Source organism: archaeon (assembly GCA_016432545.1).
In the GTDB taxonomy this organism is placed as follows: Archaea; Thermoproteota; Nitrososphaeria; order Nitrososphaerales; family Gagatemarchaeaceae; genus UBA183.
On the sequence record CP066694.1, the window covers coordinates 170012 to 397683 of the forward strand.

General features: G+C 61.1%; 244 protein-coding genes, 3 tRNA genes and 1 pseudogene (2 of these 248 running past the window's edge). 129 read left to right on the forward strand and 119 right to left on the reverse strand.

What is annotated here, in order from left to right; all coding sequences use genetic code 11:
• The 3 genes in view from HY247_00955 to HY247_00965 are tightly spaced (at most 5 nt apart) and all read right to left on the reverse strand, a layout consistent with a single transcriptional unit that may run on beyond the window.
• Nucleotides 1-803, reverse strand: partial view of an adenosine deaminase gene (locus tag HY247_00955; protein ID QQG48915.1) — the 5' portion only. It extends 190 nt beyond the left edge of the window; only the first 803 of its 993 coding nucleotides appear in the window; the start codon lies at nt 801-803; its stop codon lies off the left edge, out of view.
• Between the two features lie 5 nt (nt 804-808).
• Nucleotides 809-2353: a glutamine-hydrolyzing GMP synthase gene (gene guaA, locus HY247_00960; GenBank protein ID QQG48916.1), complete on the reverse strand. Its 1545-nt coding sequence runs from the start codon at nt 2351-2353 to the stop codon at nt 809-811.
• A gap of 4 nt (nt 2354-2357) precedes the next feature.
• Nucleotides 2358-3461 carry a guanosine monophosphate reductase gene (locus HY247_00965; GenBank protein QQG48917.1) on the reverse strand — a complete coding sequence of 368 codons (1104 nt, stop codon included), beginning with the start codon at nt 3459-3461 and terminating at the stop codon, nt 2358-2360.
• A gap of 146 nt (nt 3462-3607) precedes the next feature.
• Between HY247_00965 and HY247_00970 the strand changes: the two genes are divergently transcribed.
• Nucleotides 3608-3781 (forward strand): hypothetical protein, encoded by a 174-nt coding sequence (locus HY247_00970; protein QQG48918.1) that lies wholly within the window; start codon nt 3608-3610, stop codon nt 3779-3781.
• 77 nt (nt 3782-3858) lie between these two features.
• Nucleotides 3859-4065 carry a hypothetical protein gene (locus tag HY247_00975; protein QQG48919.1) on the forward strand — a complete coding sequence of 69 codons (207 nt, stop codon included), beginning with the start codon at nt 3859-3861 and terminating at the stop codon, nt 4063-4065.
• Between the two features lie 537 nt (nt 4066-4602).
• On the opposite strand, the gene HY247_00980 is transcribed toward HY247_00975, so the two are convergent.
• Together HY247_00980 and HY247_00985 are read right to left on the reverse strand one after the other, a co-directional pair.
• Nucleotides 4603-4944 (reverse strand): hypothetical protein, encoded by a 342-nt coding sequence (locus HY247_00980; protein QQG48920.1) that lies wholly within the window; start codon nt 4942-4944, stop codon nt 4603-4605.
• Between the two features lie 60 nt (nt 4945-5004).
• A complete protein-coding gene (locus HY247_00985) occupies nt 5005-5250 on the reverse strand; it encodes a hypothetical protein (GenBank protein QQG48921.1) in 246 nt (81 codons plus the stop codon).
• Nucleotides 5251-5421: 171 nt separating this feature from the next.
• Here HY247_00985 and tuf point away from each other — a divergent pair, with 171 nt between their 5' ends.
• On the forward strand, nt 5422-6747 hold the full coding sequence (gene tuf / locus HY247_00990) for a translation elongation factor EF-1 subunit alpha (protein ID QQG48922.1): 1326 nt from the start codon (nt 5422-5424) through the stop codon (nt 6745-6747).
• A gap of 5 nt (nt 6748-6752) precedes the next feature.
• Here the strand turns inward: tuf and HY247_00995 are convergent, their stop codons facing one another.
• Entirely contained in the window at nt 6753-8096 is a 1344-nt protein-coding gene (locus tag HY247_00995) for a hypothetical protein (protein QQG48923.1), read from the reverse strand.
• A gap of 146 nt (nt 8097-8242) precedes the next feature.
• Here HY247_00995 and HY247_01000 point away from each other — a divergent pair, with 146 nt between their 5' ends.
• From HY247_01000 to HY247_01030, 7 genes are all read left to right on the forward strand, one after another.
• Nucleotides 8243-9088, forward strand: a complete 846-nt coding sequence (locus tag HY247_01000; protein QQG48924.1) for a hypothetical protein — start codon at nt 8243-8245, stop codon at nt 9086-9088.
• Nucleotides 9089-9124: 36 nt separating this feature from the next.
• The gene (locus HY247_01005; GenBank protein ID QQG48925.1) at nt 9125-9361 is read left to right on the forward strand and encodes a transcriptional regulator; all 237 of its coding nucleotides are present in this window, start codon (nt 9125-9127) and stop codon (nt 9359-9361) included.
• Between the two features lie 61 nt (nt 9362-9422).
• Nucleotides 9423-10643, forward strand: coding sequence for a hypothetical protein (locus HY247_01010; GenBank protein QQG48926.1), 1221 nt, complete (start codon nt 9423-9425; stop codon nt 10641-10643).
• Nucleotide 10644: 1 nt separating this feature from the next.
• A complete protein-coding gene (locus HY247_01015; protein QQG48927.1) occupies nt 10645-11730 on the forward strand; it encodes a hypothetical protein in 1086 nt (361 codons plus the stop codon).
• Nucleotides 11731-11733: 3 nt separating this feature from the next.
• Nucleotides 11734-12336: an HAD family hydrolase gene (locus HY247_01020; GenBank protein QQG48928.1), complete on the forward strand. Its 603-nt coding sequence runs from the start codon at nt 11734-11736 to the stop codon at nt 12334-12336.
• Between the two features lie 15 nt (nt 12337-12351).
• Nucleotides 12352-13287 carry a hypothetical protein gene (locus HY247_01025; protein QQG48929.1) on the forward strand — a complete coding sequence of 312 codons (936 nt, stop codon included), beginning with the start codon at nt 12352-12354 and terminating at the stop codon, nt 13285-13287.
• 3 nt (nt 13288-13290) lie between these two features.
• Nucleotides 13291-14097 carry a glycosyltransferase family 2 protein gene (locus HY247_01030; GenBank protein QQG48930.1) on the forward strand — a complete coding sequence of 269 codons (807 nt, stop codon included), beginning with the start codon at nt 13291-13293 and terminating at the stop codon, nt 14095-14097.
• On the opposite strand, the gene HY247_01035 is transcribed toward HY247_01030, so the two are convergent.
• From HY247_01035 to HY247_01060, 6 genes are read right to left on the reverse strand one after another with little or no spacing between them, the layout of a single operon-like run.
• Nucleotides 14089-15648: a hypothetical protein gene (locus HY247_01035; protein ID QQG48931.1), complete on the reverse strand. Its 1560-nt coding sequence runs from the start codon at nt 15646-15648 to the stop codon at nt 14089-14091. The two genes, HY247_01030 and HY247_01035, sit on opposite strands and share 9 nt — an antisense overlap.
• A 60-nt stretch (nt 15649-15708) precedes the next feature.
• Entirely contained in the window at nt 15709-16524 is an 816-nt protein-coding gene (locus HY247_01040) for a D-fructose 1,6-bisphosphatase (protein QQG48932.1), read from the reverse strand.
• Nucleotides 16521-17111 carry a deoxynucleoside kinase gene (locus HY247_01045; GenBank protein QQG48933.1) on the reverse strand — a complete coding sequence of 197 codons (591 nt, stop codon included), beginning with the start codon at nt 17109-17111 and terminating at the stop codon, nt 16521-16523. Before HY247_01045 ends, HY247_01040 begins: the two co-directional genes overlap by 4 nt.
• A 51-nt stretch (nt 17112-17162) precedes the next feature.
• Nucleotides 17163-17783 carry a hypothetical protein gene (locus HY247_01050; protein ID QQG48934.1) on the reverse strand — a complete coding sequence of 207 codons (621 nt, stop codon included), beginning with the start codon at nt 17781-17783 and terminating at the stop codon, nt 17163-17165.
• A 49-nt stretch (nt 17784-17832) separates the two neighbouring features.
• On the reverse strand, nt 17833-19494 hold the full coding sequence (locus tag HY247_01055; protein ID QQG48935.1) for an ATP-dependent DNA ligase: 1662 nt from the start codon (nt 19492-19494) through the stop codon (nt 17833-17835).
• Complete coding sequence (locus HY247_01060) at nt 19491-19994, reverse strand: GNAT family N-acetyltransferase (GenBank protein QQG48936.1); 504 nt, start codon at nt 19992-19994, stop codon at nt 19491-19493. The genes HY247_01055 and HY247_01060 overlap by 4 nt, the downstream gene beginning before the upstream one ends.
• Nucleotides 19995-20078: 84 nt before the next feature.
• Here HY247_01060 and HY247_01065 point away from each other — a divergent pair, with 84 nt between their 5' ends.
• Entirely contained in the window at nt 20079-21185 is a 1107-nt protein-coding gene (locus HY247_01065; protein ID QQG48937.1) for a hypothetical protein, read from the forward strand.
• Here the strand turns inward: HY247_01065 and HY247_01070 are convergent.
• Complete coding sequence (locus HY247_01070) at nt 21177-22277, reverse strand: hypothetical protein (protein ID QQG48938.1); 1101 nt, start codon at nt 22275-22277, stop codon at nt 21177-21179. The genes HY247_01065 and HY247_01070 overlap by 9 nt on opposite strands.
• A gap of 54 nt (nt 22278-22331) precedes the next feature.
• Here HY247_01070 and HY247_01075 point away from each other — a divergent pair, with 54 nt between their 5' ends.
• Nucleotides 22332-22949: a hypothetical protein gene (locus HY247_01075; GenBank protein ID QQG48939.1), complete on the forward strand. Its 618-nt coding sequence runs from the start codon at nt 22332-22334 to the stop codon at nt 22947-22949.
• Here HY247_01075 and HY247_01080 read toward each other — a convergent pair.
• Together HY247_01080 and HY247_01085 are read right to left on the reverse strand one after the other, a co-directional pair.
• Entirely contained in the window at nt 22943-23500 is a 558-nt protein-coding gene (locus HY247_01080) for a TATA-box-binding protein (protein QQG48940.1), read from the reverse strand. The genes HY247_01075 and HY247_01080 overlap by 7 nt on opposite strands.
• A 407-nt stretch (nt 23501-23907) precedes the next feature.
• On the reverse strand, nt 23908-24456 hold the full coding sequence (locus tag HY247_01085; GenBank protein ID QQG48941.1) for a signal peptidase I: 549 nt from the start codon (nt 24454-24456) through the stop codon (nt 23908-23910).
• Between the two features lie 81 nt (nt 24457-24537).
• Here HY247_01085 and HY247_01090 point away from each other — a divergent pair, with 81 nt between their 5' ends.
• Nucleotides 24538-24831: a hypothetical protein gene (locus tag HY247_01090; protein ID QQG48942.1), complete on the forward strand. Its 294-nt coding sequence runs from the start codon at nt 24538-24540 to the stop codon at nt 24829-24831.
• 15 nt (nt 24832-24846) lie between these two features.
• Here HY247_01090 and HY247_01095 read toward each other — a convergent pair whose 3' ends face one another.
• Nucleotides 24847-25449 carry a hypothetical protein gene (locus HY247_01095; GenBank protein ID QQG48943.1) on the reverse strand — a complete coding sequence of 201 codons (603 nt, stop codon included), beginning with the start codon at nt 25447-25449 and terminating at the stop codon, nt 24847-24849.
• A 90-nt stretch (nt 25450-25539) separates the two neighbouring features.
• Between HY247_01095 and HY247_01100 the strand changes: the two genes are divergently transcribed.
• The 5 genes from HY247_01100 to HY247_01120 all read left to right on the forward strand — a co-directional run bounded on the left by HY247_01100 (nt 25540) and on the right by HY247_01120 (nt 32198).
• Nucleotides 25540-26511: an ABC transporter permease gene (locus HY247_01100; protein QQG48944.1), complete on the forward strand. Its 972-nt coding sequence runs from the start codon at nt 25540-25542 to the stop codon at nt 26509-26511.
• Between the two features lie 32 nt (nt 26512-26543).
• Complete coding sequence (locus HY247_01105; GenBank protein ID QQG48945.1) at nt 26544-27437, forward strand: ABC transporter permease; 894 nt, start codon at nt 26544-26546, stop codon at nt 27435-27437.
• A 3-nt stretch (nt 27438-27440) separates the two neighbouring features.
• Nucleotides 27441-28436: an ABC transporter ATP-binding protein gene (locus tag HY247_01110; GenBank protein ID QQG48946.1), complete on the forward strand. Its 996-nt coding sequence runs from the start codon at nt 27441-27443 to the stop codon at nt 28434-28436.
• Nucleotides 28436-29431 (forward strand): ATP-binding cassette domain-containing protein, encoded by a 996-nt coding sequence (locus HY247_01115; GenBank protein ID QQG48947.1) that lies wholly within the window; start codon nt 28436-28438, stop codon nt 29429-29431. Before HY247_01110 ends, HY247_01115 begins: the two co-directional genes overlap by 1 nt.
• 139 nt (nt 29432-29570) lie before the next feature.
• Nucleotides 29571-32198, forward strand: coding sequence for a hypothetical protein (locus HY247_01120; protein ID QQG48948.1), 2628 nt, complete (start codon nt 29571-29573; stop codon nt 32196-32198).
• A gap of 19 nt (nt 32199-32217) precedes the next feature.
• Here HY247_01120 and HY247_01125 read toward each other — a convergent pair whose 3' ends face one another.
• Entirely contained in the window at nt 32218-32583 is a 366-nt protein-coding gene (locus HY247_01125) for a hypothetical protein (GenBank protein QQG48949.1), read from the reverse strand.
• A gap of 53 nt (nt 32584-32636) precedes the next feature.
• Here HY247_01125 and HY247_01130 point away from each other — a divergent pair, with 53 nt between their 5' ends.
• The 4 genes from HY247_01130 to HY247_01145 all read left to right on the forward strand — a co-directional run bounded on the left by HY247_01130 (nt 32637) and on the right by HY247_01145 (nt 35557).
• Nucleotides 32637-33554 carry a hypothetical protein gene (locus HY247_01130; GenBank protein QQG48950.1) on the forward strand — a complete coding sequence of 306 codons (918 nt, stop codon included), beginning with the start codon at nt 32637-32639 and terminating at the stop codon, nt 33552-33554.
• Between the two features lie 92 nt (nt 33555-33646).
• Entirely contained in the window at nt 33647-33913 is a 267-nt protein-coding gene (locus HY247_01135) for a winged helix-turn-helix transcriptional regulator (protein ID QQG48951.1), read from the forward strand.
• A gap of 76 nt (nt 33914-33989) precedes the next feature.
• Nucleotides 33990-34574: a restriction endonuclease gene (locus tag HY247_01140; protein QQG48952.1), complete on the forward strand. Its 585-nt coding sequence runs from the start codon at nt 33990-33992 to the stop codon at nt 34572-34574.
• A 47-nt stretch (nt 34575-34621) separates the two neighbouring features.
• Entirely contained in the window at nt 34622-35557 is a 936-nt protein-coding gene (locus tag HY247_01145) for an NAD-binding protein (protein ID QQG48953.1), read from the forward strand.
• Between the two features lie 118 nt (nt 35558-35675).
• On the opposite strand, the gene HY247_01150 is transcribed toward HY247_01145, so the two are convergent.
• Nucleotides 35676-36080 (reverse strand): DNA-binding protein, encoded by a 405-nt coding sequence (locus HY247_01150; protein QQG48954.1) that lies wholly within the window; start codon nt 36078-36080, stop codon nt 35676-35678.
• Nucleotides 36081-36131: 51 nt separating this feature from the next.
• Here HY247_01150 and HY247_01155 point away from each other — a divergent pair, with 51 nt between their 5' ends.
• Complete coding sequence (locus HY247_01155; protein ID QQG48955.1) at nt 36132-36704, forward strand: DUF99 family protein; 573 nt, start codon at nt 36132-36134, stop codon at nt 36702-36704.
• Here HY247_01155 and HY247_01160 read toward each other — a convergent pair.
• Together HY247_01160 and HY247_01165 are read right to left on the reverse strand one after the other, a co-directional pair.
• The gene (locus tag HY247_01160) at nt 36691-38133 is read right to left on the reverse strand and encodes an FAD-binding oxidoreductase (protein QQG48956.1); all 1443 of its coding nucleotides are present in this window, start codon (nt 38131-38133) and stop codon (nt 36691-36693) included. The genes HY247_01155 and HY247_01160 overlap by 14 nt on opposite strands.
• A gap of 33 nt (nt 38134-38166) precedes the next feature.
• Nucleotides 38167-38616 (reverse strand): hypothetical protein, encoded by a 450-nt coding sequence (locus tag HY247_01165; protein ID QQG48957.1) that lies wholly within the window; start codon nt 38614-38616, stop codon nt 38167-38169.
• A 334-nt stretch (nt 38617-38950) separates the two neighbouring features.
• Here HY247_01165 and HY247_01170 point away from each other — a divergent pair, with 334 nt between their 5' ends.
• Together HY247_01170 and HY247_01175 are read left to right on the forward strand one after the other, a co-directional pair.
• Nucleotides 38951-39718 (forward strand): Rieske 2Fe-2S domain-containing protein, encoded by a 768-nt coding sequence (locus HY247_01170; protein ID QQG48958.1) that lies wholly within the window; start codon nt 38951-38953, stop codon nt 39716-39718.
• Nucleotides 39719-39720: 2 nt separating this feature from the next.
• Nucleotides 39721-41076: a cytochrome bc complex cytochrome b subunit gene (locus tag HY247_01175; GenBank protein QQG48959.1), complete on the forward strand. Its 1356-nt coding sequence runs from the start codon at nt 39721-39723 to the stop codon at nt 41074-41076.
• Here the strand turns inward: HY247_01175 and HY247_01180 are convergent.
• The 5 genes from HY247_01180 to HY247_01200 are packed head-to-tail and all read right to left on the reverse strand — an operon-like array spanning nt 41073 to nt 45671.
• Complete coding sequence (locus HY247_01180) at nt 41073-41897, reverse strand: class I SAM-dependent methyltransferase family protein (protein QQG48960.1); 825 nt, start codon at nt 41895-41897, stop codon at nt 41073-41075. The genes HY247_01175 and HY247_01180 overlap by 4 nt on opposite strands.
• The gene (locus tag HY247_01185; GenBank protein ID QQG48961.1) at nt 41881-43689 is read right to left on the reverse strand and encodes a ribosome biogenesis/translation initiation ATPase RLI; all 1809 of its coding nucleotides are present in this window, start codon (nt 43687-43689) and stop codon (nt 41881-41883) included. The genes HY247_01180 and HY247_01185 overlap by 17 nt, the downstream gene beginning before the upstream one ends.
• A gap of 9 nt (nt 43690-43698) precedes the next feature.
• On the reverse strand, nt 43699-44208 hold the full coding sequence (locus tag HY247_01190) for a hypothetical protein (GenBank protein QQG48962.1): 510 nt from the start codon (nt 44206-44208) through the stop codon (nt 43699-43701).
• Nucleotides 44209-44227: 19 nt separating this feature from the next.
• Nucleotides 44228-45073 carry a 5'/3'-nucleotidase SurE gene (gene surE / locus HY247_01195; GenBank protein ID QQG48963.1) on the reverse strand — a complete coding sequence of 282 codons (846 nt, stop codon included), beginning with the start codon at nt 45071-45073 and terminating at the stop codon, nt 44228-44230.
• On the reverse strand, nt 45033-45671 hold the full coding sequence (locus tag HY247_01200) for a winged helix-turn-helix transcriptional regulator (protein ID QQG48964.1): 639 nt from the start codon (nt 45669-45671) through the stop codon (nt 45033-45035). The genes surE and HY247_01200 overlap by 41 nt, the downstream gene beginning before the upstream one ends.
• A gap of 67 nt (nt 45672-45738) precedes the next feature.
• On the opposite strand from HY247_01200, the gene HY247_01205 reads away from it, so the two are divergent.
• The 5 genes from HY247_01205 (at nt 45739) to HY247_01225 (ending at nt 52183) form a co-directional block, all read left to right on the forward strand.
• Entirely contained in the window at nt 45739-46239 is a 501-nt protein-coding gene (locus HY247_01205) for an Hsp20/alpha crystallin family protein (protein QQG48965.1), read from the forward strand.
• A 13-nt stretch (nt 46240-46252) separates the two neighbouring features.
• Complete coding sequence (locus HY247_01210) at nt 46253-48646, forward strand: CDC48 family AAA ATPase (protein QQG48966.1); 2394 nt, start codon at nt 46253-46255, stop codon at nt 48644-48646.
• Between the two features lie 110 nt (nt 48647-48756).
• Nucleotides 48757-50334 carry a lysine--tRNA ligase gene (gene lysS, locus HY247_01215; GenBank protein ID QQG49513.1) on the forward strand — a complete coding sequence of 526 codons (1578 nt, stop codon included), beginning with the start codon at nt 48757-48759 and terminating at the stop codon, nt 50332-50334.
• A gap of 25 nt (nt 50335-50359) precedes the next feature.
• Nucleotides 50360-50435: transfer RNA gene (locus HY247_01220), tRNA-Arg, on the forward strand.
• 965 nt (nt 50436-51400) lie between these two features.
• Nucleotides 51401-52183 (forward strand): hypothetical protein, encoded by a 783-nt coding sequence (locus HY247_01225; protein ID QQG48967.1) that lies wholly within the window; start codon nt 51401-51403, stop codon nt 52181-52183.
• On the opposite strand, the gene HY247_01230 is transcribed toward HY247_01225, so the two are convergent.
• Nucleotides 52164-52778: a DNA ligase gene (locus tag HY247_01230; protein ID QQG48968.1), complete on the reverse strand. Its 615-nt coding sequence runs from the start codon at nt 52776-52778 to the stop codon at nt 52164-52166. The genes HY247_01225 and HY247_01230 overlap by 20 nt on opposite strands.
• 54 nt (nt 52779-52832) lie before the next feature.
• Between HY247_01230 and HY247_01235 the strand changes: the two genes are divergently transcribed.
• On the forward strand, nt 52833-53204 hold the full coding sequence (locus tag HY247_01235) for a cupin domain-containing protein (protein QQG48969.1): 372 nt from the start codon (nt 52833-52835) through the stop codon (nt 53202-53204).
• A gap of 10 nt (nt 53205-53214) precedes the next feature.
• On the opposite strand, the gene HY247_01240 is transcribed toward HY247_01235, so the two are convergent.
• Entirely contained in the window at nt 53215-54216 is a 1002-nt protein-coding gene (locus HY247_01240; protein ID QQG48970.1) for a DUF1404 family protein, read from the reverse strand.
• A gap of 147 nt (nt 54217-54363) precedes the next feature.
• On the opposite strand from HY247_01240, the gene HY247_01245 reads away from it, so the two are divergent.
• The gene (locus tag HY247_01245; protein ID QQG48971.1) at nt 54364-55158 is read left to right on the forward strand and encodes a hypothetical protein; all 795 of its coding nucleotides are present in this window, start codon (nt 54364-54366) and stop codon (nt 55156-55158) included.
• A gap of 178 nt (nt 55159-55336) precedes the next feature.
• On the forward strand, nt 55337-56077 hold the full coding sequence (locus HY247_01250; protein ID QQG48972.1) for a hypothetical protein: 741 nt from the start codon (nt 55337-55339) through the stop codon (nt 56075-56077).
• A 5-nt stretch (nt 56078-56082) separates the two neighbouring features.
• Here the strand turns inward: HY247_01250 and HY247_01255 are convergent, their stop codons facing one another.
• On the reverse strand, nt 56083-57129 hold the full coding sequence (locus HY247_01255; GenBank protein QQG48973.1) for a M24 family metallopeptidase: 1047 nt from the start codon (nt 57127-57129) through the stop codon (nt 56083-56085).
• A 93-nt stretch (nt 57130-57222) separates the two neighbouring features.
• Here HY247_01255 and HY247_01260 point away from each other — a divergent pair, with 93 nt between their 5' ends.
• The 9 genes from HY247_01260 (at nt 57223) to HY247_01300 (ending at nt 65144) form a co-directional block, all read left to right on the forward strand.
• Nucleotides 57223-60759: a chromosome segregation protein SMC gene (locus HY247_01260; protein ID QQG48974.1), complete on the forward strand. Its 3537-nt coding sequence runs from the start codon at nt 57223-57225 to the stop codon at nt 60757-60759.
• A complete protein-coding gene (locus HY247_01265; protein QQG48975.1) occupies nt 60752-61417 on the forward strand; it encodes a hypothetical protein in 666 nt (221 codons plus the stop codon). Before HY247_01260 ends, HY247_01265 begins: the two co-directional genes overlap by 8 nt.
• A complete protein-coding gene (locus HY247_01270) occupies nt 61410-61946 on the forward strand; it encodes an SMC-Scp complex subunit ScpB (protein ID QQG48976.1) in 537 nt (178 codons plus the stop codon). The genes HY247_01265 and HY247_01270 overlap by 8 nt, the downstream gene beginning before the upstream one ends.
• A gap of 55 nt (nt 61947-62001) precedes the next feature.
• Entirely contained in the window at nt 62002-62388 is a 387-nt protein-coding gene (locus tag HY247_01275; GenBank protein ID QQG48977.1) for a 30S ribosomal protein S8e, read from the forward strand.
• A complete protein-coding gene (locus tag HY247_01280; protein ID QQG48978.1) occupies nt 62385-62702 on the forward strand; it encodes a hypothetical protein in 318 nt (105 codons plus the stop codon). Before HY247_01275 ends, HY247_01280 begins: the two co-directional genes overlap by 4 nt.
• Nucleotides 62703-62751: 49 nt before the next feature.
• The gene (locus tag HY247_01285; protein ID QQG48979.1) at nt 62752-62973 is read left to right on the forward strand and encodes a hypothetical protein; all 222 of its coding nucleotides are present in this window, start codon (nt 62752-62754) and stop codon (nt 62971-62973) included.
• A gap of 7 nt (nt 62974-62980) precedes the next feature.
• On the forward strand, nt 62981-63928 hold the full coding sequence (locus tag HY247_01290) for a transcription factor IIB (protein QQG48980.1): 948 nt from the start codon (nt 62981-62983) through the stop codon (nt 63926-63928).
• Between the two features lie 110 nt (nt 63929-64038).
• Nucleotides 64039-64425: a winged helix-turn-helix transcriptional regulator gene (locus tag HY247_01295; GenBank protein ID QQG49514.1), complete on the forward strand. Its 387-nt coding sequence runs from the start codon at nt 64039-64041 to the stop codon at nt 64423-64425.
• An 80-nt stretch (nt 64426-64505) separates the two neighbouring features.
• Entirely contained in the window at nt 64506-65144 is a 639-nt protein-coding gene (locus tag HY247_01300) for an RlmE family RNA methyltransferase (protein ID QQG48981.1), read from the forward strand.
• On the opposite strand, the gene HY247_01305 is transcribed toward HY247_01300, so the two are convergent.
• Nucleotides 65133-66281, reverse strand: coding sequence for a hypothetical protein (locus HY247_01305; protein QQG48982.1), 1149 nt, complete (start codon nt 66279-66281; stop codon nt 65133-65135). The two genes, HY247_01300 and HY247_01305, sit on opposite strands and share 12 nt — an antisense overlap.
• Nucleotides 66282-66372: 91 nt before the next feature.
• On the opposite strand from HY247_01305, the gene HY247_01310 reads away from it, so the two are divergent.
• Both HY247_01310 and rnhB read left to right on the forward strand, forming a co-directional pair.
• Nucleotides 66373-66918 carry an NTPase gene (locus tag HY247_01310; protein QQG48983.1) on the forward strand — a complete coding sequence of 182 codons (546 nt, stop codon included), beginning with the start codon at nt 66373-66375 and terminating at the stop codon, nt 66916-66918.
• A 61-nt stretch (nt 66919-66979) separates the two neighbouring features.
• Nucleotides 66980-67591 (forward strand): ribonuclease HII, encoded by a 612-nt coding sequence (rnhB, locus tag HY247_01315; GenBank protein ID QQG49515.1) that lies wholly within the window; start codon nt 66980-66982, stop codon nt 67589-67591.
• On the opposite strand, the gene HY247_01320 is transcribed toward rnhB, so the two are convergent.
• From HY247_01320 to HY247_01335, 4 genes are all read right to left on the reverse strand, one after another.
• Complete coding sequence (locus HY247_01320; GenBank protein QQG48984.1) at nt 67588-68244, reverse strand: fibrillarin-like rRNA/tRNA 2'-O-methyltransferase; 657 nt, start codon at nt 68242-68244, stop codon at nt 67588-67590. The genes rnhB and HY247_01320 overlap by 4 nt on opposite strands.
• Complete coding sequence (locus HY247_01325; protein ID QQG48985.1) at nt 68241-69152, reverse strand: hypothetical protein; 912 nt, start codon at nt 69150-69152, stop codon at nt 68241-68243. Before HY247_01325 ends, HY247_01320 begins: the two co-directional genes overlap by 4 nt.
• An 84-nt stretch (nt 69153-69236) precedes the next feature.
• On the reverse strand, nt 69237-69836 hold the full coding sequence (locus HY247_01330; GenBank protein ID QQG48986.1) for a DUF1326 domain-containing protein: 600 nt from the start codon (nt 69834-69836) through the stop codon (nt 69237-69239).
• Between the two features lie 63 nt (nt 69837-69899).
• Nucleotides 69900-70634 (reverse strand): DUF2182 domain-containing protein, encoded by a 735-nt coding sequence (locus HY247_01335; protein QQG48987.1) that lies wholly within the window; start codon nt 70632-70634, stop codon nt 69900-69902.
• Nucleotides 70635-70743: 109 nt separating this feature from the next.
• On the opposite strand from HY247_01335, the pseudogene HY247_01340 reads away from it, so the two are divergent.
• Together HY247_01340 and HY247_01345 are read left to right on the forward strand one after the other, a co-directional pair.
• A pseudogene (locus HY247_01340) lies at nt 70744-70908 on the forward strand (30S ribosomal protein S30e).
• Nucleotides 70905-72494: a tRNA uridine(34) 5-carboxymethylaminomethyl modification radical SAM/GNAT enzyme Elp3 gene (locus tag HY247_01345; GenBank protein QQG48988.1), complete on the forward strand. Its 1590-nt coding sequence runs from the start codon at nt 70905-70907 to the stop codon at nt 72492-72494. Before HY247_01340 ends, HY247_01345 begins: the two are co-directional and overlap by 4 nt.
• On the opposite strand, the gene HY247_01350 is transcribed toward HY247_01345, so the two are convergent.
• Genes HY247_01350 through HY247_01360 form a run of 3 tightly spaced genes read right to left on the reverse strand, consistent with a single transcriptional unit; the run spans nt 72491 to nt 75121 of the window.
• Nucleotides 72491-73333: a hypothetical protein gene (locus tag HY247_01350; protein QQG48989.1), complete on the reverse strand. Its 843-nt coding sequence runs from the start codon at nt 73331-73333 to the stop codon at nt 72491-72493. The genes HY247_01345 and HY247_01350 overlap by 4 nt on opposite strands.
• Nucleotides 73330-74139 carry an ABC transporter permease gene (locus tag HY247_01355; GenBank protein QQG48990.1) on the reverse strand — a complete coding sequence of 270 codons (810 nt, stop codon included), beginning with the start codon at nt 74137-74139 and terminating at the stop codon, nt 73330-73332. Before HY247_01355 ends, HY247_01350 begins: the two co-directional genes overlap by 4 nt.
• Complete coding sequence (locus HY247_01360) at nt 74129-75121, reverse strand: ABC transporter ATP-binding protein (GenBank protein ID QQG48991.1); 993 nt, start codon at nt 75119-75121, stop codon at nt 74129-74131. Before HY247_01360 ends, HY247_01355 begins: the two co-directional genes overlap by 11 nt.
• Before the next feature lie 111 nt (nt 75122-75232).
• On the opposite strand from HY247_01360, the gene gatD reads away from it, so the two are divergent.
• Nucleotides 75233-76546, forward strand: a complete 1314-nt coding sequence (gene gatD, locus HY247_01365) for a Glu-tRNA(Gln) amidotransferase subunit GatD (protein QQG48992.1) — start codon at nt 75233-75235, stop codon at nt 76544-76546.
• 7 nt (nt 76547-76553) lie between these two features.
• Entirely contained in the window at nt 76554-78449 is a 1896-nt protein-coding gene (gene gatE / locus HY247_01370) for a Glu-tRNA(Gln) amidotransferase subunit GatE (GenBank protein ID QQG48993.1), read from the forward strand.
• A gap of 21 nt (nt 78450-78470) precedes the next feature.
• On the opposite strand, the gene HY247_01375 is transcribed toward gatE, so the two are convergent.
• Complete coding sequence (locus HY247_01375; GenBank protein QQG48994.1) at nt 78471-79634, reverse strand: hypothetical protein; 1164 nt, start codon at nt 79632-79634, stop codon at nt 78471-78473.
• 90 nt (nt 79635-79724) lie between these two features.
• Entirely contained in the window at nt 79725-80090 is a 366-nt protein-coding gene (locus HY247_01380) for a hypothetical protein (protein ID QQG48995.1), read from the reverse strand.
• A gap of 102 nt (nt 80091-80192) precedes the next feature.
• On the opposite strand from HY247_01380, the gene HY247_01385 reads away from it, so the two are divergent.
• Nucleotides 80193-80672: a hypothetical protein gene (locus tag HY247_01385; protein QQG48996.1), complete on the forward strand. Its 480-nt coding sequence runs from the start codon at nt 80193-80195 to the stop codon at nt 80670-80672.
• Nucleotides 80673-80913: 241 nt separating this feature from the next.
• On the opposite strand, the gene HY247_01390 is transcribed toward HY247_01385, so the two are convergent.
• Together HY247_01390 and glnA are read right to left on the reverse strand one after the other, a co-directional pair.
• On the reverse strand, nt 80914-82281 hold the full coding sequence (locus HY247_01390; protein QQG48997.1) for a right-handed parallel beta-helix repeat-containing protein: 1368 nt from the start codon (nt 82279-82281) through the stop codon (nt 80914-80916).
• Nucleotides 82282-82505: 224 nt separating this feature from the next.
• Nucleotides 82506-83969, reverse strand: coding sequence for a type I glutamate--ammonia ligase (gene glnA / locus HY247_01395; GenBank protein ID QQG48998.1), 1464 nt, complete (start codon nt 83967-83969; stop codon nt 82506-82508).
• 126 nt (nt 83970-84095) lie between these two features.
• Here glnA and HY247_01400 point away from each other — a divergent pair, with 126 nt between their 5' ends.
• The 4 genes from HY247_01400 to HY247_01415 are packed head-to-tail and all read left to right on the forward strand — an operon-like array spanning nt 84096 to nt 86054.
• Nucleotides 84096-84542, forward strand: a complete 447-nt coding sequence (locus HY247_01400) for an Lrp/AsnC family transcriptional regulator (GenBank protein ID QQG48999.1) — start codon at nt 84096-84098, stop codon at nt 84540-84542.
• A 38-nt stretch (nt 84543-84580) separates the two neighbouring features.
• Nucleotides 84581-85081 carry a hypothetical protein gene (locus HY247_01405; protein QQG49000.1) on the forward strand — a complete coding sequence of 167 codons (501 nt, stop codon included), beginning with the start codon at nt 84581-84583 and terminating at the stop codon, nt 85079-85081.
• A 42-nt stretch (nt 85082-85123) separates the two neighbouring features.
• Nucleotides 85124-85630 (forward strand): hypothetical protein, encoded by a 507-nt coding sequence (locus HY247_01410; GenBank protein ID QQG49001.1) that lies wholly within the window; start codon nt 85124-85126, stop codon nt 85628-85630.
• Between the two features lie 49 nt (nt 85631-85679).
• Nucleotides 85680-86054 (forward strand): hypothetical protein, encoded by a 375-nt coding sequence (locus HY247_01415; protein QQG49002.1) that lies wholly within the window; start codon nt 85680-85682, stop codon nt 86052-86054.
• A 38-nt stretch (nt 86055-86092) separates the two neighbouring features.
• Here HY247_01415 and HY247_01420 read toward each other — a convergent pair whose 3' ends face one another.
• The gene (locus tag HY247_01420) at nt 86093-86515 is read right to left on the reverse strand and encodes a hypothetical protein (protein ID QQG49003.1); all 423 of its coding nucleotides are present in this window, start codon (nt 86513-86515) and stop codon (nt 86093-86095) included.
• Between the two features lie 69 nt (nt 86516-86584).
• On the opposite strand from HY247_01420, the gene HY247_01425 reads away from it, so the two are divergent.
• Both HY247_01425 and HY247_01430 read left to right on the forward strand, forming a co-directional pair.
• Complete coding sequence (locus tag HY247_01425) at nt 86585-87589, forward strand: hypothetical protein (protein ID QQG49004.1); 1005 nt, start codon at nt 86585-86587, stop codon at nt 87587-87589.
• Between the two features lie 82 nt (nt 87590-87671).
• A complete protein-coding gene (locus tag HY247_01430) occupies nt 87672-89051 on the forward strand; it encodes an ATP-binding protein (protein ID QQG49005.1) in 1380 nt (459 codons plus the stop codon).
• A 12-nt stretch (nt 89052-89063) separates the two neighbouring features.
• On the opposite strand, the gene HY247_01435 is transcribed toward HY247_01430, so the two are convergent.
• The 6 genes from HY247_01435 to HY247_01460 are packed head-to-tail and all read right to left on the reverse strand — an operon-like array spanning nt 89064 to nt 95010.
• On the reverse strand, nt 89064-90050 hold the full coding sequence (locus HY247_01435; GenBank protein ID QQG49006.1) for a hypothetical protein: 987 nt from the start codon (nt 90048-90050) through the stop codon (nt 89064-89066).
• The gene (locus HY247_01440) at nt 90047-90547 is read right to left on the reverse strand and encodes a hypothetical protein (protein ID QQG49007.1); all 501 of its coding nucleotides are present in this window, start codon (nt 90545-90547) and stop codon (nt 90047-90049) included. The genes HY247_01435 and HY247_01440 overlap by 4 nt, the downstream gene beginning before the upstream one ends.
• Nucleotides 90537-90995: a hypothetical protein gene (locus HY247_01445; GenBank protein QQG49008.1), complete on the reverse strand. Its 459-nt coding sequence runs from the start codon at nt 90993-90995 to the stop codon at nt 90537-90539. The genes HY247_01440 and HY247_01445 overlap by 11 nt, the downstream gene beginning before the upstream one ends.
• A 58-nt stretch (nt 90996-91053) precedes the next feature.
• The gene (locus HY247_01450) at nt 91054-91638 is read right to left on the reverse strand and encodes a hypothetical protein (GenBank protein ID QQG49009.1); all 585 of its coding nucleotides are present in this window, start codon (nt 91636-91638) and stop codon (nt 91054-91056) included.
• Nucleotides 91639-91684: 46 nt separating this feature from the next.
• On the reverse strand, nt 91685-93307 hold the full coding sequence (locus tag HY247_01455) for a type II secretion system F family protein (protein ID QQG49010.1): 1623 nt from the start codon (nt 93305-93307) through the stop codon (nt 91685-91687).
• Between the two features lie 35 nt (nt 93308-93342).
• Complete coding sequence (locus HY247_01460) at nt 93343-95010, reverse strand: type II/IV secretion system ATPase subunit (GenBank protein QQG49011.1); 1668 nt, start codon at nt 95008-95010, stop codon at nt 93343-93345.
• 174 nt (nt 95011-95184) lie between these two features.
• Between HY247_01460 and HY247_01465 the strand changes: the two genes are divergently transcribed.
• Entirely contained in the window at nt 95185-95373 is a 189-nt protein-coding gene (locus HY247_01465) for a hypothetical protein (GenBank protein ID QQG49012.1), read from the forward strand.
• Between the two features lie 87 nt (nt 95374-95460).
• Nucleotides 95461-95832: a hypothetical protein gene (locus tag HY247_01470; protein ID QQG49013.1), complete on the forward strand. Its 372-nt coding sequence runs from the start codon at nt 95461-95463 to the stop codon at nt 95830-95832.
• A gap of 102 nt (nt 95833-95934) precedes the next feature.
• Here the strand turns inward: HY247_01470 and HY247_01475 are convergent, their stop codons facing one another.
• The gene (locus HY247_01475) at nt 95935-96990 is read right to left on the reverse strand and encodes an Mrp/NBP35 family ATP-binding protein (GenBank protein ID QQG49014.1); all 1056 of its coding nucleotides are present in this window, start codon (nt 96988-96990) and stop codon (nt 95935-95937) included.
• Nucleotides 96991-97085: 95 nt separating this feature from the next.
• Between HY247_01475 and cofE the strand changes: the two genes are divergently transcribed.
• Genes cofE through HY247_01495 form a run of 4 tightly spaced genes read left to right on the forward strand, consistent with a single transcriptional unit; the run spans nt 97086 to nt 100894 of the window.
• Nucleotides 97086-97835, forward strand: coding sequence for a coenzyme F420-0:L-glutamate ligase (gene cofE, locus HY247_01480; GenBank protein QQG49015.1), 750 nt, complete (start codon nt 97086-97088; stop codon nt 97833-97835).
• A gap of 13 nt (nt 97836-97848) precedes the next feature.
• Nucleotides 97849-98754, forward strand: a complete 906-nt coding sequence (locus HY247_01485) for a 2-phospho-L-lactate transferase (protein QQG49016.1) — start codon at nt 97849-97851, stop codon at nt 98752-98754.
• On the forward strand, nt 98751-99377 hold the full coding sequence (gene cofC / locus HY247_01490; protein ID QQG49017.1) for a 2-phospho-L-lactate guanylyltransferase: 627 nt from the start codon (nt 98751-98753) through the stop codon (nt 99375-99377). The genes HY247_01485 and cofC overlap by 4 nt, the downstream gene beginning before the upstream one ends.
• Nucleotides 99374-100894, forward strand: a complete 1521-nt coding sequence (locus tag HY247_01495) for an amidohydrolase (GenBank protein ID QQG49018.1) — start codon at nt 99374-99376, stop codon at nt 100892-100894. Before cofC ends, HY247_01495 begins: the two co-directional genes overlap by 4 nt.
• Here HY247_01495 and HY247_01500 read toward each other — a convergent pair.
• From HY247_01500 to HY247_01530, 7 genes are all read right to left on the reverse strand, one after another.
• Nucleotides 100891-101673, reverse strand: a complete 783-nt coding sequence (locus tag HY247_01500; GenBank protein ID QQG49019.1) for an ABC transporter ATP-binding protein — start codon at nt 101671-101673, stop codon at nt 100891-100893. The genes HY247_01495 and HY247_01500 overlap by 4 nt on opposite strands.
• A complete protein-coding gene (locus tag HY247_01505; protein ID QQG49020.1) occupies nt 101670-103298 on the reverse strand; it encodes an ABC transporter permease subunit in 1629 nt (542 codons plus the stop codon). Before HY247_01505 ends, HY247_01500 begins: the two co-directional genes overlap by 4 nt.
• 48 nt (nt 103299-103346) lie before the next feature.
• Entirely contained in the window at nt 103347-103841 is a 495-nt protein-coding gene (locus tag HY247_01510) for a hypothetical protein (protein ID QQG49021.1), read from the reverse strand.
• A gap of 39 nt (nt 103842-103880) precedes the next feature.
• Nucleotides 103881-104240, reverse strand: coding sequence for an Hsp20/alpha crystallin family protein (locus HY247_01515; GenBank protein ID QQG49022.1), 360 nt, complete (start codon nt 104238-104240; stop codon nt 103881-103883).
• A complete protein-coding gene (locus HY247_01520) occupies nt 104237-104632 on the reverse strand; it encodes a hypothetical protein (protein ID QQG49023.1) in 396 nt (131 codons plus the stop codon). Before HY247_01520 ends, HY247_01515 begins: the two co-directional genes overlap by 4 nt.
• A 69-nt stretch (nt 104633-104701) precedes the next feature.
• Nucleotides 104702-105565, reverse strand: a complete 864-nt coding sequence (locus HY247_01525) for a twin-arginine translocase subunit TatC (GenBank protein ID QQG49024.1) — start codon at nt 105563-105565, stop codon at nt 104702-104704.
• Nucleotides 105566-105678: 113 nt separating this feature from the next.
• A complete protein-coding gene (locus tag HY247_01530; protein QQG49516.1) occupies nt 105679-105912 on the reverse strand; it encodes a twin-arginine translocase TatA/TatE family subunit in 234 nt (77 codons plus the stop codon).
• A gap of 185 nt (nt 105913-106097) precedes the next feature.
• Here HY247_01530 and HY247_01535 point away from each other — a divergent pair, with 185 nt between their 5' ends.
• The 6 genes from HY247_01535 (at nt 106098) to HY247_01560 (ending at nt 111452) form a co-directional block, all read left to right on the forward strand.
• Nucleotides 106098-106970 (forward strand): protoheme IX farnesyltransferase, encoded by an 873-nt coding sequence (locus tag HY247_01535; protein ID QQG49025.1) that lies wholly within the window; start codon nt 106098-106100, stop codon nt 106968-106970.
• A 128-nt stretch (nt 106971-107098) separates the two neighbouring features.
• On the forward strand, nt 107099-107569 hold the full coding sequence (locus HY247_01540; protein QQG49026.1) for a hypothetical protein: 471 nt from the start codon (nt 107099-107101) through the stop codon (nt 107567-107569).
• Nucleotides 107570-107671: 102 nt separating this feature from the next.
• Nucleotides 107672-108397: a hypothetical protein gene (locus HY247_01545; GenBank protein QQG49027.1), complete on the forward strand. Its 726-nt coding sequence runs from the start codon at nt 107672-107674 to the stop codon at nt 108395-108397.
• Between the two features lie 4 nt (nt 108398-108401).
• Nucleotides 108402-109106, forward strand: a complete 705-nt coding sequence (locus HY247_01550; protein ID QQG49517.1) for a nucleotidyltransferase family protein — start codon at nt 108402-108404, stop codon at nt 109104-109106.
• A gap of 9 nt (nt 109107-109115) precedes the next feature.
• Nucleotides 109116-110354 carry a hypothetical protein gene (locus HY247_01555; GenBank protein ID QQG49518.1) on the forward strand — a complete coding sequence of 413 codons (1239 nt, stop codon included), beginning with the start codon at nt 109116-109118 and terminating at the stop codon, nt 110352-110354.
• Between the two features lie 63 nt (nt 110355-110417).
• Complete coding sequence (locus tag HY247_01560) at nt 110418-111452, forward strand: hypothetical protein (GenBank protein QQG49028.1); 1035 nt, start codon at nt 110418-110420, stop codon at nt 111450-111452.
• Here the strand turns inward: HY247_01560 and HY247_01565 are convergent, their stop codons facing one another.
• Nucleotides 111453-112487 (reverse strand): galactose-1-phosphate uridylyltransferase, encoded by a 1035-nt coding sequence (locus HY247_01565; protein QQG49029.1) that lies wholly within the window; start codon nt 112485-112487, stop codon nt 111453-111455.
• A 95-nt stretch (nt 112488-112582) separates the two neighbouring features.
• Here HY247_01565 and apgM point away from each other — a divergent pair, with 95 nt between their 5' ends.
• A complete protein-coding gene (apgM, locus tag HY247_01570) occupies nt 112583-113809 on the forward strand; it encodes a 2,3-bisphosphoglycerate-independent phosphoglycerate mutase (protein QQG49030.1) in 1227 nt (408 codons plus the stop codon).
• Nucleotides 113810-113834: 25 nt separating this feature from the next.
• Here apgM and HY247_01575 read toward each other — a convergent pair whose 3' ends face one another.
• Nucleotides 113835-114425, reverse strand: coding sequence for a GNAT family N-acetyltransferase (locus HY247_01575; protein QQG49031.1), 591 nt, complete (start codon nt 114423-114425; stop codon nt 113835-113837).
• Between the two features lie 33 nt (nt 114426-114458).
• The gene (locus HY247_01580) at nt 114459-115778 is read right to left on the reverse strand and encodes a hypothetical protein (protein QQG49032.1); all 1320 of its coding nucleotides are present in this window, start codon (nt 115776-115778) and stop codon (nt 114459-114461) included.
• Nucleotides 115779-115921: 143 nt separating this feature from the next.
• On the opposite strand from HY247_01580, the gene HY247_01585 reads away from it, so the two are divergent.
• Nucleotides 115922-116197, forward strand: coding sequence for a GIY-YIG nuclease family protein (locus HY247_01585; protein ID QQG49033.1), 276 nt, complete (start codon nt 115922-115924; stop codon nt 116195-116197).
• Between the two features lie 39 nt (nt 116198-116236).
• On the opposite strand, the gene HY247_01590 is transcribed toward HY247_01585, so the two are convergent.
• The 3 genes from HY247_01590 to HY247_01600 form a co-directional block, all read right to left on the reverse strand.
• The gene (locus HY247_01590) at nt 116237-116548 is read right to left on the reverse strand and encodes a DNA-binding protein (GenBank protein QQG49519.1); all 312 of its coding nucleotides are present in this window, start codon (nt 116546-116548) and stop codon (nt 116237-116239) included.
• Between the two features lie 113 nt (nt 116549-116661).
• Complete coding sequence (locus HY247_01595; protein QQG49034.1) at nt 116662-117411, reverse strand: 3-phosphoglycerate dehydrogenase; 750 nt, start codon at nt 117409-117411, stop codon at nt 116662-116664.
• Nucleotides 117412-117608: 197 nt separating this feature from the next.
• Complete coding sequence (locus tag HY247_01600) at nt 117609-117857, reverse strand: DNA-directed RNA polymerase subunit K (protein ID QQG49035.1); 249 nt, start codon at nt 117855-117857, stop codon at nt 117609-117611.
• A gap of 145 nt (nt 117858-118002) precedes the next feature.
• Here HY247_01600 and HY247_01605 point away from each other — a divergent pair, with 145 nt between their 5' ends.
• Entirely contained in the window at nt 118003-118410 is a 408-nt protein-coding gene (locus HY247_01605; protein ID QQG49036.1) for a hypothetical protein, read from the forward strand.
• Between the two features lie 24 nt (nt 118411-118434).
• Here the strand turns inward: HY247_01605 and HY247_01610 are convergent, their stop codons facing one another.
• Nucleotides 118435-118776, reverse strand: coding sequence for a hypothetical protein (locus HY247_01610; protein ID QQG49037.1), 342 nt, complete (start codon nt 118774-118776; stop codon nt 118435-118437).
• A gap of 91 nt (nt 118777-118867) precedes the next feature.
• Between HY247_01610 and HY247_01615 the strand changes: the two genes are divergently transcribed.
• The 9 genes from HY247_01615 to HY247_01655 all read left to right on the forward strand — a co-directional run bounded on the left by HY247_01615 (nt 118868) and on the right by HY247_01655 (nt 127868).
• Nucleotides 118868-120622, forward strand: a complete 1755-nt coding sequence (locus HY247_01615) for an ATP-dependent DNA ligase (GenBank protein QQG49520.1) — start codon at nt 118868-118870, stop codon at nt 120620-120622.
• Between the two features lie 54 nt (nt 120623-120676).
• The gene (locus HY247_01620; GenBank protein QQG49038.1) at nt 120677-122014 is read left to right on the forward strand and encodes a nodulation protein NfeD; all 1338 of its coding nucleotides are present in this window, start codon (nt 120677-120679) and stop codon (nt 122012-122014) included.
• Nucleotides 122015-122025: 11 nt separating this feature from the next.
• The gene (locus HY247_01625; GenBank protein ID QQG49521.1) at nt 122026-122910 is read left to right on the forward strand and encodes an SPFH domain-containing protein; all 885 of its coding nucleotides are present in this window, start codon (nt 122026-122028) and stop codon (nt 122908-122910) included.
• Between the two features lie 83 nt (nt 122911-122993).
• Complete coding sequence (locus tag HY247_01630) at nt 122994-123647, forward strand: DUF47 family protein (protein QQG49039.1); 654 nt, start codon at nt 122994-122996, stop codon at nt 123645-123647.
• Nucleotides 123648-123667: 20 nt separating this feature from the next.
• Nucleotides 123668-124207: a tRNA-intron lyase gene (endA, locus tag HY247_01635; protein QQG49522.1), complete on the forward strand. Its 540-nt coding sequence runs from the start codon at nt 123668-123670 to the stop codon at nt 124205-124207.
• A gap of 6 nt (nt 124208-124213) precedes the next feature.
• Nucleotides 124214-125029, forward strand: coding sequence for a tRNA (adenine-N1)-methyltransferase (locus HY247_01640; GenBank protein ID QQG49040.1), 816 nt, complete (start codon nt 124214-124216; stop codon nt 125027-125029).
• 24 nt (nt 125030-125053) lie between these two features.
• Nucleotides 125054-125683 carry a hypothetical protein gene (locus HY247_01645; protein ID QQG49041.1) on the forward strand — a complete coding sequence of 210 codons (630 nt, stop codon included), beginning with the start codon at nt 125054-125056 and terminating at the stop codon, nt 125681-125683.
• Between the two features lie 132 nt (nt 125684-125815).
• On the forward strand, nt 125816-126370 hold the full coding sequence (locus HY247_01650) for a TMEM165/GDT1 family protein (protein ID QQG49042.1): 555 nt from the start codon (nt 125816-125818) through the stop codon (nt 126368-126370).
• Between the two features lie 52 nt (nt 126371-126422).
• A complete protein-coding gene (locus tag HY247_01655) occupies nt 126423-127868 on the forward strand; it encodes a proline--tRNA ligase (GenBank protein ID QQG49043.1) in 1446 nt (481 codons plus the stop codon).
• Here HY247_01655 and HY247_01660 read toward each other — a convergent pair.
• Nucleotides 127865-128761: a hypothetical protein gene (locus tag HY247_01660; protein QQG49044.1), complete on the reverse strand. Its 897-nt coding sequence runs from the start codon at nt 128759-128761 to the stop codon at nt 127865-127867. The two genes, HY247_01655 and HY247_01660, sit on opposite strands and share 4 nt — an antisense overlap.
• A gap of 155 nt (nt 128762-128916) precedes the next feature.
• Between HY247_01660 and HY247_01665 the strand changes: the two genes are divergently transcribed.
• Both HY247_01665 and HY247_01670 read left to right on the forward strand, forming a co-directional pair.
• Nucleotides 128917-129192, forward strand: coding sequence for a 30S ribosomal protein S26e (locus HY247_01665; protein QQG49045.1), 276 nt, complete (start codon nt 128917-128919; stop codon nt 129190-129192).
• 51 nt (nt 129193-129243) lie between these two features.
• Nucleotides 129244-129549, forward strand: coding sequence for a PadR family transcriptional regulator (locus HY247_01670; protein QQG49046.1), 306 nt, complete (start codon nt 129244-129246; stop codon nt 129547-129549).
• On the opposite strand, the gene HY247_01675 is transcribed toward HY247_01670, so the two are convergent.
• On the reverse strand, nt 129546-130115 hold the full coding sequence (locus HY247_01675; protein QQG49047.1) for a CDP-alcohol phosphatidyltransferase family protein: 570 nt from the start codon (nt 130113-130115) through the stop codon (nt 129546-129548). The genes HY247_01670 and HY247_01675 overlap by 4 nt on opposite strands.
• A gap of 56 nt (nt 130116-130171) precedes the next feature.
• On the opposite strand from HY247_01675, the gene HY247_01680 reads away from it, so the two are divergent.
• Together HY247_01680 and thrS are read left to right on the forward strand one after the other, a co-directional pair.
• Complete coding sequence (locus tag HY247_01680) at nt 130172-130375, forward strand: hypothetical protein (GenBank protein QQG49048.1); 204 nt, start codon at nt 130172-130174, stop codon at nt 130373-130375.
• A gap of 10 nt (nt 130376-130385) precedes the next feature.
• Nucleotides 130386-132083 carry a threonine--tRNA ligase gene (gene thrS / locus HY247_01685; protein QQG49049.1) on the forward strand — a complete coding sequence of 566 codons (1698 nt, stop codon included), beginning with the start codon at nt 130386-130388 and terminating at the stop codon, nt 132081-132083.
• Here thrS and speB read toward each other — a convergent pair.
• Together speB and HY247_01695 are read right to left on the reverse strand one after the other, a co-directional pair.
• Nucleotides 132028-132954, reverse strand: coding sequence for an agmatinase (gene speB / locus HY247_01690; protein ID QQG49050.1), 927 nt, complete (start codon nt 132952-132954; stop codon nt 132028-132030). The genes thrS and speB overlap by 56 nt on opposite strands.
• Nucleotides 132955-132994: 40 nt before the next feature.
• Complete coding sequence (locus HY247_01695) at nt 132995-133459, reverse strand: GyrI-like domain-containing protein (GenBank protein QQG49051.1); 465 nt, start codon at nt 133457-133459, stop codon at nt 132995-132997.
• A 92-nt stretch (nt 133460-133551) separates the two neighbouring features.
• On the opposite strand from HY247_01695, the gene HY247_01700 reads away from it, so the two are divergent.
• Nucleotides 133552-134118, forward strand: coding sequence for a mechanosensitive ion channel (locus tag HY247_01700; GenBank protein QQG49052.1), 567 nt, complete (start codon nt 133552-133554; stop codon nt 134116-134118).
• Here the strand turns inward: HY247_01700 and HY247_01705 are convergent.
• A complete protein-coding gene (locus HY247_01705) occupies nt 134115-136580 on the reverse strand; it encodes a DNA-directed DNA polymerase I (GenBank protein QQG49523.1) in 2466 nt (821 codons plus the stop codon). The genes HY247_01700 and HY247_01705 overlap by 4 nt on opposite strands.
• Before the next feature lie 175 nt (nt 136581-136755).
• Between HY247_01705 and HY247_01710 the strand changes: the two genes are divergently transcribed.
• Complete coding sequence (locus HY247_01710) at nt 136756-137127, forward strand: hypothetical protein (GenBank protein ID QQG49053.1); 372 nt, start codon at nt 136756-136758, stop codon at nt 137125-137127.
• On the opposite strand, the gene HY247_01715 is transcribed toward HY247_01710, so the two are convergent.
• The gene (locus tag HY247_01715; GenBank protein QQG49054.1) at nt 137114-137638 is read right to left on the reverse strand and encodes a hypothetical protein; all 525 of its coding nucleotides are present in this window, start codon (nt 137636-137638) and stop codon (nt 137114-137116) included. The two genes, HY247_01710 and HY247_01715, sit on opposite strands and share 14 nt — an antisense overlap.
• 86 nt (nt 137639-137724) lie before the next feature.
• Here HY247_01715 and HY247_01720 point away from each other — a divergent pair, with 86 nt between their 5' ends.
• The 11 genes from HY247_01720 to HY247_01770 all read left to right on the forward strand — a co-directional run bounded on the left by HY247_01720 (nt 137725) and on the right by HY247_01770 (nt 149637).
• Nucleotides 137725-139152: a glycosyltransferase gene (locus tag HY247_01720; protein ID QQG49055.1), complete on the forward strand. Its 1428-nt coding sequence runs from the start codon at nt 137725-137727 to the stop codon at nt 139150-139152.
• Between the two features lie 2 nt (nt 139153-139154).
• On the forward strand, nt 139155-139592 hold the full coding sequence (locus HY247_01725; GenBank protein ID QQG49056.1) for a hypothetical protein: 438 nt from the start codon (nt 139155-139157) through the stop codon (nt 139590-139592).
• A gap of 66 nt (nt 139593-139658) precedes the next feature.
• Nucleotides 139659-140777, forward strand: a complete 1119-nt coding sequence (locus HY247_01730; GenBank protein QQG49057.1) for a DegT/DnrJ/EryC1/StrS family aminotransferase — start codon at nt 139659-139661, stop codon at nt 140775-140777.
• Nucleotides 140778-141503 (forward strand): polyprenol monophosphomannose synthase, encoded by a 726-nt coding sequence (locus tag HY247_01735; protein ID QQG49058.1) that lies wholly within the window; start codon nt 140778-140780, stop codon nt 141501-141503.
• Nucleotides 141504-141560: 57 nt separating this feature from the next.
• Nucleotides 141561-143561: an acetate--CoA ligase gene (gene acs / locus HY247_01740; protein QQG49059.1), complete on the forward strand. Its 2001-nt coding sequence runs from the start codon at nt 141561-141563 to the stop codon at nt 143559-143561.
• Between the two features lie 29 nt (nt 143562-143590).
• Nucleotides 143591-143779, forward strand: coding sequence for an RNA polymerase Rbp10 (locus tag HY247_01745; protein QQG49060.1), 189 nt, complete (start codon nt 143591-143593; stop codon nt 143777-143779).
• A 446-nt stretch (nt 143780-144225) separates the two neighbouring features.
• On the forward strand, nt 144226-145260 hold the full coding sequence (locus tag HY247_01750; GenBank protein QQG49524.1) for a hydroxymethylglutaryl-CoA synthase: 1035 nt from the start codon (nt 144226-144228) through the stop codon (nt 145258-145260).
• An 8-nt stretch (nt 145261-145268) separates the two neighbouring features.
• Nucleotides 145269-146429, forward strand: a complete 1161-nt coding sequence (locus tag HY247_01755) for a hypothetical protein (GenBank protein QQG49061.1) — start codon at nt 145269-145271, stop codon at nt 146427-146429.
• Nucleotides 146430-146816: a Zn-ribbon domain-containing OB-fold protein gene (locus HY247_01760; protein QQG49062.1), complete on the forward strand. Its 387-nt coding sequence runs from the start codon at nt 146430-146432 to the stop codon at nt 146814-146816.
• Between the two features lie 64 nt (nt 146817-146880).
• Nucleotides 146881-148143: a sodium:proton antiporter gene (locus HY247_01765; protein QQG49063.1), complete on the forward strand. Its 1263-nt coding sequence runs from the start codon at nt 146881-146883 to the stop codon at nt 148141-148143.
• A gap of 33 nt (nt 148144-148176) precedes the next feature.
• Nucleotides 148177-149637: a glycine--tRNA ligase gene (locus tag HY247_01770; GenBank protein QQG49064.1), complete on the forward strand. Its 1461-nt coding sequence runs from the start codon at nt 148177-148179 to the stop codon at nt 149635-149637.
• Here the strand turns inward: HY247_01770 and HY247_01775 are convergent.
• Complete coding sequence (locus tag HY247_01775; GenBank protein QQG49065.1) at nt 149624-150424, reverse strand: DUF92 domain-containing protein; 801 nt, start codon at nt 150422-150424, stop codon at nt 149624-149626. The genes HY247_01770 and HY247_01775 overlap by 14 nt on opposite strands.
• A 128-nt stretch (nt 150425-150552) precedes the next feature.
• On the opposite strand from HY247_01775, the gene HY247_01780 reads away from it, so the two are divergent.
• The gene (locus tag HY247_01780) at nt 150553-151581 is read left to right on the forward strand and encodes a hypothetical protein (protein QQG49066.1); all 1029 of its coding nucleotides are present in this window, start codon (nt 150553-150555) and stop codon (nt 151579-151581) included.
• Nucleotides 151582-151584: 3 nt separating this feature from the next.
• Here HY247_01780 and HY247_01785 read toward each other — a convergent pair whose 3' ends face one another.
• Both HY247_01785 and HY247_01790 read right to left on the reverse strand, forming a co-directional pair.
• On the reverse strand, nt 151585-151983 hold the full coding sequence (locus HY247_01785; GenBank protein QQG49067.1) for a hypothetical protein: 399 nt from the start codon (nt 151981-151983) through the stop codon (nt 151585-151587).
• 30 nt (nt 151984-152013) lie between these two features.
• Nucleotides 152014-152643: a helix-turn-helix domain-containing protein gene (locus tag HY247_01790; protein QQG49525.1), complete on the reverse strand. Its 630-nt coding sequence runs from the start codon at nt 152641-152643 to the stop codon at nt 152014-152016.
• A 183-nt stretch (nt 152644-152826) separates the two neighbouring features.
• Between HY247_01790 and HY247_01795 the strand changes: the two genes are divergently transcribed.
• A complete protein-coding gene (locus HY247_01795) occupies nt 152827-153693 on the forward strand; it encodes a hypothetical protein (protein QQG49068.1) in 867 nt (288 codons plus the stop codon).
• 15 nt (nt 153694-153708) lie between these two features.
• Here the strand turns inward: HY247_01795 and HY247_01800 are convergent, their stop codons facing one another.
• Complete coding sequence (locus tag HY247_01800) at nt 153709-154629, reverse strand: hypothetical protein (protein QQG49069.1); 921 nt, start codon at nt 154627-154629, stop codon at nt 153709-153711.
• Nucleotides 154630-154832: 203 nt separating this feature from the next.
• Between HY247_01800 and HY247_01805 the strand changes: the two genes are divergently transcribed.
• Complete coding sequence (locus HY247_01805) at nt 154833-155741, forward strand: transcription initiation factor IIB (GenBank protein QQG49070.1); 909 nt, start codon at nt 154833-154835, stop codon at nt 155739-155741.
• On the opposite strand, the gene HY247_01810 is transcribed toward HY247_01805, so the two are convergent.
• The 6 genes from HY247_01810 to HY247_01835 all read right to left on the reverse strand — a co-directional run bounded on the left by HY247_01810 (nt 155742) and on the right by HY247_01835 (nt 160694).
• Nucleotides 155742-156272: a hypothetical protein gene (locus tag HY247_01810; protein ID QQG49071.1), complete on the reverse strand. Its 531-nt coding sequence runs from the start codon at nt 156270-156272 to the stop codon at nt 155742-155744.
• A complete protein-coding gene (locus HY247_01815) occupies nt 156269-157351 on the reverse strand; it encodes a CPBP family intramembrane metalloprotease (GenBank protein QQG49072.1) in 1083 nt (360 codons plus the stop codon). Before HY247_01815 ends, HY247_01810 begins: the two co-directional genes overlap by 4 nt.
• Nucleotides 157344-157577, reverse strand: a complete 234-nt coding sequence (locus HY247_01820; protein QQG49073.1) for a hypothetical protein — start codon at nt 157575-157577, stop codon at nt 157344-157346. The genes HY247_01815 and HY247_01820 overlap by 8 nt, the downstream gene beginning before the upstream one ends.
• 228 nt (nt 157578-157805) lie before the next feature.
• Nucleotides 157806-158252: a hypothetical protein gene (locus tag HY247_01825; GenBank protein ID QQG49074.1), complete on the reverse strand. Its 447-nt coding sequence runs from the start codon at nt 158250-158252 to the stop codon at nt 157806-157808.
• Between the two features lie 569 nt (nt 158253-158821).
• Nucleotides 158822-159601 carry a 3-hydroxy-5-phosphonooxypentane-2,4-dione thiolase gene (gene lsrF, locus HY247_01830; GenBank protein ID QQG49075.1) on the reverse strand — a complete coding sequence of 260 codons (780 nt, stop codon included), beginning with the start codon at nt 159599-159601 and terminating at the stop codon, nt 158822-158824.
• A gap of 61 nt (nt 159602-159662) precedes the next feature.
• Complete coding sequence (locus tag HY247_01835) at nt 159663-160694, reverse strand: alcohol dehydrogenase catalytic domain-containing protein (GenBank protein QQG49076.1); 1032 nt, start codon at nt 160692-160694, stop codon at nt 159663-159665.
• 107 nt (nt 160695-160801) lie between these two features.
• Between HY247_01835 and HY247_01840 the strand changes: the two genes are divergently transcribed.
• The 13 genes from HY247_01840 (at nt 160802) to HY247_01900 (ending at nt 173209) form a co-directional block, all read left to right on the forward strand.
• Nucleotides 160802-161527 carry a C2H2-type zinc finger protein gene (locus HY247_01840; protein ID QQG49077.1) on the forward strand — a complete coding sequence of 242 codons (726 nt, stop codon included), beginning with the start codon at nt 160802-160804 and terminating at the stop codon, nt 161525-161527.
• 52 nt (nt 161528-161579) lie between these two features.
• A complete protein-coding gene (locus HY247_01845) occupies nt 161580-162677 on the forward strand; it encodes a GTP-binding protein (protein ID QQG49078.1) in 1098 nt (365 codons plus the stop codon).
• 63 nt (nt 162678-162740) lie between these two features.
• Nucleotides 162741-163391 carry a hypothetical protein gene (locus HY247_01850; GenBank protein QQG49079.1) on the forward strand — a complete coding sequence of 217 codons (651 nt, stop codon included), beginning with the start codon at nt 162741-162743 and terminating at the stop codon, nt 163389-163391.
• Nucleotides 163378-163665 (forward strand): transcriptional regulator, encoded by a 288-nt coding sequence (locus HY247_01855; protein QQG49080.1) that lies wholly within the window; start codon nt 163378-163380, stop codon nt 163663-163665. The genes HY247_01850 and HY247_01855 overlap by 14 nt, the downstream gene beginning before the upstream one ends.
• A gap of 115 nt (nt 163666-163780) precedes the next feature.
• The gene (locus HY247_01860) at nt 163781-164326 is read left to right on the forward strand and encodes a hypothetical protein (protein QQG49081.1); all 546 of its coding nucleotides are present in this window, start codon (nt 163781-163783) and stop codon (nt 164324-164326) included.
• A gap of 130 nt (nt 164327-164456) precedes the next feature.
• On the forward strand, nt 164457-165368 hold the full coding sequence (locus HY247_01865) for a malate dehydrogenase (GenBank protein QQG49082.1): 912 nt from the start codon (nt 164457-164459) through the stop codon (nt 165366-165368).
• Between the two features lie 43 nt (nt 165369-165411).
• Complete coding sequence (locus HY247_01870) at nt 165412-166590, forward strand: hypothetical protein (GenBank protein ID QQG49083.1); 1179 nt, start codon at nt 165412-165414, stop codon at nt 166588-166590.
• Nucleotides 166587-167672, forward strand: coding sequence for an electron transfer flavoprotein subunit alpha/FixB family protein (locus HY247_01875; protein ID QQG49084.1), 1086 nt, complete (start codon nt 166587-166589; stop codon nt 167670-167672). The genes HY247_01870 and HY247_01875 overlap by 4 nt, the downstream gene beginning before the upstream one ends.
• Nucleotides 167662-169356 carry an FAD-dependent oxidoreductase gene (locus tag HY247_01880; GenBank protein ID QQG49085.1) on the forward strand — a complete coding sequence of 565 codons (1695 nt, stop codon included), beginning with the start codon at nt 167662-167664 and terminating at the stop codon, nt 169354-169356. Before HY247_01875 ends, HY247_01880 begins: the two co-directional genes overlap by 11 nt.
• Before the next feature lie 54 nt (nt 169357-169410).
• On the forward strand, nt 169411-169932 hold the full coding sequence (locus tag HY247_01885) for a hypothetical protein (protein ID QQG49086.1): 522 nt from the start codon (nt 169411-169413) through the stop codon (nt 169930-169932).
• 33 nt (nt 169933-169965) lie between these two features.
• Nucleotides 169966-170946 (forward strand): pyridoxal-phosphate dependent enzyme, encoded by a 981-nt coding sequence (locus HY247_01890; protein ID QQG49087.1) that lies wholly within the window; start codon nt 169966-169968, stop codon nt 170944-170946.
• Entirely contained in the window at nt 170943-171971 is a 1029-nt protein-coding gene (locus tag HY247_01895; protein ID QQG49088.1) for an ornithine cyclodeaminase family protein, read from the forward strand. The genes HY247_01890 and HY247_01895 overlap by 4 nt, the downstream gene beginning before the upstream one ends.
• Entirely contained in the window at nt 171968-173209 is a 1242-nt protein-coding gene (locus HY247_01900) for a hypothetical protein (GenBank protein ID QQG49089.1), read from the forward strand. The genes HY247_01895 and HY247_01900 overlap by 4 nt, the downstream gene beginning before the upstream one ends.
• Here HY247_01900 and HY247_01905 read toward each other — a convergent pair.
• Together HY247_01905 and pgk are read right to left on the reverse strand one after the other, a co-directional pair.
• A complete protein-coding gene (locus tag HY247_01905) occupies nt 173206-174225 on the reverse strand; it encodes a type II glyceraldehyde-3-phosphate dehydrogenase (GenBank protein ID QQG49090.1) in 1020 nt (339 codons plus the stop codon). The genes HY247_01900 and HY247_01905 overlap by 4 nt on opposite strands.
• A 27-nt stretch (nt 174226-174252) precedes the next feature.
• Nucleotides 174253-175473, reverse strand: a complete 1221-nt coding sequence (pgk, locus tag HY247_01910) for a phosphoglycerate kinase (protein QQG49091.1) — start codon at nt 175471-175473, stop codon at nt 174253-174255.
• A 207-nt stretch (nt 175474-175680) separates the two neighbouring features.
• On the opposite strand from pgk, the gene HY247_01915 reads away from it, so the two are divergent.
• A complete protein-coding gene (locus HY247_01915) occupies nt 175681-176019 on the forward strand; it encodes a hypothetical protein (GenBank protein QQG49092.1) in 339 nt (112 codons plus the stop codon).
• On the opposite strand, the gene HY247_01920 is transcribed toward HY247_01915, so the two are convergent.
• The 3 genes from HY247_01920 to HY247_01930 are packed head-to-tail and all read right to left on the reverse strand — an operon-like array spanning nt 176016 to nt 177784.
• Nucleotides 176016-176855, reverse strand: a complete 840-nt coding sequence (locus tag HY247_01920; protein QQG49093.1) for an undecaprenyl-diphosphatase — start codon at nt 176853-176855, stop codon at nt 176016-176018. The two genes, HY247_01915 and HY247_01920, sit on opposite strands and share 4 nt — an antisense overlap.
• Nucleotides 176856-176908: 53 nt before the next feature.
• On the reverse strand, nt 176909-177331 hold the full coding sequence (locus HY247_01925) for a hypothetical protein (protein ID QQG49094.1): 423 nt from the start codon (nt 177329-177331) through the stop codon (nt 176909-176911).
• 48 nt (nt 177332-177379) lie between these two features.
• Nucleotides 177380-177784: a hypothetical protein gene (locus HY247_01930; protein QQG49095.1), complete on the reverse strand. Its 405-nt coding sequence runs from the start codon at nt 177782-177784 to the stop codon at nt 177380-177382.
• A gap of 110 nt (nt 177785-177894) precedes the next feature.
• Here HY247_01930 and HY247_01935 point away from each other — a divergent pair, with 110 nt between their 5' ends.
• Nucleotides 177895-179145: a hypothetical protein gene (locus HY247_01935; protein QQG49096.1), complete on the forward strand. Its 1251-nt coding sequence runs from the start codon at nt 177895-177897 to the stop codon at nt 179143-179145.
• A 391-nt stretch (nt 179146-179536) separates the two neighbouring features.
• Here the strand turns inward: HY247_01935 and HY247_01940 are convergent, their stop codons facing one another.
• Both HY247_01940 and HY247_01945 read right to left on the reverse strand, forming a co-directional pair.
• Nucleotides 179537-179740, reverse strand: a complete 204-nt coding sequence (locus tag HY247_01940; protein QQG49097.1) for a type II toxin-antitoxin system CcdA family antitoxin — start codon at nt 179738-179740, stop codon at nt 179537-179539.
• A gap of 249 nt (nt 179741-179989) precedes the next feature.
• On the reverse strand, nt 179990-180817 hold the full coding sequence (locus HY247_01945; GenBank protein ID QQG49098.1) for an ACT domain-containing protein: 828 nt from the start codon (nt 180815-180817) through the stop codon (nt 179990-179992).
• A 260-nt stretch (nt 180818-181077) separates the two neighbouring features.
• Between HY247_01945 and ftsZ the strand changes: the two genes are divergently transcribed.
• Nucleotides 181078-182118 (forward strand): cell division protein FtsZ, encoded by a 1041-nt coding sequence (gene ftsZ, locus HY247_01950; GenBank protein QQG49099.1) that lies wholly within the window; start codon nt 181078-181080, stop codon nt 182116-182118.
• A gap of 48 nt (nt 182119-182166) precedes the next feature.
• Here ftsZ and HY247_01955 read toward each other — a convergent pair whose 3' ends face one another.
• The 5 genes from HY247_01955 to HY247_01975 all read right to left on the reverse strand — a co-directional run bounded on the left by HY247_01955 (nt 182167) and on the right by HY247_01975 (nt 184807).
• Nucleotides 182167-182406, reverse strand: coding sequence for an AbrB/MazE/SpoVT family DNA-binding domain-containing protein (locus HY247_01955; GenBank protein ID QQG49100.1), 240 nt, complete (start codon nt 182404-182406; stop codon nt 182167-182169).
• Between the two features lie 87 nt (nt 182407-182493).
• Nucleotides 182494-182850, reverse strand: coding sequence for a hypothetical protein (locus tag HY247_01960; GenBank protein QQG49101.1), 357 nt, complete (start codon nt 182848-182850; stop codon nt 182494-182496).
• Nucleotides 182851-182921: 71 nt separating this feature from the next.
• Nucleotides 182922-183296 (reverse strand): DUF393 domain-containing protein, encoded by a 375-nt coding sequence (locus HY247_01965; protein ID QQG49102.1) that lies wholly within the window; start codon nt 183294-183296, stop codon nt 182922-182924.
• Between the two features lie 25 nt (nt 183297-183321).
• Nucleotides 183322-183876 carry a hypothetical protein gene (locus HY247_01970; protein QQG49103.1) on the reverse strand — a complete coding sequence of 185 codons (555 nt, stop codon included), beginning with the start codon at nt 183874-183876 and terminating at the stop codon, nt 183322-183324.
• 103 nt (nt 183877-183979) lie between these two features.
• Complete coding sequence (locus HY247_01975) at nt 183980-184807, reverse strand: hypothetical protein (GenBank protein ID QQG49104.1); 828 nt, start codon at nt 184805-184807, stop codon at nt 183980-183982.
• Nucleotides 184808-184950: 143 nt separating this feature from the next.
• Here HY247_01975 and HY247_01980 point away from each other — a divergent pair, with 143 nt between their 5' ends.
• On the forward strand, nt 184951-185259 hold the full coding sequence (locus HY247_01980; GenBank protein QQG49105.1) for a hypothetical protein: 309 nt from the start codon (nt 184951-184953) through the stop codon (nt 185257-185259).
• Here HY247_01980 and HY247_01985 read toward each other — a convergent pair.
• The 3 genes from HY247_01985 to HY247_01995 form a co-directional block, all read right to left on the reverse strand.
• On the reverse strand, nt 185256-185522 hold the full coding sequence (locus HY247_01985; protein ID QQG49106.1) for a hypothetical protein: 267 nt from the start codon (nt 185520-185522) through the stop codon (nt 185256-185258). The two genes, HY247_01980 and HY247_01985, sit on opposite strands and share 4 nt — an antisense overlap.
• A gap of 71 nt (nt 185523-185593) precedes the next feature.
• The gene (locus tag HY247_01990; protein QQG49107.1) at nt 185594-186928 is read right to left on the reverse strand and encodes a cytosine permease; all 1335 of its coding nucleotides are present in this window, start codon (nt 186926-186928) and stop codon (nt 185594-185596) included.
• 30 nt (nt 186929-186958) lie between these two features.
• Complete coding sequence (locus HY247_01995) at nt 186959-187357, reverse strand: PadR family transcriptional regulator (protein ID QQG49108.1); 399 nt, start codon at nt 187355-187357, stop codon at nt 186959-186961.
• A 64-nt stretch (nt 187358-187421) separates the two neighbouring features.
• Here HY247_01995 and HY247_02000 point away from each other — a divergent pair, with 64 nt between their 5' ends.
• Together HY247_02000 and HY247_02005 are read left to right on the forward strand one after the other, a co-directional pair.
• On the forward strand, nt 187422-188303 hold the full coding sequence (locus HY247_02000) for an isoaspartyl peptidase/L-asparaginase (protein QQG49109.1): 882 nt from the start codon (nt 187422-187424) through the stop codon (nt 188301-188303).
• Between the two features lie 47 nt (nt 188304-188350).
• On the forward strand, nt 188351-189307 hold the full coding sequence (locus tag HY247_02005) for a hypothetical protein (protein ID QQG49110.1): 957 nt from the start codon (nt 188351-188353) through the stop codon (nt 189305-189307).
• Here HY247_02005 and HY247_02010 read toward each other — a convergent pair.
• The 4 genes from HY247_02010 to HY247_02025 form a co-directional block, all read right to left on the reverse strand.
• Nucleotides 189304-189990: a methyltransferase domain-containing protein gene (locus HY247_02010; protein QQG49111.1), complete on the reverse strand. Its 687-nt coding sequence runs from the start codon at nt 189988-189990 to the stop codon at nt 189304-189306. The genes HY247_02005 and HY247_02010 overlap by 4 nt on opposite strands.
• Nucleotides 189987-190844, reverse strand: a complete 858-nt coding sequence (locus HY247_02015; protein QQG49112.1) for an NAD(P)H-hydrate dehydratase — start codon at nt 190842-190844, stop codon at nt 189987-189989. Before HY247_02015 ends, HY247_02010 begins: the two co-directional genes overlap by 4 nt.
• A 10-nt stretch (nt 190845-190854) precedes the next feature.
• Nucleotides 190855-191595, reverse strand: coding sequence for a helix-turn-helix domain-containing protein (locus HY247_02020; GenBank protein QQG49113.1), 741 nt, complete (start codon nt 191593-191595; stop codon nt 190855-190857).
• A gap of 68 nt (nt 191596-191663) precedes the next feature.
• A complete protein-coding gene (locus tag HY247_02025) occupies nt 191664-193541 on the reverse strand; it encodes a glycosyltransferase family 39 protein (protein QQG49114.1) in 1878 nt (625 codons plus the stop codon).
• Between the two features lie 55 nt (nt 193542-193596).
• On the opposite strand from HY247_02025, the gene tgtA reads away from it, so the two are divergent.
• A complete protein-coding gene (tgtA, locus tag HY247_02030) occupies nt 193597-195066 on the forward strand; it encodes a tRNA guanosine(15) transglycosylase TgtA (protein QQG49115.1) in 1470 nt (489 codons plus the stop codon).
• Here tgtA and HY247_02035 read toward each other — a convergent pair.
• Nucleotides 195020-195715 (reverse strand): proteasome assembly chaperone family protein, encoded by a 696-nt coding sequence (locus tag HY247_02035; GenBank protein ID QQG49116.1) that lies wholly within the window; start codon nt 195713-195715, stop codon nt 195020-195022. The genes tgtA and HY247_02035 overlap by 47 nt on opposite strands.
• Before the next feature lie 33 nt (nt 195716-195748).
• Nucleotides 195749-198175, reverse strand: coding sequence for a hypothetical protein (locus tag HY247_02040; protein QQG49117.1), 2427 nt, complete (start codon nt 198173-198175; stop codon nt 195749-195751).
• Nucleotides 198176-198317: 142 nt separating this feature from the next.
• Here HY247_02040 and HY247_02045 point away from each other — a divergent pair, with 142 nt between their 5' ends.
• Nucleotides 198318-199574 carry an MBL fold metallo-hydrolase gene (locus HY247_02045; GenBank protein ID QQG49118.1) on the forward strand — a complete coding sequence of 419 codons (1257 nt, stop codon included), beginning with the start codon at nt 198318-198320 and terminating at the stop codon, nt 199572-199574.
• The gene (locus tag HY247_02050) at nt 199571-200431 is read left to right on the forward strand and encodes a hypothetical protein (GenBank protein QQG49119.1); all 861 of its coding nucleotides are present in this window, start codon (nt 199571-199573) and stop codon (nt 200429-200431) included. Before HY247_02045 ends, HY247_02050 begins: the two co-directional genes overlap by 4 nt.
• Here HY247_02050 and HY247_02055 read toward each other — a convergent pair whose 3' ends face one another.
• Nucleotides 200432-200626 carry a hypothetical protein gene (locus tag HY247_02055; GenBank protein QQG49120.1) on the reverse strand — a complete coding sequence of 65 codons (195 nt, stop codon included), beginning with the start codon at nt 200624-200626 and terminating at the stop codon, nt 200432-200434. It abuts the gene before it with no gap.
• Nucleotides 200627-200900: 274 nt separating this feature from the next.
• On the opposite strand from HY247_02055, the gene HY247_02060 reads away from it, so the two are divergent.
• The 3 genes from HY247_02060 (at nt 200901) to HY247_02070 (ending at nt 202101) form a co-directional block, all read left to right on the forward strand.
• On the forward strand, nt 200901-201116 hold the full coding sequence (locus tag HY247_02060) for a TRAM domain-containing protein (GenBank protein ID QQG49526.1): 216 nt from the start codon (nt 200901-200903) through the stop codon (nt 201114-201116).
• Nucleotides 201117-201245: 129 nt separating this feature from the next.
• Nucleotides 201246-201674, forward strand: a complete 429-nt coding sequence (locus HY247_02065) for a CBS domain-containing protein (GenBank protein QQG49121.1) — start codon at nt 201246-201248, stop codon at nt 201672-201674.
• Nucleotides 201675-201681: 7 nt separating this feature from the next.
• Nucleotides 201682-202101 carry a ribonuclease HI family protein gene (locus HY247_02070; GenBank protein QQG49122.1) on the forward strand — a complete coding sequence of 140 codons (420 nt, stop codon included), beginning with the start codon at nt 201682-201684 and terminating at the stop codon, nt 202099-202101.
• An 18-nt stretch (nt 202102-202119) separates the two neighbouring features.
• On the opposite strand, the gene HY247_02075 is transcribed toward HY247_02070, so the two are convergent.
• From HY247_02075 to HY247_02090, 4 genes are all read right to left on the reverse strand, one after another.
• Nucleotides 202120-202212, reverse strand: a tRNA-Val gene (locus tag HY247_02075).
• A 32-nt stretch (nt 202213-202244) separates the two neighbouring features.
• The gene (locus HY247_02080; protein ID QQG49123.1) at nt 202245-202412 is read right to left on the reverse strand and encodes a 50S ribosomal protein L40e; all 168 of its coding nucleotides are present in this window, start codon (nt 202410-202412) and stop codon (nt 202245-202247) included.
• Between the two features lie 62 nt (nt 202413-202474).
• Complete coding sequence (sucD, locus tag HY247_02085) at nt 202475-203350, reverse strand: succinate--CoA ligase subunit alpha (GenBank protein QQG49124.1); 876 nt, start codon at nt 203348-203350, stop codon at nt 202475-202477.
• On the reverse strand, nt 203347-204441 hold the full coding sequence (locus HY247_02090) for an acetate--CoA ligase family protein (GenBank protein ID QQG49125.1): 1095 nt from the start codon (nt 204439-204441) through the stop codon (nt 203347-203349). Before HY247_02090 ends, sucD begins: the two co-directional genes overlap by 4 nt.
• A 118-nt stretch (nt 204442-204559) precedes the next feature.
• Between HY247_02090 and albA the strand changes: the two genes are divergently transcribed.
• On the forward strand, nt 204560-204862 hold the full coding sequence (gene albA / locus HY247_02095) for a DNA-binding protein Alba (protein QQG49126.1): 303 nt from the start codon (nt 204560-204562) through the stop codon (nt 204860-204862).
• 141 nt (nt 204863-205003) lie between these two features.
• Here the strand turns inward: albA and aspS are convergent, their stop codons facing one another.
• From aspS to HY247_02115, 4 genes are all read right to left on the reverse strand, one after another.
• A complete protein-coding gene (gene aspS / locus HY247_02100) occupies nt 205004-206317 on the reverse strand; it encodes an aspartate--tRNA(Asn) ligase (protein ID QQG49127.1) in 1314 nt (437 codons plus the stop codon).
• A gap of 32 nt (nt 206318-206349) precedes the next feature.
• Nucleotides 206350-207555 (reverse strand): AAA family ATPase, encoded by a 1206-nt coding sequence (locus HY247_02105; protein ID QQG49128.1) that lies wholly within the window; start codon nt 207553-207555, stop codon nt 206350-206352.
• Nucleotides 207552-208412, reverse strand: coding sequence for a hypothetical protein (locus HY247_02110; protein ID QQG49129.1), 861 nt, complete (start codon nt 208410-208412; stop codon nt 207552-207554). The genes HY247_02105 and HY247_02110 overlap by 4 nt, the downstream gene beginning before the upstream one ends.
• Nucleotides 208413-208597: 185 nt before the next feature.
• On the reverse strand, nt 208598-209248 hold the full coding sequence (locus tag HY247_02115) for a hypothetical protein (protein ID QQG49130.1): 651 nt from the start codon (nt 209246-209248) through the stop codon (nt 208598-208600).
• A gap of 153 nt (nt 209249-209401) precedes the next feature.
• On the opposite strand from HY247_02115, the gene HY247_02120 reads away from it, so the two are divergent.
• Together HY247_02120 and HY247_02125 are read left to right on the forward strand one after the other, a co-directional pair.
• Nucleotides 209402-210091: a metallophosphoesterase family protein gene (locus HY247_02120; protein ID QQG49131.1), complete on the forward strand. Its 690-nt coding sequence runs from the start codon at nt 209402-209404 to the stop codon at nt 210089-210091.
• A gap of 42 nt (nt 210092-210133) precedes the next feature.
• Entirely contained in the window at nt 210134-213343 is a 3210-nt protein-coding gene (locus tag HY247_02125; protein QQG49132.1) for a class I tRNA ligase family protein, read from the forward strand.
• Here HY247_02125 and HY247_02130 read toward each other — a convergent pair.
• From HY247_02130 to HY247_02150, 5 genes are all read right to left on the reverse strand, one after another.
• Nucleotides 213340-214878 (reverse strand): polysaccharide biosynthesis C-terminal domain-containing protein, encoded by a 1539-nt coding sequence (locus HY247_02130; protein QQG49133.1) that lies wholly within the window; start codon nt 214876-214878, stop codon nt 213340-213342. The two genes, HY247_02125 and HY247_02130, sit on opposite strands and share 4 nt — an antisense overlap.
• A gap of 39 nt (nt 214879-214917) precedes the next feature.
• Nucleotides 214918-215919: an exonuclease gene (locus tag HY247_02135; GenBank protein ID QQG49134.1), complete on the reverse strand. Its 1002-nt coding sequence runs from the start codon at nt 215917-215919 to the stop codon at nt 214918-214920.
• Between the two features lie 28 nt (nt 215920-215947).
• The gene (locus HY247_02140) at nt 215948-218254 is read right to left on the reverse strand and encodes a hypothetical protein (protein QQG49135.1); all 2307 of its coding nucleotides are present in this window, start codon (nt 218252-218254) and stop codon (nt 215948-215950) included.
• 69 nt (nt 218255-218323) lie between these two features.
• The gene (locus HY247_02145; protein ID QQG49136.1) at nt 218324-219727 is read right to left on the reverse strand and encodes a cysteine--tRNA ligase; all 1404 of its coding nucleotides are present in this window, start codon (nt 219725-219727) and stop codon (nt 218324-218326) included.
• Nucleotides 219728-219784: 57 nt separating this feature from the next.
• Nucleotides 219785-219934 (reverse strand): hypothetical protein, encoded by a 150-nt coding sequence (locus HY247_02150; protein ID QQG49137.1) that lies wholly within the window; start codon nt 219932-219934, stop codon nt 219785-219787.
• 383 nt (nt 219935-220317) lie between these two features.
• On the opposite strand from HY247_02150, the gene HY247_02155 reads away from it, so the two are divergent.
• Nucleotides 220318-221478 (forward strand): MFS transporter, encoded by a 1161-nt coding sequence (locus tag HY247_02155; GenBank protein QQG49138.1) that lies wholly within the window; start codon nt 220318-220320, stop codon nt 221476-221478.
• Here the strand turns inward: HY247_02155 and HY247_02160 are convergent, their stop codons facing one another.
• Genes HY247_02160 through coxB form a run of 5 tightly spaced genes read right to left on the reverse strand, consistent with a single transcriptional unit; the run spans nt 221479 to nt 226515 of the window.
• Nucleotides 221479-222465: a hypothetical protein gene (locus HY247_02160; protein QQG49139.1), complete on the reverse strand. Its 987-nt coding sequence runs from the start codon at nt 222463-222465 to the stop codon at nt 221479-221481.
• A gap of 44 nt (nt 222466-222509) precedes the next feature.
• Nucleotides 222510-223220 (reverse strand): cupredoxin domain-containing protein, encoded by a 711-nt coding sequence (locus HY247_02165; GenBank protein ID QQG49140.1) that lies wholly within the window; start codon nt 223218-223220, stop codon nt 222510-222512.
• A 5-nt stretch (nt 223221-223225) separates the two neighbouring features.
• Nucleotides 223226-223486 (reverse strand): cytochrome C oxidase subunit IV family protein, encoded by a 261-nt coding sequence (locus HY247_02170; GenBank protein ID QQG49141.1) that lies wholly within the window; start codon nt 223484-223486, stop codon nt 223226-223228.
• Between the two features lie 6 nt (nt 223487-223492).
• Entirely contained in the window at nt 223493-225868 is a 2376-nt protein-coding gene (locus HY247_02175; GenBank protein ID QQG49142.1) for a cbb3-type cytochrome c oxidase subunit I, read from the reverse strand.
• Between the two features lie 2 nt (nt 225869-225870).
• Complete coding sequence (gene coxB / locus HY247_02180; GenBank protein QQG49143.1) at nt 225871-226515, reverse strand: cytochrome c oxidase subunit II; 645 nt, start codon at nt 226513-226515, stop codon at nt 225871-225873.
• Between the two features lie 133 nt (nt 226516-226648).
• Between coxB and HY247_02185 the strand changes: the two genes are divergently transcribed.
• Nucleotides 226649-226767: transfer RNA gene (locus tag HY247_02185), tRNA-Cys, on the forward strand.
• Nucleotides 226768-226781: 14 nt separating this feature from the next.
• Here HY247_02185 and HY247_02190 read toward each other — a convergent pair.
• Nucleotides 226782-227672 carry the end of a sodium-translocating pyrophosphatase gene (locus tag HY247_02190; GenBank protein ID QQG49144.1) on the reverse strand. It continues 1239 nt past the right edge of the window, so 891 of the gene's 2130 nt are visible here — the last part of the coding sequence; its start codon lies off the right edge, out of view — the gene reads right to left on this strand; it ends in the stop codon at nt 226782-226784.

The following is a 227672-nucleotide window of genomic DNA, read 5'->3' on the forward strand; positions in this document are numbered from 1 at the left end:
CTCATCTCCGCGGGTCCTTTCACTATTCCTGTGTTCAGGTTGGACGTCGGGCAGACCTCCAGGACCAGGTCCCTCTCAGCCAGAGCGTCGAGCGTCCTCCCGTCCTCCGTCGCCCTCACGCCGTGCCCGATCCTGTCCGGCTCGAGGTGCTCCATTACGTCCCTGACGGACCTCCACCCTTCGTCCTCCCCCGCGTGGACAGTGAGGCCCAACCCCGCCTTCCGCGCCCTCTTGAACAGCGGCGCATACTCCGCGTACCTGAACCCCTCCTTCGCAGGCCCGGCCATGTCCACCCCGACCACCCCTCGCCCCGAGAAGAGGATTGCCTTCTCCACGAGGATCTCGTTGAGCCTCTGCCCGAAGCTCCTGTCCAGGCAAACAATGATCCCGGTCCTGACCGGATACTCAAGCGACGCCCTGTCGAGGCCCCTGACCGCTGCCATCATGATGTGGTCCAGGTCCTGCTCCCCGCCCCTGTTGCGCTTCATCGGGTTGAACCTGAGCTCGAGGAGGGTGATGTTGTTCTTCCTGTACGCCCCGGCGATCGTCTGGTAGACCGACCTCTCAATCGCGGTCGGGCTGGACTGGATCAGCTCCGTCCACTTGAAGAGCGACAAGTACTCTGCGAAGGTCTTCCTCTTCATCTTCGAGACTGTGACCAGGTCGACGAACTTCCAGTAGTCCTTGGTCGGGAGCCTGATCCCCTGCGCATGGGAGATCTCCCACATCACCGACGGGTCCACCGAGCCCCCAAGGTGCACGTGGAGCTCAGCAAGCTTCGTGCCGGGGCCCAGCCTTGCCATCCGACTCACTGCGGCTCGATTGTCGCGGGAGGCTTGGACGAAATGGAATACCCGACCGAAACGACGCCCTCCACCTCGTTGGTGATCCTGTCGGAGATCCTGCCGAGGACCTCATGGGGGAGCTTCGCCCAGTCCGCGGTCATCGCGTCGACAGACTCCACAACCTTGACTGTCACCAAGAACCCGAGCCTCCTCTCGTCCCCCAAGACCCCCGTCACCCTGTCGTCGCCGACGAAGGCGAACGCCTGCCAAACCTTGTCGTAGAGCCCTTCCTCCTCCAGGACCTCCTCGACGATCTTACCTGCCCCCCTTACCACACTCAGTTTCTCCTCTGTCACCTCTCCCACGACCCTCACCGCGAGCCCAGGCCCTGGGAACGGATGCCTCATCAGGACCTTCCTGGGGATCCCGAGGATCGCCCCCAGCTCCCTCACTTCGTCTTTGTACAGCTCGCGCAGCGGCTCCACGACTTTCATCGACAGGTCCTTCGGGAGCCCCCCCACGTTGTGGTGGGTCTTGATGACCGCGGCCGGTCCGGTCGACCGCCCGCTCTCTATCACGTCAGGATACAGCGTCCCCTGCGCCAGATGCGCGAAGGGCCCGTGCCTCCTCGCATACTCCTCGAAGGCGTCAGCGAACGCCTTCCCCACGATCTTCCTCTTCTCCTCCGGGTCGGAGACTCCCTTGAGCCTCCGCAGGAACTCCCCCGCCGCATCCACGACCTCCAGCGTGACCCCGATGTCCTTCCCCAGGAACTCCCTGACGTACTCCGCCTCCCCTGCCCTCAGCAGGCCAGTCTCGATGAATACGCACCTCAGCCTCTCACCCAGGGCCTTGTTCAGCAGCACCGCCGTCACCGACGAGTCGACGCCACCCGACACGGCGCAGAGGACTCCTCCCTCCAGCTTCGAGAGGCTCTCGACCGACCTCTGCATGAACCCCTCCATGCTCCAAGCCTTCCTGGCCCCGCAGACCCCCAGCGCGAAGTTCGAGAGCAGCGTCTGTCCCTGCTCCGTGTGCGTCACCTCCGGATGGAACTGGACCCCGAACTGTTTCCCCCCCGCGACCTCCACCGCCGCGTAGGGCGACCCCTCAGTCGCAGCCAGGACCTTGAGCGAGCCGGGTATCTTGGTCGCCGAGTCAGTATGGCTCATCCAGCACACGAGCCTCTCCCCCTTGACCCCCTCGAAGATCCCCTCCCTCTGGACTATCCTGACGCTCGAGCGCCCGTACTCCCTCCTGTCAGCCCTCCTCACCTCCCCCCCATGGGCCCTCACCAGGAGCTGGTACCCGTAGCAGATCCCGAGGACCGGCATCTCGCCTTCGAAGAGCCTCTCGTCAGCAAGGGGCGCCCCATCCGCATACACGCTCGCCGGGCCCCCTGAGAGTATGACCCCGGCGACCCCCAGCCTCTTCAATTCCTCGGTCTTTGTATCATGGGGCAGCAGCGCCGCGTAGACTCCCAGCGCCCTCACCCTCCTGCAGATCAAGTGCGCGTACTGGCCGCCAAAGTCGAGGACCGCGATCCCCCCGGCCAGGTCCGGTTCCAAGCCTCTACCTCTTGAGCTCCAGCGAATGGGCGCCGAGCTCGCCGGCCCCTATGGGACTCATCAGCCCGAAGTTCGCGACCTTCCACATCCCTTCCACGCTGGTCGCCCCTGCGTAACCGAAGGCCGCCCTGACCCCGTTGTCCATCCTCGCGACCACGTCCGAGGTCTTGCCCACGTATGGAACGTACGCCTCGACCCCCTCGTCCAAGCCCTTTGCCGGGACTGAGTACCTGTCCAGTGCGAACCTGACCTTCCTCGCGGCCGCGCTCGCCATCCCTCTGTGGATCTTGAACTTCTTCCCGTCCCTCACAAGCACTTTCCCCGGGGACTCGTCAGTCCCGGCTATCATCGAGCCCAGCATAGCCGTGGAGGCCCCCGCTCCGAACGCCAGCGCCGCGTCCCCTGGCCCCCTTATCCCCCCGTCCGCTATCACCGGGATCTTCAGGCCCCTCTCCGCGACCCCGCTCGCGACCTCCGCCACAGCGAAGAGAGTCGGCGCCCCAACCCTGGTCACCTCTGAAGTGATGCAGATCGAGCCCGACCCTATCCCGGCCCTGAACCCGTCGACCCTCGGGAGCTCGTCGATGATGTCGAAGACCGCCTTCCTGGTCCCCACGCTCCCTGCGATGAAGTCCGCGGTCAGGTCCGGGAGGATCCTCCTCGCCGCCGCTATGATCTTGGAGTTGTGGAAGTGCGCGACGTCAGCGACCAAAAAGTCCGCGACCCTGTCCAGGGCCCTGCACCTCTCCGGGTCGAGGGGCGAAATCGACGCTCCCACCATCGGCCTCCCCTTCCCGTCCTTCGTGACGACTGTCACCCTCGAGGCTTTGACCTTCCTGACCTGCTCTACCTGGGCCTCGGTCGACATGTTCCTGTGGATCGCCCCCACTCCGCCCAGCCTCGCCATCTCGAGCGCCATCGTGGACTCGGTGACTGTGTCCATCGGTGACGATATCAGAGGGACCTTGAGCCTGATCTTCTTGGTCAGCCTGGAGGCGAGCTCGATCTCCTTCGGCTCCGCCTCGCTTCGCCCCGGAAGGAGGATGAAGTCGCGGAAGGTGTACACGCTGGACGCTGTCTTCAGCTTGGAGAGAAAACTTTGTGGCAAAGGTGACGCCTTTGCCGAACTAGTGACCCCAACTCGGTATATCAATCCTCTCCCGGGTCGCCAATTGTTGACCCCCTGCGGCCCACCGTGGGACGGCAACTCCACAAGCGTTAACTAGCCCGAAGCCTTCTTTTTGGCCATCTGAGTTGCCTCCAGACCCGGGTTCAATCTTCGGGAGCCTCTTGCGCGGGTGCATCAGGGACGATTATGTCAGTGAGGGAAAGAAGGAGATGGCGGAAAGCATCCTCTTCCTAGGGTTGGGCGTCTTCAGCAGCGTCGCGACCACCTACGCCCTGTCCCTGGCCGGATTCTTCGTGTAAACAATTCCACTACTGCGTAAAGTAATCCTATCTTCCCCGCATTTACCGATTTTTGCCTCCTCGTATCATGACAACGCATGGGAAGAAGGACTGTCCTAGTCGGATTCTGGCTCCTAGGCTACGCCCTAGGCTTCTTCGCTTGGCTCGTACGCAACCCCGTGATCAACTTCATCACGAGCTTCGGGCTCAGCGCAGATGCGGCAGGAGCACTGATCACAGGCTTCGCAGGCTCTGTGGTGATGCTCGTGGGCGTCATCCTCTGGAGCTACATGTCATCGAGCTAACCGCAAAGCCGCAAGCAAGAGTAGGCAACGGAGAGCTCGATGCCTCCTCTTTTGCCCTGAAGTGCGAACCGTTGGGGTTCTGAATCTTCATCAACCCGCAGCGACCCGGCGTCACTTCGTAGACGGCTTGGGCAATTGGACTCTCCTCCTGGGAATCTACCTTGCAGGGTCTTCCCTTGGAGGTCTGGTAGTCGTCTCGGTTCTCCCTTCGAACTCCCTTGGCGGATCACTCTTTGGAGACCCCCTGTCAATCTTGTTGGCTCCCTACGCAACAGTCGAGGAGAGTGTGAGGCAAACTGTCTTCCCGTACTTCTGGACGAGCACATCCTGCAGTCCCAACCCTCCGCCCCTGAGCGGGCAGTACTGCTACGGTGACTTTCACCTTGTTTATGGGATGAGCATCTTGCTTGCTAGTGCCCTCATCACCTCGGTCGCATTCGCGTCAGCCTCGACGATTGTATTTGTCAGGGAGGTCCGCCGAAGGCGAGCCAACGATCGCGCAAGGGCCGTTATCAGCAAAACTCCTACGAAATTCGACTAGTCCCCGGTGTACCCTGCAGCCTCGCCGCCCATGACCTCCCCGACCTCTGACTTGAACTCCTTCCATTCGTGCCCGCAGCTCTCGCACTTGTACGTGTACTGATACTGGACCGTCGCCACGACCGAAGGAGTCTGCAGGCCCTCTCCCTGTGGCAACTCCATCATCCTCGACCTCCCCACCACCAGCCATCTGGGCGCCAACCCGAACCTCCTTGTCTGCACCTTGACCTCCTCCCCTTTCCCGACTTCCTCACCCAGTAGCTTTTCGTCAACGACCTTGATGTGGAACCTCCTCCCGCACTGCGGACAATGCCTGAAGAAGTCCTGGACCGAATCCACATCGCAAACATGGCTCTGGGCTATTTGACCGTTGGCCGGGCCCGTCGAACTTGGGCCTCGTCATTCCAGGAACGGAGACGGAGGGCCATTGCAGCCAAACCGCAGGTCCCAGATCCCAGGCGAGTACGTGTCCCCATACCCCAAGAACATGCATCCCAAAGACCTGTACACCGGGTGCGCCGCACACCCTCCGTACGCCACTAGCCCCCCGCAGGCCCAATCGTACCAATAGCTGACCGGCGCGAGGAAGAACACTCCGACGGCCGCGACAGCCACCAGCGAAGCCGCCAGCCAACGCCTCTCCATCGCAAACCAGTGGTGGATCTTCGGATATGGTTCTAGTCCCGAGAACACACTCTAAGGTCTGACAAGGTCCAACCCCGGACAAACGGACGACGGGCCCACCAAAATTCGCTACATCGACATTAGGCTTAAATACAGTCGGCCAAGGTCTTTTTCCGTAAGTGAAAGCGTAGCATGGCCAATAAGCCTCACCTGAACCTCATCGTCTGCGGCCACGTGGACCACGGCAAGTCCACCTCCATGGGCCACTTCCTCTATGACATGGGAGTAGTCGACAACAGGATGATCGAGGAGTTCGCGAAGGAGTCCGAGAAGACGGGTTCGGGCGACTCTTTCAAGTACGCATGGGTCCTCGACAAGCTCAAGGACGAAAGGGAGCGCGGCGTCACCATCGACCTCGCCTTCGAGAGGTTCGAGACTCCGAAGTACTTCTACACTCTTATCGACGCCCCCGGGCACCGCGACTTCATCAAGAACATGATCACCGGCGCCTCCGAGGCGGACGCAGCCGTACTGGTCGTCTCAGCCAAGAAGGGCGAAGCCGACGTCGCACTGGGCCCAGGCGGGCAGGCAAGGGAGCACGCCTTCCTCCTCCGCACCCTCGGCGTCACCCAGATGGTGGTGTGCATCAACAAGATGGACGACCAGACCGTGAAGTACTCCGAGGAGAGGTTTAACGAGGCGAAGCAGGACGTGGAGAACCTCCTGAAGACAGTCGGCTACGACATCAAGAAGATCAACGTGATCCCGATCTCCGGCTGGACGGGCGAGAACGAGGTCAAGAAGTCCACAAACATGCCCTGGTACAAGGGGATGACGCTCCTCGAGGCTCTCGACACCTTCACAGAGCCCCCGAAGCCCATCGAAAAGCCGCTGCGGCTCCCTGTCCAGGACGTCTACACGATCACCGGCGTCGGCACGGTCCCGGTCGGAAGGATCGAGACGGGCAAGATCAAGGTGGGCGAGAGCGTTTCAATCATGCCGGAGGGCCTGACGGCCGAGGTAAAGTCCATCGAGACCCACCACACGCAGATGACCGAGGCGATGGCCGGCGACAACATCGGCTTCAACCTGAGAGGCGTGTCCAAGACCGACTTCCGCAGGGGGAGCGTCCTCGGCCCGTCCTCGAACCCGGCTACCATCGCGAAGGAGTTCCAGGCGCAGATCATTGTAGTCTTCCACCCGACGGCCATAGCTCCGGGCTACACCCCGGTCCTGCACGCTCACACCGCCCAGGTCGCAGCCACCATCACCGAGATCGTGGCCAAGATCGACCCCAGGACTGGCCAGCCCACGGAGGAGAAGCCAAAGACGATCAAGACCGGAGACTCTGCGATCGTGAGGATACAGCCCCTCAGGCCCATCGTCCTTGAGACGTTCAAGGAGTACCCTGAGCTCGGGCGTTTTGCCCTCCGAGATATGGGGGCCACCGTCGCTGCGGGAATTGTCCGCGAGATAACTCAGAAGGGCCAAGTCGAGAAAGCCGTAGCGAAGGCTTAGACTGCTTAGATTCCGTACTTAGACGGTCGAATTCCCTCCTTAACTAAAGCGTCGTACCTGTAGCCCTTCACGTGCTCGTTGAAGATAGGAAGGTGCGAAGCCTCTCTTCTATTCACCATAGTTCTAAGCGGGACACCTCCCTCGATGATGGTGTGTGCGCTCGTCATTCCAAGGCTCAACAACAGTTTGGTTACGAACTCCGCATTCGGCACACTGGTAACGACCACTTCGGAAGGCTTTACCCCAGCATCCGAATCCGCAAGGCCTTGGACAAATCGTAGCCTGAAACTGAAAGGGGCTGAGAAAATCCAGTCCATTTTCAGTGGATCGTAGCTGGTTCTCTCTTCCCAGCCTAGACCCATGCAAACCGAGAACATCCACGCGAGCAGTGGTGATCGTTCCGAAACCCACCGATATGCACCAGTTGGTGTCTGAGAGTATTTGGAATCGCCAGTTGGTTGCTTGTCGGAGATGCGCTTCATCTTGATGCCAATAGTGTTTGCACACATGCAAACATACTTCCCCAGCCGCTCATTGCTATTGCGTTTGAGGGAAAGCTGAAGGTCGAGACCCATGGACGCGAACCTCTCTTGAATACCACCGGACTTGCTGGAGTCTCCAGACATCATCGCAAGAAGATATCCAACGAGGTCTAACCGTATCTCATCTAGTGTTTTGATTCCGAAACCATCTGCCAGTTCCTTAGCCTCTTGGAGGAATGGCAGTTGCGCCACGACCCTGGCCAGATCGTCGAACACCCTGATAGACTCCGGGACTTCTACCCAGTCGGACTGAGTGTTCCCTCCTGAACCAAGGTGAATGGGGAGAATTTTCCAGCCTGGCTCTAGATGCTTCGACTTGGCCACGACGGCGACCTTCATAAGGTAAGGCAGGTCCTCTCCACTCCTCCATCCGAGAATCGTCGAACGATGCACGCCCAGCACCCCGGCGGTTTCCTCGACTCCCTTGCCCTCAGAGTGCATGACAACAAACTTGCAGAACTTGTCAAGCTGGCTCAGACCTATCCCTGACGCTGAGACTCCCCACACTCTCTCCCTGATCAGTGCCTCCACTTTTGCCGTGCCCATCATTGCGAGTTCCACCACTTCGGCCCCTAGAGATAGAGTGGGCTGGCTAACCCTGTGACTGCCTTGCTTTGTCGTGATGCCTAGCCTCCTGAGCCAATCGCTGACGAGCTTTGGGTCAGTGCCATCCTCCTGCGCTATTCGCAGCATTGACTTCCCTTCCCGAAACTTATCCGCCCATCGCCTCGCGTCGGCTTCAGTCCTCCTGATGTGCTGTCGTTTTGCGCGTGGAGTCTCCTTCTCCTGGTCTTCAGGGAGCGGCACGGGTAGACAGACCTTCAGGGTGCTTATGAAGCGAAATCCACATGTGACACGTTTGGTCGGGACTTCGCCGAAAGTGATCCGATGGCGGGGCCCGGATGCGAAAGACGGCGAACCGTTTAGTAATCATCCAACGACATCGGCCTACCTTGTCCTTCCTCAGGGTCGTCGAAGTCTTTCCTCCACTCTTTCCAAAGGCAGCCACCGACGGGCCTCCCAAGGACTCTGAGATAGACAGGTTCGTCGACAGCATTCGTTCGATAAGGGTGCACGCAGACATCGTCCTGGTGAGCAGTTTGAAGCGGGCGGACGTAGTCATGCTTCCCCCGGTCCACTCGGCTGCGATCCTCGAAGAGAGGGCCGGGGTCAAGGCAGCGCCGGTCATCGTCGTCCGCAGGATGACGCGCGACGAGTTCGATTCCACAGTCCTCGAGTCGCTCGCCCTGGGCCTAGACGCCGTGATGCTGGCGTGGGGCGACCCAGACCCTCTCCTGCCAAGGGTTCGTTCCCCGGAGGGCCATGCGACGCTCTCGGAGGCCATAGCCCGGGCGAAACTCCTTGCGAAGCGGGCTGGGCGCGACCTGAGGGTCCTCTCTCCAGTGGACCTGCGGACCCTGTCGACCCGCCCAGGCGGCACTATTGTCTCCTCCCGCCTGGCCGCAGGTGCCGACACTCTCCTTGCCCAGCCGCCTACTACCGACGCAGGCGTGACTTTCGAGGAGCACGCGGCCGCTGTTGGTATGGCCAGACTCAAGGAGAAGGTCATGCTGAGCGTCTTCCCGTTCTTCAGCGCGGAGGACGTAACCAAGAGGGAGGCGGCGTTCGGGTGGAGGCTCTCAGAAGAAGTCCACAGGGCTGCGGAACAGGGCGCGGATGCCCTCGTGGGCGAGTCGAGGAGGATAGTCGGGAGGCTTAGAACAGATGGATTCCCGGGCGTCTATCTCTCCACAAGAGGAGACCCTTCAATCGCTGAGAGGATTCTCTCTCAGGCATAATCGTTATATCGAGTCCTCCTTTCGGAGGTGCGTTTCATGGCCAACGACCGAGCCATCGGAGGGGCGATCTTCGGAGGCAGCATCCTCGGGATCATCGTCTACGCCCTTCTTCTCTGGTTCGCGTGGGAGGAGACCCTCAAGGTGACAGCCTTCGTGGGCGTCGCCCTGCTCCTCGGGATTCTCGCGTGGATTGGGTACACCATGGCCACCACCCCGCCTCCGGAGCCGATAACCGACATCCCAGACGTCCCTGAGTCGAAGCCGAAGGCGTAGTCTTCTCAACGATTAAAGGCGGACACATTCACGATATCGCGCATGCCTCGGTGGAACCACAATGGGTGACGCGAGGACCTACGCCGCAGCCCTGATTTCAGACAACCTCGGACTCGCGGAGGGGGCGCTCAAACCCGTGGACGTCCCGAACGAGATGGTCCACCTCGTAGGCTCCACGCTCAGAGGCGAGGTCCCGGGCACGCCGGAGCCGGTCATCGAGGAGGCGATTCTGAGGTTCTCTTCCCGCCTGAGGGATGAAGCTCTCGAGAGGGACGGGCACATCGTGAGGAAGGCAAGGTGGCCCGGTGCGGCTCCCTTCGCACTCTGCGTGACCCACGACGTGGACAACGTCGCCAGGCCCCGGAGCCACATCCTCGCGCGCCGGGAGAGGTTCTCAGGTTCGGGCCTGGCTCTCGCGCTGCTCGGCCTCCGTTCGCTCTACGACAACCTCTCCTACGTCTCGGACCTGGAGAGGAAGAGGGGCCTAAGGTCTTCGTTCTACCTGCTAAGCTCGGAGTACGACCTGTCGAAGCTCAGGTCCAGGGCCGAGAAGCTGCTGAAAGAAGGATGGGAGGTGGGCCTCCACGGAGACTTTGAGACGCACGACTCGAAGGAGAAGATGGACGAGGCTGCGTCCAGGTTTTCTGGTTCGTTGGGGTTCAAGCCCGAGGGCCTGAGGGAGCACTATCTGCAGTTCGACTACTCGAAGACCTGGGGCATCGCGCAGGAGGCCGGTTTCCTCTACGACTCCTCGGTGGGGAACCGGGACAAGCTCGGGTTCAGGGTCGGCCTCTGCACCCCCTTCAGGCCTCCGGGTCCGGACTGGGAGCCGATGAAGTTGGTAGAGCTGCCCCTAGTTTTGATGGACACGACTCTGTGGGGATACCTGAAGCTCGGAGAAGAGGAAGGCGTCAAGGAGGCGGCGCGCCTTGCAGAGAGGGTCCTCGGGCTGGGGGGCCTCTTCACCCTCCTCTGGCACCAGGAGTCAGTCAGGATGCGCGGAGGGAGGGTCTTTCCGAAGGTCCTAGACTTGCTGCTCAAACGCGGGCCTTACTCGGCGACCGGCGTCGAGGTCGCCAGGTGGTGGGGCTCGAGGAGCGTCCCTCTGTTCAGGGAGGGCGGGGAGTACAGGCTCGGCGGTCCCGCCCCGAAGGGCCTCTGTCTGGAGTTCGAGGGGAAAGAAGGACTATTACCGCAGGTCGTCGGGGGAACGGTCGAAGAGAGGAGAGACAGGGTCCTGGTCAAGGTCGAGTCCGACGGCTTCAGGATGAAGGTGGGCTAGAGTGGCGAAGGAGAGGATCCTGGTGACCGGGGCGGGCGGGATTGCCGGGGTCAACTTCGTCCGGGCGCTGAGGGCGTCGGCTCAGGGGTACTACATCGCCGGCGCGGAATACAACAAGTACTACATCGAGCTCCCCGACCTGGACTCGAGGCACAGGTCGCCGAGGCACGACAGCAAGGAGTTCGTCGAGACGATCTCAGGGATAGCGAAGAAAGAGAGGGTGGACTTCATCCACCCCCAGCCCTCGAGCGAGGCGCTCGTGCTGACCGCGGCCAAGAAGGAGCTCCCGGCCCCGGTCTTCCTCCCAGGCGCGGATGTCATGGAGCTGGGACAGGACAAGCTCCTGACTCAGGAGAGGCTGACCAAGGCCTCGGTGCCGGTGGCCGAGACCCGGACCGTGACGACGATGGACGGAGTGGAGACCTCCTTCAAGGAGCTGGGGAGGCCGGTCTGGGTCAGGGCGAGGCATGGGGCGGGAGGGAGGTTCAGCCTTCTCTGCCAGAAGCCTTCAGAGGCGAGGGAGTGGATCTCGCTCTGGGTCGACAGGGGGACCCCCCTGGACGAGTTCATCCTGCAGGCCTACCTCCCGGGCAGGAACATCGCGTGGGACAGCATCTGGAAGGACGGGAAGCTGGTCACCTCGTATTGCAGGGAGAGGATCGAGTACCCATTCAAGCACATCTCTCCTTCGGGGATCACGGGGACCCCTTCGGTCGCGAGGACGGTCCACGACGCGAAAGTCAACAAGGCGTCCGAGGAAGCGGTGCTCGCAGTCTCTCAGAGGCCCCACGGCGCGTTCTCAGTCGACGTGAAGGAAGACGCGGAGGGAAGGCCCTGCGTCACCGAGGTGGACTCGGGCAAGTTCCACACCACGATGCCCCTGTGGGGCTACGTGGGCGTCAAGCACCTCCGCCTGCCGTGGTGGTCCAACCTTGCCGACCTCTACGTCAGGCTCGGGCTGGGCGAAGCTCCCCCTAAGGACGTGGTCAGGAGCGACCTCTTCCCCGCCGGATACTACATGATCAGGAACATGGACTCGGGTGTGATACTTTGGAGAGAGGACGGCTGGAAGGAGAGGGTCCTGTAGACCATGATGGTCGCGGCGCGCTTCGGCGCCTTCGTCTTCGACCTGGACGGGACTCTCGTGCGGCTCCCGGTCGACTGGGACGCGGTCAGGGCGAGGCTCAAGGCGCTCTTCGAGACCGACTCTGCGTTCGTCCCGCTCTTCGAGAGCCTCAAGGAGCACCTCGCGCTCGAGCCCGGAAAGAGGACCCTCGCCTTCGGAGTCGTCGACGAGGCTGAAGCAAAGGCTGCCGCGGCTTGCGAGCCGGTGGGAGGAGCGTTGGAGTTGGTGAAGAAGCTGGGGGCGAAGAGCAGCGTAGGCCTGGTCACGATGCAGGGACGGAGGGCGGTGGACAGGATCGCGGAAGACCACGGGCTGGTCCATGCCTTCGCGGCCAGGGCGACGAGGGAGGACTCGCTCGACAGGGCCGAGCAGCTCGGGCTAGTCCTTCAGAAGATGTCGGCCACCGCCGCGGGGACCCTCTTCGTGGGAGACAGGGCGAACGACGCGGTCGCGGGGCGGAAGGCTGGGGTCAGGGTCGCGATCATCGGGAAAAAGGTGACCGGGGAGGCAGCCCCCGACTACGCCTTCGGGACGATCTTAGAGCTGGCGCAGTTCCTCGGGGCCTAGTGCGGGGTCTTCGGCTTGATAATGAAGCCCACCGCCCTCGTAGCGGCTGGGGTCTCGGCAATGATGTCCCTGCGGAGTCCGGTCCTCGGGGGTCTCTTCGTGGTCTTCTTCGTCCTCTTCTTCGGTGTCCTCGGGATTGCGAAGTCCAGGGCCGCCCACGTGCGGGTCCTCAACGACGCTCCCAACGCCTTCCGCGCCCTCCTCGCGGCATCAGGGGGGCTCCTCCTGACCTTCGGGGGTCAGTTCCTGCTGCAGTCCGCGGGCCTTTTTCTCATAGGAGGCTCCCTTCTATTGAACGACGAGTACCAAAGGAGAGCCTTCAGGGCAGCAAGGCAGGGAAGAAGAGGGGGGACGGTCGCTCTCCTCGGGATCGACGGGAGCGGCAAGTCGACCCATGCGAAGGCGCTGGCGCGGTGGCTGGAGGCTCGGGGATACGCGTCCGAGGTCGTGCCCTTCCACAAGTACCTGTTCGTGGGTGCGCTCGCCGGGCGCGGGAAGGGGGACCTCGAGGCCAGGGGAAGGAGGCGCAGAGGCAATCCACTTCGTCCCGCTCTCTCGCTCGCTGACAACCTGATGCTCCATGTCGCGCGGGCCCTGGGCGTCGGACTGGAGGGAAAGGTCGCGGTCTTCGACAGGTACGTCTGGAGCACCTTTGTCAAGTATCAGGCGCTCGGCTACCCGGTCAGGCCGCTCAGGGGGCTCTACCTCTTCCCGAGGCCTACGAGGGCACTGGTCCTCGACGTCCCGGTGGGCAAGTCGCTCGGGGTGATAGGAGACAGAGAGGCGCACATCAGGTACCGGCCAGAAGTCCTCGAGGAAGAGAGGGCCGAGTACCTCCGCATAGCAAGGACGAGGGGCTACCCCGTGATCGATGCAACGCGCGCGTTCGATGTCGTCCAGAGGGACCTGGAAGCAGCTCTCGCCGATGCGTTCTCGCAGGGGAAGGCCTAGGCCTTGCCAAGATACGAGACGGTGACGATAGCCCGGGACGAAGAGGCCAACCTCGGGGCCACGCTCGAGGCTCTCGCACGTCAGTCGCTGCCGCCGGGACAGAGGGTGGTGGTGGACGACGGCTCAAAGGACGGAACCGGGGCAATCGCCGAGAAGGCAGGATGCACGGTAGTGCGGCTCCCTTCCCATGAGGCGAGCTATCTCGGGCGGCCCGAGCTGGCGTCTGTGATCAACGCCGGGCTTGAGAAGGTGTCCCCCGCGGCCGACTATGTGCTCATCGTGGATGCGGACAACCAGCTTGACGAGGACTATGCAGGCGACCTGATCGCAGAGATGGAACTTGACCCGAAGGTCGCAGCCGCGAGCGGGGAGATCCAGGGCGAAAGGGGAGACCTGGAGACCCCGAGGAATTCGGGGTTCACAGTCAGAACAAGTGCCTGGCGGGGACTCAACGGAATGAGGTACCCTGTGATGTACGGGTACGAAGGCTGGCTGAGGTTCAAGTTCGCGCAGTCGGGGCTCTCCACCAAGGTCTACCCGGGGATCAGGTCTGTGGTGAGAAGGAAGACTCGACTGAAGGGCGTCTACGACGGCCGGGCGATGTTCGTTCTAGGCTACAGCCCCCTCTACGCCCTCGGAAGGGTCGCAGTGAACTTTCCCAGCCAGCCCTCAGAGTCTCTCAGAGTACTGGCAGGGTACCTCGCGCGCGGGGGTCTCGAAAGGTCCGATGTCGCCGACTGGGTCGGGAAGCGCCAGAAGAGCCTCTTGTTGGAGAAGGCGAGGCAGAGCTTTGCGCGAGGCCTACGCTGAGGCTTCGGGGGCTCTGGGGCCGGACACTACCTCGGGCGCAGGTCCGGGAGATGGAGCTTCTGCGTCGGGCCCTCCTCTGAGCGACGTGAGTATGCTCCGCACCATCTTCCTGAAGTTGACGTCTGCTGCGTAGACGACTCCGAAGTAGACCGCAGCGGAAACGAACACTATGAGGATCAGCCTAGCCCCGAAGGCCGCAGGGTCTGGCCCGTAGTCCAGGACGACCAGGCCTAGGCCGTAGGCGACCGCCCCCATGGCTACCGAGGCGGCCAGGTACCTTGGAAGCGAGCGAGGGAAGGCGACGACTCCTCCTCTGCCGGCCCTCCTTGCCTTGATTGCGACCATGACTATGGTCGCGACGAGCTGCACCAGTGCCCAGGCCTCTACTATCTCTCCGACAGGGAGAGAAGCGGTGAGCAAGAGGACGACGTAGGTCGATGCGATGTAGACTGCAGCGTAAGCAAGGTTGACAGTGGGGACGAACGCGAGGGCCGTCCCCCTCAGCTTCGGCGCCGCGCCCTCAGTTGCGTCGGCTGACTCGAGGCCCAGCAGGGTCGAGTCGAAGACGAAGGAAAGGGAGAGGAAGAGCGCTGAGAGGCTGAGAATCGAGAGCCCCGCCTCTGCTGCGATGTATGCCGGCTTCAGGAGGAACAGGAGGGGCCTGGAGAGGACGAAGGCCCCGGCGACCATCGGGAGGCCGAAGAGGAGGGTGAAGTCGAGGGCCAGCCCGGTCACGTTGCCCTTCTTTCCGCTGAGGAGGAGGGGATAGAGGGCGATCGACAAGTAACTCGAGTAGCTCACGATTATCGCGACGGAGTAGGCGGCCTGGTAGTAGCCGACGACGGTAGTGCTCGCGAAGACGAGCGGCGCGACGAACGTGTCGGAGATGAGGAGGAGGGACGCGAAGCTGTTGACGAGGGGGACCCAGGAGCCGACGAACCAGCGCCTGGTCTCGGCGAGGTCGACTCCGCCCCTGATTATCGAGCGGCACATGTACGTGGCCACGGCCGACTGCGCGAGGTAGGCGACCTCGACCGCTATTATCACCCCGTCCGTCCCGAACGAGTACACGACGAGGAGGAAGTAGGCCGCAAGAACCTTCGCGACCTCTGAGATGATCAGCGAGTACCCTGTGATGGTGGGGCGGTGCCCGTAGGCCACCGAGATCGACGCCGCGTTCCAGTAGGACAGCGGCACCATTATCGCCGCTATCAAGAAGTGCGAAAGGTCGGAGCCCACGCTCCCGTGAAGGACCAAAGAGGCAGCCAGGAAGAGGGCCGCCCCGCCTGCGCTGAGGCCCGCGCTGACCACGATTGCGGTCTTTGCGACCAGGGCCCCTCTGGCGACCTTCCGGAGGGCCCAGAACCCGATGACGGAGGCAGGATAGGAGGAGAACGCGACCAGGTCGTAGATGAACTCCCAGAGGCCGAAGGACTGAGGGGTCAGCGACCTCGTCACCATGATGAGGAACAGGAGCCCGGTGAAGATGCTGGCCAGCCTGCTCCCGAAGACGATGAAGCCAGTCCTCCTGAGCGAGACTCGAGAGACCAAGGAGACCCTCCTGCTCTTCGCGCCTCAATGGCGGATTATAACAATGTGAGCGGTTCGGCGTCAGGCGGAGGTCCGGTTGACCAGAGCGAGGAGTTCGGAGTGGAGTGTCCCGTTGCCCGATGCGACCAACCCGAACCTGGCCTTCAGGTCGAGCGGCGGGTCTAGCTCGGCTCCGTCTTCATCGGTCACCCTGCCACCGGCCTCTCTCACGATCAGGTACGCGGCGGCGACGTCTGTGACCCGCATCGTCCTCCTAAGGTCGACGAAAGCGTCCAGGGTCCCGTCTGCCACCATCGAGGCCTCCAGGGCGTTCGCGCCGAAGTGCACCTGCCTCCTGACATGCGGGATCAGCGCGGTTGACCTCGAGAGGAGTGCGCCTTTCGACCTGGAGAGGTCTAAGCCCACTATCGCGTCTTCTAGTTTCTCCTCTTTGGATGGCCGGACCCGCCTTCCGTCTCTCATCGCCCCTCCGCCCCGTTTCGCGTAGTACGTCCGGCCGCTCTGAAGGTCGGTGACGATTCCGAACTCGACGTCGGAGAGTCTTGGGCCTCTCGCTACGGCGATCGAAGCACAGTAGAAAGGGATCCCCTGCGAGTAGTTGCTTGAGCCGTCGAGCGGGTCTACGACCGCGACCCAAGTGGACTCCCGAGGCCCGACCTCCCCTGCCTCCTCGCTCAGCACTCTGACGCCCGGGAGCCTGAGGGTCTTGATGATGGCGTCCTCCGCGGCCCGGTCCGCGACGAGGGTCGTGTCGCCGGAGGCCCCTTTTCCGAGTCGCCTTGACCTCTGCGACTGGTGTATCTTAGAGACAGCGGCCCTGGCCCGCCCGACGGCGAGCGAGAGCGTCGTGTCCCAGTCGACCCGGTCTGACTTCAACTCAGGCCCAGTCCCTTTCTCTTCAGCAGGCTCACAAGGGCAGTCAGGGTGATCGGGTGGTCCCTGTCCGTCAGGAGGCGCTCGACGTTCGTCTGGGCCAGGTCTTCGTGGAGCCCGGTGAGCACATCATAGTAGCTTCTGCGGAAGTAGCTGTTCTGGTTGCGCTCGCGGGCGTCCTTCTCTGCCTGCCTTCGGCCGATCGTCTCCGGACGGGCCTCGAGGAGGACGTAGAGGTCTGGGACCATCGCCGGCTCGGAGAGAACGCTCTTGCACATCGCAAGCATTCCCGGGTAGGCCCTGCTCTTGCCAAGGTCGTAGCGGATGCGGGCGTAGGCCAGGTCGGAGAGGAGGTAGCCCTCTGAGACGATCATCGACCCCGTCCTCAGGCGAGAGATCGCCGAGCAGTAGGACATCGTCGAACCGAATAGCGTCAGGTCGGAGTACGTGTCGGCCCCTTCGCCGACTGGGACGCTCGCGGGGACCGCGTGCGCAGACTCCGGGAGCCTTACCCAGCCCTTGGTCTCCAGGCCCCTCGCCAGGGTAGTCTTGCCGCTCCCCGAGAATCCCTCCAGGACTACGAAAGTCATCTTGTGGCGGCGCTGCCAGCACTCCGGATTTAACCTAACCCGGTGGCAGACCTAGGGGAGGCCGAAGAAGACGTCCGGCGCGAACACGAGCAGATAGACCAGGAACGCGGCGTATCCGACCCCCAAGTACGCCACTGTCGGCACCCCATAGCTCACTTCGACGCTCGCGCCTGGGTCCTTTGCTGCTTCCACCTCGTCCCTCGCCACGTTGACGTCGCCGCTGACCTCCTTCCTGATTCCGCCGGACAGTATCGCCTTTGGAATCCACTTTTGTTCCCGGAGGAACCTGTCCATCGGGACGGTGAGCCCCTTCTTCGTGTCCCCGGTCGCGAACACGTACCCGATGTGCCCCAACGCGACCACGGCCGCGGCGAGGACCGCGGGTATCGGCGAGAGGGGGTAGGGGTCGGCGGCGATGATGGCCATCGCTATGGCGTCTGCCTGGCCTATGAACCCGAAGAGGGCGAAGGCGAGCGCAATCCCGCCGAGCAGTCCGACCTTCAGGAGCTCGAGCTCGAGGCCAGGAAGGAACCTCTGAGTCACGAAGGCGTAGAAGACGAGCGCGATGCCCGCGACCGAAGGAAGCCACACCAGGTCGTTGACCGACCTCTGCCTCACGTCCTGGACGGCCGCTGTCGCGAACGAGACGAGGATGAGGGCCTGGGAGTACAACGGCCCGACGGCTGGGGAGGGCGATTTAAGGAGCGCAGGAGACGTCCGTTCAGGGCTCGACCTTGAGCTTCTGGGAGGAGAAGATCTCAGCGACCCTCTCGAGCGTGTCGACCTGGTCCGGGGCCTTGTCAGTCCGGATCCTCTTGATCCTGGGGAACCTGAGAGCGTACCCGCTGTCGTGCCTGCTGCTCTTCTGGACGCTGTCGAAGGCGACCTCCAAGACCACCTCAGGCTTCACCGTCCTCCTGTAGCCGAAGTCCTTGGTGGTGATCGACTTTAGCTTCGCGGTCATCTGGTCGATCTCTTCGTCAGAGAGCCCGCTGTAGGCCTTGCCGACTGTCTTGAGGCCTCCTTCGCTGCGGACGGCGAATGTGTAGTCAGAGATGACCCCGACCCTCTTGCCGTGCCCGTATTCCGCCGCCACGACTACGACATCAAGGGTGTCGAGCTCCTCCTTGAGCTTGACCCAGCCTGAGCCTCTCTTCCCCATGGTGTACACGCTCTCGGGGTCCTTGACCACGAGCCCCTCGTATCCTAGGTCGCGGCTCTCGCGGAACGCGCTCTGTATCTCTTGTCCGGTCTTGACCAGCCTCGACTCGGCCAGCTTCACCCGAGTCCCGGCCACGACTTGCGCCAGTTCCTTCTTCCTCTTCGCGAGCGGGAGGGCGGTCAGTTCCTTCCTTTTCCGATAGAGGATGTCGAAGGCGAACAGCACGACAGGCGCGTTCTGTGCCGCCTCTTCGAAGCCCTCCATCCTGCGCAGCCTCCTCTGGAGGAGCTGGAAGGGCAGGGGCTTCCCGTCGGAGAAGGGGACGAGCTCGCCGTCAAGGATGAACGTCTCGTCCACTCCTTCGAGCGCCTTCACGACTTCTGGGAAGCTCGAAGTAATGTCTTCGAGGCGGCGGGAGTAGAGGCGCGTCTCCGTTCCTCTCTTGTGGACTTGGGCTCTCACCCCGTCGTACTTGTATTCGGCGACCACCTCCTTCCCGAAGTGCTGGGCGACCTCGTCTGCCGAGGGCACCGGCTCCGCCAGCATGAAATTGACCGGCCGGAAGGGCTCCATCTCCACGGCGTCAGCCGTCCCCTGGGCCCCTGCCTTGGCCAAGAGGCCCACGTCCCCCAGCAGCATGTGCGCCCTGGCAATCGTCTCTTTGGGAATCGAGTAGGCGACGGAGACCGCCTCCTCCAAGAGGCCCGAGACCATCCCGGTCCGCATCTCGGCCGTGAGCGCCTTCACAAGATACTTCGCTTCGAGGGGGCTCGCCCTGAGCAGGAGAGACTTCACGACCCCCTTCCTTCTAGCAGTGGCCCCGTGCCCCTTGGAGGACCTGAGGTCTTTCGACGCCTGGTCTATATCAGAGAGCCGCAAGGGCTCAGAGAACAGGGTCTGCTCTTTTTTCTTCGAAAGTAGCTTCTCGGCGACCTCCCCAAGGTCACCGTGCTCAAGGTAGACGTCAGACACATCGATTGAGGAGGCGCCCGTGACGTCCTTCAGGACGTCGAGCAGCGTAGAGTATCCGACCTGGGCTTCGTCCTTCCCGCCGCGCTCACCCGTCCTCCCGACAGCGAGCCTGGCTGCGACCTGCGCGTCCTCCGGGGACAGGTCCTTGAGGTAGTCTGACAGGAACGCGACCTTCTGCTTCTTGCTTGAGGTTGACCGCACCCTGTCAAGGGCCTCGGCGAGAGCTAGGAAGGAGCCGCTCTCTTTCATTGCCCGACCTGCGCGGCCATTACGAGGGCTGCCTCCCCGTCCCTGTAATAGGCCTCGAGGCGCCCCGTCGTCTTGTACCCGAGCTTCTCATAGAGCGATATGGCCTGCGTGTTGGAGACGCGGACTTCGAGGTAGCTCTCGGTCACCGCCTTCTTTCCCATCTCGCCCTCTGACGAGATGACAAGGTTGCCCCCAATCCCCTTGCCTCGGTGCTCTTCGCGGACAGCCACGGAGACGATGTGCCCTTTCCTTGCGAGGCCTAGCCTCCTGACGTGAGAGAAGCCGTACTCGATTCTGCACATGATGTACCCGACAACCTCCCCAGAGAGTTCTGCGACCAGGAAGGTCTCGGGGAACTCAGCGAGGATCTCGAAGTAGAAGTGGTCCGAGTAGTGTTCGGGCAGGGTCTTGGAGTTGATGTCTATCACTTGCTCGATGTCGTCGCTCGTGCACTGCCTGATCTGGTAGTCTCCGACCCTGGCCACGACCTCCTTCTGCAAGGTGCCCGCTTCCCGCTCTGCGGTCGGTTAAGTTTTGCTGGCGCGCGGCAGACCTTATTATCGAGGCGCCCGGCGGCGGGCGAGTTGCCTGAAGCTGCGACCGACGTAGACCGGCTGGTCGCCTCCAGCTTCAAGGTCCTTGATTCGTATCAGCTCGAGGGAGGGGAGTCCGAGTACAGGGTCGAGTACGAGGCACGGACCAAGCAGAGCTTCGCCTCACTGCGGCGGACCCTGGCCGGGAAAGGGCTGACGCCCTGGCTGACCGGTTCTGAGTCGGAGTGCGTCTTGCAGTTGAAGAAGTCGCAGGCAGTCGAGCAGAAGGGCTCGAGGCTCCCTGTCATCCTTGCCCTTCTAACATTGAGTTCGGTCATAGTCTTCTCCCTCCTCGAGAGAATCGTCTACGACCAGTTCGTGCCCGGTGCGCCGGGCTACTTCGTGGTGCTCTCCTACGGAGGGACAGTGGTTGCTCTGCTGGCGGCTCGCGAGGTTGGTCACAGGTACTCGTCCAGTCGCTCAGGGGATGCGCCCAGCACCTCGCTCTTCATACCTGGGATTCCGTACCTCACTTCCTTCCTGCCCACCCTAGGGGCCACTTCTCTCGCGAAGAAACCATCACTCAACCGCGACTCGCTCTTCGTAAGTAGGATCTCTGGACCCCTCAGTTGCATCGCCCTTGCAGTCGTCCTCTACCTGATTGGAGACCTGACGGCCTACGGGTCCTCTACCGTGGTACAACAGAGCCAGTTCCTCTTTTTCAATCCCAGTGGCATAGAGTGGGGTATCGACTCACTACTTGGGCCCCTGGCGGGGGGTGCGGCATCAGCAGTGCGCCTCTCGCCCATCGCTGACGGGGCGACCGTGGGGCTCGCGGTAGGTGCGATAGGCCTGATGCCGCTCGCGTACTTCGACGGAGGGTACCTCTCGAGTTTGGCCTGGGGCCAGAGGGCCTCGAGGGTCGCGGGATACCTGACGATCTTTCTCCTGTTCGTAGTTGACATAGGGCACACGCAGTCCTACTGGGCGCTCTCGGTCTTCGCCTTACTCCTCGTCGGGAGGCCTCCGCAGGTTCTGCTCCTAGACGAAGTCTCGAAGCTCTCTAACTCGAGGAAGTGGGCCTACCTCGCGGCGATACTCCTACTCATCCTGTGCCTGCCCGTGCCTCAAGACATCGCAGGGTTCCCGCTAGGCTGAGGGCCTGCACTCGGACGCCCTGGTGACGACGTTGACCTTGCCGCTGCGCCCGACCTTGTTGAGGAGCCGACCAACCGCCTCCCCTGACCCTTTGGCGGTCGTCAGGCCGAGCTTCTGGCTCGCGTAGACTTCAGGGAGTCCCGATAGCAGGAGAACGTCGTATTCGTCCTTGAGCTTGTTCAAGTAGAAGACCTCCTCCATCCCCACTGCCGCGCGGTCCTGCTTTCGAGCAGCCTCCATCGGGAGCCTCCCCGTGGCCAGCATCTCCAGCGTGGTGGACCCTAGGCCCTCTGAGCACTCCGCGATCAGGAGCAGGGTTCCCGCCTTCCTGAGGCCTGCAGTTGCGCCCCACACTGAACGCAGCGAGGAAGAGAGGGAATCGTCGTAGCCGCGCCCCCCGGCGCCTATCACTAGCGCCTTCGCGGGCGACATCTCGACCTTGGGGAAGCCGTTCCTCACGGCGTCGAACGGCGCGTCCTCCATCACAGTCCTCAATTTGCCGCCCCGGGGGACTACGGTCAGGAAGGTCGAGTGGGTGAACCTCTGAGTGAGGTCCTCAAGCCTGTCGTAGTGAAGGGTCTTGCGGAACGGGGTCGGCTCGAGGCTCTTGGTCCCTTTCGCCGCCTCTCTCGAAGAGTTTGCCACCCAGTTGAGGCACGCTTCAACCCGGGGGTCCGAGATTCCGAAGTAGGGGTCCGGGCTCGCAGTCCCCGCGAAGACCTTCTTCCCCGGAGCAGTGAGCTCCGCGGAGAGTACAGGCTTTTCGTCGCCCCCAAGCTTGACGGGAGGAGGCAGGGTGTAGACTCTCCCCCTCAGCTCGGGGACGGCCGACTCGACCCTTCGAGGGGCTGCGGAGAATACCTTGGTCCCGTCGGAGGATGAGATTGCAGGCGACAGGTCTTTGATCAGTTCGAGGGTCGAAGGCCTTACGTCGCAGACGAAGAATGCGGCTGCGGCCTTCGCGGTCTCGAGGAGGCGCTCCGAGTCGACTGTCCCTTTCTCCGCTCTTTCGTCCACAACTGTTCCCAAGTTTTCTGCTTGGATGGTGACGAGCGTCTCGACCGGCCCGAACGGAATCCAGATTTCTGGCAATCATCAAATCTGCGGCCGGGTTGGTTTAAAAGCTCGAATCGCGGCCCGGCTTTCATGACCTGGAAGAACAGGCGCGCTCTACTCAGGTCGCTTGCGGAGGGCTTGGTGAAGGCGGGGGCCCTGCAGTTCGAGCCTACTACGATGCCGGACGGAAAGGAGAGTTCGTACTACGTCAACCTAAAGGGAATATCCAGCTATCCTGGCCTGTACAGACTGGTCGCGGAGGCGATCGGGGACCTGGTCACCAAGAAGGCCGGGCGCGTGGACGCTCTGTGCGGGACACCGATGACCGGGCTTGTGATCGCTTCACCCGTTGCGGTCTCTCTAAAACTTCCACTCATCTATGTCAGGACCTCCAAACAAGCTGGGGAGAAGGAGGTCGAGGGAGAGATAAGGCCGGACTGGACCGTCGTGCTTGTCGACAGCCTCTCCAGGTCAGGAAAGTCAATCCTCTCCTCGGCGAAGGCAATCGAGGACGAGGGCGGAGAGGTGAAGGACGCGGTCGTGCTGATTGACAGGATGGAAGGGGCAAGGGAACGGCTAAGCAAGGCAGGCATCGCCCTGCACGCGGTCACCGACGTGATGGAGCTGGCTGACACCCTGGCTTCGATGGAGCTGATATCTCAGGACGACATGAAGGCGATCGTCCGGTCGGTCGGACGCCGTCAGTAGACCATCAGGTTCTTTTCTTCTAGGGTGACGTGGAGGTTGTTGACCGCTCTGTAGACTTCGCTCTCTTTCTTCGCGCCTGTGCAGACGAGCTTGCCCGACGCGAAAAGGAGTATGACCGTTTTGGGGTCGGCCATCCTGTGGATGAGCCCTGGAAACTGCTCGGGCTCGTACATCGACTTTGGCAGGGTCCTCGCGGCCTCTTCGAGGTGGACCTTCCCCCCGAGGCTTGCAGAGGCGACGATGTTCTGGATCTCCACTACGGCTTCGTTCTTGATCGGGATCTTTCCCTTCCTGAGTTGGCGAACGACCTCCTGAACCGCCTTCCTCGCCTGCTCCTCAGACTTTGCGCCCGTGCAGACCATCTTCCCAGAGCTGAAAATCAGGGTCGCTGTCTTGGGGTTCCTCAGCCTGAAGACGAGCCCCGGGAACTGGTCCGGGTGGTACTCGACCGTGACGAAGTTCTTGGTGATCAGGTTGAGGTCGACGGTTTGGTTGACTGACGCCGACGCGACCACATTTTCGATGCTTACGATGGCCTTGGTCTGAGGCATCTAGAAATTGCTCGTCAGCCGAGGCTATTTAAAGGGTATATAAGCAAACGGCCGGTTCTGGTAACTTGGCTGGGGATTACGCACTTCCAGACTACTCCGAGTTCTCGGCGTCAACTGTCTGGGGATTATGGGTTGGGCCGAAGAAGGAGTAGACGACCAATGCCAGTCCGACTATCGCTGACGGAACGGCAGACACCATTAGGTCAGAAATCGGGTTGCGGCAGAGTATGAGGCCATGCGCAGACGCGCACACCAATTGATTGTTGTAAACGAAAGCCAGCCAAAAAAGGCTGATTCCGAGGAATACTAAACCACCTGCGAAGGCGAGCCTTCTCACTCTTCCGCTTCTTCCCTTGGAGGAAGTTCGTTCTGGATCATCGTCATCCACTTGTCCCAGCTATGCGGGGTCAAGATGCCGTGGTCGAGTCCTTCGGGGGCGGCTCGGGACGTTCTTCAGGCTGCTCGCTGTCGGCTTCAGCCTTGCCCCTTCCTCCCAGCTCAGAGTAGAGCACCGCGATGAAGATCAGAGCCGCAAGGATGTAGTTGGCTCCGTACGGCAACGAAGCGAGCCGCTCAACGTAGGGGACAACGAAGACGACCTTTCCGACAATGCAGTCTTGGGTGATCGGTCCTGTGGCGATCCTCGCGCTTGGGTCCTGGTCGGGCAACGGATTGTTGTCGCCCCTTGTAGTGAACCCATCAGGGCTGGACGCGACGACCCTATGAATCACGGATGAGCCGGTCGCCGAGCAAGGTGGGTCGTAGACGATTATGTCTCCCACATGGACATCAGAGAAGGAGGCGTGCTCAAGCACGACCAGGTCGCCCTCCTCCAAGGTCGGAAGCATGCTCGTCCCGTCCACCCTCCTAGTGTAGGAGAGCAGCAGGAATGAAAAGACAAGCAAGAAGACGACGAATCCCACGACGTAGACTGCGGTTCCTGCCTGGAACTTCAACGTCGGGACGCCGGCCAGACCAGCGGTTAAACCCTTTTCGCGCGATGAGGGTTTTTATTGGCCGACCGGGGGTCGAGTACATTGGCCAAGGCTGGGCTCAAGTTGCTCATCGGGGACGTCCTGATTCTTGTCGCGGGGTACCTGGTGACCAAGGACCTTCAGGCCCGCGTCGCATACGCGGCCGCGGAGAGATACTCGCCTTCGTTCTCGTACTCGATCCTCACAAAGTACTTTGACATGATCAGGAACTCGGTGACGCTCCAGAGTCCTCTGACCCTTGACTGGATTCAGGTCCTGGCGTTCGCTTTCATCATCGTGAACGGATGGTACGCATACGGTTTCCTACGGGGTCGTTCTGTTCCAATGACAAAATAGGGTCAGCCTGCCAGGCTAGGCCAAGCTCAGAGTCAACGCGCTCAACGGCTTCGCCCCTCCGGAGCTTGCTTCCTTCCTGGCGACCTCCTCCAGGGCGGCCCTCTTCTCCCAAGTCCGGAAGTACGAATATCCCAGCAGCCCGACCAACGCCACGAATAGCCCTTCTGACGTGTAGCCCCTTAGGAAGTAGTACCCTGACCAGTTCCCGTCCACGGCGATCACGAAGTGTGTCCTGTTCCCCGAGAAGACGTAGATTCCATACGGCTGTGTAGACGGAGACACGAACGAGACCCTGACCAGGGGGCTGGAGAAGTTGTGTATGATCAAGATCGGTGTTCCTATGGTCGCGAGCCCGCCCTCGGCGGTTGAGAAGACCGACAGATAGAGGCTAGAAGGCGAGTACCCGGTTATCACTATCGTGACTCGAGTGCCTTGGTCGACCGGCGGGATGTAGTATCCGCTCAGAGTGGTGGACGAAGCTCCATACGGGGCGGTAGGCCCCTCGAGGGCCACGGTCTGCGGGGTCCTGACTACAGGCAGGATAAGCGTCGCCAGCGTGATCACAATCCCGGCAATGGCAACGACCTTTGAGCCCTGGGTCCGGAGTCGAGCGACCAACGGCAGGACGAACAGACTCCGTCCTTAAAGGATAAACCCCGTCTCATTGGTAACAACCTATATTAGCACCGAACGGCAATAATTTCACCCGTGGCGAGTCTTCTCACCTACTTGATACGCCGGGTCCTGTTCATGATTCCAGTCTTCCTCTCCGTCTCTATCATCACTTTCATCATAACCAACGCAGCCGGAGACCCGATCAAGCTGATCAGGCTCTCCTTCAAGACCCTGACCCCGGCCCAGCTTCAGCAGCTGATAGCATTCTATCACTTGAACGAGCCACTCTACGCGAGGTACTTCCAGTGGCTGGGCGAGTTCCTGACGGGCAACCTGGGGATTTCCCTCCAAGGAGGAACGGTGGCTGACAAGATCGTCCCCTGGATCGGGACGACGCTCGAGCTCCAGCTCCTCGCGCTCTTCCTCAGCCTTGGAATCGGAGTCCCGATCGGGATCTACTCCGCGAAGCACCAGTACTCAAAGTCAGACATAGCGGTCACCTCGACAGCGATCTTCGGCGTGTCTATGCCGACCTTCTGGGTCGGGATCATGCTGATCCTCATCTTCTCGGTGTACTTTCCGTGGCTCCCCGCCTTCGGTGCCGTCTCCCCCTACCCGCCCTACTGGTGGGGCAACTACCAGCTGGACGTCCTGGCCCACCTCATCCTTCCCGTACTCGTGCTCACCTTCGTCTCTGTCGCGACCATCGTCCGGCTCATCAGGGCCAACATGCTTGAAGTCCTGAGGCAGGACTATGTGCTCGCAGCCAGGGCGAGCGGGATCAAGGAGTCGACCATAATCTACAGGTACGCGCTGAAGAACGCCGTCACCCCGGTGATCACGATCGTGGGCCTCTCCTTCGGGTTCCTCCTCGCTGGGGCTCCCGGGCTCGAGACGACCTTCACCTGGCCCGGCCTGGGCTACGCCTTCGTCCTCGCCGCCACCGTCCTCGACCTCCCTGTCGTGCAGGGGATCACGATGATAATCACGCTGATAGTCCTCATCGCTAACCTGGGCACGGACCTCGCATACGCCTGGCTCGACCCGAGAGTGAGACTCTCCTGAGCGGGGAGTCCAAGAACCCCCCAGCGCCTCCGGTGAAAGCCCACAAGCGAAGGGCCGCGGGCCAGTGGGCGGTCGCTTTCAGGAGGTTCAGGAAGAACAAGGCTGGCCTCGCCGGGTTAGCCATCGTCGGTTTCTTCGTCTTCCTGATGGTCTTCGGTTTCTTCCTCGCTCCTTACCCCGTGAGGGACTTCGGGTGCCTCTACCAGGGGTGCACGAACCTCCCCCCCTTCACGAACTGGGCCCACCCCCTCGGGACTGAGAACTCCGGGATCGACGTTTACAGCGAGATCCTCCACGGGACGCCGAACGACCTCTTCGTCGGCATAGGGGCCACAGTCATTTCGGTGGCCATAGGAGTCCTGGTCGGAAGCCTTGCCGGCTACCGGAGGGGCTTCTCCAGCGCCTTCCTCCTGGGGTTCACCCAGGTCTTCCTCACGCTGCCAGTCCTCGTGATCATCCTCCTCTTCGCGAGGGTCTTCGTGCTCCTGGTCGCGGGGGGCTTCGGGCTCCCGCTCATCACGCTCATCCTGGGAGTCTTCGGCTGGCCCACCATAGCCCTGGTCGCGAGGGGAGAGATTCTGAGGATTCGGGAGCTAGAGTTCGTGCAGGCCGCGCGTGCTCTCGGCGCGAGCAACACGAGGATCCTCTTCAGGCACGTCGTCCCGAACATGCTCTCGCCGATCATAGTCATCTCGTCACTCCTCATCGCCGGCAACATCCTGACGGAAGTCGTCATCAGCTTCCTCGGCTTCGGGGACCCGAACACCTCCACTTGGGGACTCCTCCTTCAGGAAGGTTTCGCCTACATCAGGACCGAGTGGTGGGTCTCTCTTTTCCCGGGCTTGGCAGTGGTCTTCTGCGTCCTCGGCTTCAACCTGATGGGGGACGGCCTCTCCGACGCGCTGAATCCTAGGTTGAGGGAATAGAGCTTGGCAGGCCAGGAGATCCTACGCGTAGACGACCTGCACACGTACTTCTTCACCGAAGCAGGGGTCGTAAAAGCCGTGGACGGCGTCTCCTTCACCCTCAACGAGGACGAGCCACTCGGCCTCGTCGGAGAGTCCGGCTCCGGCAAGTCTGTCACCGCCCAGTCGATCCTTGGGATAGTCCCTCGCCCCGGCAAGGTCCTCTCGGGGCAGGTCATGCTCAGGGGCGAGGACCTCCTCCGCAAGAAGGACAAAGAGATGCGCAAGGTGAGGGGTAAGAAGATCGGTGTCGTCTTCCAAGACCCCAACTCATCGCTCAACCCTCTCTTCACTGTAGGCAGGCAGCTCACGGACGTCGTCAAGACACACTACGACATCTCCAACTCGCAGGCCTTCGAGAAGGGCGTGGGCCTGCTAAAGCTGGTCAGGATCCCCGAGCCCGAGACGAGGATGACCCAGTATCCTCACGAGCTGAGCGGGGGGATGCGCCAGAGGGTCGCGATAGCAAGGGCGCTCGCCGGGGAGCCGGAGATACTCATAGCCGACGAGCCGACCACCAACCTCGACGTCACCATCCAGGCCCAGGTCCTGGAGCTCCTGAAGTCGATACAGCGCGAGCTGAACATGGCACTGATAATGATAACCCACGACATGGGAATCGTCGCGGAGATGACCGAGAAGGTCGTGGTCCTCTATGCCGGCAGGGTCGCGGAGGTCTCGCGCACCCGAGAGATCTTCTCGACGCCCAAGCACCCGTACACTTCCGCGCTCCTGAGGGCAGTCCCGAGAGTCGACAGGACAGCGGCCCTCATGTCGATCCCTGGCAACATACCGAACCTGATCGAGCCGCCCACCGGCTGCAGGTTCCACCCCAGGTGCAGGTACATGACCCAGCTCTGCGTGGACAAGGTCCCTCCTCTCGAGGACATCCTCGAGCACAGGAAGGTTTCCTGCCACCACTGGAAGGACCTTGCCCTCGAAAAGGAGGCGGCCGTCTGATGGCCGACCCGCTGATCAGAGTAGAGAACCTCGTAAAGTACTTCCCAGTCTACGAGAGGGGCATCCTGCTCAGGAGGAAGGTCGGGGACGTCCACGCGGTCGACGGCATAGACCTGACCATAGGCAAGGGGGAGACCCTGGGACTGGTCGGCGAAAGCGGGTGCGGAAAGACCACAGCGGGCAAGGTCATCCTCTCGCTCGAGGAGCCCGACTCGGGCAAGGTCTACTTCGAGGGCAAGGACGTCTACGAAACCTTCGCGAAGGGGACCACCGAGGACAGGAAGTACATCAGACGCAACATGCAGATGGTCTTCCAGAACCCATACGGGTCGCTCGACCCGAGGATGACAGTCTTCGACATCGTCTCAGAGCCCTTCGCGATCCACAAGAACATCCCCCAGGGGCAGTGGGAGGACAACGTCTACCGCCTCCTGAAGATGGTCGGGCTGGAGGAGTACCACGCCGAGAGGTACCCGCACGAGTTCTCTGGGGGGCAAAGGCAGCGCATCTCGATAGCGAGGGCCCTGGCCACAGACCCCAAGTTCGTGATCGCGGACGAGCCAGTCTCCTCCCTCGACGTCTCGGTCAGGGCACAGGTCCTCAACCTCCTCGAGGAGCTCCAAGCCAGAGCCGGCATTTCGTTCCTCTACATCTCCCACGACCTCAGCTCGGTGAGGCAGATCTCCCAGCACGTGGCGGTGATGTACCTCGGGGAGGTCTTCGAGTACGCCCCCACGGACAGGGTCTTCACAAAGCCCCTCAACCCCTACACAATCGCCCTCCTCTCGGCCGTGCCCGTGCCCGACCCTGAGAAGAAGGTCAAGAGGATCATCCTTCCGGGCGACGTGCCCAGCCCGGTCAACCCGCCGGGGGGTTGCAGGTTCCACCCGAGATGCCCATACGCGACCGACATCTGCAGTACTTCGAAGCCGGCCCTGAGGGAGCTCGAACCGGGCCACCTCGTCGCCTGCCACCACGCTGAGAAGTTCCTGTAATTTCGGACAGAACAATCGTTTATAAAGCGAGGAACGCTACATGAAACGAAAATAATTGCACTCTTCTTTGATTGAAGAGACAGCTACAGGTGCAGCTTTAGCATCAATAGGATTTCTGCTCATCTTCTCTGCGCTGCCATTGAGCGTCAGCGCGGCGACGACTTCGGGGACCTTCTTCACCGTGACGGTGATAGCCCCGACCTCGAACCCGCTTAGGCGCCAGTGGGCAGCAATCATCACCAACAACCTCAAGCAAATCAACATCGACGCACGTCTGATCTACGTGAGCTTCGGAGTAATGTCCGGGCTTACGTTTGGCTGCTCTGCCGACAATTGCGGCAAGACTTACGATCAAGGCGGGTTCGACGTCCACTTCGTCGGGTACGGAGGCGGAACTCCGCTCCCAGACTTTGGGACTCAGAACCAAGTCACTTACAGGAGCCTGACTGCCGCAGACTACGCGCCGACAGGGGCCAACTACTACTTCTACCACAACGACACCTACAATCAGCTCTCAGTCCAGTACAACACCGAGTTCAACGCGACGGCAAGGATCTCAATCGCCCAACAGATGGTTAGGATCGTTTCGCAGGACAAGCCGGACATGCCCATCTTCTACGGGGTGGACGTCTACGGCATCAAGAACTACCTCAGCCCATGGGGTACTAACCAGGCTGAGGGAGCGACTACTGCGAACCGGGACTTCCAGCACTGGGGCGTAAGCACGGGCACTGAGATCAACATCGCCGAGACGGGCGACATCAACTCGGTCAACCAGTGGGTCAACGGGCCTGCCAACACCTACTACGACGCATACCTGTACAACCCGACCGCCGCCTCCCTCGAGGAGGTAGACGCAAGGACGCTCGGGTACTTCAACGCGCTCGCCACGTCGATCAAGTCCTCCTCGGACCACCTGACGTGGGACGTCTCCTTCAGAGCTCACAGCTTCCAGGACGGAGTCCCGGTAACGTCCGATGACTACCTGTTCTCCATCATGGGAAGCATCGACACCGACGTGGGCTATGTCGGCGGCGGCACGCTCCAGAGCCTCCTCGGAGACTATGGACACGGCGGCGCGTGCAACTGCAGCCAGGTACAGTTCACCTATCTCAACGGCACTTCAGACTACGTGGTCGGCGGGACCTACTCGCACGGAACAGCTCCGGGCGGGTTCACCGCTACTTCCGTCTGGACGGCCGTCAACGCCACATCGTTCAGGTTCACCCTGACTGACCCATACCTCTTCGCTGACCCGATCCTCACTGGGATTGCCGCGGCCCCGATGCACGTCTTCGAGGAGCTGCCGTTCGCCACTTGGTCGAACAGCTGCTACGCGACACTCCACACCACTCCATGCCCATACGTCTACAACCTTCCAGGCCAGGCTAACCACGGGGGTAACGGCTCCGCGGTCGCATATGGGCCGGTCGGTGACGGGCCGTACTTCTATCACGGCTACGACACCGTGACTGGAACGGGCACGCTGGTGAAGTGGGGAGGCTATTGGAACGCGTCAGGACTACAGGGTCTCGGGCTCTTCGGCGCCCAGACGATCCACGTGGTCCACATCCTGAACAAGGACAACGCGCTCGCAGCCTTTGCCAACGGTCAGGTCAACTTCCTCGACGCCAACTACCAGCTCAACCCAACAGACTTCCCGGTACTGACCTCTAACGGTGGCACCGGCACTCAGAGGGCCAGCCCAGGCGCGGGCTTCCAGATGATGGCCGTCCAGAACACCCACCCAATCTTGGGCACGGGAACTGCGACGCCTCTCGGAATCTCCGACCCGAGCAGGGCCGCGGAAGCGGCAAGGGACGTCAGGGCCGCTCTGAGCCACGCCATCCCCAGGCAGTACATCATCGACAACCTCAACCAGGGAATCGGGACGATAGGAATCACCGAGTTCTGCTCGTGCTTCGGGTTCGCATACCCGTCGGACGTCCAGCCGGACTCCTTCGACCTCACCCTCTCTGCGCAGCTCCTTGCCAAGGCAGGGTACACTACGCAGAGCGGAGGAGTTACCCCGATCCAACCACCGACAATCTCGTGCCAAGCTCCGGCCGGTTCTCCCGGCGGGGCGGTCTCAATCCCATCATTCCTCTCTGGCAACACCCTAGCCCTGTCGGGGACCTTCGCGGTCGTCCCGGCCAAGGGAGCGGGCACTGGCGGGTTCTACGCGACCCTTCAGCAGAGCACGGACAGTGGGACTACCTGGACACCGGTCGCCATGACCCTGACGTCGACTGGAGGATACTACTCCTTCAGCTACACGCCCACGGTCAGCGGCGCTGTCTGGTACAGGGTCTTCTTCACGGGCGTGAGCTACAACGCCTTGCAGGCGTTCGCTCCGTCCTCGCCATCCTTCCCTGAGGGCTACACGTGGCCCCAGTCCAACAGCACATCCGCCGGCACATCACAGAACGGGCTTCCGCAGCTCAACAGCACCGACGTGCAGTACAGCGCGGTCACTACGCTGACCGTCGGCTCTCTTGCACAGGTGGTTCAGGATGCGCTATCGAGCCTCGCAGCGTCGGACACTGTCGCCATTCACGACGCAGTGTGCGGCCTCGCAGACTCGACCAACTCGGCAATCTCGGACTTGACAACCTCGGTCAACACAAGGCTAGACGCGCTCGCGGCGAAGTCTGACAGCCTCAACAACAACCTCACCAACCTTTCGTACATAGCATACGCTGCACTTGCAGTAGCAATAATTTTGGGCCTCGTAGCCATAGCGCTTTCCAGGCGGAAAGCGAGCTAGGGGCCCTCCCCAGTTTTCTTCAGTACAGGACTACGCTTAGGATACCCGCTTCCGCGAAGAGCAGCACCCCTGTGAGTGCGTACGTCCCTGCCATCCCCACCACCTTCTTCGGGTCAGGTGCTCCTGGCGTCGAAGTAGAGACCTTCAGTCCAAACAGGACCCGCAGCTGCTTCCCAAAGACTTTGGCCGACCCCGTCGTGCTCATCTCTAGCGCCGCCCCGGTGAGCATCAAGATGACTGACTCCAACAGGAGGACCAGGCCGTAGGCCGGGACGAGCTCCCCGGCGAAGAGCAACGAGATCCCGACAGCTACCCCCGCCGCCAGGGCACTGAAGACTGCCACCTCGAGGATGGACGTGTAGAGCAACCTGACGATCCAGTGCACGAGACACAATCTCCCTCCAAGGCTTAAAACGTTGAAAGTCTGCTCGGCCATTCTTGCTGAGGCGACGGAGGAAGAGAAAGAACGTCAGGATGCTCTCCTTCATCGGCACCTTCGTCGTGCTCGTCTCCATCTTTGGGGCCACCTTCGTCTATTCGTACTTCAATTCGGTCCCGGTCAGGCACCTGCCCCAGGACCTCCCCTCCTACGACGCCCTGTGGGGCAAGTATGCCCCGAGGTCTGCGATACAGGTCGGGTTCCTGAACTACACCGCGCTTCGGCATGCGAATTCCTCCCTCCCATTCCACGCTACGATACTCCACCTCTCCAACCCTGCCTTGGTGATCAATTCTTCTGACGCCGTCTACTTCGAGACGATGGTCTTCGAGACTCCGAACTCCACGCTGGACTTCGCCTTCCTGAACGCCCAGAAGTTCTCCGACGTCGTCGACCTGTTCGCGCCCCTGGGCGCGTTCGAGGTCAAGTTCGGGAACGACAGCCTATACGCGGTCCAGGACGTGGCGACCGGAAAGTCCGTCTTGGGGTGGCTGGGTATCGTTCCAGGAGAGAGGGCCGTCGCCTTCGTCGCTGGCCAGAACGAAGCTAAGCAGCTCCTCTTGTCGGTGCTCGACGTCCCGAACCACGCGTCCTCTTCGATGATCGATGTCCTGGCAATAAGACAGATGCTCTGGACCGTCGGAGGGGCCCAGCACCTCAGCCTAGGCATCCAAAACTTCACGGGGGAGATCAAGGGTGCTCAGAGAGTCCTGACGACGGTCGACGCGTCCAGAGGGAGGGTCAACCTTACGCGGGTGGTGCAATTCGAGAACTTCACGACCGCTCGGGACCAGTACTCCGAGGTCAGGCTGGGCTTCAAGTCCGCGACCAACTTCGTCGTCTACGACGCCCTAGTGAGGGTCTCGCAGCTCGACCGCTTTGCCGACCTGGGCGGAGACTACCGGCTCGTCCTCTAGGCAACGAAGAATCCACGGTCGAATGAGAGGGGACCGCCTTTGGTAACAATCTTAATATACGCAAAAGCCCCATTTTCGCCGTCAGAATGTCGGTGAGTAGCTTCAGCGGGCTGCCGAAATTCGTGACGAGCAGCGAAGTTAGAAGGAAACTCCTAGGGCACCTCGCAAAGGAAGCGATGACGCCTACGGAGCTCGCCTCCATCGAGAAGAAGCACATCAGCCACGTCAGCCGAGCCCTAGCAGAGCTGAAGGCCCAGGGCTTGGTGGAGCCCGTCTTCGCCCAGTCCAGGGAGAAGTACTATCGCGCGACGCACCACGGGCTCAGCCTGTACCAGAGCGTCCTGAACTCACCGAAGTAACTTTCACTGTAGCCTCCCGAAAACCGCTGCTTTCCTCTGCTTCCTTTTTTACTTCCTTCCTTGACTTCTCCACGTCGTGTTCTCAGGCCCGAGGGTTCCCAGCGAAAGGGCTCGGGGGTACATCGAGGGCACGTTCTCAATCCCTCCGATGCTCCAGGTCGAAGCGGAGATAGCCTCAACTTTGGGCCGTACCGAATCAGTCTTCGACTCCAGGGTCGTGCGGGCGATCGCTGCCTGCAGGACCGGGACTCCTCCTGAGCTCGTCGCGAGGCACCTGCACTGGTCAGAGTTCGAGTCGTTCGGGGCGGACCTGTTGAAAGCCAGCGGGTATGGGGTGGAACAGGACGTGGTCCTGAAAAACCCGAGGGCCCAGATAGACATCCTCGGTCGTTCGGGCAGGATCGCGGTGGCGGTGGACTGCAAGCGATGGTCGAAGAGCGCAGCCCCGGGAGTGGCGATGAAGGTGGCAAGGGCCCAGGGCGAGAGGGCGGTGCTTCTGAGGAGTGCGAGGCCCTACTTGGAGCCCATAGTGGCTGTAATTCTAATGATTTCGCTGGAGGCGCCTTTGTTGATGGAGGGCGCCGCGGTGGTTCCGATCCACGCATTCCGCGACTTCCTCGAGAGCCTCGACTCGCTGGTCCCCGAGCTCACCGCATACTGAGTCGTCATAGCATCGATTATTAGACGCCACGGAATCAGAAACGCCCGTTGGCGAGGGTCGTCCTCTGCGGGATGGGCGCCATCGGGACGGAGGTTCTGAGGTATCTCGTCGAGAGGGGCCACACCTTAGTCGGCGTGGTGGACACAGACCCAGAGAAGGTCGGGAGGACGGTCGCCGAGATAACGGGCCTTCCGGTCGGGACGAGGGTCTCGCACTCCGTGGAAGAGCTGGCAGAGGGGACGGCAGACGTCGCGGTCTTCGCGACTACCTCCAGGCTAACGGGGATTGCGAGCGACGTGATGCGCGCTGCGAGCCTGGGGATGGACGTCGTGGCCACTGCGGAGGAGATGGCCTTTCCCGAGTCCTCTGACCGAGAGGCGGCCGGGAGGATTGACGCCCTGGCCAAGGAGAAGGACGTTACTGTGGTCGGGGTCGGGGTCAATCCGGGCTTCGTAATGGACTGGGTCCCTGCGCTCGTCCTCTCAGCCTCCAAGAACCCGACCAAAGTCCACGTGGTCCGATCGGTGGACGTAAGCAGGCGCCGGAGGCAGCTCCAAGCCAAGGCAGGGGTCGGGCTTACCAGGGCGAAGTTCGAAAAGGGGGTCGAAGAGGGGTCTCTGGGGCACGTGGGTCTCGTCGAGTCTGCGAGCCTGATCGCAAGGTCCCTTGGGACGACGCTCGAGGATACGAAGCAGGGGGTCTTCCCAGTCCTGGGGTCTGATGAATACGTTCTGGGCGTAAGGCAGTTCGCGGAGGGGACCGCCGGGCGCTGCCTGATCAGGCTTGACCTCGAGATGTCGGTCACTTCGGCGGACTTTGACGTGGTGGAGGTAAAGGGAGATCCGGACATCAAGCTGAGGTTCGAGAAGGGCGTCTTCGGAGACTCGGCCACTGTCGCCCTGGTCGTGCACGCAGTCGAGAGGGTCGCCGCGGCGCGACCTGGCGTCGTCACCGTCCTCGACCTCCCCCTCGCGCGGCCGTAGGTCCTCGAAATTCCTTATATCGACTCGGGCCCCTCAAAGAGTCGAGGCTGTGATGTTACAGAGTTACGGTTAGGTCAATATGACCGGAAGGCATTAGACTGAGCCTCATCTGTTACCGCTAACTGGTCTTGTAGATCAGGTTTAGGCCCAACTCTTCATCGAACCTTCGGACCGCGTCGTTGGTCGTTTTGGTAATGACAACTTCGAGGAGCGGATGGACCTCCGCTGAGAGGAGATGCCCTCCGATGACCGACATGTCCCGCCTGCCCAACGTCGCGTGGGCATGAAGAAAGGGCGCCCCGTCCTTTGTCGTGATGTTTCCGAGCAGGCTCGTGACTTCAAGGTTCTCCGCGTACCGGTGCTCCTCGTACTTCTTCGTGGCAGGGTTGTAGTATGCAAGCTTGAGCCGCCTCACGGCCCCTATCCCTTCCACGCTTGCTGTGCGTACCCCTTCCTTTGCAGCTAGTCTCAGGATTTCGCCCGGAATCTTCGACCCCTCCTTGAGGGAGTAGATCTTGGCCACGCCTCGGCAGAGCTTCCAGAGGTTAAAAGTCTGGATGCGGTCGAACCCCCGGTGCGCCCCAGCCTCTCCAAGCCCGGCCTCAGAGTGCTCGGAGTCGCAGAGAGCTTCAGGAAGGAGCTGCCGAGGTCCGTCCTCGCGGGCGTGGTAATGAGGGGCGACCTTGTGATTGACGGACTTGCCCTTGGAAGGACCTCCGTCGGCGGAGACGACGCGACCGCATCGATATCCTCCCTGTTCAGGAGGCTGAAGAGGAACGACGTCAACCTCATCATGGTCTCAGGAGCGATCCTTAGCCTCTACAACATCATCGACGTTGACCAACTATCGGCGAAGACCCGCCGCCCGGTCATCTGCCTCACCTTCAAGGAGACCAAAGGGATCGAGGACTCCATTAGGAGGCACTTCCCCGACAGCGCCGAGGGCAAGCTCCTGGCATACCGGGCCCTGGGGGAGAGGAGAAGGTTTCGGCTTTCGACGGGCAAGGCTGTCTACGGCCGTCTTTCCGGTCTCTCGTTCTCGGAGGCCATGCGCGTCCTCGAGCTCTTCACGCGGCAGGGCTCGGTCCCCGAGCCGATCAAAGTTGCAAGGCTGCTCGCGCGGGCAGCCTCGATCAGACAAGCTTGACGCCGGGGTTCAGGACTCCCTTCGGGTCGAACAGCGATTTGATTTCCTTCATTATCCAGTACGTCTTGGGATACTGGCGCCCTACATAGGGAGCCCTCAGCATCCCGTCCCCATGCTCACCCGTCATCGAGCCACCCATCCTCCAGACAGCCTCGAAGCACTCGTCCATCAGGTTGTCCAGGGTCCTGCGTCCCGAGGAGTCGGTGGGGTCGAGGAGAGGGCGGGCATGGAGGTTAGCATCTCCTGCGTGGCCGTAGGAGATGTACTCGAGGCCCCTCCTATCAAACTCGGTCTGCAGGAGCCTGACCAGGTCCGGGAGCCTCTCGCCCGGGACTACGAGGTCCTCCACGCCCGGGACCAATACCTTGCCGCCGCTCCTTACCTGGAGGCCGAGCTTGAGGGTCTCGTTCCTCACCTCCCAGGCCTCGGAGATGGCCGCAGGGTCCGTGATGACGAGGGGCTCGTATCCCGACACCTTCGAGCCGGCGACCTCCTCAATCTTCGCGTCAGGGGAGCCTTCCCCGTCGTACTCGGTGAAAAGGAGGTAGTTGGAGTCGGACTTTGCATACTTCGAGAGCATCTCCTCCTTGCCCATCCTCCTGAAGACCGACCTGTCGAGCAACTCGATCGCGGTCGGAGAGGTGCTCCTGAAGGCCGAGACTGCGTCCCCGAGCCCTTCCAAGGTCGTCTCGACGACGAACAGGACCCTCCAGCCAGGCTTCCTCCTCGTCGCGAACCCCACTTCTGTGAAGACCCCCAGCGTGCCTTCAGAGCCGACGAAGAGTTTCTCCAGATGGAGCCTGTCGCCCTCGATCGCGCGCTCCAGCCTGAACCCCGAGGAGTTCTTGCTGACTCGGGGCCGCTCCGCCAGAATCTCCTTGTGGTTTTGGAGGATCAGCTCGCAGACCTTCCTGACCCTCGGGTCACTGCCGTTGGCTGCCTCCTCGAGCGAGCCAGGCTCTAGCCGCATCGCGTCTCCGCCTGGGAGGATGACCCTGAGCCACTCGACGTGGTCTATGGTGGTGCCGTACTTGGGCGTCCGAATGCCCGCGGAGTTGTTGGCGGCCATCCCTCCCACGGTGCAACTCGAGTAGCTGGACGGGTCGACGGGCATCCAAAGGCCCAGGTCTCCGAGGGCTTCGTTGAGCTTCCCCTTGACGAGGGCGGGCCCGCAGCTTGCGACCCCCTCGACCAGAGCAAAGCCCTGCATCTTCTGAACGAGGACGATCCCCCGCCCCACCGACTGGCTGGGTATCGAGGTGCCGCCGCCTCTTGGCGTGAGGGAGAGACCAGAATCGTCGGCGAGCTTGAGGGACGAGATCACGTCCACCTCTGTCTCCGCCTCGAAGGCCCGCTGTGGGTGGAATGTGATGATCCCTGCGTCTCTAGAGAGCGCTTCCAGGTCCTCTTTGGAAGTCAGTTCCTTCAAACTGCGCTCGGCGCCATACACGGCGCAGTCCGACTAGGGCGACTTTACTGTAACGGTGCCCCGCATCCACGCGTGATAGATGCACTTGTAGTCGAAGGTCCCCGCGGTCGCGTAGGTGTACTGGTATGCCCCGTTCTCGTGCATGTCGCCCGAGCTAGGCCCCACGCCAGTCGTCTCGGTCACGGTGTGGATGCTCCCCGGGTCGAGGTTCTTCCACACCGCCGTGTTGTTGACCCCGATCACCAGAGTGACGCTCAACGGCGCGTACCCGCAAGGGCCCACTGGGCCGCAGGTGCCTGCGCCGTTGGTGATGTTGACGTAGGCGCATGTGCTCGGAGTGCAGGTCACTGCGGATGTAGTCGAGGTCGTGGTGGTGGAGTTCTGGCCCGGCGCTATTGCGAATTGGTAGTAACCGATGGACGCGATCGCACCTATTATCAGAATCGCGACGACCGCCCCTACGACCGTCGAGCTCTTGGCCAACTGGAGATTCTTTCGCCACCTCGTGTCAGATTGGCTTTAAGCGTTTTCGCGCTCTGGCGATTTTCCAATCACTCATACGAAGGTTAAAAACGCCATGCGTGAGCCAGTCGCCGGAGAATAAATGGTGGACGAGACTAAGGAAGGCCCACCCTCCCAGACTCAAGCTGAACAGGAGAAGAAGCCTGCACCACAGACGACGCCGCCTCCCCGCCCTGCCCCTGTTATTGCGCAACCTCCTCAAGTGCGGCCTGCGCCTACACCTCCGCGCCCTGCTGCCCCGACGCCCGCTCCCCCGAAGCCTGCCACGCCGCCCGATTCGAGCCGGCGGAACTTCGTGAAGGCAATCTTCGCCCTTAGCGCCGTCCTCTCAGTTGTCCCCTTCGTCCCTTGGGGAAGCTTCCTCTCGTCAAAAATCACCATAGGCACGGCCACCCAGAAGGTCCTCCAGAAGGCTGTGGTAGACGACGACTCGAAGTACGGAGCGGCCGCGGGGCAGCAGGTCAAGGTCAGCGACCTGGCCACCTTCCCGCCCAACGGACACTGGGTCATCACCTACCCGAGCTCTGGAGATCCCACCCTCGATGCTCAGAACCCCGACACCTTCCTGAAGTACGAGCTCATCCGACTCCCTGAAGAACTGGGCGGCTCGAGCATGAAGGCGACGGACTTTGTGGCGTTCAGCAAAGTCTGCGTCCACCTCTGGTGCAGCCCGAATTATAATCCGACTCAGACCAACAATCCCAGCGAATTCGGATACCAGGCTCCCAGCCCTACTGTGACTACGCACCAGCGGTACGAGTGCCCCTGCCACGGAAGCATTTACGAGCTCCCGGACGGAAAGGCCATCCTGGGACCCGCCGCTCTCCAGGCCCCTCCCACCAACGCGATCCCGATGCTCACTCTTCAGGCCGACTCCGACGGATACCTGTACGTGTACCTGCCGAACCACGACCCCACCAAGGCCTACCCGGACAACGGAGTAGGGTCCATCGGCGCGAACGGCGACCTGGGCTTCGGGCGCGACTCCGGGAGCTACCAGTCTTTCATCAAGCCGATGGGCGAAGTCCCCGCCGACACGAGCCTCCTGGAGGAGAACGCCTGACCATGGCAAAGGCTCCCCAGAAGCGGAATCTGGTCTCCAAGCTCTACTACTGGCTCGTGGACGGCCTCGAAAGGACGGTCTATTGCGGCGTCCAGTACACTTTCCCCAAGAGGTTCGTAAATCCCCTCGCCTACCTGGGCGTCCTCACTGGGATCGTATTCCTCGTACTGGGAGTGACCGGGGGGCTGCTGATGATCTACTATCAGCCAACCCTCGCGGGGTGCGGGAGCATAACGTGCGCATTCTCGAGCATCCAAAGAATCAACGACTCGGTCCCGTTCGGCTGGCTCATGAGGAACATACACTACACGGCCTCCAACGCGATGGTGCTACTCGCGGTCCTGCACATGTACTATCAGTACTTCAGCGGGAGGTTCAAGATCAAGAACGAGGTCCTCTGGGTGACCGGGATAATCTTGGGAATCATCACGGGCGTAGAGGCCTTTACGGGGTACGACCTCCTGTTCAACCAGAGGGCCGGGCTTGCGATAGAGATCGGCTCCTCCCTCGCTAACGCATCACCTGTGATCGGCGGGGCCCTCAGGCTCGCGACCTTCGGGTACGGATTCACCGACTTCGTCCTCAGGCTCTATTCGGCCCACGTGTTCATCCTACCGATGTTCATGCTCATCCTTGTCTTCATCCACTTCCCCAGGTACATGGTCTTCGACCTGCCGGTGATCTCGACCGTGGTGGGGGGCCTCTTCGCGATCGCTGCCATCTTCCCTGTGGCGGTCGGCATCCCATACAGCCCCAGCAACCCCCAGCTGACCATTCCGGAGTGGTACCTAACCGGAATCTACGCCCTCCTCAGGACCGAGTTTGACAAGTTCGTCATGGGGGGTCTCATGCCTGCCTTGCTCTTCCTGATGGCGCTCGTAGTCCCATTCGTGGACACCTCCAAGAAGCTCAGCTGGAAGGAGCGGCCCTTCTTCACTGCGCTCGGCATCACCAGCATTGCCCAGATCTTGATCACGACTGCCTGGGGCTTCTACATCAACCCCGACACCGGCCTCCCGACCCTCGAGAGGCTCTTCGTGGACCCGGTGCTCTACTTCAGCTCGATGCTCGGAGTCACCATACTGTCCTTCGTCCTGACCTACGCCTACCTCAGGTACCTGAAGTCTAAGGAGCGGGTCAGGAAGGCGATCGCGCCGCAGGGGACACTCCTCACGCGGAGGTGGGTCTTCATCATCTTCGTGCTCCTAATCCTTGCCCAGGTCATGGTCAACGGCCTCGCCGCTCAGGCTGTCGCGACCGGCCTGAGGAACATGGCCCTCTTCGACGTGGGGGCGATACTGATCACCTTCGGGGTCCTGGCGCACCTGTACAGGTACAGCCAGACGCTGCCCTTCTAGTTCCGCAGGCGTATCTCTGCGGCCATCTCGACCCATCTGGGGCCGACGTCTCTTACCCTCCTGACTGTGAACCTGGTCTTCGGAGGCAGGAGGCCAGAGAGCTCGCCCTTGAGGGCGCGCCCCGCATCCCTCTCGTCCTTTCCGAGGACGTGCCTGTAGTAGTGGACGAGGCCATCCCTCTTACACATCGAGAGTGCGACCTCGAGGAAGCGGTCAGCTTCGGAGGGATGTGGCATCAAGACCCGGTCGAACTTCCCAGTCACTACCTCTGGAAGGTCCGCGGCGTCGCCCCGTATGAGCGTGACCAGGTCCTGGACCTTGTTGAGCCGGTTGTTCTCCTCGTGGTACCTGCACGCCGACGGGTTGACCTCGCAACTCACGACCCTGGCGCCCGCGACCTTCGCGATCGGGATCGAGAACGGCCCGACCCCTGCGAACATGTTCAGGACTCTCTCCTTCTTCCGAACCTCACTTGCTATCCTCTCGCGCTCCGTGGAGAGCCTCGGAGAGAAGTAGCACTTCGCCACGTCCAGTCTGTAGGAGCAGCCGTTCTCCTTGTGCACCGTCGTTGACCTCTTCTCCCCCGTCAGATGCCTTAGCCTCCTGAGGCGGTGCTTCCCCTCGATCCCTCCCTCCTGCTCGAAGACCACCTTGATGCTCCCCGACTCCTCGCAGAGGGCCTCCGCGAAGGACCGTTTCTCCTTCGCCCTGAGTCCAGGCAGTCTCAGTATCGCGATGTCTCCGATGACATCGACCCCGGTCGAGGGAAGGTCGGCCTTTATCCCTGACCTCGCCAGCGCTGCCCTAATCAGCCTCGGCAACTTCTTCCTTCTGGGAGACGTAGTAGTAGGTCCCCTTCTCCTTCTGGTCCCTGTCCAACTTGCTCCCGGGCTTGTTGACCCTGGGCCGGCCCGTGTTGACGTCGCGCCGGTACGTCAGCCCCACCTGCTTGAGGAACGCATTCATCCCGTCCTCCTTGGGAAGCGGCGCCGTCGCCTCCCCCGAGACGCCGGGCTCGCCTGTGAAGACCATCAGCCGGTCAGAGACGATGTCGATGACCTGGAGGTCGTGGTCTATGATGATGGCAGCCTTCCCCCTTGCCTTCACCAGGCGGTTGATCGCCCGCGCTACTACAAACCTGTCCTCCACATCGAGGAAAGCCGAAGGCTCGTCGAGCGCGTAGACCTCAGCCTCCTGGGCCATGGTCGCCAGGATGGCGACCTTCTGGAGCTCGCCTCCGCTCAGCTCCTTGACCCTCCTGGCTAGGAGCTTCTCCATCCTCAGCGGGTTGGCCAGGGCCTCCTGGAGGGCCGCGTCCCCGTACTTGGCCCCCAAGGTAGAGAGGTAGAACTCGTCCACCGTACCTTCGAACTCCGACGAGAGGTACTGCGGCTTGTAGGCCACCCGCGCGTCGAGGCCGACGCTCCCCTTTGTCGGCTTCTCCTGGCCGGCGACCATCTTCAGGAACGTCGTCTTGCCAAGCGCGTTGGCGCCCACGACCCCCAGGATAGTCCCCTGGTTGATCATCCCCCCTTCTACTTTGAGCTTGAACGATTCGTAGGACTTCCGCAGCGTCGTGTACTTTGCCACCGCCTCCTCGCTCTCCACGGTTTCGCCCGCCGCCCTGAGCCCGAAGGAGACCGCGTGGTCCCTGAACCTGACGTTCTCTTGTGGGAGGTACCCGTCGAGGAGCGAGTTGATCCCAGTCCTAGAGGCGTAGAGGCCCGAGACTATCCCGTACGCCCCCGGCTCCCCATAGATCACTTGGACGTAGTTGGCGACGTAGTCGAGGAACGCGATGTCGTGCTCCACGACGAGGACGGCCTTTCCGGCCTCGGCCAGGCCGGCTATCAACCGAGTCACCGCGAGGCGCTGGTACACGTCGTTGTAGGACGACGGTTCGTCGAACAGGTAAAGGTCAGCATCCTTGAGCGTTGCGGCGGCAACCGCGACCCTCTGCAGCTCCCCTCCGCTCAGCTCGGTCAGCTTCTTGTGCATGGTCTCCTTGAGGCTCAGGGTCTCGACGACCTCGTCCAGCTTCCCCCTCTCGTCCATCTGTTCCAGCAGGGGACGGGTCTCTCTCTTCCATGCCTCGGGGAGCTTGTAGACCGCCTGGGGCTTCAGGGAGACCTTGAGCTCCCCGTCCGCGACCCGCTCGAAGTGCTCCTTCATCTCCCGCCCGCTCAGGTACTTCAGGAACGGATCCCACGAAGGCTCGCGGTCGTAGTCGCCCAGGTTGGGTATCGTCTGGCCGGCCAGGACCTTCAAAGCAGTCGACTTCCCTATCCCGTTCCGTCCCACTAGCCCCACCACCGAGCCCCTCCGGACTGTCGGTATCCTGAAGAGCCTGAACGAGTTGACTCCGTACTGGTGGATCTTGTCCGTCTTCAGCTCCTCGCTGAGGTTCAGGATGTCGATGGCGTCGAACGGGCAGACCTTGATGCAGATCCCGCAGCCGATGCAGAGCTCTTCGGAGATCAGCGCCAGCTTGTCCTCTCCGAGTACTATGCACTCTTCTCCGTTGATGTTGACCGGGCACTCCTTGATGCACTCGAGCCCGCACTTCTTGGACTGGCAAAGGTCCGAATCGACGACAGCGACTCTCTGTACCAAGCCGATCGCCTAGTGCTGGGCCAGTCTCTTCGGGATCGGGCAGAACGAGCAGATCGCAGCGTCTCCCTCGAGCGCCAGCGACTGGGCGCTGTGCCTCTGCCTCATCGAGGCCCAGACCTCCTTCTCGCTCGAGACTCCCGCAATGTGGATCGACTCGTGCTCCTTGATTACCGGAAGAAGCCTGCAGCGAACGCAGATCGGCTTCACGAATGCGATGGGGGTGATGCTTCCCGCAACCATGACTACCCCCGTGCTTCCGAGGAGCCAGAGTCCCAACAGGGCCCCCGCGAGACCCATCCCGCCACCAACAAGAGAACCGATCACGGCGCTCCCGACCACCAGCGCTCCGCCGACGATCGCGCCAGAAGCGCCCGAGTGGAAAGAAAGCCCCCTGGTGCTCTTGGGCGCCGAAGAGATCAGCAAAGAGGGTACCAAGAGCCTGACCGGCCCAGAGAGATTCACTACCCTGAGCCTCCTCTCGACTCCTTCCCATCCCTCCCCGATTCGATGCATCTCCAATTGTGAACAGCTCTCGTTTCTATTTATCCCTGAGGCGACGCTTCTGCCCTTTGACCGAGAGCCTCTTCTCGACCCTCCGCTTGAGGGACACGAGCGGCTCCGTGACTGGCCCTGACATGCTAAGCACCATCGGGGAGATCGAGATCTTTCCTTCTTTGAGTACGGCCTCCGCGTCGCTGCTGGCTGGGAACTCCGAGAGCTTCTCCCCGAAGAGCCAGTAGTACGGCCTCCCTCTGGGGTCCTTTCTGACGATCACCGTGTCGGTGTACTTCCTCCTCCCGACTTCTGTGAGCTTGATCTCCGTCCTCTTCGTCGCTCCCTGTGGAAAGTTGACGTTGAGCATCTCCGCGCCGCCAGGCATCCCGTTCTCCAGAACATCCCTGACTATCTCCCCGGCCACCTCGGAGGCCTCGTCGAAGTTCGGAGGGTTGTACTCCAGTGCGAACAAGGACTCGTCCCTGACCTCCATGGAGAACGCCACCGCTGGTATCCCGGTCAGCGCAGACTCGAGGGCAGCTGCCACAGTCCCGGAGGCGAGGATGTCCTGGAAGGTGCTGTTCCCTCCGTTATTTATCCCTGAGACGACGAGGTCGGGCTTTCTGGGCAGTATCTTGTTCACCCCGATCATGACGCAGTCCCCCGGAGTTCCGGAGACGGCATAGCACTTGAAGGCGCCTAGCCTGACCTTTGCAACTCTCAGCGGCTTGTGGAAGGTCAGACTCAGGGCCGTCGCACTCTGAGGTTGTTCGGGAGCCACGACTATCACCTCGGCGTACTTCGAGACGGCGCGCGCGAGGCCCTTCAGCCCCTCGCTCTGCACGCTGTCATCGTTTGTGACCATTACGAGCTTTCTGTTTCTTGGCACTGCTTCTGGCTGCCGCGATTGCTTTCTCTATAGACCTTCTCCCGCTCTTTGCCCCGAAGCTCTTTCGGAGGACCTCGCCTGCCTCCTCTAGGGAGCCCTCGGTGAGCAGGGTCTTGATCATCAGCTCGCTCGCGCCGTCAAGGTCCAGTCCCTCGACGATCCCTTCGATCCGGGCGTCGACGGACACCGCCTCGTCAATCATCCTGCCCAGCCTACGGGCCTGCTCCCTTATCCTCCGCCTCTGGATCAGATCCTGCTCGGCCAGCGCTTCCAGCTCCGGTAGCGGGTCTTCCGGCAGCAGCCCTAGGGGGCGGGAGCGAACGAGCTTCACGGCGAAGAGGTCCCCTGCCGAGTGGTCGACGACCTTCATCTCCGTGGAAGTGTAGACCTTGTGGACTGAGACTCCAACGCCGTCAATTTTGCGCTCCGCCACCAGTCCCAATGCCTTCAGCTTCGCGATGTGTTTGAGCACTCCCTGGACGGAGACTCCGGTAAGGTCGGAGAGCTCCTTGAGAGTTCTAGGCCTCCTGGCGACTAGGCCGGCTATCTTCAGCCTCGTCTGAGACGACAGGACTTCGTGGATCTGGTCCGGGCGCATAGGCCTCTCGAAGGAAAGGATTTATAAAAGGGTTTAACCGACGGTTAATTAACAAGTGGTTAACTTGATGGGCGAAGATCGAAGGCGAAACCTCAGAGATGTCCTTGACGAGCTGGACAAATACTTCGAGGACTTCGAGAAGGAGATGGAGGAAGTCGTGCGAAACAGCGTCGGGATTGCGAAGGGACACACTGGTCCTTTCGTGGCAGGCTTCTCCTTCAAACTCGGGCCAGAGGGGAGGCCGTCCGTCCAGTTCTTCGGCGACACCAAGAGCGACGGCTACAGGTCACCTTTGGCAGAGCAGATCCTGGACCAAGAGAAGGGCCTCCTTCGTCTTGTCCTTGACATGCCGGGGGTAGAGAAGGAAGACATCAGCCTAGACGCGACGGAGGAAAAGGCGATGGTCACGGCCGAGCGGGAGGGAAGGAAGTACAAGGCCGAAATCACACTCAAAGCGAGGGTCATGGCGGAATCAGGAAAGGCGGAATACAAGAACGGCGTCCTGGAAATTTTGTTCTCATTGAAAGACAAAGATAATAAGGGCTACAAGAGGCTTGACATTGTCTGAGAGTGGTTCGGGCGTGAGCCAACAGCAAGTCCAACTGAAGGTCCTCGAAGCCTATACCCGCGATGTTGGTAGAGGAGTAGCGCGTATCGACTACGATGCGATGGACGCGCTCGACGCTTCGACCGGGGATGTCATAGAGATCAAAGGAAAGAGAAGGACTGTCGCGAAGTGCCTGCCTCTATACCCATCGGACGAGGGAAGAGGCATCGTAAGGATTGACGGCCTGATCAGGAACAACGCGGGCGTCGCGATCGGCGACGTGGTCGTGGTCAAGAAGGTGAAGGCGCCGCCGGCCGAGAAGGTCGTGGTCGCGCCGCTGGAGGCGGTCCCGCCGATCGACGAGAGGTACCTGGCCGACGCCCTCGAGAGCGTCCCCGTCACGAAGGGCGACAACATCATGATTCCATACTTCGGAGGGAGGTTGACCTTCCAGGTCGTGGGGGTCAGCCCTGTCGCTGATGCGGCTTTGATCACCCAGAGGACGGTCTTCGTGATCTCTGAGAAGGGGGAAGCCTTGAGGGGCGTGCCCCAGGTCACCTACGAGGACATCGGCGGGCTCAAGGACGAGATACAGAAGGTAAGGGAAATGATCGAGCTTCCTCTTCGGCACCCTGAAATCTTCGAGAAGCTCGGAGTCGAGGCTCCAAAGGGCATCCTGCTGTACGGCCCACCGGGCACAGGAAAGACTCTGCTGGCGAAGGCTGTGGCGACTGAGAGCAACGCCCACTTCATCCCGATAAGCGGTCCCGAGATCATGAGCAAGTTCTACGGTGAATCCGAGGCCAGGCTCAGGGAGATCTTCAAGGAAGCCAAGGAGAAGGCCCCGACGATCATCTTCATCGACGAAATCGATTCGATTGCCCCGAAGAGGGAGGAAGTGACGGGCGAAGTAGAGAGGAGGGTCGTCAGCCAGCTTCTCTCTCTGATGGACGGGCTCGAGGCGAGGGGGAAGGTCATCGTGATAGCTGCGACCAACAGGCCCAACGCCATCGACCCCGCTCTGAGGAGGCCCGGTAGGTTCGACAGGGAGATTGAGATCAAGGTGCCCGATAAGAAGGGAAGGCTCGAGATCCTGCTGATTCACACGAGGCACATGCCCCTCGTCCAGAACAAAGACACGGACAGGCCGGGGAACCTGGCCGACGTGGTGGACATCGAAAAACTGGCAGCCCGCAGCCACGGCTTCGTCGGCGCCGACCTCGAGTACCTTTGCAAGGAGGCTGCGATGAAGACACTGCGTCGGAACCTTCCCGATATCAGCCTCAAGGAGGAGAGGCTCTCGCCGGAGACGCTCGACCTGCTGACGGTGACCATGGGCGACTTTGACGGGGCTATGAGGGACGTCATGCCTTCGGCGATGAGAGAAGTCTACCTGGAGACGCCGGACATCAAGTGGGATCAGATAGGCGGTCTGGAGGGAATCAAGAAAGAGCTGCAGGAGGCGGTCGAGTGGCCGTTGAAGTATCCCGACCTCTACGAGAGGACTGGCTACAACATGCCAAAGGGGATCCTCCTTCACGGCCCGTCCGGGACCGGCAAGACGATGCTCGCAAAGGCCGTCGCGACAGAGAGCGAGGCGAACTTCATCAGCGTAAGGGGGCCCGAGCTACTGAGCAAGTGGGTCGGAGAGTCTGAGAGAGGGGTCCGAGAAGTCTTCCGAAGGGCCAGGCAGGCCTCCCCATGTGTCATCTTCTTCGACGAGCTTGACGCGCTCGCACCAGTCAGGGGCATGGGAGGGGACAGCATGGTCACGGAGAGGGTCGTAAGTCAGCTTTTGACCGAGCTGGACGGGGTTCAGGGACTGCACGGGGTCGTCGTGCTTGCAGCTACGAACAGAATCGAGCTGATCGACCCGGCTCTCCTTCGCGCCGGAAGGTTCGACAAGCTTGTGGAAGTTCCCCTGCCTGATGAAGAAGCGAGGAAGTCAGTCCTGAGGATAGAACTGATCGAGGGGCGCGAACAGAGACTCGCACAGCTCAAGGCGGAGATCGAGTCTCTTCAGAAAGACGTCCTGGCCCAGAACGAGAAGCTCCCCAGGACGAAAGACTCGGACGAGGCCAAGAAGATGCATGAGAGTGTCGCGAAGGAGGAGGCCCAGATAGAAGATCTCAAGAAGAGAAGGGAGAAGAAGACAGAGGAGCTCAGGGTCATCCAGTCCTGCATCGACGACGTCGCAGAGAAGACGGACGGGCTGAGCGGCGCCGACATGTCTGCGATCGCCAATACCGCGGTCTCCATAGTTCTGCAGGCGTTCATATCCAAGTATCCCGACCCCGAGAGGGGCAAGAAGTTCATCGACGACGCCGTCGTGAGCGCCCAGGACGTCATGGACGCGGTGCAGAAAGTAAGGACCTCCAGGGAAGGCAGGCCCAAGGAGCGCGTCTCTCCGGTCCCCTACTACCGCTGAGCCACCGCGCACGGACAGCGACATACTAATTACCTCTAACTGCGCCGCGAGATATCGGATTGGAGACAGCCAAGGTGATAGGCCGAGGCACGTGGCTCGACAAGGTCGCCATGGACACGATCGACAGGGAGGAGAGACTCGGGCGAAGCACGTCCAGGCTCAGGGTCGAGAGCGGCCTCGGGGCCTCGGGGCTCCCCCACATCGGGAGCGTTGGGGACGCGATACGAAGCTACGGGGTCAAGATGGCCCTGGAGACTGCCGGCTACAAGTCTGAACTCATCGCATACTCCGACGATTTTGACGGCCTACGGAAGGTGCCCGCAGGCTTCCCTGCGTGGCTCAAGGACTACATCGCCCACCCGGTCTCGCGGATACCGGACCCGTTCGAGTGCCACAAGTCCTACGCTGACCACGTCGGGTTCCTCCTAAGGGAGTCCCTGGAGAAGCTGGGCCTCCAGTTCACGTTCCAGAGCGGCGCGGACGCTTACAAGTCCGGGCTCCTCAACGACCAGATAAGGAAGATACTGCTCAATTCCAAGGAGATAGGGAAGAAGATCAACGAGCTGGTCGGCCAGGAGAAGTACGAGGGGACCCTCCCCTACACTCCGGTCTGCGCCGAGTGCCACCGGATCTACACGACTCGAGCGACCTCCTACGACAAGGACTCCGACACCGTCCACTACGTGTGTTCGGGGACCGACCTAGGGGACAAGTTCGTCGCCGGCTGCGGGCACGAAGGCGATGCGCGGATTACTGACGGGGACGGCAAACTCATGTGGAAGGTGGAGTTCGCCGCGCGCTGGGCCGCCTTCGACATCAGGTTCGAGGCCTACGGAAAGGAGCTGACGGACTCTGTAAAGATCAACGACTGGGTCTCCGAGCACGTCCTGGGGTATCCTCCTCCCCACCACGTGCGGTACGAGCTCTTCCAGGACAAGGGAGGGAAGAAGCTCTCAAAGTCTGCGGGCAACCTCGTCACCCCCCAGCAGTGGCTGGACTTTGCCTCACCGGCGAGCCTCAGGCACCTGATGTTCAAGAGAATAGTCGGCGCCCGCAGTGTCTCAATCGACGACGTCCCGTTCTACATGGACGAGGTCGACGACCTTGAAGCGTACTACTTCTCCAAGAAGAAAGACGCGAACCCGATGAAGGACGCCCGGATGAAGGGGCTCTACGAGTACAGCTTGCTCCTCGAAGTTCCAAAGTCTCCGGGACCCCACGTCCCCTACAGGCTGATCGCGGACCTCGCCAGGGTCGCGCCAGAAGGCTCTGTGGGTGAGTTTGTAGTCAAGCGTCTTGTCTCGTACGGCATGGCAAAGGAGGCGAACGAGCCTCTTCTTCAGAGGGTCGGCTGGGCTGCGAAGTGGGCGGCCCGCACAGGCGAGGAGGCCCCCAGAGAGGTCGAGGTCTCGGCGCCAGCGGCCAAGGCTCTTGAGGAGTTCGCTCGGGCTCTACCAGGCGCTAAGGACGGAGACCAAATTCAGGAGGCCGCCTTCCAGGCGCTGAGGAAGTCGGGCCTCAAGCCAGGCGACTTCTTCACTGCCGTGTATTCTATCCTCCTAGGGTCGGACAGGGGGCCGCGCCTGGGGCCGTACATCCTCGATGCGAACCCGCAGAAGGTCAGCGAAAAGATCCTGAACGCCTTGAGGAAACAAGACCGTGGGTCACAGACTCGGCCCAAAGCATAACTACGATTCAGAATTAGCCATCCTCGGGCCCGTAGCCTAGCATGGATCAGGGCACCAGCCTGCGGAGCTGGGGGTCGAGGGTCCGAATCCCTCCGGGCCCGCTTTGTTTCCTGCTTGAGGCAACCAGAGGAGTCCAATCGCCGCTCCATGCCAATTACTAAATATTGGAGACTAGACGCTCGATGGGCATTCGTGAAACTGAACTATATTCTCTACTATATCTTTTTGGCAGTGGTAGCTGGCTTCTTCTTTGGATTCATTGGCGCCCTCGTAGTATTGATTGCTACTGCTGCAATAGTGGCCTACCTAAGGCGTGGTCGCTCTTCGGTTTCGCCCGCGTCCGTCACTCCCGCACCAAGCGTGCAGAGTCGAGATCCCGCTCTCGAAGACTATCTATCTGGTGTAAGTTCTAGACTCTCGCGAATCGGCTTCGAGATTCGACGCAATGTTGTGGTAGGCGGGCAGGGCTTAGCCCTTTATGCCGCCCGAAACCGATTCGAACTAAGTAAATTAGGAACAGCAAGGCGTGTCATAGCAGTGTTCGAAATGGACAATATGACCCCGCAAAGTATCGAAGGAATTGCAAGTTCACTGATGGAACACGAAAGAGATGGCTCTCTCGGAAGTTCACTAGCCAACCAGTCCACCTTCTGCTTTACAGTCGCTGTCGCGAAGAGTGTAAGCGATCAAGTGATAGGTTGGACAGAGAATACAGCGGGTAAGCGAGCTTGGAAAGGAGTAAGCTTTCCCGTCGCAGTGTCTCTTACCGAGCGTCGCATATATCGACCCGCCAAGACGCCTATCTTCGGAGCGGCGTACTATAGGGGTTTAAGAAAATTCGCTGATCAAAACTTGGGATTCTGGCAACTACCGACGAGCCAAAGTCAACAAAGTCAATAGAGTTCGCCTGTCTGTTTCTTGGGTTTCGGACACCTCATGAAAAGACACTTCGAAGCCCGTCAGAAGAGAGTCTCCTCCACATGCCTAAACTCGTGGTATTCCTGTCCAGGACGACTCAAGAGCATTTATCTATACAAAACGAGCCGCCTCGCCGTTTTCCCCACCAATGAAACGCGTCAAGGAACGGATCTTCCCCTACCACTTCGCTCCTGACGAAAAGCTCTTCCACATCGTCGTCCAGATCAAGGACCTCCCAGGCGCGCTCGGCTCAGTCCTATCCCTCCTGAGCGACAGGCTCGACCTCGTGGGCATCACCAGCTACGGCCTGGACGACAGCACCGCGATCTGCAGTGCGTTCGCGAGGGCCATGTCCCGGGCGACGACGGCAGACCACATACACAAGTCGCTAAAGTCGTCTCCGATGGTGGTAGAGTCGTTCGTCGAAGAGGGGCGCGATGGGCTCCTCGTGGACGGCTTCCACACTGGGATGGAGACCAAGCCGGGTCAGGAGTTCATGCTGATGCCGAGGAGGACGCAATCAGCAATGATGCGGCGCATCGTGAAGGAGTTCGGGAGCGGCGGGAAGGCGATACTCTACGAGGAGGGGGTGGCGGCAGGAGAAGCCAACGCGGAATTCCTTGTTGAGCTCCTTGGAGAGGAGGGCGTCTCTCGTACGGGCCCCGCACTGCTCCGAAGACGGGCTGTCTACGGTTGGGGTGAGATGGAGCCCGTCAGCATGGTCATCGGGGAGTCGGCCACGCTGAGGGTAATCGATTGCTTCGAGTGTTCAGAGTGGCACCGCGAGCTGGACGGCTGCCACTTCTGGAGAGGGTTCATTGTGGGCCGGTTCTCCTCGCTCTGGGGCACCAAGGTGACTGCGGAAGAAGTGAAGTGCGTCGGGCGCGGAGACGACTTCTGCGACTTCAGCCTCAAGAAAGTACAGGGCTAGGCCCCGCATCGTTCCCGGCCTTCGAAGCGATCTGGTCGATGCTGTGCCCGCTGACCGCAGAAAAGTCGAACTTGTTCGCGTCATAGCCAGGAACGGTGTATGCGTCCCGGTGCTTCACCATGAGCCAGCTGTCCTTACCTCCGAGCCCTTTGGTCCTGAATATGGCGAAGGACCCCTTGAGCTTCGTCCCATAGAGCCGGAACTTCATCATCCCCGCCGCCAAGCCTTCCTGTGCCGCCTTCTTTGCCTCCTCCAGTGAGTTCGCTTCTACTCTAGCGCCCTTCTCGACTTCCCTCTCGGGTGTATACTTCCCCTCGTCCCAGATCATCACCGCTCCGGCACCATACTCTCCCGCCTGGATCGAACCCTCGAAGTGCCGATACTCCAGGGAGTGGTCTCCGGTTGGCATGGCCAGGCGGCGGACCGAGCTGTCAAGGGTCGGCCCCTTGGGAATCGCCCACGAGGGCATGACCCCGCCAACCTCCAGGCGGAAGTCATAGTGCAGTCTCGTCGCCCGATGCTTGTGCACTACGAAGGCCAGGTATCCTTCCACGTCCAATGAGACTACGGCCCCCGAGTTAAAGGCGGAGGGCACGGTCGCATGCGAATCGAAGAAAACGATTTCATATCTCTCGCACGAGGGTGAAGCATGGAGAGGATTGAGGTTGCAAAGAAGGGGACACTGGCCAGGGGGAGCACGACCCCTGGGGTGGTCCGGGAGAAGGCGTTCGAGGTTGGCGGGGCAGTCTTCAACAGGTCGACCATCGCCGCCGGGGTCGTGTCGGGGTGGCACCACCACGGAACCAGGGACCTGCTCGGGTATGTCATCTCGGGGAGCCTGAGGCTCGAGTTCGGGAAGGGTGGGACGGACTCGGTGGTAGTCTCTGAAGGGGACTTCTTCCACATCCCGGTCGGGCTCGTCCATCGGGATGTCAATCCCGAAGGCTCAGAATCGGTCGTCATCGCGAACCTATTGCTGGGAAGCGGCGAGTCGCTGGTCAACGTCCAAGGGCCCGGGTAGCGGGTCCGCATCAGCCAGCAAGTACTGTGACGGTGCCCGCCATCCAGGGATGGTAGGCGCAGTGGTATTCGTAGACTCCCGGGCTCGCAAACGCGAAAGTGAAAGTCCCTCCTGGAGGGACGGGACCTGAGTCAAAAGTCCCGCTCCCCGACGTTACGGTGTCGTAGGAGATGGACTGGCTCTTCCAAGTGACCGTCGCGTTTACCCCTAGTACCACGACTATATCCCGGGGCGAGTACTGCCACGAAACGGGTGTCTCAATGATGGTCACAGCTGCTCGGCCCGTGCTGGCTCCCTGAGCTGCGAGGACGTAGCCGGTGAACGCAAAGTATCCTACGAGCGCCGCGACGAGAACTATCCCGATCGCAGGCATCACGAATCCCGGGACCTTCACCCGAAACAGAGTCGAGTCCCTGCGAGCTTGGGGAGTAGCTCCTGATGCCCCGCCTAGCCAGTCGGGATTCCGCGAAATGACATGTGCCACTCCGACCAAGACCGTGGGACCTGTAAGAAGAAGCGCCCAGCCGAGGGTCGTCTGGTCAGGAATTGGGTACAAGGAGTACACCTGTATCCTGAGCGGGAGGACCAAGGCCAGGGCGTACCCCATGTGGCCGAAGAAGGCCGACATTAGGGCTCCTATCTTCGCCGAGTCGGAGAGCCTGAGCATCCAGGACCCAGCCATAAAGCCCACGCCGAGGAAGGAGGCGTGCTCCACCACGTGGATCCAGGGGTCGAGGACGGCCGTGTCCCAGAGTAACGGGAGGTGCCACAGTATGAGGAGCCCGCTTCCCCCTGCGAGCGCAACACGCGGGGCCCAAGTGCGTCCCCGCTCAGCGAGCCGCCTGGACCAGACCCATCTTGCAATAGATACTCCCGCGAGTATGACCAGTATGTGTTGAGCCATGTGGACGGTCAAGTTGACCTCGGAGAGGTCGTCAAGCGGCGGCAGCAGTGTTGCGAAGGCAAGCAATGCGATCCCAAATCCGAGCGTCGCCCTCCATTGTCGGCTCAAGTGTCGAACTGGCGCAAGCGACCCGGTTGATTACTTAAGCGAGCAAGAAGCAATCACGGCGCGACCAAAGCATACTACTCTGTAGAGCTATAGAGATTCGAGAGCCCATATTGATATACTGAGTTCGCCACCGGTGGTAAGTCAGACTTGCAGAACCTGAGCTCTTCCTCAAGCGTATCGATCAAGGTCGCAATAATAGCCGTGACGGCTGTGCTGTATGCGCTCGGGAAGGGAATCACAGCTTACATCCCAACTCCGTTCAGCGTGGGCCAATTGCTCGTGGGAGTCTTTCTCCCAGCCTTCCTCGCCGTCGTTTCTGAGACGGTCCCGGTCGCTGTCGGGGCAGGCCTCGGCACCTTCGTCGGCGACGTAGTCTTCCTTGTCCCGTTGGGCGGGACGACTCCCATCCTGAGCCTCGAGGCGGGCGTTCCTGCCAACTTCATCGCATTCCTCTTCTTCGGATGGTTCGTCAAGAAGTATCGCTCCTGGGGCGCCTTCGTGGCCGGGACCGTCTCCTTCGTCACTCTGGGCAACCTGATCGCGGCCACTCTCGTCGCGATCTTTCTGCCGCTCCCAGTCTCGTGGATCCTCGGGCTGACGATATTCTGGAACATGACATCGATTCCGGCGATAATAGTGGCTGTCCCGGTGCTGGTGAGGGCGGTCAGACCGGTCTTCGGGAGGTCAAGGATCCTCTCTGCCGAGCCAGACTGGGCTGGGGCGGTGACCCGGAATCAGACGATTCTCGCGACGGCCTTCGCGGTCTTTTTCTTGGCCCTGGGCGTGGTCTTCTTCGTCCTGCTTCCCAACGCAGTCGTCGCCTCCGCGCTCAAGTTTGATCCTCTGTACTACGAGATATCCGCCCTGATAGTCATCGTGTTCGCTCCACTCGCAGGCGTGATAGCTGGGTCGAAGCTTCAGGCGAACAAAGCTGCAGGCTAGGGCCGCGGTCGCCTTCGCGCCTGGCGCGATCACCAACTTCTTCAGCATCCACTCGGAGCGGAGCAGTTCCGGGGACTACTCGCTCCTAGGAGCAACTGGAGGAGGGTACATCCTCCCTAGGGGCGTCGTTTCACGGGCGACTTTCCGCCAAGGCTCGAAGAAAGGCATCTCCATCGTCGTGGACGGGGACCGCGCGTACAAGGCCAGGACAACTCTGAGAGCAGTGAGGCTCCTCCTCAAAGCAAACAACGCCCCTGAAGGACAAATTTCGATTGATCAGACGATGCAGGTTCCAGTGGGCTCCGGTTTCGGGGCCAGCGCGGCAGCGGCGATCTCGGCAGTGTACGCGGTCGCGTCCGCAACAGGAATCAAAGGGACGAAGGACGAGATAGCGTATCATGCTCACGTCGCAGAGATCCAGGAACAGACCGGGCTCGGCACCGTGTCCGTCTCGTACAACTTTGCCGGCGCGGGCGCCATCGTGAAGCCAGGGGCTCCGGGCGTCTCGGAGTTCGTGAGGGCGAAGGTGCCGAGGGGTACGAAGATCGTCACCGCCTCCATCGGGCCGTACCGAAAGTCCGACGCCCTCTCCAACCGGGCGACCTCCTCTGCGATCAACCTGCTGGGCGACGCCGCGCTGAAGGAGTTCCTGGCTCTTCCGACTCTAGACAGACTCGCCGAGGAAGGGGAGAGGTTCTCGGTGGCCCTCGGGCTTATGACACCCGAGGTCGTTGAGCTCGCGGAACTGGGCAAGGACTCCGGCGCGTCGTACGCGAGTCAGAACATGATAGGGCTAGCGGTGCACTGCCTCTGCCCGAGTGGGAAAGAGCGCGCAGTTGCCAGAGCCCTAAGAGGGTCCCGGCTCCGACCCAGGGTTGACACCTTCGGCATCGGCGGGAAGAAGGCGGGCGTCCAGTAGAGTCCCTATCCGGCAGTGACCAGTTCCTTCGTAAACCTCGTGAGAGGGACCGGTTTTCGCCCTATTTTCAGCGTGTCTTCAATGCGGATCCCGTACTTGCCCAAGAAGTAGACCCCCGGCTCGTCGGTGATCACATCGCCTTCCAAGAGCTTCGACTTGCTACCCTTCGAAATTTTGGGCAACTCGTGGATGTCTATCCCCACCCCGTGCCCTACGCTGTGGTTTAGCCGCTTGGCAAGACCGTGCTTCCTGAGGACCCTGACCGCTTCTAGATGTACGTCCTCGCAAATGGTACCGACGCGGGCGATCTGCATCGAACTCTCCTGCGCCTCCAGGACTGCGGAGTAGCTCTTCTTCATCTCCGAAGAGATCGTGCCGACCGCGAAGGTCCTGGTCTCGTCCGAGTTGTATCCCTCGAACCGGAAGAAGATGTCGGCGACCACGAGGTCTCCTCGTTTGATCTTGCGGCTCGTCAGCTCCGAGTGAGGAAGCGCGCCGTTCTCGCCCGCAGCGACTATCGTGGGGCTCAGAGCCGAGTCAGAACCAGACGGAGTCAGGCCCTGTTCGGTGGCCATCTTCATGACCTCGGCTGCGACCTGCCACTCTGTCCTCCCCGGGCGCAGTTCGCCTGGGAGCGCTTCGAAGATCTTGTCGAGGCGTCGGGAAGCCTGACCGATCCTCGCAATCTCCGGGGCGTCCTTGACTCTCCTTGCTTGCAGGAAGAGGTTCATGTCCATCGAAAACCTCCCCGTCGCTCTGAGCTCAGAATCGTCGTCCACGACCCCCTTGCCCTTCTTCATACGTCTCGTCAGAGCGGCCGGAACCTCCTTCCACCTCTTGGCGACCACCAACTCGACTTCCTTGCCCAGTTCCTCTGCCCTGTCTGCCTCCAAAGGGCTCGTTACGACCACCGTTTTGTCAGGGAGCACGATAGCCGCCCCTCCTCCCCAGAAATCAGTCAGGTAGAACATGTTAGCGGCCGTCATGGCGACGACCTGCTTCCCGCGGGCCAAGGAGAGCAGTCTCCTGCGCCTTTCCGCGTAAACGGTCAACTTCTTGCCTTCTCAAACCAAGCGCTTATATTGGTTCGCTGCAGTGTTCGAGTTGGGGCAGTCCTCAGAGTGACGCATATCCGCCGGCTCGAGATGCGAGGTTTCAAGTCGTCCGGGCCCCGCCCCACGGGGATTAATTTCGAAAGAGGATTCACAGTAATCACGGGACCCAACGGGAGCGGAAAGTCCAACATCGCGGACGCGATAACTTTTGCCATCGGAGAGAATTCTCCGAAGGCTTTGCGAGCCGCGAACGGCAGGCTCACTGGCCTGATCTTCGACCCCAAGAGCGACACCACTCCGTCGACCGGGAAGCTCGGGGGCTGCAGAGTGACCCTTCAATTCGACAACGCCGACAGGTCGATACCAGTCGACTCCGACCTCGTGACCGTCACCCGGGAGCTCAGGGACGACGGAGAAAACCTGTACTACGTCAACGGCCGCAAGAGCACGAGGTCTGCGCTCACCGAGGTCCTCGACCTGGCCGGGCTCTCTCCGGGCGGCTTCAACATCGTTGCTCAGGGAGCAGCTACAAGGATCGCCGACCTCACTCCCGAGGAGAAGCGCAGGCTGATCGAAAGCGTCGTCGGAATATCAAAGTTCGACGAGCGGAAGTCCGAGGCGCAGCGCCAGCTGAGTCAGGCCGACCAGAGGCTCGAGGTTGCGATGGCAAGGATCGGCGAGATGCGGAACACCCTGGAGTCCCTTGACTCGCAGAGGAACGACCTGGTCCGATTCAACCTCCTCGAGGGCCAGATCAACTGGCTGACCGCTGTCGGGACCTCGCGCAGGATAAGCGAATTGAGGGGGCGCCTCTCCTCGCTCAGGACTCAGGAGCTTGAGGTGGGCGGACGGCTCTCCGAGCTCAACGCCCGCATGGTCGAGTTTGAGAACAGGATAGCCCAGGTCGAAGCGGAGAAGACCCGCTTCATAGTGGAGGTCATACAGGGAGGCGGAGCAAGCCACGTCGAGCTCCAGTTCCAGCTTGCTGAGCTGAGGAACGAGCTTGAGTCGCTCGAGGCTCAGCTGAAGTCGGCGGAGGCCAACGTCGCCGAGCTCGAAGGGGACACGGTCCCTCAGCTCAAGCAGGTCGTCTCGGCCAAGCAGAAGGAGTTCAACGCCGCTTCTTCCAACGTCAGGCAGCTGACAGCAGACATCGGAAAGCTTGACGCGAAGCACGCGGAGATGGCTTCGAGGCTCAAGGAGCTCTTCAAAGCAGGAGAGGAGCTCAGAGCGACGATCGACAAGAAGGGGAAGCAGAACGCAAGGGTCCAGCTCAAACTCGTCGACCTGGCCCAGAAGCTCGGCCAGATAGAGCTCGGGATAAACGCGGCGAATGCGGGCCTCAGCGCCGAGGGCAAGCGCCTCGACGAGCTCAAGCTGAGGGTGGACGGATATTCAGAGGTCCTTGGAAAACTGGAGGCCAACACGACCAAGCTCTTCGAGCTCTACGACGGCTCTACCAAGGAGCTAGGCCAGCTGGACGAGGACCTTTCAGGCGTCGAGAAGACGCGAGAGAAGCTCGTCTCGTCGATCGAGGGGGCATCGAAGATCCTCGAGAGGGCGGCGGCCGAGGTCTCGAAGGAGGAGGCCTTCAGGCACATGTCGGAGAGCCTCGCTGGCGAGCGGGCTGGCCAACTGAAGCTCCAGGAGTACTGCGACAACGGCGGCGTCCCGGGATACGTGGGCCGGCTGGGGCAGCTCGTCAAGTTCCCCCAGTCGTACTCCAAGGCTGTCAACGCTGTGATGGGCAGGTGGATGGGCGCATTCGTAGTGCAGGACCTCAGGTCGATGACGCAGCTCATCAAAGCGGCGAAGTCGCTGAAGGCGAAGGCCTTCTCGGTCATCCCGCTCAGCGAGGTCGACACCAGTCAGGCCGTCGACGTCTCAAGGTCGGCTGGGATCATGGGCCCGCTCTCCGCCGTGATCCGGTGCGAACAGGAGTTCCAGGGGCTCGTGAACTTCCTCGCGGGCGACTCTGTACTCGTCGACACCGAGGCTTTGGGGTACATCATGGCCTCGGAGGGCGTGAGGGCGGTCACGGTGAACGGAGAGATCTTCGAGCCCGGCGGCCGGGCGTTCACCTACGGATACCAGGAGATCCTGATGAACCTGATGGAGGGCCTGGAGAACCTCGAAGGGATGAGCGAGGTCGAGGACGCTGTCGGGGCGCTGAAAGGGGCCATCGACAGGAGGAAGTCAGAGCTCGGTTCCATCGAGTCTCAGAGCAGGTCCCTGATGAAAGAGAGGGTGAAGACCATAGTCACTGCCACGAGCTTCAAGGCTGAGGCTACGACGATCACAAAGATGTCCAACAGGTACAAGAGCATCTTCAGGAACATGAGCGCGGAATACCAAAGACAATTGGGGGTCGTCTCGAGGCTCGAGGCGAAGCTCAAGCTGGGGTCAGACAGGAAGGAGTCGATCTCGAGGGGAATCGCGTCGCTTCAGCAGGTTCTTTCAGAGTCCCAGGAGCTCGGGCTCGAGTCCCACCTCGCCGAGCTTGATGCCTCCAAGCAGTCGGCTTCTTCGGAGATCGATTCGATCAGGAACAGGATCCAGGACCTCAACCTGCTGATGAACAGGGAGCGCGCCAACCTTGAGAACGTCCTGCAGAGGGCCCTCGAGGAGAACCAGCTCGACCTGGAAAGCGCGGTCGAGAACCTCCAGTCGGACAAGCAGTTCGTCAGGGAGACCCCCCGGAGGATACGCGGGCTCTCGGAGCAGAGGTCGGCGATGGAGCAGAAGATCCAGAAGCTGATGGACTCATCCAAGCAGAGCCAGCCTGTCTTGGACGAATTCGACACGAAGGCGCGCAGGCTCAAGGAGGAGAGGGACGCCATCTCCCGCTCCGCAACGTCCACCCAGAAGGAGCTCTTCTCCGTGAGCGGCCAGGCTGAGGCGACCCAAGACAAGGTGGAGGAGGCCCTGGGGAGCCTGAGGATGCTCGGGTTCGCACAGGAGCTCGAGTTCTTCGAGACGAGCGATTCACTGCTCTCCGAGCTTCAGTCTGAGTACCAGGGTGTGGTCGGCTCGGTCAACCGAGGCGCGGACCGCCAGTACACCGACATGTACCTGAACTACAAGAGCCTCTCGGAGAGGCACAACGACCTGGAGAGGGAGCGCAACTCGATCATCGGCTTCATAGAGAGCGTCGAGTCCGAGAAGAAGAAGGTCTTCATGGCCGCCTTCGACAAAGTGGGCAAGGAGTTTGAGGACATCTTCGAGCGCCTGACGGGCGGCCGGGCACTTCTGGAGCTCGAGGACCCCGAGGAGCTCTTCTCGGGCGGAATCCTCCTACGCGCTGACTTTGGCAACGGGCTCCGCGAGTCGTCCCAGCACAGCGGAGGGCAGAGGGCCGTCACCGGGGTCTCGATGATCCTCGCGATGCAGGCAGTCCAGTCGCACCCCTTCTACCTCTTCGACGAGATCGACGCCGCCTTGGACGCAGTCAACTCGAACAGCCTTGCCCGCTTCCTGAAGGAGAGGTCTTCTGAGGCCCAGATCATAGCGATCACGCTTCGCGACGTCTTCGTCTCGGAGAGCAAGATCACTTACGGTGTCTACTCGGCCGGCGGGGTCTCCAGGGTCGTCCACTACAAGCCGGCAGAGGTCGCCCAGCGTGGCTGACTCTTCCCTGCTGTCAAGGCCTCCTCTGAACGTCCTCGTAGACCCGTCCCTGGCCAAGAGGAAGAGCCCCTGGGAGATCAACCTGTCGGAGCTGCTCGACATGTTTCTGAAGGCGATATCGGGCCCGGACCTGATCGACATGCGAGCCGCGGGCACGGCAGCCCTCTCTTCAGCTACGATCTACAGGCTCAAGGTCGAGACCCTCTTCCTCTTCGAGAGGCTCAGGGCCAAGGGCAGGCTCATCGACGCCTCTGAGCCGCCGCAGATCATAGTCATGCCCTTCAGGTACGAAGTGTACTCGACGAACATTGAGGAGCTCTTCGACGAGCTGGGCCGCATCCTCCAGGGCATCGTCACGTCGGAAGAGGAAGGTCCAGAGCAGGGCCTCCTGGGCGTCGCGGAACTCGCCCCTCCCAACCTCGACGACTACGTGATCTCGCTCCAGGCGCTCCTGTCCGAGTTCAGAAAGATCCTCGTGGAGAGGCTGCGGGCGACCGGGAAGTCGTTACTCTCCGAGCTGATCCGAGGCCTCGAACCTGTCGACGCGGCCCGAGTCTTCATCCTCCTCCTCTTCGCAGCAAGCAACGGAGAGGTCGTCATAAACCAGGAGGAGGAAGACGTGGACGCGCTCGTGGTCTCGGTGGGCCAGCTTGACTGAGGTCCAGCCTCAGGTCCCCAAGGAAGTCCTTGCAAGGGTCGAGGCGGCCCTTTACGCTGCAGGACGGCCGCTGGACTCGGCAGAGGTTGCCAAGGTCGCTGGCACCGCCTCTGAAAGGAGGGCCGTGGCGGTCGCAAGGGAGGTCGCGAGGCAGGTCAACTCGGCCCTGAATGCCTTGGAGGTCGTGGAATACCCGGGGCCCAGGTTCGCGATGCAGCTAAAGGCCCAGTACACCCAGGTCGCGAGGAAGTACGCCACGAAGCCCCTCCTCTCGAAGGCAGCCATGAGGACCCTTTCGTTCATCGCCTTCTTCCAGCCCATACCCGCGAGCGAGCTCGTCCTCCGGCGCAGCTCCGCGGTATACCAGCACCTCCGGGAGCTGGAGGAGGTCGGGTTCATCGCGAGCGAGAAGCAGGGGAGGGGAAAGGCCTACAAGACGACAGGCCGCTTCTCCGAATACTTCGGCCTGAGCACAGACGTCGGGTCCCTCAAGAAGCAGCTCGAGTCTCGGACCCTGTCTCTGCGTTAACAAAACGCTTAACATCAGGCCAAGAGCGGCGGGCCCAAGAAGGCAAGACGGTACTTTGACAAGGCCCATCGAAAACCTCACGAAGCGCAAGCCGACCGGTGGAAGGTCTCGCCCATCGAGGGGGAGGCTCGCCTCTGAGCGGGATGGGTATCCCATCGAACCCACCGTGGGTCCGAGTTCCTTCAGGTCCTCCCGCCTCCGCGGAGGCAAGAACTCGACTGGGATGGTCAGGTCTGAATTCGCCAATGTCTCCGACGCTTCGGGCAAGACGACCAAGTCGAAGATCCTCCGCGTCAAGCGCAGCCCGGCGAACAGGGACTACGAACGCAGGGGCGTGATCACAAGGGGCGCTGTGATAGAGACCGAGGCAGGGGAAGCGGTCGTCTCTTCAAGGCCCACGGACGACGGAGCTGTGAACGCCGTCCTCACCACGAAGAAATGAAAGAATACGAAAGATTCGTCCTCTGGCTAGACTACTTCAACTCGGAGCTGAAGCGCTCCGACGGGCGAAGGGTGCCACTGAGTCTTGCCACTCGAACGCCGACGCTTCTGGAACTGGACGAGGCCTGCAGGAGGCTCAACCTGAAGCCCCTTCCCCAGGCAGGGCGATTCCCTTCGGGGCCCTCCAGAGACTCCGGCTACGTCTCCGTCGCCAAGGCCCCTCCAAAGGCGGCCCTGGTCCTCAGGGTCGCCAAGGAACTTTCTGCGGTCAGGGGACTGGCCCAGAGGAAGCAGGCCCAAGTTCGGAAAAAATGAGGCCAATCCTGCGAAGGTTTAAAGGAGAGGATGGGCTCGCGAGAGTTTCTTGTTACAAGTCGGCTCTTTGCTTCACCGCGCTAGGAGCGGCCGGCTTCTGATTCGCTTATCCAGGGAAGTCCGCCCGGGGTCGTATGTCCTCGACGAAAAAGGGAGGCGCCTCGGAAGGGTGGTGGAGATAATCGGCGGTGTAAGGGCCCCCTACGCTTCGCTCGCACCGTCGAGCAGCAGGGACCCCAAACCAGGCGAGCCTGCGTTCGCCGAGGGCTGAGAAAGACATGAGCCTTTGGAACGCCAGGCGAGATGACGCGTTCAGGACTTCGTGCCCAGTGTGCGGTAACAAGCTCATCGGGGACCTAGAGAAGGGAGAACAGGTCTGCCCCACCTGCGGCTACGTTACATACGCTCCGGCCGACCAGGGACCCGAATGGAAGGCGATGGACCTGGAGGAGAAGAACAAGAGGGTGAGGGTGGGCTCGCCCACGACCCTCGCTCTCCACGACCTGGGCCTCACGACTGAGATCAGCCGCTCTATGCGCGACTCCCACGGGAGGTACCTCGACCCGGCCATGAGGGCGACCGTCGAGAAGATGCGCAAGTGGCAGAGCAGGACCCGGACGATCAACAGCGAGGAGAGGGGGCTCTCCAACGTTCTCTCCAAGATTGGCGAGCTGTGCCAGTCGCTGAACCTCCCGGACAATGTCGCGGAGACCGCGGCACTGATCTATCGCAACTCTGCCCGCATGAAGGTCGCGAAGAGCAAGTCCATCCTCGGCATGACAGCCGCGACCGTCTACCTCGCGTGCAGGAAGTGCGGGGTCTCGAGGACGCTCAAGGAAGTCGCCAGGGCTGCAGGCATGGAGAAGGGGACAGTCGCCAGGTACTTCCGCCTGGTGCTTAAAGAGGTCGAGAAGGAGTACGTCCCTCCCCCGTCGGTCGAGAAGTACATTTCGAAGCTGGTGAACACGGCAAAGATCGACCCCAGGGTCGAGCACCTGGCCCTCACTCTCTCCAGCAAGACCAGCGAGTCGAAGATCTCGAGCGGGAAGGCCCCGGCCGGCCTCGCCGCCGCCTACGTCTACCTGTCGTCGGTCATGATCGGGGCGCGCCTTCCCCAGCGGGAGGTCGCCGAGTTCGCTGAGGTGACCGAGGTCACGGTCAGGAACCGCTGCAGGGAGATCCTCGACAACTTCGTGATCAGGATGGAGTTCGGTCCGGCGAAATGAAGGCCAAGCCTGCAAAGAAGCCGGCGCGCAAGCCCGCGGCGCAGAAGAAGGCCCGCGTCGCGAGGAAAGCAGCCGGGCCTTCGCTGCCAGTCGAACGGACCGAGGAGGAGCTGGTCGACCTCACATCAAGGGTCTACAAGCTCGTCGTAGAGAGAGGGAGGGACGGAGTCCTGCAGAGCGAGATTTGGAAGGAGCTGGGTCTCACGAGCAGGGATGGCTCAAGGCTGGCGATCAGGCTCGAACGGAGGGGGCTCATCGGACGCGTCAAGGTCCTCGAAGAAGGGAGGTGGACCTACAAGCTGACGCCGCTGAGGTTCCCGACCGACATGACCTCCATCGAGAAGGCCCCTTGCATCGTCTGCCAGTACGAGCCGAAGTGCTCCATCGACGGCGAGATTAGCCCGTACGTCTGTCCGTGGATCGGGCCCTGGGTGATCGAAGAAGCTAGGATTGCGCAAGGGCGGATTGCAGAGCCGAGCGCCGTCCCCGCAAGATAGGCCAACCGAATGACGACGGAGGCGAGGCCTCACGGAGCCAAGTCGCTCACGAGCCCCCCGGAAGCTGACAGGGCCTCGGGATGAGGCTCCACGAAGCCAGGCGGGACCTGTACCGCCGGCTCGCGAAGGAACAGGGATACAAGAGCAGGGCCGCCTTCAAGCTCATCGAAGCCGACGAGAAGTACCAGATCATCAGGGAAGGGGACAGGGTCGTCGACTTCGGGTCAGCGCCCGGCGGCTGGCTGCAGGTCGCGTCGCGCCTCGTTGGGCCGAAGGGGAAGGTCGTCGGGGTGGACTTGAACGACGTGCGCCTGAGGGAGGAGAGGAACGTCCAGAGCCTTGTCATTGACATAAAGGACCCTGCCGTCCTTCAACGGGTGAGGGCCCTTCTTGGGGGCCCGGCGGACGTGGTCCTCTCCGACCTGTCACCCGAGGTCTCGGGGGTGTGGGAACTGGACCAGACCAAGCAGACTGACCTGACCTTGAGGTCCATCGAGCTCTCCAGAGACCTCCTCCCCCCCGACGGCCGCGCCTTCTTCAAGCTCTTCGAGGGCGAGCGCTCCGGCGAAGTGAGGGTCTCGCTCCGGGCGACCTTCAAGAGCGTGCGGGTCCTGAAGCCCGCAGCAAGCAGGAACGCAAGTTCTGAGCTCTATTACTACTGCGAGGGCCTGAAGCCCGGCGCCCAGGAGGCGAGCGATGCCTCCCCGTCATCGGCCTAAGCGCACGGTCGACTCCTTGACAGCACTGTAGAATTCGTCATAGGACGCGTTGGTCTTGACCCCCGTCTTTTCGAAAGGCTGCTCCCCCCAGGTGTGGCCGGCCTCGGCCAAGTGGCGCAGCACGCTCCCGCGGGGAACGGTCGCGACGCCTAGCGAAGAACATGCCTCCTCTATGCTAAAGCTCCAGGGTGGAAAGTCGTCCGCCGCTTCGAGCCGTCCGAGGAGGCTCTCGGCGTCCAGTAGACCTCTCGTCTTCGCGGCTTCCTCGGCGCTCCGGGTCAGCGCCCCGTCCGCGAGCCCTCCCTTCCAGAGAGGTCCGGCTGAACGAGCCTTGCCACCGCAGGTCGCGCATGCTTCAGAGCGCTTGTCTGAGACTTGCATGTGCCTGCAGCCCATCCCCGATACCAGGTACCCGAGGTGCGCGATGGCCGCATCGGCCTTCGAGGCTCCGGGCTCGACCCTGACGTAGGCCCTGATGTAGTGCCTAGAGCTGTGCACAGCCACGGGGGCGACGCCTATCTCGAGCGAGGCAGCAAGGCTCGCTACCCCTCCCAGCAGGATCCTGATCCCCGTCTCGTGGTGGAAGGAGTTGTTGAGAGGCTCCGCCCCGTATCTCCGCCTGCACGCAGAGGGGTAGACGCCGCAGAGCGCCGCAGTGTCGGTCGCCGTAAAAGAGGCGATCCCTCCCTTTGCGGTCGCGCTCACCGCGGCCTGGACGTGGCCGATGGGACTCCCGAAGGGGTCGACGTCCACAGAGTCGAACTTCTGGAGCCTCCCAAACCGCCCGAAGAGGAAGGAGTTGGACTCCCCGTGGACCACCTGGCACACCCCTGCGACCCTGTTGAGCCTCGCCCCCTCGCGCGCCAGCTTCAGGGCCTCCTTGTTGAAGTCCACGAGCGCGACTGACTCGGCCTTCCCCGACTCGACCGCTACCCTCAGGCCCCGGGATCCCACGCCCGCGAGCGAGTCGCAAAACGTTCTCGAACGCGCGGCTGCCGCGATGGAGACCGACACGTCGCGGTTGAGCTTGGCCGCCGGGTTGAAGAAGACGGGACTCTGCGAGGGGGGCGCGCCTTCGAGGCTCCTAGCAGGGACGACCAGCCGAGTCTTACCTTCTACGACCCTCACCTTCATCATCTGAGGAGCGGGGCCCAGCAGATGGGAAAAGGCTTGAGTTTGCGGGGGTTCCCGCAGGTTATTCTACCCGCCCTGCGAGGTGACGGGCAAGATGATCTGGGCTATCACCGGCCCTCCCGGAGTGGGCAAGTCTACCGTCCTTTCGAAGGTGGTCTTGAGGCTCAAGAGCGCCGGGCTGATAGTCGGCGGATGCTCCACAGCGGAGGTGAGGCGGAGGGGCTCAAGAATTGGATTCGAGATACTGGACCTGACGGACGGAAGAAGGGGCGAGCTCGCGTCCCTCAAGCTGCGGCTGGGCCCGAAAGTCGGGAGATACAGGGTCAACCTCGGAGACCTGGCCTCGATCGGGGCCGAAGCCCTTGAAAGGGCGGCGGTCAGGTCTGAGGTCATAGTGGTGGACGAGGTCGGGCCCCTCGAACTCGTGAGCCCAGAGTTCAGGCGCGCGGTGAAGACCTGCATGGGCTCTGGAAAGCCGATGCTGGTGGTGATTCATGAGAGGCTGGACGATGACCTTCTCAACGAGATAAAGGGAGTCGCGGCAGAAACGGTCACGGTAACTTCAGACAACAGAGAAGAGGTCCCTGCCGCCCTGGGGGACTCGGTCATGGACTCGATTGGTGGGCCGAGGTCGAGATGAGCGCGTGACAACAGAGTCCGCGGAAGTCTTCGGGGGCGTGGACGAGGCAGGGAGAGGGTGTATGGTCGGGCCTCTCGTGGTGGCCGGGGTCAGTGTGAGCAGGCGCGGCGAGGAGCTGCTGAAAGAGATCGGAGTCCGTGACTCAAAGTCCCTTTCCCCCCGCAGGAGGGAGCACCTCTACGGCGAGATCTTGAAGGTGAGCGAACGAGTCCACTGGGAAGAGATCCCGCCCGGCGAAATCGACCGGGTCGTCAGGACCGGCCGGAAGTATCGGAAGCTCAACTACCTGGAGGCCCAATACTTCGCCCGAGTCATCGACGAGCTCGGGGCTCCTCGGGTCACCGTCGACGCGGCCGACGCCGTTCCGGAGAGGTTCGGAAATGTGATCTCGGACCACCTAAGAAAACCGTGCGCCGTGCTCTCTTTGCACCGGGCCGACAGGAACTTCGCCGAGGTCTCGGCCGCTTCGATAGTAGCAAAGGTCCTTAGAGACCGAAGCATCGAGCGGCTCAAGGACGGGCTCGGAGACTTCGGCTCAGGGTACCCCTCCGACCCTGCGACCAGGGTCTTCTTCTCAGAGCGCATGAGACGGGGCGCCCCACTCCCCGACTTCGCCCGGGGTAGCTGGAAGACCTGGGCGCGCCTCCAAGAGACGCTGGATTCTGCGTTCTAGGGGCGCTCAGCGACGATGAGGGCGTGGTCCTTCTCAAAGGGCGAGAGCTCAACAACCGCGCGGACCCTGTACCCATCCGCCTCTATCTTGGACCGCTCCTCTTCGTACACCCTTGAAGGCTCCTTGAGGACGTCGATGCTCCGCGCCTTGACGACCAGGAAGAGGGTCCCGCCCTTCTTGAGTAGCCTGCGGCAGTTGGCGAGGGCAATCTGCGTCTGGTCGGGCTGCGCGATATCGCAGTAGACCGCATCGACCTGGGAGATCGCATACTTCTCGGGGTCTCTTGCGTCCGCCACGTAGGGTATCACGTTCCTCCTCTGGCGGGCGACCTTCTCGACGAACTCCCTTGCCACCCGGGGGGCGAATTCCACTCCTATGACCAAGCCCTTCTCCCCTACTATGTCCGAAACATGGGAGGAAGTGGTCCCGGTGGAGGTCCCGAGGTAAAGCACCCTGCTTCCCTCCCTTATCGAGTCCACGGGCAGGCCTTTGAGCATGGCTGCCGCGAGCTTGCTCCTGAAGGGGTCCCACGTCCTGTACTCGACGCCACCCCTGAACACGAGGTCTTCGTTGTAGACCCTGATGCCCGGCGCTAGGTTACGGGTAAGGAGAAAGTCCCGTCCGTTCTTGCGCTCTCTGAGGATTGAGCTCATCGTCGCCTTTGTTTTCTATACCTCGGATTGCCCCGGTCTTGTCCAGGCCGCTCCCACCTGTCGTCCCTCCTGGGGGGCGGATCCTTGTACCTCTCCTTGATGCTCTCGATGCGCTTCTGGAGGCCGGCCTTGATCGTAGACTCTTCCGTCCCCCTGTAGTAGTCCACTCGGGCGGCGATCGCGATCTTGTTCGCCAGGGTCCTTGCTATCTTTCCCCGCTGCCACTTGGGGGCAGTGTGCACCTCGTTGTGCTGGAACAGGATGCCGTGCTTCGGGGGTCGCGCCCCGGTCCTCAGCGACCGGAAGAGGGCCTTCTCCGCTCCAAGAATCTGGATTGTGCTCGCCGGCATGACCGCGAGTCTGTCCAGCCCGCCCGCCTTGGCCATCAGGCGAGCACCGATTGTGGCGCCCGCGACCTCCGTTACGTTGGGGGCGACCTTCTTCATCTGCGACTCCACGTACCCGTTCAGGCTCTCACGCTGAGAGGAAAGCTCCAGGGCAAGGCTGGCAAGGGCCCTCACCCTCTTCAGGTCTCCTTCTGAAATCTCTCCTCCCTTGGATCGGTCCCTCGCGACCGTCATCGCCTCTATCTTCTTCTCGGTCAGCCCGCGGCCTTTCAGCGCTTCCGCGGTGAACCCTGAGCGCCCGCCCAGCTCGGCGATTAATTTGCAGAGCCCGATGGTGTCTTGCATCATCTGCGCCACTTCGGGGAAGTGCAGGCCGTACCACTCCGAGGCCCTCGTCGAAGTCACGTTCAGATACTTGTCAGTGTCGTCGAGGGCCTGGATCGCCTGGACGAGGTGCAGGTCTGGCCGGGAGGAGGCCTCCCTGATGGCCTGCTCTGCGGCCTGGATGCTCTTCGTCCTGATCGCTTGAAGGTCTTCAGTCGTACCAGGTTCCGCTGACATTGTCTAGGTCTGGCCCGCTCCAGTCTCAGCAGTTTAAAGCGTTTAGCGGGACCTTTTCACAAAAAAGGAGCGCCCTAGCGCTTGCTAGGGGCCCGAGAATTGGAAGCCCGAGTAGTTGCCGTCCTTCCCCGTGTTGTCCCATTCAAGGCCATAGTCCTTGAAGTGGCTCATCACCCCCATCCCCATGTTCATGGCGTTGACGGCTGGCGAGAGCGGGTGGTTGGCGACTTGAATCGGTTTCTTCTTGTCTCCGCCTTCTGTTGGTTTGAGCTGGTACTCCAGCACTCCTGGCACCTTGACCCACATCTTCTTGGCGTCGAACTCGATCGCTGCCCACTTCAGCCCCTTCAGGTCAGAGATGAGGCCCGCGAGCAACGACGGGGCTCCTCCAGCCTTCCCGCCGAAGATGGTTTCCAGTGCTGCCTGCTGCTCCTTGTTGGCCCTGCTGTCAAGGTAGAGCGCCGCGGTCCAGTTCCCCTTCCAGAAGTTGCCTGGTGAGTGGGAAGCCATGACCGCGTTGAGCCCGTCGAGCTTGACGTTTCCGTACTTGCCCTTGTTGATGTGGAAGCCGTCCAAGGCGTCGCAGTGGCCCTTGGTCGGGTCCGAGTAGAATAGGCATGGGCACCCGGAGTCGCAGTTGCAGGAGTTGATCCAGTCTCCTTCTATTTTCCATTTTTCTGCCAATGAGACCGACAGAGGTACTCGCCTTGCGGGGTTATTTATCCATGTAAGGCGCCGCTTTGTAGGTTAGGTCAGAATGAGGACAGATCCCGCCGCCAAGAACCCGAGGCCGAAGAGCCTCGGCACCCACTTGTTCAGGGGGAGGGTCCGCTCCGCGAAGATCACGGCCGCGAATCCTGCCATCCAGACGAGACCCATAGAAGCTGAGACGAGGAGGAAGACCATCATGACCCAACAGCACCCTACGCAATACTTGGCGTACTCATAGCCCATCCTGACCGAGCCCTTGATCCCGCCTCTGTAGTACTTGAAGAGAAACGAAGTGGGGTGGCACCTGAAAAGGCACTCCCCTTTGACCGGCGAGAGCTGGTAGGCCGCGACAACCAGCAGCGCCAAGCCTATCCCGACGGGGGTCGCGATGAAGACTGTCGCGGAGAGCGGGAGGAGCCCGAAGAGGATGGCCGCCCCCACGAAGAACCCAGCGCCGGTCGCGACCCAGATTCCTAGGTATGTGCCCACGAAGGTGACCGCGCTTGCAGCATTGGGTCCGCCTCCGGCCTTCACATCCGGCTTCGAAGTGCGTCCTACGTGCAGGAGCATCATCAGCATCGGCATTGCGGTGGGGAACATCATCGCGACCATCCCAACGGTCCAGGCGGAGACGAATATCAGTAGGGTCGCGATGTCGATTGGCAGGGAGGGCGTGCCCATCATCAGTCCGATGTTCAGAACGGTCAGGACCCATGCGGTCAGGGCAAACGCTCCGATTAAGGTGCCAACTCCGAGCCTCGCGGAGACCAATGGGCCGCGCACTGAGGGTTGGTTATTGAGCTTTGAAGAACGTCCAGTCACCTCAAAACCTTAATTTACCGTGCCCCGCCGGACAAAGTGGGAGGTTTGAGGAGAAACGCCGACGCACGGTAGTCTAACAAAGGCGGGTAAGGTCCGGAGCCAGACCCCTAAGCTTGAAGGTAAGCCGAAGAGGGCTGCCATCCCGAAGGTAAGGAACAAGCGGACCTTCGAAAAGAGATTCACGCTGAAGCGCAAGCCGGGCCAGAACTGGCTGCGCAGGTGACGCTGCAAGAAGGGCCGAGAGACTCTGATGCCCTCGCTTTCATAGCGCAGTCTCTTGAGCGCGGTCAGCTCACCCACGAGGAAGTCGAGCGCCTCAAGAAGACCGCAGCGAGGCTCTTCGGCCTAGGCAGATTTCCGTCCAACTCGGAGATACTCTCCGCCGTCTCCTCGAGCATGAGGGGCCAGGTCGAGGAGGTCCTCAAGGTGCATCCCCGAAGGAGCGCCTCCGGCATAGTCGTCGTCACTGCGTTCTCGGCGCCCTACAGCTGCCCTCACGGAACCTGCGTCTTCTGCCCTGGAGGGCCGCGGTTCGGGACGCCCCAGAGCTACCTTCCCGAAAGCCCGGGAATGGCGGCAGCCTTGGAGCTGAACTTCAGCCCCTCGGCCCAGGTGGAGCGGTCGCTGGCAAAGTACAGGGCCAACGGGCATCCTACGGACAAAGTGGAGACGATCATAGAAGGGGGCACCTTCCTGGCCGTGCCCGCAGAGTATCAGGTCTCGTTCGTGAAAGGAGTCTTCGAAGGGCTCAACGGACATCCTTCGAGCAGCCTCGCCTCGGCCCAGTCCTCGAACGAGGAGGCACGCAGCAGGTGCGTCGGGCTCACCCTGGAGACGAAGCCCGACTGGTGCGGGCCTCAGGACGCAGACCTCATGCTCGAGTACGGCGTCACCAGGGTCGAGCTCGGCGTGCAGACCCTTAGGGACGAGACCCTTTCGAAGGCCAACAGGGGACACACAGTCGCCGACGCGGTCGAGGCCATGCGGGTGGCCAGAGACGCGGGTCTGAAGGTCGCAGTCCACATGATGCCCGGACTACCGGGCGCCTACCCCGACGAAGACCTGAAGGATCTGAGACGCCTCTTCGAAGACCCAGACTATCGGCCGGACATGATGAAGGTATATCCCACGCTGGTGGTCCCCGGAACAGCGCTCGCAAGGCAGTTCGAGGCCGGCCTCTTTGTTCCCTACGGGCTCGAGACCGTCGTGGAACTGCTCAGCGAGATGAAGAGGGCCATCCCGTCCTGGCACAGGATCATGAGGATCCAGAGGGAGATACCCGAGCGGGAGATCTCCGGAGGAGTCAACAAGGGCAACCTCAGGCAGCTCGTCCTCCAGAGGGCGACCCGGAAGGGCATCTCCTGCCGCTGCATCCGATGTCGAGAGGTAGCCCTCGACGAGCCCGAGGCCCTGGAAGAGGACGACTCGCTGAGATACTCAGAGCAGAGGTACGAGGCGTCGGGTGGGACCGAGGTCTTCGGCTCCTACGAGTTCAAGAGGTCGGGGAGGATCGCCGGATTCGTGCGCGCCCGAATTCCATCCCCACGCGCCCACAGAGCCGAAGCATCGGGAAGTCTGATAGTCAGAGAGCTGAGGGTCTATGGAAGGGCCCTTGAGATAGGGGGTAGGGACAGCCGGGCATGGCAGCACTCGGGGCTCGGGTCCTCGCTCATGGGCATAGCGGAGGCTCTGGCGCGGGAGCAGGGAGCGAGAAGGGTCCTTGTGACGAGTGCGGTGGGGACGAGAAACTACTACAGGAAGCTAGGGTACGAGCGCCTCGGTCCCTACATGGCAAAGTCAGTTGTCTAGGCGAGCCTTCTGTCGATGACGCCGTCTTTCCGCGCCTTCCTTTCTGCCGCGAGGTAGACCCAGAGGCTTGCTCCGAGGAGGAGCAGGCCCCCGGCCACGCAGATTGAGAGCGAGTAGAAGTAGTCTCCCACCTGGTTGTAGATGAGCGCGTCCCGGGTTGCGGCGATGAACTGGGTGAAGGGGAGGTAGGTCGCCCCGGCGGAGACCGGGTAGGGGAGGATCGTCGGAGGGAACAGGGCCCCGGAGAAGACCATCAGCAGTCCTGCGACGTAGCCCGGGAGCGACCACTCGAACTTGCTTGCGTAGAGGGAGTATGCGCCCAGGAAGTACCCTAGGCCGAGCGCGGCAGGTATGTTGGCCACGAGGGCCACGCCGAGCAGGAGGACCGAGGTCGGGGTTATGATCAGAGGCACAGAGGTGGCCAGAAAGCCAGCCAGCGTGAAGGTCGCCACTGCGAGGGCGGCCAAGGAAGTAGTTGTTGAGATCGCGAATGCGGACAGAGTCCTACCTGCCACATAGAGCGCCGTCGATCGGGCGGTCAGGTAGATGTGTGGGAAGACCGAGAGGTTCTTTCCTTCAGCTATGGCGATCGTGGGGACCCACGCGTAGGACGCCACGTGGGCATAAAGGGTAGAACCAACCAGCACGTAGGCCAGCTTCGCAGGGCTGAATACGACACCACTGTTCGTCGTCCCGAACCAGTAGATTATCGACACGGTCATGGCCGAAGCGAAGGGCGCTACCGCCCGGAGCGCCAAGGAGAGCGGTGGCGTCGTCCACGCCAGGTCGTGCTGGATGCCCATCCATGCCGAGGCGAAGACGGACCGGGTGCTCTTCATCTGATCCTCACCGTTATTGTCCCCTCCCTCCTCCCCCTGGTCTCCAGCGCCTTGAGGGAGAACTTCGAGATGGCGAGAAAGACGACTGCCATTACCGCGAGCGCTGCGAGGCTGGGCCAGACCGCGTCCCAGGGCGCCGCGTAGAACAAGGTCAGCCTCAGAGCGTACATTCCGATCGTCAGGGGAATCAGGGACGCCACCGCCTGGACTGCGAAGGGGAACCTCGAAGCCTGCCCAATCGAGGGGAAGTAGATTCCTGAGAGCATCGAGACCGGCTCCTGCAGGACTTCGTTCATGGACTCCGCTTCCCTTCCGTACGTAAGGTAGAGCGAAGACAGGGTCATGCCGAGGGCGTACAGAGACGCGAGGGTGAGGCCGAAGCTGAGCCCCACCAGGCCCCAGCTCGCGTTCACGACGGGGTGAAAGAGGAGCCAGCCGATCGCGGTGACTATGATGGCTGAGGGGACCGTCCCGATTATTCCGCCTACGGACATCCCGATCAGGATCGCTGTAATCGACGCGGGCGATGTGAGGTAGATCTCGAAGAGCCCCTCCTGCTTATCCCAGTTGAACTGGCTCGCCATCGACCAGAGCACGTTCCCCCAGAACGCTACCATCACGCCTCCAAGCACCGCAAATCCCACGTAGTTTGCGGCGCCTATGCTATAGTAAAGCAGCGAGAGCGCGAGCGATGAGAGGACGGGGAACCCCATGCTCACCACTATCCAGAGTGGCTCGCCGAAGATGCTCCAGAGCCTCACCAGCGCCCGGGCGCGCATCGTCCTGATCCAGGGGCTAACGGCCATCTTGCTCCTCCCTCTCTTTGAAGCCTCTGCCTACGAGCGCGACGAAGACCTCCTCCAGGGTGGCCTGCTTCCGCCACGAGGCCACGACCTTGTGGCCGTCCGACTGGATCGCCTCCTCGGCCTTGCGGGCTGCAGCGTCGTCTTCGACTACCACCTGGACGGTGGAGAGTCCCCTCTCTTCGTCGGTCGAGGAGGTGAATCCCTTCACCCCCGGGACCTGCGTTAGCATGTCCATGTTGCCTATGGCAGGGGCGACCTCCATGACGAGGGCCGGGACCCCAAGGGACTTCTTGAGGTCCGAGGGCGTGCCGTCAGCGATCATCTTACCCTTGTCCACGATCGCGACCCTGTCGCAGATCGCCTCCACCTCGGCCATGTTGTGAGTAGCGAGCATGATGGTCCTTCCTTTGTCTCTTGCCTCGCGGTCGAGGAACTCCCTGATGCTTCTGGCCGTCATCACGTCCAAGCCTATCGTCGGCTCGTCCAGGAAGACGACCTTCGGGTCGTTGATGAATGCCCTCGCTATGGTGGCCCTCTGCCTGTACCCAGTGGACAGCGCGTAAAACTTCCTGTCCAGGTACTTCGTGAGGCCCAGCATCTCGGAGAGGTCGTTGATCCTCTTCTCCGCGACCTCGCTCGGGATCCCGTAGAGCTGCGAGAAGAACCAGAGGTTGCGCTTTGCGCTGATGAAGTCGTACCCCGCCTTTTCGGCCCCGCTGGCCATGTTGATCACGTGCCTCACCTTCTCTGGCTCGTGCTCTACGTCGAAGCCCATCACCCTGGCCGAGCCCGAGGTCGGAAGGAGGAGGGTCGAGAGGATCCTGATCATCGTTGTCTTCCCTGCTCCATTCGGCCCCAGGACCCCGACGATCTCTCCCTGCCCCACGTTCAGGCTGATGCCGTCTACTGCCACCACTGGCCCTGACTTGCTCTTGAACTCCCTGCGGAGGTCTGTCACTTCAACTGAGTACGAGTCTGTCAAACATGGCACCTACTGGGTTGGTCGCGACCTCTGCCGGCCATATCATCAATAACCTTTCGGTCGAGAAATTCAAGGAATCCTTTAAGACCGCTTTGCCTCTCCTCGGACTGCATGGACGAACTGCCCGGGTACTCGGGCGTGGCCCTCAGACTCCTCAAGGGGGCGAAGGCTCGAGTGGGCGACGTCCTCTCTGCCGACACCGACTGGGGGAAGGTCACAGGTACGCTGGTCCCGAGATACGCCGGCTCGGCCTCGGACGCAGTCGTGATCAAGCTCCCGTCGGGATACAACATCGGGCTTTCTCCAAGGTCCCTCCGTTCAGTCAGGGTCGTCGCAAAGGGTGAGAAGCCGTCATTCTCTGCCCCCGAGCCACCCAAGGCGGACACGTCCCTTCCCAAGGTGCTCGTTCTGGGAACGGGCGGCACCATCGCCAGCCGCGTAGACTACAGGACCGGGGCGGTCCACCCTGCGGTGACCTCAAGCGAGCTTCACTCTTTGGTTCCTGAACTCTCCAAGTTCGCGAGGCTACAGACAGAGATACTCTTCAACGTCTTCAGCGAGAACATCGGGCCCTCGCACTGGACGAAGATCGCCCGGAGGGTCGTTGCGGCTGTCGCCTCGCGCGTCGACGGCGTAGTGGTGACCCACGGGACGGACACTATGGGATATTCAGCCGCTGCGCTCAGCTTCGCCTTGTCCGGGGTCCCTATCCCGGTGGTCCTGGTGGGAGCACAGAGGTCTTCCGACCGGCCATCCTCGGACGGTCCCCTGAACCTCGTAGCGGGCGTCTCGGCGGCTGCCACTGCCCCCTTCTCGGGCGTCTATGTCGCCATGCATCTCGACGAGAGCGATGACACCGTTGCCCTCCACAGGGGCACCAGGGTCAGGAAGGACCACACGAGCAGCCGCGACGCGTTCGAGTCCATAGGGGTCCCTCCTGCGTCATTTTGGCGAGGAGGCAGGCTCGAAGGCACGGACGCCGCCCTCCCTCCGCGCGGCGACATCAAGGCGTTCCATCCGAGGCCGGGCTTCGACTCTCGCGTTTCGCTGATCAAGTCGCATCCCTCAATGCAGCCTTCGATCTTCTCATGGGCAGGGAAGGAGGGCCTCAAGGGCCTCGTCCTCGAAGGGACGGGGCTCGGCCATGTGGGCTCGAACGCCCTGGCGGGCATCCGAAGGCTTGTGAAGGGCGGCGTGATGGTTTGCATGACTTCCCAGTGCCTAAACGGGAGGGTGAACATGAATGTCTACGACACGGGGAGGGACCTGCTGGAAGCTGGGGTCGTCCCCCTCGAGGACATGCTCCCCGAGACCGCCCTCGTAAAGGCGATGTGGGCGCTCCGAAATTCGAAGAGCTCCAAAGGGGCCGCGGAGTTGATGAGGAGGAACCTGCAGGGCGAGACGACTTCAAGGACTCTGTCCTAGTGGGAAATTGCCCCAAGAGCGACCCTCTACGGGAATGAAGGTGGGCCTTGAGATCCACCAGCAGCTGGCATCGGGGCACAAGCTCTTCTGCTCCTGCCCGGCGGTCAAGTCCGAAGACCTGCCGCTCTCCTTCGAGAGGACACTCAGGCCTGCCCAGAGCGAGACGGGGAAGACAGACCCCGCAGCCGTCTTCGAATTCTCGAGGCACAGGGTCAACCAGTACCACTGGAGCCCTGAGTCCGCGTGCCTCGTGGAAGCGGACGAGGAGCCCCCGCACCCGATCAACGAGGGAGCGCTTGAGACCGCCGTCATTGCCTCACAGATCTTGGGCTCCAAGGTGATCGACGAGGTCCATGTCATGCGGAAGATCGTGATCGACGGTTCCAACACCACCGGGTTCCAGAGGACCGCCTCGGTGGGCCTGGGGGGGTCGATCGAAGTCGATGGTGTCAGGGTGGGGGTCCAGTCGGTAACCCTGGAAGAGGACGCGGCGAGGATCCTGGGAGAAGACTCGAAGAAGAGGAGGTTCGCCCTCGACAGGCTTGGGGTCCCCCTCGTTGAAGTGGCCCTAGACCCCGTCGAAGGGAGCCCCGAGTTCGTGGGGCGCGTCGCACTCCAGCTCGGGAGGATCCTCCGCTCGACGAAGCGCGTAGCCAGGGGACTGGGCACCATCAGGCAGGACCTCAACATCTCCGTGGCGGGCGGCAGGGTCGTGGAGGTCAAGGGGGTCCAGAGGCTGCAGTTGATCCCGAAGGTCGTCGAGTACGAGCTGAGGAGACAGGTCGGACTCCAGGAAGCCGCGGTCGAGCTGAAGAAACGCGGAGCGGCTACGAGTGGGTTTGCGACAAAGGAAGTGACGAGGCTATTTTCGAGCACAAGGTCCTCGGTGCTCAGCAAGGAATTGGCTAGGAACTCGGCCGTGCTGTGCGTGGCGGCTCCGGGGTTCCAGGGGATGTTCGGATGGGAGCCGAGTCCCGGGGTCAGGCTCGGCAAGGAGATCGCCGACGTCGCTCGCGCGAGCGGCCTCGGAGGGGTGATTCACTCCGACGAGTTCGAGAAGCAGGGAGTCTCAAGCGCCGAGGCTGCAAGCCTGCACGCAGAGTTCGGCGGACACAAGGGGAGTGGCTTCGTCCTCGTGGCCGGACCGCGAGGCGTGGCCGAGGCTGTCTGTGCAGGAATCGTCTTGAGGCTGCAGGCGGCAACCGCTGGGGTGCCTGCAGAGACGAGGGCGGCGACAGACTCCGGCGAGACAAGGTATCTTCGACCAAGGCCCGGGGCCCAGAGGATGTACCCGGAGACAGATGTCCCAATGATCGTCATGGACCCTGAGAGGCTCGAGCTCTCAAGGCGCTCGCTCCCCAAGGGTTGGGACTCAGAGGTGGTCAGGCTCGAACGCGAGTACACCCTGAGCAGGGACATGGCCCTCAAGGTCTACGACTCTGACTTGGAGGAGGACTTCGAGAGGATCACGAAGGAGACCGGGGTCCAGCCGTCGGTCGCTGCGTCCATCCTCGCCGAAGCGCCCACGAGGCTGGCGAGAGAAGGGCTCGCGCTTGAGCCGCTGGGCTTGGAGGTCCTCGAGGAGGTAATCTCGCTGATAGGAAGCGGACGGCTTGCAAAGGAAGCTGCCATCGACGTGATGCGGGCGATTGCGAAGGGCTCCTCCGCGGACGTGGAGTCAGCTGTCGTCGCCCTGGGTCTGGGCGCCGTCGGGGAGGAAGAGGTCCTGGTTGCGATTGAGAGGGTAATCGCCAGAGATAGGGGACTAATTCTGGAGAGAGGTGAGCGTTCATTCTCGCCGTTGATGGGTGAGCTGATGCGCGAACTTAGGGGGAAGGCTGACGGCGCACTCGTGAGCCGCCTTCTGAAGAAGAAGATGGACGAGGTTAGAGGCTCTGGATAGGAAAGTGGGGAGCCCCCCGGGCTAGCTGCCCAGGGGAGACTTCTTGTTCCTTCTCGAAGCCAGGCCTGCGACCACCAAAGACGCGAAGATTACCCCGCTCGCGAGGATCGAGGCGGGCGTCATCCCCAACCCGCCCTGCGCTCCGCTCTGAGACGTGGGCCCTTGGCTGCCGTCAAGGGAGGGTATGCTCTTCGGAAGATAGTACTGGTTGCCTCCGCTCTGGGATCCCTGGTTCACGAGGGTCGGAATCCCTGTGGGCTGCCGGGCCACTGTCCCAACTGTGCCGCCACTGGTGAAAGTGCCGGACGATGCGCCCATCGGCATTGCCCAGTAGCTCGGTTGCTGATAGTGGAGCACGAGGTCGAGGCTGTTCGAGGGTGGAAGGACCAGTGCAGACGCTGAGAGTCCCACGTAGCTTGGCTGCCAGTAGACAGTCACGTTGATGTCCTCGCCGCCGATGTTCTTCACCACGGTCGAATGGCTGCTGTCCAGCGTGACTGGGAGCCAGCCCCAGGCGGTCACAACAGCGGGCGCGCGTGGGATCACAAGCGATGCGACCCCGTCGGATCCCGTCTGCGCGTACATCGTTGTCTTCGAGTCCGAACCCCACCAGTAGTACCACTGCCCGACTACCGAGGCGGAGACCGAGACTCCTGCTGCCGCGGTGCCGTTCACGAATGTGGTCTTGACAGTGACTGGGACCGTGGAGAGGGCAGAGGTGTTCTGTGTGGTGATAGTGTAAGTGCCCGAGGCGCTGACGTTCTGGACGAGGTATCCATACTCGGACTGTGGTTGGTACGGCTTCACGAAGGCCTCGGTGGATCCGTTCGAGTAAACGGTCGTTGTCGAAGCCCCGGCGGGCGACACGCAGTAGCATGAGCCCCATTGCTGGTAGACCGCGCTCACCGTGAAGAGGTACTCCCCTGAGGGAAGCTCGAAGGCTGCCGCGGGGAATTGGCTCTGGTAGCTGGCCACCTGGGTGCCTGTCAGGTTGTACGCCGTGACAGAGTAGGTGTAGGCGAGCGACTGCGACGTGGAAATCATGATCTGCACGTTGTTGAATCCTGAGGCGGCTAGCGCGCCGGGGATGGCGCCGGTGCCTGCTAGCATCAGGGCGAAGCACGCGAGTGCCAGGACCTTCCCATTCTTGGCTTGGCTTTCGTTTGTTCCGTTTGACGTTTTCATCGTTTGCAAGCCCACGTATAGAGGGCAGGATGGTTAATCCCATCCCTCAGAACGGGCGTTCTCAGGGATAGAACGGGTGCGAAGTGCGCCTCAGGCTGCAGGTTTCTTGGCTCTGGACCTCTCCTCAAGCGACCTCACCCTCGAGTCGACGTAGTCCGACTGTCCTGAGAGGAACTTCCTGTATGCTCTCAAGAGCCCAAGTTGTTCTCTCTCGGTCGTTGTGTCGATGGTCTTCATGGCGGAGCTGAAGCCCTTGGCTGCCGAGTCCAGCGAGGAGTCCATGGACTTCTGCAGTGATGGTGCGGCTCTGTCTACCTCTTTCCTGACTGTCTCTTGGGCATTCTCCACCGCCTCCTTCAGGACCTTGAGCGTCTCCTTGGCCTTCCTTGAGACCTTGTCTACGCTCACTTCCCTGACCGCCTCGAGTTTGCGCTGTCCATACCCCAGGAGTCTCACTCTCCGCACTTGAACCTACGGATTGAAACGGGCGTCACGGCGGTTCTCCAAGGTCTTGTAAGTCGTTTAAGAGAGGTCTTCAGACCTGTCCTTTACCAAGACATGCCAAACCGACCAGTAAAGAAGCTGGGTCAAGCCTTGACCCTCTCTGCCGCCCTGATTCTGCCTACAGCAGTTGCATTCAACGCGCTCTCGGCCGGGGCCGCGACGACGAGCCCATGCAGGAGCAACCCGCCAAAGTTTATCACCGTGACGACCACTGCTACGGCCTACCTGAACACGAGCATCAGCATTGTTTCGACCGTCTTCCTGACCAACTTCGTTTCAACGACCGAGACCACGACCCAGCCGCCGGTCACAGAGACGGTCCTCCTCACGACTGCGACTACTGAGACTCAGCCGGCGGTCACGACCACGGTCACTGGCTCGCTCGTGTATTCCAATTTATCCTCACTCAACGGAGGCTGTTCCCACTTGAAGGGAGACGTTGTTGTTGTCGCCTTTTTTCCCGGTCGCAGGCGAGGTAACCCCCAAAGTCTGTCCTTCAACACATTAGGCAAACCTAGACCGGTTCACTTGTAGGGCCCCTAACGTCTACGGAAGCTACAGTTGAAGTGGAGACAGGACTCGTAGGTAAGGGATTGGCGGGAACGCTCCCTTAGGCACAAGTCCCACGTTCGAGATGGCCACGTCAGGAACATCCAAAGAGACGCAGTCGGCCGCATTCCGAGAACCTATGTTTACGACTTTGACGGTGGGATTGAGCTAACCGTGGAAAACAAAGGAGACTCCAGCGCACCCCGTCCAAAGAGGGAATCACTCGCTATGGTTGGGGAGTACACGCCCCTGTTGGTGAGGATCCTGCCACTAGGTTCCCATGACACTCGTCAATCGAGTAGAAGTTGGCTGTGCCCAAGGAGCCCGCCCCAGAGGTGGTGTCTAAGTAGCCATAGGTTGAGTCCCCGTCCGCCGAATTCGCACTGAATGTGTTTCCAATCGATAACCCCTCGACCCAGAATCCATTGTCGAGGTTGCTCTTTGCTGTATTTCCGAAAACCTGACTCTGAGACGAAAAGTGGAAAAAGAAACCCTGCCTAACATTCTTCATGGCCGAATTACCACCCAGCGATGACGCATTGGAGAACCACATGTTGAAGCCGTCAATGCCATTGGCTTTCGCCACGTTTGTTAATGCTATGTTTGAGGCCGAGTACAGGAAATAGAAACCATGGTTTGAATTACCCAGCGCTGAGTTCTTGACGAGCGTATTGTTCGTGGACGAGTAAGCGAGCGTGATCCCTGATCTGAGGTTCTTGCTGGCAGTATTTCCCTTTAGATAGTTCGAATGCGAAGTATAGAGAGTTATACCTGAAAAGACATTCTTGGTGGCGCTGTTCCCCACTATGGCGTTGGACGACGAATTCAAGACTGCAATCCCGTTTACGCCGTTTGACTTTGCTGTATTCTTAGTTAGAAAGTTTCCCATTGAGTTAGTTAGGTTTAGACCCGAATGGCCATTCGAAGTTGCTGAGTTCTTGATTAGGCTGTTATCGTCGGCGTTTGCCAAGAGAAAGCCGTTTCCAGCGTTGTTGCTCGCAAGGTTATTCTTCAAGGAGTTCGTCGAGGCATGCCAGAGTTCGTAACCATTGAGCACATTCAGTCTGGCAAGATTGCCATTGAATGTGTTGTGTGATCCTATAATGAAGAAGCCCTCCTCACCCCCATTCGAAGCCGTGTTCCTTGTGACAGTAAAGTAGTCGCCAGCCAAAAAGAACCCGATGCCATTGGAATCGGCAGTGTTTTTGCTTAGGACAAAGCCATTTCCATTGAGGAATTCGAACCCGGCCCCGAGGGCAAAGGTCGCTTTGTTGGACGTGAAGTAGTTTCCCGAAAGTGATGAGCTCGAAGCTGATCCGTTGGAGAAGTAACGTTGTCCAGAAAAGTATCCAAAGAAGTTGTTGGTCGCCGTGTTCCCAATCAAGGAGTTGTATGATGAGTCGAGATAGACCCCGAACCAAAATGAGTAAATCTTACAGTTCCTAAGTGTAGTTCCATCATACCTGGAAAGGTTTACTCCGCTTGACAAGTACCCTTGGGTTCCCGTAATTGAGTGACCCTTACAGTCAACATTGGTGCTATCTTCCCCGATCTTGAGCCCGTCACCTGAACATGGCCCGATGTCGTCCGACAACACTATTGATCCTGAGACTGTCATTCCGCAAGTCAGGGCCGTTGCAACAACAGGAATTGTGCCACCTGCGACAGTTCCTGAGAGAAGCAGTATTGCCAGCGGAATCCTATAAGATAAGTTCGTAATTAGCCCAAAGAGCGTCGGCTCACATACCTAATAACTGTTCAACTCGTCGAAATCACCGAGAGTTGCTGGTACCCCTTTGACTCTCGACAATAATGAACCTATATGTCGAAGTAGAGATAGAACTCGTATGGGTGCGGCCTGGCTGAGACGGCCCTGTACGCCTCCATCTCCAGCTCCATCATGACCTCCACCAGGTCCTTGGGGAAGATCCCCTCGAGGAACCCAGAGTCGCTCTTGAGGCTCTCGACCGCCTCCTTGAGGCTCCCAGGGAGTTCGCCGACTTTCATCTCCCTCCTCTTTTCCGCCGTCAGCTTGTAGATGTCCTCGTCGACAGGGTCGCCGGGGTCGGTCTTCTTGCGCATCCCGTCCAGACCCGCCGCAGTTATTGCCGCGAAGGCCAGGTACGGGTTGCAAGACGGGTCCGGGGTCCTGAATTCGACCCTCTTCGCGCCCTCGGAACCCTTCTCGTAGGCCGGGATCCTGACGTTGGCAGACCTGTTCATCTTGCTCCAGGCGATGTAGACCGGGGCCTCGTACCCTGGCACGAGCCTGTGGTAGGAGTTAGTGGTCGGGTCCACGATCGCGCACAGAGCCCTGCTGTGCTCCATGATTCCTCCGATGTAGTATCTTGCCTGTTGGCTGATCTCCGCGTAGGCGTCGCCCGGGTCGAAGAAGGCGTTCCTTCCTCCCTTCCAGAGGCTCGAGTGTATGTGCATCCCGACCGCGTTGTCTCCGAAGATCGGCTTTGGCATCGTCGACGCGATGAGGCCCATCTTCGAGGCCACGTTCTTCGTTACGAACTTGTACGTCACGGCGCTGTCGGCCATGGTGACCAGCTCATCCCGGTACATGTCGATCTCGCACTGCCCAGCGGTCGCGACCTCGTGATGGTGAGCATTGCAGAGAACCCCGAAGCCCTCCCTCAGATAGTTGACGCAGACGCCCCGGAAGTCGCTCAGGGTGTCAATCGGCTGCGCAGGATAGTAACCGTCCTTGAATCGGATAGGGAAGTTGGTGCCCCTGGCTTCGTTGGCTGACTCCCTCGAGCTGATCTTGAACCCGGAGCTGAAGGGGTCGTTGGCCTCCCACGTCGCGCTGTCGAAGACGAAGAACTCTACCTCGGGGCCCCACAAGGAGTCGCTGAAGCCTGCCTCTCTGATCTTCGCTTCGGCTGTCTGTGCCACGTGCCTCGGGTCCCTGCTGAACCTTCCGGCCCCGTACCCCGAGCGCACATCACAGATGAGACGTGCGGTGCGCACGCTTTCGTCAATCCAAGGAACCATGCCGTAAGTCGAAGCGTCCGGGACGAGCAGCATGTCGGACTCGTGGATGTCGACGAATCCCCTTACGGAAGAGCCGTCCAGCTTGGCGACGCCTTCAGAGAAGATCTTCTCGTGGATCATCTCTGAGGGGATGCTCACGTGCCGGAGCCTCCCCGGGACGTCTGTGAACTGCAAATCGACGAACTTCACATCCTGCTTGTTCACCATCTCAAGGACGTCGGAGGGCGTGAAGGACCTCTTGACGAACTTCCCATCCTCTGTGATCTTGTATGTCAACATCCGACTTCTGTTTTCAAACAGATATAAGCCTCCCCCGTAGAAAGATGGACGTTGTCTCACCGCTTCGCTCATTCGCTGGACAAAGGTGCAGTTGCTTCCCGGGCCGCCGTGGGCAAATCTGGACGATTGAGCACCGACGAGCTCGACCTCAAGATAGTTAGGGCCCTGATGGCCAACGCGAGGCTGTCATACAGAGAGCTCGCGCACGAACTGAGTGTGTCGCCCACGACGGTCATCTCTCGCGTGGAGAAATTGCAGAACTTGGGGGTCATCAGGGGGTACTCGGCAAACATCGACTTTGAGAAGCTGGGGTACGAGCTCACTGCAGTCACAGAGATCCTTGTTTCGAAGGGGAAGCTGCTTGAAATGGAGAGAGAAATTGCAAAGCTTCCTGGAGTCTGTGCGGTCTATGACGTGACCGGGGAGATCGACGGCATCGTGGTCGTGAAGTTCAAGGAGAGGGAGGAGTTGAGCGTGTTCACAAAGGGCCTCCTGACGATGCCCTTCGTCGAGAGGGCGAACACCCACCTCGTGTTGACCACTGTTAGGGAAGACTTCCGCGTCAAGGTCTAGGCTTAAATGTGCGGCTCGCCCGAAACGGCTCTCCTGAGATGGCACGCATCAAGGTGAGGCTCGGCAGTTCAGAGGCTGAGGTCGAGGCCGACCCCGAGCAGCTCAAGGACGTCATCGACCTGATCCCCGTCATGATTTCCAAGCTCCCGACAGAGGCCCAGCCTCCTCTGGGTGGGCCGCAGCGGAAGCAGGCAGACCTCGCGCCGATGACTGATGCGGCATCTCAAGAGGACATGCCTTCGGTCGCGCTCGACAAGAGTGACTCTCTCTCGGACGTGATCGAGAAGTTCTTCTCAGACCCATGGGGTCGCGAGAAGAGGAAGCTCTCGGACGTTAGGGAGGTCCTTCAATCCTACGGTCTGAACTATCCAAAACAGTCCGTAGCGGTCGCTCTCCTGCGCCTCGCCAAAGCCACGAAGATAAGGCGGTTCAAGGCGGCAGACGGTGAGTTCGTCTACACCTCGTCCGGAGTCTCCCGCCTCTCGACCCCAGGAATCATCGCGGGTCCCGGCGAAATAGTAGTGCCTCGCACAAACTAATTTAACCCCACCCGGCTCGGCGCATCGAGGTCCTAGCTCACTATGTCCACCGAGAGAGAGCTCTCCGTAGTCGTCGTTTACGGCGACTCCAGGCTCGAGTTCAAGGGCTCTCCCGAGGTCGTCATGAGGTCGCTTCACGAGTTCGTCTCAAAGGAGATACCCAACATGGACCTCGCAGGGGCGATCACCGTCAACCACTCGCTTAACGACCTGGTGCTGATGTTCAAGGACTTCGTGAGGGTCACTCCCGAGGGGCCGCGAGTCTGGTCCCAGGACAGGAAGCTGAGCGACAGGGACACGATCCTTCTCCAGCTCGTGGCCTCTAGGATCGCGAGCCTCAGCGGCAAGGTGAGCTCAGACGCGATGAGCGTAGGCGAGATAGAGGCTGCGACCGGACTCTATGCGAAGACCATAAGCTCAAGGCTCAGCGAGCTCACGAAGACCGCCTTGGTTGAGAGAATCAGCTCAGACTCGGGAGGGAAGTACAGGATTGCAACCCTCGGCACCTATAGGCTCGCCGAACAGCTCTCCAAGAAGTTTAAGCAATAGGTGCGTCCGCCACCCCAAGTGCCTGTTCAGCTGTTTTGAACGTCGGGCTGTGTTTCCGTTAAAATGCCTTTCATTATCTCTCCTCGAGTACAACCCGCCTCCGAGGCTGAAACGAACGAAGTATCGGAGCAGGTCTGACATAATCGCGGCGCTGTTGAGGGCCGCTTCGGGTCCCGGGGCGCGGAAGTCAAGGCTTGTCTTTTCGGCCTACTTGTCGGGCGCGCAGGTAAGGGAGTACATCCCTTTCCTCGAAGGACGCCAATTCCTGAGGAGAGATCCAAGCACCAACCTCTTTCGGCTGACGGACAAGGGCAAGCAAGCGCTTGACCTCTATGAGAAAATGGCAGAGGTGTTCCGGGACAATGCAGGAATCGGGTTCACCTCGGGGGTCGAGGGAATCGGAACGTCGCGAAGGACGGACTAGAGCCTGGCTCAACAGGGAACTTACACATTCCGCCACTCTCAGCCGGTGCCCGTTGGGAGCGTCCTCAACGGTTGTTTCTGGACGTACCTATAGTTCCTCATGCTCCCGTCTCTGAAGAGGGTGCCCTCCCTCACGAGGTCCACCAGGGTGTGCGCCACGGCCGTCCTGTCGTAGTGATACCCTCTCCTGCTCATCTCCTCGTGGACCTCGGACAGCGACCTGGGGGCCGCGAACCATCCCTCGCTCCAAATTGTGTTCAGTAGCCCTCTGCACGTCTCGAACCTCCTCTGGTCCGCCTTTGCGGGCTCCGGCTCGATCAGAGAAGGGCCCTTCGAGGACATTCCGGCAAGCACGCTCTCCACCGCCTGCTGAATCTTGCCCTCCGGGGAGGTGATCTCTACCTCCCAGGCTCCCCTCTTGAGCCTCACGGTCACGCTGGAAGGCTTCTGTTCGTCGCTCACTACGACTTCCCTGCTATTGCTATTGGCCAACATGCGCAATTCTTATTAATCTCTCGAGCCAACCTATTGGTGGCCAACATGACCAACAGTATTTTAAGCCTTCCCGACAGCGACCAGCCGGACCTCCTTACCTCCCTAGCGCAGGAGTTCAAGGAGGCCTTTGAGGAACTCTCGGGGCACGCCCAGAGCGAGCTCTCCGGCAAGCACTTCGTCTTCAGCCGATACGGGAAGGAACTGTATCCGTACTTCGAGTCGACGGACTCAGACCTTGCCCCTGGGTGCATAGTTCCCCTCAAAGAAGGGCGGCCGGTCGCGTCCGTCGACTCGACGTGCGTCCTCGTCGGTGAGACCCCGAAAGGCGCCCTCTATGCCGCGAGGACCGCGGTTGGTCTGTCCTTCGACGGCAAGCTCCGGAGGTTCTTCAGGCTGGGCCCGCTGCTGGTCTACGCTTCTCCCGACGGCTTGGAGGGGATACCAAGCGGGTCCTCATCGCCAGAGATGCAACTCCTCTTGTCCGACCACACGGTGGCAGAACGCGTGATCAGGAACCTGGTCGAGGAACGCGTGATCCGCGCAATAATGGAGGAGGGCGAAGAGGTGACCGTCCTCTCCGACGGTTCGCTGAAGCATCCCATGGGCGCGATCCATGCTTCTTCGGCCAGGAACTGGAGAGCAGGGAATACGCTTGTGGGCTTCTCAAAGTCAAGCGGCCTGATCTTCTCGGAACGCCTGGTCGGGGCCTTGTCAAAGTGCGAGACCCCATCTTACTATCTAGTCGACGGGGGTCCAATCGACAGCGTCCTGGCGAAGTTTTCCCCCCAGGGCCTGGTCTTCAGGCTGGACGTCCCGCGAAGAGGCGTAGCCCTCGAGAGGGTCCTTGGGAGCCTATTGTGGAACGACGCCTTCTCTTCGGGCTACCCGGAGTCGCTCAAGGTGGCCCATCACCTCTCCATCTTCTCGAAGGCGGACGACCAGGCCCTGAAGGCCTTCGTCATGCGGCGCTTCGGCCTCCGACAGGTTCCAGCGTTCCCGGTGAGGAGGATCGCGCTGGGAGGTTTCAGGGGAGGGGCCTAGCTCGAGGATACTCAAGAAAGAAGGAGGGGACATCCTGGTCGTCGCCTCGGCGAGAGAACAGGCGCGGGTCGGTGACTACCTGGTGGCTGCGGAAGCTCAGAGGAGCCTCGTCCTCCAGGTGTACGACGAGAGATATCTCGACGTGGAGGGGGTCGAGGAGGAGATTGCCCGAGAGGAGATCCTATCCGCGTCAGCCCCGGGCGTCACATCGGACCCGGCAGACCTGGCGACCATCTCGACCCTGATCAGGGACATGAGAATACTTCTTTGCAAGGCCCGCGGCACGATATCGAGAGGAAGGCTGACGCCAAGGGTCGACTGGATGCCGTCGAGGACGACGACGAGCGTCACAAGGCTCCTTGTGGAGGAGTTGACCTCCGCGCTCCCTCCGCTGGGGAGCAGGGAGATCAAGCTGGGAACGGTCGACGCGGAGTCCAGGTTCGCCATCTCGGCCGAAGCCCTTGACGGGAGGATAACCGTGATCACCGGGAGGAAGGAGTCTGGCAAGTCTCACCTGGCCAAGATGCTCCTGAGGGGGCTCCTCTCCCACGGAGCCTACTCGATAGTCTTCGACCTCAACGACGAATACGGCGCGATAGGACAGAGGCGCGACGGCTCGAGGACCTCGGAGAGCGGAAAGGTGAAAGTCGTCCGCCCTGGCCGCGAGCTCAGGTTCTCCCTCTCTACAGTGGGCCTCAGGTCCATCACCAACCTGCTTTCGCACTCCCTGGACATGCCAGGGACGTCACTCAGAGAGTTCGTGAAGATCTGGGAACAGCTGGACTCGCGGGACGAGCTCTCGCTTGTTACCCTCGAGGCCGCCATCCACCAGTGGAGGTGCAACGAGTTCGTGAGGGACGCTCTCTTCGCTAGGTTCCATACGCTCGCCTCCTGCGGGCTCTTCACCGACTCGGAATCGGCGAAGTTCGACCTCCAGGACTTCTTCAGCCTCAATCCCGAGGGAGGGTCCCTTGTCATCTCGCTGAGCGGTATCTCGCCGATGAACAGGAGGATGGTCGTGGAACTGATGCTCTCCAAGGTCGTCGAGCTGCTCGAGCACAGGAAGGTGCCCCCTGTCTTTCTCTTCGCCGAGGAGGCCCACCTCTACCTCAGGGAGACCTACTGGGAGGACCTCATAACGAGGATGCGCCACTTCGGGGTCTTCACCGTCTTCGTTACCAACCAACCAGACGCCATCGACCAGAAGATCTACAGGCAGGTGGACAACATCTTCCTGTACAGCTTCAGCAACGACGCCGACCTGGCGCTCGTCTCTCAGGCTTCGATGGCCGACGCGGACACTGTCAAGGCAATCGTCCGGACGCTCCCGCCCAGGATGTGCCTCCTGCTCGGCCATGCCGTCAGGCACCTTCCGGTAGTCGTGACCGTCGACCCGTTCGACTCCCCGGAGAGCGGGACGACCCGGAGGTTCTTCAAGGAACAGGTCGAGCTCCGTGCGTAGCCCCGGAGGGGCCTAAGCAGCTGCGTTCACGATGAGGGTCGAGTCAGCCATCACGGTCGCAGTGTCCCCTGGGGTCGTCTCGAATTGGACCTGGAACTGGCCTGCCGTGGCTCCGAACGCGACCATCGCTGTTCCGGCAAACTGACAGGCGCCCACCGACGCAATGCAGGTGGTCTGGGTGTTCGTGGTGGGCCCGAGCGAAGTGCTGGGGCCGCCCGTGCACTCCTCGCCTGCATGTCCCCCCGTCGAGAAGGACGGGTCGGAGTAGAACATGCCTCCACAGAAGAGGAACGTAGTACCCGAGGGGACGCCTATGGAAAAGAAGACTCCCTGACTCGCGCCGACGGACTGGTAGTAGCCGAGGTAGAGCTCAACCTCGTAGAAGGTGTTTGCCGACCCCGTGAAGGAAAGGCCCGCTATCGCAGTCCAGGTGGTGGCACTCGTCGACTGAGGCGTCCCAATGTGAAAGAACTGGCCACTTCCCTGACCCAGGCTGCCCCCGCTCGGCTGGTACCAGAAGACATTCCCCAGCGACGTGACCAGCCCGAGTTCCCTTCCCGGGACGGCTCCTCCCGAAACGATGGAGTTGAACTTCGAGAGGCAGGTGGCAGTCCCGGGCGTGCAGGTACCAGACGGCACCAGGGGCTGAAGGAGGACCCTCCCCCCGGCGGTCAGCGAGACTGGTGAGAAGACAGGGGTGGAGCCTTGGTTCAGGTTGTAGATCGTGCCGTTCTCGAACTTCATTATCATTGCGACTTCTGTCTCCGTGGCGGCTCCCGTATTGGTCGCAGAAAGGCTGGAGGGGCCGCCTCCGAAGTCTATCCCCTCTCGGGCGCGCTGCGAGTCCCTTTGCGCCGCCTGTCCCTGCGCCCGTGAAGACTGAGCCTGCAGGCCGGACAGGTAGGTCTGGGTTCCTATAGCCACGAGGAAGACCAGGGCCAGGAACAAGACTCCGAGGACGCTCGAGACTCCTCGCCTGCGTAAGACGAGAACCCTCATCCCGCCAACGCCGTTATTCTGAGGAAGGTCTGAGAAGCAGGTGTGCCTCCGACGATGACCGTGTAGGTCTTTCCTGCGGCAAACGCGCTCCCACTGAAGAGGGTCAGCTCGATGACCGCCGAGCCTCCGCTCCCGATCCCGAACGGGAGCTGCACGAGGCTTGGGTTGGACCCTCCAGCGGGGCAGTTGGTTGCGATGCTCGCTTGGGTCGCGGGGTTCCAGGCATAGTAACAGAACCCCAGGGCCGGCGAGGCGCCGGGGTTCAGGACATAGACCGATGTCAAGGGACCGGGTCCTGTGTTAGATACTGTGACCCGCTCGATGGCCACACCCGCGCCTTGCTCTATCTCCGCGTTTGAGATGGAGAGGCTGGGCCCCGAGATCACCGTCGGATAGTACGCCACCGCCCTGAATGCCGCAAAGGAGCCGCCGAGGGCAACCGACAGCAGGATGAAGGTCTGGAGGTAGGTCGAGACCCCTCTGTTGTTAGGTCGCAAACTGGACCTCGTCTCCGTTCGTGTCGACCAAGAGAACTGTCTGTCCTGAAGGATGGGCGCAGCTCCCCGAAGGCGTGAGCGTCAGGCTCAGAGTGCTCATTGCCCCTGGCAGGGACGCGGGGAACGAGCCGAAGTAGAGGGTCGAGTTCACCACCAGTTGCGTCGGCGTAAACTTCGCTGACCCGTAGTCGAAAATGGTGAGGCTGAGCACAGTGCCCTCGGGCGCGCCGCCGTAGAGCGGACAGCCCGCTTGAGAGGAGACCGTGTCAAAGAGATATGCGATCTGCGTCCCCGACGACTGCTGGTCGATCGAGGCGCCCACGGACCCGGAATTGGAGACGGCCCCGAACTGCCCCAAGGCCAGCCCGGTCAGGGTGGTGCCAAAGGTCAGAGTAAGCGACATCATCAGCAGCGCGGAATACAACTCGCTGACGCCCGGCCGTGTCACTTTGCGCGGGCTCGAGCACGAAAAAAGGGGGCAGAGAAGGGGCAGACTCCGGCCCCTCCTACTGCGAAATTATGGTCTGGATGATGGACTGCCCGTTGCTCAGGACTGTCAGCTGGTATGGCGAGCCTGTTGTCGCGGGGTTGGCAGCTCCTGCCCCCGAGGTGCTCGGGGAGACGGCGAAGGTGAGCTGTTGTCCCGGAGCGAGCGAGACTGCGGTCGAAGGCCCAGTCCACTTGAACGAGGTGACGGTCCCCGCGACGTTGCACGCATTCGGGGAGGAGGCGAAGGTCCAAGCCACGGCGGTCGATCCTGCGTAGCTGGTTGGGCTTGTCCCGGAGCAGCTCGTGCTGACTGTGGTGGTGATGGTGTTGGTTCCGATGGCGATCGTGAACCCGGTTCCCACCGACACGGTCGATGCGCCCGCATTCTTCAAGGTCAGGCTGAGGGTTGAGGTTCCGCCGGTCCCTGCCACGGTCCCGACGAGGGAGAAGGAAGTGAGCTGGAGCGACGGTGTGGAGGTCGCCGAGCCGATCAAGCCTGTCGCGGCCGAGGCTACTATCCCGCCGACCGCGAGGACCACGCCAACTATGATGAAGAGGTCCAAGGACTGGGAGATTCCTGAGCGTCTGTTGGTGATTTTCATCGGCCCTTGAGTTCTATGACCGATTTAACTCCCAAGGAGATGTAGGTCAGAGTCCGCCATGTAACAGCGCGGTCAAATTGATCGATGGCGCCAGCGCCGCGGCGGAAGCTGCTAAGATCACGTTTACCATTGCCCTGTTCGTGTTCTTCACAGTCAGGTCAGCAATCTTCGCGCCAACAATACCCAGAGCAGCCGCCGAGGTGACAATGAGGCCGTCGGCGATCTCCACTAGGCCGCCCAATCCGGCTGACGATTGCCCGGTATGCCCTGGCAGCCCCAGGAGGGGCGACTGAAACGACGAGAGGATCCCCCCCACGAAGGTCACCCCGAAGACAAGAAGCAGGGGTGTGAGGTATGAGAGCAGCAGGTACGGCTTCATCTCCGCTTCTGCGCTCCTCTTCATCTCGGTTACCTTGGTCGCATATTGCGTCAACTGGAAGAGAGTGTCGACCGTGCCTCCTCCTGAGTATCCCATCTTCGCAAGCACTGAGAAGACGACCCTGGACAGCCTGGTCCCTGGGTCGACGACCGCTTCGCTGAGAGGCACTCCTGCACGAAGTTGGGCCGCCACCGACCTGACGACGGAATCGAGGGCGCGGCCGTAGGATCCCTCGGAAGAGATGACTGCCAGCGACCTCCCTAGGTCGTATTCCTGACGCTTGTAGTCCATCAGGTCCTTCAAGAGCATGGGAAGCGAGCTGTCGACCTGCTTCATCCTTGCCAGTTGCTTCCTGACCGAGAGGCCGTAGAAGCCGAAGGAGACTGAAAGAGCGACCGCCAGGGCGAGCCAGCCAAGATGCAGGTACCACCCTCCTGCGGCCGCCGAGAAGAACAAGACCGTAGCCTCCATGGGCCTGCCTTCCAGAGGCACATCCCCCACTGGCTGCATCCTGCCGGTCATGAAGACCAGGGCTGTCGCCAGGAACGGCACCCCCACGAAAGCGAAGACGGTGAGGACTGAGATCGATGAAGCAGGCGAGAAGAACCCTACCACGAGAAGCATGAGGGGGATGACCCCGAAGATGGTGACCATGAGGCTCCCGACAACCCCGACCCGTGCAGAGTAGCGGACCCACCTCTCCTCCAGCTCTCTCAGCAAAGACCCGCTCTCCCCGGAGAGGTATGCTGGGGCGTCGCCGCCGCTCCGCACCTTGCTCGAGTATCCGAGCAAGTAATATCCGAACTTCCTTGAGGGATGGTAAGCAGCGACGACTTCGAATGCAAATGTGGGATTGTTCCCAAAGACTTCCACCTCTCTTCTGATGACGAGCGCCTCCTTGCGCATGGCTTCGAAGATGTCGCTCTTGGCCAGGGTCTCGAAGACGGAGTAGAGCGGCACGCCCGCAGTCCCCAGGACGTTTGCCAGTATCGAAAAGAACGGGAGCTCCGCCTCGACCCTCTCCCTCCTTTGGGCGGCAGCATCCCTGAGCAGCGCCTCGGGGACGAAGAAGATGACGATGGGAGCCAGGCAGCAGAGGGCAATGGGAACCCAGATCAACAGCGAACCAGCTATCCCTGCGGGTACGACAACGAGGGCGCTCAGGGCTGACCTGCTCACGGCACGAGCAGCCATCGAAGCCGGGTAGCCCTCCCTGCCGGCTTTCACGAGAAGCTTCTCGTAGACGGGTCGCCTCCAGTCTGCAACTCTCTTCATCACGCCCGGTCGCATCAGGAGGGCGCCGAGCCTCCTGGCCGAGGGAGGACTCAGCTTTGCGCCTCTCCGGTCAGCTCTCCCTCAGAGAATTCCCTCACCATCTTGGAGAGTGACTCTGGTGAGAAGTCCCGCGAGTCGACCCTCTCAGACATGAAGGCGGCTCTCGTTGTGAGGCTGCTCTGCACCCGCGCCGGGCTCCAGCCGAAGGCACTGGCTATCTCGTTGAGCCTGAAGCTCCTGTCCAGGACCTCACCTGGGGTAGTAGGGCTGAAGGAGTCGGTAGGGTAGTCGTACCTGAATACATTTTGGACTGCGAACCCATCTCCATCCAGAGGACGGATCTCGTCGACGCTGACGACTCTCCTGACTATCCTCCCGTCGGGAAGCGCCGTCTTCTTCATGGTGGCGATCGATGTGAGGTCGCGCACGTGCCCGGCTTCGAACCTCATCGGTGGCGTCGTCAGCCGCTGGACGCACCTCTCGGCACTCTCCGCGTGAATGGTGGTCATCGTAGAGACCCCGAGAGTGATCGCTGCCGCCAGGGTCTCCGACTCTTCGCCGCGCATTTCGCCCAGGCTCAGGATCGTCGGAGAGAACCTCAGAGAGAGCTTGAGAAGGTCGGCGAGGGAGTACTCGTACCTACCGGAGGCTGGCGAAATCCCCGCCCTGTGCGAACGGGTCTTGAGCCTCTGCCAGTGGAGATGGTCGGGCAGATTGATCTCGAGCACGTCCTCTGCCGTCACCACCTTGGACCTTGGGTTGGCGAGCGCGAGAATGGCGTTCATCAGGGTCGTCTTGCCCGAATTCGTCTCCCCTGCGATGAGGACGTTCGTGGTCCTCTCTAGCAGGAGCCAGAAGTATGCAGCCATCAAGACCGTCAGGGTCTTGTGCGAATGTTCCTCTTCGTAGGCGCGAACGGATGTCTGTCGTCCCAGGTGGTGGCGGGCGCGATGCCCCGCTCTCTCCTCAGACGCCAACTGCATGAGCGTGATGGGTCGCTCCTTCTGCTTTCTGATGGCAAGGGTCGAGCCAGGCCTCGAGATCTCGTCACCGAGGGTGGCGGTGACCCGCCTGTCTGATAGACCGTGTATGGTGACCTCAAGGGAAGGTTGTGCGAGCGAGACCGACGTACCTCCCAGCTGGGCAAGCCTTCTGATGAAGGCCTGGAGCCTGGCCTCGTCCTGGTAGACTATGTTCGTCTTCATGAAGACCTGGTCGCTGAAGTCCCTGTGGAGGACCCTCACCGGTTTGTCGTAACGCGTGACCGAAATCTCCTCGATTCTGTCGTCGTTGACCACGGGGTCCAGCTCCCAGAAGCCGGCGTAGTCCCTCATCATGTAGTAGAGCAGCTTGGGCTTGGCCGCGTCTACGTGCTCGCGTATCGAGAGCTCGGAGGCCGCTCTCAATAGATACTCGGCCAGAATCTCCTCTATTGGCCCCGTCGCTTCCGAAGGAATCGACGTCCGCAGGTTTGTCTTCAGCAGCTCAAGTGCCGCTCTTTCCGCCTCGCTAAGCTCGGGCGGCCTCACGTGGTAATGGCACGCATCCTCGAATTCGACTATCGAGATCAGGGACGAGGACTCGGGACCCACGTCTCGCGGGACCCGGTAGGACTCGAGGACGATGCCCCTTCGTTCGGCGTGACCTCCTGACTCCTGCGAACCAGGCAAGGATGAGATTTCGGCGTCATCATATGCGACCCAGGCTGGCGTCTCCATTCACCTTGGGACCTTGCGCATCGATTTAACCCGCCCCCAGACTCCCTCCCGAATCTTTCACTTTGCATACGGTGAGAAGTGAAGAACACTTTCGAGATACTCCCACCTTGTTCTATGAAATTGTTGCGTAATCGCTTAAATGAAACTGGGGCGAATAATACCGTAGGAACAAGCATGTACATCAGCCAGGCTCAGAAGCCGGTGCCCACTTGCGGACTCTGCGGAAGGTCTCTCGGGATTGGCTTCTACTACAACTGCCATGTGTGTGGCGCCACCTACTGCTACGCCCACAGCCCTCAGAAGTGCGACCACAGGAAGGTCAGGTCTCCACCGATGAGGATACCCCTTCCCGACCGCACCTGACCCCCATACGTTCCTATCGCCCCCCAGACCGTGTAGTATCAACTGCCTCCAGAGTGGGTATATACGGTGGATTGAGTGGGCCTGCTGTTGAAGTCTGAAGTCAAATCTGATTCGGCGCCTCAACCAGCCGGCCCGTATTCGCAGGCTGTGGACGCCGGTGCCGTCTATTGCGCAGGGCAGCTCGGCATAGACCGGGCATCGGGAAGACTGGAAGAAGGGATTGCCGCACAGACTTCGCGCGCCTTGACCAACCTAGAGTCGGTGCTCAGCGCCGCCGGCCTTGGACTGCGCAACGTCGTGAAGACGACAGTGTTCCTTGCGGACCTCGCTGAGTACTCCGCCATGAATGAGGAATACGCCCGTCACTTTGAGCAGCCTTATCCGGCGAGGACGACCGTTGGGGCCGCAGCCCTGCCTAGGGGAGCCAGGGTCGAAATCGACGCAGTCGCGGTCCGATAGCGGCGATCTCCTCCTACGCCCGCGCCTTCCTGTAGGGTCCTCTGCTCCTCTTCCGTGCCTTTTTCTTGCGTGCCGCCTTCACTAGGAGCCTCTCTTCACTGCTCATGCCTTCATCCTTGAGTAGGCCACGATGCTGACCAGGCCGGCTACCCTAAACGCCAGGTCCTTGAAGGCAAGCGCTCCCACCGACTCAGGGGAAGAGGAGACTATGGGCGTGCCTGCGTCCGAGCTCTCTCGGATTTCGATGCCCAGGGGGACCTCCCCCAGAAAGTCGACCTTCTGCGAGTCCGCCATCCTCCTGCCACCGCCTTCCGAGAAGATCGGGGTCCTCTCCCCGCAGTGGGGGCAGAGGAAGTAGCTCATGTTCTCAACTACCCCCAGGATGGGAACGTCCAGACGCCTGAACATCGAGAGGGCCTTTGCCGCTATGCTGAGGGCCGCGTCTTGGGGGGTGGTGACTATGACCACTCCACCTAGAGGGACAGTCTGTGCAAGGGTGAGAGAAGCATCGCCCGTGCCAGGGGGAAGGTCGCAGACCAGGTAGTCAAGCTCTCCCCAGTCTACCTGGGCGAGCAGCTGCCTCACCGCGCCCGCGACCAATGGCCCTCGCCAAATGACCGCTGACTGTTCCTTGTAGAAGAAGCCGAGCGAGGCGACCTTGACTCCGTGGGCCACGGGTGGCACGATCCGATCGCTCCTGACTTCAGCCGGGGAGTCGACTCCCATCATGTGGGGTATGTTGGGCCCATAGACGTCCGCATCGACGAGGCCTACCTTGGCGCCGGACGCAGCGAGCGCGACTGCGAGGTTGACAGCTACCGTGGACTTTCCCACTCCGCCCTTCCCGCTGGCAACCGCGATCACGTTCTTCACCCCTCTCAGAGTCTCGCTCTGTGCGTAGTCTCTCGTGGCGAAGACCTTCGAGCTTGTCTTCATGACCACCTCGCTGACGCCGGGGACCCCCCGTACCGCATCCTTCGCAGACTCCTCGATGCGGGTCCGCAATGGGCAGGCGGGGGTCGTGAGATTGAGGGTGAACTTCACCGAGCCCCCTTCGATTTCGACCCCCTCAACCATGTGCAGGGAAACTAGGTCTCGACCGAGCTCGGGGTCCTTGACCTGTGCCAGGGCTTCGAGCACCTCTTCTTTTGATGGCAACGGCGCGACGGGCCACCTCCCGTATAAAATTCTAGCTCAGGTCCGCTTTCAGCTTTCAGGATATGCTTTTCCGAGCCCCCGTGAGGCGTCCTCACATGAGGGAGGTCGTCATACGCCCGCTTCCCGGGCTCCCAGAGGTCGGGGAAGGCGCCGACATCGCAGAGATGATCGTGGAAGCCGCAAGACGCTCCAAATTCCGGCTGGAGAACGGGGACGTAGTGGTGGTCAAGCAGAAGATCGTATCGAAGTCCGAGGGGAGACTGGTGAGGATCTCCGGAGTTGTACCCGGTAAGCGAGCCAAGGCCCTGGCCGCCGAACAGGGCAAGGACCCCAGGCTCGTGGAACTGATTCTGAAGGAGTCTAGGCGGGTGGTAAGAGCAGGGCACGGAGTCATCATCACCGAGACACGCCAGGGTCTCGTGTGCGCGAACGCCGGGATCGACCAGTCCAACGTGGGCGAGGGCCTTGTCGCCCTCCTCCCAATGGACGCAGACGCGAGCGCGAGGAGAATCCGCCGGAGGCTCAAGGAGTTGACCGACAGGAAGCTCGCGGTCGTGGTGACTGACACCTTCGGGAGGCCTTGGCGGAAGGGCCAGACTGACGTCGCGATAGGCTGCTCTGGAATCGAGCCTCTTCTCTCCTATGCGGGAAGGAAGGACTCGTTCGGCTACGAGCTCAGAGTCACAGAACCAGCAGTCGTGGACGAGATAGCCGGCGCCGTGGAACTTGCGATCGGGAAACTCGGGAGGATGCCAGTCGCCGTCGTCCGCGGGATTGAGTACCGCGAGGGGGATGCAGGCGTGGGCTCGATGCTGATGGAGAAGACGCGGGACCTGTTCAGGTGAGAGGATGAAGATTGTGGCGCTCGCGGGTGGGACCGGTTCTGCCAAGATCCTCAGGGGCCTCGAGAGGCTGGGGCAAGAGATGACTGTCATCTCCAACGTGGGTGACAACGTCTGGATGCACGGGCTCTACGTCTGCCCGGACATCGACATCGCGATGTACTCCTTGGCCGGGGTTGCAGACATCAAAAAGGGGTGGGGCGTCGCCGATGACACCTTCAATGTTCAAGAGGCGCTGGGGCGCCTGGGGGAGCCGACCTGGTTCAACTTGGGCGACAAGGACCTGGGGGTCCACATACTCAGGACCCGCCTCCTGCGCGGGGGGAAGGGACTGACAGCAGTCACCGACCGACTGAGGCGGGGCTTCGGTGTCAGGGCCCGAGTGCTGCCCGCGACAGACGACGAGGTCGAGACGCACATCTCGACTTCCGTGGGGACTGTCCATCTCCAAGACTACTGGGTTCGGCTGAAAGCGAGGCCGAAGGTCAAGCGCGTCGTCTATCGAGGCGCATCCCGAGCGAAGGCCTCGCCCCAAGCGCTCAAGTCGATAGCCCAGGCTGACAGGGTCATAGTCTGTCCCGCCAACCCTGTGACGAGCATCGGCCCCATCATTGCCATCCCGGGAATTCAGAGGGCGCTAACCAGCACTCGTTCAAGGGTCGTTGCCCTCTCGCCGATGATCGGGTCGCGCCCCTTCAGCGGTCCTGCGGCGAAGCTGATGAAGGCGCAGGGCCTCAGCCCCTCTTCGGTGGGGATAGCAGAAGCCTACTCGGAATTCCTCGACTGCCTCCTCGTAGACCGGAGCGACGAGACACTGGCAGAACGGATAAGGCGCAAGGGCCCGTCATGCGTCCTGACCGATGCGTCAATCCGGGGCCCCGAGGACGAAGTCAGGCTCGCCAGGGAGCTGGTGGCCGCTTGAGGATAGCAGTTCTCGTTCCGTTCAAGTCTTCCAACCAAAAGTCGAGGCTGGCCGGGTATCTCGGCGCGAGCGACAGAGAGGCGTTCGCACTAGCTCTGCTGGAGGACCTCCTTGATGTTGTCTCCGCGTCTCCCCACCTTGATTGTTGGGTAGTGACCTCCGACGACGAGGCAGCCAAGGCCGCCGCCAGGGTCGGGGCCGGTAGCGTGCGCGAAGACTCAGACGACGGAGTCAACGAAGCCGTGCTCTCGGGGGTCCGGTCGATCAAGGGATGCGACGACTTCCTCGTCCTCCCATCCGACCTGGCGACACTCTCACCTTCGGAACTAGACGGGGCTATCCGTCTAAAGTCGCAAGGTATGGGGATTGTGATCTCGCCGTCCAGGACATTCAACGGAACCAATCTCCTACTGTTCTCCCGTGACAGGATGATTCCCCTCAGGTATGACAACGACAGCTTCCGAGGGCACCTCAGAGGCGCGGGCAGGGAGGGATTCAAGACCGCGGTCTACTGCCCTCCGGGCGTCATGTTCGACGTCGACACCAGGTTGGACCTTCGTGAACTCTCGCACTCCCGAATAAGTACGCGGGCCTCCTCGATGGCGAGAAGGCTTCTGGCTTGACCCTGGTCATCGAGGACTGCAAGCTCTGGGGCCGCAAGGGGGGCTCCTTGGTCGTCGAGGAGGGCAGGATCGCAGCTTTCGTTGAAGGCGGGACGCCGAAGGTCCGGAGCGACGCAACTCGCATTTCTGGAAACGGGGGCACTGTCTTCATGGGCTTCATCGACACTCACTGTCACCCCTTCGAGTACGGCTGGCTTCGAAGGAACCTCGACCTGAAGGGGACCTCGAACCTGACGGGGATACGGCTCAGGCTCTCGGCCAGGGCTAGGTCTACTCTCCCTGGGGCTTGGATAGCAGGGATGGGGTGGGACCAGGAGCGCCTGTCAGAGGCGCGCATGCCGACGAGATCCGACATAGACGATGTCACGCCCAACAACCCGGTCGTCCTCACGCGCGTCTGCGGTCACATCGGACTCCTCAACTCCAGGGCGCTGCAGGAGATGGCCAACGCAGCGGTCGGATTGGAGGGATACGACCTTGACTCTAGAGGGACTCCCACCGGCATCGTTCGCGAGTCTGCCCTCCCCCCTGTTCTGGCCGTCCTCCCCAAGAGCGAGGCCGCCATGACGTCTGACCTCCTCACCGCGGAGGTGGAGGCTTCCAAGTCGGGGCTCACCACTCTCCATTGTATCATCTCAGAGGCGGCCTATCAGGAGGAGCTCTCCGCTCTGGTGGGGCTTCACAGCTCGGGGTCGCTATCTCTGAAGTACAAGGTCTACATCCCGGCTGCAGCGATCGGGTACGTCGAGGACCGGAGGATCAGAGACAGGCTCAACGACGACAAGGTCAGGCTTTCTGGGGTGAAGATCTACGCGGACGGGTCGCTTGGCGCCCGCACGGCCGCCCTCAGGGAGCCGTACGCCGATGACCCCGGCAACTCGGGGCTGCTCAGATACTCCCAAGATGCACTGAACCAGGCGGTTGAGGCGGCCCATGACGCCGGATTCCAGGCGGTCGTCCACGCGATTGGCGACCGAGCGGTCGAGCAGGCCTTGGAGGCGATTTCACGCGTCTCGGGGCCGGGGAACGAGAGAAGGCACAGGATTGAACATGCGAGCTTGCTCCCGCCCGACCTCCTCAGCCGGATGAGGAAGCATGCTGTAAGAGCGACCGTCCAGCCGTTGTTCATCACTTCAGACACGTGGGCGTCGGAACGATTGGGGCCCGAAAGAGCCAGACACCTCTATCCCCTGAGGTCCATGCTCAAGGCAGGCATCATAGCCTCGGGCAGCTCTGACTCGCCGATAGAGTCGATGAGCCCGATCCTCGGCATGTGGGCCTCGATGGTGAGGTCTGGGGTCGCCCCAGAGGAAGCGCTCTCGATGTCGGAGGCGGTCGCCCTCTACACCTCGAATGCACGATCCAACGGCGGGGACCCAGAGGAGGAGGGTCTCGGCGCCCGAGCTGATTTGTGTCTGCTCGATTCGGACGTCGAGGGGATGCATCCTGCTTTGCTCAGGAAGGTGAGAGTCTCTGCCACCGTGGTCGGTGGGGAACCCGTCTATTCAGCATCCTAGCGGCGCGACTGGGTCCCTGGACTCGTCGAAAGCATCTCAAGGAGTCCGTCGACCGCGTCGAAGAAGCTCTTGTCTCTGAGGTGCTCGAACCTCGGCCTGGGAACGTCCACCTTCAGTTCCCCGATCACTGTCCCGGGCCTGGGCGAGAGTACGACGATCCTGTCGGCCATCATCACCGCCTCCTCCACGTTGTGGGTGATCATGACGAAGTCGTTTGTAGGCAGGCTGGGGTCTCCCAGGATTTTCAGGAGCTGCACCCTCAGGTCCTTGGCCGTAAGCTCATCGAGAGAGGAGAAGGGCTCGTCGAGGAGCATCACTTCAGGATTGAGGGCCAGCGCCCTGGCGATTCCGACCCTTTGCTTCATCCCGCCTGAGAGGTCGTGGGGATACGCGTCCTCGAAGCCGCTGAGGTGGACCATGGCCATGTACCTTATCGCCCGCTCTCGCGCTTCAGACCTGTCCACGCCGCTCACCTCGAGCGGGAGCTGGATGTTCTGAAGGGCCGTCTTCCAGGGGAAGAGGGCGAAGGACTGGAAGACCATGGTGACCTTGGGCGAAGGCCCTGTAACAGGCTGCCCACTGAACAGTACTTCGCCGGTGTCCGCTCTGTCCAGGCCCGCGACTATCCTCAGCAGCGTCGACTTCCCGCACCCAGACGGGCCTATGACGCACACGAACTCGTCCTTTCTCACCTCGAGGGTGACGTCCTTGAGCGCTTGGACCACGGAGCCGTTCCGGTAGGCCTTGGAGACTCCCCTTACCTCGATGACCCCGGTCATGAAAGGTCCAGGCCTCTCTTCTCGACGCGGCTCAGGAGCCGCCGCCACACGAGCCTCCCAAGAAGGATCACGATGCCCGACATCACGAAGAGGTAGACGCCCACCAGAACAGGGTTCCCGGCGGCTGCCGCCTCGTCAAGGAGCGAGCCTAGCCCGAGGATGGAGTATGCGGTTCCCCCGTACCGGGCGTACTCCGAATAGATGACCACGTTCCATCCCCCGCCCCACGCGAGAATGCTTCCTGTTATTATCGCAGGGAGGAGGGCAGGGACGATCACGCTCCTCGCAAGTTTCGAGCCCTTGAACCCGAAGAGGGCCGAGACCTCCTTCAGCTCGGTGGGCAAGAAAGAGGCCGCCGACACCACGTTGAAGATGACGTACCAGATCATGCCCATAAAGAGAATGAGATACGACGAGACCTCAAGTCCGAGGGCGCCCGGCAGGACTTGCACCAGCGTGGCGAACATCGGAGGGAACAGGGCGAGGTACGGGACGGCCCTTCCGATGTCGTAGGCGACGTAGAACTTGGAGGCCGAGAGCCTTCCCTGCGCGACCAGCAGCGCGACGCCCACAGAGATCAAGAGGCAGGCCAGGTAAACCGCAGTCATCCTCAGCAGGGTCGAGGCCGTCCCGAGCAGTAGGGTGGCGAGGCTCTGCCCGGAGAGGGCGGCGCCGATGAACGGCAGGTCCGGAATGAGGTCAGACAGGACCAAAGCGAGCCCCACCACTAGCAGGCCGCCGCCGAAGACTTCTGCGATCCGCTTCGTGCTGAACCCATACTTTGCCCTGGCCCTGTGAAGGAGCTCTACCCTGTATCTGAGTCCCATCATCCTCCTGCTCTGTCCTCCGACTGAACGCAGGGGGTGGACGACCCGTTCCGGGACATGGAACCCGAGGTGGGCTCTATGCTTCGCGGCCTGGTCAGCGAGCCTGTGCCACACGAGCTGGTTCGTGATGACAACGAGCTCTCCCATGACGAGGAGCCCGAGCCAAGACACGCCGAGCGTGGCAGGCGTCTGGCTTGCCTTCTCTATGAAAGACCCGAGGCCTGGAACCGTATAGAGCCTGTTTCCATAGTTCACGAACTCTGAGACCGCGTCGAAGGTCCAACCATCACTCCAAGCCAAGGTCGAAGCGGACAGGAGGGCAGGGAGGATCGCGGGGAGGACGACGTTTCTGAAGTAATGGTATCCGTTGAGCCCGAAGCCACTCGCAGCCTCCTCCACGGTCTGAGGGATTGCCTTGACCGCCCCGACGACTCCGAAGAAGATGCTCCACTCCATCGCCGTGAAGAGCAGGATGGCGACGCCAAGCTCCTCGCCGACGACTCCGGGAACGGCGAGGATGACCCCCACCAGAAGGACTGGGAAGTACCCCAGCACCGGGACGCTCTGAAGCACGTCGAAGATGGGTATCATCACCCTGCCTGCGCTGCGGCTGGTCGCCGCGAGTATGCCCAAGCCCACCCCTACCGCCAGCGACAGGACGAAGACGGCGGAGATCCTCACGAGGCTCAGGCCGGCGTAAAGAGGGAGCAGGCGGGCGTCTGGGTAGCCTGAGAGGTAGGCAAAGAGGAAAGTGAGGAACAGCACGGCAACGCCGCCCGCTGCGAAGTAGCGTCCCACGGGGGGTCTCCCCGCGCCGAAGTCGTTCTTGATTTAAGGCTGGCGGGGCTACGCTATGTAGGAAGTGCTCGAAGAGTCAAAGCGCCTGACGGTCTCGTATTCACCCTTGTCCCTGAACGACGAGAACTTCACCAGGTCAGGGAAGAACCTGTCAAGCGGCATCACGGCCATCTCCCCGGCGACGTGACTCTCGCCCAAGAACTCCCCGCTAATCCTCCTGCTCAGATCCCTGACCTCCCTGTCGCTGGTGTACCCCAGGCTGTGGAGATACTCGTGAAGGAGGATCATGAAGACGTAAGAGTTCTTCTCGGACCTTGACTTCGAGAGCCTCTCGACGATTCGCAGGATGTTCCTGTTCATGACTATCGCGTTCGAGCCCATCTGGTGGTATGCCCCAACTTCGTTTGGGATGTCCCCAAGGACCAGAGTGAGACCAGCTCTGTGCATGCCCAGGCTCGCCTCAGTCGCCCTCTTGACCATCTCAAAGATCTCGTCGAAGGTCTCCGCGGAGGTCAGAAGCCCCGAGTTCGAGTCAACATTCATCAAGGTATCATGCTCCAGCGCTTCTAGTTAAATCCAGTCCTAGAGTCGTCCCGGTCCAACCGGTTCGAGCTTTCTTAGGACTACCGAAAAGATCCCGTTTCGGACTGAAACGGCCGCGCTAGAGGGCTCAATCTCGCATGGCAGCGGAACCGAGAGCGCAAGATTGCGCCCTATCAGCTCGACCTTTTTGCCCGAGACGAAAGCGCTCAGGTCCTCGGCTCCCATCAGGGGCACCTCGACCAACAGGTTGACAGTCTCAGGCGACTCGATGACTTCGAAGTCCCGCCCGTGCTCCTCCATTCCGTATCCAGACGTCTCCGGCCCATCGAGCATCTTCTCCGCGTCCCTGACTATCTCCTCCAGCTTCTGCTCGAGCCCCTCAGCTCCGTCGGAACTCACGGTCCCGCTCCTCTTGGAAGGTCCAGGACCTTGCGCAGGCCGAGGGTTAGGGTGACTATGACCGCCGCACCCTTGGAGGAGGGCCTGTAGATGCCGCCCTTCCTATGTTCGACCAGCCCGGCGCTCTCGAGGGGCACAAGGCAGTCCCTGACGAGCTTGGGGTTTATCCCCACGCCCAGAAGGTCGGTGAACCTGGTCTCTGGGCGCTTCATGAGTTCTATCATTATGCGCAGCCTCCTTTCGTTGCCGGCGAGCGAGAGAAGGTCGACAAGCTCCTTGACTTCCTGGCCCCCGAACTCAAGCTCCCCCCCTCCTGCTCCTTCTCCAGGGACGTCCACGTGGACCCGGAAGAAGACGCGTCTCCCGCCCGACAGAGTGAATTCGAAGCGCAAGTCCCAAGCCACTTACCTCTGGGTAATTACCTATATTAGTATGTTAGTCCGAAAAGGAGGTCGAGGGCCTCAAAGGGAAGACTTTCCGCACGAAGGGCAGAACGGCGATAGTGAACCCAGCTTTGAGCCGCAGAATGAACACCGCCGCTCCGGGCCTCCAGTCCCGTCTGTTGAATTCTCAGCATATCTCTTCCTCTCCACCCTCTTTGCGAAAATCACTGCTATTTCGAGGAGAATCACCAATGGGAGGAATATCCCGAGATGCCCCACAATGGGCTCCGGGGTGACCGCTACAATCACCACGTAGAGGCCCAAATAGACGAGCAGCCTGTTTTTGGTGAACATGCCAGTCGATAGAATCCCGAACCTCACCAGCAAAACGAAGACGGAAGGGGCGGCAAACGCCAATCCAGTGGCGCCAGTGGTAATGAATACGAACCCGTAGTAGTCACTCGCCGTTACGATGGACTGAATTCCAAAGATATTCGCAAAGTACACCATGAATCGAATTACAGCCGGCGTAAGTACGAAGTACCCTATCGCCGCACCTCCCACCATCAGGCCCACGAATGCGATGACGAATTTTCCAAGGAGACTTCTTTCCTCAGGCTTCAATGCGGGCTCGACGAATCTGAAGACTTCGTAGCCGATGACAGGGCTGGAAGTGATCAAGGCCATGACCGCGCTCGCCAAGAAGTAGATCTCCAGAGGCGCGGTCAGGGACCCGGAAATGATGCTGACTTTGCCTCCGGCGAGGGCGGCAGCGTCATCAAGAACAACCGAGATCATCGGCTTGTAGAGGCCACTGAAGAAGGAACCGGGATCAAGGGCCTGGGCCGGGAAAAACAGCCAGAAGGCGATGCTGACGAAGTAGGCGACCGCCACCGCCTTCAGCCTCCTTCTGAGCTCCTCCAGGTGCGATAGAATGCTCAAACTCTCAGGAAGGGCCTAAGAACTGGGAGGAAAAACATTTGGCTTTAATTGGGCAAGTGCCCGCTCAGTGTCGCCGAAACTTGTGCCGTGGGAATCAGAAGTTGCGGCCCGTATCACTTTCTCGACTTGGCAACGATTTCTTGAGAAATCTGTTCCCTGGTCTTCCCTGCAGTCGAGATTCCTAGGCTCTCCGCCGTGTCCACAAGGAGCTCGTCCCCCGTCTTGGGTCTGGCAGAATCACTCGCTGACGCGACCGTCGCAGAAATCTCCTTCGAGGCGCTGTCGAACTCCTTCTTCGCCCTTCCCAGGGCCCTTGCAAGTTCAGGAATCTTCTGCGGACCCCACATAAAGAGAACGACCGCTATCACCCCGATTATGATCAGGTCTGGACCTGTGAAAGCCAATCGACTCGGGACTCGATATCCAGACACTTTATTTAAGGATTAGAAGTCCAATTGAAGTCCACTCCACAAGAACGAGGGCCACGCCGGGTGGAACAAGGTTTTATCCAGACAGGAGGCGGGTGGAATTGTTGAAGCCCTGGCAGAACATACGGAACTATTGGAGGCTGACAAAACCGAGGATTTGGGGGCTCCTGGTCTTCACGGGGATGATCGCGATGCTCGTCGGCTACAGGGAGACCGGTGTGCCGTTCAACACTCAGGCCTTCGTCATAGTGGCTGTGTCTCTGGTGCTGGGGAGCGCCTCGGCCGATGTCCTCACGAACTACCACGACAGAGACATCGACGGGATCATGCGCAGAACACAGAAGCGGCCGATCCCCTCTGGCGATGTCAGCCCCAAATCAGCCCTCACCTTCGGTCTCTCCATGGCGGTCCTGTCCGTCCTCGTACCTTTGCTTCTGATCAACGCACTCTCTGCCGGGTTCATGCTTCTGGGACTACTCGACAACGTCGTGGTCTATTCGCTAATCCTCAAGAGACGCAGCTGGCTCAACATAATCCTCGGAGGGATCTCGGGTGGGATGCCCGTCCTCGTCGGATACTCCGCTGTCGCAGCGACCGTCTCCCCGGTCGCGATCTACATGTCGGCCCTAGTCATAGTCTGGATCCCCACCCATATCTGGAGCCTTGCCATCTTCAGCAAGGCGGACTACGAGGCAGCCAAGGTGCCGATGCTCCCGGTTGTCTTCGGGGAGGACGTTGCCTCCGTCTGCGTCGCCCTTACGAGCGCCCTCCTGGCAGTCTTTTCTGTCGCGCTGATATTCCTCAGGCCCAACATCTACTACGCGGTGTCCGCCACCTTGCTCGGAGCCGTCGTTCTGGCCTACAGCGCCAAGCTGGCCGTCGACAAGAAGCGCGAAACCGCCTGGACACTGTTCAAGATAACGAGCCCCTATCTGACGGCCATCTTCCTGGTCCTCGGGGCCACGCTCTGGTACTGATGTCAGCCTCTGGACCCGAGTCCGTGATACCGGGCCGTGACGCGAGGGCGTGTGAACCAGTCTTTTGGGGTTGATGTCGTTCCGGCCGTGGTCAATCGTTAAATAATCAGACCTGGCCAAATCTCATTGTGGCGGGAAGGAACAGTGCCTCCGCCGGCATTGGGGCCTCCATTTACATAGCATGTGGTCTCATTGCCATGGCTTCAAGCCAGCTACTCGGTAGCGCTCTAAGCCTCTCCACCGATGTGTTCCTTCAGCTTGGGGGGGAGACGTTCCTGATTCTGATTCTTGGATTCTTCCTACTGGTAGCCGGGCTGCTGCTTGACTCCAAATATGACCTAAGGCACGACGTAGCCATGGCCTTGGGAGCACTCAGTGCTCTCATAGGAGCAATTGACTCCCTGTTACTTCTGAATCTGACAGGGGTCCTGAATGCTAGGCTTGTCTACGGCTACTCCCAGATTCCGGAGGTGGGATTCTTCTACAACTTCCTAACGGTGGCCGTGTTCGTCGTCGTGCTAGCCGCCTTCCCTCTAGGTATGGTGGGTTCCCTGGGAATGTTCCACGACGAGTCTCGAAGTCACGACAGTCAGAACTAATCGGGCCCAAACAAGGCAGTCTCTTTGCTTGTTAAATCAAGCATACCAACCCCTCATGCACATTTGAGCAGTCTTCTTCTAAGCTAGGAGGCGCTCTATCAGGTGGGTACGATGGAGTCTGCTTCACAGGTCCGCAGGCCTCTCGCGCTGGTATCCGGCCAAAAAGAATACTCGGTGATCGCGAGCCTCCCAAAGAACAGCACGTCCCTGGCTGCCCAGGCGGAGGACGCCGGCGCAGACGCGATAATGCTCAACATAGACGGCGATGAGGGCTCCTCTCCGAGTCACTTTGGCAGCTACGACCTGCACGACGCCTACATCAACGACGTAATCTCGAGCGTTTCCCTCCCATGCGGAATCTTCATCGGGGGAGCAAGGTCCCTCACCCCCGAGTACTGGGAGCGGATAATGTCCAGCTCCTTCAGCTTCGTCGAGATGTACGCTCATCAGATGCCGACCTTCGTACTCTCAGACTCACGCGTGAAGAAGATCAGCGCCATCGCGACCGGCTACATCCTCGAGCAGGTCAGGCAGCTCTCCCTCATGGACAGCCTGGAGGCGATAGACGTCGCCACCGTGCCCGCCCAGGCGAAAGGGACGCCCTTCAGCGTCCTGGACCAGGCCACCCTCGGGGTGATCATAGGAATCTCCACCAAACCCGTGCTTCTCAAGACCCAGAAGAGGCTCTCACGTGACGACATCGAGCGGGCAACCTCGATGGGGGTCAGCGGCCTGATCGTCGACCCTTGCATTCTCTCAGGAACCGACGAAGCGTATAAGGAAGAGCTGGCGGGCCTGCTCCCCAGGCGAAGCCAATCTGAAGCATAGCGGAATCCAAGGGGTCGTCCTAGCAGGCGGCCTCGGGACGAGGCTCAGGCCGTACACACTCCTCACCCCCAAGCCGATGCTCTCCGTGGGGACCAAGCCGATTCTCGAGCACATTCTCGTTTGGCTCAAGAGCCAAGGGGTCGAGGACGTGGTCGTTTCCACCGGGTACCTCGGCAAGTTGATTCAGGAGTACTTCGGCGACGGCTCTGAGTGGGAGGTCGAGGTCTCCTACGCAGCCTCACCGAACCCCCTCGGGACTGCCGGCCAGCTTAAGGCCGCCGAGCCTAAGATCAAGGGCACCTTCGTGTGCGTCTATGGAGACGCCATCCTTGACTTTGACCTGAGGAAGGTGATCGAGTTCCACAGGAGGAACCGGGCCGACGCGACCATGGTCCTGATGCAATACAGCGCTGAAATGAAGTACGGCTTCATCGAGACAGACGCCAAGGGTCGGCTCACTGAGTGGAAGGAGAAGCCAAAGATTTCGGGCCTCATCAACGTGGGGTGCTACGTCATGGAGAGGAGCTTCCTGAAACACATCCCTGGTGGGAGGATGTTCGGCATGCGCGAGACGTTCGACAGGGCGATGTCGGCCGGCGCCCGGGTCTATGCGATGAAGGCGAAAGGAGAGTTCCTCGACATCGGCGACAAACGCTCCTACCGGGAAGCCAACCAGCGGTTCATGAAGAAGATCGGCAAGGTGCTGTAGACGACGCAGCTGGTCGTCTTCGAGGATGAAGGATTCGACCACCTCCGCCCGCTGACCCTGACGAAGCACGTCAGCCTGCTCTCTTGGGGGACAAAGCGGTTGCTGGAGGTCGTGCGACAGAGCTCCGGCCTGCCCGAAGAGCCCACCTTGTGGGGAAGGAAAGAACTGGAAGGGGTGACCGAGGAGGCCACAGGCCTGGACTACAACGAACACTTGGAAGGGTCCTTACTCATGGTAAACGCGGGAGCTAGGCCCTCCAAGCTCATAGGGGAACTCTGCTCTCGGAAGGGCCCCTTCGTGGCTCTTGCGGGCGGCCGACTCCTGGCCGCGAGGGTAGGCCGAGGCGCAGCCGACCCGGGGGTGCTGGGCAGGAAGCAGGTTAAGGCGCTCGCAAGGGGATCCGAGAGGCTCGAAGCGCCCGCTGACAGTTTCTTCCGCGGATACTGGGACCTCGTCGAGAGCAACGGCGTGGCTATCGCGGCCCAGGCAGGACACTTCGAAGACCCCCTACAGCCCCCGAGTTCCGTCGAGGTGCGAGGCCCAGCCGGCAGTCTCCGGATCGATGGCGGCGCAGAGGTGGAGAAGTTCGTCACATTTGACACCAGGCGGGGCCCGATCGTGGTGTCCAAGGGCGCTCTAATCGAAAGCTTCTCTCGGGTGATGGGACCATGCTACATCGGCCCAAAGGTCAAGGTCCTTTCAGCCCTCATCGGCGGAGGCACGTCGATCTTCGAAGGATGCAAGGTGGGAGGACAGATCGAAAACTCCGTCGTCCAGGCCCACACCAACAAGGCTCACCACGGCTACGTAGGGGACTCCTACGTCGGGGAGTGGGTGAACCTCGGAGCGGGGAGCACGTTCAGTAACCTGAAGAACACCTACGGCAATGTCAGGGTCCAAGGCCAAGGCTCACGGACCGATTCCGGGATGCTTAAGCTGGGCCCGGCGGTCGGGGACATGTGCAAGGTCTCGATCGGGGCCCTCGTCCATGCGGGCAGGACAATCGGGGCGGGGAGCCAGGTCTCGGGGCTTGCGCGCGCGAGCATCCCACCATTCATCTTCTACGACGGCGAGACGGGACGCTCCGTGGAGCTCCTGCTCGAGTCGGTCGTAGAGACGCAGAGGAGGATGATGGAGCGAAGGGACATCACCCTCACGAGGGCAGCGGAGGGGCTCATCAGGCTCGCTTTCAAGGCGACATCTGCCGAGAGGAGGAAGTTCGGGGCACGGAAGGGGGCCCTGTCATGAGGTCCCACATGCCTGGCGAGCTTAAAGACCGACCCCCGTGCCCGCTGAACATCCAAAGTTAGCGTGAAGTTTTTGGCCGACCCTTATTCCGAAGAAGTCTCAGAGCAAGTCGACAGGCACGGCGTCCTGAAGACATACGAGCGCTGGCCATCCCTTGCACAGCAAGGATTCGAACTCAAGCCCGGCGTCTCGAAGGCCGGGTTCACCAGGGGCTGCGTGATGGGGATGGGGGGCTCGGCGGCAGGAGGGGACATCATATCGAGCTGGCTCGCGGCGAAGGGCGGTCCTGAGGTGAGCGTCTTCAAGGGGACCGTGCCCGTCGAGGACATGACAGGGATCCTCGGCGTCGCCTGCAGCGCTTCCGGCCAGACCGAAGAGACGATCGCGATGATGAAGACCGCCCTAAAGCGTGGCGCGACGGTCGTGTCTCTGTCCGCAGGAGGGAGGCTCATGCGGGTCTCGGAGGAGATGGGCATCCCCCACATGATGATGCCGGAGGTCGTCGCTCCAAGGTACATGCTACCATTCATCGTCTTCGCCTCCATGGCTGTCTTCGACGCCGGGATGGGCCTTGGCTGCGTAGCAGAGGCAAAGGATGCCATTTCTGAGCTGGAGTCCGAGTGGAAGGCTGTCTCCCCATCAGTCCCCCTTCGCGACAATGCGGCCAAGAAGCTCGCAGAACTCGCCCGCGAGAGGACTCCGGTCATCTACGGGTCCAGGGTCACGAGGGGCGCAGGCATACGTTTCAAGAACGTGCTCAACGAGAACTCCAAGAGGCACGCTCACTTCGACGGCCTCCCAGACGCCTTCCACAACGAGATAGAGGCGTGGGAGGACCCTGCCACCGGTTACATGCCCATCTTCCTCCGACACAGGAGCGAAGCTCAGTGGGACCGAACGAGGTCTGACTCGATGGTGAGGATCCTGCAAGAGCTCGGGAGAAAGCCCGTGGAAGTGAGGGGTCGAGGGGAGACGGACTTGGCGGAACTGGCGACCATGGTCTACAGGCTGGACATGGCCTCTTACTACCTCTCGGTCGCTCTCCGCAGGGACCCTTTCCCGACCGCCCTGATTGACAGGCTGAAGCGGGAGTCCTGACTATCTGATTCCGACCAGCTGAGCGAGTTCCTTCCTGGCACTGGCCCCGAGAACCTGCGCCGCCCCCTCGGGAGAGACCTCGCTCGCGAAGATCCCGCCCCCGAGCTCGAGGCCTCCCCAGGGAGCCTTCCTCGGATAGACTTCGATGTGCCAATGAATCTGTTTCGTGGTCTTCTTCTCCGAAGAGCTGTGGAAGACCATCGTGAAGGTCTGGGACTCCAACGCCTTCGACATCCCGCCTAGCGTCGACCTTAGCATCAGGGCGAGGTCCATCATCTCCTTCTGCGAGAGCTTCAGGATGCTGGTCATGTGCCGCTTCGGATAGATCCAGAACTCGTAGGGATGGGTAGAGACCCAAGGGGCGAAGGCGATGAAAAAGTCGGTCGCGAGTATCTGCCTCGGCCCTCCGGTCTCCGTCCCCACTACCTGGCACATGGGACAGATTCCCAGGTCGTTCAACGAAGTCTGTACGGTGTCCGCCTCCTGCTCCACCGCCGGGGGCACCCTGGGCGTAGTAACTATCTGGACGCTCGGGTGGACCGCTGTGGGCGTCCCTTCCTTCTCGCTGTTTACGTACACGAGGACATAGCTCACTCCTTTCTGGGAGTAGAGCCATCTGACCTTGTCCTGGAGCGAGGCGAGAACGTTGGTCCACTGTTCGATGTCGATCTTGGGAAAGGCCTGGTCGTGCTTGGGGGTCGCCACCAGGACGTAGTGGTATCCCACCGCCGGCTCGCTGTAGTGCGGTGGCTCCCCGTACGAAGGCGGCGCGCCAGGGGTCACTAGAGGGTTCTTCGCAGGAAAGATCCTGACCGACCAGTTCTTCACGACGTCTCCCTCCGAGTCGGTCTGCTTGAGGAGAGTGTCCCCCCGCTTCACCAGGACGAGGTCGGCCGGCGGAGTGAGGTCCTCGTTGCCCGCGCAGTAGTTGCACTTCTCTGCCTTTCCTTGTATGACTTGGCCTGGTTTGAGCCCCCTGTCGGGGAGGATGAACGAAAGCCTGTCAGTAAAGTAATCCTTCCTGATTTCAACCAACGGCGCGTGGCCCTTCGCTCCGGATATTAGCCTTTGGAGTGCGGCCCTACGCGAAACGGAGATAATCACTCGGTGCGAGTCCCACGCGGTAGCAGATGAAGGCAGGGTATGTGCTTCTCGACGGATGTGCGGACAGGCCGGACGCGCGCCTGAACTACACGACCCCCCTGGACGCAGCGTACACCCCCAACCTGGACAGGATCTCGGCCCGAGCGTCCCTGGGCCGGGTGATCACGGTCAGGAGGGGCATAGCGCCGGAGTCGGACATCGCGGTCTTCAACATGCTCGGCTACTCGTTCCCTGAAGGCTATCCGGGAAGGGGTGTGATAGAAGCGATCGGCTCAGGACTGGACATCGGGAAGGGGGACCTGGCCCTTCGCGCCAACCTCGCCTCCGCGAGCGGAAGGCGCATCCTGGACAGGAGGGCTGGAAGGAACCTGACGCAGGCGGAGGCCGAGGCCCTGCAAGACGAGATCAACTCGATCAAGCTTCCTGGCGCTCAGCTTGAATTCCGCGCCACGGTCTCATACCGGGGGGTCCTTGTGATCAAAGACCGGGGTCCGCTCTCCGCTTCGATCTCCAACACCGACCCGGCCTACTCGAAGGTCGGAGGCTTCGGAGCCGCGAAAAAGGTCTCCCCGGGGGAGTCCATCGCAAGATGCATCCCCGAGAACTCTTCCCGACAGGCTGCTCGGGCTGCGGAGCTGATCAACGAGTTTACCCGGAGGGCACTCGAAGTACTCGGAGCGAGCCAAGTCAACAAGGGGCGAGTGTCAGAGGGCAAGCTTCCGGTCAACTGCGTGCTCCTGAGAGACGCCGGAGACCACCCGCCGAAGGTCCCCTCCTTCCAGGAGAAGTACGGGATACGCGGGACTGCCCTAGTGGAGATGCCAGCAGAGGTGGGGATCGCCAAGGTCCTTGGGATGAAGACTGTGGCCATCAAGGACAGGAAGGACATGAAGGAGAAGGCCACACTCTTCTCGAAGGAGATGAAGGAAGACACTCTGGTCTACGTCCACATAAAAGGCCCGGACGAATTCGGGCACGACGGCGACGCAGTGGGCAAGAAGAAGAACATCGAGCTGATCGATGCGGACTTCTTGTCTAAGGTCTCCCGTTCTCCTCTGGATGCCAAATTAGGAGTCTCGTGCGACCACGCTACCCCCTGTTCGATCATGATGCACTCGAGCGACCCGGTTCCCGTGCTGATGACACGGGCAGGGAAGGGAGATTCTATGAGATTCACTGAGAGAAACGCGATGAAAGGGTCCCTGGGACTCTTGGCGGGGAGGGACGTCCTGGGCCGGCTTCTCGGGCGCTGAGCCGAGAACTCTGTCGAGCGCCCTATCAGTGGGCAGAATCCTTCGTGGGTCGGGTAAGGTCGATGTACATCAGGACCTCGTCGATAGATCGCGTGCTCCGCCTAATCTTCCCCGGGACCGTCCCAACCACCTTGAACCCGGCTTTCTGATACAGGCGCTTGGCGAAGGCGTTGTTGTCCAAAACCTGCAGCTCGACTAGCGTGATCCCTGCGCGGGCAGACCCCGCGAGGGCGCGGGCGACCATGGCCTCCCCGAGCCCGACTCCTCTGAACTCCTCGAGAATCGCTATCCCGAGAACTCCGCAGTGGGCCATGTCCAGTTGCCTCCTCCTTGTCACTTCGCAGTTGCCTACGAGCCTCGGCCCGTCGAAGGCCGCTACGCTGACGGCGTCGTCCTTTCTGAGGTCAGAGGTCACCCTCTCGAGGAATCTCCTCTCGGCCGCCCGCGTCACCCGCCTGTCGAGCGACACTATCCCGAGGTCCGGGTTCCTTCCCCTCTCGTGATACAGCTCGTTCGCGAAGTCGAAGGTCGCCTCGAGGTCTCCTCTGCGAAGCGGCCGGAGGACCGCCTCCCTCCCGTCTCTCATCTGAATCGGGTGCGCAGAGGGTCGAGCCAAGTGTGGTGTCTCTCCATCCGGGAGCTGCAGGCCCTAGTTAGAGAGAGAGTCTCCGCCTTCGTCCATGAAGAGGCGGTCGACGCTCTGGCCCTTCCTGGCTACCGAGAACCCGTTCTGGGCGGACCTGAACAGCACGTAGGGCCTCGGCTGGCTGTGGAATGGCATGTTCATCACTATGGAGTAGGCACCAACGTCCCTGAAGAGGACCAGCTTGCCCACTTCCGCGCCTCCGAGCTTCGACCTGCTCGAGGTCGGAAAGACGTCCAGCGGGTCGCAGAGCCTCCCGACAAGGACAACCTTCTGCGGGGCCTGCCTCCCGCCGGGCACGACCTCCACGGGGTACTCGTGCCTCAAGAGCGCTGCATCGAGGAGCATGTGGTACCCCGCGTCCACGTAGACGTACTTTCCTTCGCCGAATCCCTTCACGTTGACGATCCTTGTCACCATGACCATGGCCTCTGCTGTCAGGAACCTGCCGCTCTCGGCGACGAGGGTGAACCTGTCCCCGAGGCTTTCTACCAAGCTGTTGAGCTGTCCCACGAGCCTGGCTCCAAGGTCCTTCGGGGTCGGGACCTTCCTGCCGTAAGCAGCGGGCAGGCCGCCTCCGATGTCTATGGTGCGGACCGGGAAGGGACCCAGCTGCCTCCGCGCGTCCAGGATGAACGCCTCCAACTTCTCAATTGCCTCCGCATAGCAGGACGGGTCTTCGATCTGGCTCCCCAGGTGGAAGTGGAACCCTTCGAACTTGAGCCCGGGCGTGGCCAGGAGCCTCTTGAGCACAAAGAAGGCGCTGTCGTGGCTCCCTCCGTTGAACTGGAGCCCGAACTTCCCGTGGCCCATCGAGCCCCTGAGCTCCGCGTGTACGTGCACCTCTGGGTTGACCCTGATCATTACCTTGACCTCGACGTTCGCTCTCGCCGCCGCTTCGGCAAGGTTGACGAAACCGTTGTGGCTTGCCACCACGATCTTCCTCACCCCTCTCCTCAGAATCTGCTCGTATTCTGCCAGCGTTTCGGTGATGCTCGTGTACATCACGCTCTCCGCGGACCCGCCCGCACGGGTGACGAACTCCAGTTCGCTCGGGGCCGTCAGGTCGAACATGATCCCTTCGCTCGCGAAGGTCCTGATCACCGTAGGGTTGAAGTTGGCCTTGACTGAGTATGCGACCCTGAACGCTCCTCGGAACTCAGCGAACGCCTGCTCGATCTCGCTGACCTTCTTGCGAAGAGTGGCTTCGTCGATAAGGTAGTACGGAGTGCCATACTGTTCCGCTAGCCTGTACAGTTCCTTGTCGGAAAACTTCGGCGCAGCAACCCCCGTTCGTGAGACGGGCTGCGCACGTGGGTCCGCCAACTTTTTGTTAGTTGTTGCCCGCGAAATTTCTCTTAAAAACATTATCCCTCGACGGCAAAAATTGTCCGGAAAAGTTGGAAGACGGGCCCGAGGCTCAGACCAGAGTGGGTGAAGTTTTCTCCCCCTCCGTGCGACCGCCTGGCGTGCGGAAGCACTATCTGTACATCCTGACGTGCTCGGACGGCTCCCTGTACACTGGCTATACGACCGACCCTCGGAGGCGCCTCAGCGAGCACAGGCGAGGAGTAGGCTCAAAGTACACGAGGGGCCGACTCCCGGTCGAGCTCAGCTATCTGGAGCGTGCGGGTTCGAGATCCGCGGCGCTCAAGAGAGAGTTCGCACTGAAGCGCCTGAGCAGGCGTGAAAAGCTCGCTCTCGTGAAGTCCTTTGCGAAGCAAAAGGGGGATAGCCCACGCTAGGTTCGAGAGTCCAGTGGGGATTCTACTGGTCTTTGTGGTTTACTTGCCGACTACGATCTCGATTGAGGAGATGTTCCGAGTCTCCGGCCCTTCGCCGACGACTTCGGTGCTGATGCCGATGTTCTTCACCCTGAACTGGCCCCCGCCGAGCCTCTTCGTGACGATTTCCGCCACGTCGACGGCCCTGCTGATTGCCATTCCTCTCGCCTTCACGACCACTTCTCCCGCCTGGGTGAGCTGGATGAGCGCGCTCATGGCGTAGCTCATCACCGGCTTCTTCCCGACGAAGAGGTGGTTTGATGGCGCGGACCTTGGTGTTGGTGCGCTTGGCTGTTGGACGGGTGCCGCCATCTGGGTCTCAGATGGTCGCTCCTCAGATTCGCCTTCTTCGGATTTCTTTCTTGGCATGTGACTGACCTTGTTCGGGACGCCCGCCTCACCAGATATTTAATGGTATAGGGCTCTCACTCACTTTTTGGGGTGAAATACTCGGAACGGTCGACGAGGTGGTCAGCACTTCCTGTCTCCAAGTACCTGCGGACGTTCTGCGCCGCAGCGACCATCGGGACCTCCAGCGTCTCGCCCAAGGGCACCCCTGAAACGTGCCTCGTCCCCGAGAAATTCGGAAGCGCCCATGCTCCCGTCTCGAACGACTCTCTCCCTCCGCGCTTCCAGAACACGTCGGTCGCGTAGCGGCTCTCCGGGCGCTCCGAAAGCCATCTGACCAGCCCCGGCTCGGAGACGACCTCGCCCCTCCCGACGTTCACCACAACGACAGAGTCCTTTGTCGTCTTGAGCAGCTCGTATGTGATCAGGCCTCTTGTCGTGGCCGTGAGTGGCAGCGTGATTACCACTCCGTCCGCTATTTGCAAGGCCTCCTTCAAGGACGAGAGCTGCAGCCTCTTGGCAAAGAGTTCCGGGCGAGCGAAGGACCTGGAAATTCCCGTGACCTCCATGTCGAGGGAACGGGACAGGCTGGCTACCTCCGAGCCTATCGCTCCGCAGCCAAGTACGAGGAGCGTCCCGCCTCGGAGCCTGCGCGGCACGACCTTCGCGTTCCTGACGTGCAGGCCCTTTGCCGCCCCGAGGACCAGCCCCCATGCGTGTTCGGCGACCGGCCCCGCAAAGGAGCCGGCGTTCGAGTGGATCCTGACCCCAGGCGGGATGGGCGCGAAGTCGATTCCGTCGACTCCTGCAGACATCGCCTGAATCATCCTGAGACCCTTTCATCCTCGGAATCAGGTTCTCTCCCATCCTGTTTGGCCAGGCCATCAAGACTTCACACTTCTCCAAGACCCCGTCGTCTGCATGCCCCTCGAAGACCTCGTAGGGACTAAGGACTTCCTTGGCTCGGGCAGCTAGGTGTCCAGTGACGAAGATTCCAACCCCGCCCATCCCAGAGCGTTCGCGCTTACTTCGAGAGGGCCTTTATGGGTATGTCTTGGATGATCCCGTTGGGAAGCGACCTTCTGATGGAGACCGGGAGCGCGTCCTCCTCCAGCTCCATGGTCGCTATCTGAATTGGCCCACCGTACTTGCCTTCTACTGTGACGAAGGGCGGCGCGCCCATGGCGATCTGAAGCGACCTTGCTCCCACGATCCTCGCCTTCTCGAACCTCGTGAGCTTTGGAGGTCCGATCTTTACCTCGAACCCTGCCATGGAAGGTTGCCTAGGCTTACGCGTAGTCTTAGCAGGTGCCATCAAATATCCCCAGAGAAGTGTTTCGCCCTTTCCGTTCGGCTGATAAGTCTTTGCGGCCCGGGGGGCAAAAGACGATAAGGAGGTCGCCTAGTGGGGTCGGCTCTTGGCATCTCCAGTCGCACCCGAGGCAGGTTCTGTCTCCAAGGTAGAGTGCCTCGTCAAGGTTCGCGGAGGCGCGGAAGCTAGGATCTCCTTGTACCGCCACCTGGCGCCGCTGACTGTCAATGCCCTCCTCAGGGCCCTCCCTCTCTATGGCAGGACCAGCATCCAGCCTGCGATGGTCTGTATTTTCACGGACCTGAGGGTCGGTGTGGAGAAGCCGCGGACGAAGTTCGCGAAAGGAGACGTTGCGCTCTTGGCCTCCGGTGGGCTGGTGTGCGTATTCCTGGGCGACGCCGCGAGCGAAAGACCGCTGAACCCGGTGGGGAAGGTCGAGGCGGGGATTGAGGTATTCGAGAGACTGAGGCTAGGCGACTCGCTCCAGATCAGCCAGGCTGAAGTGGCGCAGTGACTTCCGACTAGGCCGTTTCTCTTCTTACGCGACTGACCAGACAGCGTGACCGCTAAAGCCGCCTGCTTTCTTGAGGAGGCTCTTGCCCTCCAGGTCCTTCAGGACCATAGTCGCGATCGAGGAGTTCACGCCCAGGACCCGGGAGGTGGTGGAGATGGTCACAGCCTTGAGGGGCGTCAGGCTCTTGACCAAGTCCGCATCAGACATCTTTGGCATGAGGAAAGCCAGCTTCTTCTGCTGGGGGGGTCCTGACTTTTGCTCCTTGGCCTTCTTGCCCTTCGCCGGCGCGGCCTGTTCCTGAGCGCCGTCCTGCGAATCCTGGCTCTTCTCCATAGAAGCCAGAGACTTTTTCTTTACTCCGCCCATTTTCTATCTGAAGAGCGGCCTTCCGGGGGGAGATTAATGTCTTTCCCGACTTCTGGAAAGGGAGATTAGACCCGCAGGGTGGGAATTGGCGATGGACTACTCGGCAGTCGCTGAGTGCTACGAAAAGCTGGAGGCGACCTCTTCGAGGAACGACCTGACCTCCGTGCTCGCGTCGCTCTTCAAGTCGACCCCAACGGGGGACCTTAGAGTCCTGGTCTACCTGACCCAGGGCAAGCTCAGGCCCGACTACGATGGAGTGGAGCTGGGCCTGGCCGAAAAGCAGGCTCTGAAGGCGCTCTCAAAGGCGAGCGGCCTTCCGCCACAGCGGGTCTACCAGAGGTATGTGAAACTGGGCGACATCGGGGCAGCCGCCCAGGAGCTGATGGGGGAGAAGAAGCAGGGGACACTCTTTGCCCAGAAGCTCAGCCTGGCCAGGGTCCACGAGACTCTGATGAAGATTGCGTCCAGGTCCGGCCAAGGCTCTCAGGAAACGAAGCTCTCCCTTCTCGCCAGCCTCCTCCACGACTCCTCCCCGTTGGAATCCAGGTACATCATGAGGACTGTCACCGGCTCCCTCAGGCTCGGGGTAGCGGACTACACGGTCCTGGACGCAGCCTCGAAGGCCTTCTTGGGTGACAAGGCCGAGAGGCCGAGGGTAGAGAGAGCCTACAACGTTCATCCCGACCTCGGCTTCGTAGTGGAGACACTTGCAAAACTGGGTCTCGGGGGCCTCCGCAGGGTCGGGGTGGAGGTTGGGGTCCCCATCAGGCCGATGCTCGCGGAGAGGCTTGAGTCCGCGGCCGCCATCCTTGCCAAACTCCGGGGCAAAGAGGTCGCCGCAGAGTACAAACTGGACGGGGAGAGGCTCCAGATTCACAAAGCGGCGGGCAAAGTGACCCTCTTCTCCAGGAGGCTCGAAGTGATCTCCGGCCAGTATCCGGACGTCGAAGAGCTGGTCAAGGAGGGCGTGACGCCTCCAACCGCGATACTGGAGGCAGAGGTCGTCGCGATCGACCCTGACACGGGAGAGTACCTGCCCTTCCAGGAGTTGATGCACAGGAGGAGGAAGCACGGTGTGCAGCAGGCGATGGAGGACTACCCGGTCGCCCTGAACTTCTTCGACGTCCTCAAACTCGGTCCCCGCGACCTCACCTTGAAACCTTACTCAGAACGAAGGAAGCTTCTGAAGTCCGCTCTGAGAGAGACCCAGCGTATCCGCCTTGTACCCGCCATCAACACCTCCGAACCGGAGAAGATAGAGGCTTTCATGGAAGAGGCTATCCAGAACGGCTGCGAAGGCCTGGTGGTCAAGGACCCCTCATCCACCTATCGTGCGGGGGCACGTGAGTTCGCCTGGATAAAGCTCAAGCGCGAGTATCGCAGCGAACTGACGGACACCATCGACCTCCCGGTAATCGGGGCCTTCCACGGCAGAGGGCGCAGGGCAGGGACCTACGGGACCTACCTTCTAGGCGCGTACGACCCGGGCAGAGGAGTTTATTCGAGCGTTGCGAAGCTGGGGACCGGATTCTCCGACGAAGACCTGCAGACGATCCCAAAGATCCTGAAGCCCTTCGAAAGCCACGTCCGCCCCGCCAACGTGGAGTCAGGGGTCGTCCCGGACATCTGGTTCAGGCCTAAGATAGTGCTAGAGACGATCGCCTCTGAGCTGACTCTCTCGCCCGTTCACATCGCCGGCATGGGGAGGATAAGGCCTGGTGCTGGGCTCTCGCTAAGATTCCCAAAGTTCACCGGCAAGGTCAGGGACGACAAGCGCCCAGAGGACTCGACCAGCGTCGACGAGATCGTGTCGATGTATCGTGGTCAACTGAAGCGTGTTGGGTGACCATGTCAGGGCCAAGACTAATTACGTGGGCCCTGCGCGGAAGTCAGTCTCTCCTTGAAGAAGTCTGTCCTCATCCTCGCGATAGTCCTAGTCTCCCCTCTGATCCTCCAGTCCCTGCCGGCCCTGGCCCAGGACTGCTCGTCCAAGAGCGGGCATTACGTGGCGTCTTACAACGGCGACATCGACCCCGGGGCAGCTGACTTCCTGTCATCAAGCGTTGCGGGGGCGGAGGCGGCCTGCACCGCGGAGTTCGACCTGATCCTCACGACGAACGGGGGCGACGGGCAGAGCATGGAGACGATGATAGGGGCCATCGAGGGCTACCAGCAGTGGGGAGGCACCTTCGTGACCGTCGTAGCCCCCCAGGGCGCCTTCGCCTTCTCGGCCGGTTCCTACATAGCGGAGGCATCGACCAAGGTGTACATGGTCCCAGGGACCACGATCGGGAGCGCGACCCCGATAGTCTCCGGCATCCCGACGGGAGAGGAGAACTCGACCCTCAGGAAGGACATCAACGCCTTCGCCAGCTATATGGAGACCCTGACGGCAACGCACGGAAGGAACGAAACGGCTGCGGGCCTGATGGTAACTGAAGGGGCCTCTTACAAGTGTCAGACTGCGAACAACTGCGAGGCCAGGAGGCTCCACGTCATCGACGGAGTGGTCAACTCCACGTCTGTCCGCGATGCCCTCTCAAGCCTTGGCGTCTCGCCTACTACTCCTATCGAGACTCCGGGGGTGAGGTCAGTCCTCATCTCAGTCCTCAGCAATCCCAACGTCTCGAGCCTGCTCTTCCTCATAGGGGTCTTCTCTATCCTTGCTGATATCTACCACCCGACGATAGTCCTCTCGGTGGTCGGAGCGGTAATGATTGCCGTGGCCCTCTTCGGCCTCAGGGTCTTTGGTGCGTCGCCGCTTGCCATCCTCCTGATGGTCATCGGCGGCGCCTTCATCTTCCTGGAGGTAAAGACGCAGCACGGCATAAGCGCGGCCATGGGGGTCGTGATCTTCGTGGTCGGTTTCCTTCTCGTCTTCCAGTTACCTCCTGCTTCTGCGTCAAACCCGAGCCTCCCAGGAGTGACCTTCTCGGGCATCACGAACCTGACCTACGCCCTCATAGGGGGGCTGGGGGTCTTGATAGTTGTCGCCAGCCTCTATCTCCGTTCAATCAGGCAGGGCCTCTCAAAGTGGCCGAGGGTCAACGAGCCTTCTCAGGCCATCGGCAAGAAGGGAGTGATGAGGACGGGCTTGAAGGCCGGAGGCAAGGGGGTCGCCCTGGTGGGCTCCGAGGAGTGGAGCGTCACGGCCAGCGAAGACTTGAGGCTCGGAGACTCGATAAAGGTTAAAGAAGTAAAGGGCCTCGAGCTTGTAGTAGAGAAAGATCCTTCTTGACTCCCCTCGCAGTGGAAGCCCTCCAGTCGGTCGCTGACATCTCCTTCTACGTAGTGACCGCCCTGGTGGTCATACTGATTCTGGGAGTCATAGCTTCGACCGTCAAGGTCATCCGAGAGTACGAGCGGCTGGTCGTCTTCAGGCTAGGCCGCCTGAAGGGTGCCGCCGGTCCGGGCGTCGTGCTCATACTCCCCTTGGTGAACCGGGTCAACAAGATCGACCTCAGGGAGCGGTACCTGGAGGTCCCCCACCAGACTTGCATCACCAAGGACAATGCGCCTACAGACATCGACTTCCTCATCTACTACAAGGTGACCGAAGCGACCCAGAGCGTGGTCCAGGTCCAAAACTTCGAGGGGGCCTCGATCGGCATCGCGACGACCACGCTCAGAGCCGTCGTGGGAGACATCCCGCTGGACGAGCTGCTCGCCAAGAGGGAGCAGATCAACCAGGTCCTCCGCACCAAGCTCGACGAGGTGACCGAGAGATGGGGGATCAAAGTGACCAACGTGGAAATCAGAGAGATCCGTCCGCCGCAGGACGTCCAGGAAGCGATGGTCCGCCAGATGTCGGCCGAGAGGACAAGGAGGGCCACGGTCACCGAAGCGGACGGCAAGCGCGAAGCCTCGATACTAGTCGCGGAAGGGGAGAAGAAGTCCAACATCTTGAGGGCCGAGGGTGACAAACAGGCCTCCGTCCTCAGAGCAGAAGGATACGCGGGCGCACTGAACCAGATCTTCTCCGCGGCTAAGGGAATCGACTCGAAGACTATGGTCCTCCAGTACCTGGACACTCTGAAGGCCTTGGGCGCCAGCCCTTCGACCAAGTACATCTTCCCCCTCGAGTTCACCAGCCTGATCGCGCCTCTCAGGGACTACGCAAAGCAGGACAAGTAGCCGACCCGCCCGAACGAGGGTGCCCGAGAGAGGGCCCAGTCTTATAACCAGAACGAATCAAGCCGTGAGGCGAGACAGTTCTCATGTCAGGTCAAGAGGGGGAGACCCAGGCCAGGAGGCGCACCTTGGTTGTTCTCCAAGATGAAATGCGCCGAGTGCTCGACGCCACCAGGGTCCTCCTCGATGAGTATACTGCCCTCACGAAGGGAGACAAGCAGCAGGTGGGGTCTTCTCTTGAGAAGGTGAAGCAAGCTGAGGAGGACGTGGTGATGCTGCGGAGCGCGCTGATTCGCGAGCTCTCTCAGGTCGGAACTTTGCTGGTGAACCGCGAGGACGTGCTGAGGGCAGCCTTCTCGGTCGAGGACATCTTCGGCCACATCAACGGGGTCGCCTTCAAGATGTCCCAGATGTCCAGGGCGTCCGCCAAGAACAAGAAGTACAAGGAGGCCATAATGGAGCTGCTCGGCCTCCTGGTCGACGGGATCTCCAAGCTGAACGAGAGCGTCAGAGCTCTTTCGATCAACCCAGACCAGGCCTTCCAGATGGCGGCCCAGGTCCAGCAGATAGAGAGCTCGATTGACAACAACTACCGGGTGGCAATAGCGATGACCATGAAGACGGCGTCGAGCGTGAAAGAGCTGATAATCGTCAAGGAAGTCCTCGAGTCGATAGAGAACTGCGCGGACGCGATGCTCGACGCGTCGGACGCGAGCACAATCCTCGCACTAGGGTCGTAGCCTTGCCCAAGCAGAGGGCGGTGGGCAGGCTCTTCGAGAACAGGATTGTGGTCTGGGACATCGAGGCGTCCAGACGACTCTTCAAAGACGGCTACTACGGCAAGCCCCTGGGCATACCGAAGCCCAAAGACTTCGAGTTCGACGCCCCCCTCGTCCTCGACCTGATGGAGGGGTACTACCTTGTCACCAAGAAGGTGCTGGAGGTGGAGGACCAGGAGGGAAGGGACTTGACGGCGAAGCGGCTTCACGAAGTCTGCCAGACATCCTACTCTGACTTCGGGGAGAAGTTCCTCGTCTACCGGAAGCTTCGGGAGGCGGGCTATGTCGTCACGCCCGGGATCAAGTTCGGCTCCGACTTTGCGGTCTACGAACACGGCCCTGGGATCGACCACGCGCCCTACATCATCCAGGTGATGGGGCAGTCGTCAACGATGACCGCAACCTCCATGGTCCGCTCCGGTCGCCTGGCCACCACTGTCAGGAAGCAGTTCATCATCGCGATCCCCGACGAGGGGAAGAAGGCCGTCGACTACCTGAGGTACGACTGGTGGAGGGCGTGAGGCCGATTGGCCGAAGCGAAGCTGGAAGATGAGACCCTCATCAATGAGAACTCTCTGGTTCTCGTATTCAGGGACAGGCGGCGCCGGTGGCTCATCCGCCCCAAAGACACCCCCAAGCTCCACACCCACCTGGGGATACTTGACGTCGCGTCGCTGGTGGGGAAGCCCTTCGGGCTCAGGGTAGCCACCACTCTAGGTGACGAGCTGACCATCCTCAGGCCCACGATCGAGGATTTGATCATGAAGGCAGCCAGGAAGACCCAAGTCGTGTACCCTAAGGACCTGGGACTGATCGTTGTCAAGCTGGGAGTCAGGTCGGGCTCACACATAGTCGAGACCGGTACGGGGAGCGGTGCGACCACTGCGCTGATGGCTCACCTCGTAAGCCCGGGCGGCAAGGTGCACACCTACGACATCAACCCGGAGTTCCAAGAAGTTGCGAAGAGGAACCTTTCGCGCCTCGGGCTCTCCCAGTACGTCGACTTCAAGATCGCAGACTCGAGGTCCGGATTCGACGTAACTTCGATGGACGCGGGGGTCCTCGACGTGGGCGACCCGTGGGAGGTCGTGGCAAGCATGAGGCGGGCTCTCAAGCCCTCAGCTCCGATGGTGGCGATCACCCCGACCACGAATCAGGCCGAGAAACTGGTGGCCAAGATGAAGGAGGAAGGCTTCGTCGCGATCGAGACGATTGAGGTCCTCACCAGGTTCCTGGAGGCGCGCGTCGGCATGACCAGGCCTTCCAACATAATGGTCGGCCACACGGCATATCTCACCTTCGGACGGACGACAATCCTCCCTGATTCATCACAAGAGTTTTAAGGTCAGGAGGGTCGCGGCCCCCGAATGCTAAGCAGCAGGAGCTTTGCCGAAGACGCCTCTGCCCTCCTGTATTTATTCCCCTTTCTTGCCTCCGGTGTCTACGCCCTCGTCCTGTGGGTCCAGTCTGGGATCTCCGCGACCCTTCCGCCAGAAGTGTACCTCTCAGTAACCAGGGACCCCTACCTCTTCATTGCCGGAATCTCCGCGGTCCTTCTAGGCCTGTCCCTAGAGGTCAGGGCCGAGGCCCCGACGAACAGGAAGGGCAGGCTCGAGACCCTTGGAAACGAGCTTCAGGCGATGGCCGTGGCCAGCCTCTTCCTGTTGATTCTATCGGCCCTGTATGCCAACTCCCTGAACGTCTCGGGGGCCGCCTCCGACCTGCTGGTGGGAAGGTTCGGCCTCATCTTCCCGGCACTCTTGGTCCTTCTGAGCTATCTCGTTACCGCGAAGTTCGACTTCGGCCCGCTGAGGACGAGGAAGGGGCTGGGAGTGGTCGCGATGCTCCTCGTTCCGGCCGTCCTGTACGGAGTCGGGCGCCGCTCGCCTGCGGTCGGAGCTGCGGTTGCCTTGGTCCTCGGGGTTCTCGGCGTCCTGCTGTTCGTCGGCGACGGACTCCTAGGTCGCAAGTCTGAGCCCAAAGCGCAAGAAAAGTGATGAGCCACCACCTGATGGCTCTCGCCACAAGCGATTGACCAACGCAATCAAGATTCCCTCGCATGAGGAGGGGGCCGCCTGACGACGGACGCAGCGCTCGCCGCGTTCCTGACCATCGCATCGGCCCTCTTCGTGGCGGAGCTGACCGACAAGGACGCCCTCCTGATCTTGACCCTGGCCACGAAGACCAGGGCTGTGATCGTGTTTCTGGCCGGCGCTTCGGCTTTTGTGTTCACCACCTTCGTGAGCGTGGTGCTCGGTTCTGTCGTCAGCTCCCTGATCCCGATACTCTGGGTCAAGCTCGCAGGCGGGGTGGTGATGCTCGCGTTCGGCGTCCGCGAAGCCAAAGGGATCATAGGACAGAAGGCGATCGAAGAGGAGGAGAAGAGGCTCGAGAAGGTCAAAGACGGAGCGAGGGCCTTCTTGCAGATGTTCGCTGCCCTGGCCATCCTCGACCTGGCTGGAGACGCCACCATGATACTCACGGTGGTCTTGGCGGCCCAGTACGCCGACAAGCTATTCATCTTTTCATCCATCTGCCTAGGGCTCATCGCGGCGACCGCATTCGAGACCGCCCTTGGCAATCGGCTCGGGAGGATGCTCACCCCCCGGAGGCTCAAGTACGCGGCCAGCGCCGTCTTCATCACCATAGGGGTCGTCATCATCGCGACGAGCATCTGGTACTGACGGCCGAGCGACCGCACCTTCTTTAATCCCGGCCAGTCGAAGCGTGCCTCAGATGTCCGAAGCCAGCAAGGAGGGCATGTCGGCCAAGAAGGGCGAGAACTTTGACGAGTGGTACACCCAGCTCATCCTAAGGTCTGAAATCGCCGACTACGGCCCAGTCTCTGGCTGCATGGTCCTCCGCCCCTCCGGGTACGCAATCTGGGAGAGTATCCAGAGGGAGACCGACGTGGAGTTCAAGAAGTTCGGCGTGACCAACACCTACTTCCCCCTGTTCATCCCAGAGAGGCTCCTGAAGAAGGAGGCGGAGCATGTAGAGGGCTTCTCCCCCGAGGTCGCCTGGGTCACCCAGGCCGGAGACTCCGTGCTCGACGAGAGGCTGGCAATAAGGCCCACCTCGGAGACGGTGATGTACGAGGTCGCGTCCCGCTGGATCCGTTCGTGGCGGGACCTTCCACTCAAGATGAACCAGTGGAACAACGTGGTGCGCTGGGAGTTCAAGCATCCCACGCCATTCCTGAGGTCGAGGGAGTTCCTCTGGAACGAAGGCCACACGATCTACGCCACAGAGTCCGAGGCGGCGGCCGAGCGCGACGTGATACTGGGAATCTACAAGATGATAACGGAGGACTTCCTGGCTCTTCCCGGCCTCATCGGCCGGAAGACCGACAACGAGAAGTTCCCTGGAGCCGAGGCGAGCTACAGCATCGAACACCTGCTCCCAGACGGCAAGGCGATCCAGGGGCCAGACTTCCACTCCGACGGCCAGCGCTTCTCCAAGGCCTTCGACATCGCCTTCGTCGACAAGGACGAGCGGAAGCAGCACGCCTGGCAGAACACCTGGGCGATATCCACAAGAGAAGTGGGGGTCATGCTAGCTGTCCACGGGGACGACAAGGGTGCGGTCATTCCGCCCCGGCTCGCCTGGATCCAGGTGGTCGTGGTCCCCATAGTTAACGAAGAGACGAAGGCGGCGGTCCTCGAGGAGACCCGCAGGATTGCAAAGGTCCTCTCAGCGTCCTTCCGAGTACAGAACGACGAGCGGGACCACCTGACCCCCGGCAGGAAGTTCAACGAGTGGGAACTCAAGGGGGTCCCTCTCAGGGTAGAAGTGGGGCCAAGGGACCTCAAGGCCGGCCAGGCCGTACTAGTCAGACGAGACACGGGGTCCAAGAGGGCCGTCAAGGCCAAAGACCTTGCCGCAGAGGTGGGCAAGGACCTCGAAGGTATGCAGAGGGACCTCCTTGCCAAGGCCAGGAAGTGGCTCCAGGAGAACATAAGCCAGGCAGCCTCTCTGTCCGAACTGAAGTCGGTCATCGAGGCGAAGAGAGGCGTCGTCCAGGTCCCTTGGTGCGGGAAGGCATCTTGCGAGGCCAAGTTCAAGGAGGCGGCCGGAGGGAAGATCGTCAACTACCCGATCGACCAGAAGGCGACCGGGATGAAGTGCGCGTCTTGCAGCGAGGAGGCGACGGTGGTCGCCAACTACGCGCGGTCCTACTAGGCTGTCGCTACCGGGGTCGCAAGCGAGTACAGGCGCATGGCCTTCTCGTCTACGCTCATCGGGAGGTCGACCTTGGATAGGGCTATCATGTGCAGGGATAGGGAAGAAGCAGCTATCCCGAAGCAGGCGCTCCGAAGAAAGTCCCTCGTCTTGAGATACCACGACACGGTCGCACCGCTGAGTATGTCTCCTGCCCCCGTTGTGTCCACGACCTGCACCGATGGGACCTCAATCTCGTAGACCCGCGAGCCATCGAGCACGAAACAGGAATCGGCGCCTCTGGTCACGATCGCCTTCCGGAGCCCCGCGTCTCTCAGGCTCATCAGCGCCTCGCGAGGGGCAGAACGGCCCGTCAGCGCCTCAGCCTCCGCCATGTCCATCTTGACGGCGTCCACCGAGGAGAGGATCCCTGGCTCCTTCAGATGGGCCTGACGGACCGCCCCGCCCTTGTCGAACTCCCTAAGAAACCCCTGGGGGTCGAGGAAGGTGAAGCTCGACCTCTTCGATATCTCGGACAGTAGTGCGGGCGAGATCTCTCCCGCTACCGGACTGACCAGAGCCGCATCGAACCTCATGTCGGGAGGGAGCTGTGAGAGGGAGAGGTCCTCGCACCTGCTAAGAAGGGTGAGGGTCCTGCTCCCAGAGCTGTTCTCTATCCGGAACTTGGTCGTCGGCCTCGTGAGGCTCCTGTCTGCCCCCCTGAGGACAATCCCGTTCCTCATCAGCCACACGGCCTGCTCGTCCGGGAAGTCGTTGCCCACCCTGGTGAGGGCGACAACATCGTGCCCGAACCTCGAGCAGATCAGCCCGGCGTAGGAAGGAGGCCCGCCAACGGAGGTAATCATCCTGACCTGCAGTTGAATCGAGTCGATAGTCACGAAACCAGCGACCAAGACTCGCAAGACCCGCCGCTTCGGGATTGAACATCTTATGAGCCTTTTTCTACTCCGTCCGGCCTCGGAAAAGGCCGCCGACACTCCTCCCGTCCTCGACTTCTTCGCAGTATATGTTTAAAGAGGGTCTGAGAACCGAGAGTTTTGAAAGATACTTGTCCAAGAAGAGGAAGAGTCGGGGTCGTTCTAAGGGAGGGAAGGGGCGTAGCGACGTCATCTACTGCAGCAACTGCGGCGCCACAGTCCCCAGAGACAAGGCAAAGAAGGTCACAACCCGGCTGAATCTCGTCGAGCCATCACTAGCCAGGGAGCTCAGGGCGGCCGGAACCTACATTGCCGCTCCGACCACGACAAGGTACTACTGCATCTCGTGCAGCGTGCACTACGGGATAGTCAAGGTAAGGGCCAAGAGCGAACGGCGCTCCTGGTAGCCCGACGGTCCCTCGCAACCTTATTGCGCCTGCAAAGTAGGACTCGGCCCGTTGGCGCTCGAGCACCTTCGCTCCAGCCTTACCAAGGGAAACCTGTGGCTGTACATCCTCGCCGAACTCAAGCGCAGGGACCAGACGCCCGGAGAACTCAGGGCTGCGGTAGAGCGGGGGCATTCATTCTCGCCGGCGCCTATCACGTTCTACTCTGTAATCTACAAGCTCAGGCGCGAGGGCCTAGTGCGCAAGACCTCACAGGCATTCCGGTCGCCGTACTCGATTACCCCCAAGGGGAGGCAGGAGTTGGCGAAGGCTATCCAGGTCCTATCGGATACATCCACTGGACTCGAAGCTCACTAACGAAGCTGTGCATAAAGAGCGCGCGTGCGCTCAGCAGCGGTGGCGACCGCGATCACCAAGACTCCTACGACCCCCCAGTACACCAATCCTAGGAGCGACGCCCCAGCGAGGAGGATCAGCCTCTCGCTCCTTTCTCCTACCCCGACCCCCGAGAGGGAGACACCGAGGGCGTCCCCCTTCGCTCGGAGGTAGCTGACGATTAGACTCGCCGAAAGGGCCAGCAGTACAATGACCCCTGAAGCGAGCCCCGAATAGAGAATTCCCGCGTAGACGGCGACCTCAGCGACCCTGTCCAAGGTGGAGTCCATGAACGCCCCCCTCCTCGTCGATGTCCCCGTTACTCTTGCGACCGCCCCGTCGACGACGTCGAACAGTCCGGCTGCGAGGACCAGGAGCCCCCCCGAGGCCTGGCCCGAGTACCCTCCGACTGAATATCCTATTCCTGCCAGGACCGACAGCGATACTCCAAGGATCGTCCAGACCCATGGCGAGGGGGAGACGCGAGCGAAAGCTCGCCCAACGGCCAGCAGAATTGGGCCGGCCAGAGTTCTGAGTCGGTCCAACATTCGGAGTCGCTTCCGCGGCGGACATTATATATAGTGAGAAGGGCTCGGAACAACGATTGGGCAAGGTCGACAAAGGCGTGGGGTGCGGTGTCGTCGGTTGCAAGAATCCGGCCCAGCGTTCGATCAGCAGAAACGAGATAGGAGGCTCGGGGCTGACCGTGGGCGGCGACGGGAGGAGGGTCTACCTCTGCCACGACCACTATAAGGACTGGAAGAAGGCGACGAAGAAATCAAAGTCACTAGAACGGTCCCGCTGGTGAGATTCCTCTCTTGAAGATCCTCCAGATGCACGCAGACTTCATCGAGTACAAGCCGATCAAGAAGGAGATTAGGGACGCAGAGGAGGCAAAGACAGACGCGGTGAGGGAAGAAGAGGTCGTGGTCCTATTCACCGCGTTCGAACGCGGCGACACGCCCGAGCTGGCGGCAAAGGCCGTGAGAGATGCCAAGGAGTTCCTTTCCAAGCTTGGGGCCAAGCGCCTGATGATCTACCCGTTCGCGCACCTCTCCCAAGACCTGGCCAAGCCGGCAGACGCCCTGCCACTGCTCGAGACGATGGTTGGAGAGGCCAAGGCTCAGGGCATCGAGACCATGAGGTCCCCCTTCGGGTGGAACAAGGCGATGCAGATCAAGGTCAAGGGACACCCGCTCGCAGAGATGTCGCGCAGCTACTCCGAAGGTCAACCCACTGCCCAGCCGCGAACCCAGGAGCCCAAGCAGGCGCAGAGGGAGTCGGACCCGAGGTCGAGGCTCAAGAAGAGCGACTTTGGGAGTCTACCCGAGACAGACCACAGGGTCATCGGCGAAAGGCTTGACCTCTTCAGCTTCCAGGAGACATCGCCTGGCATGGTGTACTGGCACGACAAAGGCCTGAAGCTCTGGAGGGTCTTGGAAGAGATGATCAGGAAGGAGGAAACAAAGGCAGGCTACGTCGAGCTGAGCATGCCGCTGCTCGCGAATTCCGCGCTATGGAAGGTGAGCGGGCACTGGGACTTCTACAAGGAAAACATGTTCGTCACCTCTCTGGGAGGCGAAGAGTTCGCCCTGAAGCCCATGAACTGCCCCTCCACGATGTTATACTACAAGACCAGGAAGTGGTCGTTCAGGGACCTTCCTTTGAGGATCGCCTGCTTCGACGCTCTCCACAGGAACGAGTTGAGCGGGGTCGCCAGCGGCCTCTTCAGGGTCAAGATGCTGACTCAGGACGATGCGCACATCTTCGCGACCAGAGAAGGGGCCAGGGCGGTCATCGACGAGCTTCTCGACCTGATGCTGAGGCTCTACTCGATCTTCAAGTTCGACTTTGAGGTCGGAATCTCCACGATGCCGGACGACCATGCTGGGACCCTCGAAGAGTGGGACGAGGCCACTGAGGTCCTCAAGAGCGCGGTGACGTCGAAGGGTCTGAAGTATGCGATCAAGGAGAAGGACGGCACCTTCTACGCTCCCAAGATCGACGTTGACATCAAAGACTCGCTCGGTCGGAAGTGGCAGATAACCACGATTCAATTGGACCTCCAGCTTCCCCGAAGGTTCGGCCTCGTCCATACCGGGACCGACGGGAAGGAACACGAAACTGTGACGGTCCACAGGGCGATCTTCGGGTCGCTCGAGAGGTTCATTGGGATCCTCTTGGAGCACTACAAGGGCAAGCTCCCGGTCTGGCTCTCTCCCGTGCAGGCAACGGTCGTCCCCCTTTCTGACGAACACGTCGTCTATGCCAAGAAGATCCTATCCAAGCTCCTCGAAGACGGCGTCAGGGCGCAAGGGGACCTAGCCTCAGGGACCCTGAACTCGAAGGTGAGGAACTCACAGCTCCTCAAGATCCCCTACGTACTTGTCGTGGGCGCCAAGGAAGAAGCAGCGGGCACGGTGGCCGTGAGGTCCAGAGACGGGGAGCAGCGGTTTGGCGTCAAGCCGGAGGACTTCGTCGAAGAGGTCCGCGCGCTCTCCTCACGGTTCGAGTAAGCCTGCCTTGCCTCGTCGAAGCGAGGGCCACAAGCTCGTTCATGATTCTGCCCGCGACCGCCGCGGTTGCCCCATTATCGTAGGGTGGGCACACCTCCATGATGTCGAACCCGACCACCTCTAAGCCTCGAAGGGCGTGGACTAGCGCGAGCAGCTCTCTCGAGGTCAGTCCCCCAGCCTCGGGAGTCCCAGTCCCCGGGGCGAAAGCAGGGTCCAAGCCGTCTATGTCCACGCTGACGTAGACCTTCTGGAGTCCGGAGCTGAAAGCCTTCAACTTCTTCAGGCCTGCATCCGTCGCCGCCTCTGAAGGAGAGATCACGGCCCCGAGCTTCCCGGACAACCTCCACTCCTCCTTGGTGGCGGCCCTCCCTCCCACGTGAGCCACGGTGGTCGGGTCCCTCACTTCGGTCAGCCGCCTGAGATAGCAAGCATGCGAGAGCTTCGACCCCTCCCACTCGTCTCTCAGGTCGAAGTGGGCGTCGAAGACGACTAGCCCGGTGTCCTTGGTCGCGTTCCTGAAGGACCCATAGGTAAGAGAGTGCTCTCCTCCGAGCATGCAGAACTTCGAACCCTGGTCGAAGAGCTCCTTGGTGACCTTGGAGACAGCATCCACCATCTCCCCCGGGTCGTTGACCTTGGTCAGGTTCCCTGCGTCTCTGAGCGAGAGTTTCTCCACGTCCACGCCAAGGGCTTTGGAGTAAGCCTCGACGTTGAGAAACGCCTCCCTTATCGCGTTCGGACCGAACCTGGTCCCCGGTCTGTAGGAAGTTGTCCCATCGTAGGGAACCCCAAAGACTGTGAGCAGAGGCTCCTTCGGGTTCGGCTGCCCGACAAGCGGACCGACTGCCGAGAAGAGGTCCAGGTAGCTCAATCTCGTGGTCCCCATGTCAGTCCGGGTTCGCCAGGACGGCTCATTTCTTTGAGACCGGCTGCTGGATCAGGAATCCCGCTCCCGGGCCCTTAACGTCCGATATTGTCATGTAGTACTCTCTTGCTGGTCCGACGATCTGATATCCTGAGTTGAGAAGCCCCTCCAGGAACGGCCCGTAGGTCTTCGCAAACTCCTTCGGGTCACCCTGATGCCGGGTCTCCGCGACCAGGGCTTCCTTGAACTCCTTCATGATGTACTTACCCTCTCCCATAAATGCCTTCGACACTGGAATGCAGGCTTCGCTCCTCAGCTCATCTGGCTGAGTCTCCGTCGGATTGTCGTAATAGAGGCAGAAGGGATAGCCCGTCTGTTCGATCCCCTTCGTGTCGATCCAGGCTTTCAGGTCGCCCATCGCCGTCCCGATTCCGGAATATGGCCCCTTCATCTGCACGGAAGCGACGAGCATTCTCTGTGACTGCGTGTACTTCGGCTCCTGGTCCGACAATTTGTCTCGGAGGCCGGCCAGGCCTGGCTGATAAAAGCGTTGGATTGAATCGGAAACGTTTTTCCCGCATGCACATTCTTAGCCCCTCACTCATGTCGGCGTTCGACTATGCTATCGCCACCACAACGACCTCCACGACGACAGTGGCTGGAGGCCAGAGCCTCCTCTTTACCGCGGCCGAGGTATTGGCCGCCCTTGTCGCGATCTTCGTCTTTGGTACGCTCCTGACCCTGGTCCTGACCAGGGCGGCAAAGAAGGCGGGCGCGTCCAAGCCAGTGACCAGCTCGATCAGGCAGTGGCTGGCCGTGCTGATGATAGGCTCGGGCATCGCGGCCGTCGCCAGCCTTACCGGGATCTCTTCACAGTTCACGACCCTCACACTGTCGGGGATTGCAGGGCTCGCCTTCTCGCTTGCCCTGCAGAGCACCCTCTCCAACGTCATAGCCGGAATCCTGATGCTTCAGGAGGGGGTCCTGAGGCTGGGGGATGAGATCGAGTTCGGGGTCGTCAGGGGCGAGGTTGTGAAGATCTCTTTGCGGAGCACGTGGGTGAAGACCGACCTCGGAACTATCGCGGTCATTGGAAACAGCAACCTTGCCGCGGGCCCGATCATGAACCACACGGCCAGGGCTCGCCTGGAGAGGAAGCTCCAGGTCTAGCCTGACCAGAAGAGGTCCAGCGTAGTCGCGCCGAGCATCTCGTCGAAGCTGAAGTCCAGCGCGTCCAGCATCTGGTCGAACATCGAATGGGCATACTCGATGTACTTGTCGGCGTCTACGTCGTCCACGCGGGCGAGCTCCACCGGCCTCACGTATGGCGGGCTCCTGGTCTTCACATATTGGATGATCTCCCCCGCTTTGATCTCCCGACCCTTGTCTTCGAGCAGCTTCGCCGCCCTGACGTGCTGGGGCGTCGTCCCGTTGTACTTCTCCGTCGTCTTGCCCATCATCACGTTGAACGCCAGGTCCTCGACCGCGACCTTCTTCCCCTTCAAGTCCCCGATCATCTTCGTAAGGAGCTCGCGGATGTTCGCCCTTGCTCGTTCAAAGTCCTCAGTGGTCTTGACCCTGCTCAGGATTTCGAGCGCCTGGTAGAAGGTCCTCTTCAGGAACTCTGGGGTCTGCGATTTCTTTCCCGTCAGGCCCCTTATGTCCACCGTACCATCTGGGAGGACGCCGAAGTAGTTCTTCTTGCGACTGCTGAAGGCGACGTACCTGTAGACCTTGTCCAGGTCCAGCTCGACACCCAGCTCTCCGTCCGCCCACTTTGAAATCGTAGTTATCTGGTCTCTGGAGGGATTCTTCAGGAAGAGGCTGTCCGTATCCCCGTAGAGGACCTCTATCCCAAGCTCGGTGCTCTTCTGGATGGTCTTCGTAATCGCGTACCTCCCGAGGGCAGCGGTCGCCTCCGCGACTGGAAGGCAGTAGAACGCGAAGGTCTCAAAGCCCATCGCGCCGTAGGTCGCGTTGAGGAAGACCTTGAGGCCCTGAGTGACCACGTTGTAGAGCTCTCTCTCCTCCTTTGAGATCGACTGGTCCTTTGTCAGCGGTTTGTAGTGGCTCACTCGGAGGTCCCTCAGTGAGCCGGTCACCAGGCTGGTGATCCCCTTCCTCTTCCTGCAGACCCAGGATGAGGTGTCAGGGACCACGTTGGTCCTGCACTCTTCGTGGGGACAGTTCACAGTCTCATAGGAAAGGTTGTAGACCTTGATCAGGCTCGGGTACAGGCTCGCGAAGTCGAGCACCGAGACGTCGAAGTATATGCCCGGCTTCGGCTCGATCACGAGCCCGCCCTTGTACTTCTTCCCCTTGATCACGGCCTGAGACGAGGCGCCTCCCTTCTCAGAGAGCTCGTCCTGCCTTGGGATGAGGGCCCCGAGCCTCCTGTGCTCGAAGAAGAGCATGCTCCTGATCCAATTCGAGACCCCCAGCCTCGATACGTCGTTGATCGGCATCTTCCCTATCCTTGAGATGACCAGCAGCAGCTTCATCACCAGACCCCCTCCGGTCGAAGTCAGCTCGAAGGTGAGCTGGGAGTCGTTGAGGCAGTACTCGCCAAGCTTCGCAAGAGGAAGGTCTCCTATCTCGCCCTCGAATTCGACCTTGGACTTGTTGAGGAGGGACTCCGAGATTCCGTTCAGAGTGTGGTCCGAATACTTGTTGCTGAACGCGTAAACCTGTATGGACCTGTTCCTGAAGAACTGGTAGAGGTCTATGTGCACGCCGTGTTTCAGGGTGGAAGCCACCCTCTCCAGCTGGATCGGGTTCTCAGCTTCAGGGATGCCGATCTCCTCGGCCCTGTGCTTGAGGTACCTCAGGTCGAAGTCGTCCCCGTTGAAGGTAACCACGACCGGGTACTCCATGATCTTCCACATGACCGCCCTCAATAGAGAGCGCTCATCCTCGAAGACCTCCGCGGCGAAGGGCGCTCCCTTCAGACCTTCGGTGTCCTTCCCCGACCTAAGCAGATAGACGGTGCGCTCGGCCTCGTTGAAGAAAGAGACGGCAATCACCGGCTGTTTCGGGTTCTCGGGGTCGGGTAGGCGGCCGGCCTCGTTGGCCACTTCGATGTCGAGCGCGACCCTTTTGAACTCGGAGAGCGGCTCGCCGAGGAGCTCGGCCCACTCCTTCAGATAAGGGGCGAATTCGGGCGGGTTCCTCTGGAGGAGCTGCGCCAGCGACACGGCGACCCTCTCGGGCAGGTCCTTCCTAGCTGGTATCACCTTCCCGGCGGAGACCGTGTAGTAGGTCCCCATGCGCAGGCCCCTGTCGTACGCGAAGTTCTCGTAGTACTTGATGTCTGCCTCCCAAGCTTTGATGCGGTCGCGGATGCTGTCGTTGCCCCCTCCTATCGCCAGCGGGTCTGTGGTCACGATCTTCCTCAGGGTGACCTTCCTGTCGTTCAGGAGGTCCTCCCGCTCCTCGTCCAGTATCTCGACCACGTCCTTCCTCTTCGCGATTTCAGTCAGCTCCGACCTCTCGAGCCGGGTGTAGCAGTACGGCCTGTGACCGGTGTTGTCTTTCCAGTGCCAGAACCTGCCGGCCTCCTGGTCATAGAATTTGAGCACCGCAAGCCTGGAGTCGCCGTCGTAGAACGCGGATGCGAGAAGGGACTCCTTCATCTCCTCGACAGGGGTCATCAGTTCGGAGAGCCTCTTCGCAGGGTCCCCTCGGTCCCCGGAGGAGATTGAACTCTGCAAGGTGTCTCCGACGGAGCGCAGACCGCAGATAAGGGTAACTGGGACTCCCGAGGGAAATCAGCACAGCTTATAACGACTTGAAGGGGCGCCTCAGCAGTTGCCCGACGTCATACAAATCATCAGGACCAATGCAGCGTATCTCTTCCTGGCGGCGGCAGTGGGATGGGTCGGGCTAGCGATCTATGCGAGCTCGGCGCTGATATCCTGGCCCGTGTTCACGATGGCGGTCGGCGGGATACTCTTGAGGGTGAGGCCCGGGGACAGGCTGACTTGGGCGTGGGCCGCGTCGTCCGCATTTCTTGGGTTCCTCGTCTCCTCGTACAAGGTCTACGCGTCGTCACAGCTGCTCTTTGGGCCGTTCTCGACAGTCTCCGCGGTCTCAGTGGGAGGGTTCGCTGTCTTCGCGCTGTACCATCTGGTCCTCCTCTACTCGGGGACCGCCACGGGTAAGGCCTCTAAATCAGACTAGAGCTGCTGAGTCTCCGCATGAAGTAGACTGAATACCCGCTTATCACGAAGAGAGCAGAGAAGGCCCTAGTCGCGAAGACAAAGCTCCACGGGACCGGGTAGTTGCTGAACAGGGCGTCGGGGTTGGGAAAGTTGGATGTCAGCGCGGCTACGCTGTAGGTCGCCCCCCAAAGCATGAAGTTGTAGAGGATCTCGTAAGCTGATGAAAAGGCGACGACGAACCCTGTCATCTGGAGGAACGAGAGGACCCATCCCGGCCACCTGGATATCCTGGACTCCCAGAGCCTAAGCCCGGAGTAGAAGAGCGAGACGCATGCGACGCTGAAGTAGGTCACCGGCTGGGCGAAGTAGGGAGGGAAGGGCCAGTAGACGTCGACCAGGACCTGCCCCACGGCCAGGCTGGTCCCGAAATAGCCCAACGACTCGATGAGCCCGTAGGCCACCACGACGACGATGGAGAGGAAGGACGTCCAGGCGATCACGGAGAACATCAGCCTGGTGTTCCTGTCCATCGGCCCTCTGCGCGGCTCCTTGCATCTTTAAGGCTTGAACGAGTAGAAACCAGATATAGTATGGGGAGCCCCGGAGCCCAGCACGCTTGTTCGAATTCGCGCTGCTCCTCCTCGTAGGAATCTTCAGCGCTCCGGTCTTCCTGTTCACCGCATACAGCCTTGTCCTCCTCGTGGCGAGCCTCTCTTACAAGGAAACTGGCGGGGGGACTGGGGCCTCAAAGTCGAAGAGGGTCACCGTCCTTCTTGCAGTCTACAACGAAGGGGCTGTAGTGTCTGGGTCCTTGGACGCAGTCCTGCAGCTAGAGTACCCCCCCGAGCTTCTGGATGTGGTAATCGCTGACGACTCCGACGACAGCACCAAGTCGATCGTGGACGGATATGCTGCGAAGCTTCGCGAGGCCGGCATCAAGACCTGGGTCTCCAGGAGGCCCGGGAGGCAAGGCTTCAAGGCTGGCGCTCTGAACGCAGCTGCTAGCGGCCTGGGCGGGGACTACACCCTCCTCATCGACGCAGACTCCAGGGTCTCCACGAAGGCGCTCCTCTCATCTCTGGCCGCCCTCTCCGACGGCTCGCTCTCTTTCGTGTCCTATCGGGTCGGGCACTTCAACAGGGACCTCAACCTGGTAACCAGGGCTTTCGCTCTCTTCCAGGACACAGTCGACTCGCTCCAGAAGATGGGAACGACTAGACTGCGCGCCCCCTACTCCCTTCAGGGGGGGTTCGCCCTCGTCTCCACCGCGGCGTTGGCCAAGGCAGGCTTCTGGAGAGAAGGGATACTAGCAGAGGACGCAGACCTTTCGTGCAGGCTCTTCTCGGCTGGGTTCAGGGGAGCATACCTGAGCTCCTCTGAGGTCCTCAGTGAAGACCCGTCCAGCCTCAGGGTCTGGAAGAGGCAGGCGGGGAGGGTAGCCCAGGGGTGGGCTCAGTGCCTGAGAGCCAACTTCCTCAAGATCCTGACCAGTTCCTCGCTCGGCCTTCTCCCCAAGGTGGCTCTGTTGCTCACGCTCCTCTCTCCCCTCGCAGCCCTCAGCTGGCTGGTGGTGACAATTTCTAGCGCCGTTGTACTTAGCCTGGGCCTCATCGACCAGTCGACGTCTATCTTCGCGAACCCGTTCTTCGTCTTCATGGTGACCCTCCCCGTCGTCATCTTCTATGTCGCGGGGGTACGGTCTCTGCGGTGGCGGCACAGGATGGATGCCCGCAATCTGGCAGTCCTGCCTGCCCTCTCCTACATGCTCACGAGCATGTTCACGATTTCAGCCATCTCATTCCTCGCCGGTCTCGCGGGACGGCCCGGGACCTTCTTCAGGACCCCCAAGGGCGCTGGAGCTACAGGCGCCGACAAGCAGAGGACAGAGGGGACGCCCATCCTTCTTGCCGAAGGGTCACTGTCCACCGTGGCAGTCCTCCTCTCCGTCCCGGTCTTTTTGCACGGTGGCTTCCTCCTCGGGCTCTCCCTCTTGGGGTTCGGACTGGCAACCCTGAAGTCCATGGAATTGTCGAGGCTCTTCTGAGATTGAGCCTGACCCTCCTCTTCTTCTGGATTCAGGGTGCCTTCGTCGCGCTCGCTTTCCTTGAGAGAAGCATCGAGGGAGACAAGGCGGGCGGGGAGGCGACCTGGGGATGGCGCAAGAGCATCCTCGGGTACAGGCTCAAGGAGTACCACTTCTGGCTGTGGTTCGTCGTCGTTCCGCTCTTCGTCTACTCCCCCTTGCTCGTCTTGGGGCCGGACATCAGAGCCTTCCTCGTCCTGACCTCGGCCTTTCTTGTCGGCGGGGTGCTGGAAGACTTCGTCTACTTCCTCGTGAACCCACACTATGGAATCGCAAAGTGGAACAGCAGGGACGCCAAGTGGATGCCCTGGTTCAAGCTTGGAAGGGCCGAGGTGCCTCAATTTTACGTCAGGAACCTCCTCATCTCCGCAGTCGCTCTCTACCTAGCCTTCGCATATTGAAGGCGCCATGGCGAAAAGCCGCGGCAGGCAACAGCGCTCATATAGTCACCTCTTGGACGAGAATCCATGGATGAGAAGTTCATAGCGATCAACCGACCGATACTCGGAAAAGAGGAGCGGACCTCAGTCCTGGACGTCCTGTCCAGTGGGCGCTTGAGCGACACTTCCATGGAGGGTGGCAAGTACGTAAGGGAGTTCGAGGCCAAACTCCGCGCACTCCTAGGGGCAAAGCACGCAATCGCAGTCAACTCCGGGACGGCCGCCCTCCATACAGTCTTACTCGCGCTTGGGGTAGGGCCAGGGGACGAGGTAGTAGTGCCGTCCTTCACGTTTGTCGCGACGGCCAACGTAGTCCTGGCGTGCGGAGCGCGCCCTGTCTTTGTCGACATACGCGAGGACTACAACATGGACCCAGACGCTTTCAAGGGCGCTATCACTTCCAAGACTAAGGCTGTCATCCCTGTACACCTCTATGGATACCCAGCTGACATGGACGAGATTAGAGAGACGGCCCGTACCAAGTCGGTCGCGGTCGTCGAAGACGCCGCCGAGTCGCTCGGAGCCACCTACAGAGGCAAGCAGACAGGAACCCTCTCGGACGCCGGATGCTTCAGTATGTATGCAACCAAGGTCGTCACCTCCGGAGAGGGAGGCGCAATCTCGACCGACAACGACGAGCTCGCTGAGAAGCTCAGGCTGGTGAGGAATCACGGAATGGTCCACGGCTACGACACACGGCACCTAGGGTTCAACTACAGGCTGCCAGAGCTCGCAGCGGCGCTGGCCTCCTCCCAGATGAATCGCCTTCAGGGGTTCCTGGAGGCGAGAGCGAAGAACGTCGCGGCCTTGGAAGGGTTGCTCTCAGGCACAGCAGGTTACAGGTTCACCCAGACGGGCAGCGATCGAACCCACGTTTTCTACCTGTACACCCTCTACCTGCCTCGCGGGAGAGACTCAGTACTGAAGTCTATGAATGACGCCGGCATCGGAGCCGCGGTCTACTTCAAACTCCCAGTCCACAGGACCCCTCTCTACGAGAGCATGGGCTACACTTACACGCCACTTCCGAGAACAGACGAGGCCTCTGGCCACGTGCTCTCCTTGCCCGTCCATCCAGGCCTATCTCAGGGCGATGTCTCCCGAGTGGCGGAGGGATTCAAGACCGCCATGCGCGGCGCTGCCTAGATGGCCCTCCTCTCCGCCGGGCCTTTACGGGTCTCCGTGGTCGTTCCTACCTACAACGAGCGGGAGAACGTCGCTCCCCTGGCCGAGGAGGTCCTGCGTGCCCAGGTCGAGGGGCTCGTCCTCCTGTTTGTTGACGACTCTAGTCCTGACGGAACGGGAGAAGAGTTGGCACGGCTGGCAATTCAAAGACCTTGGATCAGAGTTCATGCGCGAAACGGCAAGTTGGGCATCGGTAGCGCCTACCAGGATGGGTTCAAGGTCGCACTCTCGGAGCTTTCAGCCGACATAGTCGTCGAGATGGACGCAGACTTCCAGCATCCGCCGTCGGGGATTCCGGCCTTGGTCCGAGCCGTGCAGGAGGGTGCGGACGTTGCTGTCGGGTCGAGATACGTCCCCGGTGGCTCGGTCGTGGGATGGGGGCTCTGGCGGAGGGCTGTCAGCAGAGGCGCAAATTCTTACGCGAGGCTCATTCTCGGGCTTACAGTCAAGGACTCGACCTCGGGCTTCAGGGCATACTCGAGACGGGCCGCTGAGATAGTCAGCGCCGGGCACCTTCCCGCAAAAGGCTTCGAGTTCCAGGTCGCCTCCTTGAGGGCCTTGAAAACAGGGATGAAAATAGTGGAAATCCCCTATCAGTTCAGCGCAAGACGCGCCGGGAGTTCGAAGCTGGGCCTCAAGGACGTGGCAAAGTTCTTCGTCGCGGTTTTGAGGCTGTCCTTCTCGTAAGTCTACTCGGCTGGAAACCCTCAAAAGCTCTGGGACCGCCGAAGCGCCGAAGGAAGATTGTCGGTCAACTGGGCACTTCCATTCGAGGAGAGAATCTCAGCAGACCCCAAGTTCGCGTCGGTTTCCCCTCAAGCATACCTGACCGAGCACCAAGAGTCTCTCCTCAGAGGCCCTCAGTTCTGGGAAGACGTTGCTGCCGAGCTCGAGTGGTTCAAGCGCTGGGACGTCGCCCTCGATGCGTCCGACCCCCCCTTCTTCAAGTGGTTCCGCGGCGGCGAGCTCAACGCCTCATACCTCTGCGTCGACCGGAACATCGAGCTGGGAAGAGGCAAGAGGACGGCTCTGATCTGGGAGGGCGAGAGGATGGACCCCTCGGGCCGACCCGATGTCAGGACTCTGACCTACGACCAGCTGTCGGTGGACGTCAACAGGGCGGCACGGATGCTCGCCGAGAACTACGGAGTGCGGAGGGGCGACACGGTCGGGTTCTACATGCCGATGCTCCTCGAATTTCCCACTCTGATCCTCGCTTCCGCCAGGCTCGGGGCCAGGTTCACTGTCGTGTTCTCGGGCTTCAGCTCGGAGTCTCTCTCCGAGAGGCTGACAGACTCCGACGCCCGGGTCCTCATCACCGCGGACGAGGGCCTGCGACGAGGGGCAGTCATCCCTCTGAAGAAGATCGCCGACAAGGCTCTCGAGAGTGCTAGGGGCGTGGAAGGGTGTCTAGTGGTCAGGAGGACGGGAGGTGACGTGCCCATGAAGGAAGGGCGAGATCGATTCTATTCAGACGCACTCGCTGAAGTCCCACAGAACTCGGTGGTCGCGCCAGTAAGGATGAAGTCGGAAGACCCTCTATTCATCCTCCACACTTCCGGGACGACAGGACGGCCGAAGGGTCAGGTGCACGACACGGGTGGGTACCTCACGCTGCTGCACGCCACGATGAAGTGGGTCTTCGACCTCAAGGAGTCAGACATCTACTGGTGCACCGCAGACATAGGATGGATAACCGGCCACTCATACGTGGTCTTCGGCCCTCTGCTGGAGGGTGGGACCACCTTGATGTACGAAGGAGCCCTCGACTTCCCACAGCCGGACAGGTGGGCATCCATAATCGAGGGGCACGGAGTCTCGATCTTCTACACCTCCCCGACCGCCATCAGGTCCTTCATGAAGAACGGGGAGTCGTGGGTCGAGAAGCACGACACCACTAGCGTCAGGATCCTCCACTCGGTCGGCGAACCGATCAACCCCGAAGCGTTCCGGTGGCTCCACCGGCTGGTCGGAAGAGGCTCCGTACCGTTCGGTAGCACCTGGTGGATGACGGAGACCGGGGGCATCATGGTCTCCCTTCTCCCCGGAAAGGCCCTGGTCCCCATGAAGCCGGGCGCGAACGGATTCCCAATCCCAGGAATAGACGTCGAGGTTGTGGACGAGGAAGGGCACCCCTCTCAAGCCCTTGAGCGGGGATTTCTTGTCATCCGAAAGCCGTGGCCGGGCATGCCCCTGACCATCAACAAAGACCCCGCGAGGTACAAGCAAGTCTATTTCTCGAGATTCCCTGGGGCGTTCTTCGCAGGCGACTACGCGGTCAAGGACACTGACGGGTATCTCTGGGTCCTCGGCAGGGCGGACGAGGTCATCAAGGTCGCGGGGCACCGGCTTGGGACCTACGAGATCGAGTCCGCGCTCGTCCAGCACCCGGCGGTCGCCGAAGCGGCTGTCGTCGGGGTCCCGGACGACCTCCGCGGCGAAGTACCGGTCGGGTTCGTCATCCTAAAGGTCGGCGAGGCCCCGACGCAGGACCTCAAGCTGGAGCTCAGCGCCTTGGTGCGAGAGAAGGTGGGGCCTGTCGCAAACCTCAAGGAGGTCATCTTCGTTTCCAAGCTGCCGAAGACAAGGAGCGCGAAGATAATGCGCAGGGTTGTCCGGTCTGTGGTCTCAGGAGCTACGGTAGGCGACGTCAGCACCCTCGAAGACGAGGCCTCTGTGGAGGAGGTGAAAGCGGCCTTCGACGCCCTCCAAGAGGAGGTTGCTCGTGGAAGACGGGAAAAATAGAAATACGAGGCGGCGGAGCGACGCTTGATTTGTCAGTAGAACCCCCCAAGGAGCAGCCGGCCAAGGTCTTCAGCGCGGCCGTCTACGAATGCGTTAGATGCGGAACCCGCACCACCCAGGAAGAGCTCTCGAAGCTGCCTGAGGTGAAGTGCATCTGCGGCTATCGCGTCTTCAGGAAAGCAAGGCCCTCCGTAGTCAAGCAAATCAAAGCGATCTAGGCAAAGGCCCGGCGGAGGCCCCCCTACTGGAGGCCCGACGTCCTACTGCACCCATCTGAAGGGAAGAGATAGCCGAACCCGAGGACGAAGGCCCCGCCCACGCCCAAAGTCGCTAGCGCCAATGAAACTAGCCCAGAACCTCTTCCTTCGGCAGGGCCGCAATAGACCAAGATAGTTGGCCCGATTGTCGGAACGACAGGGACCAAGAAGAAGACGAGTAGGCCTGACAATACCACCGCAGTATACCTTCGCCTTCGATTCATCGAGCCTATTTGACAACGGCGCACTCTTCCTAATGGGAGTTATGCTGCTGAAAGGTGGTCTGTTTCGCACTGAGAACCTAGGGAGTTTCAACTCTTCGACATTTGCCTATCCCCTGCGGCCCTTATTGACTAATGATTTATGTAGCGGAACCCGTCGGCCAAGTCGATTCTCAGTTGCACCTGATGCAGAGCAAGACAAGGGCGGCGATACACGGGTATGGCGCCTACATCCCATACTACAGGCTCCCGACGACCGAGATAGCAAGGGTCTGGAAGGGCGGAGGGTCGGGGCCCAACGTCGAAAAGACGGTCGCGTCGATGGACGAGGACACGGTCACAATGGCGATTGAGGCATCCCGGCAGGCCGTCCGTATGGCGGGAACAAAGTCCTTGGGGGCCGTCTTCGTGGGCACCGAGTCCAAACCCTACGCAGTCAAGCCTACCAGCACCATGGTCGCCCAGGCGCTCGGACAACACCACACCCTCGCAGCGGACCTCGAGTTCGCCTGCAAGGCAGGCACAGAAGCCATCCAGGTGATAACGGGGCTCGTGGGCTCCGGGATGATTGACTCTGGCCTAGCGATCGGGATGGACACCGCTCAGGGCAGACCGGGGGACGACCTGGAGTATACCGCAGCCAGCGGCGGAGCCGCATACGTGATCGGGAAGAACGACAAGAGGGCGATCGCGGTCATCGACTGCAGCACGTCCTTCGTCTCGGACACCGGGGACTTTTGGAGGAGGGCGCAGGAGAAGTACCCGAGGCACCTCTCGAGATTCACGGGAGAGCCGGCATACTTCTTTCACATCGAGAGCTCAGTGCGGACGCTCTTCAAGGAGACTGGACACAAGCCGTCAGACTTCAAGTACGCAGTCTTCCACCAGCCCAATCCCCGCTTTCCGGTCGAAGTAGCCTCGCGGCTCGGTTTTTCGATGGAGCAGATCAAGACCGGGCTCCTGAACCCCATGATAGGCAACACCTATGCAGGAAGCTCTCCCATAGGCCTGGCGGCCGTCCTGGACGAGGCCCAGCCTGGGGACAAGATCCTTCTGGCGAGCTTCGGGTCAGGCGCAGGCTCAGACGCCTTCTGCATCGAGGTCAAGGATGGCATAACGAGGACCCGCGGCCTGAACCCCACCGTCAAGTCGATGATGGCCAGGGGCAGCAAGATAGACTACTCTACCTACTCCAAGTTCAGGGACAAGCTCCAGAAATAGGCGATCGATTGGCAAAGTCAAAGGCATACGTGTCCTCAGTGGGCTTCACAAGGGTGGGCGACCACTGGGAGAGGTCGATCCTTGACCTGGCTGTCGAGGCTTCCAGGAAGGCCCTTGCCGGGACAAGGGTAAGGCCGCAGCTGATAGTCGTCGGCAACATGTTCAGCTCAGTGGGGTCGGGCCAGGAGCACCTGGGTGCGATGCTGGCCAGCGCCCTCGGCCTCTCGGGAGTCGCTGCCTACAAGGTCGAGGCTGCGTGCTCCTCCGGGGCGACGGCCTTCAATGTAGCCTTCAACCTGGTCCGCTCTCATGCCGTCGACTCGGCCCTTGTGGTAGGGGTGGAGAAGATGCGAGACCTTGAGCCCGAGGAGGTCTCTCAGGCCCTTTCGATGGCAGAGTCAGCCGAGTACACCCAGTTCGTGGGAGCGACCTTCGCCTCCCTCAACGGACTGCTCGCAAGATATTACATGGAGAAGGAAGGGGTGACGAGAGACGAACTGAGCGCCATCCCGGTCCTCGACCACCTCAACGCAGTCTCGGCCGAACACGCACAGTTCAGGAAGGCGATCTCTCCCGAGGTCGTGGGCCGCTCCAGCATGGTGGCAGACCCCCTGAGGCTCTTCGACTGCGCCCCGGTCGGGGACGGGGCTGCGGCAGCCCTCGTGGTGGGGGACGGCGGCGCTTCGCGTACCAAGAAGGGCCTGATGGAGGTGATGGGAGCGAAGGTCTCGACCGCCGAGTTCAGCATGTACGAGAGAGATGACATGCTCGACTTCCGCGCGACGCGCGCTGCGTTCGAGGGTGCGGTCAAGGACTCAGGAGTCCCGAGAAAGAAGATCGACGCGCTCGAGATCCACGACGCCTTCTCGGTCGTCGGCGCACTCTCCCTCGAGGCCATGGGGTTCTCCAAAAGGGGAATGGGCGCCAAGGACGCGAAAGCGGGCAAGTTCTCCAGGGGCTCGGAGATCCCAATCAACACCTTCGGAGGCCTGAAGGCCAGGGGGCACCCGGTCGGAGCCACCGGCATGTACCAGATTGCGGAGGCCTACATGCAGCTCACAGACTCGGCGGGCAAGAACCAGGTGGAGGGGGCCGAGCACGTCCTGACGCAGAACGTGGGCGGCGTCGATACTACGAGCGCGGTGCACGTCTTCGGGAGGGCGGCGTAGGTGACGATACAGTACTGGAGGATCAGGGACCGATACTACCGGCTCATCGGCTCGAAGTGCCAGAACTGCGGCGACGAATTCTTCCCGCCGGTCTACAGATGCAGGGGATGCGGGTCCGAAAAGATCAAGGACAAAGAGATGCCCAAGACCGGCAAGATCCTCACGTACACGCAACTCCACGAGCCTCTTCCTGGGTTCGAGGCCCAGGCGCCGTACTACCTCGCGGTCGTAAGGCTCTCCAACGGGGCGCGCGTCCTCAGCCAGGTCGTCGACTCCCCTGCCGAGAAGGTCAGGACCGGCGCCAAGGTCTCAGCCACCGTGAGGAGGGTCCGCGTCGACGGGGACTCGGGACAGATAGTCTACGGTTACAAGTTCGTCGTGTCGTAGGAGCGCCAAGGCGGAGAACCCCGCCGAAAGTTGAAAGACAAGAACCAATCAAGGTAGGGGTCGGATGGTCCCGCTTCAACTCGTCTTCGCCGCATTCCTTGCCATCAGCCTTGTTGCCTCCGTTGTTTCCAGGAAGACCAGGACCCCATACACCATCCTGCTCGTTCTGATCGGAATCGCTCTGACAACCTCCGCCGATCCAGCTCTCCAGGGGGTCCAACAGGAACTCCAGAGACTCTCAGTAGGCGGCCTCTTCGTGGGGCTCGTGCTCCCGCCACTGCTCTTCGAGAGCATGATGAGCATCAGGACCGAAGAATTCAGGGCCGTCTCCAGGCCGGCGATCGTGCTGGCGACCGTCGGGGTCGTGGTCGCCGCGGTAGTCGGCGGGCTGATCGTATGGAAGTTCATGGGCCTGCCGTGGTACAGCGCCTTCATCTTCGGAGCCATCATAGCCCCGACCGACGTCGCCACCGTGCTTGAGGTCTTCCGGAGGACGGTCGTCCCGGCAAGACTTGCCACTCTCCTTGAGACCGAATCTGTCTTCAACGACGCGACAGGGATAGTCCTGCTAACGGTCTTCCTAGCGTCCCTCGAAGCTTCGGGGCCTATCCTCCTCGGCGCGGTCAGCACCTTCATCTTCGTAATGGGAGGCGGCGCGTTGATCGGGCTCGGGGTGGCGTGGGGTGCCCGCCAAGTCCAGCGCGAGGCTTCGGACCCACTCTCCCAGATCGTGCTTACGATGGCCGCCGTCTACGGCGCCTACGGGCTGGCGACAGCTGCAGGGGTCTCGGGGCTGATCGCGGTCGCAGTCACAGGGCTCCTCTACGGGAACACCGTCCTCTTCAGGATAGAGAGAAGAGACACTGAGGAGGCCACCAGACAGTTTTGGGGCGTCCTCGCCTTCATGGCCAATACCGTCGCCTTCCTCTTCATCGGACTCAGCACGAACATCCTGAGCCTGATCTCGAGCGGAGCGGCAATCCTCATCGCCTATGCGGTCGTCATAGTGGCAAGGTTCGCCTCCGTGTATCCCATACTAGGAGTCTGGCACGCGATCGGCCCGAGGCTTCCCTGGGCGTGGAGGAACGTAGCCATGATCGGTGGCATGAGAGGGGCGCTCTCCATAGTCTTGGTATCCACGCTGGACCCTTTACTGCCCGGGCGGGACCTGATTGTCAACATGACCTTCGGGGTGGTCATCCTCTCGGTCCTCCTCCAGGGCCCCTTGCTCTCCGCCTATGCCTCACGGGTCTTCGGGAAGCAACAGACGCTGGCCGAGGCTACGGAAGAAGCGCCTCAGCAGAAGCCCTCTGAGACGCTCGCATAGCATATATTCCCACTCCGGAAGGACGGGCTACCCATGTCATTCGAGGACGTCACCCGCTTGGCGCAACAGAAGGGGTACTTCTTCAAGTCCGCAGACTCCTACCCCAACTCCCCCGCCGGATTCCTCGACTACGGCCCGCTGGGAGTAGGGCTCAGGAACAACTTCGTCGACCTCTGGAGGAGGATGGTAGTCAAAGCAGACGGCATGCTGGAGATAGACGGGTCGCAGATCCTGCCGCGCCAGGTCTTCGAGGCATCGGGCCACCTGACCAACTTCACAGACCCCTTCGTGAAGTGCTCGAAGTGCGGGTCGGTCTTCAGGCCCGACAAGCTCCTCGAAGAGAAGACGAAGGAACAGGTCCCGGAGAAGCTCTCAGACCAAGAGTACGACTCGATGATGGAAGAGAAGGGCGTCAAGTGCCTAAGGTGCGGCTCGCGGCTCGCAGGGACCAGTCGGTTCAACATGATGTTTCGGCTCGGCGTGGGCCCCGGGCTCGAAGAAGCATACCTGAGGCCAGAGACTTGCCAGAGCATCTTCGTGGACTTTCCGTTCCTCTTCAAGACGCAGCGCGTGAAGCTCCCAGTCGGAGTAGCTCAGTTCGGGCGGAGCTTCAGGAACGAGATCGCTCCTAGGCAGGGGCTCCTGCGAATGCGCGAGCTCAACCAGGCGGAGGTCGAGGTCTTCTTCAACCCCGGGAGGCCGGACGCGCGCCGCTTCGAGTCAACGAGAGAGGAGGTCTTGCCCTTCATGGACGCAGAGGGGAGGACTTCTGCGCAGACCACAACGGAGGGGCTCAAGTCGGGCATCCTGCCGAATCCGCTGGTCGGCCACTATCTTGCCCTCCTTCTGCGGCTCTTCGAGGCCACGGGCATAGGCCGGGAACTCCTGAGGTTCCGGATGCTGTCGGCGAAGGACAGGGCCTTCTACTCGGCCGCGGGGTACGACCTCGAGGCGAAGCTGTCCGTGGGGTGGGTCGAGCTCGTGGCGTGCAACTACCGGGGTGACTACGACCTCGGGCGGCACTCGAAGGTGAGCGGCTCCGACTTCACGGTCGACGACGCGGGCGAGAAGGTCCTTCCCCACGTCTTCGAGCTTTCGCTGGGGGTCGACAGGACCGTCTACGCGATGCTAGAGACCTCCTTGAAGACGACGGGGGACCGGAAGTCTCTTTCGTTGAAGCCGTACCTGGCCCCGCTCAAGGCAGGCATCTTCCCGCTCGTCAACAAGGACGGACTCGACGGGAGGGCCATGGAGATCTTTGAGGAGCTCAAGGAGTCTCTCGACGTCTTTTACGACGATTCAGGCTCAATCGGCAGACGGTACGCCAGGGCCGACGAGGCGGGCGTCCCCTTCTGCCTAACCGTAGACTACGACACGATGAAGGACCAGACGGTCACGCTCAGGGATCGCGACACCCGGGCGCAAGAGAGGGTAGGGGTGGCCGACCTGCCTGAAAAGATGGCGAAGCTGTGCAAATTCCCTAGGCGACGCTGAGCAGAGAGAATGCGGCGACGGCAGCCAGTGCTCCGACCCCCGTTGCCGCAAGATTGACTACATTGTTCTCTATGAATCTTGAACCGGCGTTCATGCGGGTCGGCTCACCGCAGTGCCTGAGAGCCTCCGACGGCTTCAGGCAGACTCTGCAGAATCCAGTCCTCTGAACGGCAGCTCCGAGGATGCTGTCGAAGACCGCTCCCACAAGGCCCGAAAGGAAGCACACGAAGACGACCAGCCAGCCCCCCGGCCCGACTCCCAGAGCTAGGGCTATCGTGCCGATCACTCCAGCCGCGAATCCCGCGCCAAGGAAACCGAGCGGCGAGACCCCTCCGGACGTCCCGGGCCTGACGGTCTTCATCGGGTCAGTGATCAGGCGCGGCGCCATCCTGCTGAGCAGGCCTACCTCGGTCGCGGCAGTGTCAGCTGCCGAGCCTGAGACAGCGCCCAAGAAGAGTACTGCAAGGAGAGGAGATGAAGAGAAGAAGCTCGCTGCCGCGATTACGGAAGAGACCCCACCGTTCGCGATTATGTTGGGCCAGTTCCTTGCGCCTCCCTTGTCCTGCGCGCCGCCCAGGGCCTTCTTGTAGCCATACCTGTAGAGTGTGAAGACTACTCCCAGGATGAAGAAGACGGCAACGACGATGAACCATCTGATCCCGCCCCCGTAGATTATCGCCAATCCCACCGCGACCGACGCCAGAAAGCCCCTCGCATCAATGGTATCGAACAGGACAGCGGCGGAAGCGACTGCCAGGACGATGAACAACTCGACCACGTAACCCACGAGAGTAAGCAAAATCGGGCTCGCGCCCCGCTTGAACGTAAAAACCCTTCCAGGGTCCCGTTGACTGGCGGGTTGCAGAGGCTCCTCTGCCTTCGCGCTTTATACTCATGTGGGAGAAGCCTAGCCTGTTGACGAAGGTACTGTACGGCGTGAGCCCCATCGGGCTCGGGCACGCCACCAGGTCAGAGGTGGTCGGGAGGAAGCTGGTTGAGGCGGGCATCGACTTGGAGTTCTTCTCGGGCGGGCACGCGGTTTCCTTTCTCAGGTCGAGGGGGTTCGTCTGCCACGACATAGTCTCAGATGCGGGCCCCGAAGTGGTCGGCGGTGAAATGAAGCGGACTTCTCTTTGGTACCTTCGCTCGTGGAGAGGGCTCAAGAGGACTACCAGGCACGCACGGAAGCTCCTGGCCGAGAAGAGACCCGATCTTGTCGTCGGCGACGAAGAGTTCTCCGGGGTCTCAATCGCGGTCGAGTCTGGACTCAAGCACGCTTTCATCTCGGACGAACTCGAACTGGGATTCGCAAGAACGGGACTAGCCCGCGCAGTCGAGTCCAGGGTGTACAGATGGTACAAGTCATTTCAGGAAAAGTGCGACTTACTTATCGTCCCGGAGGAAGGTGAGGACGCGGGCAACCTCAGGTTCGTAGGGCCAATCGTCAGGGAAGTCACGGAGACCAAGGAGGAGCTCTTCGCAGAGCACGGGTTCCCGAAGGAGAGGATGGTCCTCTGCAGCATGAGCGGCAGCGGGATTGGGGACTTCCTCCTCAACAGGCTCGTCGAGACGCTCGGAACTGGTCGGCTGAATGGCTGGTTCCTCGCGGTCTCCGGGAACAGGGGCACTCTAGCTTCGCGCACAGGGGTCTTCGACTTGGGGCTCGTCTCCGACAATCAGAATCTTATCGCCGCCGCCGACCTGGTGGTCTCGACCGCCGGAAAGAGCACAATCGACGAAGCTGCCTCCGCCGGGACTCCAATTATCTCGATCCCGATAAAGAACCACGCCGAACAGGAGAGGAATGCAGCTGCGCTCGGCTACCGACACTCCGACCTCTACAGGCTGTCCGAGCTGATTTCCATGAAATTAGGGAGGAGGGAGGTGCCCCGACGCTTCGAAGGCGGCGATAGGACCTCCCAGTTGATTCTATCTCTGCTCTGACCCTTAGACGAACCTGTTGATCAGCAGGAAGATGCCGAAGAACAGCGTCGGATAGTCGTCGCCGAGGTCTTCTGAGGTGGTCTCTCCAGTCATCCCCGCCAACGTCACAATAGCGGTGATGATCAATATCACAGCGAGGACCGCCATGATGTTGTTCACCATCTTGAGGTCCTTCGTGGACGTCTTCTTCCACCACAGGAGCAAGACCGCGACTGCGACCACGACCAGTGCAATCCCGATGTAGTTGTCTAGGACATGGCTGAATTCGTCGGATTCAGTCGAGAGTGTTTGAGAGATCGCGACCCCGAAGAAGACCCAGAAGAAGCCAGAGACTCGGCGCCTTCCTATCTCTTTGAGCCATTCTTTGTCAGGCATCATTGAAGCTGAGCTTTCAGTGCCCATTTTCGACCTCAGCTTCTTCGGGTTTCGTATTTAAGACTGAGCGGAGTCCGCGACCTTCCTTAGCGAGGATATCATGACCTCCTCGGAGACCGAACCCGACAGCGCGAGGACTATGCCCTCCCTCCGAGCCAAGTCTACGGCCAACGGATCCACGTCACTCGGCCCGTGTATCACGACTACCCTCGGCTTCAGCTGTGAGACCCTGATCGCCACCAGCGGGCTCCTCCCCATTCCTACCTTTGTGAAGACTATCGCCCTCTCCGTCGTAGCACCGAAGATCCTGTAGAAGTCGTAGCCCGAAAGCGCGTAGATGGTCTTGATGCTGTCGACTACGGTGTACCCGTAGAGCCTCACCGACTTCTCGTCCCCCACGAGGACCTTTGCCTGAACGGCCTGGAGGATCTTGGACGCCTCGACCGGGGTCTGGAACTCCCCGATCGCGAGGATCGCTTCGTCTTTCTCGCTCGAGACCAGCTTCGCGACGACCCTCCCCTCCGCCTCGTCGAGCCTAACGAGCGCCTGTACGTACTTCTTCACGAACTGCACACCGGGTGAAGGCCTCCTGCCGCTTTCGTAGTCGCTAAGGACTGAAGGGGAGATCTTCAGTGTCCGAGCGAGCAAAACCTGTCGGATGCCGAGCTTCTCCCTCCATGCTTTCATGGCTTTACCCGGGTCGGGGCTGGACACGACGTCCCCTGCGATCTTCGCCAGGGCGTCCCCGCCTCTTCGTTCCAAGCTAGTTAGTCGTTTGACTAATCGATTTTAAGTGTTTAACGAATCGCTCATGCTCAAGGCGTTGAGTCTTCTTGAAATATCTCGAAGAGCTACGGGGGAAGAGTCAGTTTGAGGCCAAAGGGATTCCTCTTGGGAGCCCTGATACTGGGCGCGACGGTCCCCGCCTTCTTGGCCTCGACGATCGTGCCCGTGTTTCCAAAGCTGGAGGCCTGCCAATACGGCGACAACTCCTGCGTAAACCGAGTGCTCGCGGCATGGCCCGCTTACAACTCGGCAGTACTCGCGAAGTCAGAACTCGAAGCCATCTCGGTGTGCTGCGCAATCGCGGGTGTAGTCGCGATTGCAGTCTTCGGGCGGAGGCTCCTCGCGGTCGGCCTTTCCTTGGCCGGTGCAACAGGCACCGCATATTGGATCCGGGGCCTCTGGCTCGGGAGGATCACTCAGAATTGGTGGGGGACCTTGGGGCTAGAGGTCGCTGAGTCAGCGCTGCTCGGCACTGTCCTCTACCTCGCTTGGGGCCGGGTACGGATACGGAGGCTCGAGGTTCGCCTGCCACGGGTCGCTGAGCTGGGTGCCTTTTGTTTTGGCATAGCGGCACTATCAGTGTGGACCATCTACGCAGGTGAGGCGGCTCTTCTCTTCTTCCGCAGGTGGTACTACATTCCCCTCTTGTCCAGGTACGACTTCGGAGTCGCAGGGCTGATCGCGGTGGTTTCTCTCAGCCTCGCATTCGTGCTCCTCACCATCTCAGAGTCGAACAGAGTCCCGGTCCCGGTCGCCTTCAGGAGGGTCTCTCTCGTGGTCTCCAGCTTTGCGTTCGTCTTCTTCCTCTGCATCCTTGCTTTCGACACCGACGAGCTCCTGTCGCACGTCGTCAATCAAGTATCTTTCCTTGCCGTCCAAGGGGTCCCCCTCGTAAACAACGTACTCGGGCTAGCCGTGACGGGCGTAGTCATCGTGCGTTCAAGGTGGTGACGGGAACGTTATTCCTTACAGTCTCCGTGCCAGCGCAGAGACCTGAGACTTCAGGAGAGGAATAGTCCTCTCTACTGCGTCTCTAGTCCTCGTCAGTCCCAGATCTGCCACCAAGGTCTCGCCCAAGGGGAGGCCCATGGAGCTCATGGCGGCGACCATCTCTTGACCCAGAAATGAGAAGGACTCCGAGTGCTCCTTTGACCTGGAGAGTTGTTCGACTTTCGTCTTGACAGTTTCTAGGCGCTCTTCCCCCCAGCCAGGACCCTCAGCACGAGTGGCAGAGGACAGTTGACCATCGTACAAGACACCCACGCCCTCTAGCCTCATCCTGCAAGCTTCCCGTGACGCAGCGCCAAGGGACGCGCCCTTGACAAATGCCTCGAACGATTTCGCCGCCCCGACCGAGCGGCCCTTCATCTGCGAAAAGAGATGGCTGGGCGCGGGCATTGTCTCCTTCGTGTACAGGAACGCCCGCGCAAAGTCGAACGCGCATGCCTGAGCCCAGAAGTCCGCCTCTGGCGGCCGCCCCCCCTCTAGGGCCTCTTCGGCCCTGCCCAACGCCTTTAGCGCAAGGCCCAGCCTGAAGCTTGCGCTTTTCTTCATCGAATCGGCAAGGACTGCTCCTTGGGCAGCCATTGCTGTCGAGAAGATTAGAGAAGAGTCCTTGACCGGCTTCATCAACGCGATGGCGACAGACTTCTCCGGGTCGCGGGGAGAAAGGACTTCCTTTTCGTCGACGAAGATCAGGTCCACCACGGTGCCCTTCAGGTTCACCGTCGCCGGGGGCTTCCTCGAGTCGCCCGCCACCAAGACGTCAAGCTCGCACGAGTCCCTTTGGAGGCCTCTCGACCAACATCCAACCACGCCTATCGCTGAGTCCCGATAGAGGTCGAAGATCAGGGGGAGCGCCCTCGGAAAAGACTGCGAATTCGACAACCTATGCCCCCCTGCTAGACCACTTCCTTTACATGTTCTGTATATGTTCATGCAAATCTTTTATTCATCTATCCGATTATTTGTATCGACCTTGCAATAACTTCATTCACGACATAACGCATAAATATGGGGCCGTCAAACGCTGTCTTGTAAGCATTTCGCTAGTGGTATCCTTGTTCTCAGACAAAGACATGTCCAGATTGATGAAACTCCAGAAGGCTCTCGACAAGTGCCCTAGATGCGGGAAGGGGCCGATGATCGTCGATACTGCCGGAGGGGAACTCTTCTGCGGGAGTTGCGGGTTCGTGGTGAAGGAGAAGATAGAGGAAACCGGGCCCGAGTGGAGGGCTTTCTCCAAGGAGGAGAAGGACGACAGGAGCAGAGGCGGGATTCCGACATCCATAGCGATGCACGACATGGGTCTTGCTACAGTAATCGGTGGGATAAACAAGGACGCCTCCGGAAAGTCCCTCTCCGCTTCCATGAAGGCAACCGTCGAGAGGCTGAGAACATGGGACTCGCGCAGCCAAGTCCATGAGCCGGTAGATAGGAACCTCAGGCAGGCTTTCAGCGAGCTGGACCGCCTCTCAGACAAGCTATCGGTCTCCGACGCTGTAGTCGAGAAGGCTGCGTACATCTACAGGAAGGCACTGGAAAGGGGCCTTGTCAGAGGCCGCTCGATTTCTGCCATCATTGCAGCCTCCCTCTACGCCGCCTGCAGGGACACCCAGACCCCGCGCACCCTGAAGGACTTGGCGGCAGTCAGCAACGTCAAGAAGAAGGACATCGCCCGCTGCTACAGGCTCCTGCTGAAGGAGATGGACATCAAGATGCCCGTGGTGGACCCGTCCAAGTGCATCTCTAGGATCGCATCCAAGGCAGGCCTGTCCGAGAAGACCAAGCGCAGGGCCCTCGAGATTCTGAAGCGTGCGGAGGAGACTAGGATATCCGCCGGCAAGGACCCCATGGGTCTGGCGGCTGCCGCCCTCTACGTCGCTTGCACGCTTGAAGGGGAGGACAAGACTCAGAAGGACGTTGCCGAAGCGGCAGGTGTCACAGAAGTGACGATAAGGAACAGGTACAAGGGCCTGCGCTCGGCCCTCGGTATCTGATCACTCCTCGCGGACTAATCGTTCCTTTCTGACTGATTCCAGTTTCTCTCTGGGGAACAGGGTCGGAAAGTTCCTGGAGAGAATCTCGACGTAGACCTCAGACTCTTCCTCGGTCATGAACTGGAACATGTACTTCCCGGAATAAGGCGCCGGCGCTCCTTCCCTTCGGAGGAACTCGATGTGGATGAGGGGGTCTCCCTGCCTGATGGTGATGGGAGCCCTTTCGTTGCTCAGATTGACCAGCTCCAGGGCGAGGCGCCCTACGAACCCGCTGTGAACCTTGACGGAGTTGAGGAAGGAAAGGCCCAAGCGACCGAACTTGCTCTTCGACGTCAGATGGGCGACGCAGTCGGGTGGAGTGAAGACAATCTCCCTCGATATCATGTTCCTGTGCTCCAAATAGTTCAGGGTCCTGTCCTCCCTCACCGTCAGCACATATCCGTCCCCGTCGTAGGCGGCGTCCTCGCTCGGGTTGATGGACTTGTACTTCGACACCATCTCCTTCAGCACCGACTGGCCCAGTACTGTCAAGTCGCTCCCTCCGACGCTGGCTCCAGCGGTGAATTTGAACCCAACGAGGCGGCCCTCCTACGCCCCGAGTAACTCCTTCCGAGCTTCAAGAGGCCGACGTAGGCGACTGCCAGGAAGGAGGCGGTACCGAAAGCACCCACGAGGTCGAAGGCTGTGAGGTCCTGCAAGGAGAATCCAGGGACCGAAGTCCAGTCGATCCCGTAGAGCCCCTGGCCAAGGAATGCGTATGCGCTCGCCAGATAATCGACCCCCCAGTGCGCCAGGACTGCGACATGAAACCCGTACCTGACGTAAAGCACACCCAGGACAAGTCCGCCGTAAGCTGCCTCGGGCAGCTTCCAAAAGTCCCATCCTCCTCCGCAGAAGAGCCCGACGTGACAGGCCCCAAAGAGGACCGCCCCTGCCCCGGTAGTCGCCCAGATCAAGGCGAAGGCGACACCGCCCACGGCGGCGCCCTCGTAGGCTGCCGAGGGGCGCCAGAGCGCCTTGGCTGCGTCCTTCAACGGCCTTCCCAGAGATAATACGAAAGCGACCAGACCGATTATGACCACCCTGAACCCCAGCTCCTCTCTCAAGGGGGCGATCGTGAGCTGGACAAGCTCCTTCAGAGGGTCGCCGCCAGCGAGAGGGTTCCCGATAGAACCGCCGGCGGCTTCGACCACCGCATCTATCACCGATGCGGTGAAGATCAGGAAGCCTATCGAAATAACTACAAGCAGCAGCCTGTTCGAGAAGAACTCTTCGAACCTGAGTCTGAGACCTGCCTTGATGGCGGGGAGGATCCCTTTGCCTTGCTTCGAGGCGAGCGCCAGCATCATGACGTAGATTGCAGTGGCGAAGGCGAAGGCCGCTCCATAGCTGGTCAGGAATGGAAGAAGGACCGCGGTGGGCCCCAGCCAGAGGAAGGGCTGCCCAGTGGTCGAGGCGGTAGAATTGTGAGAGAGTTGGGTGAAGAAGACTGTGTAGACCCCCGCGGGGATGGAAGCGAGGGTTAAGGCCAGTGTCAGTCCAAGGAGAACCATGAAGGCGCCCCCGACGAGTAGCGCCGCACCAGACCGCGGAGGAGATGTCTCAGTCACTGGTCTGCGACTCCACGGGGCTCTTCAACGACGAGCCCTCGACAAAGACCGAGCCTGTGTAGCCGCAGTTTGAGCAGACATAGCCCTGGGGGATGAGCCATCCGCCCAGTCTGCTCCTCCCGGTCAGGGGACGCAGGCACCTCGGGCAGAGCTTGAGCGACTTCGCGAAGGGACTTCGGCGCGTGAGCTTGAGCTTCGGTTCTGGCTCAGGTCCAGGCTCAGACAATCGAACCGCGACCCCGGTGTGCGGCTTAAAACCATTCTAACGATGAATGATTCAAATCCATCCGTGACCGGGAATCGTTGAATTGATCAAGGAGAAGTGTTACGCCTGCGGGGAAGACATGGTAGAGATACAGGTCTGCAAGTACAGGTGCAACAATTGTGGGGCCCTCCTAGACTGCGAAGACGTATCGGGCCTCCCCCGATAATGGAGGCTCAGGCTGTCCGAAGGCTAGCTTTGAGCAAGAGTTGAGTTGTCGGAATTGCTGATGGCAACCAGAGACGAAATCGATCCCGCAAGCGCTAGGGGATACCCGACAAAGAAGAGCGCTACCGCTCCCACAGGGAGGAACGAAACAAGTATCCCCGAGTAGCCGAAGTTCGTTGACATCAAAGCCATCGCGTTCAACACTCCCCCCGTCGAGCTCATGAACGCGAGAATGCAACCCAACTGAACGCGCTTGGAACTTCTTGAACCAACCAGTATGCCAGACACAAGAGCGAGGAATCCAATGATCAAGGCCAATACGACCTCCGTCCAGAGAGAGGTCGACAACTGACCAAGTGTGTAATAGCTCGAAGAGGTCAAGGTCGCTATTGCTCCCACCGAGACGAACCCAAAGACCAGGTACAAGGCGCTGGCATACAGGACTAAGGCCGAAGAAAACTTCGCGTCCACGACAAAGCCTTGACTGGCCCTTTTTTATTGGTGAGCCAGGCCGTTCGAACCTATTCGAATTAGGCCGAGGAAGGCGAATTGCGTCAGTGAGCCTACAATCTCAATAGGGTGGCAGTCCAGGGTGTTTGGGGAGTTCGCGTGATCACGGCGAAACTGACCGGTCCAATACTTTTCCTGTTCTGCTGCATCGCTCTCGTGGTCTTCTTCCTCACAGTCCAAACGACCGCAGTCCTCTATTGTGTCGGATTCTGCGGCTCAGCTCTAGTTAGCGTTTCAAGCGTCACATGTGCCAATGACAATGGCACCTTGATGTGCGACATGATGGTTCTGAACACAGGGACCGTAAGTGTCGCCGTCACGGACTGTGCGATAATGTACGGAAGCTCCCAATCAGAGGTCACTCAACACGGGGTGACTTCTGGCTCTACCACCCTGGCGCCACAGAACATGGCTCAACGGGTAACCTGCAGGATTTCGGACCTGTCGCTTCCTGCTGGGACAAGCTTCGAGGGCTCCCTCCGTTTGAGCAACGGAGCCTCTGCCCTGTTCGCCGGGACCATCTAAGTTAGCTAAGACTTTGCCGCGGTCAGCCTGACCATCTCAAGTGCGCTCTGGACGCTGGCGCGGTCATGAACAACGGCTCCTACGGCCTTGATCATTCCGACCGGGTCTGCCGATTGGAAGATGTTCCTTCCCATGTCCACACCCGAGGCGCCTGCGCTGACCGCCTTGGATGCAAGCTCGAGAGCCTCCATCTCGGGCACCTTCTTCCCTCCAGCGATGACCACTGGGACCGGGCAAGAGTCAACGACTTTCTGGAAGTCCTCACAGTAGTATGTCTTGACAACCCGCGCCCCGATCTCCGCCGCTATCCTGCAGGCGAGTCCCAGGTACCTCGCATCTCTGTTCATCTCCCTCCCGACCGCAGTAACGGCTAGGACCGGCATTCCTCGGGCCTCTCCTTCATCGACGGCGCTCGAGAGATTCATCAGAGACTGGCGTTCGTGCTCCGATCCCACGAAGACCGAAACGGCCACTGCTGATGCATTGAGGCGCACGGCCTCGTCCATACAAGTCGTGACCCCCTCGTTGGAGAGCTCCTTGAGAATGCTCGTCCCCCCGGTAATCCTGAGCACGATGGGCTTGGAGATCCCCTGACCCACAGACGTCCTGAGGACGCCCCGCGTAAGCATCAGCGAGTCAGCGTGCTCGATAAGGGGGCCGATGGCCGCCCTCGGGTTCTCGAGTCCAGTGGTCGGCCCCTGGAAGTACCCGTGGTCGACCGCGAGCATGACCGTCTTCCCCGTTCCCATGAGCCTTGACAGCCTGTTGCCCATCCCCCAATCCATGAGACCGATTCCTCGGGCCCGCGCAGGACAGCCGATTCTTAACCCTGACTGGGCGCCCTGGTCAAGGTACTACCACCACTTTGCAGCCTTCCCCTCGCTCCGCCACGCCCATCGCCTGCGCGAATTCTCCCAGGCCGAACCTGTGCGTGATCAGGCGGCCCAATCCCAGCCTGTCCCCTTCCAGGATCTTGAGCGCCTCTGCGGTCTCGACCTCAGTCGCGCCGTAGCTGGGAATCACGGAAATCTCAGAGTTGTAGAGATCGCTCAGGCTCTGTTCGAAGCGCGAGCCCTCGACCGGGACTCCGAAGAGTGAGACCCTCCCCCCCTTCCGCACAGACCTGACTCCCTGTGACACCGCCTTGGGGGAGCCTGATGCGATGACCGCGAGGTCCACCCCTTCCCCGCCGCTCCTTACCTGACCCGGCACGTCCTCAGAGCTCGCATCGAAGACCCTCCCGAGGCCGAGAGACTTGGCGAACTCGACCCGCAGCTTGTTCACGTCGCTGAGCCAGACGTCGAACCCCCTCGACCGAAGGACCAACGCGTTTGCCAGCCCGACGGGACCTGCCCCGACAACCAAAGCCTTCCCGCCTGACCGAGCCCCCGCCCGGTCCATCGCCCTTATGCAGCACGCAAGAGGCTCGGTCAAGCTCGCCAGCTCGAACGAGATCGAATCCGGAAGCTTCAGGACCGCTCCTCTCTCTACGTTCCACTGCGGCACCCTGAAAGACTCCGAGAAGCCTCCAGGGTCGAGGTTGCTCTTCCTGTAGTCGGCGCACATCGTTTGGCTCTGGCCCAGGCACAGGGCGCACTCTCCGCAGGGCGCATGGTGGTGCGGGAAGACCCGGTCGCCCCTCTTGAATGCACTCACCCTGTCCCCCACCTCTGCTACAATCCCGACTGCCTCATGCCCAAGCACCGGAGCGGATGCAGTGTACTGCCCCTTCGCCTTCTCGATGTCAGTTCCGCAGATCCCGCAGGCTTTCAAGTCGACCAGAAGGTCACCCTCCCCCAACTCAGGCGAGGGGAGGTCGACGAGCACAGGACCCGCTCCCCCTTTGGACCCCTTCGCCTTGAGAACCACGGACTTCACTGCCGTTGCCACCCCTCCAGTGGTATTTGGGGACTGCTGAGGCGCCCTGGAAATCTCGAAGCATAGACGGCAAGATTCATAATGACAAGGTCCGGTGCACCCTTGTCTTGCCCCTCTGCGATGTCTGCGGACGCGAGTTCAACACCGAGGTCGCGCTTGGCCAGCACAAGAAGGACAAGCACGGAGACTCCCAGGCCAGTCCAGCCCCCGCACAGGAAGCCAAGGCCCAAAGCGCTGGAAGCGGAAAGCGCCGCACCCTCAGGCGTCGAAACGACCACCGGGTCGCGATCTCGATAGTCGCCATAGGCCTAGTCGGGGGAATCGGGCTCTACTTTGTCATCGCCCCTGCGCTTCAGAACAACTTCACATTCCCGTGCAACTCCACCGAGGGGACCTTCATGCACGTCCATCCATACCTAAGAATCCAAGTCGGAGGGCAGAACCTTACCATACCCGCAGGAGTCGGCATAAAGACAGGCTGCTTCGAACCCCTCCACACTCATGCCACCGACGGCATAATTCACATCGAGTCGCCTTTGCTGAGAAACTACACTCTAGGAGACTTCTTCACAATATGGAGGGAGACCTACGGGAGCTTCTCCTTCAACGGCACCAGCCACCCTATTGAGTTCAACCAGACCGACATCTTCGGTCTGAGGAACGACTCTACGCACCGCGTGGTGTTGCTGGTGGACGGAGTCGAGTCGACCAAAGGTGCAGGCCTGAACCTCGACACGCTGGACTACCTCGCCGGCCCAATCTGGGAAGGCGGGTCCGCGCCCTATCCCTATGGGACTGGGCACACGGTTGTGATAGAGTACCTGGGCTCGTAGCTCTCACCTCGGATTAATATCGCACGACAATTCAGGCCAAAGTGAGCCAATCATGGGTCTGCCTGAGAAGATCAAGAAGATAGAGGACGACATGGCCAGGACGCAGGTCAACAAGAAGACCGAGCACCATGTCGGCCTCCTGAGAGCCAAGCTCTCAAGACTCAAGGCCGAGCAGGAGGAACAGCACGCGCGTCGCGCCGGCGGGAGGACGGGGTTCGACGTCAAGAAGTCCGGCGACGCGACAGTGGTCCTGATCGGGCTCCCGAGCGTCGGGAAGTCGACCCTTCTTAACAGGCTGACAAACGCAAAGTCAAAGGTCGCATCCTACCAGTTCACCACTCTTGACGTTGTGCCAGGGGTAATGGAGTTCAGGGGCGCCCGGGTACAGATACTCGACCTGCCGGGGATCATCAAGGGTGCGTCATCGGGCAAGGGCCTAGGAAAGAGGGTCCTAGCGGTGGCCAGGAGCGCAGACCTCGTGTTGTTCATCGTGGACGTATTCCAGCCCGAAGCGAGGGGCCTACTCGAGAGGGAACTCCGCACCACCGGCATCCGCGTGGACGAGTCCCCCCCGGACGTCGTGATCGAGAAGACGAGCACCGGCGGGATTGGCGTCGTCTCGCTCATCAAGATGACAAAAATTTCCGAGGCGCTGGCCAAGGATATCCTCCGTGTATACGACGTGAACAGCGCTAGGGTTGTGATAAGGCAAGACATCGATGACCAGCAGCTGACCGACGTGCTGGCTGGGAACATGATGTACATCCCATCACTGACCGTAATGAACAAGATCGACCTCGTCAACGCAGGTTTCACCACAGAGCTTACGCGCAAGCTCGATTACAAGTTCGTGCCCATCTCGGCCGAGGGGAACGTCAACATTGGCGCCCTTCAGGAGGAGATCTATTCCAGGCTCAACTTCCTCCGCGTCTTCCTCAGGCGCAGGACCGGGGAGACCGACTTCGAAGAGCCCATGATCGTCAAGGGAGGGGCGACCGTGATGGAGGTCTGCGACAAGGTCCACAGGAGGATGAAGGACGACTTCCGGTACGCCCAGGTCTGGGGAAAGAGCGTCCGTTTCGGAGGTCAGAGAGTGGGAATTTCGCACCGACTGATGGACAAAGACGTCCTAACCATCATCACGAGATGATGAGAGCAAATTTTTAGAGCGCCACGCTTTTATACCAGAAAACCAACTTTGTGGTTGTAAAGCATGCCCCTACCTGCGGACATGGCGCTCATCGGAGAGATTCTCCAATTCATCGGCGTTTTCGTGTCGTTTTCCATAGCTTACGTGGCTTTCAGGGGGGTTCGACAGACCGAGTCTTCGACCCTGCTTCGCCTTGCCACCGCCTTCATGTTCCTCGGGTTCGGCTTCTTGGTCGAAGGAGTCGTGGGCCTCAGTTCGCTCCTCCCGGCGCCCCAGATATCAACCACAGCGGTCGTCGTGGCTGGACTTCTGCTCGAGACTACCGGCTACTTCTTCCTGGCATTCTCGCACGTGGTAGACGTGATGATCTCGAAGAGAATCGGTGCCGCCCTGATTATCTTCCCCGTGGTGACACTCACGGGGGCGCAGATTTCGGACATCCTGAGCATACTCTCATTCTACTTCGTCCTGTATGGAGTGGTCGAGACGGCATACTCCTACAGCAGGACAAGGAAGCCTGATACCCTCCTAATCGCGTCCGGGCTCGCCCTCATCGGGGTCGGGACCTTCGTCCAATGGTTATCACTATTGTACATCCAAGTTGACCTTCTTTCACTACTCCAGATTATTATGAAAGAGATGGGACTAGTTACCCTGTTCATCCCAGTGCTGCGGTTCGCAGTGGGAGGAGTGAAACCAGATGGCACAGTATAGAACACAGGTCCGCATAATTGCGGACGTGCTCAGCACGGCAAGGGACATGAACACCGAAGGTACTGGAGTGGGAGTCACAACACTCCTCAGGAAGGGGAACATGTCCTACACAAGGATGTCCAAGCTCCTCTCAGAACTCGTGGGCTCCGGGCTCCTGCTCGAGCTTTCGGGCGAGAAGATCTCAAAGTACAGGATATCGGACCGAGGAATGCAGTTCCTAGCCGCCTACTCCAACTTCGAAGACTTCGCCTCTTCCTTCGGCCTAAGGCTCTGAGCCTCCCGGACCAGAACACCAACGTCGACGAAGTGAATGAACTTACTACCCAAGTCCGTGGCCTATCGCATGACGACGGCGTGCGGTTATATCCCGCAGAGATGACTCGCTCCTCGTGAGAGAAGAGAGTTTCATCGCCAAAGGCAACGGGTTCCCGATTCCCGGTCGTGGTTTGGCACTCTCTCTCGGTGGCATCCTCGCTCCTTTCATCGCCTTCGCCTCGGTATTTCTTGAGACAGGAGTGCCGAGAGATGTTTGGTGGCCACCAGCCTTAGTCGGATCGCTGGTCATTTGCTGCGCTGCGGTTGTGGGCATCCTCATTTCCAACGCCGCATTTCGGCGGATGGCTCCTTTGGGCGATTACCATGTTTCTATTATCGACAGTCGCGACCAAGGAGACGCCCTGCGGCTCGATTATGTCAATCCCAAGGGAATGAGGTGGCAGTCACTGCGAGTCATCGGTGTCGTAGCAAAGCCCAAAGAGCCGCTCTATAAGCCAGGCGCGAGGCATGGTCATTGGGTCAAAGGGACGCGGTCCTCGATTGAAGTCAAATTGGCCCTGCCCTCGCCAAGCCGGAAAAAGTTCTTCCTGGTCCTTGGTTTCCCTGACGAATCTGCAATGACAGCTGTCTGTGACAAGTTTGGTCCCGCGCCGTCATGATGAGATCTACGGCGAAAGACCCATCACTCGAGTCAGCTAATGCCGCTTGCCCAGTACTTACCGCGAGAACTCTAGGCTAAAGTGACGGGGCCCCGAAACCAGTTTATACCCCAACCATCGGCCCGAAACTATGATCGGAGTCGCTGGCGCTGGGAAGGTCGGGGCCCAGGCCGCCCTCGAGATCGCCTCGATGGGGCTCGATGACATCACTCTCGTGGACATAGTGCCGGGCCTCGCAGAAGGGGAAGCGCTCGACATCAGCCACAGGCTCTCCGACGCGGGGGTCGACGTCAAGGTAACAGGTTCTAACGACTTCTCCGCACTCGCCGGCTCGTCCCTTGTGATCGTGGCCGCGGGCTTGGGGCGGAAGCCGGGCATGACCAGAATGGACCTCCTCTCGAAGAACTCTGGCATCATTTCCTCGGTGTCAAAGGAAGTCGCAAAGCACGCGCCTGAATCGGTCCTTCTGATGGTCACGAATCCCATGGACGCCATGACCTTCGTGGCGCTCAAAGCCTCAGGATTTCCAAAGTCCCGGGTAGTCGGCCAGGGGGGAGTCCTGGACAACTCCAGGTTCAAGTACGTGCTCTCAAAGAAACTTGGAGTCTCAAGGGGCTCGATCACCTCGCTGGTCATGGGCGAACACGGCGAGAACATGATCCCTGTCTCCAGCCACACGTACGTTGGCGGGGTCCCCCTGGCGAGCCTCCTCACCGACGACGAGATCCAACAGGCCATCGCAGACACGAGGCAGGTGGCCGCCGAGGTAATCTCCAAGAAAGGGGCGACGATCTTCGCGCCTGGCAGGGCGGTCGCCCGGATGGCGAAGGCCATCGTTGACGACACCAAGGAGGTCCTGGCAGCGTCAGCGTATCTCGAAGGAGAATACGGGCTCAACGGCCTATGCATAGGCGTCCCGGTCCGCCTGGGCAAGGGTGGCATCGAGAAGGTCTACGAGCTCAAGCTCTCCGACCGGGAGAGGGATTGGTTCAACAAGGGGGCGGATGCGCTCCGCGAAGCCGTCGCCTCGGTGGCTCTCTAAGTCGCAACGCTAAAAAACAGACGGGGTCGGCCGTCGAAATGTCTTGCTAATCGTAGTCCTCCTCAAGGGCGTACCTGCGAGGACCACTCAGGTCGTCCAGGTGGGGGGCGCCCTCAACCGCGAAGCCATGGACCTCGTCCTCAACCCCCACGACGCAAAGGCGGTCGAGGCAGCCGACTTCATCAAGAGAAGGGTAGGCGGCAAGTCGGTGGCGCTTACCATGGGCCCGGACATGAAGCTGATCCCTCTGATGAAGCCCCTTTTCGACTCGGAGGTCCTGGGCATCGACGAGGAGTACGTCCTCAGCGACAGGAAGATGGCCGGCTCCGACACCCTCGCGACCTCTTACGCCGTCTCCCTCGGCGTGAAGAAGCTCGTTGAAAGGCACATCGAGCCTCTCCTCCAGCTCCAGGACTCGATCAAGCGCACGGGCTACGCCGACTCGGTAAGGGCCCTCGCTTCGAAGCTCTACCGGGCCAACCTGATCCCGAACCGCGTCTACTCGGAGCTCCCCTCAGTGCGCAACAGCATCATCCACAGGTTCCTGGACGGGGGCACCACCCCCTCTGCCGCGATCGAGGAACTCGAGCGCGAGAAGGATAGGGTATCGCGGTTCGTTGTAGTCTCCGGGATCAAGACGACAGACGGCGAGACGGGGAGCGTGGGCCCCCAAGTCGCCGAGGGGATATCGGAGCTCCTGGGTAGGTTGGTCCCCCACGCCACCTACGTCGAAGACTTCGACGTCCTCCCAGGCGGTTCCTCGATCCTCTCCGAACGCAGCATCGGGAGGATGGTCCAAAAGCTCGAGATGGAGCTGCCTTCGCTGCTTACGATCTCGACTGAATACCGCCCCCGCGAGCCCGGGACCTTCGACCAGCCAGAGGTCAGGCTCAACAGCTATGCGGGCAAGGTCCAGTTGGCCACGAAGTGGACGGCCGAAGACCTCGGCGCGGACCCCAAGCGACTCGGCCTCTCAGGCTCTCCCACGATAGTCGGTGCCGGAATCGACATTGGGAAGACGCCCGTACAGAAGTTCGTAGGAAGGTCCCTAGTCTTTCTAGAGAAGGCCCCCGAGCTCTCTTTGGACGGGAAGAAGTATGGCCCCTTCGAGAAGGGGGACCTGGCGACGCCCCTTCCCGAGACCCTCTTGGCGGGCCTCAAGTCGGAAGGAAAGGTCGGGCCCTTCTCCTACCCCATGCTGGCCAAGGAGATCTTCTCATGAGCCAAGAAGCCAAGGACGTCTGGGTATACCTCCAAGTCGGTGACCACGGCCTCACCGAGGACTCCCTGGAGGTGCTCGCGGCGGGGCGAAAGGTCGCCGACAAGGTGGGACAGAAGGTTGTGGGGGTCCTCCTCGGGCACCACGTCGAAGAGCTCGCAAGGCAGGCCGTCGCGCATGGGGCGGACACTATTCTCTACGTTGACTCGCCCGACTTTGCCACCTATCACAATCTCAGGTACATCGACGCGATCCACACGATGGTGAAGGAGAGGAAGCCCTACGCCTTCCTATTCGCTGCGAACGAGCTCGGCAAGGACCTTGCCGCCCGCATCGCCTACCGCGCCGTGACAGGCCTTGCAACGGACAACGTCCAGCTCGAAGTCGAGGATTATTCCAACCCCGCCCTAGGCGACTTCAAGGACCTCCTGATCCAGATCAGGCCAGACTTTGGCACAAGGCTTGCAAGGATCTACACTCCGAGGCACAGGCCCCAGATGGCTACGGTCCGCCCCGGCAACTTCAAGCCCCTGGAACCCGACTCGAAGCGCAAAGGAGAGCTGGAGGAATTCGAATTCAAGGACCCTTCCTACCCATCCAAGGTTGTTGGTGTGAGCACCCTCCCGCCCTCGGAGGTCGACCTCTCTGGAGCCGACGTCGTAATCAGCCTCGGCCTAGGGATTCTCAAGGACGGCGCCGGGAAGCCTCGCAACCCGAGGGACGCCTATGACCTAGCCCTCCGCCTCAAAGACACTGTCCAGAAGAAGTTCGGCCTTAAGACCGAGATCGGCGCGACCCGCGCCCTGATCTATGCGGAACTGAAGGAGTTGGAAGGCCTGATCGGGAAAGCAAATCAAGTGGGCCAGACCGGCACCACAGTCTCCCCCAGGCTCTACGTCGCGATCGGGATCAGCGGCGCTCTTCAGCACCGAGTGGGGATGCAGAAGTCGGGCAAGATAGTTGCCGTCAACTCCGACCCCCAGGCGCCCATATTCACCATCGCCCACTATCCGATCGTAGGCGATCTCTACGAAGAAGTCCCGAAGCTCATCGAATCGATCGAGAGAGGGAGAATTGGCGGCTGAGTTCGACGCAATCGTAGTCGGAGCCGGCCCTGCCGGTGCGTCCGCTGCCCTGTCCCTCGCAAGGAGGGGGGCCAACGTCCTCATGCTCGAGAAGGCGAGAGTCCCCGGCGAGCGCAACATGACCGGCGGCGTCCTCTACGGAGACTTCCCCCACGAATTGGGCCTCATTAGCCTAGTGCCCGACTTCGAGTCTACAGCTCCCCTCGAGAGGAGGATCCTATCCCACGAGGTGGTCGTCCTAGACGAACCCAATCGGTCAAAGGGCACCAGCAGGTACTACCGTCTCTCGAAGACCTCCCTGGCCGCGAGGCTCGGCGTCTTCTCGATGGAGTTCGAGACCGGCCACGACTACTCCGTTCTCAGGCGTCCCTTCGACAGATGGCTCGCCAACCTAGCCGTCCGCTCTGGCGCCATGCTCTCCACCGACACGACCGCCGAGGGCCTACTGAAGGAAGGGGATTCGGTAGTAGGGGTGCGGACCACCAAGGAGGAGATCAGGTCGAAGGTAGTCATAGACGCGTCGGGGGTCTCCTCGAACCTGGTCGAAGAGGCGGGCCTCCGCGGGCGCCTGGCCCCCCGCCAGCTCTACCACGGTATCAAGAGGGTGTACAAGCTCGACCCAGGGACGATCGAGAAGCGCTTCCGAGCGGGCCCAGGGACCGGCAGGGCCATCTTCTTCCTCGGGGAGTTCATGCACGGCATAGGCGGGGGGGCGTTCATCTACACTAACAAGGACACCCTCTCAGTAGGCCTCGTGGTCTCACTCGACTCTCTGATCAGGGCAACGACAGAACGCTTCGACAAGGTCGGGAAGCTCCTGGACGTCCTCGACGACTTCGAAGACCACCCGATGGTCGCCGAGCTGCTCGAAGGAGCAAGGGCAGCCGAGTATTCCTCACACAACGTCCCGAAGGGTTACAAGTCGATCCTGAAGCGGCCTTACTCCAACGGGTTCATGGTCGCCGGGGACGCCCTGGGCGCTTTCGTGAAGATCGGGCCGATGATCGACGGGATGAGGAGGGCGATCACCTCCGGGATGCTCGCGGCGCGCTCCTTCGTCGAAGCGAGCTCTTCGGGCTCTTTCAAAGCTCGGAACCTTTCAAGGTACGCCGACTACCTCGGCCCCATCTACGAGGACGTCGACAGGTCCGGCCGGGACGGGTTCATCTCGGAGAGCTCCTTCACTTATCGGATTCTCCCAAGGGTCATCTTCGGCACCCGTCTCCTCTCCTCGACCTACCGGTTCGCCCCCCGTCCGTCCACGACCGGGTCAAAGGACGCGATATCTCGGGTCCAGGAGGGCACGAGCCTGCTGTCATATGACGAGGACAAGGCCTACTCCCACATCAAGGTCGACGCGGCCGCGGCCTCGAAGTCAGTGACCAAGCCCTGGGTGCCCGCCTGCCCGACAAACTGCTACACCATCCTGACGCCCAAAGGAGTCTTCGCCTCCTTCAAGGACCTGTACGAAGTCAACCTGGCCCAACTCGCCGCCGGGAACTCTCCCGGCCCGTTCGAGGCCAAGGCCTTCGCCCAGACCCAGGAGGACGTCCGCGTAGCCCAGCTCAAGTTCGACCACGTCGCCTGCGTCGGATGCGGGACGTGCGGCGCCATCGGCCCGCCCGAAGCGGTCGCCTTCACCCACGAGAGGTCAGGCCACGGAGTCAGGTACCGTTTCGGGTAGGCACCCGACCTTCCGCAAAAGCATTATTACTTCGCCTAGAAGGGCCGCCTCAATTTGCCTATTGAGCAGTTTTTCGAGATAGAAGGAGACGGGGTGATCAAGACCAGGGCCGCCGGTGCCAGGGTCTTTTTCGTCGCGACCCGAGGCTGGGCCGTCATCGAGAACCAGCTCTTCAAGGTCTTCGCGAGCGGCGCAGCGGTCATGCTCAACGAGATGGGTAGCAGCTACGGCAAAGGAGTCGCGAAGGAAGTGATGACCTTCGCCAAGGACCCGGGAATCGTGCTCAAGCTTCTCGAAGAGCTCTCAGCGGCGGCGGGTTGGGGCAACATCGAAGTCAAGGGGGACGTCTCGAGGGGAGAGGTCCTTGAGGTCGTCGTCACAAAGTGCGCCTTCTGCGCAGACGGCGAGATGGGGCCTCAGCCCAAGTGCCACTTCATCGGCGGAGTCACAGCAGGAGTCGCGACCGAGGCCTTCGCGTCACAGTTCAGGGCCACCGAGACCCAGTGCATGAGAAAGGGAGAGGGCAGCTGCGTCTTCCACCTCGAGCGCGTCGGCCCGAGGGCTGACGGAGCCTAGCGATTATTAGTCAGAGGGCGGGCCAACCGCCCGTTGCCTATCCAGGTCCCGAGGATCACCCTCCGAGAGGTCAAGGAAGCCAGGGAACGAGTCAACGGCATCATCACCAGGACTCCCCTCGTCCCTGCTTCCAGATTCGAGCAGGGCAGGACACACCTGAAGCTTGAGTGCCTCCAACCCACCGGGAGCTTCAAGGTCAGGGGGGCGTGGAACAGGATGAGCAGGTCGAGCGCGGACGAAGTCCGCAGGGGCTTCGTCACTGTCTCCGCAGGAAACCACGGCCAGGCGGTAGCCTGGTGCGCAAGGCGCCTAGGCGCCACGTGCACGGTGTACGTGCCCGATGACGCAGTGCAGAGGAAGGTCGACTCTATGCAGTCGATGGGCGCCACCCTCGTAAGACGCCCACACCAGGAGATCATGCAGTCCATGACAGACGACCGGATGTCCAGTCTTGGCATGACGTTCATCCATCCCTTCGCCGACCCGAGGGTCGTGGCGGGCCAGGGGACCATCGGGCTCGAGATCCTCGACGACCTCCCCGATGTGGCCAGCGTGGTCGTTCCGGTCGGGGGAGGGGGCCTCGTGAGCGGCATAGCTCAGGCGATCAAGTCTCTGAAGCCGACAACCAAGATCTATGGAGTCCAGGCAGAAGGGGCGGCTCCCCTACCCAAGTCGCTTCGCTCAGGTAGGTCCGAAGACGTCGGGGACCCCAAGACCATAGCCGACGGGATCGGCGCGACCATGACATACGACTACATGCTTCCACTTCTCAGAGAGAACCTCGAATCTGCGTTCACAGTCAGCGACGAAGAGATGTTGAGGGCCATGAGGGAACTAATGTACGAGTCGCACGTCTTCGCCGAGCCCGCCGGGGCAGCCTCCCTGGCAGCCGCGCGCAAGCACGCAGCAGAGCTCGAAGAGCCAGTCGTGTGCGTCGTGAGCGGCGGGAACGCGGACCCGGGCCTGGTTGCCGGCCTCCTGACTCCGGAGAAGCCGAGCCAAGGCAGGGCATGAAGCTCCTCATACTGGGGGCATCCGAGGTCGCAGACCTCCTGACCATGCCGAAGTGCATCCAACTGATGCGGGAGACTCTCTCCGCAAGCTCGCTCGGGGAGGCGACCTTCCCACCCAGGCAGGTCATGCCCCTCCGGGGGAAGGCAGGGGCCCTCGCCCTGATGCCCGGCTACCTCAGAAGCAAGGGCGCGGTCGGCCTGAAGGCAGTCTCCGTCTTTCCGGGGAACCTTGGAACCCTCTTCGAATCCCACCAGGGGGCCGTCCTCCTCTTCGAGCACCTCAACGGCCGTCTCCTGGCCCTCATGGACGCTGGTTCCATCACCAACATCAGGACCGCGGCAGCCAGCGCATCCGCGACGGACGTACTCGCGCTGCCCTCGGTGAAGGAGCTCGCGATCCTCGGGTCGGGGACGCAGGCCCTCTGGCACCTCCGCTCAATGCTCGCAGTCCGTCCCGGAATCAAATCGGTGCGAGTCTGGTCAAGGAATCGAGCAAACGCGGAGCGATTCGCGAAGCGAGCGCGCGAAGAATCCAGCGCCGACGTGCAGGCTGCTGTGACTGCCGAGGACGCGGTCCGCGGAGCGCGCCTCGTCTGCACCGTGACATCCTCGAGCCTCCCAATCCTCAGGGGGGAATGGGTCGAACCAGGGACTCACATCAACGCTGTGGGCGCTTCTCGTCCCTCTTCAAGGGAGCTGGACACGGCCGCAGTGGTGAAGGGGCGCCTCTTCGTGGACAACCTGGCCTCCGCCCTTTTGGAGGCGGACGACTTTCGCGTGCCGAAGGCCGAAGGAGCGATTGACGACTCTCACATCAGGGGGGAGATAGGCCAAGTGTTCCTCGGCAAGATTCCCGGCCGCACCGGCCCCGAGGATGTCACCATCTTCAAGTCGCTCGGGCTCGCGGTGGAGGACCTCGCGTCCGCCAACTTCCTGTACCACCTCGCCGAGGAACGCGGCATGGGAACGTGGGTGGAATTCGGCTCCCAGAGGGAGGGCGATCCCAGGCCCGGGGCTGGGTCATGAAGCCTCGACCCCGCACGACAACGACCGCAGAAGACCCTCGATCCCTCCAATACCTGGGGCGCATCGAGCGCGCCGTCAGGCGTCACGAGCAGTGGCGACTGCGCGAGTGCCTGAACCTCATCCCTTCAGAGAATCACGGGAGCGCAGCTTCCAGGGCGCTCCTATCCTCCGACTTTGGCAACAGGTACAACGCGCCCGACAGGTTCTACCGGGGGACGAGATACACCGACGAGGTCCTCTCCGTCACAGAGGAGCTGGCCCGCAAGGTCTTCCGCGCAAAGTTCGCTGACGTCAGGCCCCTCTCGGGCCACACCGCCAACCTTGCCGTCCTCCTAACCATGGCTCAAAGGGGCGACAGCATTGTCTCTGTCTCCCCAGACGACGGAGGCTACCCCGGAATCTCCCCCCAAGGCCTGGGGGGTCTCCTAGGTCTCCGGAACCTGTACTTCCCCTTCGACCGAAAGGCCGTCAACATCAAACCAAAGGAGTCAACCGAACAGGCGAAGAAGAGCGACCCGAGGCTCCTGATCTTCGGCGCGAGCTACATCACCTTCCCTCATCCTCTGGAGTCGGTCTCAACGGGCCCTCGCATAACGAAGGTCTATGACGGGTCGCACGTACTCGGCCTGATCGCCGGCGGCCAGTTCCAGGACCCTCTCCGGGAGGGGTGCCCCCTGCTCTTCGGCTCGACCCACAAGAGCCTACCGGGCCCCCAGGGCGGGATTCTCCTCTCGAACGACGAAGATACGTTCCAGGTGTCGTCCAAGATCTTCCCAGGGATAGTCGACAACATCCATCTCAACCGCGTGGCTGCCCTCGGCGTCGCGCTCCTGGAGATGCTGAAATTCGGCAGAGAGTACGCGGAGCAGATCGTCCAGAACTCTCAGGCCCTAGCCAGAGCCCTCTCCTCACGCGGGGTCGAGGTCAGGGGAGCCTCGCACGGGTTCACAAAGTCCCACCAGGTCCTCCTCGACTACTCCGAAGCGCGATTCAGGCTGTTGTCGGAGAAGCTGGAACAGGCGAACATCATCGTAGACGAGGCCGGGCGCATCGGGACGTCCGAGCTCACGCGCATGGGGTACAGAGCCCGGGACATGGAGGAGGTCGCTGAGCTCGTCTCTCTCGTCGTCCTCGGGAAGGAGCGCCCTGGCTCGGTGAAGAAAAGAGTCAAGCGCCTAGTCGCAGAGTTCCAGGAGCCCAGATTCGTCCTCAGCTCCCCTCCGGACCGTCTGGCCTAGCCGTTGTGCTTGATACCGAGCGAGACGTCCGTCATCTTCATCGACTCCTCCCTTGAGTACCCGCCAGAGACCGCCCGAATTGCGTCGATGTTCTCCGGGACCACTATCGCCTCCTGGTGGACGGCCATGAACATGTACGCCTCCCTGTCCACGACCGCGACCGAGTCTCTCCACACCGTCGCCTCGTAGACGTCGTTCCTGGGTCGCCCCATCTCCCTCGCGAGGTCCATCACGCTGGCGGTCGACTTGAACCCTGACTTCCCGTCCACCAGCTGGATCCTGGGGGCTCCCCCTAGCGCCTTGACCACGTCCTGAGCCGCCGCGTCCTTCTTGAGCGAGAGTATCAGGCTGTGCAAGTGCATGTGCGTGGTCGGGACCTTGAACGCCATCGTGACTATGCTGAGCCCCTTCAGGACCTTCTGCACGTCCGGCCCGTGGTGCGAAGGCAGGGTCGTCGGGTCGAGGACGACCGCGTCGATGGGACCCTTCTTCACGTCATCTGGGTCAGTGGCCCTGCGCGCGAGGACCGCCCTCGCCCTCGAGACCCCCACGGCCGAGTCGACCGCCCCGATCGCCCGGCAGAGCCCGGTGGTGTTGCACGACACGACCTGGACCATCTCCTTCCCCTGTGCCTCTTCGAAGTTGCACTGCGCGACGAAGGCCGTCATCGCCAGGTCATCCCCGGCCCCTCCCTGAAATACGGCCTTCACCTTGGCCTGCTGGTACATCGGCATGTTGGTCGGACCAGTGTCCTCGGGAGCTGCGTCCACCACAACGTCGACCCTCTGGAGAAGGTCGTTCAGCGTCCCCTTCATCGCGTAGCCGGCCGTCTTGAAGCCCTCGAGGGACTTCATGTCCACCGCATAGAGCCCAATCCCCTTCTCAGCGGCGATCGTCGACTTGTAGTCTGGCTTGGACTTCGTGACCCCCACCAACTCCATGTCCTTCTGCTTCAGGACGGCGTCTGCGACCCTCCGACCTATGGTCCCGTACCCGTTGACCCCGACTCTGATCATGTGATTCCGTCCGAATTCCGGCTCATCTTAAACCGTTCTCGGGCCCCACTTCTCCGCCGAACGTTCGAGCGCGTCGATCAGGGGGAGCCTCTTCCCTGCGAGGTACTGGACGAGCGCCCCTCCTGCCGTGCTGGTATGGTCTATCCGGTCGTGTATCGAGTACTTCCTAAGGGCGGCCGAAAGGTGTCCCCCGCTTATGATCGTGGTCGCCAGCGAGTCAGCCATCGCCTTCAGCAGGTGCTCGGTCCCATAGCTGAACTCGTCCCACTCGAAGGCCCCCGGAGGCCCGCTCATGAACACGGTCCCAGCTCCCTTGATGAACCTCTCATACTTCTCGACCGTCTTCGCGCCAATGTCCATCGCCTGCCCGGGCCCAGAGAGCTCCTTGACGTCGACCTCCCTCCTCGCACCATCGAGCTTGATAGCGACGTCGATAGGCATCGCGAACCTGTCAGGGTCCTCGTCAATCAGCTGCCTCGCCTTGAGAAGATACCTGCTCTCCCCGTCGATCCCCAAGTCGCCCCTGTACTTCCCGGCCGCCTTCAGGAAGACCAGGCCGACGACACCGCAGAGCAGGACCTTGTCCGCCCTGTTGTTCGCTATCAGCGCGTCGATCGCCTCCAGCCTGTCGCTGACCTTGGCTCCACCTAGGACCGTGACGTACGGGCCCTTCTCCACCGACGCGATCCTGTCCAGCATCCTCAGCTCCCTTCCCACCGTCCTCCCCGCGCAAGTGGGCACCAAGCCGGCGAACCCCACTATCGTAGGAGAGGACCTGTGCGCGGTCGAGAACGCGTCCAGCACGCAGGCGTCGACGTGAGCCCTGAGCCTGCCCACAAGGAAAGTCTTCTCTGCGTCCTGTGGCTTGTACTCGTGATTCTCTTCCGCCGTGAACCTAAGATTGTCGAGGAGAAGGACCTCGCCGTCCCTCAGCGAGTCGATCTCCGCAATGGCAGCGGGCCCGAAGACGTCGGGCACGAACTTCAGGGGCTTGCCCAGGATCTCCCCGAGCGCCTTGGCGTGCGTTTCCAGGCTGATGTAGTCCGAACGCCCGACCCTCCCCTGGTGCGAGGCGACCACGACGCGCGACGCACCCAGGTCCTTGATTGTCGCCGCCGCCTCCTCGAGGCGAGCCTGCTCGATGAGCCTACCGGTCTCCGGGTGGACCGGCGTGTTGATGTCGACGCGCAGGAAGACGCGCTTGCCCTCGAGTTCGAGGTCTTCAAGCGTCAGCATCTTGATGGGCATCGGCGCTTGAACCCTGAGCCCTCCCCTTCGATTATATGCCTTGCGCAGCCCAGTGGCAACGGGGGCCTTGGAGAGCCTCCTGAGCTGTTAGGATAACCACCCTGCCACGAGGGAATTCCTCTTCCCGCAACTTAACGCCACGGGGACTTGCCCTCGTTCTGCCTCTAATCACGCTTAAAGAGGCTCTTGGGCCCGAACCTGACCGAAGTGCACAACGAGACGCTCACCAACGCTTTCTGGGGCCTCTTGCTCGTCTGGTTCGGAGTCAACGCCGCCTTCCTCAAAGGCGACCTTGTCGTGACAGTCAACGACCCGTTCTTCGGGCTCGGGACCGGGCTCCTGCTCCTCGCTCTGAACCTGGCCCGCTCCCTCCTGCGGCTCAGACTCAGCGTGCTCACCATTGGGCTCGGCGCCCTCCTGTCGATAATCTATGCCCTGGTTGTCCTGCTCGACTTCAAGGCGCCCTTCCTCCCGGCGCTCCTCGTCATAGCTGGCCTCGCTCTGATAATCGGGGCCTTCCGCACAAGGAACTTCCAGGCCTACTAGGCTGCACCGAAGTACAGGTTGGCCAGGCCCCCGGCGATGGCGAGCGCGCCAAGAGAGATCGTGAGCAGTGAAATCCTCCTCCCTCCTGCCACCTTCAAGAGGGCCCTGATCGACACAAGCCCAACCACCACGGTGACCACCATCGCAAGCGCCACCACTGCCGGTGAGATCACATCAATCGCAGCCCCGATCGTCCCTCTTGACAAAGCGAACGTCGCGGCCGCCGCGCCCGCCGAGGCTGGTATCAGCGCTAGGAACGAAAGCCGGAACGCTTCTTGAGGCCTGACCCCCATCAACAGCATCACGGAGACGGTCGAGCCGGACCTGCTGACTCCCGGAAAGGCCGCGAGCCCCTGCACCACCCCGATCAGGGCAATCTGGACGACGCTCAGCTCCCTCAGGCCCTTGGTTGGGACGAACCGCCCCTTTGCGAAGCGGATCAAGAGGCCGTCTAGGATGAGGACGCACCCGACAAGTATCATCGGGAGCCCTAGCGCCACCCCCGTCAAGCTCCTGACCACGAAGTAGTAGATCACGCCACCTAGGACCGCAGTGATCGCTGTCACGATGACCAGGAACTTCAGGAGGAGCCTGCCCTCCTCGTCCCCCCGCCCTATGAGCGCCTTCAATACCCTGACTACTTCTCGCCTGAAGTAGATCGTGGCCGCGACGAACGTGGCCCCAAGGAGGAAGAGCCCGAGCGCATAGGCCTGCGGCAAGTCGAGTCCGAAGAGATACGTCGAAGCCACTATCACCTGGGTCTTGCTACTCACCGGGAGCCACTCCGCAATCCCCTGGACTATCCCAAGGACGACCCCAAGCAAGAAGTTCTGCAAACCTCGACCCCTAGCTGGCGCCCCGAAGTTCCGCTATTAAGCTGGAAGGGCCCCTATTCCTCACGGACAAGGTCGTTCCATCCTTTCGCTACCCTCCAGGCGTTCTTGACGAAGCCCGACTGGGGGGCCCTCTCCGGGATCTGCTGGATCTTTAGCTGGTACACTGCCACGGTCTTCCTCCTCTTCGGGTCCCAGATCAGCACGTCCTTCTCGAGGAAGCCCATGTCCAGGAGCTTCCGAAGGAGCTTTGTGTAGAAGTTGTGATAGCTGTACTTGACCCCGAGAGCCCCGCTCTCCAGCTCCTTCGCGAAGAACCTCATCTCCCGCCTCGTCATGGACAGGGTGTTCGACTGCCTCATCTTCGCGACCATGAGCTTCGTCGCCTTGACCGTCTCTTTCCTATCGCCGAAGAGAAAGACAAGGACGTCCCCGGACGCGAGCGTCTTCTCGTTCCAGAATACCTTGATGCTCTTCACTTTGACTACACTGGGCTGCCCCGGTGGGAAGATAAACGAATCAAGTCCCTAGAGTGCCGCCGCGCCCCTGAGGAGGTCGTGGGTTCGCAGGTGGTGCTCGTACGTCCCCTCGTCGGGCAGCAACGCGCCGCACGCAGGGCACTGGAACGTCCCGCGAGGCGCGCGCACATGCCCCTGTCTCCGCAGCCTCGCTATCGGGTCAGCCGAGAAGACGATTATGGCGTCACCGTCGTCCTCCACCCTGTACAGCGGAGCGTCCTTGCGCCTGGACACAAACCCGACGACCAATTTCTTCAGCACCTCTCTGCTGGGCTCCGGGCCCTGCATCATGTCCAGAACGATGCTCGAGTCCTTGATCAGAGCCACCCCCTTGCCCTGGAGCTCGTCCGAGATCTCCGAGGCCAAGGCCAGCTGCTCGTCGAGGGTCAGCTCTCTGCAGTCGACGAAGGTCACCAAGAGCGGGTACGGCACACGGCGTTTACGCGTTTCGTAGCACCTATGCGGAACCCTACGCACTCAGCAGTGGCATACGCTTATCGATGAGGAGGGCCAAGAAGTCCCCGTTGCGAGGGATCGCCTCTGCGCTTGTCCTGGGACTCCTGGTCTTGTTCCCTGTTCCCTCTTCCCACTCAGTGAAGGCCCAGGACCCCGCTCGCCTCCCCGCACAGGGCTGCGCCGACTACCCGGGGAACCCCTTGCTCGACCACTCCGAGCCCTTTACAGCGGTCGCATTCAACAACAGCACCTACACGGACTATGCGACAAAGTACGAGTACCCCTCAGTGATCAGGCAGGGCGGCGCCTACATCATGTGGTTCAGCGGCGCAATCCACAACGTAACAGGGATCTTCACGGCGTCCTCACAAAACGGCATAACGTGGGACGTCCGACCCACCCCCGTCCTGTCACTGGGCCTGAACGGCACCTGGGACGACTCAGCCGTCTACTCGCCCTACGTCCTCTGGAACGGGACCATGTACCTGCTCTACTATACCGGCTCAGGGACCGACTCCTTCAGGCAGGTTGGACTGGCATACTCGCCCGACAACGCCCACTGGACAAGGTACCCTTCGAACCCGGTGCTCACCGCTGGCCCCGGCTACTACGACAGCTGGTGGACGCGCTTCTCCGACGTGATTCTTGACAACGGCATCTTCAGGATGTGGTACACGGGGCACCCAGTAGTCAACTCCAGCAGCTGGTTCCTCTCAGTCGACTACGCGGAGTCGGCCGACGGCATCCACTGGAACAAGTACTCCGGAAACCCGGTCCTCGGGGACTCGCAGTCGTTCTGGAACGGCACTTCGTACTTCAGCCACCCTTCGGTCGTCAAGATGGGGGGCTCCTACATCATGGTCCTCGACGACTACACTCAGATCTCGTACGCCACCTCCCACGACGGGATCAGCTGGACCGCCAGCAAGTCCGTCCTGGTCTCCCCCGCGGGTTCGCCGACATGGGTCAACGGGAGCACCCTGGGCGCCTCAGCCCTGGTCAACGGGTCATCGCTCCTGATCTGGTATTGGGGGAGGGGCTTCAGCTCAGGCAACGAGACATCGGGGATCGCCCTTGCGAAGTGCAGCCTCGTGGTCGTTTCAACGACAAGTAAGTCGACCGAGACCACCACAGCCACGACGACCAAGCTCGTCACTGTGGAAAGGACACAGGTGACAACGAGAACATTCCTCAAGACAGGGTTTGGTTCTCTCGACTCTCCGGAGGGTGCGATCCTGGGGGTTTCGCTGGTCTCCGCGGGACTCCTCCTCGGGCTGGGCCTGATGACCGCGCTCGCCCGGCGAAGACCCAAGGCCTAGCCTGGCTTGGGCTGAGGCGTCCCCGGTTCGGAGAAAGCCGCAAGGTCGCACCGCAGCGCCGTTGAGGGCTCTGCAGGAAGTTCCCCTCGAGGATACATGGGCACTTGGCACTTTCTCCAGGTATAGTGTCCCCTGAAGGGTACCTGCCTGCGCCTGGGAGCAAAGAATGGGGATTGCTGTGGAGCGTTTTTTGGCGGAGCGCCAGTGTCCCTACAGGATAAACAGGTCAGTTCAAGGCGCCGTTACTGGCCGCACGCAAGGACCCCGAACAAATCCACTCGCTGGAAGGGTACTTCTCCGTCCCTGACACCACCCCTCCACGGCTCATCTAATGTCCGTCACAGAACTAATCCGTGCGGGACATGAGCTTCTGACCTGCCGACCAGATTGTTCATCCTTTCGAAAGGACTTCGCCGCTGAACCTGTTCACTACCTGGCCTTGCGCCTTCCTTTTCGCCCTGGCCCTTGCCTCTGCGCGCCTTAGTCGGACTTCCTGCCTGAGCGCCCTTTTGATCACTTGCGAAGGCACGATCCGATACCTCTTGATGTTGGCAAGCAGACCCTCATCTATCGTCACGACCAGTTTGAACTTCATTGCACTCTTCTTAGATGAAGGGACGACAATCGTGGATCCCCTCATAGCGGTTGACGACCTTTCGCTGCTGAAAGCCACGCCAACTGCCCGACGCCCCGCGTCAAAAGGCCTGTTGCCCACTCCGAAGTTGACGGGGGAGGGGGTTGTGCGAGTGTCCTCTGTTCAGCCGCTTGACGCCATCAATGTCGATATCGAGCTTGATAGAGGCAGAACCTTCCCGGCACAGAGACGTGGGAGGCTTCCTTGAGGCTACCTGGCCCGCTCTCCCACCGGGTAAAGCTGCATCGGCCTTGATTCGCGCTTGACCAGGGTGAACTCGCAGCAGTCTTCGCCCCTGGCTACGCACTTCGTCTCCCTGCAGTCCAAGTTCCTGCCGGTGAGTGCGAGCAGCCCTCCAACCAGGAACCCCCTCATGAAGTGCGAGCAGGGCTCCGACGACCTCTGGCCGTCGCACTCGAAACTGTCCCTGACCCGAATGACGGCATAGTTGAACTCCGCGTCGAAGTCGGTCACTTCGGGGACTCCCCAGCCGGTCGCAGAGATCAGCTTCAGTCCATATCCGAAGTTCTTCCGTGCGAAGGCCTCTCCCACGTCGGATACCAGCTGGGTCGCAAGCGTCTTGCCATACGTCCGCCCCTGCTCGAAGAGTATCATGTCCCCTCCCGTGCCGAAGATCCCTCGGATCGACTCGAGCATCCCTGACAGCGCTTCGTGGTTCAGGAGGACCGAGCGCTGTCCCGCCCAGGTCATTGGGAATGTCAGCTGGTCCAGGATTGCCCCTTCGACACCCGAGACCCCTTCAGCGTCGATGACGAATCGAGAAGCCTTCATTCTCTTCACGAGCTCCTCTATCGTGACAGCGTTGTCCTCGAGGACCACGAGTGCGTTGTAGACCGCTGTTTGGCTGCGACTACTGGAAGAGGAAGCACTCTGCTTGATGTCGACGCCCGCCCCCGCCATGATCCCCGCGACCTCGGCCAGCGCACCCTTGGAGTCCTTCATCAGGACGACGATCTGCGCCACCCTCTGGCCTGGAATGTACCTCCCGACGAGCACCTCTTTCGGAAAGCGGTCCAACTGGTGCAGCGACCCAACCAAAAAGATGCGTGAGCAACTAATACGCGTTAGGTAACCGGCAGGTAACTGGGTAGCCTGGCTTGACCGGAGCCTGTCAAGGTTCACATCGACCTCGATTTGGACCCCTTCGGGCAAGTGAGAGAGAAACCAGCGCGAAACGCTCCTCGTCTTACTTTTCTTACCTCCGATGCACCCGGGTTCTATGTTGCCCCTCCGCCCCGCTTTTACCCTTGCCCGGCCCAACAAGGACGAAAATGTCTATGCAAACGCAAGACTTTCTCGAGGCAGAGCGAATCGAAGCTGCGATGCGCATGGCCAGGCCCAACATAACGGTCGTAGGCCTGGGCGGCGCTGGCAGCAACATCATCTCATGGATCAAGCAGCGTGGCCTCACTGGAGGCAAGCTGATCGCTGCCAACACGGACGCGGCGCACCTCAGCATCACCAAGGCAGACAGGCGCATCCTCATCGGCGAGAAGCTCACCCACGGCCAGGGTGCGGGCGGATACCCTGACCGGGGAGCTGAAGCCGCGAGGTTCAGCCTGGAGGACTTGGACAAAGAGACCCAGGGCTCGAACATCCTCTTCCTGTGCGCAGGTCTCGGCGGAGGGACGGGCACGGGCGCGTCGCAGGTCTACTCGGAGGCCCTCAAGGCCAACGGGAGGCTCGTGATCGGCGTGGTGACCTTGCCCTTCTCGGTCGAGAGGTACAGGTACGAGAACGCGAAGAAGGGCCTGGAGCGGATGCGGCAGCACTGCGACACCGTGGTAGCCATCGACAACACCAAGCTGGCCAAGGTGGCCGGCGACCTCCCGCTGCAGGACGCGCTCGGCGTTGCCAACGAGCTGGTGGGCCAGTTCGTGAAGGGCATCACCGAGACGATAACCACTGCGAGCCTTATCAACATCGACTATGCGGACCTCAGGGCGATCATGGAGAGGAGGGGCCTCGCCGCGATCGGAGTGGGGTACGCAGAAGGAGAGGAGCGGGTCGAGAAGGCTGTGAGGCAGGCTATCGAGGGGCAGCTGCTGGACATCAAGGACATCTCGAAGGCCAGGGGCGCGCTGATCCACGTCTCTGGCGGCCACGACATAACCCTGGAGGAGGTGACTAAGGCCGGTGAGCTGGTCACAAAGTCGCTTCCCCCGAAGGCCAAGATCGTGTGGGGCGCCCGTGTGGACCCCACGATGAACGGGCACGCAAGGGTCATGGTCGTCCTGACCGGGATTGAGAGCACCTTCCTGTCAGAAAACGGGTACAAGTTCTCCTTGGGACCGCTGAAAGTAGGCAAGACGAATTAGGCGCCCTTCCGGGACCCGGTTCGTCGGCCCTCCTTTTTTCAGAAGAGACTATTCGTGGCTGATGCCTATCCTTCCGGCGAGCCACCTGACCCTGTCGAGAACCTGTTGGGTCTTGGCCCTCCCCACGACAGTGTCGATGCGCCAGAGGACCACGGCGTCGGCGGAGCCGACCACGATCAGCTTCGAACCTTCCTTGAGGTCGAACTTGTCCCTGATCGCCTTGGGGATCACGACCTGCCCCTTCGCTGAGACCTTCGAGACGTCGATTATCGTCTCGTGGTCCATCACGCATCGACCGGCGAGCAGAGTATGGACAAGGACGCCCAAGGGCGGGGGCCTGCTGCGGATATAACGAGGAAGTATCCGGAATCTGGATTATCTGAAGCAGGTGCGAAGGCGCCGCCCCGCGCCAGCGGCAGTCAGGATCGAGAGCAGCCTGTCCCTGTCCTCGCCCGGGGCGCTCCCCTTGAGCGCGTGCCCTAATGCCGAGAGCACGAGGGCCGCCTTCTCTTCGCCCTTGAATAGTCCCGCGAGCACCTCCATCGTCCTGTCGGGATGGTTGCTGAGGCCTGTCAGGAGGTCGCAGCCGATCTTGCTCGAGAGTTCGTGGTTGAGGACCGGATGGAAGCTGTCGCCGAAGAGCCTCGACATGTGGATGTCCATGACCCGCTGGAGTCCCTGGGTCATGTCAGGGGATGCCCCCTGTTCTTCCGCTTCGTGCTGGGCTTCCACGTCTTCTAGATTCGGGGCCTGATTTAACACCAGAGTAGTTGTCTTCTGGAGAAGATGACTGTGTGCCTATGTCAGCGCTGAAGGTCGCCGTGGTCGGTCGAGCACGATGCGGTGTCATGGAGCCTGGAAAGAACACCGTAGACCTTCGTTTCGATTGCGAGAGGGACGGGTGCCGAGGCGAGCTTGGAGAGAAAGGGCCATCTTGCAATGACCGAAAGGAGCCCGGGGATCGCTCCCGGCCCACTGGCGACCGTGCCGTCGGCAGCGACAAGGTGGAAGGAAGAGTAGCGCTTCGAAGGCGCAACAGGGTCGAGGAGACCATCGCGTTCCGCCTCCTGGATAGGTGAGTATGAGAGCGAGCCCCCGGGGTCCAGGAAGTCGACCACGTCACGCATCCTCTTGCAGGGTCCGCACCCATAGTCGTAGACCAGCACGGCTCGAGGCATGGAAACATCGCAAGATTCCTCGCTCTTAAGTCGACTTCGTGGCCCCGATGCCGATGAAGCGCCCGAGCCTCCCCATGATGCTTGGGGGAGGAGAGCGCTGGAAGTAGAGGTCGAGGTTTAGAAGCCCGAGGGGGGCGTTGGCGCCTGACCCGAGGCGCAGGGCGGGCCTGTTCTCGCACTGGCGGCCGACGTCTGCGAGGAACCGGGACCCGTCGTCAGCCCCGGCGGTGGGCGACGCGTGGAAGCACATGATTTCCCCGGACTCGACGTCCCTTGCCAGCCAGAGGTAGAAGCCCTTCCCCTCAAAGTAGACCTGCGAGCCGTCGATAGCCACCTCCCGCCTGGGCCTTCGAACCTCCTCAGGGAGGCTGTCGTTCAGTGCAAGGAATGCGTCCCGGGCTGCGATGTGGGAGAGGCCGCCGACCATGCGCGCCACTTCCCTGTATGAGTATCCCGCGTTGCAGAGCCCGGCCGCAAGGACCTTCTTGACGACCGGCATCTTGTTGCGCCTGAAAGCGCCGACCGAGAGCGCCCACCCGGCGAGGAGCGACATCGTGCCAGGCTGGTGGATCTGCGCCATCGAGGTGTTAGGTTGGGCCAGAGAGTATGGTTATCCGGGAGACTGAAAGTAACTTAACAGACTGGGTGGAGTTAGTTTACCCCTGCCCCGGCCTTCTCCGGAGCTAACCCCTTGTGAGGGATACGAAGGTGTAGAGCACGATGGCGAGGGGGACGAAGACCGCAGCCCATCCAGCCTTGTTCCAGGCGAAGACTTTGGAGCCGTCCAGCGGTCCCAGTGGCAGCAGGTTGAAGACCGCCAGGAAGATGTTGAAGTAAGTACCGGCCCAGCCAAGTGCAGAGACAAACCCGGGGGGCGAGGCCAGGAAGACGAGGAAGAACGCGAACGCGACCCCGAGGTTCGTGAGCGGGCCCGCAAGAGAGATCTTTCCGTTCTCGGAGCGCGAAATGTTAGACCCGGAGATGTAGGTCGCACCGGGGGCGGCGAAGATGAACCCGATCAGCGAGGTCGCGATGGCGAGGAAGAGGCCGAAGGTCCACATCCTGAACTCTGCCCAATAGCCGTACCTGCGGGCCGTGAACTTGTGGCTCAGCTCGTGGAGGACGAATCCTGAGCCAATCGCGATCAGTGCGATTGCGAGCTTCTCCGACAGGTCGGGGCCCGCGTCCTGTGCGGGGAAGGCCGAAAGGAGGCCGAACACGCCTCCGTTCAGGCTGATGAAGAACGCGAAGCCGAGGCCGAGCCATGCGACCAGGATGTCGCGGACCTCAACGCCGGAGAAAGCCTTGCCCGGCGCCGGGACGCCTTGGAGGCTTGGGCCGGTGGACCACGTGTAGGTGGTCTGTGGCGGGGGGACTACGGTCCTCCTCGCGCTAAGGTCTCCCTTGCAGAGATGCGCCTCGGGAAGGCGGTGGTCAGGACAGTAGGCGCCTCCGCAATAGTTGCAGACGAATGGAAGGGCTTCGTCCCTGCCGCAGAATTCACACTTCATGCTATTGGTCTCTCTGGAAGAATTGTGTCGTTGCCGCCACGATTTCTATTTTAACGTTCCTCGGCCACTTCGCGAGTTGCGGCGCTCGGTGTCTGCGGTGAGGAGCGGGATACCTTCATAAAGCGTGCCTGAGGATTAGGGCCGTGGTCAGTTTCCTGCCGCCGGACCTGTCCCTGACCTTCCTCGTCGCAGCGATTCTCCCCCTGATAATCGGGTTCATAGTGGGTCTGATCATCAAGAGCGTCCTGAAGATAGGGATACTCATCGCGGTGATCGTGCTCGCGCTGATCTTCCTCGGGATAGTCTCGCCCGACCAGGTCCTGACCCCTCTTGTCTCCCTGTTCAGGTCCGGGAGCTCGCTTGCGGGCCAGGTCGAGCGCCTCGCAGGATACCTCCCCTATTCTTCGATAACTTTCATCATCGGACTCGCGCTAGGATTCTGGAAGGGCTAGCCCAGGAGCCACTCGGCGGGGGGACCGTTTCCTCCGGCGCAGTCGACTACTCCCGAAACCCTCCGCAGGAACGACGGGCAGGCGAAGCAGACGAGGAACGCGACCTCACTCTTCACGACCGGACAGTTGACGCTCTCCTTCTTCATCCTCGAGATGGCCTTGGGGCTCGCCCCTCCCTTCAGCTGCTCGCTGACCACCTTCGGGACCTTCTTCGGCTTCAGCGCCGGGAAGATGTCGACCTTGAACTTGGTCTCCAGGGACACGGCCTGACCGCTTCGTTGAGGGGATAAAAATACTCGGTGCGATGTTCACAGAGGTTTCTGCGGACCGTAGGCTATTTCTTGCGCACCAGATAGGTGAGGAGGGCGGCGACCCCGAAGGACACGAAGAAGCTGATGTCGACTCCTCCTGATAGGTAGGCTAGAGCGCCGACCGGGGGATTGGGGAGGGCGATCAGCGGGACCATGAACGGGACGGAGACCAGGAAGGAAAGCGCGTAGACTCCCAGGCCGGCCATGTCGAACGCCCTTGCGCCTTGGACGCTTGAGGCCGTCGTGCGGCCGCGGAGGTAGTAGTCCACGAGGACGATTCCCAGCCAGGGCATGATCCAGTAGGTTAGGGCGAGGAGGAAGTTCTCGAAGAACGACTCGAAGTTCGAGTTGACCAGGACGGCGACCGCGAATCCCACGACGCCGCCAGCCGCGACCGTAATCCACCTGCCGACCTTCACGTCGAGGACCAGGGCTGAGAGGGAGTTCGTGTAGAGGTTGAGCGCGTCGGCGGCGAAGGCTCCGAGGATCAGGGTCAGCATGGCGAGCCATCCGAACTGCCCCGCGAAGGAGTTGAGGCCCCCGAAGTACCCCAGGGAGACGGTCTGGGGAGCGGTGAGAGACCCGACCAAGGCTCCCACGAATTCGATTGCGAACGACGAGATCGCTCCTCCGGCCCCTGCGAAGAGGATTACCTTCCTTCTAGAAACGCGCTCAGGAAGGTACCTGGAGTAGTCCGAGGCGTAGGGGGACCACGACATCAGGTAGGAGAAGCTTACGACGAGCAAGAGCCCGACCATCCCGAGGCTTGCCCCGCCGGCAGAGGGCTGATAGGCGAACGCCTGCGGAAGCTTTGGGACCGCCAGCACGAAGATGAGCAGGAAGAGGAGGCCCAGTACGACCGACATCACCTTCTCGAAGAGGTGGATGAAGTCGTGCCCGTAGATCGCAATTACTGACTGGATGACCACATATGCGGCTGCGGCGAGCACGAAATTCGCCCCTGGGAGCATAACCTGCAGCGCGACGACCGCGAGTATGGTGTTTACCGTGAACCAGCCCACCGTGCTGACCCAGTTGAGCGCACCCGGCAGATAGTTGCCGACCCTGCCGAAGGAGGCTCTCGAAGAGAGCATCTGCGGGAAGCCCAGGCTCGGGCCCATGCCGGCGGAGAGCCCGAGCAGGACGCCTCCCAGTGCGTTTCCGATGACCAGGATCGGGAGCGCCTCCCACAGGCTAAAACCGAAGAATACTGTCGTCAGGACACCGATGACATAGTCTGCTATGGTCAGGTTGGCAGCGAACCAGAGTGTGAATGTCCTGCGCGGAGACCCGTGCCTGCTCTCAGGCGGCACTTGCTCGATCCCTATGCGCTCTACCTCTGTGGGGGCGTCAGGCAATCTGCGACCCGGTGACGTCCCAGACCCGTTCTAAGCTTTTCCAGCGGTCGGGCCGCCAAGGAACGTCTGGGAGGCTCCCCTGACTCTCCTCTCGAGTTCCCCGTCTCCTGAAAGAGAGGCATACACTTCGAGAAGGCGGACGAGGCGCTCTACGTCCCTGCCGGCCTCTTTGGAGAGGCGCGCGAGCTCGGCCTTCCCCTTCGAGGAAATGATGTACCGGCGTTCGTTGCCCTCCCTCTTGGGGAGCTCGGTGATCAGCCCCTTCTTCAGCAGCTCGGACAGGATCAGGTAGACAGAGCCAGGCCCGGGGGCCCACTCTCCGGCGCTCAGCCTCGAAATGCTCTTGGTTAGCCCGTCGCCCGAGAGCGAAGACTCTGACAGCAGTCTCAGGGCCGCAAGGCGGAGGGCGCCCTTAGGAACGCTGATCACGCCCCATGGTCACTTTGCAACTCTCTAAATACGTGACTCGAAGGCGATGGCGGAAGAAAGTCCCGTGAGGGCAGCCATGATCGTGCACGGAGGGGCGGGGCGGGTCACCTATCGCAAGGGGGACAGGCGATTCGAGGTGCTGAAGGCTGCGGTAGAGGATGGGCTGGGGGCGATGAGGAAGGGGTCGGCGCTTGACGGGGTAGAGGCGGCTGTCGTGGGCTTGGAGGGCTCTGGTCTGTTCAACTCTGGAAGGGGAGCGTGTCTGACGCTCGACGGCGAGGTGCAGCTCGATGCCGCGGTCATGACCGGGAAGGGTCTCAGAGGAGCCGGAGTGGGGGCCGCCACGTGTACCTATCACCCTGTCTCGCTCGCCAGGTGGGTCATGGAGCAGACCCCACACGTCCTCATGGTGGGGGGCGCGCTGGAGGAGTGCGCAGTCGCTGCCGGGATGAAGGTTGAGGAGGTGCGCCCATCGAAGGCGGCGCTCAAGAAGTATGCGACCCTGACCTCGGGCAAGGTCTCGGGCCGCAGTCCCCGCGGCGGAGGCACGGTGGGTGCGGTCGCGCTCGGAGAGGACGGGGTCCCTGCAGCGGCGGTCAGCACAGGAGGGATCTGGCTGAAGAGGAGCGGCAGGGTGGGGGACTCGGCAGTCTTGGGGGCTGGGCTGTACGCTGACGCGAGGTCGGGCGCGGCCTGCGCCACAGGGACCGGGGAGGAGATCATCAGGACGGCTCTATCCCTCCGTGCGTGCGAGTTCATGGAGGGGTCGTCGGCCCACAAGGGGGCGCTTAGGGCGGTCAGGATGATCACTAGGGAGAGGGGGGCCGAGACTGCCGGCCTGATAACCGTGGACATCAAGGGTCGGGTCGGGGCTGCGTACAACACAGGAGGCATGGGGCGCGCGTGGTGGGACCCGGAACGCGGGCGACCCATGGCGGCGGTCTGACGGACCTCGGCTCAGCTTAAATCCGGCACAAAGCGCCTGCGACTTGCTTGAAGGCGCTCTGCATTTCTCACGTGAAGGACGTGGACGGCCTCGGGGCTGCCGCCATAGTTCGGGCTGCGACAGGCGCAGAGGTCGTGCTCGCTGACTACGACGACCTCTTGGAGAAGCTCGAAGCTGTTCCCAAGGGCGTGGGAGAGCTGGTTCTTTGCGACCTGGGCGCGGACAATGCAAACCTGGAGGAGTTCCTAGGCTTGATCGGCTCGATCGCGAAGAGGGCCAAGGTGAGGTACATCGACCACCACTACATGACGGCCAAGACCAAGGCGAGGCTGAAGGCCGCCGGAGTCAGGGTCGTCCACGACGCGGGAGAGTCCTCGAGCATGCTGGCCTACCTAGAGTTCAGAAGCAAGCTGCCCCATGGGGCACGGCTGATTGCGCTCTGCGGCGCGGTCACCGACTACCTTGACACTTCACCCGAGGCTTCAGCGATGATGGAGCAGGAGGACCGTCAGATGGTGCTCCTCGAGGCCTCGATGCTCTCCTATGCACTCGGGAGGAAGTCCAAGGAGAAGGGCTTCGCCTTGGGAGTGGTCAGGGACCTCTCGGAGATGAAGGCGCCTCACTCGATCGATGGGGTGCCCGAGGCCGCGGTTCTCCAACTGGACGAGCTCGCGCGAATCTCGGAGAGGGTAAGGAAGGAGGGCCGCAGGATCGGGAGGCTGGCATATCTAATCACTACGCAGTACTCCACCGGAAACGTCGCAAAGCTCCTCATCGGTGCGTTCGGCGTGCCGGTCGGTGTCGCGATGAAGGAAAAGCAGGAGGGCTGGTACGAGGTGAGCCTCAGGTCCACCTCGGTGAGCAGGGTGCACCTCGGACGGACCATAGCGAGGATTGCTGCCTCTCTAGGGGGAAGCGGGGGCGGGCACAGGAAGGCTGCAGGGTGCAGGGTCCCGGTCTCGGGTGCGAAGGAGTTGCTGAAGGCCCTCTCGAAGAAGGTCTAGCGCGGCCTCGTTGCAGTGAGGACGATCGAGGCTCCGAGATTGGGCTCCGCGATTGTCACACCGCCGAAGTGTCGGGAAAAGGCTGCAAGGAGGGAAGAGTTGGGCAGGGTGAGGACGTAGGTGTCAAACAGAGAGCCGTACGCGAGCCCCTGCCTTCCAGCGGTGACGAGCCCCAGAACGCTGGGCACAGTCCTCAGGTAGGCCGCGACTAGGAGGCCCTTGACGGGCGAGTCTGGCTTCCCTAGGTCGCAGACCCCGACCCTCCCTCCGGGACGGACGACGCGCGCCAGCTCGGAGAGGGCGGCGGGCAGGTCCCGAGAGTCCCTGATGGCGTAGCTGGAGGCAGCCCCCGCGAAAGAAGAGTCCCGGAACGGGAGGTGCTCGAAGAGGCCCTGCACAGAGTCGGGGCTCCCTGACGCTTTGAGCATCGGTCGGGAGATGTCCAGGAGGACGACCGCGAGCCTTGCCTTCCTCAGGGCCTTGGCCATGGTCCCTGGGCCCGAGCCCAGGTCGAGGATGGCCCCTTCGGACCCCGTGAGGAAGTCTGCAACGGCCCTCCTCATCTTCCCGTCGCCGAAGAGAGCGATCCTCGAGGACGCCAGCTCGTAGGAGGGGACCACCCTCTGCAGGGAGTTGACAACGTGCGACCACTTTCTCTGGAGGCCCGGACGCCTCGTGGTCAATTCGTGCGGTCGAACCCTTTCATCGCTGCAGGTATCCGTGAGAGTACGTCAGAGGCTGCGATGTGGAGCCCCAACTCTCGGGCTGCCTCTGCCCCGGCCGAGCCGTTGATGAAAGCGGAAGCGCAGGCGGCTTCGAAGGAGGGTACGCCCTTTGCGAGGAGTCCGGCGCATAGACCAGTGAGGACGTCACCAGTACCCCCCACGGTCATCGCGGGCGAATGGGTCTCGTTTAGGGCAGTCCTGTCCCCGTCCGTGATCACGTCGGCAGGTCCTTTGAGGAGGACTGTCAGCCCAGACTGTTTGGCGCACTTCTCGGCGGTCTTGACCCTCCCGGAAAGCTCGTCGGGCAGCTCGACGCCGAAAAGGCGGGAGAACTCGCCTGCGTGGGGGGTGACAAGCGTGCCGCGACCAAGGACCCCGAGGACCTCCGCCCTGAGGGCATCCGCGTCGAGGACCATGGAGGTCGAGGCGCTCTTCAGCTGGAGGAGGGCGGTTGCGATTGCCCCGGCCCTTTGAGGCCCTAGGCCCGGGCCCACTGCGAAGCAATCGACCCCCTTGGTCCAGGAGAGAAGTTTTGAGACAGAGCCCCTCGTCAGTTTTCCGTCCGGGAGCGGGACCACGATCAGGTCGGGAGAGAGGGATCTTATCGAAGGGGCCACCTTGGCGGGGACGGCAGTGTAAACAAGGTCGACCCCGGACCTGAGCGCTCCCATCGAACAGAGATAGGGGGCGCCATGGTAGAGCCAGTTTCCTCCGAGCACGCAGACAGTCCCGTTCATCCGTTTGTGGGACTTCAAGAGTCGGGGAGGTATGACCCGCGCGACGAACTCCCTGTCGATGGTCTTGGGCTCCATCTCCGCTCGCCTAGTAGTTGTACCTGCGCGACTTTGGCTCCAGGTTGACTAGAGACTCGATCGGGCATGTGAGCCCGAGCCTGCCCTTGAGCTTGGGGACCGCCTGGTCGATCGAAGCTATCGCGAAGACGCCTACGATCTTCGACTTGGCCTTTTCGGCGAGCTTTGCGAGCGCCTCGATGGTCGTCCCGGACCGCACCATGTCGTCCACGATGAGGACGTGCTCGCCCTTCTTCATGGCAGACCTAGGGAGGTAGAGGTACTTGACCGACGACGGTGAATAGACCGCCTTCTGCTCAAGGAAGTCCTCGACCCCGAGGTCCCTCTCCGCCCTGGCCACGGCGAGCCTGACGTTGAATTCGCCCGCGACTTCGGCCGCGAGGGGGACGCCGTCCACCTCCATGGTAAGGACCCTGTCGACCCCTGCAAGGCTGAACTCGCTGTACACTACTTTGGCTATCTGTCTGAGAAGGCCGACGTCGGAGACGACGGCACTGATGTCGTACGACCCGTCCGGTGAGACCTTCACTTCGTCGGCGACCATCTTCCTGAGAAGCCGCTCCCTGAAGGTCGCGATGAACTTCTCGGAGCGCGCGGCGCTCGGGAGGACGTGTCCGCGGACGTACCTGCTGAGGATCGGGGCCGAGAGGCCGAGGACGGCGGAGAGCTCGCGGTAGCTGTAGTTCTTCTTGAGGGTGGCCAGGAGTTCTACGGACGATACCCGCGTCTTGACGTCTGCGACCCTGGTCAACCTGCTTCCCTGCCCACTTTGCAGGTTGGCGTAGATTAGCGTATCTCCGGCGCCCGGGATTCGACAGGTCAGTGTCCAAGCAGCGCCCGGAGGTAGTCGGGCAGGAAGGCCTTGACCGGGAAGTAGAGAAAGAAGATCCCGAAGGCTGCGATGACGTACAGCGCCGCCATCTTGCGGGGGAACCATTCCCTTGTGATGAAGTAACCGGCCCCAGACGCGAGGGCGGGCATGGCAGGAAGGATGTAGAAGGGATAGGTGACCCGTCCGTAGGCCATGAGGAGTAGGTAGGGAAGGTAGGACCAAAGGAACCACACTAGTATGAAGACCCCGAACCTGTCGGCCGCGACCCGGCCTGGGACGGCCCTTCGCGCCTTGTAGAGGGAGTGGACGACAAGGGGGACCCAGATGAAGACCTCCCAGACGACCAGTTGGTTGGCGACCCCGAAGTACCCCGCAGAGACCAGCCTGAGGCCGCTTGCGGCCGAGGTCGCGGTCGTCACGAGGTACTGCACGGGGGCATAGTAGACGAGCCAGTCGATCGGAAGGATTGGGGGACCCCCGGGACTGTTGGGGAACTTGCACCAGTATCCGGTGACCGGCTGGCAAGCCAGCTGATGCGCGACTAGCGACGACCCGTACGAGAGCATGTACGCCACGTGCTGGAAGAACCAAGGAGTCCCTGACCCCAGGAGGGAGTCGTAGAGCTGGACGACCGCCACGAAGGTCAAGACTGCGGCGGCGACTGTCCCGGAGACCCGGTACGCGGCCACCCTGAGGCTCGGGGAGCGAAAGACCAGCTCGTAGGTTGCGATTGCGGCGAGCGCGAAGAGGGCCGTTTCCTTTGAGAGTGCGGCGAGCCCGAAGAACAATCCTGACGCCATGTAGTTGTCGATTCTCCAGACCTTCCCCGGCTTGAAGTAGAGGACCAGTCCGACCAGGGAGAAGAAGACAGAGGGGACGTCTATCAGAGCCGCGGAGGAGTGGACGAAGAACAGGGTGTCGGAGGCGAAGAGGAGGGTCGAGAAGTACGAGAGGGCCCGGTTCCTGGTCAGCAGGTAGACGAGGACGAAGAGGAGGGGGATGCTCAGTGTGCCGAGGATCACGTTGGGGAGCCTCCATCCGAGGTCGTCCAACCCGAGGACGGCGATTCCTCCCGCGATCAGCGCCTTTGCCAGGGGCGGGTGTTCCATGTTGCAGTTGTCCGCGTAGGGCGCGCACTGGGCCCCCGACAGGATGGCCTGCGCGGCCGGAACGTAGTAGGTCTCGTCCATTATGCACCCGTAGACCCCGCGGCGGTCGCCTTCTTCGGGGACGTGGTAGCAAGTCAGGTAGTCGTAGCTGACCGCGACCGTCGATGCCGGAGAAGCGGTCACGTGCCACGTCCCTTCGGTGGACGTCGCGAACCCGAGCAGGTAGGCGCTAGGGGGCTGGACTGGGTACTCGAAGGTGGGCCCGGGGGAGAGCCTCTGAGGGTCGAGGGCCTGGCCGTCCAGGGTGACGGCCACCCTGCCAATCGCGTTGGACCCGGTGTCCTGCACCACCACGGTCAGCTCGGAGCCGAATAGAGTGGTCGTGACAGAGACGTGCGAGTCGGAAAACGAAGTTCCTGGCTGCCCTGACACTTCGCCGGCGACTGAAGTAGGTGGCGAGTTGACGATGTACAGGTGGGCGGCGAGTACGCACAGGGCGATGACCGCGAGGACGGCGTAGGGGCGCCTCCACGCCGGTGCACGGGTCCAGAGGACCACGGACCATGCGAAGAAGGCGGCGAGTCCCGACGCCGCAGCGGAGACAGCGGAGATCTGCGCCACAGCCACGAGGACCTGGCTCGGGGACCTTGCGTTGATTGAGAGGAAGACCACCAAGAGCGCGATGGATGCTCCGGAGAGGCCTGTCGAAGCGCGCCCGACGAACCTCGCCTTCGGACCGGCGCCTGAGGCAGTCATGGATTTTGGTCGCGAAGAGCGGATTTAAGATTGAACGGCGGGGCGCCGGGTGACTGTGGGCTTCACATTCGAGGTAAAGGAGAGTGACGGATGGGGGAGGCTCGGCTCCCTCAGGGTCGGGGGGAAGGTCTTGGAGACCCCGTGCCTTCTACCGGTAATCCACCCCGTCCGGCAGGCTGTCCCGGTCTCTGAGCTCCGTGCCATGGGCTTCGAGGGTCTGATGACGAATTCCTACATCATGTACTCTAGGCTCCGGCAGGAGTCCGCAGAGAAGGGCATCCACAGCCTGTTGGGGTTCGACGGGGTCTTCATGACAGATTCCGGCGGATATCAGGCCCTCGAATACGGGGACCTGGGGTTGAGCTACAGGGACTCGGCGGCCTTCCAGTCGGCGATCGGGTCCGAGTTTGCTGTGACGCTCGACAGGCCGACGGGATATCCTCAGAGCCGTGGAGTGGCGAGAGAAACGGTGGAGTACAGCCTCTCGAACGCCAAGGCAACTCTGGCTGACTTCGGCCAGGGTACGGGCACCAACTGGGTGGGGCCGATCCAGGGAGGGCTGTATTCGGACCTCGTCAGGGCGTCGGCTCGGGAGCTCGCGCGCTCCGGGTTCCAGTTCCTCGCGCTGGGGAGCCCGGTGCAGGTGATGGAGAGCTACATGTTCGCGGACCTCGTGAGGATGATCGTCGCCGCGAAGAAGGCTGTGCCCTATTCCTTGCCCATGCACCTGTTCGGGGCGGGACATCCGCTGACGACCCCGTTGGCTGTGGCGCTTGGTTGCGATACGTTCGATTCCGCTAGCTACATCCTCTTCGCCAAGAAGGGCAGGTACATGACAAGGAGCGGGGTCCTCGCGCTGGAGTCGATGAAGTCTCTCCCCTGCGGATGCATGGCCTGCAGCAGGACAGACATCAGGGACCTTCTCGACATGGAGTCGGCCGAGAGGGTCAAGGCAGTCGCGGTCCACAACCTGAGCACCATCAGAGACGAGGTGAACATGTGCAGGGAGGCGATCTCGGAGGGAAGGCTCTGGGACCTCGTCGAAGAGAAGTCCATGGCTCACCCGAGGCTGAGAGAGGCGTTCAGAGAGTTCGCGAAGCACTCAGGAGACTTTGTCGAAGGGACCCCTCCTATCAAGGACCGGGGCCTATTTGTAAGAAGCGAGGAGGACCAAAGGCGGCCGGAGCTGGTCGGTGCTAGAGCCAGGCTGGGCAGGGCCCTACGACCGTCATCAGGGAAAGCGGTCGTGATCGAGCGAGGGAGCGGGAAGGGACTTCGCCCCAGGGCGCCCCCTGGGGTTGACCGTTATCTCGTCCACCCGGTGCTCGGGGCGTTCCCAGAGGAGCTGGAGTTTGTGTATCCCTTCACACAGACGGTCGCCGAGTCTGAGCCTGAAGGGGAGGCGAAGGAGGCTCTCAAAGCCCTGCGGGCGATGGGATACAGCAGGGTTAGCTTTGGACGGTCGTCAAAGAGCAAGGTCAGGAGTAGACGGACCCGGTCGGGCGCTTCTCCTTCTCCTCGATGAGCTTCAGTTCGCCCTCTATGACTTCTGCTCCCTTGATCAGCGGGGTGGTGTTGGCTTGGAAGTTGTACCGCCTCGAGAGAAAGTCCACGGCGACCGCGGCTGCCCTGGGGTCCACCCTTTCGGTGTTAGAGTAGGCGAGCACCGCAAGGGCAGGGAACGAATGCATTTCAAAGGTGTTGAGCAGGGATGCGACCGGGCCCACGATCATCCGGTCCTCCTCGAAGACCGGCTCGCCAGGGACGCCCCCTCTCTCTGCGAGAGTGCTCGTCATCGCGATCTTGTACTGGCGGTCGTCGTTCCTGAGGGACTCGTCGAGGCCCCCCACCAGGGCGACCTCTTTCACGCCCGACATCAGCACCCACTCGGCGAGGTCTCGGTAGAACTCGTTCTCCTTCTCCCGCACAGGAGACACCTCGGCCTTCAGCATCGCCAGGTCCCCGGCCACGTAGACCTCGTACGGGGTCGCGATTCGCCCCTCCGACTGCGATGTGACCGCTGGCGCATGCTCGTAGTCGATGAAGAGCGACCTCTTCGCTTTGAGCTCGTTGATCAGGAACTTGACGGTCCAGTACCCAGTGGCGCCGATCCCGTGGAAGCCCGCTATCAGAGTGCCGCTTTCGAGCTTCGCACCTTCAGGAAGGACCCGCATTTGACCTCTGGAGACCCTGAGATTTGCCGGTCTTTAAGCTGCGCCGACCGGAGGGGGCGAGGCTGACGGGACTGCGGGGTTCTCCCGACCTTCCTTCCTGCGGCTGGTCAAGAGTAGGTACAGGGTGGCCAGGAGGAGCACCACCGAGATGACCAGCATGACTGCGATCAGATTCAATGTGCTGGCCGGGCCGGATATGGCCCTGGAGATCTGAGAGTCAACTGCGGCGAAAGATGTCAGGAGGCTCGAGTTGAACGCGGCAAGCTCATCGGTGACTGAAGCCTGCAAGTCCCCCACCGATGTTCCCAAGGCCGATATCTGAGACGAAAGAGCCGCCTGGGCGCCTGTGACCGACTGGTTGAGAGATGCGACTGCGAGCGAGAGGCCCTGAAGGGCGGCGAGGATTCCCGAAACCGAGACCTGCCCGACGGCGAGGTTGGCGGTGGCGTACGTGCCCTTTGCGTCCTTTGCCACCACAGTGTAGACCCTGCTCTGCAGGTTGGGCACGGAGAAGTTGCCCGCGACAGCCCCGGTAGGGCCGACTGTCCCGTTCGCGAGGACCACCTGTACGCCGCTCCAGTCGAGGGAGAGCCCGAAGGCCGACCCGGGGTCAAGTCCGAGGACTGAGTACGGGACGACGTCGCCGGGCGCGGCGTCAGCGGCAGCGGGGCCGAGGGTCAATTCCGGGGGCGACTCCGGCACCCACCCGAGGTACGGGTCTGCCTGAAGCGTGCCGCCTTCCGACTTGTAGTTGCCAGTGAAGAGCACGTAGACCCTTCCCTGGCCGGCGGCCGCGGTCATGTAGTCTCCGAACTGGGGGACGACTAAGGCCCCGCCGAAGGTCCTCGCGTAGTTGAAGAGAGATGGGTCTGAGTCAGGCTCGTCGGAGACCGGGGTAAGGCGGAGCTCGGCGAAGTTCTGGCCTCCGTCCTTGGAGACAGATACGACTACGTCGACCCTGTGGTCGAAGGGGTCGAACTTCGTAGTGTAGTAGGCGACCGCGACTGCCCCTGTGTCTGGGTCGACGGAGATCGAAGGCTGGATGACTACGGCCCTGTCGGAGATCGAGGAGGGGCTCGACCAGTCGGCCCCACGGTCCGTGGAAGTCATGAAGAAGACTTCGGACGCGCCGCAGTTTCCGGGGTTGTCGGAGGGGAGCAGGACGTCCTGGAAGTCGTAGAATGCGCCGCTGACACAGAGCGGAATCGCGAAGTAAAGGGTGGAGGGAGAGCCGGAGGAGTCGGGCGCCAAGGAGAACTCAGAGGAGGCCCTGAACTGCTCGGTGGCGAAGCCCACGATCGCTGAGTACCCGGGGAGGTCGGAGCCCACCCCCATGAAGCTCATGATAGGGTGCACAGTCCCGAAGGAAGCCCCGCCCGCGGCCGAGAGGCGAGACTGGCAGTCCACAGGGCCGAAGGTGCTGGCTGTGCCGAAGTTGCACCAGGCGACGTAGACAGTGCCGTCTGTGGCGACAACAGGGGTCGCGAAGTCGGCGTACGGGTCGGGCCCGGAGACAAGAGGGGAGGCCCCTCCCGACAGCATGGTGCATGAGAGGCTGGGTGTGCACCGGGCAAGGTAGGAGCCGCTTCGCCCGTCGGAGAAGAAATGGTTCCAGGCTACGTAGACAGAGCCAAAGAACGGGGATGCCTGGTCGAGGTCGACTGCGATTGCGTCCTTGTCTTCGAAGGAGGTGGTGCCGCAGATCCCTGTGGCCGGGCACTGGTACGTCAGGTTGGCGTAGATGAGCTTGGTGGACCAGCAGGAGTTGGTGGAGGGGGTTGCCAGATGTGTGGCGCAGGAGTTGCTGGGGTCCCACAGATTGGAGTTGGACTTTGCGAGCATCACTCCGTTCGCCCCCGAGTCTGGGTCGATCGCAAGAGAGCCGTAGTAGAAGACGCCGCCAGGGCCTGCCGCGAGCGAGGGGTCTCCCCAGGAAACGAGGAATCCCGGCCCGCTAATTGAGGAGGTCAGGTTCTTCTCTGTGACGGATATCCCTGGGATGTCGTCGCTCTTCAATAGCGTAGATCCGCCGTCCGCGGAGGTCGTGAATCCGCTGACCGACTTTGTGTAGCCGTCTGGGCAGTCGGCGAACCTGAGGGAGGGACAGAAGAAGTAGCGCCCGTCGTTGAACCCGCCAACTATGTGAGAAGCGTTCGAAGGGTCCAGGGCCAGGGTCGTCTCGGACTGTGGAGTGTAGCTCGAGTCGTTGATGAAGCGGGTGAGAGAGACTGGGACGGACAGCGAGGAGGCGAGGTTGGACGAGCCGGTGGGGTAAACGAGCGACTCCCCGGCTACGTGCGACCGGGCGACGGCCACGATACCCATCTGCGACAAGGGAGCATGGTAGACGGACGCGGCCCCAGGGTTGTATGACACACCCGTCGGTGTGCCCGCGGCAGGGGCCAAGGGGACGAGGAAGAGCAATGCGATCGCGATGGCGGGGAGTGGCCGCGCGTTCAAAGTTGTCAGCCGCCGGCGAGGACGCCTGATATAAGGTCGGTTGGAGATTGGGACTTCGAGTTCTAGGAAGACCTCCGACCGATTCCGCGGGGAAACCCTTAAAGACAAAGCGAAAAGCGCGCTATTCAAAGAGTTTCGAATATTGGAAGTTAAGGTTCTGGGAGCCGCCAGACAGGTCGGCCGCTCCGCGTTTCTCGTGACGCACAAAGACAGCAAGATCCTGCTAGACTACGGGGCCATGACCACCAAGGTCCCAGGGTTCCCCATGCACGTTCCCCCGAAGGACATCAAGGGAATCGTGCTGAGCCACGCGCACCTTGACCACTCCGGGGCCGCCCCGCTGCACTTTCTTGGTGGCAAGATGAAGCTGCACGCGACCCCTGTGACCTCCGAGCTGTCTAACATCCTGATCCAGGACTTCATCAAGATCTCAGGACAGTACCTCCCCTTCGAGTTCCTGGACCTCATGGCGATGAACTCCAACACTGTCAACCACGGGTACATGGAGCCGTTCCAAGTCGGGGACTTCACGGTCAGCTTTTACGACGCTGGGCACATCCCAGGTTCGGCAGTGGTGGCCGTGGAGGCGGGAAACAAGAGGCTCCTCTACACAGGGGACATCAACGGGGAGGAGACCAACTTACTTGCGGGGTCGTGGAAGAACCTGGGCGAAGCGGACATGGTAATCACTGAGAGCACGTACGCGACCGCGGACCATCCTCACAGGTCAAAGGCGGAGTCAGAGCTGGTTGACTTTGCCAGACAGGTGGTCGAGAGGGGAGGGGTCCTCCTCGTTCCGGCATTCTCGGTGGGAAGGGCGCAGGAGATCGCGATGACGCTTGTCAAGGCAGGTTTCAGGCATCCGATCGCCATGGACGGGATGGCGCTCAAAGTCAACGGGATCCTCCTTAGGTACCAGGAATATCTGAAAGACCCGACTGCCCTTCGCAGGACGATGGAGACCATCGAAGAGGTGACCAGCTGGACGCAGCGCAGGAGGCTCACGAAGAAACCAGGCGTCATAGTCTCCCCGGCAGGGATGCTCGTGGGCGGATCCTCGATATTCTATAACGAGCACCTCTCGATGGACGAGAGGAACGGTATCGCGATAGTCAGCTTCCAGGTTCCGGGGACCCCCGGCAGGACTCTGATCGACAAGGGCCTCACCATCTATAGGGGGAAGCCAACGAAGGTGAGGGCGGAGGTGAGGAGGTTCGACTTCTCGTCGCACAGCGGCAAGTCGTCCCTCTTCAGCGACCTGAAGGGCATCGGAGGGAGCCCGAAGTTCCTGACCGTCCACGGCGAGGAGGCTTCTTGCCTCGCGCTCGCTGACCAGCTGCACACTGAGCTAGGGGTCGAGGCGACCGCGGCCATGCCCGGGCAAGAATTCGTGGCTTGACCGATGAGCCTCGAGCGAAGAAGGTAACCGCATCAAGCGTCTCGGCTGCCACCGCTTTCATCGCCTGCGTCCAACTGCTCGCGCTCGGGGTCACGAGTCAGAACAGGCCCGTCTACGAAGCCGTCGTCAACGAGTCGGGATACACATACAATCCCTTCGGGGAGAGCCCGACCGGGTCCGCAGGGAACGCGCTCGTCTTGGTGGGACTGGCGTTCGGGCTCACTCTGGTGCTTGTAGCGCTCGTTAGGAGGAAGAGGGTCCTGTCCTTCAGGGTGATGGTCTTTGGGTCACTGGCCCTGTCGGCATTCATCCTCACGCTTGTGACAGCGAGCGTCTTTGCCTCCGAGTACCTGCCCGGATTCGAGGACCAGTTCGGGCTCGTCGCAGCTGGCGGGACGGTGTTGCTCGTCGGGTATGTTGTCTTTGTCAGGACCAGGTGGTGGGTCGGGACCTTCACCCTTGCGTTCCTTGGCGCCCAGGTAGGCTCGTTCTTTGCCGAGACCCTGTCCCCTACGACCGCTCTGGTCTTGCCCCTGGCCTTCGCGGCCTACGACGCCTACGCCGTGTTCAAGGGACCCCTCAGGCAGTTGGTCGGGACTGTTCCGGGGGTGGCACTGGCGGGCCTGACCGTCAAGGCCGGGGAGTTCACGGTAGGGCTCGGCGACCTGGTCTTCTATTCGATGCTGCCCTCGCTCGCGCTCTTCAGGTGGTCGCCCGGAGCCTCGGCCGCGGTCCTGGTCGCGGTGGACGTCGGGGTGGTCGCGACGCTGGGTCTCCTGTCTAGGAAGAAACTCCTCCCCGGGCTCCCAATACCGATGGTGCTCGGCGTGCTGGCGCTGGCGTACTTCCTAATCTGATCAGTACTCGACCGTCGGGGCCTTCGAGCCCTTTACCAGGGAGTCCGCCTCTTCAGCAGTCGTCTCCAGGGTGAAGAGGCCCTCGGGGGTCCGGAGCTTGACCTTGGCCGACTTCTCTCCCCTGACGATCCTCACTTCTGTCGCTGAGGGGAGAAGCTTGGAGAACTCTGCCTTGTCTTTGAGCTCTCTTGGCATGACGGTGCTCCCTCGCAGGGCCCTTATGAACTCTCCAGCCCAGGCTTCTGCGTCCTTCCTCGTCCTGGCTTCCGATTCCGCGTTCAGACGGCATTATGCTTAATAACCCAGAATCGAGGGGAAATCTTAGCGGTACCGAGAGACGCTAGGATGTGAAAGAACGAGTTTCGGACGAGGAGGCTATGGACGCAGCAGCGGCGGCGGAAGCAGCAGCGGCGGGTTCAGGTCTTTCAAGCCAAAGCCGGTTGAAGTAGGAAAGGAGTACGACGTCACCATTTCCGAGATCAGCAGGCGTGGTGACGGCATTGCGAAGATTGACGGTTTCGTCATTTTCGTAGCCGGTGCCAAGCAGGGATGGCAGGGAAAGGTCAGAGTGACCCAAGTCGCCAACAGGTTCGCCACAGGCGCGGTCGTCGGCGGGTCTGAAGGGATGTCCGCGGCCAGCGAAGCCCCAGCCTCTACCAGCGAAAGCGAAGAGACAGGGATGTAGGGCTACGGCCCTCCTCTGAGAAGGCGGCCTGTCTCAACGACGGCCGCTCCGCTTCATTTTGTTCAGAAATCTCCTCGGTTGCCCTCTTATGAGAGAAAGGATTTAACGCTCTGGGGGCTCGAGAAGTCGATGGTCCTTTACGCGAAGGACATAGTCGAGTCGCAGTTCCTCGCTCTCCCGGCAGAGACGAGTGTCTACGAGGGGGCCAAGGCGATGAAGGAGGCCAGGCAGGGATACGCGGTCGTAGGCGCGCCGGGGCGACCGGAGGGCATAGTGACAGAGTGGGACATCCTCTCCAAGGTCGTGGCGGCAGGACTGGACGCAAAGTCCGTGAAGCTGAGGGAGATAATGTCGACTGAGTTGCTGAGCATAGAGGCAGACGCAGGTATTGCGGCCGTCTCGCAGCTGATGGCGGAGAAGGGCGTCAGGAGGCTCCTCGTGAAGCGCGGAGGCGAGGTCATCGGGGTGATAACGGCGCGGACCATGCTGGAGAGGCTCAACGAATATGTCGACAATGTATCCGCACAGATCGGCAGGCTCCAGTCCCCGGGATTCTAGGGCATACGTGAAGGTCATGACCGTCGTCGTCTACGTGGACGGGCTGAGCCAACCAAGCAACCCGGGGACTGGGACCTACGGGTTCGTGATCTATGAAGGAACAAAGAGGCTCGCTGAAGGGGAAGGGCTCGCCGGGTACGACGTCACGAGCAACTTTGCGGAGTACGCAGCCCTCGTCGAGGCTCTGAAGAAATTGAAAGAGCTGCGGGTCGGGGGAGACGTCCTGGTGAGGTCCGACTCAAAGCTGCTCGTGGGCCAGATGAGCGAAGGATGGAAGGTGAAGGGAGGAGTCTACGTGGAGAAACTCAAGGAGGCCAAGGACCTCTCAAGGGATTTTGGCTCGATAGACTTCGAGTGGATTCCCAGAGAGGACAATGCTGAGGCTGACTTGCTCACCAGGTCTGCCTACGAGAGATTCAGGAGGTAGCGGTCGGGTGGCGAGAAGTGGGCCGGGGCGGATTCGGACCGCCGACCTCTGCCGTGTGAGAGCCTGACGGGTTCGATACCTAGCGTCCAAACCAGGCTAGACGACCGGCCCTGAGAGAGCCGCGCAGGGTGCCGATATTTGCTTTACTTCTTGAGCCCGACGGAGCGGTTCTTGAGCCTGAGGTCCGACGACTTGCACTTCCTGCACCTGTCGGCCTGAAGAGGATTGCGCGCACCACACCTAAGACACACTTGGAGGAAGAGCCTCCTCTTCTGGGCTATCTGCTTCTTGGCCGCGTCCGCGATGGGCATATGTCTGACCTTTTGCCCGCCATCTGGCTGAGGACTATAAGGTTTCGGTGAAACGAGACTGTTCAGCCGCCGAGGGCGCGCTTCACTAGCGATGGGACTTCCATGGGGCTCATGGCCACTCCCACCCCGGCCTTCCTTAGCGCTCCAATCTTTGATTCGGCAGTTCCGTAGTCCCCGTAGATGATGGCGCCTGCATGTCCGAGCCTTTTCTCTTTGGGGGCGTGTCTACCTGCGATGTAGGCGACGACGGGCTTTGGGAACCCGCTCTTCGAGATGTGGCGGGCGAGCCTCTCCTCCGCGTCCCCACCGATCTCGCCCACGACCACGACCGCCTTGGTCTCCTCCTTCGATTTGACGTAGTCGAGGCACTCGATCATGGTCGTACCGGTGACAGGGTCTCCCCCGATGCCCAGGGCGATGGACTGCCCAAGTCCCGCGCTCGAGAGCTGTCCCGCGACCTCGTACATCAGCGTCCCGCTCCTCGAGAAGAGGGCGACGCTCCCCGCTCGGAACGAAGTGCCAGGCATGATCCCCATCTTCACTTTGGAGGACGGGACTATTGCTCCGGGGCAGTTGGGCCCGACTATGGTCGCTCCTGAGCGGCCGGCCACCTCAAGGAGCTTGAGCGTGTCCCTGACCGGGACGTGTTCTGTAATGACAATCAAGAGCCTGACGCCCGCTTCGACGGCTTCCTTGCCCGCGGCAAGGGTGAACTCTGCCGGGACGAAGAGCACGGAGGTCCTGGAGCCTGTCTTAGTGACTGCCTCGGCCATGGTGTTATAGACTGGGACCCCTTCGACTTCCTGCCTGCCCTTCCCCGGGGCGACCCCGGCGGCGATGTTCGTGCCGTATTCGAGCATCAACTTGGTGTGGAGGCGTCCGAATCGCCCTGTTATGTTCTGGACGAGGATGGGCTCCTCTTGGAGAGGTAGCATCATCCCTCGACCGCCGCCTCCACGGCTTCCGGGGCGCTGGAGAAGAGCCTCACGGGGGACCCCTCGAGAAGTCTCCTCGCTTCCTCCTCGTCGGCGCCGCTGATGCGAGCGAAGAGGGGCTTGACCGCACCCTCTGACAGGACTGTCTTGATCCCAACCGCTACGTCAGTGGTTTTGGTGATCCCCCCATAGATGTTGACTAGAATCCTGGAGGCCCCTGGCAGTCTGTTCGCAAGCCTGAGGGCGGCCTCGATCCTGTCTTGTTGCGCTCCTCCTCCGAGGTCGAGGAAGCAGGCCGGCCTCCCCCCTGCGTCTCCCACGAGGTCAAGGGTGGACAGGACCAATCCGGCCCCGTTCCCGACGACCGCGATGTCGCCGTCAAGGCGCACGAAGGCGAAACCCTGTCTGGAGGCCTCTCCCTCGAACTCGTCTTCCGGGTGGAGCTTGGAGAACTCAGGATGCCTGAAGAGGGCGTTGTCGTCTATGATCACCTTGGCATCAAGGGCCATGAGGGTTCCGTCTCTCCCGGCCGCGAGAGGATTGATTTCTGCGAGCTCGCACTCCTTCTCCCTCGAGAGCCTCTCCAGGGAGAGGAGTATTGGGACGAATTCGTCAGCCTCGCGACCCTGGAGGTTGAGCAGGTTCGCCACCTCCTCTGCGAAGGGCCTGGCTATCCCTTCGAGGGGGACTCTTCTCACAATCTTTTCAGTCGTCGATTCTACCTCGATCCCCCCTGCCGCCGTGCCTATCGCGACGAAGGACCTCTCCCCACGGTCCAGCGTGATGCTCAGGTACATCTCCCGTTCGTGCTCGAAGGCCTCTTCCACCAGCAGCCCGGAAGGTTTCTCTCCGCCAATCGACAATTCCAGGATCCGCTTCGCCTCGGCGGCCGCTTGCCCGGGAGTCGCTACCACCGAGATGCCCCCGGCCTTCCCTCGGCCCCCTGCGAGGACCTGCGACTTCAGCGCGACCGGGCTTTTCGAATCTTCCAAGGCTGCGACGGCGCCCGAGGCTTCCTTGACAAATGTGGACTTTGGGACTGGGATGCCATAGTTTCGGAAGAGGTCTTTGGCCTGGTACTCGAAGAGACGCACTGGGAGGCCCTCGACTTTAGAGGGGGATTAAGGCTTCCGAGCTCGGGTCCGCCAGACCTTCTCCTGCTAGACAATTCGTCCACTACGCTAATATAATGAGCTGCGGACTGAAGTTTTCATGCAAACACAAGGAGAGGAACAGCCTCCACGCGAACCAAACACCATTTTTGTGGGCAAGAAGCCGACCATGAACTACGTACTCGCCTGCCTGACCCAGATCAACAACGGCACTGACTCGGTGACCGTCAAGGCCAGGGGAAGGGCGATTTCGAGGGCAGTCGACGTGGCTCAGGTCCTGACAAAGCGCTTCGCGACCAACATCACTGTGAAGAGCATCTCCATCAACACGGAGCAAGTCAAGAGCACAGTGAGCGGCGACATGAGCAATGTCTCGTCCATAGAAATCAAGCTCCAGAAATAGAACCGCAGAAGGACGCTCGTTGGGCATAGTCTGAATCTGGGGTTGCATCTCACCTAGGAGAGACGCAGACGCACCACTCAAAGACCTCCCTCCTCGACACCGGTCTGGTCTTCGTTTGTGAAAGCCGACTGACTCCGGCCCCTAAGGCTGGAGTGTTTCAGGATCCCTGGGGAAGAGGGCCGCCTCCTTCACGTTCTGGATCCCCAGGAGATAGGCCACGAACCTCTCGATGCCGAAGGAGTAGCCTCCGTGGGGCGGTACGCCGTACCTGAACGGCTCCGTGAACCACTCCAGAGCTTCGGGGCTGAACCCCTTCTCCGAGATCTGTGAGACTATCCTCTCGTGGCGGTGCTCCCGCTGCCCGCCCGAGGAGAGCTCGAGCCCCTTGTAGACGAGGTCGACCGAACGGGCGTACTCAGGGTCCTCATCGACCTTCATCACATAGAACGGCTTGACCCTAGAAGGGAACCTGTTGAGGAAGAAGTAGTCCGACCCAGTCTCCTCCTTAACACGTTCTGCGAGCGCGCGGAGGGAGGGGTCGTCGATGTCTTGTCCCTTCGGGAAGGGCCGTCCCAGGCTCTTCATTGTGTCGTAGACCTCGGGGAAGGCGACCACCGGGAAGGGCGTCTTGGGAAGAGCAGGGTCAACTTTCAGGAGGGCGTACTCATCTGGACAGGCCTGAGCAGCCTCATTGATCCCAGCGAGGACCATGGCCTCCTGTATTCGCATCGTGTCCGATTCGTCAGTGATGAAAGCCATCTCGGGGGCGATCGTTCGGTGCTCGCTAAGGTGCCTAGGAGTGTGCGAAAGCTCGGCCCTCCAGTTGGTGCCGAGGTCGTAGACCCTGTCGAATCCCCCCACTATCGTGAGCTGTCTGTGGAGCTGGGGGTCCTGTCTGAGAAAGGCGTCCTTCCCGTAGAAATCGATCTTGAAGACCTCAGAGCCGCCCTCCGAGACCCCTCCGATGATGCTCGGGGTGAAGGCACGGATGAAGCCTGCTCCTCTCAGGTACGACTCGAAGCCTGCAACCACTGCGTTTTCGACCTTGAAAACGGCCGCTGCTTCAGGGCGCCTGAGTTCCAGGGAGCGCCACTTCAGGCGCGTAACAAGGGCGGCGGGAGTCACCCCGCGCGGGTCGAGAGGGAGGGGGACCTCAGACCTCGAGATCACTAGGACCTCGGCGGGCACCACTTCGATTCCGTTTCTCGCTTCCTTGTTCTCCTTGACGGTCCCCGCGACTGACACCACGTCTTCTTGGTGCAGGGAGGCGACCAGCTCAAAGACCTCTGTGGGTACCGATTTCTTTGGCAGCACAACTTGGACTATCCCGCTCGAGTTCCTCAGCAGGAGGAAGCTGATCCCTCCGAGGACCCTGATGTCATGGACCCAGCCCTCGAGCGTGACAGCCTGGCCGATGTGTTGCTTTAGCTGCGCCGGGGAGAGATGATCGCGCACTGACAATAGGTCGCCCGGCCGCAGTTAAGAGCTTAAAGCGCCTTGAAGTTCTCTGACCACTGCGTGTAGGCCCGGACCATCTCTGGCGACACCGACGGCCTGCGGGAGCGCATCACTTCTTTGAAGTCTGCTACGTTGATGGGCCTGGTCATTGTCCCTTTGTCGAGGAAGTTCCCGGTCTCGAAGAGCTCCCTAACCACCCTGAGCTGTACCCCCTGGCAGATGTCCTTGATGTCGCTGCCCGAGTATCCTTCGCTGAGCTTCGCCAGAAGGGCGAGTCCCACGTCGTCGGAGAGGGTCAGGGGGGCAGTGTAGTTCCTGAACTGCGACATCCGCGCCTCGTTGTCTGGAAGAGGAACGAAGATCCTCTTCTGGAACCTCCTGAGGAAGGGTGGGTCGAGGGACCACGGCTTGTTGGTCGCGCCGATCACGTAGAGGTGGAGGTTCTTCCCCTTGTCGTTGATCCCGTCTGTCTCTCGAAGGAACTGGTCCCTCACCCTTACCTCCCCGCCCACCTCCTGTCCTCTCGTGCCGAGAAGCGAGTCGATTTCGTCGACGAAGACGATCACCGGCTTGTTGTCCGCCAGCATCTTCCTCGCGTTCGCGAAGAGCTTCGAGACGTTCTTCTCCCCCTCCCCGAGCCACTTGCTCATTATCGAGGCCGCGTCCACTGAGATGAAGTAGCCGTCGATTTCGGCAGCGGTCGCGGCCGCGATCATGGTCTTGCCACATCCAGGAGGGCCGTAGAGGAGGATGCCCCTCGGCCAGCCGAGCTTGAACAGGTCCGGCCTGAGGAACGGGAAGACTATCGACTCCCTGATGGCCTGTTTGCAGTCCTCGAGGCCGACCACGTCGTCCCACTTGACGTCTGGCTTCTCGGTGATGACGAGTTCGCTAAACGAGGCTTTCAGCTGTTGGACGACCTGAGGGCCCTTGCCTCCAGCAATGACCGATGTTGAGCCTCTCCCCGGACCTTCCTGCTCCGACTGGTCCTGTGGGAGGAGGCCGTGGGCGGCTTGGATTGCCTTGACCCTTTCTTGGTAGGCCATAGCCCGCTCAGTGTACTGCTTGTTGAGCCTGTAGTCGGGGTACAGGTGGACTAGCTTGACTAGGGTCGAGATTGCCTTCTGGTACATCTGGATGGCCATGCCATGGGCGCCCTGGGAGTCGAGCCTGATCGCCTCAGAGGCGTACTTCTTTGCGTCGTCCTCGAGCTCCTTCGCAGCTACTACGCTCATTTCTCAGAGCCCCCGGACTCGTTGACCTTGACTTTGCCCTCGGACATCAGCTTCAACATCGCCTGCTCGAGGTCGTCGGTGGGCATCTTCAGCACAGTAGTGGCGTCGGCGATGTCCACGGCGCCGTTGTGGATCGCGGCGTACTGGAGGACCTGCTCCTCCACCTCGCCCTGCGGATGGGACTTGTAGAGAGTACCAAGGATTGAAGCGTCGTCGTCATCATCTTCCCCAGTTGCGAGGAGTGGGACTCTCTCCTCGAGTTCCTCCTCGCTTCTCGGGACCCGGACGGGCGAGAGCATCGTCATCTTCATGGCCTCGGCTCTCTCCTCAGCCAGCTTGCGAGCCTGCTCGACGAGTTCCTCCCCGCTCTCGGTCTGAATGTTGAGAGATATCGAGGGAGAGACGTTGCCCATCTCCGCCATCGTTTCGGTCAGGGCATTGCTGATTTCGTCAGAGGCTTGGTCGAGTGAGGGGACCAGTCCCTGGACTGTCTTGTTGACCTTTCGGAGCACCTTGAAGGCCATGCTCATGTGCATCATGACGTCTCCGACGTCGACGATGCTCTCGAGCCTGAGGACAACCTGGGTGAGCGCAAGCTCGCTGGCGTAGACCACCTTCCCCACCTTTCTCAGCTCGGCCCATTCGTTGGCGTAGACTGCCGCCTTCGACTTGTCCTTTGCGACCATCGCCTTGACGGTGGTCTCGAAGAGCGCCTTCCGCCTCTGTTCGAGCTTGGCCCTCAGGTTCTCCAGCTCCCTTCTGTGAAGCTCGATCTCCTTGATGGTCGAAGCGATCTTTGGCTTCACGTTTTCTTCTCTGCCCAGGCCGATGAACCTTAGAGGAGCACGGGAGGACAAGTACTCGGCTTAAAAGTTGCGTTTGTATAATCACAGCCTTAGTCAAGATTTTCACTACCAACGAGTGAAAGTTTGTTCTTTGCACGACTTTCTGGCCGAGAGTCCGCTCTGGTGCCAGTCGCGGGCAAACGAGCCGACCGTTGGTCCAAAAGAAAAAGAGACCGGGAACTTCTAAGTTCCCGACTCTAATAGGCGCTGGTCTCTGTCCCGGATTCTGCAGAAGGCAGTGAGGTCGGTATCTCGGGGAACTTCTCCTTCATGCGCTGCTCCGCGACCGCGGATGCCTCGGCTAGGATCTTCTCCGCGTCCTCGTTTGCAGCCTCGAAGTTCAGCGAGTACCCACCGACTGTCCCTGCGTCTACCAGGATGCTACTCAGCAATCCAGAGATTTCACCGATCTCGCTCTCCGCCTCTGGCAGAACGCCCACCAAGCCTTGCTTGACGTTGCGTATGACTGCCATTGCCGGAGTCAGGGTGACGACTATGTCACCGAGTTCCGTGATGGTGTTGAGTCTGAGCACTATCTGTTCGAGCGCGAGCTTGGCCTGTGTGACCATCTTGTTCATCTTTCTGATCTCGGCCAGCTCGTTTGCGAATACAGACGCGTGCTGAGTGTCGTGTTTCTGTAGAGAGCTTACGACCTTTCCAAAGATCGAATTGTCCCTCTCTCTGAGTTTGGTGGATGTTGAGTCGAGTTTGGCGACTTGGACTTGGATTTGTCGGACTGCTAGATCGAGCCTCGGCTTCAGAGGACCTGGATTCTTTACAGAATCCTTGACCCTGTTACCGAGCCCCTGGTTGTTTTGCTTTTCCCACTTACCTGCGAACGCAGACATGGATAGCTTCGAGTTTGATACGCTGTGAAATTCTCTATCTGGGGGGTAGTGAAATTAAGTTCACAAACCGCACTAAGAATTCTTTCGTAGGGAGAGCTGCAGAGCTCGAGCGTCCAGTCATCGTTAAAGGCATCCGGTCTTCCTTGGGGAGTCTTGGAAGAGCTTGCGTTCATCTCCGACGTGCACTCGAACGTGGAGGCGCTGGAGGCGGTTCTGGAAAAGGCAGGCGGGGCCGATGTCTATTGCCTGGGGGACCTCGTCGGCTATGGGGCGAGCCCAAACGAGGTGGTGGACCTCCTGCGGTCTCGGCGTGCCCGGTGCCTCAGGGGCAATCACGACGAAGCAGCCCTGACCGGCAACGTCGGGGGGTTCAACTCGAGAGCCGCGATGGCAGCGCTCTGGACCAGGACAAAGCTGACCCCCGCCAGTCGTGAGTTCATTGCGGGACTTCCTTCCCAGGTCAGGTCGAACTTGGGAGGGATCGACTCGTATCTTGCTCACGGGAGCCCCGACGACCCCCTCTGGGAGTACGTCGACCCCTCGACCCACTCGCAGGTCTTCGAACACTACCTGCGAAAGCTCAGCGTGAAGATCATTGGCCTCGGACACAGCCACCTCCCCTACGCCTGGGAAGGGGGTGGGGGCTTGGTCTTCAACCCCGGCTCGGTGGGTCAGCCAAGAGACGGAGACCCCAGGGCGTCCTACTCGGTCCTGTCATTCGAAGGTGGTCACTACGAGGTCAGGAACTTTCGGGTCGAGTACGACGTGAATACCTCTGCAGAGAAGATAAGGAAGGCCGGGCTCGCCGACTCCCTCGCGGCGAGGCTCTACAAAGGGACGTGATACGGTTAAATCGCTGTCAGGGCGCCGGTCGTGGCGCGTTGAGTGATTGCAAAATTATCCCGACGGCCTAAGAAGGCACCACTCACTCCCGAATACGACTGGAAATCGATAGAAGAGAAGGTAAGGCGCTTCTACGCGGACCCGGCCGCAAAGGCAAAGATCTCCAGGAGGGTCTCCCGCAGCAGGCCGCTGGGCTACGTCGAAGGCCCGCCGACCCTGAACAATCAGCCCCACGTAGGGCACGTTAGGGGGCGGATGATGAAGGACATCTGGTACAGGTGGTCGACCCTCCAAGGCAAGAACATCGTCTTCCGCGGAGGCTGGGACACGCAGGGTCTCCCTGTCGAGCTGCAGGCAGAGAAGGAGATGGGCCTCTCTGGGAACAAGTGGGAAGACCTGAAGAAGGTGGGGGTCGAGAAACTGGTCGAGGCTTGCAAGAAGCTGATTGAGAAGTACAAGGGCGACTGGGTAGAGGCGGACCGGCTCCTGGGACTGCTGATAGACCACGACCGGGCTTACATGACCTACAGGGACGGGTACATCGAGAGGGAGTGGAGGTACCTCGAGAGGGCATGGAAAAGAGGACTCCTCGGGGAGGGCTTCAAAGTCGTCCCCTACTGCCCGAGCTGCCAGACGGCCCTGAGCCACGCCGAGGTCGTGGAGGGGGGCTACGAGAAGCTCAAGGACCCGAGCCTATACTTCAAGGCCAGAACTGCGGACGGTTCGTATCTCGCGCTCTGGACGACGATGCCGTTCACTGTGGTCACTGACGAACTCGTCGGCGTCAGACCAGAGGCCCTTTACGAGTATGTCAAGGTGGGGCAGGAGACCTGGATCGTGGGCTCGGAGAGGAAGGCTGCGCTCGAACAGGAAGTGGGGATAAAGTTCGGGGAGAAAGTCCGAGAGGTCAAGGGCAAGGAGCTCGAGGGGTTGGGGTATGAGCACCCCCTCATGGGGAAGGTCCCTGGCTTCGCGAGCCCCGAGCTGAAGCCCAAGATCCACAGAGTCGTCGCAGAGGAGTTCGTGGACACCACGACGGGGACGGGGCTCGTCCACATGGCCCCCGCCAACGGCGAGGACGACTTCGCAGTCGCGACCAAGCGCGGGTTGCCAATCTTCTCGCCCTTCGACGACCAGGTCAAATTCACAGCCGAGGCCGGAGAATACGCAGGGCTCTTCGCAAGGGACGCCGACGCGAAGGTCGTCAAGGACCTTGAGGCTGCTGGCGCGTTGATCTCCGCCGGGGAGCTGGTCCACGACTATCCGGTCTGCTGGAGGTCAGGGCACAGGCTCGTCTGGCTGGCCCGCCGCGAGTACTTCTATTGGGTCGACAGGCTCAGGGGAGACCTGAAGAAGGCAGCCTCGGCGGTCGAATACTACTTCGAGTCGCCGCGAAATAGGTTCCTTTCGTTCATCGCCGAGTCGCCCCCCTGGTGCATCACACGCGAGAGGGTCTGGGGGACTCCGCTGCCTGTCTGGGTCTGCCGGACCTGCGGCGAGAAGACCGGTGCCTTCTCTAGGAAGAGGATAGTCGAGCTGGCTTCGAGCCTCCCCGACGGCCCCGACTTCGAGCTTCACAGGCCTTGGATTGACAGGGTCCTGCTGAAGTGCCCGAAGTGCGGAGGAGAAGCCGAGAGAGAACCCTTCGTCCTCGACACTTGGCACAACAGCGGGTCTGCGCCGTACTCTTCGATGACTGACGCCGAGTACAAGGGGCTCGTCCCGGTCCCCTTCCTCACAGAGGGCATAGACCAAACGCGGGGGTGGGCATACACCCTGCTCGTGCTCAACGTGATCTTCTCCGGGCGCCCCATCGCACCCTTCAAGGCTTTTCTCTTCCAAGGGCACGTCCTCGACGAAGAGGGGCAGAAGATGAGCAAGAGCCTCGGGAACGTCCTCCAGGGGCTAGAGGTGCTGAGGCAGGGCTCGGTGGACGTGACCCGATTCTATGTCGCGTCGAAGGCGTCCCCCGAAGACTCTGTGAGCCTTTCGATCGGCGAGATGGCTGGGAGGCCCTACCAGGTCATGAACACCCTCTATCACCTTCACCTGTACCTCGACCAGAACCGCAGGGTCGACTCTTACGACGGTGCCAGGCATCACCTCGGGTGGGCGACCTCCAAGCGGCTGCTGACCCAGGTAGACCGGTGGGCGCTCGCCAAGCTCCGGAAGGTGGAGGTGGAGACCTCGGCAGCCTATGCGGAGGGAAGGTTCAACGAAGCGGCCAAGGCGCTGGAAGAGTTCGTCATAGTGCGCCTGAGCCAGACGTACGTCCGGCTCGTGAGAGGGGAGCTCTGGGACGACGAACCAAAGAACCGGAGCCGGCGACTGTCGGTATACGCGGTCCTCGGGCGGCTGTTGGAGTCGGGCGACCGTCTCTTGCACCCGCTAGTTCCGTTCGCGACCGAGTACCTCTACCAGGAACTCTTCGCAGGTAGGTTGTGGGACGCTCCACTGTTGGCCTCCCCACCCATCCAGAGAGCTAGTGTAGGGAGAGGCGGGGCAGAGGCAGCGGTTGACTTTGCTCTCCTCGTGGAGAAGGCCTGCAACTCGGCCCGCACCAGGGCCCGGCTGAAGAGGAGGTGGCCGCTGCGCAGGATCCAGCTGCTGGCACCCAGCAGGAGCAAGCGCGCCGTAGAAGGCTCGAAGGCGGCGGTGCTCACCCTCTGCAACGCGAAGTCGATGGCCCTGTGCCCTTCTGCAGCAGACTTCCCGGCCGACTTCGAGCTCAAGCCCAACACCTCGAGGATAGGGGCGCTCTTCAAGGAGAGGACGAGGGAGGTCCTGGGGTTAGTGAAGGTCCTCAAGGCAGACGAGGCGCTGAGGGCCCACTCCGGGTCCCGGCCGGTGACAATTGGAGCGGGCGGGAGCTCGATTAGGGTCCCACTGTCGGCGTACGACCTCGTCGTCCGTGCCAGGGCGGGCTTCGAAGTGGGAGAAGAAGGTGGAGTCTTCGTGGCCGTTGCCAAGGACAGGGACGATGAGATGATCTCCGAGGGCCTGGTGAGGGATGTCGCGCGGAGGCTACAGGCCCTCAGAAAGGAGAGGGGGTTCCTACCGACCGATACGCTAGGGGAGGTGGCGGTGGCTGGGCTGGAGCCCGAGGAGGTCTCGGTCCTGAGGGCCAGGAGCGGACAGATCGCCTTCCTTGTGCGGGCGAAGAGGGTAGAGCTGATGGAAGAACGCTCCGTGGGGCGGAAGTGGCACGAGGAAGACCTCGACGGGCGCCCGATCTTCGTGGACGTCGGCTAGAGCAGCTTGCGAGCGAGGCGGGAGACGAACCTCATCGACCTGGGCAGGAGGGTATCGACGAAGTCCATGTCCGTCTGGTTGAATCCCTTCAACGCCTTCATAATCAGAAGATAGACGAGCAGCCCGGCCGGGAGCATCACCACCGCAGAGGCGACCGTCGCTCCCCTCGAGCTGAGCCCCTCCCTCTGCCCCACTGACAGGGCCAGGAAGACGAGGAGTGCCATCGCCGCCGATGCACCCAGGGACTTCAGGTAAGCCAGCGAATCAAGGACGAGCATCCCGCTGCGATGGACGAAGAAGGCGACGGCCGCTGTCATGGACAAGAGCATCGCCCCCCTGGCTATCGCGATCCCGAGGAGGCCGACGACCGGGACAGTGGTCAGCGAAACGAGGACGAGGACCGCGAGGGCCGCCAGGGTGCTGAGCGTAAAGTGGTGGGCGCGGTCATCGACAAGAAGACTGGCAGAGTAGACAGAGGCAATCGAAGAGAATGATATCGAAATGGCGACGACTGAGAGCAGGGGCCAGCCCGAAACATACGCTTCCCCGAAGATCCTGAGGAGGAAGGGCGAGACAGCGGCGAGCGCGAACCCAGTGGGTATCGCCGTGAGGCTGATGTACCGCGTGTACCTCCTGAGCATCTCCTTCTTCCTGTCCCGGTCAGAGTAGCTGCTGAGCGCAGGCACCAGGACGTTGGTCGCCGCGCTGGGCGCGAAGGACGCCACGGCAGCCCCGACTGTCGCCACGTTGTAGACTGCCAGGTTCCCGAGGCCCTGTTGGAAGAATGCAAGCAGTTTGTCGGTCTGGGAGACGGCAAGGCCCATGACCGCAGCGAAGAAGACCGAGGCCATGTAGTTGCGGACCGGGCGCATGCTAGGCCCCGGTTTGACCAGGTGCTGCACGGCGCCGGCCGCAGAGGCGTTGGTCAAGACAGCGAGCAGCGAGTCTCCGATGGCGAAGCCGATGAAGACCCCGGAAGGGCCGGACCCCGAGAACAGGAACGCAGATGCGATGGCATATCTCGCGACGCTCGAAACTACGATCGCCTTGCCCGCTCCGGTAGCCTTGCCCGCCCCGAGCATCGCGTAGGCCCCTAGCTGCCCGAAGGAGAAGACAACCGCGTCCACTCCTGCGAAGAATGCCACGGGGCCGTCGGCAGGGCCCGCGAGGAAAGCAGGAACCGGCCAGTAGGCCAGCACGAGGAAGACCGTCATGGAGACAGCTCCGCAGATCGCCAGCGAGGCGAAGTAGACCCTCCTGGCGGAAGAGAGCCCGTCCCTGATGTACTCTGAAAGGAAGCGCGTCACGGCGGGGGGGGTCGCGGCTACTCCGGCGCCGGTCACAGGGAGAGCCAGGACAGAGAGGGTGGCCGCCCCGACCACGACTAGGTTGAGGAGGGAGACTAACCCGACCTCCGCAGTTGTGCGGAGGGCGTTCGTGAGGAGCACGAGGAAGAGCGTGTTGAAGGCGAGGGTCGCGATGTTGGCTACGTAGAGGGCGGCCACGCCCACGGCGACCTTCTCCTCGGAGTGCAAAAGGCGAGTGCCCGCACGCCCAAGGGAGTATTTAATGGGCTAAGCGACCTTCGGGTAGTTCGAGAGCCTCGACTGGTCCTCCGCCAGCGGCCTGGCAGCGAAGCCGATCCGCCTCAGGTCTGCTGCGAACTCGGAAGCGAACCCGTGCACAGTGTAGACGACCTCCGGGGAGACTGCCTGGACGAGCTCGAGGAGCTCCTGATAGTCACAGTGGTCGCTCAGAGGGAACGTGTAGTCCGAGCCCATCGAACGCCCGTACCCAGAATTGACCGCCCACCCGGTGAAGGAGACCAATATGGCGCCGTACTTCTTTTTCAGGTGGGCCATGAGGTTGCTTCTTCCTGATGACATCGGGCTGACCATGACCCAGGGGCCCCGCGGCAGTCTCTCGTGGTCCCGATCAGGGTCGAAGGTCCTTCCCGACTTCAGGTCCACCCCGTGCTTGACGTGGATCTTGTTCATCGCGGAGACGCGCTCGTGATAGTAGAGAGGCGCCCAGCTCGAGAAGTAGTAAGAGAGCAGTTGCGCCTTCCCGAGGGGGTAGCCCATCAGCACGACCGGCCTTCCCTTGTCGAAGGACTCCCCAATCAGCGTGTGGACGTCCTTGACAAGGCGGCTAAGGCTCGGGAAGACGTACTCGGGGAGCCCGTAGGTCGTTTCCATGACAAGGACCCTCGCCCGCCGGGCCTTGCACTTGCCTAGGAAGCCGCGCTCGCGGCCAGAAGCATCGCCCGTGTAGTAGAGCTCGTCGCCGATCCTGAGGGCACGGGACCCGAGTATGTGCCCCGAGTCGAGAAGCTCGACCCCCTCCACCTCTTCGAGCACGTCCCCGAGGTCGAACCCCCTCGCCTTCGCGAGCTCTGCTGTGGCTCCGGACGCGATCACGCGCTCAGTCCTCGAGGGTGCGTGCATGTGGTCGATGTGAGCGTGAGAGACGAAAGTGAAATCCGCCCTGGCGGGCCTGCTCGGGTCCAGCGAGAACGTCCTCTCTCCGATCTCTACACGTATGCCTCCGTTGGCAGTGACCGAGGCTCGCGACAAACGCAGCGTTCGGGCCCCGGTTCGATTATTAACTTGTCGAGAGTCGGAAGGCCTTCCATTCCCCGGGAGCGAGGGTCGCCTCGAAGCTCATGGCGGGCAGGACCCTGACAGAGCCCACCCTGGACCAGGAGCCTTTCGCTGAGTCGAAGGCTTCGAGGGAAGCCGACAAATGCCTCGTCAGGTCTTGGGCCCTGGGAGAGAACCTGACTGTGACGCGCGCCTGCGTGGGCGAGGAGCTCCCGAGGCAGATGACCTGTCCTGGACCGTAGAAGGTCATGGCAGTCACTCCCCTGGCGGGGGATGGGAGCGGATCAGACTTCGCGAATCTTGTCCCTGACTTGCAAGTCGCCTTGGAGGCTGCCAGGAAGACCGCAGGCTGGCCCTGGCCCCTCCCTACGAACAGGCTGACCGGCTCTCCCGCCCAGAGCCGACTGGCGAGCGCCCAGCTGATGCCCGAGGCGGGCGGGGGAGCGAAGAAGGCCCCGTCCGGCCCGAAGGAGAGGCCCACTTCGCCTTCGAGGAGGGCCTCAGCAAACCTGGACGCGGCGACGGGGTCGGAGCCGTCCCCGTGAGACTGGCCGGCCTCGACGTCCACCCAATAGGGGAACTCTCCGGGTGAGCCGCCCAGCCTGAGGTAGTCCTCTGTAACGAGCTTCGCAGTCCTCTGCACGGCGAGGCTTCCGATTCCAGAGAGGCCAGTCCTGTAGCAGACGACCGCGTGGGCAAGGGCAGCGCGGGTCCAAAAGCCACCAAGCTGTCCGTGGCCGTAAGAAGCATCGAAGTAGACCTGGTTGGAGGTCGGCACCGTCCTGGGACCGAACGGGGTCTCGAAGTCCTTCTCCATGGCCCTGTGGGCTGCGGCCTGGGCTCCGAAGGCTGGAGCCCTGTAGGCAGCGACGGCCATGTCGATGCACTCGTCGGCTCTCAGCCGCCCCGACGGGTCGAGGCAGAGCGCGAGGAATCCCCTTTCGTCCACCAGCGTCTTCTTGACCTTGTCGGCAATCATCTCTGACCTCTCCCTGAACTTGCCGGCGTCGTCTGATCTGCCGAGGCTCCGCGCCGACTGCGATGCGGCCAATAGGGCCCCTGACACTGCGAGAGTCACCTCAGGCACCTCACCTGTGGGATATCCTCTGCCGAGATGTCTTCGCCAGCCGTTCGCGACGCTGGGGTCGCACTTGACAGAATAGCCTTTGGAGACGGCCATGAGGAAGCCTGCGGCCTTCTTGATCGCCGGGTAGACGGGTCTCGAGGCCTTCCGGTCCTGAGCCTGGAGCACTTGAGCGCAGAGCGCCTGAAGCAGTAGGGAAGTCTCAAGGATGCCGCTCCGAGCCCTATCGTCGGAGTGAGGCACCGAGCCTTCCCTCCCAAGAGCTCTCTTGAAGGACCCGGAGAGAGTGGCCCCCGCTTCCCGGTCGACCACTCCGACCGCTCTCCCTACCTCGTATCTGTCCAGGTCGTAGTCGATGGCCTCGGGCGAGTCGAGCGCCGAGAGCGCCCACTGGAAGGCATCAGAGACCTGCTGGCTTGAGCACGCGAACTCCGCTCGGGCGGGGGGCCCGGAGGTCTCCCCCGCCTGGATGCTGCCGAAGTCCCTGAGCGCGTCCTCGAGCCTGGCGGGGTTGTACAGGAAGGCGAAGAGTATCTCCTTCGCCTCGCCGGGCTGGAGCTCGAGGTCGTGGAGAGAGAGGATCAGGACCTGTCCGGAAGCCCCTGCGGTCGAGTCCGGGAGCTCGCCTGCGGAGGCGGCGTCAAGCGCCCCCGTCTTGTCGGAAGTCATGTAGTACCTGGACGGTTGAGGGACGGCCCCTACCACTCGGGCTGCCGGGGGGTCCGCGAGCTCGTCCATGGCCACGTGACTTCCCCGGTTGAAGGCGTTGAGGCCGATCGCGCCCCATCCGTAGGCTCCTCCCCCAAGCTTGGCGCAGGTCGGGTCAGCCAAGTCCACGACCCTGAGCTTCAGGGCCGTCTGGGCGAGGCTCTTGAGCCTCAGCTTCCTCAGGTATCCGGACCCTGCCACGAAGAAGGTGACGGACTGGAGGACCTCGACAGAATCGAAGAGCCTGGCCGCGAATTGCGAACCGGCTGGAGAGACGCGCAGCGACCAGTCTAGTCTCTGGGGTTGGACGACCACGCCGGCCTGGAGCTTGAAGATTCGCAGACCCTCGTAGCCGAAGAGCGCCCTCCTCTCTCTCCTCGAGTCGAACGAGAGCATGGACCCGTCGGGGGCGAGCGTCGCCCTGCAGCCGCCGAAGCTCAACGAGACGGGAGAACGGAGGTACGACGAGCGCACGCTCCCCTGTTGACCCGGAAGGGCCTCGACCGCTGAGGTCATGCTGCTCCATGCGCGGGGGAAGATAATATGGACAGGATTTACCGAAGTTGAGCGATTTGCTACTTGCGGTTAACCACTTGATGGCTTCTTCCATCGGGTTCCCTTGGGGGTGTCCTCCACGACCACTCCCAGCGAGAGCAGCTCCTTGCGCAGCCTGTCCGACTCCGCAAAGTCGCGCCTCTTCCGAGCCTCCTCTCTCGCGGCTAGAAGGGCGGCTTCCTTCGAGGTCAGCTCTTGGGGGGAGAAGTCGAGGACGCCGAGGACCGAGTCGACCCTCCGGAGGGCGCCAAGGACCTCTCCGGCTGACTGTTCAGAAAGCTTCCCGCCATCTATCAGAAGGTTCGTCTTCTTCGCGACCACGAAGATGGCAGCCAAGGCCTCGGGTACGTTGAGGTCGCGGTCCATTGCCTCCTCGAAACCTCCCGCCATCTCCGATCCCAGCCCTCCGCCGTCGCTCCCTGATGTTCCCTTCACGGATTCGAGGCGCCTAGAGAACTCTTGGAGCCTCTCCCGCAGGGCCTTCGCCTGGGCGAGACCCGCGTTTGTCAAGTCCATGCGGTCGCGGTAATGTGAGGAGATCAAGAACGTCCGAACGACTCTCGGAGACCAGCCCTCCTTGACCAGGTCCCTCAGGTAGACCACGTTCCCTACCGACTTGTGCATCTCCGCACCCTCTACACTGAGAAAGTCCGAGTGGAGCCAGTACTTCACGAACTTCTTTCCGGTCGCTGACTCGGACTGCGCTATCTCGTTCTCATGGTGTGGGAACTTGTTGTCCAGCCCACCCGTGTGGATGTCGAAGGACTCGCCGAGGTACTTCATCGACATGGCAGAGCACTCGATGTGCCAGCCCGGACGGCCCTTTCCGAGCTCCGTCTCCCAAAAGACGTCACCGTCATCGCGGTCCCAGGACTTCCAGAGCGCAAAGTCCGCGGCCTCTGTCTTCTCTTCGTAGTGATCTGTCGAGACCCTTCCGGCTGACTTGAGCGAGTCGAGCCTTACTCCTGACAGTGCGCCGTAGGACGGGAACTTGGAGACGCTGAAGTAGACCGAGCCGTCGGGCGCGGTGTACGCAAATCCCTTCTGCAGCAGGACCTTGATCAGGGCGACCATCTCTTGGACATGTTCAGTCGCCCTCGGGTATTTCTCGGCGCGTTCAACGAAGAGGGCGGCGAGGTCCTCCATGAACGCAGCTTCGTAGAATCTGGTGTGTTCTGCGAGCGGCTTGCCGGTCTCCTTGATCCCCTTGATTATCCGGTCTTCGACGTCGGTGATGTTCATCACCTGAAAGACCTTATACCCTTTGAACTTCAGATATCTCCTAAGGACGTCCTCGAAGACGAAGGTCCTCAGGTTTCCAATGTGCGCGTAATTCCAGACAGTCGGGCCGCAAGTGTACATCCTGACCTCACCATCTGTGCACGGGACGAACTCTTCGAGCGAACGGCCGAGGCTGTTAAAGAGCTTCAGCAATTTGGCGACCAGTGTAGGTCAATACTCAGAAAATAAAAAGGAACGGGAGAGTAGAATCTACTTCAGCTTTCCAATTCTGAAGATTTGCTTGCCACAGGAGGCGCACGTTCCCTTGATGGCAGGCCGGCCATTCTTCAGTTTGATTTGCTTGGGATTCTTGATCTCCCGGTTCTTCTTCTTCTCGTACACGCAGTATCCAGTGACCATCTGCGAGTTTCCTCGGCCCCAATTCGCTCGAAATGATATATAAACATCACCTAAACGGCTCGAAATGGGGTTTTTCAGGCCTAGGCGCCGGTTTGTCGGCGATTGGGATACCAAGAAGCCCTGCGCCTAGGTAGGAGAAGGGAAGGAGATTTCAGAAAGGTCGGGGATTGCCCCGCCTTACCGTCTTGGCTGGCCCCGTTTGTCAATCGAGGAGAGGCCCCGAGGATGGGACGTCTGCCGTCTTTGAAGGGAATGGGGCCCTTTTGCCCCTGCGAGCGCTGAAGTGGTTCCTCCTTCCCCAATAGGCATGATTCTGGTAGATTTCGCCAATAGGGGGCGGCGGAACGCAATTATACGCGCCTCCGCCGGGAGAGCTTTGGGTTTTGTTCGGAAGCAGAGGGTCAAAGACCGCGATAGGGGCCCTGGTGGCAGCGCGGATAGTCTACGCGGTCAACTGGCTGAACATCGGGGCGGTCTACACGCTGATGGGACCGGACCTGAGCGGAGGCGTCGGCGGGCTGGGGATCCTGACCTCGGCCTTCTATCTGGGGCTCGGCATCTTCCAGGTCCCTGGAGGGCTCCTAGCCGCAAAGTGGGGCCCCAAGAAGATAGTCACTCTGGGGGTCCTTCTCTCTTCGACCGCCGCGATCGGGACCTCAGCCTCTGGGAGTCTGGTCGAGGTGGCCACGTTCAGGCTGGTCGTCGGGGCAGGGATGGCCTTCGTCTTCGCGCCGGCCGTCGTGCTGGTTGCCACTCTGATGTCCGGGAGGAAGTCCGGGATGGCGGCAGGACTCTTCAACTCTGCCTTCGATGTCGGCGGGATCTTCGGCCTCTTCGCATGGATTGTGATCGCTACCGTGACCGGGTGGAGGTCGAGCCTCTTCCTGAGCGGGGGGCTGGGAGTGGCGACCGGGGCTCTGGTCTACTTCCTAGTCCCGGGTGGCGACGCAAGGGCAATCCCCGGGGAAATCTATTCGAAACTGGGATCGGTCCTGCGCGACAGGCGTCTCGTCCTGGTCGGCCTTGGGATCCTGGGGACCGACATAGGGGTCACGCTCTTCTCAAGCTTCGCCGTCTATTACCTGGTGAACACCGTACGAGTAGACCCGGCCGTCGCGGGGTTGGTGGGAGGATCGGTGTACGGAGTTGCAATCTTTTCTACCCTCTGGGGCGGCCGGGTCTATGACAGGGTCGGCAAGCCCGGACTCCTCATGCTGGTCTCGAACCTCGGGGTCGTAGCTGCAGTCGCGCTGAGCTCCATAGAGACTCTTGCCGTAGTCGCAGCGGCCGCAGTGCTCCTAGGCGTCGCTTCGAGCGTGGCTTTCACAGTAGGTTTCGCCGCAGCGAGGGACTTCAACACCGCTGGCGAGAAGTACGATTCGCTCGCAATCGCCTGGGTCAATTGCATCGGCCTCTTCGGGTCTTTCTGGCCGCCCCTTGTCTTCTCGTTTCTCGTAGAGAGGGTGGGGTACTGGGCGGCGTGGGGAGGAGGAGCCGCCCTCTCACTTGCGCTGACCTTGCCGCTTCTTTTGCTTAGGGAATAGCTAGAGGGGCGTTGCGATGATTTCGTCGCCCTTGTTCACGGTGACTTCGAGCCCTTCGACGCCTATCTCCTTGATCTCGGGGACCTGAATCCCGAGTTCCTCGATCTTGGACCTGTGCCGGGTTATCGCCTTCATCCATGCCTCTGAGCGGTCCTCCACCTTCGGGACGCCGAGGCCAGACTTTGCTGCGAGCGCCTCCAGCTTCTGGTCGTACTCGAAGAAATCGCCAGGCAGCTTCCAAAAGTCCTCCATCGGCCGGAAGAGGAGGGGAGAGAGATAGATGAATCCGTGCTTGAGCTGACGAGAAATCATCGATTTTTGCTCGTCGCCCATCTTCTCCGCGAGCCTCTCCAGCATAGCAAGGGTCCCGGTGAGATGCCTGGACTCGTCCTTCGTTATGTTCCTGAATGCCGAGGAGTAGACTTTGTTGGTCGAACGCTCGCCGACCTCCTTGAAGATCAGCTGCGCCCCTATCTCCGCGAAGAAGAAGCTGGAGAAGATGAGTTCTAGCGGATACTTCCCCCATGCCTGGTTGAAGGCGCTCCAGTAGCGGCGTCCGTTCTCGTAGAGGGCGGTGATGTTGCCTAACGCCTTCTCCTCGAGCGTGGTCTTGGGCTTGAACTTGTAGGGGAAGTTGGGGCAGACGCGAGCGCACGCCCTGCGGCAGACTTCGTCATGTCGGCACTCGTCGAAGGCGACCGCAGAGAGGAACTTCTTTGTGGGATCCTCGAAGTCGTGCGTCGCGGCCTGGACCGCGGCTGCTCCGAAGGCTCCAATGCCGGACTTTTCGAAGAGGGCGAGCTTGGAGAGCCAGTAGGCCTGCGCCACGGCCTCGTCGGAAGAGAAGTTCTTGGCGTCGCACTCTTCCCACGGCAGGTCGACCGGGCTCCAGTTCTGCGGGAACCAGAGTTCGTAGGTCCTGAGCAGCGTCTCGGAGACCACGTCCCAGTTGCCCGGAAAGACGTTTCCGTCGTCTTTTTCCGCCAAGTTAGAGTTCACAGAGCAATACGGCCGTAATTAAGCAAAGGGGCTCAGGGCGCCTTGACGACGACGCTTCCAGTCATGTAGGAGTGGTAGATGCACTTGAAAGAGTAGCTCCCGACTCCGAAGGTGTGGCTCCATGTGCCCCCTGGGAGGATGTCACCTGAATCGAAGCTCCCGTCGCTCGCGGTGACAGTGTGCTTGACTGTGTCCTGGTTGCTGAATATCACGGTGTTGTTGACCCCTGAGACCAGGTTCAGTGCCTTCGGGCTGAATCCCAGGTTGGTGTTCGACCCTGTCCCCGTCGGGATGGTCCCAAGCGCCACTCCGCTCGTCGAGGGGTCCTTCACAACGACCTTCGCCTGCATCCACTGATGGTAGAGGCAGAAGTAGGTGAAGTTCCCTGCGGCCGTGAATTTGTGGACCCACTTCGCACCGGGTGCGATGTCGCCGGAGTCGAAGCTGTGGTCGGTCGCAGTTACCGTGTGCTTGGCGCTGTCCGCGTTGACGAAGGTCACCGTGTCGTTGACCCCGAGGAAGACCGTCACCACCCTTGGAGCGAAGTTGAGCTGGAGACTAGACCCGACGCCCACCGGCATCAGAACGGAGCCCCCGACAGGAGGGGGGTTGCTCCCGCCAAGGCCCGGCTGGAGCGGGACCGCGAGCTCGGCGCCGATGAGCGCGCCTACAAGTATCATCACGACCCCCACTGTGAGGAGGAATCCGCGCCCGGGCTTCGACGGTTCTTCTTGTGTCTCCATTCCAATCACCCTAGAGATGCCAGCATGGCTATCAGGAGCGCGGACAGGAACATGATCGGGATGAGCGCGAAAAGGCGAAGGGAGCCCGGCTCGTCCTTGAGCTGCATGTAGAACAGGACTATCGCAATCGCCTGACTGGTGGCGAGGACTGTCACCACCGTGGCTACAGTTGCGAATCCCAAGTGACTGTAGAAAGAGGCAGACTCAGCGATGACGGCGAGCACCATGTACGCCCAGACGCCGAGAGCCACGATGGTCTTCATCATTCCACCCTATAGCAGATAGAACAGGGGGAAGACAAAACACCACACGATGTCGACGAAGGCCCAGTAGAGCCCGAAGTTCTCGATCGCTTCGTGGGAGTCCTTTGAGTAGGTCCCCATGGCCGTCTTTTTCATGAGGTAGGCCATGACGAGCAGTCCGGCAGTCACGTGGGCGCCGTGGAGCCCGACGATGATGTAGTACGCGCTGGCAGCCAGCGAAGTTGTCGGGTCGGTCAAGACGAAGCCCGAGGCCCCAAGGTTGACCCACTCAGACACCTTGACCCCCATGAAGACCGCGCCAAGGACGAAGGTGAGTCCCATCCATCCGAGGGACCGCCTCACATCGCCGCCGCGAATTGATTGCAAAGCCAGGAACATCGTCAAGCCGCTCGTGACTAGGACGAGGGTGTTGAAGGTCCCAAGGGGGACTTCGTGGATGGTTCCAGCGGCCGGCCAGGCTGGAGCGGCGGCGCGAATGAAGATGTACGCTCCAAGGAAGCTCCCGAAGAGGACCACCTCGGATGACAGGAAGACCCACATCCCGAGCTTCATCTTGGGGATCGCTGCGAAGGGCCACCTGTCACCGACCGGCTCGGCGGGGATCACGAACTTGCCACGGAGGTCATCCCTCCCCCAGCCCCAGAAAGAGTACACGACTATGGCCGCCCCGACGAGCAGCAGTGGCAGCCCGGCAAGACCCGGGTAGAAGGCGGCTCCGATCAGGAAGACCAGCGCCCCTAGGGAGAGCTGGATGGGCCTGGAGCTCAAGTGGCCGTAGTGCCCCTCTCCCGCGACGAGAGAGTGAGAGGCTGCCGGCGAGGAGGCTGAGAGCTGCCCAATCCATCCCGCCGATGGGGCGGCGCCCTCGGCCGCAGGGGTCAGTCCCTCAACGTGCGAGGTCCATTCGAGGTCAGGCGAACCCCACGGGTTGGCCGGAGCGACTGGACCCCTGAACCAGGTGTAGAGCAGGTTGGCAGCCAGCAGTATCTGAGCTCCGGCAAAGACGAACGCCCCAACCGACGCTATCGCGTTGAGGATGGACAAGTCGCCGACGTTCTGGTAGGTGAAGTATCGCCTCGGCATGTCGTAGAGGAAGTTCATTGGGAAGTAGAGGACATTGAAACCTACGAACGAGATTACAAAGTGCCACTTGCCGAGTTTCTCGTTGTACATCCGTCCGGTCATCCGCGGAAGCCAATAGTAGATCCCTCCGATAATCCCAAAGATCGCCGCACCTACCATCACGTAATGGAAGTGGGACACCACGAAGTATGAGCCCCTGAAGACTCTGTCCAAAACTGGGGAAGAGAGGAAGACTCCCGTAATCCCTCCAATGATGAAGAGTATCACTCCCCCAAGGGCGAAAAGCATCGGAGTCGCGAACTTGACCCTCCCCCTGATCAAAGACTCGACGAACGATAGGGTAATCACGTCAAACGGAATCGATATCGCTATAGTTGCGATACTGAACGCTCCTTGAAGCGACACTGGAATTCCAGTGAGGAACATGTGGTGCATCCAGACTCCGAAGCTTAGGGGGATGACGACAAGGCCCGTCGCAACCAGAATCGCGTTTCTGGCGGCGAGGGGGCGCCCTGTGAAACTCGGCAGAATGTTCGCAATGATCCCGAAGCCGGGGAGCAGGACGATGTACACCTCTGGGTGACCGAAGAACCAGAAGAGGTTGTCCCAAAGCAGGGAGGGTTGGATGCCTGTAGAAGTGAAGAAGACTGTACCAAAGATTCTATCCGCCGAGGCTAGGACGAAAGCCGCGATCAGGGTAGGGAAGGCGAAGAGCATCGCAATGATTGTGAACAGCATGAACCAGGTGAACATCGGCAGCCTGGAGAGTGTCATGCTTGGGGCCCTAAGCCAGATAATCGAGACCATGAAATTCACGCTGCCCAGTGTCACCGAGACCGCGAGGAGGACCATCCCCAAGTATGCAAGGGTCGGCCCCGTACCCTGTGAAAGGACAGCGAGCGGCTGATAGGTCGTCCACCCGGCATCAGCCGTCCCCCCGGGGACGAAGAAGCTCAGAACCGCGAGGACCCCCCCTGCCAAGTAAAGCCAATAGCTCATTGCGTTGAGTCGCGGGAATGCAAGGTCAGCCGCGCCAATCTGGAGAGGGACGAAGTAGTTGGCCAGCCCCAGCGCGACCGGGGAGAGGAACCAGAAGATCATGATTAGCCCGTGCATGGTGAAGGCCTGGTTGTAGTAGGCCGACGAGAGGAAGGTGTTGTCAGGGACCGAGAGTTGAACCCTCATGAGCATAGCGAGGATGGCTCCTATGAACCCGAAGTAGAGGGAGGTGAAAAAGTAGAGAATCCCCACATCTTTGTGGTTGGTCGTGTACAGCCAGCGGCTAATCCACCACTGGACCATCTTTAGTGCCCCTGCCAGGCGTCCCAGGCACCTTGGCTGACGACGGTGAGGTTGGCGAACATCTTGGCGTGCCCGAAGCCGCAGAACTCGAAGCACCGGATGGCGTTCTTGTAGAAGCCGGGGTCGGGCACCATGAACCAGAGCTGGTTGGTCTTCCCTCCTATGGCGTCCTCCTTCACAGCAAGAACGTTGATACCGAAAGTGTGGAAGACATCCTTCGTAGTGACGTTGAGCAGGATTATCTTGCCTGCCGGGACCGTAAGGTTGTTCGACACAGACCTGCCGTTGGGGTAGGTGAAGCTCCATCCCCACTGATAGGCGCTGACCTGGATCTGTACGCACTGATTGGGCGTCTGCGTGCAGGCAGCGGGGATCTCAATGTTGCCAAAGGCCGCGAATGTTTGATATTCGGCGGCGCTGAGCACGGAGATGCTGATCAGCACAGTGACGAGGACAATCTTCCAGCCCTCGGTCTTGTGCTCGAGCGGAGGTTCCTGATCTCCCCTCGACCTGTACCTGATCATGAAGAAGGCCAGCATCGCAATCACTACGACTGCGGCCCCCGTCCCGAAGAACACATACCAGTTTAGCAGGAAGTCGAAGGTGGCGGTGGTTGGAGGGGTGGTCGAAAGCAGACCCTGAAGCATCGCTTACAGCGCCGCTTCGACCGAGTTGCGGTTATAAGCTTTGGTAGCATCAACCCGACTTGGAGGATTTCGTCGGGTCTGGGGGCTCGCCCGTCGAAGGCATAATTAGCTCGAGTAGTCGAGGCACTTTTGCGGTGGGTTGGCGGAGCGGTTACGCGCGCGCCTGCAGTGATACCCGTCAGTGAGCGCGTTCACGTGGGTCCGAGAGCGCAAGGGAGGGATTCCCTTTCGCTGGGAGTCCCACACCCACCTTCTCTTCTGGGCGCCTAGACGAACAGGGCGGTGAGGACTATCGACGAGACGAAGACTATCGATATCGTGTTGACCACCTTGATTAGAGAGTTGATCGCCGGGCCGGCCGTGTCCTTGAATGGGTCTCCCACTGTGTCGCCCATCACCGCAGCTTTGTGCGCGTCCGACCCCTTCCCTCCGAACTGGCCCGTCTCGATATACTTCTTGGCGTTGTCCCATGCTGCCCCGCCGTTGGTCATCAGGAAAGCTAGGAAGACGCCGGACACTACGCTACCTATGAGGAGCCCTCCGAGCGCCAGGGGGCCCAGCACGAAGCCGACCACCAGGGGGGTTCCGACGGCGAGCGCCCCCGGCTTGGCGAGCTCCCGGATCGCTGCTGAAGTGCTGATGTCTACGCACTTCGCGTAGTCGGGCTTGGCGGTGCCCTCCATGATCCCGGGGATCTCCTTGAATTGGCGCCTCACCTCGTTGACGATGGTGAATGCAGCTCTCCCGACCGCCTTGATCAGGAAGCTCGAAAAGTAGAACGGGAGGAGGCCCCCGATCAGGAGCCCGACGATTACGTAAGGGTCCGAGAGGGAGAAGACGAGCTGTCCGTTCACGAAGTGCGCCGAGTACCTGCTTACCACCGCTGCCCCTCCAGCCTTTATCACATTGCTGACTTCGTTTTGGAACGCCTCGAAGATGGCCACGGCAGCGAGGGCCGCCGAAGTGACGGCGAAGGCCTTCGTGGTCGCCTTGGTCGTGTTGCCGATCGCGTCCAGCTCGTCTGTGACTGCCCGGACCGAGGCGTCCAGCCCTGCCATCTCCACTATCCCGTTTGCGTTGTCGGTGATAGGGCCGAATGAGTCGATCGACATGATGACGCCGGTGAGAGAGAGCATCGACATGGTAGCGACGGCCGT

Bases quoted from the DNA above. Each gene is read 5' to 3' on its own strand.
- HY247_00975 (QQG48919.1), top strand. From the start codon at position 3,859: ATGGGAAGAAGGACTGTCCTAGTCGGATTCTGGCTCCTAGGCTACGCC.
- HY247_00985 (QQG48921.1), bottom strand. From the start codon at position 5,250: ATGGAGAGGCGTTGGCTGGCGGCTTCGCTGGTGGCTGTCGCGGCCGTC.
- tuf (QQG48922.1), top strand. From the start codon at position 5,422: ATGGCCAATAAGCCTCACCTGAACCTCATCGTCTGCGGCCACGTGGAC.
- HY247_01005 (QQG48925.1), top strand. From the start codon at position 9,125: ATGGCCAACGACCGAGCCATCGGAGGGGCGATCTTCGGAGGCAGCATC.
- HY247_01010 (QQG48926.1), top strand. From the start codon at position 9,423: ATGGGTGACGCGAGGACCTACGCCGCAGCCCTGATTTCAGACAACCTC.
- HY247_01020 (QQG48928.1), top strand. From the start codon at position 11,734: ATGATGGTCGCGGCGCGCTTCGGCGCCTTCGTCTTCGACCTGGACGGG.
- HY247_01045 (QQG48933.1), bottom strand. From the start codon at position 17,111: ATGACTTTCGTAGTCCTGGAGGGATTCTCGGGGAGCGGCAAGACTACC.
- HY247_01055 (QQG48935.1), bottom strand. From the start codon at position 19,494: ATGAAAGAGAGCGGCTCCTTCCTAGCTCTCGCCGAGGCCCTTGACAGG.
- HY247_01075 (QQG48939.1), top strand. From the start codon at position 22,332: ATGACCTGGAAGAACAGGCGCGCTCTACTCAGGTCGCTTGCGGAGGGC.
- HY247_01080 (QQG48940.1), bottom strand. From the start codon at position 23,500: ATGCCTCAGACCAAGGCCATCGTAAGCATCGAAAATGTGGTCGCGTCG.
- HY247_01115 (QQG48947.1), top strand. From the start codon at position 28,436: ATGGCCGACCCGCTGATCAGAGTAGAGAACCTCGTAAAGTACTTCCCA.
- HY247_01175 (QQG48959.1), top strand. From the start codon at position 39,721: ATGGCAAAGGCTCCCCAGAAGCGGAATCTGGTCTCCAAGCTCTACTAC.
- HY247_01200 (QQG48964.1), bottom strand. From the start codon at position 45,671: ATGCGCCCGGACCAGATCCACGAAGTCCTGTCGTCTCAGACGAGGCTG.
- HY247_01205 (QQG48965.1), top strand. From the start codon at position 45,739: ATGGGCGAAGATCGAAGGCGAAACCTCAGAGATGTCCTTGACGAGCTG.
- lysS (QQG49513.1), top strand. From the start codon at position 48,757: ATGGACACGATCGACAGGGAGGAGAGACTCGGGCGAAGCACGTCCAGG.
- HY247_01225 (QQG48967.1), top strand. From the start codon at position 51,401: ATGAAACGCGTCAAGGAACGGATCTTCCCCTACCACTTCGCTCCTGAC.
- HY247_01235 (QQG48969.1), top strand. From the start codon at position 52,833: ATGGAGAGGATTGAGGTTGCAAAGAAGGGGACACTGGCCAGGGGGAGC.
- HY247_01260 (QQG48974.1), top strand. From the start codon at position 57,223: ATGCGAGGTTTCAAGTCGTCCGGGCCCCGCCCCACGGGGATTAATTTC.
- HY247_01280 (QQG48978.1), top strand. From the start codon at position 62,385: ATGAAAGAATACGAAAGATTCGTCCTCTGGCTAGACTACTTCAACTCG.
- HY247_01290 (QQG48980.1), top strand. From the start codon at position 62,981: ATGAGCCTTTGGAACGCCAGGCGAGATGACGCGTTCAGGACTTCGTGC.
- HY247_01300 (QQG48981.1), top strand. From the start codon at position 64,506: ATGAGGCTCCACGAAGCCAGGCGGGACCTGTACCGCCGGCTCGCGAAG.
- HY247_01305 (QQG48982.1), bottom strand. From the start codon at position 66,281: ATGATGAAGGTGAGGGTCGTAGAAGGTAAGACTCGGCTGGTCGTCCCT.
- HY247_01310 (QQG48983.1), top strand. From the start codon at position 66,373: ATGATCTGGGCTATCACCGGCCCTCCCGGAGTGGGCAAGTCTACCGTC.
- rnhB (QQG49515.1), top strand. From the start codon at position 66,980: ATGGTCGGGCCTCTCGTGGTGGCCGGGGTCAGTGTGAGCAGGCGCGGC.
- HY247_01320 (QQG48984.1), bottom strand. From the start codon at position 68,244: ATGAGCTCAATCCTCAGAGAGCGCAAGAACGGACGGGACTTTCTCCTT.
- HY247_01325 (QQG48985.1), bottom strand. From the start codon at position 69,152: ATGTCAGCGGAACCTGGTACGACTGAAGACCTTCAAGCGATCAGGACG.
- HY247_01350 (QQG48989.1), bottom strand. From the start codon at position 73,333: ATGAAGAGCACCCGGTCCGTCTTCGCCTCGGCATGGATGGGCATCCAG.
- HY247_01355 (QQG48990.1), bottom strand. From the start codon at position 74,139: ATGGCCGTTAGCCCCTGGATCAGGACGATGCGCGCCCGGGCGCTGGTG.
- gatD (QQG48992.1), top strand. From the start codon at position 75,233: ATGGACGAACTGCCCGGGTACTCGGGCGTGGCCCTCAGACTCCTCAAG.
- HY247_01375 (QQG48994.1), bottom strand. From the start codon at position 79,634: ATGAAAACGTCAAACGGAACAAACGAAAGCCAAGCCAAGAATGGGAAG.
- HY247_01385 (QQG48996.1), top strand. From the start codon at position 80,193: ATGCCAAACCGACCAGTAAAGAAGCTGGGTCAAGCCTTGACCCTCTCT.
- glnA (QQG48998.1), bottom strand. From the start codon at position 83,969: ATGTTGACATACAAGATCACAGAGGATGGGAAGTTCGTCAAGAGGTCC.
- HY247_01405 (QQG49000.1), top strand. From the start codon at position 84,581: ATGGCACGCATCAAGGTGAGGCTCGGCAGTTCAGAGGCTGAGGTCGAG.
- HY247_01410 (QQG49001.1), top strand. From the start codon at position 85,124: ATGTCCACCGAGAGAGAGCTCTCCGTAGTCGTCGTTTACGGCGACTCC.
- HY247_01435 (QQG49006.1), bottom strand. From the start codon at position 90,050: ATGAGGGTTCTCGTCTTACGCAGGCGAGGAGTCTCGAGCGTCCTCGGA.
- HY247_01450 (QQG49009.1), bottom strand. From the start codon at position 91,638: ATGAAAATCACCAACAGACGCTCAGGAATCTCCCAGTCCTTGGACCTC.
- HY247_01455 (QQG49010.1), bottom strand. From the start codon at position 93,307: ATGCGACCGGGCGTGATGAAGAGAGTTGCAGACTGGAGGCGACCCGTC.
- HY247_01460 (QQG49011.1), bottom strand. From the start codon at position 95,010: ATGGAGACGCCAGCCTGGGTCGCATATGATGACGCCGAAATCTCATCC.
- HY247_01465 (QQG49012.1), top strand. From the start codon at position 95,185: ATGTACATCAGCCAGGCTCAGAAGCCGGTGCCCACTTGCGGACTCTGC.
- cofE (QQG49015.1), top strand. From the start codon at position 97,086: ATGAGGGAGGTCGTCATACGCCCGCTTCCCGGGCTCCCAGAGGTCGGG.
- HY247_01500 (QQG49019.1), bottom strand. From the start codon at position 101,673: ATGACCGGGGTCATCGAGGTAAGGGGAGTCTCCAAGGCCTACCGGAAC.
- HY247_01510 (QQG49021.1), bottom strand. From the start codon at position 103,841: ATGAATGTTGACTCGAACTCGGGGCTTCTGACCTCCGCGGAGACCTTC.
- HY247_01530 (QQG49516.1), bottom strand. From the start codon at position 105,912: ATGTGGGGTCCGCAGAAGATTCCTGAACTTGCAAGGGCCCTGGGAAGG.
- apgM (QQG49030.1), top strand. From the start codon at position 112,583: ATGAAGGCAGGGTATGTGCTTCTCGACGGATGTGCGGACAGGCCGGAC.
- HY247_01590 (QQG49519.1), bottom strand. From the start codon at position 116,548: ATGGCGGCACCCGTCCAACAGCCAAGCGCACCAACACCAAGGTCCGCG.
- HY247_01595 (QQG49034.1), bottom strand. From the start codon at position 117,411: ATGATTCAGGCGATGTCTGCAGGAGTCGACGGAATCGACTTCGCGCCC.
- HY247_01600 (QQG49035.1), bottom strand. From the start codon at position 117,857: ATGGCAGGGTTCGAGGTAAAGATCGGACCTCCAAAGCTCACGAGGTTC.
- HY247_01610 (QQG49037.1), bottom strand. From the start codon at position 118,776: ATGGGCGGAGTAAAGAAAAAGTCTCTGGCTTCTATGGAGAAGAGCCAG.
- HY247_01615 (QQG49520.1), top strand. From the start codon at position 118,868: ATGGACTACTCGGCAGTCGCTGAGTGCTACGAAAAGCTGGAGGCGACC.
- HY247_01630 (QQG49039.1), top strand. From the start codon at position 122,994: ATGTCAGGTCAAGAGGGGGAGACCCAGGCCAGGAGGCGCACCTTGGTT.
- HY247_01645 (QQG49041.1), top strand. From the start codon at position 125,054: ATGCTAAGCAGCAGGAGCTTTGCCGAAGACGCCTCTGCCCTCCTGTAT.
- HY247_01655 (QQG49043.1), top strand. From the start codon at position 126,423: ATGTCCGAAGCCAGCAAGGAGGGCATGTCGGCCAAGAAGGGCGAGAAC.
- HY247_01675 (QQG49047.1), bottom strand. From the start codon at position 130,115: ATGTTGGACCGACTCAGAACTCTGGCCGGCCCAATTCTGCTGGCCGTT.
- HY247_01700 (QQG49052.1), top strand. From the start codon at position 133,552: ATGTCGGCGTTCGACTATGCTATCGCCACCACAACGACCTCCACGACG.
- HY247_01705 (QQG49523.1), bottom strand. From the start codon at position 136,580: ATGAAGGAGTCCCTTCTCGCATCCGCGTTCTACGACGGCGACTCCAGG.
- HY247_01715 (QQG49054.1), bottom strand. From the start codon at position 137,638: ATGGACAGGAACACCAGGCTGATGTTCTCCGTGATCGCCTGGACGTCC.
- HY247_01730 (QQG49057.1), top strand. From the start codon at position 139,659: ATGGATGAGAAGTTCATAGCGATCAACCGACCGATACTCGGAAAAGAG.
- HY247_01735 (QQG49058.1), top strand. From the start codon at position 140,778: ATGGCCCTCCTCTCCGCCGGGCCTTTACGGGTCTCCGTGGTCGTTCCT.
- HY247_01750 (QQG49524.1), top strand. From the start codon at position 144,226: ATGCAGAGCAAGACAAGGGCGGCGATACACGGGTATGGCGCCTACATC.
- HY247_01765 (QQG49063.1), top strand. From the start codon at position 146,881: ATGGTCCCGCTTCAACTCGTCTTCGCCGCATTCCTTGCCATCAGCCTT.
- HY247_01770 (QQG49064.1), top strand. From the start codon at position 148,177: ATGTCATTCGAGGACGTCACCCGCTTGGCGCAACAGAAGGGGTACTTC.
- HY247_01785 (QQG49067.1), bottom strand. From the start codon at position 151,983: ATGGGCACTGAAAGCTCAGCTTCAATGATGCCTGACAAAGAATGGCTC.
- HY247_01790 (QQG49525.1), bottom strand. From the start codon at position 152,643: ATGAAAGCATGGAGGGAGAAGCTCGGCATCCGACAGGTTTTGCTCGCT.
- HY247_01805 (QQG49070.1), top strand. From the start codon at position 154,833: ATGAAACTCCAGAAGGCTCTCGACAAGTGCCCTAGATGCGGGAAGGGG.
- lsrF (QQG49075.1), bottom strand. From the start codon at position 159,601: ATGGATTGGGGGATGGGCAACAGGCTGTCAAGGCTCATGGGAACGGGG.
- HY247_01845 (QQG49078.1), top strand. From the start codon at position 161,580: ATGGGTCTGCCTGAGAAGATCAAGAAGATAGAGGACGACATGGCCAGG.
- HY247_01850 (QQG49079.1), top strand. From the start codon at position 162,741: ATGCCCCTACCTGCGGACATGGCGCTCATCGGAGAGATTCTCCAATTC.
- HY247_01855 (QQG49080.1), top strand. From the start codon at position 163,378: ATGGCACAGTATAGAACACAGGTCCGCATAATTGCGGACGTGCTCAGC.
- HY247_01865 (QQG49082.1), top strand. From the start codon at position 164,457: ATGATCGGAGTCGCTGGCGCTGGGAAGGTCGGGGCCCAGGCCGCCCTC.
- HY247_01875 (QQG49084.1), top strand. From the start codon at position 166,587: ATGAGCCAAGAAGCCAAGGACGTCTGGGTATACCTCCAAGTCGGTGAC.
- HY247_01895 (QQG49088.1), top strand. From the start codon at position 170,943: ATGAAGCTCCTCATACTGGGGGCATCCGAGGTCGCAGACCTCCTGACC.
- HY247_01900 (QQG49089.1), top strand. From the start codon at position 171,968: ATGAAGCCTCGACCCCGCACGACAACGACCGCAGAAGACCCTCGATCC.
- HY247_01905 (QQG49090.1), bottom strand. From the start codon at position 174,225: ATGATCAGAGTCGGGGTCAACGGGTACGGGACCATAGGTCGGAGGGTC.
- pgk (QQG49091.1), bottom strand. From the start codon at position 175,473: ATGCCCATCAAGATGCTGACGCTTGAAGACCTCGAACTCGAGGGCAAG.
- HY247_01940 (QQG49097.1), bottom strand. From the start codon at position 179,740: ATGAAGTTCAAACTGGTCGTGACGATAGATGAGGGTCTGCTTGCCAAC.
- ftsZ (QQG49099.1), top strand. From the start codon at position 181,078: ATGCAAACGCAAGACTTTCTCGAGGCAGAGCGAATCGAAGCTGCGATG.
- HY247_01965 (QQG49102.1), bottom strand. From the start codon at position 183,296: ATGCCTCGAGCCGTGCTGGTCTACGACTATGGGTGCGGACCCTGCAAG.
- HY247_01970 (QQG49103.1), bottom strand. From the start codon at position 183,876: ATGGCGCAGATCCACCAGCCTGGCACGATGTCGCTCCTCGCCGGGTGG.
- HY247_01975 (QQG49104.1), bottom strand. From the start codon at position 184,807: ATGAAGTGTGAATTCTGCGGCAGGGACGAAGCCCTTCCATTCGTCTGC.
- HY247_02015 (QQG49112.1), bottom strand. From the start codon at position 190,844: ATGGAGCCCAAGACCATCGACAGGGAGTTCGTCGCGCGGGTCATACCT.
- HY247_02025 (QQG49114.1), bottom strand. From the start codon at position 193,541: ATGACTGCCTCAGGCGCCGGTCCGAAGGCGAGGTTCGTCGGGCGCGCT.
- HY247_02035 (QQG49116.1), bottom strand. From the start codon at position 195,715: ATGCGGGTCCTTCCTGAAGGTGCGAAGCTCGAAAGCGGCACTCTGATA.
- HY247_02055 (QQG49120.1), bottom strand. From the start codon at position 200,626: ATGCCAAGAGAGCTCAAAGACAAGGCAGAGTTCTCCAAGCTTCTCCCC.
- HY247_02065 (QQG49121.1), top strand. From the start codon at position 201,246: ATGGTCCTTTACGCGAAGGACATAGTCGAGTCGCAGTTCCTCGCTCTC.
- HY247_02080 (QQG49123.1), bottom strand. From the start codon at position 202,412: ATGCCCATCGCGGACGCGGCCAAGAAGCAGATAGCCCAGAAGAGGAGG.
- sucD (QQG49124.1), bottom strand. From the start codon at position 203,350: ATGATGCTACCTCTCCAAGAGGAGCCCATCCTCGTCCAGAACATAACA.
- albA (QQG49126.1), top strand. From the start codon at position 204,560: ATGCAAACACAAGGAGAGGAACAGCCTCCACGCGAACCAAACACCATT.
- HY247_02105 (QQG49128.1), bottom strand. From the start codon at position 207,555: ATGAGCGTAGTAGCTGCGAAGGAGCTCGAGGACGACGCAAAGAAGTAC.
- HY247_02115 (QQG49130.1), bottom strand. From the start codon at position 209,248: ATGTCTGCGTTCGCAGGTAAGTGGGAAAAGCAAAACAACCAGGGGCTC.
- HY247_02140 (QQG49135.1), bottom strand. From the start codon at position 218,254: ATGACCTCAGCGGTCGAGGCCCTTCCGGGTCAACAGGGGAGCGTGCGC.
- HY247_02150 (QQG49137.1), bottom strand. From the start codon at position 219,934: ATGGTCACTGGATACTGCGTGTACGAGAAGAAGAAGAACCGGGAGATC.
- HY247_02165 (QQG49140.1), bottom strand. From the start codon at position 223,220: ATGGAGACACAAGAAGAACCGTCGAAGCCCGGGCGCGGATTCCTCCTC.
- HY247_02170 (QQG49141.1), bottom strand. From the start codon at position 223,486: ATGATGAAGACCATCGTGGCTCTCGGCGTCTGGGCGTACATGGTGCTC.
- HY247_02175 (QQG49142.1), bottom strand. From the start codon at position 225,868: ATGGTCCAGTGGTGGATTAGCCGCTGGCTGTACACGACCAACCACAAA.
- coxB (QQG49143.1), bottom strand. From the start codon at position 226,515: ATGCTTCAGGGTCTGCTTTCGACCACCCCTCCAACCACCGCCACCTTC.